This window comes from Mycolicibacterium arenosum, from assembly GCF_024320865.1.
Classification (GTDB): Bacteria; Actinomycetota; Actinomycetes; order Mycobacteriales; family Mycobacteriaceae; genus Mycobacterium; species Mycobacterium arenosum.
This window is the reverse complement of sequence record NZ_JANDBD010000004.1, coordinates 1-230,686: the sequence shown is the minus strand read 5'-3', so window position 1 is coordinate 230,686 and position 230,686 is coordinate 1. Positions and strand designations below refer to the sequence as shown.

Here is a 230,686-nt window from a genome sequence, read left to right as displayed (position 1 = left end):
TCCTCGCCGAGTCCGATCGAGTCGTGCGTCCAGATGTAGATGGTGTCGATGTCCATCAGCGACGCCAACCGGACGGCGGGCCGCATGTAGTCCGAGAACTGCAGGAACGTGCCGCCGAAGGCGCGGGTGGGACCGTGCAGCACGATGCCGGACAGGATCGAGCCCATCGCGTGCTCGCGAATGCCGAAGTGCAACACCCGGCCGTACCAGTCGGCGGTGAAGTCCTCCGTCGAGATGGACGGTGGCCCGAACGACTTCACGCCCTTGATCGTGGTGTTGTTGCTGCCTGCGAGATCGGCTGAGCCGCCCCACAGTTCGGGCAGCTTGGGGGCGACGTCGTTGAGCACCTGGCCGAAGGCGGCGCGGGTGGCTACGGCCTTGGATCCCGGCTCGTAGTAGGTGATGTCGGCGTCCCAACCCTCGGGCAGCTCCTCGGCGGTGAGGCGGTCGAGCAGCTTCTTGCGCTCTGGCTCCCGCTCGGCCCACGCGTCGAACTCCGGCTGCCACTTCTCGTGCGCCTCGCGACCACGTTCAACCAGCTTTCGGGTGTGTTCGATGACCTCATCGCGGACCTCGAACGTCTTCTCGGGGTCGAAGCCGAGCACCTTCTTGGTCGCGGCCACCTCGTCGTCGCCCAGCGCCGAGCCGTGCACGCCGCCGGTGTTCATCTTCGTCGGAGCGGGATAGCCGATGATCGTGCGCACGGCGATGAACGACGGCTTGTCGGTCACCTTCTTAGCCTCGGCGATGGCCGCCTCGATGCCGGTGACGTTCTCGCCGCCCTCGACCTCCTGCACGTGCCAGCCGTAGGCGCGGTACCGGTCGGCGACGTTCTCCGAGAGCGCGATGTCGGTGTCGTGCTCGATCGAGATGTGGTTCTTGTCGTAGAAGACGATCAGGTTGCCCAGCTGCTGCGTGCCCGCCAGCGACGACGCCTCGCTGGTCACGCCCTCCTCGATGTCGCCGTCGGAGGCGATCACGTAGATGTAGTGGTCGAACGGGCTCTCACCCCAGGCGGGCTCGGGATCGAACAGGCCGCGCTCGTACCGCGACGCCATCGCCATGCCGACCGCCGACGCGAGCCCCTGGCCCAGCGGGCCCGTGGTGATCTCGACGCCCGCGGTGTGGCGGAACTCCGGATGGCCGGGCGTCTTCGACTTGAAGGTGCGCAGCGCCTCGATGTCCTCGAGTTCCAGGCCGAAGCCACCGATGTACAGCTGCAGGTACAACGTCAGGCTGCTGTGTCCGCACGACAGGATGAACCGGTCGCGGCCGAGCCAGTGCACGTCGGAGGGGTCGTGCCGCATCTGCCGCTGGAACAGCGTGTAGGCCAGCGGAGCGAGGCTCATCGCGGTGCCGGGGTGGCCGTTTCCGACCTTCTGCACCGCATCAGCGGCCAATACCCTGACGGTGTCGACGGCGACCGAGTCGAGGTCGGTCCAGTCGTCGGGGTGGTTGGGTTGGGTGAGTGCGGAAATCTCTTCCACAGTGGTCACGAACTCACTCCTCGGGTAGGCAGGCCGGTCGTCGTTAACCCTAGTAGTCAACGCGGGGGCGTCGCAGGTTCCATCCCAGTTGTTCACTGCACGGGGCCGCGGTCTACCATCCTCTGTAGTAGAAGTCTGAGCGCTGCCGCGAAACACGAGGAGTGAACTGCGTGAGCATTCGCGAGCGCATCGCGCCGCGTCGAATACGCCACACGCTGCTGGCGTACGTCGCACTGACGAAGCCCAGGGTCATCGAACTCCTGCTCGTCACCGCCATCCCGGCGATGCTGCTCGCCGAGCGCGGCACCATCGACCCGCTGCTGATCCTGAACACGCTGGTGGGCGGACTGCTGGCGGCGGCGGGCGCCAACACCCTGAACTGCGTCGCCGACGCCGACATCGACAAGGTCATGAAGCGCACGGCGCGCAGGCCGCTGGCCCGCGCCACGGTGCCCACTCGACACGCGCTCTACTTCGGCCTGGTGCTGTCGGTCGCCTCGTTCTTCTGGCTGTGGTGGACGACGAACCTCCTGTCGGGCGTGCTGGCCATCGTCACGATCCTCTTCTACGTGTTCGTCTACACGCTGCTGCTCAAGCGCCGCACGTCGCAGAACGTGGTCTGGGGCGGCGCGGCGGGCTGCATGCCGGTGATGATCGGCTGGTCGGCGGTCACGGGCACGATTCAGTGGCCCGCGCTGGTGATGTTCGCGATCATCTTCTTCTGGACTCCACCGCACACCTGGGCGCTCGCGATGCGCTACAAGGACGACTACAAGGCCGCCGGCGTGCCGATGCTGCCCGCCGTGGCCACCGAGCGGCAGGTGACCCGCCAGATCCTCATCTACACCTGGCTGACTGTGTTGACGACCCTCGGCCTGGCGCTGGCGACGGGGTGGCTGTACGCCGCGGTGGCGGTGCTCGCGGGCGCGTGGTTCCTGACGATGGCGCATCAGCTGTACTCGGGTGTCAAACGCGGTGAGCCGGTGAAGCCGCTTCGGCTGTTCCTGCAGTCGAACAACTACCTCGCGGTGGTGTTCTGCGCGCTGGCCGTCGACTCGGCGCTGGCGCTGCCGAGGGTGTTCGGCGCCTAGTCCCAGCCGCTGCGTCGGCCCTGTTTCATCTGTCCGCGCCGCTTCTTGGCGGCGATCCTGCGTTCCGTCGAGCCTCTGGTCGGTTTCGTCGGCCGCCGCACCGGTGCGGGTGCCGCCGCTGCGTCGCGCAGCAGCCGGGCCATGCGTTCGCGCGCTGCGGTCCGGTTCTGGCGTTGCGCGCGATGCTCGCTGGCCGCAACCGTCAGCACCCCGCTCGACAGCCGGCTGCGCAGCCGACACAGCATCCGGTGCCGCACATGAGGCGGAATCGACGGCGACGCGGCCACGTCGAAGGACAACTCGACACGGCTGTCGGTCGTGTTCACGCCCTGGCCGCCGGGGCCCGACGACCGGGAGAACCGCTCGCGCAACTCGGACGCGGGGACGACGAGCGTCGGCGTCACGCGCAGGTGGCCGGACACCCCCGGCTACGGCACCAGGACGACGGAGCCGACGGTCTTACGCCCCTCGAGGTCCCGGTGCGCATCGATCGCCTCGGCGAGCGGATAGCGCTGGCTGACGGTGACGTCGATGGCCCCCGTGGCGATCGCTTCGAGCAGTTCACCTGAGCGCCAAGAGAACTCGTCCGAGGTGTGCGTGTAGTGCGCGAGCGTCGGACGGGTCAGGAACAGCGATCCCGCGGCGTTCAGGCGCTGCGGGTCGAACGGCGGCACCGGGCCGCTGGACGCGCCGAACAGCGCCAGCGTGCCGCGCAGCCTCAGGCTCGCGAGGCTGGCGTCGAAGGTCGACGCACCCACGCCGTCGTACACCGCGGCCACCCCGTGTCCGCCCGTGAGCTCGCGGATCCGGGCACCGAACTCGCTCGCGTCCTCCGGATAGTCGAGCACCTCGACGGCGCCGGCCTTGCGGGACAGCTCCGCCTTCTCGCGCGTCGACACCGTCGTGATGACCTTGACCGCCATGCTCGTCGCCCACTGGGTCAGGATCAGGCCGACGCCGCCGGCGCCCGCGTGCATGAGCACGGTGTCGCCCTGCTGAACCGGGTAGACCGACTTCAGCAGGTAGTGCGCCGTCATCCCCTTCAGCAATGCCGACGCCGCCACGTCGGCGGGCACGCCGTCCGGCACGTACGCGACGAGATCAGCTGGTGCAGTGCAGAATTCGGCGTAGGACCCGTTGGCGGCCGCGGTCACCACGCGGTCTCCGATGCCGAGCGCGGCGACGTCGTCGCCGACCGCGGCGATCGTGCCGCACACCTCGGTGCCCAGGACGAACGGCGTCTCCCTGGCGTACGAACCCGACCGGAAATACGTCTCGATGAAGTTCACGCCGATGGCGTCCGCCTTGATCAGCACCTCGCTGGGGCCGGGCGTGGGTTGGGGCTTCTCGACGTAGGACAGGACTTCCGGACCGCCGGTTTCGGCGACTTCGATGGCGTACATGCCACCTATCATTCCAACGTGATCCTCGCGCGGCCCGACATCCGTCATCCCCGTATCGTCTTCGCAGGTTGCCGCGCACTTCCCGACGGCGACGGCGACGACGCCGGTCTGGTCGACGCGCTGCGCGCCCGCGGCCTGCACGCCCACTGGCTGGCGTGGGACGACCCTGCGACCGAGCAGGCCGACATCGTGATCCTGCGCGCCACGTGGGACTACATCGAGAGGCTCGACGAGTTCCTCGCCTGGACGCGGCGGGTGCCCAACCTGCTCAACGGCCCGGACGTGGTCGAGTGGAATACCGACAAGCGCTATCTCGCAGACCTCGCCGACGCGGGGGTTCCGACGGTGCCCAGCATGTTCTTCGCACCGGGGGAGCGTGTCGGCGCGCTGGCCGGCGAGGTGGTGGTCAAGCCGGCTGTCGGCGCGGGATCTTATGGGGCGCAGCGGTTCAGCGATGAGGACGCCGCGCGCCGGCACGCCGAGGAGTTGCAGGCCCAGGGGCGCACGGTGCTGGTGCAGCCCTATGACGAGCGCATCGCCGACGGTGAGACGGCCCTGGTGTTCGTCGCCGGCCAACAGTCGCACGCCTTCACGAAGGGGCCGATCCTGCCACCGCCGGGGGCGACCCCCGAGTTCGACGACTCGGGCACGTACGCGGAGGAGACGCTCAGCGGCGCCGATCCCGCTCCCGAGCTGTGGGACGTCGGCTACGGCGCGCTGGCCGCCGCCGCCGAGCGGCTCGGGATGGCGCCGAACGAGTTCCTCTACGCCCGCGTCGACGTCATCGGCGGCGTCGACGACCCGCGCCTGCTGGAGCTGGAACTGGTCGAGCCGTCGCTGGGCTGGCGTCAGCTCGATGCGGAGACGAGGGCCCGGCAGGAGCGGGCGTTCGCGCTGGCTGTCGAGTCAGCGTTCGAGCGGCTCGGGCTCGGCCCGCTGTCGCATCGCCGCCCATAGTGCCGCCGTCGCCCCGGTGCAGATCGCGGCACCGGCGACGTGCACCGCGACGAGCACGGCGGGAACGCCGGTGAAGAACTGCACCGCGCCGATCATGCCCTGCGCGCAGACCAGCACCACCACCACGACGAGACGTTTGACGATCCGCCTCGGCGCGCGCACCGCGAGCAGTCCGAAGCCGAGCCCGATCAGCAGCGCGAGGTAGACGGCCAGCAGCGACGAGTGCCGGTAGACGAGCGTGACGATGTCCAGTTCGAGCCGTGGCACCGGGGCCTCGATGCTCTTATCGCCCGCGTGCGGCCCCGCCCCGGTGACCATCGTGCCGGTGATCAACACCAACGCCAGGACGACGGCGCTCAGTGCGGTCAGCTGTCGTAGGGGTTTCGGGACGCACAGGGTGGGCACGCCGTCGTCGGGTTCGCCGATCTTGACGTAGAGCAGCACCGCCAGCCACACCATCGTCATGGAGACGAGCAGGTGGATGGCGACCGTCCACCAGAGCAGGCCCGTCAGCACCGTGATCCCGCCGATGACGGCCTGCGCGACCGTCGAGATCGGCATGAGCCACGCGTAGACCAGCACCTCGCGCCGCCGCCGCGCGCGGATGACGGCCAGCACGGCCAGTGCCGCGGTGAGGACGACGAGGAACGTGATCAGGCGGTTGCCGAACTCGACCGCCTGGTGAATGACGGGCACCTCGGCCACAGGAACGGGCGTGAAGCTGCCGGGGAAGCACTGCGGCCACGTCGGGCAGCCCAGGCCGGAGGCCGTGACGCGAACGATGGCGCCGGTGACCGCGATACCGCCCTGGGTCGCGACGACGGCACCCGCGATGACGCGCTGGCTCCGCAGGGTCGGCTCCGGGAACGCGTCGATCAACCTGGTGAGAAGTCGTCCGACGGGCACGGCCCGATCGTAGAGCAATCCGAACTACGTGCTGTAGTAGGGCCTCAGCAGTCGGGCGGTCGGGACTGCGGCGGATCCACTTTCGCGAGATCGTCCGAGATCGCGGACGCCGCCTGCTCGCGGGCCTGAAACTCGGGTCCGCCCTCCGGTGGCGTCGCGAGGATGAGCGTCACGTCGGGCACGTCTATCTGACGCCGGTGAAAGCCGATGCTCGCCTGGATCTTCGCCTTGAGGTCGACGATCCGCACGTCGAAGGCGTCGGGGAAGTCGATGGTGTCGAGGCTGGCGCTGAACTGGGTCAGCAGCGCCTGCTGCACGCGACTCACGTTCCTCGCGGCCTCGAAATCGCCCGCGGCGAGGGCGGCGTCGAACAACCGATGGACCGTCAGCGTGTCCCGCTGCGCGGTCTGCCTGGAGAGTTCGAACTGGCTCAGTGCGCGCGTGGCCTGGGGCACGGGCCGGTCGAGAGACTCGCGCAGGCGATCGGAGATCTCGTTGAACGCGGCTTCCGCGTAGTACACCTGATTGAGCAGTGGATAGGCGTCCGTCGGCGTCGAAATACCGGACAGCAGATCGAGATTCACGATCTCCGAGACGACGGTGCGCCGCAGTTCCTCGGCGATCGCCCTGGCGTCGGTGGGGAAGTCAATCCGGATGAGCGCTGCGACGTACGCGGTGTTGCGATCGGAGTAGTCGCGGGCCGCCTGCCGAAGTGCCGCCACGTCGAACGTGTCGGCGCGCCCCGCCGCCAGCACGGTGTCGTAGGGCGCGAAGCAGTCGAACAGCTGGCCGGCCTCCTTGAACTGCTGATAGGCGGTGGCCTCGGGAGTGGGAGCGTCGGCGTCCGACGGAGGTTGGCCACAGCCTGCGAGCGCCGCGGCGACGGCGACTGCCGCGAGGGCTGCCGCAGTGCGGCCCCGTCGCCGGCTGTACCTCATAACCACCCCCTCGCTGCAGTAGCCTTCGATGGTCTCACTTCACTATCGCCGATTTGCTGGCCTGGTGCAGGGCATCTCCGGAGAAGCTCGATTCATCCCATACCGTGACGCAGAAAATTAACCTCTCCGTCGAGAGCTGCAGACTCCGTCGTCGCAAACACTCCGAGGTCACGACGCGTCACGCATTGCTACCCGCTAGCGGGCTGCGACGAAGGGAATCAGCACGTCGTCGACGAGGGTCACGACCAGATCGTCGGTGATGGGGTCCCCGGTGACCAGCAGGCGATGCCACAGCACGCTCTGTCCGAGTTCCCGCGCGATGTCGACGGGCACGTCCGGTCGCACGTCGCCGCGTTCGATCCCGCGCTGCAGGAGCGCGGCCATCTCCTGCTTGCGCCAGCCGATGACGTCGGCCTGGAACGCCGCGGTGAGTTCGGGGTCGTGCGCGCTCGCTGCGACGGCCGCGCGCAGCACGTCTGCGTTCGCGCCGGTGAACAGCGCGGCCCAGCCCCGGAGCACCGCCAGCATGTCACCCCGGTAGCTGCCGGTGTCCGCATGCGGGATCGCCGCTCGCGCGACGTCAAGCAGGGTGTCGCGCAGCAGGCTGGTCCGGTCCGGCCAGCGGCGGTACAGCACGGGCTTGCTCGTCCGGGCCTCCGCGGCGACGGCCTCCATCGTCACGCCCGCCGGTCCCTGATCGGCGAGCAGGCGCAGGACGGCCGTCCTGATCGCCGTGTCCAGTTCGTCGCCCCGACGTCGCTTCACCGAATCTCCTGAGGAAACGCTTGCGTATCTTACGGCCGCAGCTTACAGTCCGAATATTAGAAACGTCACCGTATCTTAGGAGCGTCCGATGGTCCCCGTGCTCTACCCACTCCGCTCCGTCGAAACGGCGACCGTGCAGTTCCTCCACGCCGCCCACCACCGGCGTCGCGTCACCATCGATCACCGCCCACTGGCCGACGTGACACCGGCGATGCTGCTCGACTGGTTCAGCCACCTGGACGGCACGATGTCCTACGGCGGCGAGACCGTCGACCGCTACCTGGCCTGGCATCCCGTCGACCACATCCGGTGGGCGCTGGACAGGCCGGCGCCGGGTGGTGGCGCGGCCGAGGGCGCGCGGTTCCGCATCGTCGAGGCCTTCGGCGGCAAGCCGGAGTACCGCGTCGACGTGGTCGATCGGGTCGAGAAGCTGGACGCCACGGGCATCCGGCTGGTGCAGCGTCTCGCGGGCATTCCCATCTTCCAGCTGGAGCACACGTGGTCGGCCGGTTCCGACGGCGTCCACTACGTCAGCGTCATGGACATCGGTGCGCGCGCGGCGGTGATGGCACCGGTCAACCGATTCCTGGGCCGCCGCTTGCCCGATCACATGGTCAGCGCGTGGGTGCGGCACAACATCGAGGAGGTCGGTCAGCTGGAGTACCTGCTGCCGCTGCTCTCACGTGAAGCGGAACCAGCGCAACGCGCATAGCGCCGATACGGCACCCCAGACGACGAGCACGGCGATGCCGAACCAGTCGACCGACAGAGACATCGCGTGCGACAGAGTCTCGGTGAGCGCACCCGACGGTGTCAGACGGGCCGCCCACACCGCACCCGCCGGGACGATCGCGCCGCCCAGCGTCAACGCTCCGATGCCCGCGAACACGAACCACAGCAGGTTGGCCAGCGCCAGCACCAATTCCGCCTTGAGCGTCCCGCCCAGCAGGAGGCCGAGGGCGGCGAACACCGCCGTGCCGAGCGCGATGATCACACCGCCGAGCACCAGTCCGGCGAGGCTCGGCCGCCAGCCCAACGCGACACCGATGGCGCCCAACAGGATCGACTGCAGGAAGACCACGGTCACCACGGCCAGGGACTTGCCCGCGATGATGCCCCACACCGGCAGCGCGGTCGCCCCGAGGCGCTTGAGCGCTCCGTAGCGGCGGTCGAACGCCACAGCGATCGCCTGCCCGGTGAACGCCGTGGAGATCACCGCCAGCGCCATGATGGCCGGGACGAACGTGTCGGCGCGGTTCTGGCCGAAGGACTCGCCGATCGGCAACAGCACCAGGCCGACCAACAGCGTGATCGGGATGAACATCGTCAGGAGAAGCTGTTCGCCGTTGCGCAGCAACAGTTTCAGCTCCAGCCGGAACTGTGCGGCCAGCATCCGCGGCACCGTCGCGGGCCGCGGATCCGGTGTGAACGTGCCCGGCGCGAAGCGGTTGGCGCTCGTCACGATCGCAGCTCCCGTCCGGTCAGGTCCAGGAACACGTCCTCCAGCGACCGGGTCTCGACGCGCATGTCGGTGGCCAGCACATCGAGTCGTGCGCACCACGCGGTGACGGTGGCCAGTACCTGGGGGTCGATGTGCCCCTCGACGAGGTATTCGCCCGGCGCCCGCTCGACCGCCTGGTAGCTCTCGGGCAGAGCGGAGATCAGCAGCGACAGATCGAGTTTCGGGGGAGCGGTGAAACGCAACTGGTTCTCGGCGCCGCGCTGCATCAGCTCGGCGGGTGTGCCCGTGGCGACCACGGCGCCGTGGTCGATGATGACCAGGTGGTCGGCGAGCTGCTCCGCCTCGGTCAGCTGATGGGTGGTCAACACGACCGTCACGCCGTCGCGCCGCAGGCCGTTGATCAAGTCCCACACGACGATTCGGGCGTGGGCGTCCATTCCGGCGGTCGGCTCGTCGAGGAACACCAGTTCCGGCTTGCCCACCACGGCGCATGCCAACGCCAGGCGCTGCTGCTGGCCACCCGACAGTCGTCGATAGGTGGTGCGGGCGGCCTCGGTCAGGCCGAGCGTCTCCATCAGCCACGCCGGGTCGAGTGGATCGGCGGAGTACGACGCCACCAGGTTCAGCATCTCGCCCGCGCGTGCCGCGGGGTAGCCGCCGCCGCCCTGCAGCATCACCCCGATGCGCTCCCGCAGTGCGGCGTTGTCCGTCACGGGGTTGAGGCCCAGGATCTCGATCGTGCCCTCGTCGGGCTTGAGAAAGCCCTCGCACATCTCGACGGTGGTGGTCTTGCCGGCGCCGTTGGGCCCCAGCAGCGCCAGGACCTCGGCGCGGCCGACCTCGAGGTCGAGTCCGTCGACCGCGGTGATCGCCCCGTACCGCTTGCTAACCCCGCGCAACCGCACCGGGGCATCGGAACGCGAGGTCACGAGGATTCAGCGTAGGCGTCCGGTTTCCCGGGTGCGGCCACAGGTGCTTCGGGTGCGGACTCGGCGGCGCCGTTGTCCGATTCGGGGAGCCCGCGCCACGGCAGCCGCGAGTAGGTCACGGCGAAGAGGATCGCGACGATCAGCACGCTCGCCAGGGTCGCGTCGAGGATCTGAACCAGGGTGAACCGGTCGCCGTTGGCGGTGGGGCCGAAAATGGCCACGATCAGGCTCAGCGTGATCGTGGTGCCGCGGAAGCCGGGACGCGTGGCCCACGTCGCGAGCGGCACGATCGCCCACAGCAGGTACCAGGGTTGCACCACGGGGAAGAACAGAACGGTGGCGCCGAGGGCCACGCCGAGACCGCCCACCGGGTGGAGTCGGCCGCGCAGCACCGCCAGCAACAGCCAGGTCACCAGGACTGCGATGATCATCACACCCATCGCGCGGGTCAGGCCCAGCACCGAGGTGGTGTGGTCGCCGAGGCCGAGCAGGATGCCCACCTGGCCGGTGCCCAGCGCGACGAGCGTCGGCGGCGACATCCACGACCGCACGACATTCGCGGTGCCGAGCGTGAAGATCCAGCCGAACCCCAGCCCGCTGGCCCACCCGACCAGCGCCATCACCGCCACCGATATCGCGGACAGCGAGACGCTGGCCACCAGGAACGCCTTCACCGTGCCGCCCCAGCGGCAGGCCAGTGCCATCGCTACGAACCCCACGGCCAGCAGCGACGGCAGCTTCACCTGCGATGACATCGCGATCAGGACGGTGCCGGTCACCAGCATCACCAGTGGCAGCCACTGTGAGGCGTCAGCGCGGGTGCGCGGCCAGTGCGGGGGCCGTGGAATCAGCCGGTCGGTGGCCTCCACACCGCGCAGCGCGAACTCGGTGCCCGCGAGCATCAGCCCCAGCATCAGCGCCTCGTTGTGGATACCGGCGACCAGGTGCATGAAGAGCAGCGGGTTGCACGGGCCCAGCCACAGCGCGCTGACCTCGGCGACCCCGCACCGGCGCGCCAACCGCGGTGTGGCCCAGACGATCAGCCCCACCCCGAACAGCACGACGAGCCGATGGCAGAGCACAGCGGCGACGATGTTGTCGCCGGTGATGGTCGAGATGCCGCTGCCCAGCCACAGGAACAGCGGGCCGTACGGCGCCGGCGTCTCGCGCCACATGCTCGGTACCGACAGCGTGAAGACGTGATCGAGCCCGAGCCCCGGTGCGGGCCCCACCTGGTAGGGGTCCAACCCCATCTTGGCGATCTGGCTCTGCGCCAGGTAGGAGTACACGTCCTTGCTGTACATCGGCGGCGCGATCAGCAGCGGCAGCGCCCACAGGATCACGGTGCGGTCGATCTGGCTGCGCGACATGCGCCGCCTACCCAGGGCGAACCGGCCGAGCATCAGCCACGCCAGCGCCATCATCACGGCGCCGGTGGTGGTCATCGTCAGCGACACCGTGGCGATGCGCGACGGCAGGTTCAGCAGCCGCACCCCGAACGTCGGATCCTGGATCACCGGCCGGGCCCCTGCGCCGAGCGCGCCGATCGCCATCAGTACCGTGCCGGTGGCCCCGAAGACCCTGGTTCGGCGCATCGAGGCGACCTCGGCGGCGTTGAGAGGTGAGCCGACAGCCGTCTCGTCGGCGTGCCACCTGGCGACGGCCGAACTGAAGGACTGGCGGCGGGCTGCCATTGGAGCAGCGTAGCGGCCGGCGTATTCCCGCCGACCGGTGTGAGGATGTCGACGGTCGGCTAAGGGTGACCTTGCTAGACCCGTTTGCCGAATTCCGTCACAATGGTGTTGTGAAAATCCGTCCGGTGGCTGATGCCCCCGTTGGCGCGCCCGCAGGCGGCGCGCCGTCCTCGGATGGCCACACCCGGCGAGCGATCGTGCAACTGCTCGTCGAGGGTCCCATCACCGCCGGTCAGATCGGCGAGCGTCTCGGTATCTCAGCGGCGGGTGTGCGCAGGCACCTCGACGCGCTGATCGACGCCGGCGACGCCGAATCCAACGCCGCGGCCGCCTGGCAGCACAACGGCAGGGGCAGGCCCGCGAAGCGGTACCGGATCACGGCCGCCGGCCGCGCCAAGCTCGATCACACCTACGACGACCTGGCCGTGGCCGCGATGCGGCAGTTACGTGAGATCGGTGGCGACGACGCCATCCGCACGTTCGCCAGGCGTCGCATCGACACGATCCTGTCCGGCGTCGACGACGCAGGCGACGGCGACGTGGAGGCCGCGGCGGACCGAGTCGCGACGGCGCTGACCTCCGCCGGCTACGCCACCACCACCGCGCCGGCACCCGGTCCCATCGGCGGCGTGCAGATCTGCCAGCATCACTGCCCGGTGTCGCACGTCGCCGAGGAGTTCCCGGAACTGTGCGACGCCGAACGCGAGGCCTTCGCCGAACTCCTGGGCACGCACGTCCAGCGGCTGGCCACCATCGTCAACGGCGACTGCGCGTGCACCACACACGTTCCCGTCAGCCTCGAACAGCCCACCCTTCGGCTCTCAGCCCCTGCCGAGGAATCCACCACGATCAAGCAAGGAGCGTCGACATGACGACTACCCCCGAGGCCCCGCAACTGACCCAGGAGGAGGCCATCGCGTCCCTGGGCACGTACGGCTACGGCTGGTCGGATTCCGACGTCGCCGGTGCCAGTGCCCAGCGCGGTCTGAGCGAGGCCGTGGTGCGCGACATCTCGGCCAAGAAGAGCGAGCCCGAGTGGATGCTGGACGTCCGGCTGAAGGCGCTGCGGACGTTCGGCAAGAAGCCGATGCCGAACTGGGGTTCCAACCTCGAGGGCATCTTCTTCGACAACATCAAGTACTTCGTCCGGTCCAGCGAGAAGCAGGCCGCCACCTGGGACGACCTGCCCGCCGACATCAAGAACACCTACGACAAGCTCGGCATCCCCGAGGCGGAGAAGCAGCGCCTGGTGTCCGGCGTCGCCGCGCAGTACGAGTCCGAGGTCGTGTACCACTCGATCCGCGAGGACCTCGAGGCGCAGGGCGTCATCTTCCTCGACACCGACTCCGGACTGCGCGAGCATCCCGAGCTGTTCAAGGAGTACTTCGGCACGGTGATCCCCGCCGGCGACAACAAGTTCTCCGCGCTCAACACCGCGGTGTGGTCGGGTGGCTCGTTCATCTACGTCCCGAAGGGCGTGCACGTCGACATCCCGCTGCAGGCCTACTTCCGGATCAACACCGAGAACATGGGCCAGTTCGAGCGCACGCTGATCATCGTCGACGAGGACGCCTACGTGCACTACGTCGAGGGCTGCACCGCGCCGATCTACAAGAGCGACTCGCTGCACTCGGCCGTCGTCGAGATCATCGTCAAGCCCGGTGGCCGGTGCCGCTACACGACCATCCAGAACTGGTCGAACAACGTCTACAACCTGGTCACCAAGCGCGCCCGCGCCGAGGCGGGCGCCACGATGGAGTGGGTCGACGGCAACATCGGGTCCAAGGTCACCATGAAGTACCCGGCGGTGTGGATGACCGGTGAGCACGCCAAGGGCGAAGTGCTCTCGGTGGCGTTCGCCGGTGCGGGCCAGCACCAGGACACCGGTGCCAAGATGCTGCACCTGGCACCCAACACGTCGTCCAACATCGTGTCCAAGTCGGTGGCGCGCGGCGGTGGCCGGGCGTCCTACCGCGGACTCGTCCAGGTGAACAAGGGTGCCCACGGCTCCCGCTCGAGCGTGAAATGCGATGCGCTGCTTGTCGATACGATCAGCCGGTCCGACACCTACCCGTACGTCGACATCCGCGAGGACGACGTGACGATGGGCCACGAGGCCACGGTGTCGAAGGTCAGCGACGATCAGCTGTTCTACCTGATGAGCCGCGGCCTCACCGAGGACGAGGCGATGGCGATGGTGGTGCGCGGGTTCGTCGAGCCCATCGCCAAGGAGCTGCCGATGGAGTACGCGCTGGAGCTCAACCGGCTCATCGAGCTGCAGATGGAAGGCTCGGTCGGTTAATGGCCCACAATCTGACCGAGGCCGCCGAAGGGATCATCAAGAACAAGGGCGAGCTGTTCGCCTCGTTCGACGTCGACGCCTTCGAGGTACCGGGCGGCCGCGACGAGCTGTGGCGGTTCACCCCGCTGAAGCGACTCCGCGGCCTGCACGACGGGTCCGCACCCGCGACCGGAAGCGCGCTGATCGAGGTGTCCGAGACGGCAGGCGTCACCGTCGAGACGGTGCAGCGCGGTGACGAGCGGCTCGGTCAGGGCGGCGTTCCGTCCGATCGAGTTGCGGCGCAGGCGTTCTCGTCGTTCGGCACCGCCACCATCGTCACGGTGCCGCGCGACACCGAGGTCGCGGAGCCCATCGAGATCGTGGTGAACGGCCCCGGTGCCGGCGAGGTGGCGTACGGCCACCTGCAGATCAGGGTCGAGGAACTGTCGCGGGCGATCGTCGTCGTGGACCTGCGCGGGAGCGGCACCTACGCCGACAACGTCGAGATCATCGTCGGCGACTCCGCCGGGATCGGCGTCATCTGGATCGCGGACTGGGCCGACGACATGGTGCACGTCAGCGCGCACCACGCGACCCTCGGCAAGGACGCGGTGCTCGGCCACGTCAACGTGACGCTTGGCGGCGACGTCGTCCGGACCACCGCGACCGTGCGGTTCACCGGCTCCGGCGGCGACGCCAAGCTGCTCGGCACCTACTTCGCCGACGACGGCCAGCACTTCGAGTCGCGACTCCTGGTCGACCACTCGCACCCCAACTGTAAGTCGGACGTGCTGTACAAGGGTGCGCTGCAAGGGGATCCGGACTCCTCTAAGCCGGACGCGCACACGGTGTGGATCGGCGACGTGCTGATCCGGGCCGGTGCCACCGGCACGGACACCTTCGAGGTGAACCGCAACCTGGTGCTCACCGACGGCGCCCGCGCCGACTCGGTGCCCAACCTCGAGATCGAGACGGGTGAGATCGTCGGCGCCGGACACGCCAGTGCGACGGGACGTTTCGACGACGAGCAGTTGTTCTACCTGCGGGCGCGCGGCATCCCCGAGGCACAGGCCCGTCGCCTGGTGGTGCGCGGCTTCTTCGGCGAGATCATCGCGAAGATCCCGTCAGCCGCCGTGCGCGAGCGCCTCACCGAAGCCATCGAACGAGAACTAGCAATCACCGAGAGAACAGCCGAATCATGACCACACTTGAAGTCAAGGACCTACACGTCTCCGTCGCCAACCCGGAGGGCGGCGACGACATCGCCATCCTCAAGGGTGTCAACCTGACCGTGAACTCGGGTGAGACGCACGCCGTCATGGGGCCCAACGGATCCGGCAAGTCGACGCTGTCGTACGCCATCGCCGGGCATCCGAAGTACACCGTCACGTCGGGCTCGATCACGCTCGACGGCGAGGACGTTCTCGAGATGAGCGTCGACGAACGCGCCCGCGCGGGGCTGTTCCTGGCGATGCAGTACCCGATCGAGGTGCCCGGTGTCTCGATGTCGAACTTCCTGCGCACGGCGGCGACGTCGGTGCGCGGCGAGGCGCCGAAGCTGCGGCACTGGGTCAAGGAGGTCAAGGGCGCGATGAGCGACCTGGGCATCGATCCGTCGTTCGGCGAGCGCAGCGTCAACGAGGGGTTCTCCGGCGGCGAGAAGAAGCGTCACGAGATCCTGCAGCTCGGACTGCTCAAGCCGAAGATCGCCATCCTCGACGAAACCGACTCGGGTCTCGACGTCGACGCGCTGCGTGTCGTCAGCGAGGGTGTGAACCGCTATGCCCAGGCCGAGAACGCAGGCGTCCTGCTCATCACCCACTACACGCGGATCCTGCGCTACATCCAGCCGCAGTTCGTGCACGTCTTCCTGGGCGGCCGGATCATCAAGTCCGGCGGACCCGAACTGGCCGACGAGCTCGAAGCCAACGGTTACGAGCAGTTCACGCAGGCCGCATCCGCCGGAGCCTGACATGACGGCGGTACACGCATTGGATCTCGCGGGGCTCGCTAGGGTCCGGGCGGACTTCCCGATTCTCGACAGGACGATGCGCGGCGGAAATCGGTTGGCGTATCTGGACTCCGGGGCGACGTCGCAGAAGCCGCTGGCCGTACTCGACGCCGAGCGCGAGTTCCTGGTGACCTCCAACGGCGCCGTGCACCGCGGTGCGCACCAGCTGATGGAGGAGTCCACCGACGCCTACGAGCAGGGCAGGCAGGACATCGCCGACTTCGTCGGCGCGGACGTGGACGAGCTCGTCTTCACGAAGAACGCCACCGAGGCCATCAACCTGGTGTCGTACGCCGTGGGGGACGAGCGGTTCGAGCGCGCAGTCGGCCCCGGCGACGTCATCGTCACCACCGAACTCGAACACCACGCCAACCTCATCCCGTGGCAGGAGCTGGCCCGGCGAACCGGCGCGACGCTGAAGTGGTACGGCGTCACCGACGACGGACGCATCGATCTCGACTCGCTCGAGTTGGACGACCGGGTCAAGATCGTTGCGTTCAGCCATCATTCGAACGTCACGGGTGCCGTGGCACCGGTCGCCGAACTGGTGTCCCGTGCGAAGGCGGTCGGCGCACTCACGCTTCTCGACGCCTGCCAGTCGGTGCCGCACCAACCCGTCGACGTCCACGCTCTCGACGTCGACTTCGCCGCGTTCTCCGGTCACAAGATGCTGGGCCCGACGGGTATCGGCGTGTTGTACGGCCGCCGCGAACTGCTGGCCGCCCTGCCGCCGTTTCTCACCGGCGGGTCGATGATCGAGACGGTGACGATGGAGGCGACGACCTACGCGCCCGCCCCCCAGCGCTTCGAGGCGGGAACGCCCATGACGTCGCAGGTGGTCGGGTTGGCGGCCGCCGCAAGGTATCTGAGCGCGCTCGGAATGCCGGAGGTGCAACGCCACGAGGAGCAGTTGGTCGCCGCGGCCCTCGAGGGACTCGCGGGCATCCCCGCCGTCCGGATCATCGGGCCGCTGTCGACCGAGCGCCGTGGATCGCCGGTGTCGTTCGTCGTCGACGGTGTGCACGCCCACGACGTGGGTCAGGTGCTCGACGACGAGGGCGTCGCGGTCCGGGTGGGACACCACTGCGCCTGGCCGCTGCACCGCCGCTTCGGCATCGCGGCGACCGCCAGGGCGTCGTTCGCGGTTTACAACACCGCCGACGAGGTGGACCGGCTGGTGGCGGGCGTGAAGCGGGCGGTGGAGTTCTTCTCGTGAGGTTGGAGCAGATGTACCAGGAGGTGATCCTGGACCACTACAAGCACCCGCACCACCGCGGACTGCGCGAGCCGTTCGGCGCCGAGGTGCAGCACGTCAATCCGACGTGCGGCGACGAGGTGACGCTCCGAGTGGCGCTGTCGGAGGACGGCGAGACGGTGACCGACGTGTCGTACGACGGGCAGGGCTGCTCGATCAGTCAGGCGTCGACGTCGGTGCTGACCGACCAGATCATCGGGCAGACGGTGGGCGACGCGCTCAAGACCGTCGCGGCGTTCACGGAGATGATCTCGTCGCGCGGCAACGTCGAGGGTGACGAGGATGTGATCGGCGACGGCATCGCCTTCGCCGGGGTGGCCAAGTATCCGGCGCGGGTGAAGTGCGCGCTGCTCGGATGGATGGCCTTCAAGGACGCACTGGTGCAAGCGAAGGATTAGGAGAACCGCCCATGAGTGACACCGCTATTCCCAACGAGGAGTTCCTGGCCGACCTGGAGGAGGCGATGCGCGACGTCGTCGACCCCGAGCTCGGCATCAACGTCGTCGACCTCGGGCTGGTGTACGGCCTCGACGTGGAAGAGGCCGAGTCCGGCAAGGTCGCCCTGATCAACATGACGCTCACCTCGGCGGCGTGTCCGCTGACGGACGTCATCGAGGACCAGTCGCGGACCGCACTCGTCGGTGCCGGGCTGGTGAACGAGATCAAGATCAACTGGGTCTGGAATCCGCCGTGGGGCCCGGACAAGATCACCGAGGACGGCCGCGAACAGCTGCGCGCCCTCGGGTTCACGGTGTAACTCAACGGGATTCGCCGCGCAGAGACTTCAGAAGGGTGGGGGTTCCTCGTCGTGGAGGTTCTTGGCGCGTTCGGCTTTGATGCGTTGGGCCTTGGCTTGGGCGCGGGTGCGTTTTCGGCGGGGCATCATCATGGAGCGGTACGGGCTGGGCGGTGGTGGCCGGGTGGGTCGGGGTGCGGGGGTGGTGATGTCGGCGTCGGGGAACAGCAGCGTGATGCCGGGCTTGGTGGTGTAGGTGTGCCCGGTGGGGGTGGTGGTGATGACGGTCCCGTCGGGGAGTTGGACCTCCGACCAGCCGGCGTGGAACGTCTTGATCAGGTGGTGCTTTCGGCAATCGCACTTGAGGCCACCGGCATGGGTCGGCCCCGCCGGATACGGCACGGTGTGGTCGATGTCGGTGAACTCGGCGAGCCGGTCGCAGCCCGGTGCCCGGCAGGTGAGGTCGCGCAGGCGGACGAAGTGATCGGTGGCCGCCGAGGGACGGTAGCCGGTGTCGGGGTCGGCTTTCGGGATTCGGATCGCTCGGGCTCTGCTGCCGCGGGCGATGAGGTCGGCCAGCAGGGGCGGGGGGACGACGCCGTGGCCGGGGATGATCGCCAGAGGCCGTGACTCGGGCCCGGGGTCGGGGACCGGTGGCTCCTCGACGTGGTCGTCGGTGCGGGTGTCGGCCTCGTACTGGGCGTCCTCCTCGACCTCGTCGATGATCTCGTCGAGTTCGCCCTCCACGGTGCGGGGGCCGTGCAGATCGGACTCGCCCGCGCCACTGGCACTGAGGGCGGTGTCGAGGGTGGCCCGGTCGGTGATGACGTGGATGCTCACTCTGCTGGCCGCGGCGTCGTCCCCCTCGGTGGCGGGGCAGTCCGGGTTGCCGCATCGACACGCCAGGACGGTGGATCCGGCGATCAGCGCGGCGTGCGCGTCACCACGGCGCTGTTTGAGGGTGCGGGGGTCGTCGGGGCACACGCTGCGCGCCATCCGCCGGATCTGGGTGACGGCGATCGCGGCGTCGGGTCCGGCCATCCGGCCCCAGTAGGGCACGGTGCCCGACCCGTCGTGGCGGCCGACGACGAAGTCGCGGTCGCGGACCTGTTCGCGGACCCGGTGCACGGCGGCGGGATCGATGCGGGCGATCTCGGCGTCGAGGAGTTGTTCGAACTTCCACTCCGAGAGCGGGCCCCACCCGAGGATGCGGTCGGCCAGCACCCGATCCAACTGCGCCAGGGCGTCGGGATCGGCGACGAGATCGGTGCGCTTCGCCAGGATCCAGACCCGCCGCCCGGTGACCACGCCCTGCAGGAACAGGGCGTTCACGCGCGGGAACGTGTCGCGCAGCATGGTCGCGATGTCGATCTCGCCGAGCGCCCGGCCGTGACCGATGTTGAGAGCCGCACCGATCTCCGCGGCCGCCCCGTCGACGGCATCGGCGGCGGCGTCCTCGAGCTCCACGCCGTCGCGCAGCCGGCGCCGCGCCAACTCCGCGATCGCCGCGTACCTCTCCGCATCCGCGGACGCCGACGCCCGAGCACGCGCGGTGATCGCGTCGACCAACGCCGCCGCACTCAAGTCTTCGAACACATGTTCGACTATAGATTGCGGGTAGGACAAGTAGGCTCGCGCTGATGGACGCTGAGAACGCCTACGTGACAACTCGCCGGCAACTCCGCGGCGTCGCGGAGAGTCTGATCGCCGGTCCGCAGTTCCGCGCCGCGGGCACCATCCGGCTGGCGGTCCGGCCGGACGGCTTCGTAGGTGTCGAACTGCCGCTGGCGGTGCACGGCGTCGAATTCTGTTGGCAGGACGGCGCGGCACCGCTACGGGGTCGGGCCGCGGATCTCGCGACCGCCGCCGACATCACCTTCGGTCCGCCGGACGGCGTCTACGACATCGTCGACCCGTTGTCGGCGGACGAGGAGCTCGATGTCGACCCGGTCGCAGCCGAACTCCTGCACCGCTGCCTGTACGCCGGCGGGTACGCTCTGAAACAGGTTCTGCCGGAACAACATCCGGTGCTCTGGCCCGGGCATTTCGACGTCGCCGTCACCGAGGCCGAGGTCAACTACGGAGTGTCGGCAGGCGACGAGCACCATCCGCTGCCGTATGCGTACGTCGGTCCGTGGGTGCAGCGAGAAGGGCCCTTCTGGAACGCGCCGTTCGGCGCGATCCGGCCGCTGACCGTCGCCCATGACGTTGACGAACTCGCCGTCGACATCGTGGCGTTCCTCAACGAGGGCCGCGCGGCGCTGCTCGCCGGGTTGGATTGACCACATACTGGGAACAACCTGCTAGATGACGACGTTAGGAGTGGCGTGAGTACACAGGACATCACCGCCGAGCAGTTCAACGACACCATCAACGACAACGAGATCGTGCTGGTGGACTTCTGGGCCGAATGGTGCGGACCGTGTAAGGCTTTCGCGCCGACGTTCTCCGCGTCGTCGGACAAGCATCCCGACGTCGTGCACGCCAAGGTCGACACCGAGGCCGAGCAGGCACTCGCCGCCGCCGCGCAGATTCAGGCGATCCCGACGCTGATGGCGTTCAAGAAGGGCCACATGGTCTTCCGCCACTCGGGCATGCTGCCTGCCAAGGACCTCGACGGCATCATCACCCAGATCAAGGATCTCGACATCGAGGCCGCGCTCAAGGAACAGGCCGCATCCGAAGCGGAGTGACGCCCGGCACGCGATAGCGTGCTGATCGTGACCGAGCACAGCCCCTTCGTCGTCGTCGATCGCCCAGCGCCCCATGTGGCGCTGGTGACGCTCAATCGTCCCGAGCGGATGAACTCGATGGCATTCGACGTCATGGTGCCCCTCAAGCGGGTGCTCGACGAACTCACCCACGACAACGACGTCCGAGCCGTCGTCCTGACCGGTGCCGGACGGGGCTTCTCCTCGGGGGCCGATCACAAGTCGGCGGGCTCCGTTCCGCACGTCGACGGCCTGACCCGGCCCACGTTCGCGCTGCGGTCGATGGAGGTGCTCGACGATGTGATTCTCGCCATACGCAAACTGCATCAACCGGTCATCGCCGCGGTCAACGGCGCCGCCATCGGCGGTGGTCTGTGCCTCGCGCTGGCATGCGACATCCGGGTCGCCGCCGAGGGTGCGTACTTCCGCGCCGCGGGCATCAACAACGGCCTCACGGCCAGTGAGCTCGGCCTGTCCTACCTGCTGCCTCGGGCGATCGGCACGTCGCGGGCGTTCGAGGCCATGCTGACCGGTCGCGACATCGACGCCGCGGAAGCCGAGCGCATCGGCCTGGTGTCGCGCACCGTCCCCGACGCCGACCTGCTGACGACCTGCTACACGATGGCCGAGCGCATCGCGGGGTTCTCCCGACCGGGAATCGAGTTGACCAAGCGCACGCTCTGGAGTGGACTGGACGCCGGTAGCCTGGAAGGCCACATGCAGGCCGAGGGCCTGGGACAACTCTTCGTGCGTTTACTCACCGCCAACTTCGAGGAAGCGGTTGCCGCGCGCGCGGAGAAACGACCCGCGGCCTTCACCGACGACAAGTAGCTAGGAGCACAGCGTGATCACCGCAACGGACCTCGAGGTCCGCGCCGGCGCGCGCACACTGCTGCTCATCGAGGGGTCGGCGCTGCGCATCCAGCCGGGTGATCGAATCGGCCTCGTCGGTCGCAACGGCGCGGGCAAGACGACCACCATGCGAATCCTGGCGGGCGAAGGCGAGCCGTATGCGGGCACGATCGTCCGGACCGGCGAGATCGGTTACCTGCCACAGGATCCCCGCGAAGGCGACCTCGACATGCTGGCCCGCGATCGGGTGCTCTCCGCGCGCGGCCTGGACACGCTTCTGTCCGATCTCGAGAAGCAGCAGGCGCTCATGGCCGAGGTCGCCGACGACGCCGCGCGTGACAAGGCGGTGCGCCGGTACGGCGAACTCGAGGAGCGGTTCGCCGCGCTGGGCGGGTACGCCGCCGAGAGCGAGGCGGGCCGGATCTGCGCGAGCCTCGGCCTGCCCGAGCGGATCCTGACTCAGCCGCTGCGGACGCTGTCCGGCGGTCAGCGACGTCGTGTCGAACTCAGCCGCATCCTGTTCGCGGCCTCGGACACCGGGTCCGGCTCGGATACGACCCTCCTGCTCGACGAGCCGACCAACCACCTCGACGCCGACTCGATCGGCTGGCTGCGCACGTTCCTGCAGAACCACACGGGGGGCCTCGTCGTCATCAGCCACGACGTGGACCTGCTCGCCGACGTGGTGAACCGGGTGTGGTTCCTCGACGCCGTGCGCGGTGAAGCGGACGTCTACAACATGGGCTGGCAGAAGTACCTCGACGCCAGGGCGACCGACGAGCAGCGCCGCCGCAGGGAACGCGCCAACGCCGAGAAGAAGGCGGGGGCACTGCGCGTACAAGCCGCCAAGATGGGCGCAAAGGCCACCAAAGCCGTTGCGGCACAGAACATGTTGCGTCGCGCCGAGCGGATGATCGCCGAGCTGGACGCCGAGCGGGTGTCCGACAAGGTGGCCAAGATCAGGTTCCCCACACCGGCCGTGTGCGGGCGGACCCCACTGGTCGGCAAAGGCCTGACGAAGACCTTCGGCTCGCTCGAGGTGTTCACCGGAGTCGATCTCGCGATCGACAAGGGCTCCAGGGTCGTGATCCTGGGCCTCAACGGTGCGGGTAAGACGACGCTGTTGCGCATCCTCGCGGGAGCGGAGAAGCCCGATGCGGGTCAGATCGAACCGGGGCACGGCCTGAAGCTGGGCTACTTCGCGCAGGAGCACGACACCATCGACGGGATGGCGTCGGTGTGGGAGAACATCCGCCACGCCGCACCCGACACCGGCGAGCAGGACCTGCGCAGCCTGCTGGGTGCCTTCATGTTCTCCGGTCCGCAGCTCGACCAGCCTGCCGGCACCCTGTCCGGTGGCGAGAAGACCCGGTTGGCGCTGGCCGGTCTGGTCGCGTCGACCGCGAACGTGCTGCTCCTCGACGAGCCGACCAACAACCTGGACCCCGCGTCCCGCGAACAGGTGCTCGACGCGCTGCGTAGCTATCAGGGCGCCGTCGTGCTGGTCACCCACGATCCGGGGGCCGCCGAGGCGCTCGACCCGCAACGCGTGGTGCTGCTCCCCGACGGCACTGAGGACTACTGGTCCGAGGAGTACCGCGACCTCATCGAACTCGCCTGACCTGCGCGTTGCCCTGATCCGCTCAGTGAACATTCGTCCGCCGGGGTTAAGAGCTGGTTAGTCTGGGTAATAGGTCTGTCATTCACCAAAGAGGGGAGAGGTGTCGAATGACGGATACGAACGAGTCGCGGCAGCGGTTGCTGCACGAACTGCGCAGCGCCTACGAGAGCGGTGCGAGCATCAGGACCCTGGTGGCCTCGACCGGACGCTCCTACGGGTCGATTCACAGCCTGCTGCGAGAATCGGGCACGACCATGCGCAGTCGTGGCGGTCCCAACCACCGGTCGCGCCGCTAGCTCTGCCGGACCGACGCCTCGACCAGATCGAGCACCGCGCTGAGCTTCTCCGGGTCGTCGCCCGAGGCCAATCGCGCCACCAGACCGTCGAGCACCAGGTCCAGGTACATCTGCAGCACCGCACTGGGCACATCGCTGCGCAACCGGCCGGCCTGCTCCTGCTGACGCAGCCGTTCGGCGGTCGCCGTTGCCAGTTCGGCTGACCGGTCGGCCCAACCCCTGTTGAACACCGGATCGTTGCGCAGCTTTCGGGCGATCTCCAGCCGGGTCGCCAGCCAGTCGAATTGCTCCGGGGCGGCGAGCATGTCCCGCATCACCTGGACGAGGCCCTCGCGGGACGCGACGTCGGCCATCCGCTCGGCGTCCTCGTGCGCCAGTTCGAAGAACAGGGTGTCCTTGTCCTTGAAGTGGTGGAAGATCGCGCCGCGCGACAGCCCGATCGTCTGCTCCAGCCGTCGGACCGTCGCCTTGTCGTAGCCGTACTCCGCGAAACACCTGCGGGCGCCGTCGAGGATCTGTCGACGGCGCGCCGCGAGGTGATCGTCGGTTACGCGGGGCAAGAGACCACTGGCATTGCCTTGGCTTCTTTGGTTCTCGGCTACGACTTCAACATGTTGCGCAGCACGTACTGCAGGATGCCGCCGTTGCGGTAGTAGTCGGCTTCACCGGGGGTGTCGATGCGGACGACCGCGTCGAACTCCACCGTGGAACCGTCGTCCTTCGTGGCCGTGACGTGCACCGTCTTGGGCGTCTTGCCCTCGTTGAGACCGGTGATGCCCGCGATGTCGAAGGTCTCTGTGCCGTCGAGTTTGAGGCTCGCCGCCGACTCGCCCGCCGGGAACTGCAGCGGGATCACGCCCATGCCGATCAGATTCGAGCGGTGGATGCGTTCGAAGGATTCGACGATCACCGCGCGGACGCCGAGCAGCGAGGTGCCCTTCGCGGCCCAGTCCCGCGATGAGCCGGAACCGTACTCCTTGCCGCCCAGCACGACGAGCGGGATGCCGGCCTTCTGGTAGTTCTGCGACGCGTCGTAGATGAAGGCCTGCGGACCGCCGTCCTGAGTGAAGTCCCTGGTGTAGCCACCGGAGACGTCGTCGAGCAGCTGGTTGCGCAGCCGGATGTTGGCGAAGGTGCCGCGGATCATCACCTCGTGGTTGCCGCGACGCGACCCCAGCGAGTTGAAGTCCTTCGGCTCGACGCCGTGTGCCTCGAGGTACTGGGCTGCGGGAGTGCCCTTCTTGATGCTGCCCGCCGGGCTGATGTGATCGGTGGTGACCGAGTCGCCGAGCAGCGCGAGCACCCTCGCACCCGAGATGTCGGAGACGGGCTGCGGGTCGGCGGGCATGCCGTCGAAGTACGGGGGCTTCCGCACGTAGGTCGAGGCGTCGTCCCACGCGAAGGTGTTGCCCTCCGGCGTCGGCAGCGAGCGCCAGCGTTCGTCGCCCTTGAACACGTCGGCGTAGCTGTCGACGAACATCTTGCGGTCGATCGACGACGCGATGGTCTCCTGGATCTCCTGGGAGGACGGCCAGATGTCCTTCAGGAACACGTCGTTTCCGTCGTGATCCGTGCCCAGCGGATCGGCCTCGAAGTCGAAGTCCATCGTGCCCGCGATGCCGTACGCGATGACCAGTGGCGGCGAGGCCAGGTAGTTCATCTTCACGTCGGGGGAGATGCGGCCTTCGAAGTTGCGGTTACCCGAGAGCACCGCGGTGACGGACAGGTCGTTGTCGTTGATGGCCTTGCTGACGTCGTCGGGCAGTGGGCCGGTGTTGCCGATGCACGTGGTGCAGCCGTAGCCGCCCAGGTAGTAGCCCAGCTTCTCCAGGTAGGGCCACAGGCCGGCCTTGTTGTAGTAGTCCGTGACGACCTGCGACCCCGGCGCCATGTTGGTCTTCACCCACGGCTTGCTGGTCAGCCCCTTCTCGACGGCCTTCTTCGCGAGCAGCGCGGCGCCGAGCATGACCGTCGGATTGGAGGTGTTGGTGCAGGACGTGATGCCCGCGACGACGACGGCGCCGTGGTCGAGCACGAAGTCGCCGAGTTCCTCGGAGTGCACCTTGACCGGCTTGGTCGGCCTGCCCTCGCAGCCGTTGGCCGCCGAGGGGATGACCGCGTCGTCGTCGGCGAAGGACAGCGACACCGAGTCGCTCGCGGGGAAGGACTCGTCGACCGCCTCGTCCAGCTTGGTCTCCGGCGCCGGGTGGTTCTCCTCGACGTAGTTGTGGATGTCCTTGCGGAACGCGTTCTTCGCGTCGGACAGCTCGATGCGGTCCTGCGGCCGCTTGGGGCCGGAGATCGACGGCACCACGGTCGACAGGTCGAGCTCGAGGTACTCGGAGAAGACGGGTTCCTTGTCGGGGTCGTGCCACATGCCCTGCGCCTTGGCGTACGCCTCGACCAGCGCCAGCTGCTGGTCGGTGCGCCCGGTCAGGCGCAGGTAGGTGATGGTCTCCTCGTCGATGGGGAACATCGCTGCGGTGGAACCGAATTCGGGGCTCATGTTGCCCAGCGTGGCGCGGTTGGCCAGCGGCACCTCGGCCACGCCCCTGCCGTAGAACTCGACGAACTTACCGACCACGCCGTGCTTGCGCAGCATGTCGGTCACGGTCAGCACGACGTCGGTGGCCGTCACGCCGGGCTTGATCTCGCCGGTCAGCTTGAAGCCGACGACGCGGGGGATGAGCATCGAGACGGGCTGGCCCAGCATGGCCGCCTCGGCCTCGATACCGCCGACGCCCCAGCCCAGCACGCCGAGGCCGTTCTCCATGGTGGTGTGACTGTCGGTGCCCACACAGGTGTCGGGGTAGGCGACGCCGTCGCGCTCGAAGACCACCCTGGCCAGGTACTCGATGTTGACCTGGTGCACGATGCCGGTCCCCGGCGGGACGACCTTGAAGTCGTGGAACGCGCCCTGGCCCCAGCGCAGGAACTGGTAGCGCTCGCCGTTGCGCTCGTATTCGAGTTCGACGTTGCGCTCGAAGGCACCGGCGTTGCCGAAGACGTCGAGGATCACGGAGTGGTCGATGACCATCTCGGCGGGGGAGAGCGGGTTGACCTTCTCGGGATCGCCACCCAGGGCGGCGACCGCTTCGCGCATGGTGGCCAGGTCGACGATGCAGGGCACGCCGGTGAAGTCCTGCATGAGTACGCGGGCCGGGGTGAACTGGATCTCGATGCTCGGGTCGGCCTCGGGATCCCAGTTCGCGATGGCCTCGATGTGCTCCTTGGTGATGTTGGCACCGTCCTCGGTGCGCAGCAGGTTCTCGGCGAGCACCTTGAGGCTGTAGGGGAGCTTCTCGGTTCCGGGTACCGCATCGAGACGGTAGATCTCGTAGCTCTGGTCGCCGACCTTCAAGGTGTCGTGCGCGGAGAATGAATTGACTGACTTCGTCGAGGCCACAGTAACTCCCGTGTAGTTGTCGCCGCGACGGGGCTGTGTCGGCGGCGCTCTCACCGTAACAGTACGCTTGTCCTTTATTGGATCCAAGGGCGGGTCCAGTCTCGTCCGGTTTCGCGCGTGCTGCCAGTCAGGTTCGCGGTGCTGCGATACCGTCTGGCACGTGACGACTCCGGGCATGCTGCCGCTGTTCATCCCGACCGAACTGTGCGAAACGGTCGGACGGGATCCAGCGGCCACTCCGGTGGACGTCTGCCTCGGCGACGTGTTCGGCGCCCTGCGCGATGGCGGCGTGAGCGCGCCAGCGTCCGACGACATCGCCGGACTCAAGGGCGTGGTGAAGGACGCCGAACAGAAGGGCATCGACCTCAAGGTGGTGGTCGTGCCGAGCAACCCGCCGATCGACACTCCGCTGCGCGACGTGGCGACCGAGGTGGGCCAGGAGTTCCCCGGTTCGACGGTGCTCGTCATCAGCCCAACGTTCGCGGGCACCTACAGCACGCAGTTCGATCGCGTCACGCTCGAGTCCGGTCAGGATTACGCCAAGATCCCCGGTAATCCGGTGCTGGCGTCGCAGAATTTCGTCAACGAGGTGACCGCGTACCATTTCCCGTGGACGCCATTCACGATCGTGATTGTGGCGGGTGTGGCCGTTGCCGCCGTCGCCACCCGGTTACTGCAGGTCCGTGCGCGGCGCGCCGACCCTGAGAGGGTGCGCGCAGCCGACTGATTGCGATCGCGCAAATGCGTTGTCACCGTTCGATAACGCTCGTTTCAATTACAGGTTTGTAATTCTCCGCCGGCATTTCTTTGGCGTCTGATGTGACGTACGGTGCAGAAGGTACCTGTTGTTGCAGTTGAGTTCTCTGTTGCATTAGTGACGTCTGTGACAGCAGGTTCACGACGAACGTCATTGCCACGTTCGCGCGAGCCCGAGGAGACAACAGTCCAATGCGACGCCACTTCCGCGCCTCAGCGTGCCGGCTGGGTGCCTGCTCCATCGCGTTCGGCGTGTTCGTCTCCTCGCTGTTCGCGAACTCCGCGGGAATCGCCGTCGCCGAACCGGCCGCCCCGCAGGGCATCGCGACACTCGTCGCCGCCGTCGCCGACGCCAACCAGAAGCTGCAGGACCTCGGCGCCCGTATCCAGGGTCAGCAGGAGAGCGTCAACGCCTCGCTGGTCGACGTGCAGACGGCGCGGGACAACGCGGCCGCCGCCCAGCGCGACGTCGACGCTCGCCAGGCCGAGCTCGCCACGGCCAACGACGCGATCGCCTCGGCACAGCAGCGGTTCAACACGTTCGCGGCGTCGGCCTACGTCAACGGCCCGTCGGCGTCCTACCTCACGGCCACCGACCCCGCGCAACTGCTCGACGCGGCATCGACACAGCAGGCCCTGGCCATCAGCTCGCAACAGGCCGTTGCCGACCTGCAGCGGGCGCGCACCGATCTGGTCAACCGCGAGTCCTCGGCCCGCCAGGCCAAGCAGGATGCCGACCAGGCGGTGCTCGACGCCCAGTCCAGTCAGGACGCCGCCGTAGCGGCGCTCACCGAGGCGCAGGAGACGTTCAGGGCGCAGCAGGCCGATCTGGACCGGATCACCGCGGAACGCGCTGCGGCGCAAGCGAAGCTGGATCAGGCGCGGGAGTGGGCTGCGCCTGCGGCCACCCCCGTCGCGCGTAGCGTGCCCGCAGGGCCGACGGCGCCGGATGCGAACTGGGATCGCGACCCGAACGCGGGGGCGGCCGGCGGCAACTGGGACACCGTGTGGGATCCAACGTTGCCCGCGATTCCGAGCGCCTTCGTCAGCGGCGACCCCGTGGCGATCATCAACGCCATCCTCGGCATCGGCCAGACATCGATGCAGGTCACTCAGCAGATGGGCCGTAACTTCCTGCAGTCGATCGGAATCCTGCCCACCCCAAGCGGTTTGACCAACGGCGCCATCCCGCGGGTGTACGGCAGGCAGGCCACCGAGTACGTGATCAACCGCGGCCTCGCCGTCCGGGGCACCCCCTACTCGTGGGGCGGCGGCAACGCGGCCGGCGCCAGCCGGGGCATCGATTCCGGTGCTGGCACAGTCGGATTCGACTGCTCCGGATTGATGCTCTACATGTTCGCGGGCGTCGGCATCAAGCTGGACCACTACAGCGGGTCGCAGTACAAGGCCGGTCGTCAGGTGCCGTCGTCCCAGATGCGTCGCGGGGACATGATCTTCTACGGCCCCAACGCCAGCCAACACGTGGCGATGTACCTCGGCGACGGCCAGATGCTTGAGGCGCCCTACACCGGATCGGTGGTGAAGGTGTCGCCCGTGCGCACCAGCGGCATGACTCCTTACGTGACCCGACTCATCGAATGGTGATTGCTCTTGCCTTCTCTGCCTATTGAGCGCTCGCACGTCCTGCGGGTGATGATCGTGTCGCTGCTGGCGGGTCTGCTGGCCGTCGGCATCGCGTCGCCCGCCGCGGCCGAACCCGACGACGGTCAGTGGGACCCGACGCTTCCGAAGATCATCAGCTCCGGCGCGCCCGGCGACCCGGTGGCCGCCGCGAACGCGGCGTTCTCGGTGAGTCAGCTCGCACTGCAGACCACGCAGAGTCTGGGCAGCCAGTTCCTGCAGAGCATCGGCCTGGCCCCGTCACCGTCCGCGAGCTCCATCCCCGTCGGTGCCCGGGTGCGCGGACCGCAGGCGATCGAGTACGTCATCCGGCGCGGCGGTTCCCAGATGGGAGTGCCGTACTCCTGGGGCGGTGGTGCGCTCAACGGGCCCAGCGAGGGCGTGGACTACGACGCGGGCAAGGTCGGCTACGACTGCTCCGGATTCACCCGGTACGCCTTCGCGGGCGTTGGGGTGCAGATCCCCAAGTACTCGGGCGACCAGTACAACACCGGCCGCAAAGTGCCGACCTCTCAGGCCAAGCGGGGCGACCTGCTGTTCTGGGGGCCCGGCGGAAGCCAGCACGTCGCCATGTATCTCGGCGGCGGGCGGATGCTCGAAGCGTCCGGCAGCGCGGAGAAGGTGACGGTCAGTCCGGTCCGGACCGCCGGCCTGCAACCGTATGTGGCCCGCATTATCGAATCCTGATGGGAACCTGATAGCTGACGGGCGACGTCGACGGATTCCGTGGTGCCTGGAATAGTTGACGAGGAGCGACCGGGCCAGCCTCGGATGTTCCGCCGCAACTGCACCAGACCAGCAGTCGGACACGATCGAAAGCGTGGGAGGAAGCACTAGATGACGTCACCGAGTGGGCCGCCGCAGGCAGCCGGCGGTTACCCCGGCCAGGGCCAGGGCTTCCCTCCCGCCCCGCAGCCCGGAGGCCCGGCCCTGCACAAGCAGCCGGAGTCCGCGAACGGCGGCGTGCAGGGTGAGGTGCAGACGCTGGAACGGGCGATCTTCGAGGTCAAGCGCATCATCGTCGGCCAGGATCAGCTGGTCGAGCGCATGCTCGTCGGTCTCCTCGCCAAGGGGCACGTGCTGCTCGAGGGCGTGCCGGGTGTCGCCAAGACGCTGGCCGTCGAGACGTTCGCCAAGGTCGTCGGCGGCACGTTCGCCCGCATCCAGTTCACCCCTGACCTGGTGCCCACCGACATCGTCGGCACCCGCATCTACCGGGTGGGCAAGGAGGAGTTCGACACCGAGGTCGGCCCCGTCATGGTGAACTTCCTGCTCGCCGACGAGATCAACCGCGCACCCGCCAAGGTGCAGTCGGCCCTCCTGGAGGTCATGGCCGAGCGCAAGGTGTCGATCGGCGGCAAGACGTTCCCGCTGCCCAGCCCGTTCCTCGTCATGGCGACGCAGAACCCCATCGAGCAGGAGGGCGTCTACCAGCTGCCCGAAGCGCAGCGGGACCGCTTCCTGTTCAAGCTCAACGTCGACTACCCGTCGCCGGAGGAGGAGCGCGAGATCATCTATCGGATGGGTGTCACACCGCCCACGCCGAAGCAGATCCTCTCGACCGACGACCTGCTGCGTCTGCAGGGCGTCGCGGCGAACACGTTCGTGCACCACGCCCTCGTCGACTACGTCGTGCGCATCGTCACCGCCACGCGTGAGCCGGAGAAGTTCGGCATGCCCGACGCCAAGGCGTGGATCGCCTACGGTGCGTCGCCCCGCGCCTCGCTCGGCATCATCGCCGCGTCGCGCGCGCTGGCGCTCATCCGCGGCCGGGACTACGTGATCCCGCAGGACGTCGTCGAGGTCATCCCCGACGTGCTCCGCCACCGCCTGGTGCTGACCTACGACGCGCTCGCCGACGAGATCACCGCCGAAACGGTGATCGGCCGCATCATGCAGACCGTTGCGCTCCCGCAGGTGAACGCCATTGCCCCGCAAGGCCATTCGGCGCCTCCCGCGATGCCGGCCCCGGCGGGTGCGGCTAGTCGGTGACTCGGTCAGCTAACGGCCACAAGGGCCAGGTCGACCTGCCCTCCCTTCAGCGCGGCGAGATTCGCGACCCCGCGCTGTCGGCGGCGTTGCGCAAGCTCGAGCTGACGGTGCGCCGCAAGCTCGACGGTGTGCTGCACGGCGATCACCAGGGGCTGGTACCGGGGCCGGGCTCCGAAGCGGGTGAAGCCCGCATCTACCAGCCAGGCGACGACGTACGCCGGATGGACTGGTCGGTCACGGCGCGCACGACGCACCCGCACGTGCGGCAGATGATCGTCGACCGGGAACTCGAGACGTGGCTCGTCGTCGACGTCTCGGCCAGTCTGGACTTCGGCACCGCGGGCTGCGAGAAGCGCGACCTCGCGGTGGCGGCGGCCGCCGCGATCACGTTCCTCAACAGCGGCGGCGGCAACCGGCTGGGCGCGGTGATCACCAACGGCGAGACGACCACGCGCGTACCGGCGCTGTCCGGACGGATGCACGAGCAGGAGTTGTTGCGGGCGATCGCCACGACGCCGAGGGCGCCTGCGGGTGTCCGCGGAGATCTGGGCGCGGCCATTGACGCGCTGCGTCGCCCCGAACGCAGGCGCGGCATGGCCGTCATCATCAGCGACTTCCTCGGTCCGATCGACTGGATGCGTCCGCTGCGGGCGATCGCGGGCCGACACGAGGTGCTGGGCATCGAAATCGTGGATCCCCGCGACGTCGAGTTGCCCGCCATCGGCGACGTGATCCTGCAGGACGTGGAGAGCGGCAAGACGCGCGAGTTCACCATCGACGAGCAACTCCGGGCCGACTTCGCGAAAGCGTCCGCCGAACACCGGGCGGCCGTGGCACGCACGTTACGGCGTTGCGACGCACCCCTTCTGACTCTGCGCACCGACCGGGACTGGATCCAGGACGTGGTGAAGTTCGTGGCCAGCAGGCGCCGCGGGGCGCTGCGGTGACTGGTGGACTCGACGCGCGCGACAACGATTCGACTGGAATGACAAGCAGCACATGAACTTACCGCTCATCGGCCCGATCTCCTTCACGGATTTCAAGCACCCCGGCTTCTTCGTGTTCTTCATCCTGGTCGCCGCCCTCATCGTGCTGTACATCCTGGTACAGCGGGCCAGGGCCCAGCGCATGCTGCGGTTCGCCAACATGGAACTGCTGGAGAGCGTCGCCCCGAAGCGGCCCAGCCGCTGGCGGCATCTGCCCGCGATCCTGCTGGTGCTGTCGCTCACCCTCTTCACGATCGCGATGGCCGGGCCCACCAACGACGTTCGCATCCCGCGCAACCGCGCCGTCGTGATGCTCGTCATCGACGTATCGCAGTCGATGCGCGCCACCGACGTCGAGCCGAGCCGCCTGGCGGCCGCGCAGGAGGCGGCCAAGCAGTTCGCCGATCAACTGACCCCCGGCATCAACCTGGGTCTCATCGCCTACGCGGGCACCGCGACGGTGCTGGTACAGCCGACCACCAACCGCGACGCCACCAAGGCCGCGCTGGACAAGCTGCAACTCGCCGACCGCACGGCGACCGGTGAGGGCGTCTTCACCGCGCTGCAGGCCATCGCGACGGTCGGCGCGGTGATCGGCGGTGGCGACGGGCCGCCTCCGGGCCGTGTCGTGCTGATGTCCGACGGCAAGGAAACGGTGCCGTCGAACCCGGACAACCCGAAGGGCGCCTACACCGCGGCCAGGACCGCCAAGGACCAGGGCGTTCCGATCTCGACGGTGTCGTTCGGCACGCCGTACGGCTACGTCGAGATCAACGACCAGCGCCAGCCCGTGCCCGTCGACGACGAGATGCTGAAGAAGATCGCCGAACTGTCCGGCGGCGACGCGTACACCGCGTCCAGCCTGGAGCAGCTCAAGGAGGTCTTCACGTCGCTGCAGGAGCAGATCGGCTACGAGACGATCAAGGGCGACGCGAGCGTCGGGTGGCTGCGTCTGGGTTCGGTGATCCTCGCCGCCGCGGCGTTGGCGGCGCTGCTGATCAACCGCAGACTGCCCGGCTGATTCCCGAGTCGCTTCGCTCCGGCCCGCCGGAGCCGATTTCCAGGTCAGCACGCCGAGGCGATAAGTTGGCCGCTATGCCCGAATTCGTTTCACGCTCCGTCCTGGTCACGGGTGGCAACCGCGGTATCGGCCTGGCCATCGCTCAGCGCCTCGCCGCCGACGGCCACAAGGTGGCCGTGACCCACCGCGGATCCGGTGCGCCCGACGGCTTGTTCGGTGTCGTGTGCGACGTCACTGACAGCGAGGCGGTGGACCGCGCGTTCAAGGAGGTCGAGGAGCACCAGGGACCGGTCGAGGTCCTGGTGTCCAACGCGGGTATCTCCCAGGACGCGTTCCTGATCCGGATGACCGAGGAGCGCTTCGAGAACGTCATCAACGCGAACCTCACCGGCGCGTTCCGGGTGGCTCAGCGGGCGTCGCGCAGCATGCAGCGCAAGCGATTCGGCCGGATCATCTTCATCGGCTCGGTGTCGGGCATGTGGGGTATCGGAAATCAGTCGAACTACGCGGCCGCCAAGGCCGGTCTGATCGGGATGGCCCGGTCGATCTCCCGCGAGCTGTCCAAGGCCGGCGTCACCGCGAACGTGGTGGCCCCCGGCTACATCGACACCGAGATGACCCGTGCGCTCGACGAGCGCATCCAGGAGGGCGCGCTGGAGTTCATCCCCGCCAAGCGCGTCGGCACGGCCGATGACGTCGCGGGCGCAGTCAGCTTCCTGGCGTCCGAGGACGCCGGCTACATCGCCGGCGCGGTGATCCCCGTCGACGGCGGCATGGGCATGGGCCACTAGGCCCGCCCGCAGAGAAAGGAACAGCACACCATGGCAGGCATTCTCGAGGGCAAGCGGATCCTCGTCACCGGCATCATCACCGACTCGTCGATCGCGTTCCACATCGCGAAGGTCGCGCAGGAGTCGGGTGCGGAACTGGTGCTCACCGGGTTCGACCGGATGAAGCTCATCCAGCGCATCGCCGACCGGCTGCCGAGCCCGGCGCCGCTGCTCGAACTCGACGTACAGAACCAGGAGCACCTGGACTCGTTGGCCGACCGCGTCGCCGAGGTGATCGGTGAGGGCAACAAGCTCGACGGCGTGGTGCACTCGATCGGCTACATGCCGCAGACCGGGATGGGCGTGAACCCGTTCTTCGATGCGCCCTACGAGGACGTGGCCAAGGGCATTCACATCTCGGCGTTCTCCTACGCCTCGCTGGCCAAGGCGACGCTGCCGGTGCTGAACCGCGGCGGCAGCATCGTCGGCATGGACTTCGACCCGACGCGCGCGATGCCGGCGTACAACTGGATGACCGTCGCCAAGAGCGCCCTCGAGTCGGTCAACCGCTTCGTCGCCCGTGAGGCGGGTCCGCACGGGGTGCGCTCCAATCTCGTTGCGGCGGGACCGATCCGGACGCTCGCGATGAGCGCGATCGTCGGCGGCGCGCTCGGCGCCGAGGCAGGCGATCAGATGCGCCTGCTCGAGGAGGGCTGGGATCAGCGCGCTCCGGTCGGCTGGGACATGAAGGATCCGACGCCCGTCGCCAGGACCGTCTGCGCTCTGCTGTCCGACTGGCTGCCCGCCACCACCGGCACCGTCGTGTACGCCGACGGCGGCGCGCACACGCAGCTGCTCTAGCGGAACGGATCGTTCCCGTGTTCGATGCGCTGCTGCTCCTCTCCTTCGGCGGCCCGGAGGGGCCCGACCAGGTGATGCCGTTCCTGGAGAACGTCACCAGAGGGCGCGGAATACCAAGGGAGCGACTGGAATCCGTCGCGGAGCACTACCTGCACTTCGGTGGCGTCTCACCTATCAACGGCATCAACAGAGACCTCATCCGCGCCATCGAGTCCGAATTGGCGGCGCGTGAGCTCGGCGTGCCGGTGTACTTCGGCAACCGCAACTGGGAGCCGTTCATCGAGGACACCGTCGAGCGGATGCGCGCCGACGGTGTCCGGCGCGCCGCGGTGTTCACCACCTCCGCCTGGGGCGGCTACTCGGGATGCACGCAGTACCAGGAGGACATCGCACGGGGGCGCGACGCGGTCGGTGCGGACGCACCCGAGCTGACCAAGCTGCGGCAGTACTTCGACCATCCGTTGTTGATCGAGATGTTCGCCGACGCCGTCACCGAGGCGGCGGCCACCTTGCCGGAGGATGTCCGCGGTGACGCGAGGCTGGTGTTCACCGCGCACTCGATTCCGCTGCGGGCCGCGTCGCGCTGCGGACCGGATCTGTACGAGCGCCAGGTCGGCTACACCGCGGGACTGGTCGCGGCCGCCGCGGGCTACCGGGAGTACGACCAGGTGTGGCAGTCGAGGTCCGGACCGCCGCAGGTGCCGTGGCTGGAGCCCGACGTCGGCGATCACCTCGAGGCCCTCGCCGCGGCGGGCACCCGTGCGGTGATCGTCTGCCCGGTCGGCTTCGTCGCCGACCACATCGAGGTCGTATGGGATCTCGACAGCGAGCTCGCCGACCAGGCGGCCGCCGCGGGTATCGCATTCGCACGGGCCACCACACCCAACGCGCAGCCGCGTTTCGCGCGGCTCGTCGTCGACCTGCTCGACGAGATGCGGCTCGGCCTGCCGCAGGCTCGCACCGACGGGCCGGATCCGGTGCCGGGATACGGCTGCACCGTCAACGGCGCGCTGTGCACCGCCGCGTGCTCCAGCTAACTACGCCACGCCGCCTGGAGGATGGCGCCGACCGCGGCGAGCCGCGCCGATCGGACGACGTCGGCCAGCGGACGCAGCGCGTCACTGGCCATCTGGACCTCCGATGAGGATTGCAGCCCGATCGGCATGAGGCCCGCGCTGACGGTGATGATCGCGTCGACGTGCGCCGCGTTCTCCAGCACCCGCAGCGCGCGCTCAGGCGCGTAGTCCGGAGCCCGGTGCAACCGACTCGCCTCCAGCACCTGCTCGACCATGCCGCGCGGATCGTCGATATCGGCGCCGCGCAACTCCGCTCGCAGCGTGCCCATGGCGTCCGCCGCCGAGCGCACGGCGGCCCTCAGGTCGTACTCGGCCTGGCCGAGGTCGACGTGCTCCGCGACGGGAGCACTCGCCAACGAGTACACCGTCCACGACAGCGCACTCGGTTCGGGGTCGTAGTCGGGATCGTCGTCGTCGGTGTAGACGAAGTCGGGTACCAGGCCGACCGCCTGCGAGCCGGAAGCCGATCGGGACCGCACGATGACGGCCTCCCCGGCGGCCACCGCGTCCGCCTGGAACTGGGTGCCCGCTGCGAGTCCCCTGACATCGCCGGGCACCGGCAGCGCCACGCTGAACGCGGTTTCACCGGTGGCCGGTGCGGCCGCGGTGCGCAGCGTCGGCAGCAGGGACACCACCCCGGCATCGGTCAGGTCGGGCCAGGGCAGGCCGGTACTCGACGCCGCCGCTGAATCGTAGGCGGTCACGGAATGCCTTGGTGCCCAGGCCGATAACGCATCGAGGACGTCGTCGGGCGCAGCGACGCCCGCCAGCCAGGCATTGGACCAGACCGCTAGTGAAACACTCGGACACCACATGATGACCGCAGTGTAGTTGTTGCCGACTGCTACGGCCGGGTTCGCGCTAGGGTGGCGTCATGCAGTGGGTTCCGCTGATCTGGCTCGCCGTCGCGTTGGCGCTCGCCGGTGCCGAGGCGCTCACCGGCGACCTGTTCCTTCTCATGCTCAGCGGCGGCGCACTCGCGGCGGCCGGTTCGGCCCTGGTGTTCGACGAACTGTGGATCGACGGGGCGGTGTTCGCCGTCGCGTCGATCCTGCTGCTCGTCCTGGTCCGGCCCGCCATCAAGCATCGATTCATCCAGGGCAGGGGGCTGCCGGAACCGGTCAAGGCCCTGGAGGGCAAGAGCGCCGTCGTGCTCGACAAGGTGGCGCGACACGAGGGCCAGGTGAAGCTCGAGGGCGAGGTTTGGACGGCGCGTCCGCTCAACGACGACGACGTGTACGAACCGGGCGATCACGTGACCGTTATGCACATCGACGGCGCCACCGCCGTCGTTTTCAAAGGCTTGTAAACGCAGCAGTCTTCGGGAGGAGACCACATGGATACGGGTGCACTCGTCTTACTGGTGTTCTTCGGAGCGCTGGTGCTGTTCGTGATCATCCTGCTGGTCAAGGCGATCGCCATCATCCCGCAGGCCGAGGCGGCGGTGATCGAACGGCTCGGCCGCTACAGCAAGACCGCGTCCGGTGGGCTCACGCTGCTGGTGCCGTTCCTCGACAAGGTCCGCGCGCGGGTGGATCTCCGCGAGCGGGTGGTGTCGTTCCCGCCGCAGCCGGTGATCACCGAGGACAACCTGACGGTGAACATCGACACGGTCGTCTACTTCCAGGTCACCAACCCGCAGGCAGCGGTCTACCAGATCAGCAACTACATCGTCGGCGTCGAGCAGTTGACCACGACGACGCTTCGCAACGTCGTCGGCGGCATGACGCTCGAGCAGACGCTGACGTCGCGGGACTCCATCAACGGTCAGCTGCGCGGCGTGCTCGACGAGGCCACCGGCCGCTGGGGGCTGCGCGTGGCCCGAGTCGAACTGCGCAGCATCGACCCGCCGCCGTCGATCCAGGACTCGATGGAGAAGCAGATGCGCGCCGACCGCGAGAAGCGCGCCATGATCCTCACCGCGGAGGGCAACCGGGAGGCGTCCATCAAGCAGGCCGAGGGCCAGAAGCAGGCGCAGATCCTGGCTGCCGAGGGTGCCAAGCAGGCGGCGATCCTCGCCGCCGAGGCGGACAGGCAGTCCCGCATGCTGCGCGCCCAGGGCGAACGAGCCGCTCAGTACTACCAGGCGCAGGGCCAGGCCAAGGCGATCGAGAAGACGTTCGCGGCGATCAAGGCCGGGCGTCCGACGCCGGAGATGCTGGCCTACCAGTACCTGCAGACGCTGCCGCTGATGGCCAAGGGCGAGGCGAACAAGGTCTGGGTGGTGCCCAGCGACTTCGGGTCCGCGCTGCAGGGCTTCACCAAGCTGCTGGGTGCGCCGGGCGACGACGGGGTGTTCCGGTACACGCCGTCGCCGGTCGAGACCAATCTGCCCAAGCCCGAGGATGATTCGGACGAGGTGGCCGAGTGGTTCAACACGCAGACCGATCCCGCGATCGCGCAGGCCGTCGCCAAGGCCGAGGCCGAGGCACGCAAGCCGGTCGCAGGCGCGATCGACCCGCCCCCGCAGTACCCGCCGCTGTCGCAGCAGGCACAGCCCCCGGTGCGCGACTTCTCCCAGCCGCCACCGCCACCACCGCGGCACGGTAACCCCGGCCAATGAGAGCGCTGACGTCGAATCGGAGCTACGCGGCGCTGGCCGTGCTTCAGGCCGGGGACGCCGTGGCCTGCGCCATCCCGATCGCGCCGATCGAGAAGGCGTTCGACGACGTGGGCCTGGCGCCGGAGCTGCGTCCGATCATCCCGGTGGTCAAGGCGGCCTCGGCGATCGGGCTGATCTCGGTGTACCGCTTTCCGTGGCTGGCCAGGCTGACCACGTTCATGCTGACGGTGTACTTCGTGCTGGCGGTCGGGTCGCACATCAGAGCCAGGGACTGGAGCCCCGGGTTGATCGCCGCGTCCTCGTTTCTCGCGCTGTTCAGCGCGATGACGGTGCAGGGGCCTAGCGACCGGCGGTGACGGCGGGCTCGTCGTCGGTCTGCGGATGGCTGCGCCGGTGCGCCCGGATCTCGTAGACGAGGCCGGCGATGCCGAGGGACGCCGTGCTCAACGACACCAGGAACAGCAGCGGGCTGATGTTCCCGGTCAGCGCGTCGCCGAAGATCACGATGGCCGAGGTCCCCGGCAGCAGACCGGCGAACGTGGCCAACGTGTACGGGAGCACGCGGACGGCCGACGACCCGGCCGCGTAGTTGAGTACCGAGAAGGGCACCGCGGGGATCATCCGCATGGACAGCACGGTCGGCCACCCTCGCGCTGCGAGCCGGGCGTTGGCCTCGTCGATGCGCGGGTGCTTGACGAGCCGGTCCAGATGCCAGCCCGCCGCGCGCACCAGCAGAAGGGCGATGACCGCGCTGAGGGTGCTCGCCACGACGGCCAGCGGCACGCCGAGAACCGGACCGAACAGCAGGCCGGCCGACAACGTGAAGACCGTCCGCGGGAACGGGAAGATCGTCACCACCACATGGGCGGCGAAGAACGCCAACGGGAACCACGGACCGACCGATGTGGCCCAGTCGCGGAGCTGCACGGCGCTCGGCAGCGGAACGAACACGGCGAATGCGACCAGGATCACAATCGCGGTCGCGATCGTAGCGAGCCGGCGTCGCGGCATCTGGGCCAGCGTCGTCACCACGGCCGCGCGTACTGCGCGAAACGTGCTGGCGACGGGCTTCACGCCTTCCAAGAGTACGTGGCTTCCCGACGTTGCTCGCGACGACGCAGCGGGGCTACCCGTCAGTAGCGTCGCGCCCGCTGGTTCGTGGGGTGACCGCGATCATTTAGCCTGATGGACAGTTGTCAAGTCACACGCTGCATCACGGGAGCTGCCGGTGTCTGAACAGGAGTCCAGTTCGAGGCTCAGCGTCGCTGAGTCCGATCGCGAACAGTGGCGCACGGCCGTCGCGGGAGTGCTCGCCAAGAGCAGCCGAAAGGACCCCGCCGAGCTCGGATCGGAGCCCGAGCAGCTGCTCGACTCGCCGACCTACGAGGGCTTTCCGATCCGCCCGCTGTACACGATCCTCGACTCCCAGCCCGAGCCCCCGCTACCGGGCCGCTGGCCGTTCGTCCGCGGCGGCGACGCGCTCCGCGACGTGAAGTCGGGCTGGAAGGTCGCCGAGGCCTTCCCGCTACCGGGCGCCTCGGGAGTGTCAGCAGGCAACGGCAGCGTGCTGGCCGCGCTCACCGAGGGCACCAGCGCGCTGGTGCTGCGGGTCGGCAGTGGGGCGAGCGAAGCGACGGGCAATGGGTCGGCCGGCGTTCCCGCGAGCGACATCGACCGACTGCTGGAGGGCGTGTTCCTGGAACTGGTGCCCGTGGTGCTCGACGCGGGAGCCGATTACGCTGCCGCCGCCGACGCCGTGCTGGCTCTGGTCGAGGACCTGACCGACGACCGCCGGGCGCGGTTGTCGATCGACCTCGGCGCCGATCCGCTGACCGCGCCGCTGTCGGGGCGGTCCGCGCCGACGGTGGACGAGGTCGCCGCGATCGCGGGTCGGTCGGCCGGCTACGACGGTGGCGTCCGAGCGATCACCGTCGACGGCCCGGCGTTCCACGATCTCGGTGCCAGCGCGTCGTGGGAACTCGCCGCGGCCATCGGCGCCGGTGTCGAATACCTGCGGCTGCTGACCGAGCACGGGATCGGCACCGCGGATGCGTTGCGGCAGATCAGTTTCCGCTACTCCGCCGACGACGATCAGTTCATGACCATCGCGAAACTGCGCGCGGCGCGTCAGATCTGGGCACGAGTCGCCGAGGTCGTCGGTGCTCCCGACGCCGGCGCCGCGACGGTGCACGCGGTCTCCTCGCTGCCGATGATGGCGCAGCGCGACCCCTGGGTGAACATGCTGCGCACGACGCTTGCCGCGTTCGCGGCGGGTGTCGGTGGCGCCGACACGGTTCAGGTGCACGCGTTCGACGTGGCGATCCCCGGCGGATTGCCCGGCACGGCAACCACGTTCACGCGGCGGATGGCTCGTAACACCCAGCTGCTGCTGCTCGAGGAGTCGCACATCGGGCGGGTGCTCGACCCCGGCGGCGGTTCGTGGTACATCGAGGATCTGACCAGGGCGCTCGCGGAGCAGGCGTGGGCGCACTTCCGCGAGATCGAGGCCAAGGGCGGGTTCGTCGCGGCACGCGAGTTCGTCGCCGACCGGATCGCCCGGGTACGCGACCGGCGGGCCGACGACGTCGCGCACCGGCGCACGTCGCTCACCGGTGTCAACGAGTACCCGAACCTCGCCGAAGCGCCTCTCGGGCAGCCGGACTCGACGCCCACCGTTAAGCGGTACGGGGCCGCGTTCGAGGAGCTGCGGGACCGGTCGGACGCCTACCTGGCCGCGCACGGCGCACGGCCGAAGGCGCTGCTGCTGCCCGTCGGCCCGCTGGCGGAGCACAACATCCGCACGACCTTCGCGGCCAACCTGCTGGCATCGGGCGGTGTCGAGACGATCAATCCCGGCACGGTGACCGCCGACGGCGTCGGCACGGCGGTCCAGGACGCGGGAGGCGCCGTGGCGGTGGTGCTGTGCGGCACCGACAGGCGTTACGCCGAGGAGGCGTCCGGTGTCGTGGAAGCCGCTCGCGCCGCCGGGGTTTCGCACGTGTACCTGGCCGGGCCGGAGAAGGCGGTGGCGGACGCCGCCGGCGGGCAGGAGCGAAGCGACACGGGGAGTAGCTCCGCCAAGCCGGACGAGTACCTGACCGCCGGGATCGACGCGATCGCCGCGCTGTCGACCCTGCTCACCCGATTGGGGGCATGAGATGACTACTTCCGATGTCGCCGGCGGACCGGCTCCGGCGCTCACACCGGGACCGATCGCCAGCTTCGCCGACGTACCGCTGCACGGCGACAAGACCGCCGAGCCGTCGACCGACGCCGGGGTGGCCGACCACGTCGCCGCCGCGGCCGCCGCGCACGGGTACACGGCCGAACAGTTGGACTGGGCGACGCCCGAGGGTATCGACGTGAAGCCGGTCTACATCGCCGCCGACCGCGACGCCGCCGTCGACGCGGGGTATCCGCTCGACACCTTCCCCGGCGCACCGCCCTTCGTGCGCGGGCCGTATCCCACCATGTACGTCAACCAGCCGTGGACCATCCGGCAGTACGCGGGGTTCTCGACGGCCGCGGAGTCCAACGCGTTCTACCGACGCAACCTGGCGGCGGGGCAGAAGGGCCTGTCGGTGGCGTTCGACCTGGCCACCCACCGCGGCTACGACTCCGACCATCCGCGCGTCTCCGGCGATGTCGGAATGGCCGGGGTGGCCATCGATTCCATCCTCGACATGAGGCAGCTGTTCGACGGCATCGACCTTTCCACGGTGTCGGTGTCGATGACGATGAACGGCGCGGTGCTGCCGATCCTCGCGCTGTACGTGGTCGCGGCCGAGGAACAGGGAGTCCCGCCCGAGAAGTTGGCCGGGACCATCCAGAACGACATCCTCAAGGAGTTCATGGTCCGCAACACCTACATCTATCCGCCGAAGCCGTCGATGCGGGTGATCTCCGACATCTTCGGGTACACCAGCGCGAAGATGCCGAAGTTCAACTCGATCTCCATTTCGGGCTATCACATCCAGGAGGCCGGTGCGACAGCCGATCTCGAGCTCGGTTACACGCTCGCCGACGGTGTGGAGTACATCAAGGCCGGCCTCGACGCGGGCCTCGACATCGACAAGTTCGCACCTCGGCTGTCGTTCTTCTGGGGTATCGGCATGAACTTCTTCATGGAGGTCGCCAAGCTGCGCGCCGGCCGACTGCTCTGGAGCGAGTTGGTGGCGCAGTTCGAGCCGAAGAGCGAGAAGTCGCTGTCGCTGCGCACTCATTCGCAGACGTCGGGGTGGTCGCTCACCGCGCAGGATCCGTTCAACAACGTCGCACGGACGTGCATCGAGGCGATGGCCGCAACGCAGGGGCACACGCAGTCGCTGCACACCAACGCGCTCGACGAGGCACTCGCGCTACCGACCGACTTCTCCGCGCGGATCGCGCGCAATACGCAGCTGCTGCTGCAACAGGAGTCGGGCACCACCCGGCCGATCGACCCCTGGGGCGGGTCGTACTACGTCGAACGCCTGACCCACGAGCTGGCCGAGAAGGCGCGCGCGCACATCAAGGAGGTCGCCGAGCACGGCGGCATGGCTCAGGCCATCGGCGAGGGCATTCCGAAGCTGCGCATCGAGGAGGCCGCCGCCAGGACGCAGGCCCGTATCGATTCCGGTGCGCAGACGGTGATCGGCATCAACAAGTACCAGGTCGACGAGGATCAGGAGATCGAGGTCCTCAAGGTCGAGAACAGCCGGGTGCGCGCCGAGCAGATCGCCAAACTCCAACAGCTGCGGGCGGATCGGGACGAGGACGCGACGCAGGCGGCGCTCGCCGAACTCACCCGCGCGGCCGAGGCGACCGGACCGGCGGGGGAGGACGGACTGGGTAACAACCTGCTCGCGCTCGCCATAAACGCCGCGCGCGCCAAGGCCACCGTCGGCGAGATCTCCGATGCGCTGGAGAAGGTCTACGGTAGGCACGAGGCTGAGATCCGCACCATTGCGGGCGTGTACCGGGACGAGGTGGGACAGGTCAGCAACGTCAGTGCGGCAACGGAATTGGTGGAGAAGTTCGCCGAGGCCGACGGACGCCGCCCGCGTATCCTCGTCGCGAAGATGGGCCAGGACGGCCACGATCGCGGCCAGAAGGTGATCGCGACGGCGTTCGCCGACATCGGTTTCGACGTCGACGTCGGCTCGCTGTTCTCCACGCCCGACGAGGTGGCCCGCCAGGCCGCCGACAACGACGTGCACGTCGTCGGGGTGTCCTCCCTGGCCGCAGGTCACCTGACGCTGGTGCCCGCTCTGCGCGATGCACTCGCCGCGGTCGGCAGGCCCGACATCATGGTCGTGGTGGGCGGCGTGATTCCGCCGGGTGACTTCGACGAACTGTACGAGGCGGGTGCGGCGGCGATCTTCCCGCCGGGCACGGTCATCGCCGACGCGGCGATCGGCCTGCTGGAGAAGTTGGCCGAGCGTTTGGGATATGACCTCAGCTGAGCTCGCCAACGCGATTCGGGCCGGGGACCGCTCAGCGCTCGCGCGGGCCATCACGCTCGTCGAGTCGACGCGCGCCGACCACCGGGAACAGGCTCAGAAACTCCTGCTGGAACTGATGCCCCAGGCGGGCAGCGCGGTCCACATCGGCATCACGGGCGTTCCGGGGGTGGGCAAGTCGACCACCATCGAAGCGCTCGGCATGTACCTCATCGGCCTGGGGCACCGGGTCGCGGTGCTGGCGGTGGACCCGTCGTCGACCCGCACGGGGGGTTCCATCCTGGGTGACAAGACCCGCATGGCGAAGCTCGCGACCCAGGAGGACGCGTACATCCGGCCGTCGCCGACGTCGGGCACCCTCGGTGGCGTCGCGAAGGCCACCCGCGAGACGATCGTTTTGCTGGAAGCCGCGGGCTTCGACGTGATCCTGGTGGAGACCGTGGGTGTCGGGCAGTCCGAGGTGACGGTTGCCAACATGGTCGACACCTTCGTGTTCCTCACCCTTGCGCGGACCGGTGATCAGCTGCAGGGGATCAAGAAGGGCGTGCTCGAACTCGCCGATGTCGTGGTCGTGAACAAGGCGGACGGCAAGCACGCCACCGACGCGAAAGCGGCTGCGCGCGAGCTCGCGGGCGCTATCCGCTTGATATATCCTCGCGAAACACTCTGGCGCCCACCGGTTCTCACCATGAGTGCGCTGAACGGCGACGGACTCTCGGAGCTCTGGGACGTCGTGTTGAAACACCGTGAGGTGCTCACGGCGGCTGGGGAGTTCGACGCCAGGCGCCGCGCCCAACAGGTCGACTGGACGTGGACGATGGTCCGCGACACCGTGCTGGACCGCGTGCTGACACATCCCGAGGTGCGACGCATCCGGTCGGACGTCGAGCGACGGGTGCTCGCGGGCGAACTCACCCCGGCGCTTGCTGCGCAGGAGATTCTGGACGCCGCTTCGTCGCATTGACCTAACGGATCGGTAACCCGCGCCGATAGTTGCCGGGGTCGAGGTAAATTGACTTATGTGAGCCCTGTCATAGGCGAGCGCAACGACGCGCTTCCCCGTGGCGTCCAAGGTGACGCCGACGCGAACTTCTCCTGTGCGGTGCGCGCGTTCAGCAGCCTCTTCCCGCACCCTCGGCTGGGCGGCGGTGCGCTCTCGGTCTATCTGGACGGCAAGCCCGTGGTCGACGTGTGGACCGGCTGGTCGGACCGGCGCGGGAAGCGGCACTGGAACGCCGACACCGGAACGATGGTCTTCTCGGCCACCAAGGGCATGGCGTCGACGGTCATCCACCGGCTCGTCGACCGCGGACTGATCGACTACGACACTCCGGTCGCCGAGTACTGGCCGGCGTTCGCCGCGCGGGGAAAGGCGGCCGTCACCGTCCGCGAGCTCATGCGGCACCGCGCGGGGCTCGCACACCTCAACGGCGCCACCAAGGCCGAGCTGATGGATCACGTCCTGATGGAGGAGCGGATGGCGGGGGCGCCGATGGGCCTGTTCAAGGGCCTTCCCGCCTATCACGCGCTGACGTACGGCTGGCTGATGGCGGGTCTAGCGCGCGCGGTCACCGGACGGGGCATGCGCGACCTGTTCCGAAGCGAACTGGCGCACCCGCTGAATACCGACGGCATCCACCTCGGTCGGCCGCCCGCCGACGCTCCGACCCAGCCGGCCCGGATCATCGGGCCCCAGTCGAAGCTGCAGAACCCGATCTTCAACCTGGTCGCACCCCGCATTGCGGGGCTTCCGTTCTCGGGTGGCTTCGGCTCGCTGTACTTCCCCGGAATGAAGGCCTCGGTGCAGGGCGACATCCCGCTGCTCGACACCGAACTGCCCGCGGCCAACGGGATCGCGACGGCCAGGGGGCTGGCGCGGATCTACGGCGCGATCGCCAATCGCGGCGTGATCGACGGCACCCGATTCCTCTCCGAGCGCATCGTCGACCAGCTGACCGGCAAGCCGAGTCTGCACCCGGACGGCAGCCTCTTCCTTCCGATGTCGTTCCACCTCGGTTACCACTCGCTGCCACTGGGCAACATCCTGCCGGGTTTCGGGCACGTCGGGCTCGGCGGCTCGCTTGGCTGGGCCGACCCGACAACGGGTCTGGCGTTCGGATTCGTGCACAACAGGCTGCTGACGCCGATGGTGGTCGGCGACCAGGCGGGCTTCGTCGCGACTGCGGCGCTGATCCGTCGCGGTGTCACGCTGGCCCGCCGGAACGGTTTCGCCCCGGTCACCGAGTTCGGAGCCCCGTTCGCCGACCGCCGGACCGCGGCGGTCTGACGCTCGCTCACCACGCCGGACAACCGGTGTTGTCGGTTTAATCCGTTGCAGGGCAGAGCATTAAGCGGCTAACCAAGCCGGTGATGCTGCGGTATAAGGGAATTCGTCGGTTTCGTCGCGGCGTTGCCAGTGTGACCCAAGGTAGTGGCGTCGTTACCGCGTCGGTGATTGCCGCGAATGCAGTCCCGCGTGTGATGGCTGCCGAGGCCCGGTGCGGCCACTGGTGCCCCACGGCTAACACATACCATCCGCCCGATTGCCGTTAGCTCAGACTTCCCATGCCGGGCCACGCTCACGGCAAATTATGTAGCACGGCGAATGATCGGTCGAATAGTGGGCTCTCCGTCCCACGAATCGTCGTTTACCAAACCGTTGAATAGATTTGCTGTGTGATGCATGGGTAAAAGATTCAAAGGATTGTCCATTCGTCGCCAAGCTTGGTAAATTCCGCGCACTGGCAACATAAGCCCAGCTCAAATAAGTTTTGCTGGTAGACACGACGCAATCCGCACCGCCGGTGTAAAGTTCCCCGCTGAGAATCGTGGTAGCAAAAGAGCAATTCTTGATTTGCCTGGTGTTTCTGCGGAGGTGCGCCTTGCGAGGTTCGGTACTGACTGACATGCGTGAAAATCGCAGGTCGAGGAGATGGGATCGGGAAAACTCACAGCCCATACATTGTTGACGTTTTTCCGCATTTCCTGCCCGAAATCAGACTATCGGTACGTTCACGAAGAGGTTGAAAATACGTGACAGACAAGATCGCAGCGATCAGCCCCCTTTCGACCGTGACCCCGGTCGCGGTGGTCGGAATGGGGTGTCGCCTGCCGGGCGGTATCGATTCGCCGGCGACGTTGTGGGAGTCGCTCCTCCGCGGTGACGACCACGTCACCAAGGTTCCGCTGGATCGCTGGGATGCCGAGGAGTACTACGACCCCGAGCCCGGCGTGCCCGGTCGGTCGGTGTCGAAATGGGGCGCATTCCTCGACGACATCGCGGGTTTCGACGCCGACTTCTTCGGGATCAGCGAGCGCGAGGCGACCGCGATGGATCCGCAGCACCGGCTGCTTCTCGAGACCGCCTGGGAGGCAGTCGAACACGCGGGTATCGATCCGGCGACGTTGTCGCGCACCCTGACCGGCGTCTTCATGGGAATGACGCATCAGGACTACCAACTGCTGGTCGCGGACGCCAACGAGGCGGACGGCCCCTACGGCTTCATGGGAAACAACTTCAGCCTGGCGTCGGGGCGCATCGCGTACCACCTGGGTGCCCACGGACCGGCCTACACGGTCGACTCGGCGTGCTCGTCGAGCCTGCTCGCCGTGCACATGGCGTGCCGCAGCCTGCACGACCGCGAGAGCGACCTCGCGTTGACCGGCGGTGTGTCGATCATGCTCGAGCCCAGGAAGATGTCGTCGGGATCGGCACAGGGCATGCTGTCACCGACCGGCCGGTGCCACGCCTTCGACGTCAAGGCGGACGGCTTCGTCTCGGGCGAAGCGTCGGTCGTGCTGCTGCTGAAGCGCCTCGACGACGCCATCGCGGCGGGCGACCGGGTGCTCGCGGTCATCCGCGGCACCGCCGCCAACCAGGACGGCCACACCGTCAACATCGCGACGCCGTCGCGCTCCGCGCAAGCCTCCGTGTACCGCTCCGCGCTTGCGGCCGGCGACGTCGATCCGACGACGATCGGCTACGTCGAAGCGCACGGCACGGGCACGCCCGTGGGCGATCCCATCGAATTCGCCAGCCTGGCCGAGGTCTACGGTGGCGCCGGGCCGTGTGCCCTCGGCTCGGCCAAGACCAACTTCGGACACGGCCAGAGCGCCTCCGGCGCCATCGGATTGATGAAGGCGATCCTCGCGCTGCATCACGGCGAGGTTCCCAAGAACCTGCACTTCACCGCCATGCCAGAGGAGATGGCGCAGCACCAGACGGGCTTGTTCGTTCCCACCGAGACGACGCCGTGGCCGACCAACGGTCATCATCCACGGCGCGCGGCGGTGTCGTCGTACGGTCTGTCGGGCACGAACGTGCACGCGGTGCTCGAGCAGGGCCCGAGCACCGGCGCCGTCGTCGCCGCACGGGAATCCGCTGGCCCCATGCTGTTCCCGCTCTCGGCGACGTCGGTGGACGAACTGCACAGGACCGCGGGGCGGCTGGCGGACTGGCTGGAGAGCACGTCGTCCGACGCCGTGGCACTGGATGACCTGGCGTACACGCTGGCGCGCAGGCGAGCCCACCGGCAGTTCCGGACCGCGGTCGCCGCTGACACCCGTGCCGACCTCGTCACCGCGCTGCGGGACGTCGCCGACACCGCGCTGCCCGTCCCTCCCGCGGTGGGACAGGATGATCGCGGTCCCGTATGGGTGTTCTCCGGGCAGGGCTCGCAGTGGGCGGGCATGGGCGCCGGTCTGCTCGCCGTCGAACCCGCCTTCGCGGCGGCCGTGGCGACACTCGAACCGCTGATCGCCGCCGAGTCGGGATTCTCGGTGACCGAGGCGATGTCGGACAGCGAGCCGGTGACCGGTATCGACAGGGTGCAGCCGACGGTGTTCGCCGTCCAGGTCGCGCTCGCCGAGACACTGCGGTCCTACGGCGTCGCGCCCGGCGCGGTCGTCGGCCACTCGATGGGCGAGGTCGCCGCAGCCGTCGTGGCAGGCGGGTTGTCGCTGGAAGACGGCGTCAAGGTGATCTGCCGACGGTCCCGACTGATGGCGACCATCGCGGGGTCCGGCGCCATGGCCACGGTGGAACTGCCCGCCCAGCAGGTGCTTTCGGAGCTCGCCTCGCTAGGCGTCAAGGACGTGGTGCTCTCGGTCGTGGCCTCGCCGAGATCGGCGGTGGTGGGCGGTGCCCGCGAGTCGATCCGGAAACTGGTCGCCGAGTGGGAGGCGCGCGGCGTCATGGCCCGCGAAGTCGCCGTGGACGTGGCGTCGCACTCGCCGCAGGTCGATCCGGTGCTCGACGACCTCGCCGCCGCCCTCGAGGACATCACGCCACGGGAACCGAATCTGCCGTACTACTCGGCGACGCAGTACGACTCCCGCGATCCGGCGGACTTCGACGCGTACTACTGGGTCGACAACCTGCGCCAGGCCGTCCGGTTCTCGGCGGCGATCCAGGCCGCGCTCGAGGACGGTTTCCGCGTGTTCGGCGAGTTGTCGCCGCATCCGCTGCTGACCCACGCCGTCGACCAGAACGCGGGCGGCCTCGACATCGCCGTCGCAGCGCTCGCGGTAATGCGCCGTGAGCAGGAGGTGCCACGCGGCCTGCTCGACGTCGTCGCCGAGTTCCACTGCAGCGGTGCGGCACTCGACGCGACGGTACTCTGGCCGGACGGGCGGCTGGTGGACGCACCGCTGCCGTCCTGGCATCACCCGCGCCTGATTCTGAGCCGCGAGGGTACCGACCAGGGCAGGGGAGCCGTCGTCGCAGTGCACCCACTGCTGGGCGCGCACGTGGTGCTACCGGAGACGCCCGAGCGGCACGTCTGGCAGGCGGACGCCGGTACCGGCGCTCAGCCCTGGCTGGGCGACCACATGGTGCACGACGTCGCGGCGATGCCGGGAGCCGCGTACTGCGAGATGGCCCTCGCCGCGGCGCGGGAGATCGTCGGCGAGGCCGCCGAGGTGCGGGATGTGCAGTTCGAAGCGCTCCTGCTGCTCGACGAGAGCACGCCGGTGTCCGCGGTCGCCGCGGCCACCCCGAGTGGGGTGACGGAGTTCCTGGTCACCACGTCCGCCGACGGCGAGGAGGTCAGTCGGGCCAGAGCCGTGCTGGCCGAGTCCGCCGACCTCGGCGTGCCCGCCGCCTACGACATGGAACGGCTGCGCGCGGGGCATCCCGTCGAGCTGGACGGTGCGGCGATGCGGGAGTGGTTCGAGGCCAGGGGAATTCAGTACGGCCCCGCATTCGCGGGCTTGGCCGCGGTACACGCCTGCGACATCGGCGGAACCACCGTGCTGGCCGAGGTGGCACTGCCCGGCTCGATCCGGTCCCAGCAGGGCGCGTACGACGTTCACCCCGCGCTGCTGGACGCCTGCTTCCAGGCGGTCGGTGCGCATCCCGATCTGCAGGCCGACACGACGGGCGCGCTGATGCTGCCGCTCGGTGTCGATCGGCTGCGCCTGCACGCCTCGACACGCAACGCGCACTACTGCCTGGTGCACGTGACGAGCCTGAGCCGGACGGGAGTCCGAGCCGATCTGGAGATCCTCGACGAGCACGGTGGCGTCCTGCTCACCGTCACGGGGCTGCGGCTGGGTACCGGGATCTCCGAAGCGGGACAACGGGATCGGACGCTGCACGACAGGCTGTTGACGATCGACTGGACGCACGGGGACCTGCCCGAGGCCGATGCCGACGCCGGCCGGTGGATGCTGGTCTCGCTGGCCGCGGACGAGGATGAGCTCGTCAAGGCGGTGGCGGCCGGTCTGGTCGCCGACCACGCCGAGGTGGTGTCGGCGACCTGGTCGCCCGACACGGACCACGTCGCCGCAGCGGAGCGATTGCGCGCGGATCTCGCGTCGCGACCGTTCGCCGGTGTGGTGGTGGTGGCCGCGGCCGGTGCCGCCGAGGACGCGGACACTCCGGTGCGCGGTGCTGATCTGCTCCGCCATCTGGTGCGAGTGCTGCGTGAACTGCCGGAGACACCCGGTGAACCACCGCGGCTGTACGTCGTCACGCGCAACGCGCAAGCGGTCGTCGCACGCGATGTCGTGAATCTGGAACACGCCGGGGTGCGCGGACTGGTCAGGGCGATCGGCATGGAGCACCCGCAGCTCGGGGTCACGCTGGTCGACGTGGACGACCGGACCGACGGCGGAAGACTCGCCGCGCAACTGCTGGCGGGCTCTGACGAGGACGAGACGGCCTGGCGCGACGGCGAGTGGTACACGGCCAGGCTCAACCTCAGTCCGCTGCGGGCGGAGGACCGTCGTACGGTCGTCGTCGACGCCGCGACCGAGGGGATGCGGCTGCAGATCCGGACGCCGGGTGACCTCCAGTCGGCGGAACTCGCCGCCTACGAGCGCATTCCACCGGGGCCGGGTCAGCTCGAGGTGGCGGTCAGTGCGTCGAACTTGAACTTCGCCGACGTGCTGGTGGCCTTCGGGCGCTATCCGAGCTTCGAGGGGCGCCTGCCGCAACTGGGTGCGGACTTCGCCGGAGTGGTGACGGCCGTCGGTGAGGGGGTCACCGAGCATCAGGTCGGCGACCTGGTCGCAGGCATCTCCACCGACGGAGCGTGGCGCACATTCGTGACGTGCGATGCCGGTCTCGCGGTGACGATTCCGGACGGTGTCCCGGCCGCGCGCGCGGCCGCGGTGCCCAGCGCGCACGCCACCGCGTGGTACGGCCTGCACGATCTCGCCCAGATCGACAAGGGTGACCGCGTGCTGATCCACTCCGCGACCGGCGGTGTGGGCCAGGCGGCCATCGCGATCGCGCGCGCCGCCGGCGCCGAGATCTTCGCGACGGCGGGCAGTCCGGAGCGTCGACAACTGCTCCGTGACATGGGTATCGACTTCGTCTACGACTCGCGCACCACGTCGTTCGCCGATGAGATCCGCAGGGACACCGACGGCTACGGGGTCGACATCGTGCTGAACTCGCTACCGGGAGCGGCGCAGCGGGCCGGCTTGGAACTGTTGACGTTCGGCGGGCGGTTCATCGAGATCGGCAAGCGGGACATCTACGGCGACAGCAGGCTCGGCCTGTTCCCCTTCCGGCGGAACCTGAGCTTTCACGCCGTCGACCTGGGCTTGCTGACCGTGACTCGGCCGCGCAAGGTGAAGGCGTTGCTGGACAACATCTTCGCCGACATGGCGAGTGGAGCGCTGCCATTGCCCGAGACGACGCACTACCCGCTCGACGACGCCGCGACGGCGATCCGCGTGATGGGTGCGGCCGAGCACACCGGCAAGTTGGTGCTCGACGTGCCGCGCAAGGGCAGGTACCGCGCGGCCCTGCCACCCGAGGAGGCGCCCGCGTTCCGGTCGGACGGGGCGTATGTCATCACCGGCGGACTCGGTGGACTCGGGCTCTACCTGGCCGAGAAGATGGCGATCGGGGGATGCGGACGCATCGTGCTGAACGGCAGATCCGCGCCGGGTGCCGAGGCACTCGAGGCGATCGACCGCATCATGTCGACCGGCGCGCAGGTCGCCGTCGAACTCGGTGACATCGGCGATCCGGACACGGCGTCGCGTCTGGTCGAGTCGGCGACGTCGACCGGCCTCGCGCTGCGCGGTGTCCTGCACGCCGCCGCGGTGGTGGAGGACGCCACGCTCGCCAACATCACCGACGACCTCATCGAACGCGACTGGGCGCCCAAGGTTTACGGCGCCTGGCGGCTGCACGAGGCGACGAAGGACACGCCGCTGGACTGGTTCTGCTCGTTCTCGTCGGCGGCGGCGATGGTCGGGTCACCCGGCCAGGGCGCCTACGCGGCGGCCAACAGCTGGCTGGATGCGTTCACCCACTGGCGGCGCGCTCAGGGCCTGCCTGCGAGTGCCGTCGCGTGGGGTGCGTGGGCCGAAATCGGCCGAGGCCAGGGGATGGCCGCGGATGCCGCGATGGCGATCGCGCCGGACGACGGGGCGTACGCGTTCGACGCGCTTGTTCGGCACGATCGGGCGTACACCGGCTACGCCCCGATCGCGGGTACTCCGTGGCTGACCGCGTTCGCTCAGGTCAGCCGATTCGCGGAGGCGTTCAAATCGATCGGCCAGGCCCGGTCGGGCACCAGTCAGTTCCTCACCGAACTGCGTGAACTGCCGCAGGAGGAGTGGCCTACCAGGCTGCGCAAGCTGCTGTCCGAGCAGATCAGCCTGATCCTGCGCAGGGCCGTCGATCCGGACCGGCCGCTATCCGAATACGGGCTCGATTCGCTGGGGAACCTCGAGCTCCGCACCCGAGTGGAGAAGGAGACGGGCGTACGCATTACGGCAACCGACATCACGACGATCCGGGGACTGGCGGACTCGCTGTGCGAACGCCTGGAACCGGCGGAGGTCGCCGCCTGATGTCAGTGAAGAGTCGGATCGAGCAGAGGAGGGCACGGTGCTAGTCGGAGCGTTGGAGATCGTCAGGGCGGACGAGTGGAACCCCGGCGGTGGCGCAGTAACGTCGTGGCACGCGTCGGCAGGCTCGAAAGCCAAGGCGATGGCAGCCCCGGTGAGCACGGTGCCCGCCAGTTACATGCAGGCGCAACACATCCGGGGCTTCCACGAGTTCAAGGCGAAGGGCATGGAGTACTCGCGTCTGGTGATCGTGTCGTGGGACCAGCCGGGCGAGTGCGACATCCGCGCGATGAACCACGTCGTCAACGCGCATCTGCGCAGGCACGACACCTACCGGAGCTGGTTCGAGTTCAAGGACGGCCGCACCATCCGGCGGACGATGCAGAACCCGAACGACATCAAGTTCGTGCCGATGCGACACGGCGAGATGTCGCAGGCGGCGTTCCACGAGCTGATCCAGTCGACGCCGACTCCCGACGAGTGGGAGTGCTTCAGCTTCGGGGTGATCCAGTACGAGGATCACTTCACGTTCTACGTCATCGTCGACCACGTGCACACCGATCCGGTGCTGATGGCGATGCTGTTCGTCGAGATCCACCAGACGTACATGGCGCTGCTCGAATGCGGCGCGCCGCCGACCCTTCCGACGCCGAGCGGGTACGACGAGTACTGCGTGCAGCAGCACCGGTACACGTCGTCCCTGACCGCCGAGTCGCCCGAGGTGCGGCGGTGGATCGACTTCGCCGTCACCAACGACGGCACGCTACCGGAGTTCTCGCTGCCGCTCGGCGATCCCTCGGCGGCGTGCGGCGGCGACATCATCGTGGCGCCGCTGATGAACGCCGAGCAGACGGCCCGCTTTGAAACCGCCTGTGTGGCCGCGGGATCCCGCTTCGTCGGCGGGGTGTTCGCAGCGGCGGCGATCGCCCAGTACCGCATCACGGGTGTCGACGACTACTACGGCATGACGCCGAAGGACATGCGCACCAGGCCCGAGGAGTTCGTGACGAACGGGTGGTTCACCGGCATGATCCCCGTGGGCGTCCCGGTGACGCGGGGATCCTTCGCCGAAACCGCACGGGCGGCGCAGAAGTCGTTCGACGGCAACATCGATCTCGCCAAGGTCCCGTTCGACCGCGTCCTCGAACTGGTGCCGTGGCTGCACCGGACACACCGGGGTTTCCCCATGCTGGCGTACCTCGACGCCGGTTTGCCGCCGCTGTCGGCCGTGGTCGCCTCGCACCTCGACGGGGTCAACGCGCGGACGTACTGCGACGGGATGAGCCCCGCGCACATCTGCATGTGGGTCGGGCGGATTCACGACGAGACGTCGATCACGGTGTTCTTCCCGGACAACCCCGTCGCCCGTGACTCCGTCACGAAGTACGTCGCCGCCATGCAGGAGGTGTACGCCGGGGTGGCCGAGGGCCGCGACGTCGTGCAGACGACGATGCGGGAATCCGCCTGAGCGGGTCGGTCTCGTGAAGTTCGCGTTGGCGGTCCACGGCACCAGGGGCGACGTCGAGCCCTGTGCGGCCGTGGGCCGCGAACTGCGGGATCGCGGGCACGACGTGCGGATGGCCGTGCCGCCGAACCTCATCGGCTTCGTCGAGTCGGCGGGGCTGCCGGGCGCGGTCGCCTACGGACCGGATTCGCAAGCACAGCTCGACGACGAGTTCTTCAGCGAGTTCTGGCGAGTGCAGAACCCGGCGGCGCTGATCCGCAGGGGGGTGGACTACCTCACCGAGGGCTGGGCGCAGATGAGCAGCGCCCTGACCGAACTGTCGGATGGCGCCGACCTGATCCTGGCGGGCACCACGTATCAGGAGGTGGCCGCGAATGTCGCCGAGCACCACGGCATTCCGTTCGCCGCACTGCACTACTTCCCGGCGCGGGTGAACAGCAGCATCGTGCCGTTCCCGGTACCGCGTCCCGTCGTCCGGACCGTGTGGACGGCGGCGGAGTGGCTGCACTGGCGAATGCTGAAGCGCGCCGAGGACGAACAACGCCGTGACCTCGGCCTCGACCGCGCGACGGTACGGTGTGCGCGTCGGATCGTCGAGAGGGGGGCGCTGGAGTTGCAGGCGTACGACGAACTGTTCTTCCCCGGACTCGCGGCGGAATGGCACGGCACCAGGCCGTTCACGGGCGCGCTGACGCTCGGCCTCGGGGCCGCCGACGACGCCGACGTCGACGCGTGGATCGCAGCGGGCACCCCGCCGATCTACTTCGGCTTCGGCAGCATGCCGGTGCCGTCACCCGCCGATGCCGTCGACATGATCAGCACGACGTGCGCCGAGTTGGGTGAGCGGGCGCTGGTGTCGGCGGGAGTGTGGGACGTGGCGCAGATGTCCCCGCCTCCGCACGTGAAGCTGGTCGGCGCGGTCAACCACGCCTCGGTGTTCCCGCGGTGCCGCGCGATCGTGCACCACGGTGGCGCGGGCACCACGGCCGCCAGCGTGCGCGCGGGCGTGCCCACGGTGATCCTGTGGGTCGGTGCCGATCAGCCGGTGTGGGCGGTGCAGGTCAAGCGGTTGAAAGTCGGTACTGCGCGCAGGTTCTCGTCGACGTCGGGGCCGAAGCTGACCGCTGCGCTGCGCGTCGCGCTGACACCGCGGGTACAGGACCGGGCTCGCGTCGTCTCCGAGCTCGTCACCGACGCCGCGACGAGCGTGGCAACGGCAGCGGATCTACTCGAGGAGAAAGTCGGGGTCATGGCCGGGCGATGATGCACGTGCGCAAACCCGCGATGCTCGTGGAGGGGTTTCCCGCCATGGGTCGGTTCGTTGTGCGCCGGCCGTGGTTGATCATCGTCGCGTGGGTCGGGTTGGCCGTCGCCCTGTTCCTGGCCGTGCCGCCGCTTGCGCAGGTCGCGCTGAAGAACCCGCCGGCGTTCCTGCCCGCCGACTCGCCGGTGCTGGTGGCGACCAACCAGATGAAGGACGCCTTCAACGAGGCCAGTTCCGGCAACCTCGCGGTGGTGGTGCTCAGCAACGAGAACGGCCTGGGCCCGGCCGATGAGGACGTCTACCGGCGACTCGTCGACGACCTGCGAGCGGCGACCACCAGTGTGCGGTCGACCCAGGACTTCGTGCACATCCCCGAACTGCGCCAGGTGATGACGAGCGAGGACAAGAAGGCGTGGACGTTGCCCGTCAACCTCGTCGGCGTGATGGGCACCGGCGAAGGCCAGAAGGCGTACCGCGACGTGGTCAAGGTGGTGCGGGCCACCACGGAAGGCAGTTCGCTCACCGCCGACGTCATCGGGCCCGCAGCCACGCTCGACGACCTCACCAAGATCGGCGCCACGGACCAGCACGTCATCGAGATCGCCACCGTGCTCATGGTGCTGACGATCCTGATCGTGGTGTATCGCAACGTCGTCGCGATGCTGCTGCCGCTCGCGACCATCGGGGTCTCGCTGGTCGTCGCGCAGCAGTTGGTCGCGTTCCTGGGCTTGCACGGCCTCGGCCTGGGCCCGCAGACCCTTGTGCTGATGACGGGCATGATGCTCGGCGCGGGCACGGACTACGCGGTGTTCCTGTTCAGCCGATATCACGAATGCGTCCGTGAGGGAATGTCTTCCGACGACGCACTGGTCGCCGCGCTGGGGTCCATCGGCAAGGTGATCGCCGGATCGGCCGGTACGGTCGCGATCACGTTCCTGGGTCTGGCGTTCACCAACCTCGGCGTGTTCGCCACCGTCGGCCCGGCCCTCTCCGTGACGATCGCCATCGGCTTCGCGGCGTCGGTCACCTTGCTGCCGGCCCTCATCGTGCTGACCGGACGGCGCGGCTGGGTGAAACCGCGCAAGGACATGACCGGCCGGTTCTGGCGCCGGTCGGGTATTCAGATCGCGCGGAAACCCAAGGGCCATCTGCTCGTCAGCCTCGTCATCCTCGTCGCGCTCGCGGGGTGCACGCTGCTGGTCAAGTTCAACTACGACGACCGCAAGACGCTGCCGCCCGACGCCCCGAGCAACCTCGGTTACCAGGCCCTCGACGCGCACTTCCCGGTCTCGAGCACGCTGCAGCAGTTCGTCTTGATCCAGGCGCCCGACACCGACTTGCGCAGTCCCAAGGCGCTGGCCGACCTCGAGCAACTCGCCGCACGGGTGGGTCAGCTGCCCGGCATCGGGCTGGTCCGCGGGATCACCCGGCCGACCGGAGAGATGCTCGAGCAGGCCAAGACCACCTACCAGGCCGGTGAGGTCGGCACGCGGATGCTGGACGCGTCCACTCAGATCACCGGGCACGACGGCGATCTGACACTGTTGAGCAGCGGCGCCCACAAGTTGGCCGGCGTGCTCGGCGACGTGCGCGGGCAGGTCACCGGCGCGGTCGGGTCGGTTCGCGGGCTCGTCACCGCGCTGTCGGACATGGAGCGCAAATACGGTGGCGGTAAGACCCTCGCCGACCTCGACGAGACGGCGACGCTCGTCGCGAACATGCGCAATCTCGGAACCGACCTGGATGACACGCTGTCCTATGTCGTCGACGTCTACTCGTCGTCGGTACCGGTGCTGCGTGCCCTCAATGCGAGCCCGGTGTGCAATATCGATCCGTCATGCGTCTCGGCGCGCACCGACATGCAGCGGATGGTGGCGGCGCGCAACGACGCCGCACTGCTTCGGCTGGAGGAACTGGGAAGACAACTCGAGCAGACCAGCCCCGGCCAGCGTCTGGACGAAGCCGTCAAAGGACTCAGCAGCAGCCTTGAGAAGGCGTCGGCGGCCGCCCAACGGCTGGGCATCACCGACGCCAACAGCATTCAGCAGAAGATCACCACGATGCAGCAGGGCGCCACCCAACTCGCCGACGCGAGCCGCCAACTCGCCGAGGGGGTTCAACAACTCGTCGACCAGACCAGGGTGATGGGGGACGGTCTGGATCAGGCGTCCGCGTTCCTGCTCGCGATGAAGCACGAAGCGGCCAATCCGCCGATGGCCGGCTTCTACATCCCTCCGGAGATCCTGACCCAGGCGGAGTTCAAGAAGGCCGCCAACCTCTTCATCTCAGCCGACGGCCACACCGCGCGATACGTCGTGCAGACCGCGCTGGACCCGTTCAGCACCGACGCGATGGATCAGGTGAAGCAGATCACCAAGGCGGCCGAGAGCGCGCTGCCGAATACGAGCCTCGCCGACGCCCGCATCTCGATGGTCGGTTTCTCGGCCGTTCAGAACGACATTCGCAACTACTACAACAGCGACATCGAGTTCATCATCATCGTCACGCTGATCGTCGTGTTCCTGATCCTGGTCGGGCTGCTGAGGGCGATCATCGCGCCGCTGTATCTGGTCGGATCGGTGATCCTGTCGTACGTGTCCGCCGTCGGGATCGGGGTGCTCTTCTTCCAGTTCCTACTGGGCCAACAACTCTCCTGGAACGTGCCGGGCATGGCCTTCCTGGTGCTCGTCGCGGTCGGCGCGGACTACAACCTGCTGCTCATCTCGAGGATCAAAGACGAAGCGGCCAATGGGATTCGGGCGGGTGTCATCAAGACCGTCGGCGCCACCGGCGGTGTGATCACCTCGGCGGGCCTGATCTTCGCGGCGTCGATGTTCGGCCTGACGTTCAGCAGCATCAGCAACATCGTGCAGGTCGGGTTCATCATCGGGGTGGGCTTGCTGCTCGACACCTTCGTGGTGCGCACCATCACGGTTCCCGCGATGGCCGTCCTCGTCGGGAAGGCCAACTGGTGGCCGGGTAGCCAACCGCAGCGAGTGCGGCGGCCACGCCCGCGGCCCGTCTTCGCGGCACCCCGCGCGGGATGCACGGATCCCGACTTCACCGACGCCGATCCCGACGAGTTGGCGCTGCGCTGCCGAGAAGCGCACTGGCTGCCCATTCCCCTAGCGGCGAAGGACGATTCACCCGGCTAGCGTCGGCGTGGTCGCAGCTTGGTGAGAAGGCCCGTCAGCAGTCCGCCGACCTCCAATCGGCGGTAGCGCGCGATGGCCGCCGACATCGGGCGGACGTAGACGGCGAGATCGTGCTGCGCCCTGGCCGACGCGAACCAGTCCAGGCTCATCAGCGACATGCGCCTGCGTTGCCGAACCAGTGCGAGCCGGTTCGCGTCGACGGCCGATGCGTCGGGCCGCACGCGTTTGACGGGGACGCTGAGGCCGGCTGCCAAGTCGTCGGCGAGTCGCACCGCGAGGCCGTCGCGGCGGTGCCGGAGCCCGCCGGCCTGCGAGCGGGCCGCCTCGTCCACGGTGAGGGGCTCCAGTTCGATGTCTCCGGACGCCGCACCGGCGCTGAGGATCTCGTCGACGACCGGGTTCCGGGTCACGACGATGTTCGTGCCTCGCCAGTCGGCTGCGTACTGCGGCAGCCACGCGTCGCCGAACACCACGTCCGCGGTTTCGGCGAACACGTCGTCGCAGAAGTTGCACGCCTCCGGCTGGAATGCACCGTGGCCCCAGTTGCCGCCGACCAGTGCACGCGTACGCCGCTGCACGACGCCGTCGCCGCGCGCCGTCGCGGCGAAGTCGTAGTCGCTCGAGGCTCGGGCCGGGTTCTTGACCCGGAAGTCCACGGCTGCCAGATGTTCCGGCGGAACGCCGACCTGCCACGCCAACGACTCGGCGAAGAAGCGCGACTTCATGTGACCGCACACGAGTCCGACGAAGAACAGAATCGACTCCCGCAACCGGTCGTCCTCGCGGCAGAGCTGTCGAGCGGCCTTGATGAAACACGGCACGCCGACCAGTGCGTACCGGCGGCCGTCCCGACGAGCGACGTCGAGCACGTCGCGCAGTGTCGTCGGGTAGTACTGCGACTTGCGTTGCGCGGTCACGCCCGACGAGGTGGTCGTGATCGTGTACTGGAACAACGCGTCATCGGCATCGGCGCGCCCGACGTGGATGACCGCGTCGACGAGCTCGCGCCGCAGGAGTTGGTCGAGCAGCCACGAGGTGAGGCCACCGGAGCTGCTGCCGAGCAGATAGTCGTCGGATCGGTGCCGGCCCGCGAGCACCCGACCGTGGTGACCCAGCCGAGGGTCGAGGGGTAGTGCGTTGCCCTCCGGCGTCGGTGCGCCGAGTTCGTCTTCATCGGGTGCGTCATCGGAGAACGGGCAGACTCGGCTGGCCCGCTCGAGGTCCTGCTCCGTGACGCCGTCCAACGCGGCCGAGTAGAGCCCGCGCCGGGTGAGCACCAGCGGTATCGCGCCGTCGGTGGCGACGGAGCACGTGCCGCAGCCGATGCACATGCCGCGAGCCACGGTGTCGGAGATGGTGTGTGGCACCCGGTTACGTCCTAGTCATGTCGTAGTGAGGGAGCGACGGAGTGGGGTAGCAGGGCCGCGCGCAGGTAGCCGAGACCGTCGTCACGCGCGCGCTCGAGCACCTCGTTGACGCGCTCCCAGCTGATCTCACGCTCGGCGGCCGTTCGAGCGTCGTCGGTGGACGTGACCAGGCGGTCGGACAACCCGACGGTGTCGAGCAGGGTGTCGAATCGGGTCGAGCCGCGGCCGGGGTTGGCGATCGTGACGAACGGGGTGTTGTTGAGAATCGCGAACACCGTGCCGTGGAAGGAATCGGTGACGACGAAGCGCGCGTCGGCGAAGGCCCGCACCCACGTCGGCACATCGGCCCGCCGGTACTCCGCGGGGGCGGACCGGTACTGCGGGTAACTCGCGGGACGTCGGTGCAGTCGCGTCTCGGAGAGGTGGGTGACGTCGCAGACCGCGTCGACACACGCCCGGCCGTGGGCGGAGTCGTCCAGCACGTAGGTGAGACAGCCGGGGGAGAGATCGGTGCCGCGCGCGCCCACGCTCGCGTAGTGGTCCCTGGTGAGTAGCAGCGTCGGGTCGACGTGCTGATGTGCGTGAATCCCCCAGCGCTGTAGGCAGATCGACACCCCGGACCGCTCCCGCACGGAGATCGAGTCGAATCGCCGCGCGAGCGCGGCCGTGTGTCGGATCAGCCGCGGGGAGTAACCCTCGAGGTGGTCCTGGCCGAATGACGCGGCGTACGAGACCAGTCGGACGTCGCGGTCGCCGACGAAATCGAAGAGGAACGACCGCACGTCGCCGTATCGCCGCCGCCAGACCTGATCGCTGCCGACCAGCAGGGTGGTGAACCCGCTCAGGATCGTCGGGTCGACGACGCCGCGGCGGGAGAACAGTTCGGTACCCGCGATGTGCTCGCTGACGAACTCGCGCAGCGGCTCCGCCAGTTCCTCGGCGAGAACCGAATCCAACGCCTCCGCCGCCGGGCGGCTGCGGAGGCACCAGGCGGGCAGCCGACGGACCACGAGCCGGGCCAGTGTCCGTCCCCACGCGGGCAGGGGATTCGACACGGAGAGGTCGGTCACGGGCGACAGGCCGAGGTCGACCAGCACCCGCTGCAGGGCGTACGCCTGCAGAATGCCGCCGTAGTTGCCGTTGGACAGGGGAAGGGTTCTGATCAGCACTCGATCGGCGATGTGACTGCCACCCCCTCACCCGCATTCGGCGGCGTCGCGGTAGCCGCGGACGGCGAGCGGTACGAACACCGCGGCCAAGGCCACCAGCCACAGCAGGGCGGTCACGAACGGCGCCGCTGCCGCGTCACCGCGGGTCAAGGCCCGCATGGACTCGATGATCGGCGACATCGGCTGGTACTCGATGATCGGGCGCAACCACGTCGGGAACGCCTCCAGCGTTGCGATGCCCGAGTTGCAGAACACCAGTGCGATGGAACCGGTTGCGAGCCAGGTGAACAACGTGTTGCCGTCGGATCGCAGGGAGACGGTCACGACCAGCGTGGCGAATACGATCACCACCGCCACGGGCAGCAGGAGGAAGGGGACCACGGCGAGCCAACTGCCGTGGAATCGCAATCCGAGCGCGAAGCCGACCGCGGTGATCAACGCGGCACCCACCAGAGTGCGGACCGCCTCGGCCAACAGGCGGCCCGTCAACGGGCTGGCCCGATGCACCGGAAACGTCCAGAACCGGCTCAGCAGACCGCTGTTGCGCTCTGCGGGGATGGTCAGCCCGGCGCCGAGCGCGCCGAACATCGCCCCCGCGACGGCGCACACGGGCACCAACCCGTCGAGGCTGTCGGAGCCGGTGATGCGCACGACCGACTTGCCGACCAGGAGGTAGTAGGTGACGAGGAGGAAGGTCGGGAAGAGCAGTGCCTGAATCGGCACGATCGGGTGTCGGCGCCAGCGGATCAGCAGCCGACCCGCGAACGCGACGCTCTCGACCGCGAGTGACTGGCGCGGCGGCTCGTGCTCGATCACTCGACGCGCCGTTGCATCCGCAGGGCGATTGCCCCGCAACCGAATAGGAGGACGACGCACCACCCGGCGCTCAGCACCACGTTGGCGCCGACCACGTCTCCGGTGGACAGTCCACGCAGCGTCTCGGTGACCGTCGAAACCGGCTGATACTGCACGAACGGCTGAATCCAGCCGGGAAACGAGTCCACGGGCGCCATTCCGGTGGACAGCAGGACCAGCAGCAGTTGGGGGATGAGAAGCAACTGGCTGGAGACGTCGGTCTGCCTGATCCGCGTTCCGGTGGCATCGGCCCCGAGCGACAACGCCAACGTCAGCACCAGGACGACGACGACGAACGCGACGCCGTAGCCGAATCCGCCCGCCATGCGGAATCCGAACACGTACGCGATGCCGATGGCCACCGCGAGCGCCAGTACGCCGCGCAGCAGACAGTAGATCATCCTGGCGAGCAGCGGCAGCCCGACGGGAATGGGGAACGTGCGCAACCGAATACCGAAGCCACCCGCCTGCTCGCGCGCTGCCCGGTCGGCGGTCGTGAGTGCGCCGAACAGAATGGACTGCATGATGACCGCCGGCAGGACGTACTGCGGGTAACTCATATCGCCGGTGTCGATCAGGCTGCGCAGTGCCACGGTGAAACCGAGGAAGGTGGCCACCGGGATCACCAGCGCGAAGACCAGGTCGAGATCGCGGAACGTGCTGCGGACAACGCGTTCGGTGAGGGCCACCAGAGCGTTCATGCGTGCACGGCCGCCGGACTGAGGTGGAGGAAGACCTCGTCGAGCGACGGCTTGCGCAGGGTGATGTCGATGAGATCCACTCCGAGCCGGTCGACCCGGCGTAGCACCTCGGTGAGCGTTGCCGCTCCGTCGGCGGCGGGGACGGATACGGTGTTGGCCTCCGGATCGGCTTCGACGCCGGTGAAGTCGTCCAGCGCCGCGACGAGACGCGGCACGTCCTCGGGTTTGACCGGGCGCACCTGACAGAACGCGAAACCGACGCGACGCTTCAGCTCGTCGGCCGTGCCGCTGGCGATCACCCGACCCGAGTCGAGGATCACCACCGAGTCGCTGAGAACGTCGGCCTCTTCGAGGTACTGGGTGGTCAGCAGGACCGTCACCTCGTCGGCGGACAGCGAGGACACCAGCGACCAGACGTCGCGGCGGCTGCGCGGGTCGAGACCGGTGGTCGGCTCGTCGAGGAACAGGACCTTGGGCGGCACCACCAACGCACCGGCGATGTCGATGCGACGCCGCATGCCACCGGAGTACGTGACGACCCGACGGTCCGCGGCGTGCTCCATGTCGAACTGTGCGATGAGCTCTTCAGCACGCGCGCGGGACTGTTTGCGCCGCAGACCACGCAGCCGTCCGAACAGCTCGAGGTTCTCCCGACCGGTCAGCAACAGGTCGAGTGCGGCGTCCTGTCCGGTCACGCCGATGTTCCGTCGGACGCGGTCGGGATGCGCTGCGACGTCGTGCCCCGCGACCACGGCGTGCCCGCTGTCGGGCCGCAGCAGGGTCGACAGAATCCGCACCACGGTGGTCTTGCCCGCGCCGTTGTGTCCGAGCAGCGCGCACACGGTGCCGGTGGGCACGTCGAATGACACGTCCTGAAGTGCGGGCACGGTGCCGCCGAAGGACTTGCTCACGCCCACCAGATCGATCACGAGGCAACGATACCGCGACGACGCAGTCGCCGTGCTGCCTTGAAAATTGCTGACTGACAACGTCGTTCGCCGTCGGCTCAGTAGGGGATCTTTGCTGTCGCTCCAACGCGGTGGTGTCGGGTGTGGTGCGACCGTCGATCGTCCGTCGTCGAACGTCGCTGTACTGCAGCGTGATAGCCGTCCGAGGCGGCGGCGGTTAGGATTCCCGCTGTGACCCGGCGGCTGTACTTCTCCATCGTCGTGCCTGCGCACAACGAGGAGGGCTACATCGGGGCGACGCTTGAACACTTAGCGGCACTTGACTATCCGGACCAAAGGTATGAAGTTCTCGTCGTTGAGAACGGATCGTCCGATCGCACGCTCGACGTGGCGAGGCGATTCGAGTGCGGGAATGTACGGGTGTTCGCGAGCGACGCACGTGGTGTGTCCGCGGCAAAGAACGCGGGCGCCGAGCAGGCGTCGCCCGACGGCGACTGGGTGGTGTTCCTCGACGCCGACACACTGTTGAAGGCAAACTTTCTCACCGAGCTCGAATCCTTGCTTCGCAATGCGCGCACACCCCTCTCCGTCGGAACGTCGAGTGTCCGACCCATCGAGGGTGGGCGGGTGGCCAGGGCCTGGTTCGCCTACTACGACCTCGCACATCGACTTGGCAAGGGCTCGTACGCGATCCAGATCGCACGTCGCTCCATGCTCTCGCTGGTGCGATTCGACGAGGCGCTGGTGATGGGGGAGGACACCCGCTTCATCAAGGACGCGTGCGCGCAGGGCGACTTCTTCTTCCTGCCCACCGACACGGTGCTCACGTCGACACGTCGGTTCGAACAGGTCGGTTACTGGCGCTTGTTCCTGCGGTGGAGCGTGGTGGCGGTGCTGCCGCCACGGCTGCAGAGGGCCTTCGGGTACGAGATCATCCGCTGACCGTGCTGAGGCCGAGGTCGAGACGCTCGAACTCGTCGTTGCGATAGCACTGCGCCGCCGCCGAACGCCGGATCTTGCCGCTCGTGGTGATCGGGATGGCGCCGCGTGGCACCAGCACGAGGTCGGCGGGCGTCAGGCCGTGTGTCGTCGAGATCGCAGACGTGACTTGACGTTTGACGTTCAGCATTCTCTCGAGCACTTCGGACTCGGTGTCTCCGCGCTGTCTCACTTCGATGATCGCGACGAGTTGCTCGGTGCGGTCCTCCTCGACGGCGATGGCGGCCACCCGGCCACCGGTGATCTCACCGATGGTGGCTTCGATGTCGTCGGGATAGTGGTTGCGGCCGCGGACGATGACCAGGTCCTTGATGCGGCCGATGATGAAGAGTTCGCCGGCGTGCACGAACCCGAGGTCGCCCGTGCGCAACCACGGGCCCTCGGCGGTGCCCGGGGACGGCGACACCAGCGAGCCGCCGTAGGTGTCCTCGGTCTGTTCCGGCTTCTGCCAGTAGCCGAGGCAGACGTTCTCACCTCTGGTCCAGATCTCGCCGACGGTATCGGTCGAGCATTCGACTCTGGTGTGCGGATCGACGATGCGGACCTCGGGGCTGACCGGCGTGCCGTAGCTCACCAGCGCGGCACCCTCGTCCGGGCCGCACGTCACCGCGCGACCCGCGGCGAGCGCGTCGAGTTCGAAGTTCACCACGGCGGGCGTATCGGCGGGCTCGCGAGTCGCGACGTACAGCGTGGCCTCCGCCAGTCCGTAGCACGGTTTGAGGGCGCGCTCTGGGAGCCCGTACTTCGCGAACCGCCTGGTGAAGCGTCGCAGCGTGGCGTCGTGCACCCGTTCCGCACCGCTGATGAGCCCGACGACGCCGCTGAGGTCGAGTCCCGCCATGTCCTCGTCCGTGGTGCGCGCGGCCGCGAGTTCGAACGCGAAGTTGGGCGCCGCGGTCAGCGCGTTGGGACTTGACGCCATCAGCTGGACCCAGCGCGCCGGACGGGCGAGGAACGCCAGCGGCGTCGTCACCATCGTGCGCCAGCCGCCGAGGATCGGGGCGCACACCCCGAGCATGAGTCCCATGTCGTGATAGAAGGGCAGCCAGGAGACGGCGGTGGTGCCCTCCGGCGCGACCTTGCCGTACTCCGGAAAGAAGTCGGCCATGATCTGCTCGAAGTTGGCCGAGAGGTTGCGGTAGCTGACCATCACGCCCGCCGGACTGCGCGTCGAGCCCGAGGTGTACTGCAGGTAAGCGGTTTCCGGGCGCGACCCGCGCAGCCTGAACTGCCTGCTCCGCATGTCGAGGTCGAGCCGATCCACCGCGATGACGGTGGCATCCGATCGCCGCGCGTACTCCGAGACGACGTCGACCATCACCGATGTCGTGAGCACGACGGTCGGGGCCGCGTCGGCCATCACCGCGCCGACCCTCTCGTCGTGGGCACCGCTCATCGGCGTGGACAGCGGCACGGCGATGAGTCCGGCCTCCAACGAGGCCAGGAACGCCACCAGGTAGTCGAGCCCCTGCGGCGCGACGATGACGCTGCGGTCGCCGATCGCGGCGACCGAGCTGAGGGCCAGCGCCAGGTTGGTGGTGCGGCGATACAGCTGCGCCCAGGTGAGACTGGTCGAAACGCCCTCCCACTCGACGTCGTAATCGACGAAGGTGAACGCGATGTCGTTAGGTTGCAAGCTCGCTCGCTCCCGCAGTATCGCGGGGATCGTCGCCTCTGACATGTTCACGTCCCTCTCTGCAGCAGCCGAATGACCTCGGTCGAGCTCGCGACAAGCTTAAGTAATGCGAACCCGAGATGCGCAGCATAGCGAAAAGCCCTATGGCACACCGCATTACCGCATCCAGGGTTTCACCGTGTCGCGCGGTGAGTCGCGCCGCGAGGTGGATATTTCGCAAATCGATTGCTGTTCCCTGAAGTTGAGTACCTTTTGAATCATTCCTTGTGCCTGCAAGGCGATCCGGGGTGTGAACAGCGGATGAGTGGAGGCGCGTGTGTCACCGGCGGTCCGCGAACGGCGAGCGGCGTGGTTGCCGGCGGCGGTCGTGGTTCACTGACGCGGCCCGGCAGCTGACGTCGTCACGGTGGAGAACGCATTGGCAAGACGCGCGCCGTTCGTCGGCGGCCGGGGTGGGGTGAAGGGGTTATCGCGCTAGGTCTAGCGGTCGGCGGTCGAGAACCACTTCGTCTTGATCCGCCAGGAGTGCGCCGACGCCAGTGCGAAACCCGCGCCGCAGGCGCAGGCGAACACCCACGTCAGCGTGGTGCTCGTCGCGACGGATTGCAGCGACGGCACCAGCGACGTGACGATCCGGACGATGCAGGCGGCGATGCCGCTGATCGACGCGGCGAGATAGACGTTGGCGATGCGGCGCGACCGCGGGTCCTTGCGCAGGATCAGCAGCGCGCGGCACCCGTAGCCGAGGAGGTAGATCAACGTGCCGCATAGCAGGATCCAGTAGGTGGCCAGCCAGAAGTCGGTGGGCACCTGGAAGAAGTCCGGCTTGTAGATCGCCGCGCCGTTGCCGAGCGAAAAGGTCACCAGGAGCAGTGGGATGCACAGCGTGGCCGGGCGCTCGACGTACTGCTTGAACGTGACCTGCATGGCGTGGTCGTCCTGAAGACGGCCGAGGGTGTTGTACACGACGGCCGACGCCGCGACGATGTACGCGTCGTGACCGAGGTAGTCCTCGAGATTCCACTTGCCGGTGAGGTCGTATAGGAAGTGGCCGATGGTCTCCGAGGCCCACGGCGACATCAGGAAGACGGCCAGGCCCTGCAGGGCGATATTCAACGTTGCAGCAACTTCCCACCGGCACGACCAGGTGACACGGCGAATCCAGAGGCTCCAGCCGATGCACACGAGGGTGATCGCTATGAGCACTGTGAGAGCCATGCTGTTGCCTTAGTCGCCGGTGAGTCCGCCGCAGCGAGTCTACTGCTATAGAGGCGGTGCGTCAGGCCGCGGAGCTAACTGCGATAGCTTCGGGCGCGCCGGCCGGACCTCGGTTCGGGTCTCGGTGCGCGTGGCAACCGTCGTCGGCGCCGATTCCAGATAGCTGAGAACCTCGTCGCGGCTCATCAATCCGAACCTGACCTGCAGGTCCGGGTAGTTGATCGAGAACCGGTCGGCTACCAGCCGCAGTTCTTCGGCGTTCGGGTAGTCGGCTTCCTTGATACGGCGGTAGTAGGTGCTGCTGGACGTCCCCAGCGCGTCGTAGATCGCCTTCGCGTCGATATCGCCATCGAGCAGGTAGTCCAGCAGAGCTTTTAGCTGTCTGCCGTTCTCATCGGTACGTGGCACCGCTCCACAATAACCGCATTTCCCGATCCTGGGCAGTGGCAGCCGCAAAAAGGACAACCGGCCCATAATTAACACCGGCGTCACAGTTTTGGCAGATGTGTCCCATATTTGGGAATAGCGTGTAGCTTGTTCACCATGATCCGCGCAAACTTGCAGCTGACCGATTACGACGCCGCCGGACGCCCTCGCACGGACGACATGGCGTGCCACAGCGCAACACTTTCGGCTGTGCTCACCGACGAACTCGACGGTGCCGCCACGGCGTTGGGCCTCACCAGCGAGGAGATTCTGCTGGCCGCCCTGGGGCGTGCGGTGCAGCGGACCATCGGCGAGGGCTTCGTGGCCGTCGACGTGGCCCGATTCGACGACTCCAGCTACCCGGTCGCGCTTGCCTGCGTGGGTCCGGATCGGATGCCGGCCACCGACATGCTGACCAGCGTGCACCAGTCGCTGGTCGCGCTGACCGCGCACCCGATGGAGCGCCCGGTCGCCGATGATCCCGGCACCGACCCGATGTCGGACGTTCTGTTCTCCTTCGGCATGCCGATGTCGCGCCCCGCTGGCTACGGTCACCTCCTCGAGCTGCACGCGCACTTCGACGGCGGCGCGATGCGCCTGGACTGGTGGTACGACCCGCGCAGCTTCGAGGCGTACACCGTCGAGGAGCTCGCCGAGCAGCTGCCGTACGCGATGATCGAGCTGACCTCGGAGTCGGCGCCGGTCGCGACGTCCGAGCTGGCGGCTGCGTACTGAGAGACGGTCGCTAGAATCGACCGCAACGGCGTCGATCCGGCCATCACCGGGGAGCCTTCGGAAGAACGGCCGCGGTTGCCCGCGCCTCAGTAGAACCGAACGGTTGGGCCCGTCAGCGTCCGCAGTTGAGCGGCATCTCCGGCGGAGGTGCAAGCGGGGTGGTACCGCGGCGCTCGCGCAACCGCGCGACGTCGTCCCCGTGCCTATCAGCACCACAGGCACAGGAGACGACCGCACGTGAGCGCGTACCCCAAGCCGGCGAGCGGCTCGCCGAACTTCCCCGAACTCGAGCGCGAGGTCCTCGACTTCTGGGACGCCGACGACACCTTCCGCGCCAGCATCGACCGTCGCGACGGCGCTGACGAGTACGTCTTCTACGACGGGCCGCCGTTCGCCAACGGCCTGCCGCACTACGGTCATCTGCTGACCGGCTACGTCAAGGACATCGTCCCGCGATACCGCACGATGCGCGGATACAAGGTGGACCGCCGCTTCGGGTGGGACACCCACGGACTGCCCGCCGAACTCGAGGTGCAGCGCCAGCTCGGGATCAGCGACAAGGCGCAGATCGAGGAACTCGGCATCGGCGCGTTCAACGACGCCTGCCGCGCCTCGGTGATGAAGTACGCGGGCGAGTGGCGCAGTTACGTCACCAGGCAGGCGCGGTGGGTCGACTTCGACAACGACTACAAGACGCTGGACATCGGCTTCATGGAGTCGGCGATCTGGGCGTTCAAGAAGCTCTGGGACAAGGGCCTGGCGTACGAGGGCTACCGCGTCCTGCCGTACTGCTGGAACGACGAGACCCCGCTGTCCAGCCACGAGCTGCGGATGGACGACGACGTCTACCAGAACCGGCAGGATCCGGCGCTGACCGTCGGCTTCCGTATCGATTCGGGGGAGCTGACCGACTCGTACCTGCTGATCTGGACGACGACGCCGTGGACGCTCCCGTCGAATCAGGCCGTCGCCGTCAACCCCGAGGTCTCCTACGTCCAGGTGCTCGGATCCGACGGCCGTCGCTACGTGCTCGCCGAAGCGCGGCTCGCCGCCTACGCGCGGGAACTCGGTGAGGAGCCGGAGGTGCTGGCCACGTATCGAGGTGCCGATCTTCTCGGCACGTCGTACCTGCCGCCGTTCCCCTACTTCGCGGATTCGAAGACGAACTCGTCCAGTGCTTTCCAGGTGCTGTCCGGCGACTTCGTCACGACCGACGACGGCACCGGCATCGTGCACATGGCGCCTGCCTACGGCGAGGACGACAAGGCGACGGGCGACGCCGCGGGCATCGTGGCGGTGACACCGGTCGATTCGAAGGGCCGGTTCGACGCGACGGTGCCCGACTACGCGGGTCAGCACGTGTTCGACGCCAACCCGCAGATCATCCGCGACCTGAAGAACGGTACGGGTTCGGCGGGAGTCAACGCGCCCGTGCTGCTGCGGCACGAGACCTACGACCACTCCTATCCGCACTGCTGGCGGTGCCGGAACCCGCTGATCTACCGGGCGGTGTCGTCGTGGTTCGTCGACGTGGCGCAGTTCAAGGACCGGATGGTCGAGCTGAATCAGCAGATCACCTGGTACCCGGAGCACGTCAAGGACGGCCAGTTCGGTAAGTGGCTGTCGAACGCCCGCGACTGGTCGGTGTCGCGAAACCGATACTGGGGCACCCCGATTCCGGTGTGGAAGTCCGACGATCCGGCGTATCCGCGGATCGACGTGTACGGCAGCCTCGACGAGTTGGAACGTGACTTCGGCGTGCGCCCGGACAACCTGCACCGGCCCTACATCGACGAGCTCACCCGGCCGAATCCCGATGATCCCAGCGGCAATTCGACGATGCGGCGCATCGAGGACGTGTTCGACGTGTGGTTCGACTCGGGGTCCATGCCGTACGCCCAGGTGCACTACCCGTTCGAGAACGCCGAGTGGTTCGACACCCACTTCCCGGCCGACTTCATCGTCGAGTACATCGGCCAGACCCGCGGCTGGTTCTACGTCATGCACCTGCTCGCGACCGCGCTCTTCGACCGTCCCGCATTCAAAACCTGTGTCGCGCACGGCATCGTGCTGGGCAACGACGGGCAGAAGATGAGCAAGTCGCTGCGCAACTACCCCGATGTCAGCGAGGTGTTCGACCGAGACGGGTCCGACGCCATGCGGTGGTTCCTGATGGCGTCACCGATCCTGCGCGGCGGCAACCTCGTCGTCACCGAGCAGGGCATCCGCGAGGGGGTGCGACAGGTGCAGCTGCCGATCTGGAACGCGTACACGTTCCTGACGCTGTACGCGCCGCAGCGCGGGCGGTGGCGTACCGACTCCACGAACGTGCTGGACCGCTACATCCTGGCCAAACTCGCGGTGCTGCGCGACGATCTCACCGAGGCGCTCGACACGTGCGACATCTCGGGAGCGTGTGACCAGCTGCGGCAGTTCGCCGACGCCCTGAACAACTGGTACGTGCGGCGGTCCCGCGCGCGGTTCTGGAACGAGGACTCCGACGCGATCGACACCCTGCACACCGTTCTCGAGGTGACCAGCAGGCTGGCGGCGCCGCTTCTGCCGCTCACGACCGAGGTCATCTGGCGCGGCCTCACGGGTGAGAGGTCGGTCCACCTCACCGACTGGCCGGCGGCGGGTTCCCTTCCCGCCGACGCCGCGCTGGTGGCCGCCATGGATCAGGTGCGCGACGTGTGCTCGGCGGGTTCGTCGGTGCGCAAGGCGAAGAAGTTGCGGGTGCGGCTGCCGCTTCCCGAACTGACTGTCGCCGTGGCGGATCCGGAGGCGCTGCGACCGTTCGTCGACCTCATCGCCGACGAGCTCAACGTCAAGGCCGTGGAACTCACCGATGAGATCGACACCTACGGTCGCTTCAAGGTCGCCGTGAACGCCAAGGTGGCGGGGCCGCGGCTCGGCAAGGACGTGCAAGCCGCCATCAAGGCCGTGAAGGCGGGGGAGAGCGTGCTCAACCCGGACGGCACGCTGACGGCCGGGCCCGCCACGCTCACCCCGGAGGAGTACACCTCGAAACTCGTTGCCGCCGAACCGGAGTGGACCGCGGCTCTGCCGGACGGTGCTGGACTGGTGGTGCTCGACGGAACGGTGACGCCCGAACTGGAGGCGGAGGGCTGGGCCAAGGATCGCATCCGGGAGCTGCAGGAGCTGCGCAAGAGCACCGGGCTCGACGTGTCCGACCGCATCAGCCTGGTGCTCTGGGTGCCCGCCGAACGGGAGGGGTGGGCGCGCGCGCACGTCGACCTGATCGCCGGCGAGGTGCTGGCGACGACTTTCGCGTTCGGTGACCTGCCCGACGGGCACGACATCGGCGACGGCGCGAAGGCCGCGATCACGAAGGCGTGACGCGGGCCGCCCTGCTCCCGAAGGTCACGACGTCGCCGTGCTGAAGCTGACGGCCGCGCCGGGTCTCGACGGCGCCGTTGACGGTGACGAGCCCATCCGCGATGACCTCCTTCGCGTCGGCCCCGGAGTCGATCAGCGATGCGAGCTTGAGGAACTGGCCGAGGCGGATCGACGCGTCGCGAATCGGGACGTCCTCTGCTGCCATGGCGCCAGGCTAGCGCCCTAGCATCGGCGGTTATGGATCGCTGGGTGCTGCACTTCGACATGGACGCGTTCTTCGCCTCCGTCGAGCAGCTGACGCGGCCCACGCTGCGCGGACGCCCGGTGCTCGTCGGCGGTCTCGGCGGGCGAGGGGTCGTCGCGGGCGCGAGCTACGAGGCCAGGGTGTTCGGCGCCCGCTCGGCCATGCCCATGCATCAGGCGCGGCGGATGGTCGGCGCCGCCGCAGTCGTGCTACCGCCGCGCGGTGCGGTCTACGGCATGGCCAGCGGCCGGGTGCTGGACACCGTGCGCGAGGTCGTGCCCGTCCTCGAGCAGCTGTCGTTCGACGAGGCGTTCGGCGAACCGGTCGAGCTCGCAGGTGCCGATGCGGACGCCGTCGAACGGTTCTGCGAGCGGCTGCGGGCCAGGGTGCGCGAGCAGACCGGCCTGGTGGCGTCCGTCGGCGCCGGATCGGGCAAGCAGCTCGCCAAGATCGCGTCGGGTCTGGCCAAGCCCGACGGCGTCCGGGTGATCCGCCGTGCCGAGGAGCGTGCGCTGCTGGCCGCGCTTCCGGTCCGCAAGCTCTGGGGCATCGGCCCGGTCGCCGAGGAACGCCTGCACCGGCTCGGCATCGACACCGTCGGCGCACTGGCCGCCCTGACGGACTCCGAGGTGGCCGACGTGCTCGGGTCCACCGTCGGCGCCGCGCTGCACCTGCTGGCCCGCGGCATCGACGACCGCCCGGTGGCCGAGCGCGCCGGTGCCAAGCAGATCAGCGCCGAATCCACCTTCGCCGAGGATCTGACGACGCTCGACCAACTGCGCGACGCCATCGTGCCCATCGGCGAGCACGCACACCGCCGGCTGCAGCGCGACGGCCGCGGGGCGCGCACGGTGACGGTCAAGCTGAAGAAGTCCGACATGAGCACGCTGACGCGATCGGCGACGCTGCCGTACGCGACCGTGGAGGAGGCGACGCTCATCGGCACCGCACGCAGGCTGCTGCTCGATCCCATGGACATCGGACCCATTCGCCTTGTCGGCGTTGGCTTCTCGGGCCTGTCCGATGTCCGCCAGGAATCACTGTTCCCGGACCTCGACCAGGCCCTCGAGGCGTCCGACGACAGGCAGGCCGGGCCCGCGCCGGTCATCGCGCCCGCGCCGACCGGGTGGCGCGTCGGCGACGACGTCGTCCACGACCGGTTCGGCCACGGGTGGGTGCAGGGTGCGGGGCACGGCGTGATGAGCGTGCGGTTCGAGACCAGAGCCAGCGGTCCGGGGGTGATGCGGACGTTTCCGGTCGACGATGCCGAGATCCGGCGCGCGGATCCGCTCGACAGTCTCGACTGGCCGGAGTTCGTGGCGGCACGCGCCGCGTCAGCCCCAGTCGGCGAGGACGCCGGCGACGGGTGAGCCGGCGGCTAGCGCCGCCATCATCAGCACTCTGGCCTGCGCCGGGCGCAGTGTCGGCACCATGATCGCGCCCGCGTCGGCGAGCGCGCGGCCCGGCCCGTAGCGCGCGCTGACCGTCGCGTCGGGCACCCGTGTCGACACCGCGACGACCACACCGTCCGAGCACAGCCGCTGGACGCCGTGCAACACCGCGTCCGGCACGTTGCCGGCGCCGAGCGCCTCCAGTACGAGTCCGCTGGCGCCCGCGGCCGTGTACGCGTCCATCGCCACCGCGTCGGCGCCCGCGTACACGGCGACCACGTCGACGCGGGGCGCGATCGCCGCGCTGGCGGCGCCGATCACCGGGCGGCGCTTGGGTCGGGTGAGGTGCACCGTGCCCGGTGTCACCGTGCCGAGCGCGGTGCCCGCCCAGCGCTCCCCGATCTTGGTGAGGCCGAGTGGCTGCCACACCGTGCCCGCGAAGCTGACCAGCACGCCGAGGTCCCCGGTCGACGGACTGGCGGCCACGGACACGGCCTCGGCGAGATTCCGCGGACCGTCGGGCTCGACTGCGTCGCTGGAGCGCATCGCCCCCGTCAGCACCACCGGCACCGCGCCGGAGTACGTCGCGTCCAGCCACAGCGCGGTCTCCTCCAGGGTGTCGGTCCCGTGCGTGACCACGACGCCGTCGGCCCCGCCCTGGACCGCGGATGTGATCGCCGCGCCGATCCGGTCCCAGTCCGCCGGTACCAGCCGGCTGCTGTCGACCGCGAGCAGATCGATGACGTCGACCCCGTCCGCGGAGTCCAGGCCGACCACCAGGTCGCGGCCCGATCGAGTGGGCCGGGCCACCCCGTCGGCGCCGGAGCGCGTCGCGATGGTGCCCCCGGTGGTGATGACGACGACGCGGCCCATGCCCGAGATTGTTCACCATCGAACGCCGTCCGTTGGGGCGCGTCGGACGCACGCCCGTACCCTTTTGGGATGATGGACGCGTGACCGACGAAACCACCGATTCGGCCGAGGCCACCGCCACGGACGAGACGGCCGTGTCCCGACCGCGGCGTCGGCTGCGGATGCTGGCCTCCGTCGCGGCGGTCGTGCTCGTCCTCGACGTCGTGACCAAGGTGCTGGCCGTCGAACTACTGACGCCGAATCAGCCGGTGTCGATCATCGGCGACACCGTGACCTGGACGCTGGTGCGCAACCCCGGCGCCGCGTTCTCCATGGCGACGAGCTACACGTGGGTGCTGACGCTGATCGCGACCGGCGTGGTGGTGGGCATCGTCTGGATGGGCCGTCGGCTGGTGTCGCCGTGGTGGGCTCTGGGGCTCGGCATGATCCTGGGCGGTGCGCTGGGCAATCTGGTCGACAGGTTCTTCCGCTGGCCCGGCCCGCTGCAGGGCCACGTCATCGACTTCCTGTCCATCGGCTGGTGGCCGGTGTTCAACGTGGCCGACCCCGCGGTGGTGGGTGGCGCGATCCTGCTCGTCGGATTGTCGTTGTTCGGCTACGACTTCGATACCGCGGGTAAGCGCCAGCCGGACGGCGCATCGGATGACGCCGGGAGGGCCCAGCCGGCTCAGCCGACGCGCGCGGAGGACGCCGGGCCCGAGCCGGACGCCACCCCGGAGTGACGAGTCGTTCGATGCCGGTGCCCGAGGGCCTGGCCGACATGCGGGTGGACGCCGGACTGGCCCGGCTGCTCGGGCTTTCCAGGACCGCGGCCGCCACGCTGGCAGAACAGGGCGACGTGGAAGTCGACGGCGTCGCGGTGGGGAAGTCCGACCGCCTGGTGGCCGGCGCGTGGCTGGAGGTGCGGTTGCCGGAAGCGCCTGCGCCGCTGGAGAATCCGACGGTCGACGTCGAGGGCATGACGATCCTGTACAGCGACGCCGACATCGTCGTCGTCGACAAACCCGTCGGGGTGGCGGCGCATGCGTCGGTGGGGTGGACGGGACCGACCGTGCTGGGCGGGCTGGCCGCCGCCGGATTCCGCATCACCACGTCGGGGGTGCACGAGCGTCAGGGCATCGTGCACCGCCTCGACGTCGGCACGTCCGGCGTCATGGTGGTGGCGATCTCCGAGCGCGCCTACACCCTGCTCAAGCGAGCGTTCAAGCAGCGCACCGTCGACAAGCGGTACCACGCGCTGGTGCAGGGACATCCCGATCCGTCGAGTGGCACCATCGACGCGCCCATCGGTCGGCACAAGAGCAACGACTGGAAGTTCGCGGTGACCGAACAAGGTCGGCACAGCATCACGCACTACGACACGCTCGAGGCCTTCCAGGCGGCGAGCCTGCTCGACGTGCACCTGGAAACCGGCCGCACCCACCAGATCCGCGTGCACTTCTCCGCGCTGCATCACCCGTGCTGCGGTGACCTGACGTACGGTGCCGACCCGACGCTGGCGAAACGCCTCGGGCTGGAACGGCAGTGGCTGCACGCCAGGGCGCTGAGCTTCGCGCATCCGGCCGACGGCCGGCGCGTCGAGTTCACCAGTCCGTATCCGGCTGACCTCCAGCACGCCCTGGACGTGCTGCGCAACCACGCGTTGTGACGGGCGAGGCCCGCACCCGTCGCGCAGGAGTCCTGTTCGGGGTCGGCGCGTTCGCCTGGTGGGGGCTCTGTCCCGGGTACTTCCCGCTGCTGCTCCCCGCCGGCTCGGTCGAGGTGCTGGCGCACCGCATCGTGTGGAGCGCGGTCTGCCTTGCCCTGGTTCTCCTGGTGGCGCGCCGGTTCGGCGATCTGCGCAGGCTGTCGGGGCGGACCTGGCTGATGCTGGCGGCGGCGTCGGCGCTGATCGCGCTGAACTGGGGCACCTACATCTACGCGGCGACGCACGGCCACGTCGTCGACGCCGCGTTGGGCTACTTCATCAACCCGCTCGTCACCGTGGCACTGGGTGTGGTGGTGTTCCGCGAGCGCATCGGCAGACTGCAGACGGTGGCGCTGGGCATCGCCGTCGTGGCGGTCGTCGTCTTGACGGCCGGTGTCGGCGCCCCGCCCTACATCGCCGGTGTGCTCGCGGTCTCGTTCGCGCTGTACGGGTTGGTCAAGAAGGTCGTCGTCGCGGATCCACGGGTCAGTGTCGCCGTCGAAACGTTCCTCGCTCTGCCGTTCGCCGGCGGCTACCTGATTGCGCTGGAGGCGCTCGGGAAGGGCCACTTCGTGGGCGAGGGCGGCGCGCACACCGTATTGCTGATGCTGGCCGGGCCGATCACGGCGGTACCGCTGCTGCTCTTCGCTGCCGCGGCCCAGCGGCTGCCGATGGTGACGATCGGCCTGCTGTTCTACCTGAACCCCGGCCTGCAGATGGCGTGGGGCGTGATCGTGGGCCACGAGCCGATGCCGCTCGCGAGATGGATCGGATTCGCTCTGATCTGGGCGGCCCTGGCCGTCATGACGATCGACGCGGTGCGCCGGAAACCCGCCCCGGACTCACTGAACAGACGTTTGCCGAAACCCTCTAGTTGACCGGTCTGTAGCAATGCAATACGGTTTGCCAGGCGAGGTTCGAACGCCTCGCGGGTGAGGTCCGCACATGCCGCAATTGAACGGTCACGCACCGTCCACCGGAAGGCGCCGGGGACGGCCCGTCGGCTCCGACTCGGCCGAGACGCGCAGTCGCATCCTGCGCGCCGCTCGCCGGGTCATCAACGAGCGCGGCTATCACGCTGCGACGTTTCAGGCGATCGCCGTCACGGCGGAGTTGAGTAGGCCCACACTGCATTACTACTTCGCCAGCCGGGAGGAGATCTTCGAGGCGCTTCTCGCCGACGTCAGCGGCGTGATGGCCGACTGTATCGCCAAGGCGCAGCGTCACGAACGCCTGGTCGACCAGCTGTCAGCCCTGGTGAAGGCGATTCAGGAGGTCGACCAGCGCGACCACTCCACCCTCGCGTTCCTGGTGAGCGCACGGCTGGAGGCCAGCCGCAATCCTGAACTCGAGTACGACGGTGACGCCGCGATGCGCGCATTCATCGCCACGCTGGTCGACGCGGCAGCCGACCGTGGCGAACTCCAGGAGCACGTGTCGTCGAAATCGGTCGTCGACCTATTGCACTCGGTGGTGTGGGGAATGGGCTTCTACGCCGGGTTCGTCAACGACGCTGAGAAGACGCACGAGATAACCAAGCAACTGACCAGGGTGTTCGCCCACGGCTTGCTGAACCCCGTCTCCGTGTCCTGAATCCGCGGCGCGGGCCGCGCACCCCCGAATCCGTTCCGACACGTACCGCGACACGCCGAAGACTGTCGGTGGACGGCCATAGACTGGCGTGCCTATGAGCGGTTCATCGTCTAAGTCCTCGGGGTCTTTCGTTCACCTCCACAACCACACCGAGTACTCGATGCTGGACGGTGCGGCGAAGGTCAAGCCCATGCTCGCCGAGGCGCAGCGCCTCGAGATGCCCGCCATCGGCATGACCGACCACGGCAACATGTACGGGGCGAGCGAGTTCTACAACGCAGCAACGGATATGGGCATCACGCCGATCATCGGCATCGAGGCCTACATCGCCCCCGCGTCGCGTTTCGACACCAAGCGGGTGCAGTGGGGGGATCCCAGCCAGAAGGGTGACGACGTCTCCGGTAGCGGCGCATACACCCACATGACGATGGTCGCGGAGAACGCCACGGGCCTGCGGAACCTGTTCAAGCTGTCCTCGCTGGCGTCGTTCGAAGGTCAACTCGGCAAGTGGGCGCGGATGGACGCCGAGATCATCGCCGAACACGCCGCGGGAATCATCGCGACCACGGGCTGTCCCTCTGGTGAGGTGCAGACGCGGCTGAGGTTGGGCCAGGAGGCGGAGGCGCTCGAGTCCGCCGCCAAGTGGCGCGAGATCTTCGGGCCGGAGAACTACTTCCTGGAGTTGATGGACCACGGCATCGAGATCGAGCGCCGGGTCCGCGACGGCCTGCTGGACGTGGGCCGCAAGCTCGGCATCCCGCCGCTGGCGACCAACGACTGCCACTACGTGACCAAGGAGGCGTCGCGCAACCACGAGGCGCTGCTGTGCGTGCAGACCGGCAAGACGCTGTCGGATCCGACGCGGTTCAAGTTCGACGGCGACGGCTACTACCTCAAGTCGGCCGCGGACATGCGGGCCATGTGGGATTCGCAGGTGCCCGGCGCGTGCGATTCGACGCTGCTGATCGCCGAGCGCGTCCAGCCCTACGCCGAGGTGTGGGCGCCGAAGGACCGGATGCCGGTGTTCCCGGTGCCCGAGGGTCACGACCAGGGGTCCTGGCTGCGGCACGAGGTGGCCGCGGGGCTGCAGCGCAGGTTCCCGTCGGGAGTCCCGACCGAGTACACCGACCGCGCCGAGTACGAGATCGGCGTGATCTGCGACAAGGGCTACCCGTCCTACTTCCTGATCGTCGCGGACCTGATCAACTACGCCCGCTCGGTCGACATCCGGGTGGGCCCCGGCCGTGGCTCGGCCGCCGGCTCGCTCGTCGCGTACGCGATGGGCATCACGAACATCGACCCGATTCCCTACGGTCTGCTGTTCGAGCGGTTCCTGAACCCCGAGCGCGTCTCGATGCCCGATATCGACATCGACTTCGACGACCGCCGCCGCGGCGAGATGCTGCGCTACGCCGCCAACAAGTGGGGCAGTGACCGAGTCGCCCAGGTCATCACGTTCGGCACCATCAAAACCAAAGCGGCACTCAAGGATTCGGCGCGCGTCAACTACGGTCAGCCGGGTTTCGCCATCGCCGACCGCATCACCAAGGCGCTGCCGCCGCCGATCATGGCGAAGGACATCCCGCTGTCGGGGATCACCGATCCGAACCACGAGCGGTACAAGGAGGCCGCCGAGGTCCGCGCGCTGATCGAGACCGACCGCGACGTGCAGACGATCTACGAGACCGCGCGCGGTCTCGAGGGACTGGTCCGCAACGCCGGTGTGCACGCGTGCGCGGTGATCATGAGCTCGGAACCGCTCATCGAAGCGATCCCGCTGTGGCGGCGGCCGCAGGACGGCGCGGTCATCACGGGATGGGACTACCCCTCGTGTGAGGCCATCGGCCTGCTGAAGATGGACTTCCTGGGGCTGCGCAACCTGACGATCATCGGGGACTGCCTCGAGAACATCCGGGCCAACCGCGGCATCGAGCTCGACCTGGAGCAGGTGCCGCTGGACGATCCCAGCGCCTACGCACTGCTCGGCCGGGGTGACACGCTCGGTGTGTTCCAGCTCGACGGCGGCCCGATGCGCGACCTGCTGCGCCGCATGCAGCCCACCGAGTTCGAGGACGTCGTCGCCGTCATCGCGCTCTACCGACCGGGTCCGATGGGCGTGAACGCCCACAACGACTACGCCGACCGCAAGAACAACCGGCAGGCGATCAAGCCGATTCACCCCGAGCTCGAGGAGCCGCTGCGCGAGATCCTCGCCGAGACCTACGGCCTCATCGTCTACCAAGAGCAGATCATGCGCATCGCGCAGAAGGTCGCCGGCTACTCGCTCGCCCGAGCGGACATCCTGCGCAAGGCCATGGGCAAGAAGAAGCGCGAGGTGCTCGAGAAGGAGTTCGAGGGCTTCTCCGAAGGGATGAAGTCGAACGGGTTCTCGGCGGCGGCGGTCAAGGCGCTGTGGGACACCGTGCTGCCGTTCGCGGACTACGCCTTCAACAAATCCCACGCCGCGGGCTACGGGCTGGTGTCGTACTGGACGGCCTACCTCAAGGCCAACTACCCGGCCGAGTACATGGCCGGTCTGCTCACCTCCGTCGGCGACGACAAGGACAAGGCGGCGGTGTACCTGTCGGACTGCCGCAGGCTCGGCATCACGGTGCTGCCGCCGGACGTCAACGAATCGGAACTGAACTTCGCCTCGGTGGGCACCGACATCCGGTTCGGGTTGGGGGCGGTGCGCAACGTCGGCGCCAACGTCGTTGCGTCGCTGATCAACTCGCGCACGGAGAAGGGCAAGTACACCGACTTCTCCGACTACCTCAACAAGATCGACGTGGCGGCCTGTAACAAGAAGGTGACGGAGTCGCTGATCAAAGCGGGCGGGTTCGACTCGCTCGGCCATTCCCGGAAGGGACTGTTCCTCATCCACACCGACGCGGTCGAGTCGGTGCTCGGGACCAAGAAGGCCGAGGCGATGGGGCAGTTCGACCTCTTCGGCGGTGCCGACACCGCGACCGACTCGGTGTTCACCATCAAGGTGCCCGACGACGAGTGGGACGACAAGCACAAACTCGCCCTGGAACGCGAGATGCTGGGCCTGTACGTGTCCGGGCATCCGCTCAACGGCGTGGCCCACCTGCTGGCCACCCAGGTCGACACCCACCTCCCGGCGATCCTCAACGGTGACGTGCCCGCGGACACCCAGGTCCGGATCGGCGGCATCCTGGCGTCGGTCAACCGCCGCGTCAACAAGAACGGACTGCCCTGGGCCTCAGCGCAATTGGAGGATCTCACCGGCGGTATCGAGGTGATGTTCTTCCCGCAGACGTACTCGACGTTCGGCGCGGACATCGCCGACGACGCGGTAGTGATCATCGGCGCGAGGGTCAACGCCCGCGATGACCGCATCTCGCTGATCGTCAACGATCTGATCGTGCCGGACTTCTCCAGCGCTCAGGCCGACCGGCCGCTCGCCGTCAGCCTGCCCACCCGGCAGTGCACCGCCGAGAAGGTGACGGCCCTCAAACAGGTGCTCACCAACCACCCCGGCACGTCGATGGTCTATCTGCGACTCATCAGCGGCGAGCGCATCACGACCCTCGAACTCGACCAGACCCTGCGGGTCACCCCATCCTCGGCGCTGATGGGCGACCTCAAGGCGCTGCTCGGGCCGGGGTGCCTCGGCGGGTAGCCGCGTCACCCCAGGACGTTCACCGCTCTGGCGATGACCAGCGCCAACGTGGTGGTCGCCACAATGGCCTGCACGGTCATCATGAGCTTCGCCCACCGCGACAGCGGCATCGTGTCGGTCGGGGAGAACGCCACCGAGTTCGTGAAGCTGACGTAGAGGTAGTCGACGAACATCGGCCGCCAATCCGGCTTGGCGTTGCGCGGGTCGGTCATCTGCGGGAAGAGGAAATCCGGGTACGGCTGCGCGCCGGCCCGTCGGGCGAACGGGCCGCCGCGGTCGAGTTCCCAGAACCAGATCCCGAACGCGATGACGTTCGTGACCAGGATCGCCGCACCGCTGCCCAGCAGGAGTTCGGGACTGTTGCTCACCTGACCGGTCAGGATCCGGTAGTCGAGGATCGCCGCCGACAGCGTGTTGTCGACGGTGATCGCCGCGGTGAGCGACAGGCTGGTCCACTTGCCGAGCGCCGTGGACCGGGTCAGCCGCACGGGATTGAGCACCAGCAGAACCACCAGTAGCGCCACCTCGAGCGCGATCAGCGGCCAGCGCGGCACCACCGTGTACTGCTCGGGGATGGCCCGCTGAAGCGCGATGACGGCGACGATGGCGATGAGGACCGGCCAGCGGCTTTCGGGATCGCCCGGCCTCAACCAGGACGGCACGTGGTGTTCGGCGTCGCCCGCGATGCGCGCGGCGCGGCGGGCGAAGTCGTCGACCGGGGTTCTGGGTTCGGGCGTCTCGGCCATGAGCCCAGTGTGTGGGCCACCACGGGGGAATGGCGGACGACACGACTGGGAGGTCGCTGAGGACCTCCGGGCGGGTTAGCGGTCGGAGGTCCGGTGGAACAGGCTGAGGCCGAGCCAGACGACCGCGCTGGAGGCGGCGGCCGCGAGGACGGCCGGGCCCGCGCTCGTCGTGGCCAGCCCGACGATGGCGAGGACCAGGACGCCGACGGCGATCGCCGTGAGCTTGTACACCGGCCACGGAACGCCCGCGATCAGCACTTCGCCGGGGGTGCGCGTGGGTGCCGTCATGAGGTTGACGATAGCTCGTAACCGAGAGTTCGGGCAACCGAAACGCCGGATCAGTACGCCCCGAGACCGACGGACGGTTCGCAATAGTCCGTCCCGACTCCGGTCGGCTCAAACCCGTTTTCGCGGGCGGCACGTGGAGTGGCACCATTGACCGGTGTCCGCCGAGCTGAGCCAGAACCCCCGGATGACTTCCGCCGCGCCGTTGCGCGCCGCGGACATCGACGAGGCGGCGACGCGAATTTCCGGCGTGGTGGCGCGTACCCCGCTGCAGCTCAGCGAGCGACTCTCCGAGATGACGGGGCTGCGGGTGTACCTCAAGCGCGAGGATCTGCAGGCCGTGCGCTCCTACAAGCTGCGCGGCGCGTACAACCTGCTGATGCAGCTCAGCCCGGAAGAGCTCGAGGCCGGCGTGGTCTGTTCGTCGGCGGGCAATCACGCGCAGGGCTTCGCGCTGGCCTGCCGCTCGATGGGCGTGCACGGCAGGGTCTACGTTCCCGCCAAGACGCCGAAGCAGAAGCGCGACCGGATCCGCTACCACGGCGGTGAGTTCATCGACCTGATCGTCGGCGGCAAGACCTACGATCTGGCAGCCGAGGCCGCGCTCGACGACGTGGCCCGCACCGGATCCACGCTGGTGCCGCCGTACGACGACGTGCGCACCATGGCCGGCCAGGGCACCATCGCCGTCGAACTGCTCGATCAGTTGGACGGCGAACCCGACCTGGTGATCGTCCCCGTCGGTGGTGGGGGCTGCATCAGCGGCATCACGACCTACCTGGCAGAGCGCACCGCCAACACGGCCGTGCTCGGCGTCGAACCCGCGGGTGCCGCGGCGATGGTCGCCGCGCTGGCCACCGGTGGGCCGGTGACACTCGAGCACGTCGACCAGTTCGTGGACGGGGCCGCCGTCGCGCGAGCGGGCGCGATGCCGTACGCCGCGCTGTCCGCCGCGGGAGAGATGGTGTCGATCACGACGGTCGACGAGGGCGCGGTGTGCACGGCGATGCTGGACCTGTACCAGAACGAGGGCATCATCGCCGAACCCGCAGGCGCGCTGTCGGTGGCCGCCCTGATGGAAGCCGAGGTCGCACCGGGAGCCACGGTGGTGTGCCTCATCTCGGGCGGCAACAACGACGTGTCGCGCTACGGCGAGGTGCTGGAACGCTCGCTGGTGCATCTCGGCCTCAAGCACTACTTCCTCGTCGACTTCCCCCAGGAGCCGGGCGCACTGCGCAAGTTCCTCGACGGGGTGCTGGGGCCGAACGACGACGTCACTCTCTTCGAGTACGTGAAGCGCAACAACCGGGAAACCGGTGAGGCGCTGGTCGGCATCGAACTGGGGTCGGCGGCCGACCTCGAGGGTCTGTTGGCGCGGATGAAGACGTCGGACTGTCACGTAGAACTGCTCGAGCCGGGGTCACCGACCTACCGCTACCTGACCTAGGCGGCCGTGGCGCGCGGTGTCAACGGCACCAGGTTCTCGTCGTTGGCCCGGAACATCGGTTCGATGGGGATACGGTGCCGATCGGCGGCGTGGACGACCGCCGCGCACCAGCGCCTGTCATTGTTCGACAGTCCGCCGCGCCCCGGCCGGGTCAGCAGGAACGCCACCGTGTGTCCGCTGCCCAAGTGGTCGAGCAACCGGCGCAGTGCGAACATCAGGTGGTCCAGCCCGTCCGGGGGTGGGCGGACGCCGATCTCAAGGTCGGTCAGGATCTTGACCAACCGGCGGTCGGGTCCGACGAACGTGAAGCGCAGCAGTCGTTCTCCGAAGCCGAGTTCCTGCATGAGGGCGCGCCAGCGCTGCTGCAGGTCGGCGGGGGAGGCGACGGGGTCGGTGGCGGATTCGATCGGGGGGATGGGCAACAGGCTCATGCGGGCATCGTCTGTCGAGACGTGCAGGCGGGCAATGCGCCATCCACAGCACGGCGGCTGTGGATGGACTAGTTGACAGACTTCAGGATCGCGAACGAATGCCCTTGCAGGACGGTCGAATCACCGACCACCGGATCACCCCACGCGAGCACCGTCTGGCCGGTGACCGGAACGTCGACGGGCTGCTCGCCGAGATTGCACGCGATCGCGATGGCACCGCGGTGCATCACGAACCAGCGCTGCTCCTCGTCGAACTCGATGCGCAGGTGGTCCAGCCACGGATCCGCCATGTCGGGCTCGGCGGCGCGCAGGGCGATCAGGTGCCGATAGACGTCGAGCAGTCTGCGGTGCTCGCCGGAGGACACCTCGTCCCAGGCCAGCTTGGAGTTCAGGAGGGTCTGCGGGTCCTGCGGGTCGGGCACCTCGTCGGCGTCCCACCCGTGCGAGGCGAACTCCGCCTTGCGCCCTTCCGCCGTCGCACGGGCGAGTTCGGGTTCCGGATGCGACGAGAAGAACTGGAACGGGCTAGACGAGCCCCACTCCTCACCCATGAAGAGCATGGCGGTGTAGGGGGAGCCCAACGCGAGCGCGGCCTTGATCGCCAGTTGACCGAAATCCAGGTTCTGCGAGGGGCGATCGCCGATGGCACGGTTGCCGACCTGGTCGTGGGTCAGCGTGTACGCCAGCAACCGGGTGGCCGGGATCAGCGCGGTGTCCAGCGCGCGCCCGTGCCGCCGGTGCCGGAACGACGAGTACGTCCCCGCGTGGTAGTAGCCGTGCAGCAGGGTCGTCGCGAGCGTCTGCAGCGAGCCGAAATCCGAGTAGTAGCCCTGCTGTTCACCGGACACCGCGGTGTGGATGGCGTGGTGGATGTCGTCGTCCCACTGCGCCGTCATACCGAGACCGCCCAAGTCGCGCGGGGTGATCAGGCGGGGATCGTTGCGGTCGCTCTCGGCGATCAACGACAGCGGTCGGCCGAGACGTGCGGAGAGCGAGGCGGTTTCGGCTGACAGCTCCTCCAGGATGTGCACCGCGGTGGTGTCGACGAGAGCGTGGACGGCGTCGAGGCGCAGCCCGTCGGCGTGGAAGTCGCGCATCCAGCGCAGCGCGCATTCGATGATGTAGGCGCGCACCTCGTCGGAATCGGCATCGGCGATGTTGATCGACTCGCCCCACGGATTGCTGCCCGACGACAGGTAGGGTCCGAACTTCGGCAGGTAGTTGCCCGACGGACCGAGGTGATTGAACACCGCGTCGATCAGCACGCCGAGACCGCGAGCGTGGCAGGCGTCGACGAAGCGCGCCAGGGCGTCGGGTCCGCCGTAGGCCTCGTGGACCGCGTACCACAGCACGCCGTCGTAGCCCCAGCCGTGTGTGCCGCCGAAGGCGTTGACGGGCATCAGTTCCACGAAGTCGACGCCGAGTTCGACGAGGTAGTCGAGCCTGTCGATCGCGGCGTCGAGGGTGCCGTCGGGGGTGAACGTGCCGATGTGGAGTTCGTAGATCACCGCGCCCTCGATGGACCGCCCGGCCCACTCCGTGTCGGTCCACGTCACCGATGAGGCGTCCCACAGTTGCGAACGGTCGTGGACGCCGTCGGGCTGACGCGGCGAGCGCGGGTCCGGCAGCACCTTCGGATCGTCGTCGACGACGAAACCGTAACGCGCGTCGGGTGCTGCGTCGGCGACCGTGCGCCACCAGCCGTCGTCGGACTTCGTCATCGGGTGGAGCACACCGGCGACGTCGAGTTGCACGCGCTGAGGGCGCGGCGCCCACACGGCGAATTCGCGGTCAGCCATCGGATCTCACCAGCAGCGCGACGGGCAGGTCGGCGAGCAACTCGGTGACGGCGACTGCGCCGACGTACGAGCGCTCGGACAACCGATCGGTCCAGTGGCCGGGCGGCAGGGTCAACGACGTGTCGCCCCAGCCGGATTCGGCCAGCCGGACGGTCCACCGACCGGCCACCGACACGACGTCGTCACCGCGCTGGAACGCCACGACGTGCTCGCGGGCGGCACCCGCCGTCAGCACGGGTCGATAACCGCCGGCGAGGAACGTCTGCGGCCGCTCGCGCCGCAGCGCCAACGCGGCGGCGGTGACGCGCAGCTTGTGGTGGTCGCCCGCGCCGAGCGCCTGACGGTGTTGTCGGTAGTCGACGGGTCTGCGGTTGTCCGGGTCGACGAGGCTGTCCTCCCATAGTTCGGTGCCCTGGTATACGTCGGGGATGCCCGGTGTGGTCAGTTGAAACAGCTTCTGACCCAACGCATCACTGCGACCATACGGGTCGAGGCGTCCCACCAGGGAGGTCAACTGCGTGGCGACGGGCCCGTCGAGGACGGCGTCGAGCCAGTCGTGCAGAGCGGCTTCGAACGCGGTGTCCGGGTCGTTCCACGAGGTGTGCGTTGCCGCTTCCCGGATCGCCTTCTCGGCGTACGCGTGCAATCGGTCTCGCAGCTCGCCCATGACGTGGCCGGTGATCGGCCACACCCCGAAGACGTTCTGCAACAGGAAGTGCGCCGTCGCGGTGTCGGGCGGCGGGGTGGCGTCCAACCAGCCTTCGACGAATTCGCTCCAGAGCGAGGGCACCTGCGAGAGCACCCCGATCCGGGCGCGGACGTCCTCGCCGCGCTTGGTGTCGTGGGTGGTGAGCGTCGTCATCGCGTGCGGCCACAGGTGAGCGCGCACCGCGCTGCGGTGGTGGAACTCCGCTGTCCCGACGCCGAACCACTCGGGCTCGCCGCCGACCTCGTTGAGGGACACCAGCCGCGCATCGCGGTAGAACAGGCAGTCCTCCATCGACTTGGCGGTGGCTGCCCCGCACAGCTGCTGAAGCCGTGCGGTCACCTCGTCGCTGACATCGGCAGCGGCGGCCACGATCGTCAGAGCATCGCCGAGTCCGGCTGTCTCCGAGGCGGTTTCAGCGAATGCCACGGGGAGCACGGCGGCCAGCGACCGGTAATCCGACCGATAGACGCCGATTCGACTGAGGAGTTCGGCGATGGCGCCGGGGAGATCGCCGTGCTGCTGCCCGGTCGCGGTGACCACGTTGCGCACCACCCTGGCCAGTTCGCTCCCGAGGGTCTCGGTGACGGCCTGCACCTTGAGTGCTCTGGCCGCCGCCGCGAATCCCGGACTCTCTCCGGCGACGAGTTCGGTGAGGGCCTGCCGCCCGGTGGGATCGACGAACACCCCGCCGACCTCGCGCAGGGCGTCGTAGCCGGTGGTGCCCGCCACGGGCAGCGTCGACTCGAGTGCCTCGTCGGGCGCCAGGATCTTCTCGATCACGATCCACGCATCGGGCCCGGTGAGCTCGCGCAACCACTCCAGATAACCTGCGGGGTCGGTCAATCCGTCGGGATGGTCGATGCGCAGCCCGTCGACCAGGCCCTCGTCGAACCACCGTTTGACCTCGACGTGGGTCGCGTCGAACACCGCGCGATCCTCCTGGCGCAGCCCGGCGAGCGACGTGATGGAGAAGAACCGGCGATAGCCGCACACGTTCCGCTTCCAGTCGATCAAGCGGTAGTGCTGACGTTCGTACACCTGCGGGCCGGAGCCGTCGCCTGTCCCCGGCGCGACGGGCCACTGCCGATCGCCCAGTCTCAGCACGTCGCCGTCGACCTCCAGGTCGGCGATGTCGGCGTCGGAGCCCAGCACCGGCAGCACGATCCGGCCGTCGGGATCGAGGTCCCAGTCGATGTCGAAGTACGACGCGTAGGTCGACTCGGCGCCGTGCGTGAGAACGTCCCACCACCAAGCGTTCTGGCGGGGGTCGTCGACCCCGACGTGGTTGGGGACGATGTCCACGATCAGCCCCATCCCGCGGGCTCTGGCCGCCGCGGACAACCGCGCCAGCCCCTCGGCCCCGCCGAGGGAAGCGGACACCGTCGTCGGATCGGTCACGTCGTAGCCGTGCGTGGAACCGGTTGCGGCCGTGAGGATCGGTGACAGGTAGAGGTGCGAGACGCCGAGCGCGTCGAGGTAGTCCAGTTGCGCCTCGGCGTCGGCGAAGGTGAAGGCGTCACCGCGCATCTGCAGGCGGTACGTCGACAGGACGGGTGTCACGGGGGATGGCATCGGTTCAGGCCGTCTTGCGCAGCACTAGCACCGACCGGCCCCGCAGCGCGGTGGTCTCGCCGGCTTTGAGCACGAGTTCACCGACGCCCGTGGCGTCCGCGGTGTCGAGCGCGCACGTCCACTCGGCGCCGTAACTCTCGTCGGGGGTGACGACGTCGACCGGACCGCTGTGCGCGTTGAAGTACAGCAGGAAACTGTCGTCGACGACGCGCTCGCCACGTGCGTTCGGCGCCGGGATCGCCTGCCCGTTGAGGAACATCGCGACGAACTTGAACCCCGAGTTCCACTCCTTGGCGGTCATCTCGGTACCGGACGGTGTGAGCCACGCGATGTCGCGGACCTGGTCGCCCGTGCGCAAAGGTTCGCCCTCGAAGAACCGCCTGCGCCGGAACACCGGATGCTCGGCGCGGAGTTTGGTGACACGCCGGGTGAAGTCGAGCAGGTCGGCGTTGGTCTCGAGCTTCGACCAGTCCATCCACGACAGTTCGGAGTCCTGGCAGTAGACGTTGTTGTTGCCGTTCTGGGTGCGGCCGATCTCGTCGCCGTGGCTGATCATCGGCGTGCCCTGGCTCAGCAGCAGCGTCGCCATGATGTTGCGCATCTGCTTGGCGCGCAGATCGAGGATGGCCGGATCGTCCGTGGGGCCCTCGACACCGCAGTTCCAGGACCGGTTGTGGCTTTCGCCGTCCCGGTTGTCCTCGCCGTTGGCCTCGTTGTGCTTCTCGTTGTAGGACACCAGGTCCGCAAGGGTGAAGCCGTCGTGGGCGGTGACGAAGTTGATGCTGGCGCTGGGGCGCCGACCGGTCGCTTCGTAGAGGTCCGATGACCCGGTCAGCCGGGATGCGAATTCGCCGAGTGTCGCGGGCTCGCCCCGCCAGTAATCACGCACAGTGTCGCGATACTTCCCGTTCCACTCGGTCCACAAACCGGGGAAGTTCCCCACCTGGTAGCCGCCCTCGCCGACGTCCCACGGCTCGGCGATGAGTTTGACCTGACTGATCACCGGATCCTGCTGCACCAGGTCGAAGAACGCGGACAGCCGGTCCACTTCGTAGAACTCGCGCGCCAGCGTCGACGCCAGGTCGAAGCGGAACCCGTCCACGTGCATCTCCAGCACCCAGTACCGCAGCGAGTCCATGATGAGCTGCAGCGTGTGCGGGTGGCGAGGGTTGAGGCTGTTGCCGGTCCCGGTGAAGTCGCGGTAGAGCCGCTTGTCGTCGTCCATCAGCCGGTAGTAGGCCGCGTTGTCGATGCCGCGGAAGTTGATCGTCGGCCCGAGGTGGTTGCCCTCCGCGGTGTGGTTGTAGACGACGTCCAGGATGACTTCGATGCCTGCGGCGTGGAACGCGCGCACCATCGTCTTGAACTCCGCGACGGCGCCGCCGGCGTGCTGCGTGGCGGCGTACTGGTGTTGTGGAGCGAAGAAGCCGAAGGTGTTGTAGCCCCAGTAGTTTCGCAGCCCGAGTTGTTCGAGGCGATGATCGTGCATGAACTGGTGCACCGGCATCAGTTCGATCGCGGTGACGTTCAACGACTTGAGGTGCTCGATGATCACCGGGTGGGCCAGACCCGCGTAGGTGCCGCGCAGTTCCTCCGGCACACCGGGATGGGTCTGGGTCATCCCCTTGACGTGCGCCTCGTAGATCAGCGTTTCGTGATAGGGCGTGTTGGGCGCGCGGTCGTTGGCCCAGTTGAAGAACGGGTTGATCACGACGCTCGTCATCGTGTGGCCGAGCGAATCGATCTGCGGCGGAGTCCCGCCCGACGCGAGGTCGTCGGCGTCGAGGTCGTAGGAGAACAGCGCTTGACTGAAGTCGAAGTCGCCGTGGAACGATTTGCCGTACGGGTCCAGCAGCAGCTTGCTCGCGTCGCAGCGCAGTCCGGCCGCCGGATCCCAGGGGCCGTGCACCCGGAACCCGTACCGCTGTCCGGGCGTGACCGTCGGCAGGTACGCGTGCCAGACGTACCCGTCGACCTCGTCGAGGTTGATGCGCTCCTCGGTGCCGTCCTTCTCGATCAGGCAGAGGTCGACGCGGTCGGCGACTTCGGAGAACACCGAGAAGTTGGTGCCCGCACCGTCGTAGGTGGCGCCCAGCGGATACGCCGTACCCGGCCAGATGGCGGAGACCACGTCACCACCAGCCGGTGGCAACGGCGATCTGACGTCCCAACTCGTTGGTCATGGTGCGCATGTACGTCGTCGTGAAGTGGTGGGAATCGTGATAGATCAACACATTTCCCTCCACGGCCCGACAGTAGTCCTCACGGCACACCGCATCACTCATGTCGAGCGGTTTCATCAGCGGGAACCGCGCGAGGATATCGAGTGTGGGGTTGTGGTCGGACAGTACCTCGGAGCGGTCGATGCCGCAGGTCGTGGCATCGCCTCCGCTGGCGAGGCAGTCGGAGGGGAAGAACGGTTCGCCGTCGCGAACGATCCACGGGGTGTCGCGCATGGCGAGGATCGGTATTCCGGCGTCCGACAACTCCTCCCAGATGCCGAGGTAGTACCCCGGCATGACGTCACCGGGCTTGATGTTCCACGGCCTCGTGGAGGTGGTGAACACGTAGTCGGGGTGGTCCGCGATGAGCTTCGGCATCACCTCGTCGTTCCACTCGCGGCATTTCGGATAGGGCCGGTTGTCGCCCATCACCAGAGGGTTCTCCTCGGTGGTGAGCGGGCACCCCATCTTCAGGTAGGTGACGACCTTGAAGCCGTGCATGCGGCCCAGCAAGTCGAGCGCGGTGATCCAGTGTTCGGCGTGCGATCCACCCGCCAGGGCGATCGTCCGGGTTGCGGACTCGTCACCGTACGTGCAGTTGATGACGTTGATCTCGTCGAAGTCGCTGATGCAGTGGTCGTTGGTCGACATGGGGATGTCGTCCTTGGCTTCGAGCACCGTCGGGCGCATCGGCAGCTTGGGCACCCTGGCGTTGTTGATGAGCGCGCGGGCGCCGGGGTAGTCGCGCGACGACAGGCCCGACAGTTCCTTGCCGTTCGCGCGCTGCACCGTCATGTGCTCACGCCATGTGAAGGACGTCGCGGTGAGCGCGACGCCGAGGAGCGTCACGATCGAACCGAGCACGATCGTCGGCCTGCGCAACCGCACCCGCAGCGGGACGACCACGGCGGGCTTCTCGGCGGGCGTCCGGTAGCGAAGCGGATCCTCGACGTACTTCGTGGTGAGCCACGCGAGCACGCCGGACACCAGCAGGATCACGGCGCCGGTGAGGAAGTCGGCCCTGGTCTCTCCCGTGTAGGCGAGCCAGAAGATGAGCAGCGGCCAGTGCCACAGGTACAGCGAGTACGCCATGGCGCCGAGCGCTACGAAGGGTTTGGTGGCCAGCAGGCGGTTGGGCAACGGCAGCGTGCCCGAGGTCAGGTGGGGGTCGGCCATCCGGTTGGCCGCGCTGAGGATGAACAGAACGGTGGCGCCGACGGGCACCAGCGCCCACGGGCCGGGGAACTGCTCGACGCCGTTGATGAACGCGCCGCAGGACAGGATCGCGGCGAGTGAGACGAACGCCACGACGGTGCGCAGCCACATCGGCCAGCGGACGAACGGCACCAGCGCTCCGACGAGCGCCCCGAGCAGCAGTTCCCAGCCGCGCGCGAAGCTGTTGTAGTACGCCATCGCCTGGTCCTGATTGTGGGCGATGATCGCGTACCAGAACGACGCGATGGTCAGCGCGCTGAGCAGCACGATCAGCGACGTCCGCAGGTGTCTGCCGAGGAGCCGGCGAAACAGGTACGCCCAGCCGAAGACCAGGATCAGGAACGCGATGTAGAACTGGCCCTGCACCGACATCGACCAGATGTGCTGCAGCGGACTGACGGCTTCGCCCGCGCGCAGGTAGTTCGACGCGGTGTTCGCCAGCTCCCAGTTCTGGTAGTAGCCCAAACTGGCGAGACTCTGGTCGGCGAATGTCTCCCAACGGGTTTCGGGCTGCACCAGGATCGTCAGCACCGCCGACGCCGCGAGCACGACGACCAGCGCCGGCAGCAGTCGGCGCACCAGCCGGACGATCTCGGTGGCGGGCGCTATCGTCGCCCCCGGCAGCAGGACGTTGCGCAGCAGTCGTCCGCCGAAGAAGAAGCCGGACAGCGCCAGGAACACGTCCACGCCGCCGGAGACCCGCCCGAACCAGATGTGGAACACGGCGACGAGGGCGATGGCAACGCCGCGAAGGCCGTCGAGGTCGTGCCGATAGAAGCCCGACTTGCGCGTGCCCATAACAGGTCGGGTCGGGGCGAGGGTACTCATGGTCGACGGACAATCTACCTAACCAGCGGCGTACGGCTCACTTCGTGGAGTGTGCTGTGAGGTGCGCACCGTCGACGCGGACGAGCACGAGTCAAGATGGGTCGGTGCCCGCGCTGACCCCCGACCAGATCAGTGCCATCGACGCCGCGCACGTTTGGCACCCGTACAGCACCATCGGTGCCGAGGAAATGCCCGCCGTGGTGGCGGTGGCGGCCAAGGGTGCGTGGCTCACGGTGATCGACGACGGCGAACCGATCGAGGTGATCGACGCCATGAGCTCGTGGTGGACCGCGATCCACGGTCACGGCCACCCGGTACTCGATGCGGCGATCACCCGCCAGCTGGGCACGATGAACCACGTCATGTTCGGCGGACTGACGCACGAGCCGGCGGCGCGGCTGGCGCAACTGCTGGTCGAACTCACCCCCGAGGGCCTGGACGCGGTGTTCTTCAGCGACTCCGGGTCGGTGTCGGTCGAGGTGGCCGTGAAGATGGCGCTGCAGTACCAGCGCAGCCGCGGGCGGTCGGCGAAACACCGCTTGATGACGTGGCGCGGCGGCTATCACGGCGACACCTTCACGCCGATGAGCGTGTGCGATCCCGACGGCGGCATGCACTCGATCTGGACCGACGTCCTCGCCCGGCAGGTGTTCGCGCCGCCGGTGCCCGCGGCCTACGACCCCGCCTACAGTGCCGCGTTCGAGCGTCTGCTCGCCGAGCACGCCGACGAGCTCGCCGCGGTGATCGTGGAGCCGGTGGTGCAGGGAGCGGGCGGGATGCGGTTCCACGATCCGCGCTATCTCGCCGACCTCCGCGCGGCCTGCACGCGGCACGACGTGCTGCTCGTCTTCGACGAGATCGCGACCGGATTCGGCCGCACGGGGGCGATGTTCGCCGCCGACCACGCGGGGGTGAGCCCCGACGTGATGTGCGTCGGCAAGGCGATGACCGGCGGCTATCTCACGCTGGCCGCGACGCTGTGCACGGCCGAGGTGGCGCGGGGGATCAGCGCGGGGGAGCCGGGCGCGCTCATGCACGGTCCGACGTTCATGGCCAATGCGTTGGCGTGCGCGGTGTCGGTGGCGTCCATCGAGCTGTTGCTCGACTCCGACTGGCGCAGTGCGGTTTCCGAGCTCGAAGCTGGCCTGGTCGCCGGGTTGGCCCCGGCCCGCGACCTCGCCGGCGTTGCCGACGTACGGGTGCTCGGCGGGATCGGGGTCATCGAAATGGACCGACCGGTCGACATGCGGGTGGCGACCGAGACCGCGCTGCGGCACCGGGTCTGGCTGCGGCCGTTCCGCAATCTCGTCTACGCGATGCCGCCGTACATCTGCACGCCCGCCGAGGTGGAACACCTCACCTCGGCGATGGTCGGGGTCGCGCGTGCTTTAACCTGAACGGTGTTCAAGACCGGGAGGTGTCCATGGTGCCGCGGGTAGAGCTGTCCCCACTGGCGTGGCTCGACGACGTCGAACAGCAGCGGCGCGCCGCGGGGCTGCGCCGTTCGCTGCGGACTCGCCCGCCCGTCGGCGCGGAACTGGATCTCGCGTCCAACGACTATCTCGGCCTGTCCCAGCACCCCGACGTCATCGACGGCGGTGTCGAGGCGCTCCGGACGTGGGGCGCGGGCTCCGGCGGGTCTCGCCTCGTCACCGGCAACACCGAACTCCACGAGGGATTCGAACGCGAGCTCGCCGACTTCGTCGGCGCCGAGTCCGCGCTGGTGTTCTCGTCCGGCTACACGGCGAACCTCGGTGCGGTCGTCGCGCTGTCGGGACCCGGCTCGCTCATCGTGTCCGACGCGCTCACCCACGCCTCGCTGGTCGACGCCTGCCGGCTGTCCCGTGCCAGGGTCACCGTGGCTCCGCATCGCGACGTCGCCGCCGTCGAGGCCGCACTCGCGGAGCGCTCCGAGGACAGGGCGGTCGTTCTCACCGACTCGGTGTTCAGCACCGACGGCGCGTTGGCGCCGCTGCGGGCACTGCACGACGTGTGCCGCAGGCACGGTGCGCTGCTCCTGGTCGACGAGGCGCACGGGCTCGGTGTACGCGGCGACGGCGGCCGCGGGTTGCTGCACGAGGTGGGTCTCGCGGGCGCGCCCGACGTGGTGATGACGACGACCATGTCGAAGGCGCTGGGCAGCCAGGGTGGCGTCGTCCTCGGACCGCAGGCGGTGCGCGCGCACCTGATCGACGCCGCCCGGCCGTTCATCTTCGACACCGGACTCGCCCCGGCCGCCGTGGGTGCGGCGTTGGCGGCCCTGCGGGTGCTGGTCGCCGAGCCCGACCGCGCGCGGGCCGTGCTCGACCACGCCGCCGCGCTCGCCGAGGTGTGCGGCGTCGCGGAGACCCCGCAGTCCGCTGTCGTCTCGGTGATTCTCGGCGAGCCCGACGTCGCGTTCGCGGCCGCTGTGGCGTGCCTGGACCGCGGCGTCCGCGTCGGCTGCTTCCGTCCGCCGACGGTGCCCGCGGGCACGTCACGGCTGCGATTGACCGCACGTGCGTCGCTCGACGCCGACGAACTGGACCTCGCCCGGCGCGTCCTGACGGAAGTGCTGTCGACGGTTCGCGCGTGACCGTCCTCGTCATCACCGGCACGGACACCGGTGTTGGAAAGACCGTCGCCACGGCCGCTCTGGCGTCTCGTGCGCGGCAGGCCGGTCTCGACGTGGCGGTGTGCAAACCCGCGCAGACCGGCATCGCCGACGGGGACGACGACCTGGTCGAGATCGGCAGGCTCGCCGGTGTCGACACCTTGACGCCGGGCTGGCGGTACCCCGAGCCACTGGCTCCCGTCGCCGCCGCGCGGCGCGCGGGCCTGCCGCTGCCCACCCGTGCCGAACTGCTCGCCCTGATTCGGTCGACGGACCGGCCGGGCCGGCTCACTCTGGTGGAGGGTGCCGGTGGTCTGCTGGTGGCTCTCGGTCGGGACGGGGTGACGCTGCGCGACCTCGCCGCCGATCTCGGTGCCGCGGTGCTGCTGGTCGTGAGCCCCGGTCTGGGCACGCTGAACCACACCGCGTTGAACCTGGAAGCCCTTGCCGCCCAGGATGTTCCATGCGCAGGACTCGTCGTCGGCGCATGGCCTGCGAGCCCCGGCGTCGCCGAGTCGGACAACCGCGACGAGCTCGCCAGGCTGGCGCCGCTGCGCGCGGTGCTCCCCGCGGGTGCGGGCCGATTGGAGTTCGCGGAGTTCGAGGCGATGAGCGCTGCGGCGTTCGACGGCGACTGGGTGCGCACACTGTAGGCATGGCCCATTCCGTCGAGTTGCTCCTGGACCCCGATACCGACGCCCTGGTGCGAGGTGAGTGGGCGGCTCTCGTGGATGCCGGGTTGCCCAGCCTCGCTAACCACCGGTCGCCGACGAACCGGCCGCACGTGACCCTCGTCGCCGCCGGGCGGATCGCCGCGGGCGCGGACGGGGCGCTGGCCGGGCTGGCCGAGCGACTGCCGCTCCGGTGCCTGCTCGGCGCTCCCGTGGTGTTCGGTCGCGGCTCCGTGACCCTGGTGCGGTCGGTGGTGCCGTCGGCCGAGCTGCTCGATTTCCAGCGCCGTGTCGTGGAAGTGCTTGCGCCGCTGGCTCCTTCCGAGGTGTTCCCGCACACGCTGCCGGGCCAGTGGACTCCGCACGTCACCCTGTGCCGACGACTACCCGCGGAGCGGCTGGCCGCGGCGCTCGACGTCATCGCCGCGCAGAGCATCGATGGGACGTGCGACGGGCTACGCCGGTGGGACGGCGACGCGAAGGAGGATCACCTGCTGACGCGTCGCGCTCCCGGCACGTGAGCGACCCCGGTGACCAGTAGGTCGAGGCCGAAGGCGAATCTGGCGGTCGGGTCCTCGTTGAGGATCGACTGCTCCTCGGGCAGGGCACCCGCGGCGTCCCACTGGATGCGCGACTGCTCGTCGGCGGTGAAGCCGAGGACGTAGTGGATGATCGTGCGCGCCACCAGGCCGGCGTGGTCGGCGTCGACGCCCGCCGCGGCCGCGGCATCGGTGAGCCGGCTCAGCACCGTGGCCAACGCGGTCGACTTACCCGTCGCCAGGGTGGCGGAGACGAGTTCCGCACCGTCGGTCGTCGACAGCAGCGCGTTGCGCAGGGTGCGGCAGATGGCGTGAATGCGACCCTGCCACTCGGCATCGCTCTGCCCGTCGACTGCGGGCTCGAGGATCCTGTCCGCCACCGCGCCGAGAAGTTCCTGCTTGTCGGCGAAGTGCCAGTAGAGGGCACCGGGGCTGACGCCGAGCTCGCGGGCCAGCCTGCGCATGGTGAGGTCGGCGATCCCGTAGTCGTCGAGTAGCCGGGCGGCCTTGTCGACCACATCGCGTCGGCGAAGTTGCACCCCTGTACCCTAAACACCGTTCAAGTTGGTGTTGCAGGGAGGTATGCGGGTGACGCAGGCGGCCACGGATGTGTTGGGACTGGCTCGGGAGCAGGTGCTGGAGCGCGGTGAGGGCCTGACCCAGGACCAGGTGCTGCAGGTGCTGCAGCTGCCCGACGACAAGCTCGAGGAACTGCTGGCGCTCGCGCACGAGGTGCGGATGCGCTGGTGCGGTCCCGAGGTCGAGGTCGAGGGCATCATCAGCCTGAAGACGGGCGGTTGCCCCGAGGACTGCCACTTCTGCTCGCAGTCGGGGCTTTTCGCATCGCCGGTCCGTAGCGCGTGGTTGGACGTCCCGAGCCTGGTCGAGGCCGCCAAGCAGACCGCCAAGTCCGGTGCCACCGAGTTCTGCATCGTCGCGGCCGTCCGCGGGCCCGACGAGCGGCTGCTGGCGCAGGTCGCGGCGGGTATCGAGGCGATTCGCAACGAGGTCGACATCCAGATCGCCTGCTCACTGGGCATGCTCACCCAGGAGCAGGTCGACCGGCTCTCCGAGATGGGTGTGCACCGCTACAACCACAACCTCGAGACCGCCCGCTCGTTCTTCCCCAACGTGGTCACCACCCACACGTGGGAAGAACGTTGGGGCACACTGGAAATGGTTCGCGAGGCCGGCATGGAGGTCTGCTGCGGCGGCATTCTCGGCATGGGCGAGACGCTCGAGCAGCGCGCTGAGTTCGCCGCGAATCTGGCCGAGCTCAACCCGCACGAGGTGCCGCTGAACTTCCTGAATCCGCGACCGGGCACGCCGTTCGGCGACCTCGAGGTGCTCCCCGCGTCGGAGGCGCTCAAGGCCGTCGCCGCTTTCCGGCTCGCCATGCCGCGCACGATGCTGCGGTTCGCGGGCGGCCGTGAGATCACGCTCGGAGACCTCGGCGCCAAGCAGGGCATCCTCGGCGGCATCAACGCCGTCATCGTGGGCAACTACCTGACCACGCTCGGGCGTCCGGCCGAGTCCGACCTGGAGTTGCTCAACGACCTCCAGATGCCGATCAAGGCCCTGAACGCCAGCATCTAGCGATGGTCGCGAAGTTCAACGTCTACACCGGCGAAGCAGCGGGCGGAACCGTCCCGGCGGCGGCGGAGCTGGGTCTGGAGCCCCCGCGGTTCTGCGGCGAGTGCGGCAGGCGGATGATCGTGCAGGTCCGACCGGACGGCTGGTCGGCGAAGTGCTCGCGACACGGTGTGGTGGACTCGAAGGACCTCGATGACTTTCGATAGTGAACAGGCGAAACCCGTTGCGCCGCCACGGGTTTCCCGGCGTAGCGCGCTGATTCGGGTCGTCGCGGTGCTCGCCGTCGGCGGTGTCCTGGTGGGTGCGCTGTGGGCGTGGCTGGTGCCGGGGGTTCAGGTCGTGGTCGCGTTGACGCGCGACGGGGATCGGGTGCGGGGCTACGTCGGTGAGGACGCAGACCATCTGTTCCTGGCCGCGACGCTGATGGTGGGTCTGCTCGCGATCCTGGCGCTGACGTCGGCGACCGCCGTGTGGAGGTGGCGCGAGCACCGCGGCCCGGAGATGGTCGGCGCGCTGTCCATCGGACTGCTGCTGGCCGCGGGCGCGGCGACCGGAGTGGGCGCCGGGCTGGCGAGTCTCCGCTTCGACACCGTCGACGTGGCGAGCGCGCCGGTGACGCCCGAGAACCGGGTGCACTACGTCACGGAGGCGCCGGGCGTCTTCTTCGGGCACTCGCCGTGGCAGATCGCCGCGACGATCGTCCTGCCCGCGGGCATCGCCGCACTGGCGTATGCGATCGGTGCGCTGTCGACGACCCGCGACGATCTCGGAGCGTGGCCGTCCGTGTCCGAGATCCGTTACGTCGTCCCGGTTACCGGTCCAGCGCCGACAACGGACGCCGTCCCACCCGGCGGCCCGTCAGAACCTTCGCGCTGATCAGCCCGAGGCGCAGCATCCCCCGGTAGGTCGACGGGTTCAGCATCGTCGGCCACTTGGTCCGCGCGCGGTGAGCGGACACGGGCTGGTCGGCGAATCGTTCGCGCAGCCAGCGCAGCGTCATCGGTGCCGACAGCGGATGCAGCAGCAGGTGCTCGCAGAGTGCGTCGCGGTGGTAGGTCACGTCGGTGCCCCCGGCGCTGTACGCGTCGGCGAGCTCGTCGATCACCTCGACGGAGATCAGCTCGTCGTGCACGGCCTGCACGATCAGCACCGGGATGCTGGGCGCCCTGGTGCCGAGCTTGATGCTGTCGAAGACGTGTCGCACCTCGGGGGTGTCGAGGATCCGGTCGAGCGGCCAGTCGACGAGATCGTCCATGTCCTTGCGGATCATCCGGATGACGGCCTCGGCCGTCGTCATGTCCTCGACGCTCTTGAGCATCGCCTTGCCCTCGTCGGTGGCGTGCTCGGAGATGATCCGGTCGAGGTCCGGGTAGACGTGCGACAGCGCGGCGACGACCATCGCGGGCAGGCCGGAGAAGAGGGTGCCGTTCAGGCGCCTGAAGGTGTGACCGAGATCGCCGACCGGCGAGCCGAGGACGGCGCCGACGAGGTTGAGGTCCGGCGCGTACTCGGTGTGCATCTCCGCGGCCCACGCCGTCGCGAGTCCGCCCCCCGAGTAACCCCACAGTCCGACCGGCGCTTCGGCGGAGAGGTTCAGCGGCGTGTGGTTCAGCGCGGCGCGCAGTCCGTCGAGTACGTGGTACCCGGGCTCGTAGGGGGCACCCCAGATTCCGCCGAGACCCTCGTGGTCGGGCACCGATACCGCCCAGCCCTCGGCGAGCGCGGCGGCGACGAGCAGGAACTCGAACTGGGCCAGCGCGCCGACCGCTCTGGCGCCTCGTCGGAGTGCGTAGGAGGGGAAGCAGCGCGCGGCGACCGCGTCGATGGCGCACTGGTAGGACACGACCGGGCACGGGGTCTCGCTGGTCCGCTCCGTCGGCGCGATCACCGTGGTCACCGTCGCTTGAGGGCGGCCGTGCAGATCGGTGGTGCGGTACAGCAGCTGGGTGGCGACGAGCTTCTGCGGGATCAGACCGAGGAACGCCAGCTCGACGTCGCGTGACTGCAGCACGGTGCCGGGGCGTGCGTGCTCGTAGCCGGCAGGGGGCTGGTAGAACGGGTCGGCGTTGGGGAGAGCCGGACGGGATCCGGGTTGGAAGTCCTGGTGGGGGGCGTGGCCGATCCACTCGGCGCCCGTCGACCAGGCCGCGTTGCCAACATCCATCCGGTCATCCTGTCTTACCGATCCCTTAAAAACCAACTCGCCATGCCGTGGGCGGCCCCTCAATTCGGGGGTCTCAGTGCGGCGAACTCGTCGGTGACGCGGTAGGAGCTCTCGGTGAAGCGGTACAGGGCCGCGGGTCGGCCGCCGCTGCGGCCGGATCGCGCCGTCGTTCCGGTGGGCGTGATGACGCCGCGCCGGGCGAGCACCCGTTGCAGGTTGGTCGCGTCGACCGGGTGCGCGATCGCGGCGCTGTAGATGTCGCGCAGGGTCGACAACGCGAATTCCTTTGGCGTGAGGGCGAATCCGATATTCGTATACGAGAGCTTGGCGATGAGCCGGGTGTGCGCGTGCGTCACCATGGGGCGGTGGTCGAAGGCCATCGGCGGTAGCGCGTCGACCGGATGCCAGCGGGTGTCGTCCGGCAGGGCGGGCGTGGCGTCCGACGGCACCAGGCCCAGGAACGTCGAGGCGATCACGCGCGCGCCCGGTACGCGGTCGGGCTCGGAGAACACCGCGAGTTGTTCGAGATGGGTCACTTCGCGCAGGTCCACCTTCTCGGCGAGTTGACGCCGAACTGAACTCGTCATGTCCTCGTCGTGCCGGAGCCGGCCGCCGGGGAGCGACCAGGCACCGCGCTGCGGTTCCATCGCCCGCTCCCACAGCAGCACGCTCAGCTGCGGGTTTCGGGTGGTGAGCTGCCGAACCTGAAACACGACGGCGAGCACTTCGTGCTCAGTGCTACGATGTGGCATGTTTTCGATCATAAGTCGAAAACCTAGCCCGATCAAAGGAGTCGGCCATGACGGTGTTGGACCGCACTGCGGAGTCGAGCAGCATCCTCGCTGCGCGTATCACCGACGGACCCGGCGGATACGGCGGCGTGGTCGCCGACGAGGAGTGGGCCGCTGAAATTCGCAGGCTCGCCACACTGCGCAACGCGACGTTGCTCGCGCACAACTACCAGCTGCCCGCGATCCAGGACGTGGCCGATCACGTCGGTGACTCCCTGGCGCTGTCGCGAATCGCGGCCGAGGCCGCCGAGGACACCATCGTGTTCTGCGGCGTGCACTTCATGGCCGAGACGGCGAAGATCCTCAGCCCGGCCAAGACCGTGCTGATTCCCGACCAGCGGGCCGGGTGCTCGCTGGCCGACTCGATCACGGCCGACGAGTTGCGGGCCTGGAAAGACGAGTTCCCCGATGCCGTCGTGGTCTCGTACGTCAACACCACGGCCGCGGTCAAGGCGCTCACCGACATCTGCTGCACGTCCTCGAACGCCGTCGAGGTGGTGGCGTCGATACCCGAGGACCGCACGGTGCTGTTCTGCCCGGACCAGTTCCTCGGAGCACACGTCCGCCGCGTCACCGGTCGCGAGAACCTGCACATCTGGGCGGGCGAATGCCACGTGCACGCCGGGATCAACGGCGACGAACTGGCCGCCCAGGCCCGCGCACACCCGGACGCCGATCTCTTCGTCCACCCCGAGTGCGGGTGCGCCACGTCGGCGCTCTACCTCGCCGGCGAGGGAGCGGTGCCCGACGATCGCGTCAAGATCCTGTCCACCGGCGGCATGATGGACGCCGCGCGCGCAACCGACGCCAAGCAGGTGCTGGTCGCGACCGAGGTCGGCATGCTGCACCAGTTGCGCCGCGCGGCACCGGATGTCGAGTTCCTCGCGGTCAACGACAGGGCGTCGTGCAAGTACATGAAGATGATCACCCCCGCGGCACTGCTGCGCTGCCTGGTCGAGGGCGCTGACGAGGTGCACGTCGACGTGGACGTCGCAGCGGCTGGACGGTTGAGCGTGCAGCGCATGATCGAGATCGGGCAACCCGGCGGCGGGGAGTGAGCACCGTGCAGGGGGGCAGGAGCGCAGCGACAAGGGGGATGGGCCCAGCGTGTGGCGGAGGCGCGTGGCAGCAGCGCGCCGACGTCGTGGTGATCGGCACCGGCGTCGCCGGTCTGGCCGCTGCCCTGGCCGCGCATCGTGCCGGCCGTCGTGTTGTCGTTCTGAGCAAGGCCGGTGAAACGGCGACGTTCTACGCGCAGGGCGGAATCGCGGTCGTGGTCCCCGAGACCGACGACTCCATCGAGGCGCACGTCGCCGACACACTGGCCGCCGGTGGAGGTCTCTGCGATCCGGACGCGGTCACGTCGATCGTGTCGGCCGGATACGCGGCGGTGGCCGAACTCGTAGACGACGGCGCGCGATTCGACGAAGCCGCGCCCGGTCGGTGGGCCATGACCCGCGAGGGTGGGCACACCCGGCGCCGGATCATCCACGCCGGCGGAGACGCGACCGGTGCCGAGGTGCAGCGAGCGCTCGACCACGCGGCCGCCACGCTGGACGTCAGGCGCGAGCACGTGGCGCTGGAGATCCTGCACGACGGCGGCGCGGTCACGGGTGTGCTGGTGTCCAACGCGGACGGCCACGGGGTCATCCACGCGCCGTCGGTGATCCTGGCCACCGGCGGTCTGGGACACCTGTTCGCGGCGACGACCAACCCCGACGGTTCGACGGGTGACGGGGTGGCGCTGGCGCTGTGGGCCGGACTGCCGGTCAGCGACCTGGAGTTCATCCAGTTCCACCCGACCATGCTGTACGACGGGCACGCGGGTGGCAGACGGCCGCTGATCACCGAGGCACTGCGCGGCGAAGGCGCCTTCCTCGTCGACGCGCGGGGCGACTCGATCACCGCGGGCGTGCACCCGATGGGCGACCTCGCTCCGCGCGACGTGGTCGCCGCGGCGATCGACGCCCGGCTGGCGGCGACGGGCGATCGGTGCGCGTTCCTCGATGCCCGGTCGATCCCCGGATTCGCGACGCGCTTCCCGACGGTCACCGCCGCGTGCCTGGCCGCGGGCATCGATCCGACGCGCCAACCGATTCCGGTGGTTCCCGGAGCGCACTACAGCTGCGGCGGTGTCGCCACCGACGTATACGGCCGAACCCCGCTGGCGGGACTGTTCGCTGCGGGCGAGGTCGCCAGGACCGGTATGCACGGCGCGAACCGGCTCGCCTCGAACAGCCTGCTGGAGGGCCTCGTCGTCGGCAGCCGAGCGGGCCGGGTGGCCGCGCAGCACGCTCACGACCAGGGCAGTGTGCGCGCTCGGATGACCACACCGCGGGTGCGCCCGGTGCTCGCGCGCGGCGATCTGCAGGCCGCGATGTCACGGCACGCGTCCGTCGTGCGCGACGGGGCCGGGCTGCGAGCACTCGCCGAGGCCCTGGGGTCCGCGAGCGACCGGACTCCGGTGCGACGAGCCGATTTCGAGGACGCCGCGCTCACCGTCACGGCGGCAGCGGTTGCGGCGGCGGCGCTGGAGCGCACGGAAACGCGCGGCTGCCATCACCGGTCGGACTTCCCGGACACCGACTCGGCCCGCGCGGTGAGCACAATGTTGGGTCTGGATCAGGCGGGCCGACCGGTCGTGTCGCAGCCCGCGGAGGTGTGCTGCTGATGGCCATGACCCCCGAGGAACTCGTCGACGCACGGGCGCTGATCGGCCGCGCCCTAGATGAGGATCTGCGCTACGGGCCCGATGTCACATCGCTCGCGACGGTGCCCGCCGACGCCGTCACCACGGCGAGGATGGCCAGTCGCGAACCGGGCGTCGTCGCGGGTGTCGACGTCGCCCTGCTGGTGCTGGACGAGGTGCTGGGCTCCGACGGCTACGAGGTCGTCGACCGCGCCGAGGACGGCACGCGGCTGAAGGGCGGCGACTCGCTGCTCACGGTGCGGGCGCGCACCAGGGAGCTGCTCACGGCCGAGCGGACGATGCTCAACCTGGTGTGCCACCTGTCCGGCATCGCGACCGCGACCGCGCAGTGGGTCGACGCCGTCGAGGGCACCCGCGCCGCCGTTCGCGACACCCGAAAGACGTTGCCCGGCTTGAGGTTGCTGCAGAAGTACGCGGTGCGGGTCGGGGGCGGGGTCAACCATCGGCTGGGACTCGGTGACGCCGCGTTGATCAAGGACAACCACGTCGCCGCTGCCGGTGGTGTGCTGCAGGCACTGCGAGCCGTCCGCGAGGTGGCCCCCGATCTTCCGTGCGAGGTGGAGGTGGACTCGCTCGAGCAACTGGACGAGATCCTCGCGGAGAACGTGGAGTTGGTGCTGCTGGACAACTTCCCGGTGTGGCAGACGCAGGTCGCGGTGCAGCGCCGCGACGCACGGGCCCCGGAGACCAAACTCGAATCCTCCGGCGGCCTGTCGCTCGAGTCGGCCGCCGAGTACGCGGGCACCGGTGTCGACTACCTCGCGGTGGGTGCGCTCACGCACTCGGTCCGCGTGCTGGACGTGGGCCTGGACCTCTGACGGCTACCATCGGACCCCATGCCCGATACCGACGACGCGTCGAACCGCAGTGCAACATCCAGGGGCGGCGCGCTGCCCGTGATCGCGCTGATCATCGCGCTGGCGGCGCTCGGATTGGCGGGTTGGGCGGCGTTCAAGCCGTCGGCGCGCGATGCCGCTCCGGTCTTCACCGACGCACAGCAGGCGGAGGCGAAGGCCACGCTGTGCGCCGCCATCGACCTGGTGCGCAAGGGCGTGTCGCTCAACACCAACCTGCAGCCTCCCGGCGGTGACGCCGACGTGACCGGTGCGCTTGCGGTCGCCGCCAACGCTCGCGTCGCGCTGTCCGGTGGTGGTCAGTACCTGCTCGCCAGGATCGACCCGGCCGTGCCGCAGCCGCTGTCGGACGACGCGGGAGCATTCGCGAACACCCTGCTCGACATCGGCGCCGCCTCCACCGCGGGCGCGTTGAACACCGACGCCGATCAGGCGGCGCGCCTGAAGGAGGCCGACAGCCTCAACGCCAAGCTCGTCGAGGGATGCGCGTAGGCGTCAGTCCTCGGCCAGCAGTCTGGCCGCCGCGGCCTTGGCGGCGTCGAGGGCACTGCGGTCACCCGCTGTGCGCGACAGGATCAGAGCGCCTTCGATCAACGCGATGACCGCCTGCGCGGTGCTCGTCGCGGCGTCCCGCTCCCAGCCGTCGGCGACGAGACGGTCGGCGACCGCGGTGCACCAGCTCTCGAAGGCCCGCGCCGACGCCGCGCGGACCCTCCCGCTGGCGTGCACCGACTCGGTGGCGATCGGTTCGATGGGACAGCCGTCGCGCTGGTCTGTCTCCAGGCCGTCGGCCAGCATGTCGATCCAGCGTCCGACGATCTCCGCGGGTGCGGTGTCCGTCGCGAGGAACGTCGTCAGCAGCTTCTCGATGGTTGCGCCGACGCCGTCGACGACGGCGGCGGCCAGCGCGGCCTTGCCCTCGGGGAAGTGGTGGTACAGCGAGCCCGCTTTGACGTCGGCGACCTCGAGGATCTGGTTCACGCCGGTAGCCGCGTAGCCCTGCCTGCGGAACAACCGTGCCGCGCTCTCGACGAGAGCGGCACGACTGCGATCGGGGCGGGGCACGTCTTGACAATACTGGAACGATCGCTCAAGAATACTTGAATGATCGTTACAGAAGGGAGGTTGCCGTGCGGCAACTGATGCTCGACGCACCGGACTCGTGCAGCTGGCGAGAGGTTCCCGATCCCGAGATCATTTCGGGCACAGCGGCTTTGGTACGACCGATCGCGGTGGCGTGCTGCGACCTCGACGTCGCGGTGTCCGAGGGTCGGCTCCCGATGGCGCCGGGGCACGCCCTCGGCCACGAAGGTGTCGCCGAGGTGGTGGCGGTCGGCGACGAGGTCTCCGGCGTCACTGTCGGCGACCGCGTCGTCGTCCCCTTCCAGATCAACTGCGGCACGTGCGCCGCGTGCTCGCGCGGCGCCACCGGGTCGTGCGCGTCGCTGCCGCTGATGGCGATGTACGGCATGGCTCCGCTGGCGGGACTGGACGGCGGGGGGTTCATGGCCGATCTGTTGTCGGTGCCGTTCGCCGACGCGATGCTGGTGCCGGCGCCCGCCGGGGTCGACCCGGTGGCCATCGCCTCGATGTCGGACAACATCCCCGACGGCTGGCGCGCAGTCGGCCCGTACGGCCGTGAACTGGCGGGCCTCGAGGAGGCCGATCGTCGCGTGCTCGTGCTCGGCCGACTCTCGATAGGCCTCTACGCGGCCGCCTTCGGGGCCGCCCTGGGTGCGCGCGTCGACTACGTCGACACCGATCCGGGGCGGTTGGCGATCGCCGAGAAACTCGGCGCCACCGTGCACGACCGCCCGACACCCGACAAGGCGTGGAACCCGTACCCGGTCACCGTGCACACCACCGCCGACCCCGCCACGCTGCTGGCCGCGCTGCGCGCCACCTGGCCCGACGGCGTCTGCACCGACACCGGTATCTACCTGGGCTCGGTGGAACTGCCGATGCTGCACATGTACACCCGCGGGGTCCGCCTGGTCACCGGCCGGGTCAACGCTCGCGCGGTGATCCCCGACATCCTCGAAACACTCTCGGCCACCGCCGATCTCGCGCCCGTCGTGCAGAACGTCGTACCGTGGGAAGCCGCTGAGGAGACGTGGCCGGCGATGGCGGGCAAGACCGTCTACGTCAGGCGGTAGCGGTCCTGCGGACCAGGGAGAGCACGACGGCGGCCGCGGCGAAGAGGCCGGAGAAGACCCGGTTCACGATCGTCTGCTGGCGCGGCGTGCGCATCCATGCCAGCAAGCGCACGGCCAGTCCCGAGTACAGCCCCATGACGACGAGGTCGACGGCGACCATCGTCGCGCCGATCGCGAGGTACTGCGGCAGAAGCGGCGCCGTCGGCACCACGAACTGCGGCAGCACGGCGAGGAAGAACACCAGGCCCTTGGGGTTGGTGGCGTTCTCCAGGAAGCCCCGGACGACGAGCGACGCCCGGCCTCCGCTGGTGGAGGCCGCCATCCGGTCGCCGAGGTCGGCCGTCGCCGTGCGCCACTGCCTGACGGCCAGGTAGAGCAGATAGGCCACCCCGACCCACTTGATGACGGTGAAGGCGACGATCGACCCCGTCACGATCGCGCCGAGGCCCACGGCCACCAGCGCCAACTGGAGCATCAAACCGATCTCGAGCCCGAGGATGCTCCAGTACCCGCGGCGGACGCCGTGTGTCAGACCGGTCGCCATCGACTGAATCGCGCCCGCTCCCGGCGACACCGCGATCAGGATCGCGGCGCCGACGAACGCCAACCAGAGTTCCCACGCCATGCCCGCAGTGTCGCAGGCGGCGTCGCCTCAGCTCAACCGAGTTGTCAGGCGATGTCGGCGACGAAGGTGCCCTGGCGCTTGGCGAGCTTGGCGGGCACCGAAGGCAGGGCGGGGTCGACGGTGCCCGCGGGGAGCACGCGTGGATTGACCAGGTGGAGGTCCTTGCGGCCCACGCGGATATCGGCCTCGCCGGCGGCGAGCACGTTCTTCACCCAGTTGGTCTTGCCGTGCATGAGACCGATCGCCACCAGATCGTTCTTGCGGTAGGCGGTGACGATCGTCTCGAAGTCCTTGCCGGACGTCCGGCCACGGTGCTTGATCACCGCGAAGCCGGGCATCCACTTCGAGAACGGCTTGACCAGCGGGTTGAAGTACTTGATCTGCGCACGCTCGAGCCACACCGGCATGAGCATGGGCACGCCGGGCGCGTTGTTGGGATGTGTTTCCCGAGATTCTGGCGCTGACATGACGGCCTCCGTATTCGATTTGTACTGCTCTGGGACAATAAACCAGTGCGAGGAAATCCCACGGAGTCCAATGTCGCCGCAGGGGCGGCTCCGCCCGTCCGCATGTCGCGCATCGATCTACGCGGTCAACGCCTGTCGACGGCGGACCTGCGCGCGGTGCTGCCGCGAGGCGGCGTCGACGTCGACTCGGTGGTGCCGAAGGTCCGTCCGATCGTCGACGCGATCGTCGAACGCGGCGCCGTCGCGGCGCTCGAGTACGGCGAGTCCTTCGACGGCGTGCGTCCGGACACCGTTCGCGTACCCGCCGAACGCCTGGCCGCCGCCCTCGCTGAACTCGCCCCGGATGTACGCATCGCCCTCGAGGTGGCCATCGAGCGCACCCGCATCGTGCACGCCGACCAGCGCCGCATCGACACGACGACGACGCTCGCGGCCGGTGCAACCGTCACGGAGAAGTGGGTGCCCGTCGAACGCGTAGGGCTCTACGTCCCCGGCGGCAACGCGGTCTACCCCTCGAGCGTCGTGATGAACGTGGTGCCCGCGCAGACCGCCGGTGTCGACTCCCTGGTCATCGCGAGCCCGCCACAGGCCGCGTTCGGCGGCCTGCCGCACCCGACCATCCTCGCCGCCGCGGCACTGCTCGGCGTCGACGAGGTGTGGGCGGTCGGCGGCGCGCAGGGTGTCGCGCTCCTGGCCTACGGCGGGACCGACACCGACGGCGGTGAGCTCGCCCCCGTCGACATGATCACCGGCCCCGGCAACATCTACGTCACCGCCGCCAAGCGGATCTGCCGATCGCAGGTCGGCATCGACGCCGAAGCCGGTCCCACCGAGATCGCGATCCTCGCCGACCACTCCGCGGATCCCGCGCACATCGCCGCCGACCTGATCAGCCAGGCCGAGCACGACGAGATGGCCGCATCGGTGCTCGTCACGACCAGCACCGACCTCGCCGATGCCGCGGCCGCCGAAGTCGCCGCGCAGGTCGCCACCACCGTGCACCGCGAGCGCGTGACAGCGGCCCTGACGGGTCGGCAGTCGGCGATCGTGCTCGTCGACGACGTCGACGCCGGTGTGCGCGTCGTCAACGCCTACGCAGCCGAGCACCTCGAGATCCAGACCGTCGACGCCTCCGCGGTGGCGGGCCGGATCCGTTCCGCGGGTGCGATATTCGTCGGGCCGTGGTCGCCGGTCAGCCTCGGTGACTACTGCGCAGGGTCCAACCACGTGCTGCCGACGGCGGGGTGCGCGCGGCACTCCAGCGGCCTCTCGGTGCAGACGTTCCTGCGGGGCATCCACCTCGTCGACTACACCGAGGCCGCGTTGAAAGACGTGTCGGGCTACGTGATCACGCTCGCGCAGGCGGAGAACCTGCCGGCGCACGGAGAGGCAGTTCGACGGAGGTTCGAGTCGTGACGCGCAGGATCACCCTGGAGGACCTGCCGCTGCGGGACAACCTGCGCGGCAAGTCGCCGTACGGGGCACCGCAACTGTCGGTTCCGGTGCGGCTCAACACCAATGAGAATCCGCACCCGCCGACACAGGCGCTCATCGACGACGTCGCGGCCTCGGTGCGCGACGCGGCAGCGGACCTGCACCGCTATCCCGATCGCGACTCCGTCCAGCTCCGCGCCGATCTGGCCGCCTACCTGAGTGCGCGGACCGGCGTCGAACTGACCGTCGACAACCTCTGGGCGGCCAACGGCTCCAACGAGATCCTGCAGCAGCTGCTGCAGGCGTTCGGTGGTCCGGGGCGCAGCGCCATCGGTTTCGTGCCGTCGTACTCGATGCACCCGATCATCTCCGACGGCACCCAGACCGACTGGCTGGAGGCCGCCCGCGCCGATGACTTCGGTCTGGACGTCGAGGTCGCCGTCGACGCGATCGCCGCGCGCCGCCCCGACGTGGTCTTCCTTGCGAGCCCGAACAACCCGTCGGGACAGAGCGTTCCGCTGGACGACCTCCGGCGCCTGCTCGACGAGGCACCCGGCATCGTGATCGTCGACGAGGCGTACGGCGAGTTCTCATCGCAGCCGAGCGCCGTGCGGCTCATCGCCGACTACCCGGCCAAGCTCGTCGTCACCCGCACCATGAGCAAGGCGTTCGCGTTCGCCGGTGGCCGGCTGGGCTACCTGGTGGCCGATCCTGCGGTGATCGACGCGCTGCTGCTCGTCCGGCTGCCCTACCACCTGTCGTCCCTCACACAGGCCGCGGCGCGCGCGGCACTGCGGCACGCGGACGACACGCTCGGGAGCGTCGCGCTGCTGATCGCCGAACGCGATCGGGTGTCGAAATCGCTGTCCGACATGGGTTTCCGGGTGATCCCGAGCGATGCGAACTTCGTGCTCTTCGGCGATTTCGCCGACGCGCCCGCCTCATGGCAGCGCTACCTCGATGCCGGCGTGCTGATCCGCGACGTCGGCGTACCCGGTTTCCTGCGGGCCACCACCGGCCTGGCCGAGGAGAACGACGCTCTCCTCGACGTGAGCGCCGCATTGGCCGACACCGAACTCGTAACAGCAGAGCAGAGCCTGCGAGGAGCTCCCGCATGACCGTCCTGGCCAACCGCCGCGCAAGGGTCGAACGCACGACCAAGGAATCCGACATCGTCGTCGACATCGACCTCGACGGTACCGGGAAGACCGACATCAGCACCGGGGTGCCGTTCTTCGACCACATGCTCACGTCGCTCGGCAGTCACGCCAGCTTCGACCTGACGGTGCACGCCAAGGGCGACATCGAGATCGAGGGCCATCACACCGTCGAGGACACCGCGATCGTGCTCGGCCAGGCGCTCGGCGAGGCGCTCGGCGACAAGAAGGGCATCCGCCGCTTCGGCGACGCGTACATCCCCATGGACGAGACGCTGGCGCACGCCGCTGTCGACGTCTCGGGCCGGCCGTACTTCGTGCACACCGGCGAGCCCGATTTCATGGTGCAGTTCACCATCGCCGGATCGAGCGCGCCGTACCACACCGTGATCAACCGCCACGTATTCGAGTCGATCGCGTTCAACGCGCGCATCGCGCTGCACGTGCGGACACTGTACGGCCGCGACCCGCACCACATCACCGAGGCCGAGTACAAGGCCGTGGCCCGCGCACTGCGCCAGGCCGTGGAGCCCGATCCGCGGGTGACCGGCGTGCCGTCCACCAAGGGCAGCCTGTGACCAAGAAGTCCCTGGTTGTCCTGGACTACGGGTCCGGCAATCTCCGGTCGGCTCAGCGTGCCCTCGAAAGGGTCGGCGCCACAGTAGAGGTCACCTCCGACCCCGCCGCCGCGGCGGCAGCGGACGGGCTCGTCGTTCCCGGCGTCGGCGCGTACGAGGCCTGCATGAAGGGCCTGCGCGGAATCGACGGCGAGCGCATCATCGCCGACCGGTTGGCCGCAGGGCACCCGGTGCTCGGCATCTGCGTCGGCATGCAGATCCTGTTCGCCCGCGGCGTCGAGTTCGGCGTGGAGACGGCGGGGTGCGGGCAGTGGCCGGGCTCGGTGGTGAAGATCGACGCGCCGGTGACGCCGCACATGGGATGGAACGTCGTCTCAGCGGGTGCGGGCAGCGCGCTGTTCAAGGGCATCGACGCCGACACCAGGTTCTACTTCGTGCACTCCTACGCCGCACAGGCCTGGGAGGGTGATGAGCACGCGGTGCTGACGTGGGCCACCCATCACGTACCGTTCCTTGCCGCGGTCGAATGCGGGCCGCTGTCGGCGACGCAGTTCCACCCCGAGAAGAGTGGCGATGCGGGCGCGACGTTGTTGAGCAATTGGGTTGAAGGGCTGTGATGTGACTCCACTGATTCTGCTTCCGGCCGTCGACGTGGTCGACGGCCAGGCGGTGCGACTGGTGCAGGGTGTAGCGGGGAGTGAAACCGACTACGGTTCGGCCCTCGACGCCGCCCTGGGCTGGCAGCGCGACGGCGCCGAGTGGATCCACCTGGTGGATCTCGACGCGGCGTTCGGGCGCGGCTCGAATCGCGAGTTGCTCGCCGAGGTGATCGGCAAACTCGATGTGGCCGTTGAACTCTCCGGCGGCATCCGTGACGACGCGTCCCTGACGGCGGCGCTCGACAGCGGTTGCGCGCGGGTGAATCTCGGCACCGCCGCACTGGAGAACCCGAAGTGGTGCGCGAAGGCGATCGCCGAGCACGGTGACAAGGTGGCCGTCGGCCTGGACGTCAAGATCGTGGACGGCCAGCACCGGTTGCGCGGACGCGGCTGGGAGACCGACGGCGGCGACCTGTGGCCGGTGCTCGACCGACTCAACAGCGAGGGGTGCACGCGGTTCGTCGTCACCGACGTCACCAAGGACGGCACCCTCAACGGGCCGAACCTCGATCTGCTGGCCGGCGTCGCCGAGCGCACCGACGCCCCGGTGATCGCCTCGGGCGGGGTGTCGAGCATTGAGGACCTGCGCGCCATCGCCACGCTGACCGACCGCGGTGTCGAGGGTGCGATCGTCGGAAAGGCGCTCTATGCGGGACGATTCACGCTGCCCGAGGCGCTCGACGCCGTGAGCCGGTAGCGCGAGTGGCACTGGACGAGGCCGATCTCGACGGACTGGTGGCCACGGCCGCGGCGATTCTGGACGAGGCGGCGGGCCCGTTCCTGGCGGGCCGCGGCGCCGAGTCCGCGGTGCAGAAGAAGGGCAACGACTTCGCCACCGAGGTCGATCTCGCGATCGAACGGCAGGTGGTCGACGCACTTCAGTCCGCCACCGGAATCGGCGTGCACGGGGAGGAGTTCGGCGGAGCGCCGCTGGACTCGCCGCTGGTGTGGGTGCTCGATCCGATCGACGGCACGTTCAACTACGCCGCCGGGTCGCCGATGGCCGCCATCCTGCTCGGCCTGGTCCGCGACGGTGAGCCGGTGGCGGGACTGACCTGGCTGCCCTTCACCGACGAGCGGTACACCGGTGTCGTCGGCAAGCCCCTGCGACGCAACGGTGTTGATCAGCCACCGCTGGAGTCGATCGAACTGGCCGATGCGATCGTCGGGCTGACGACGTTCAACGTGGACTCGCGCGGCCGGGTGCCCGGTCGGTACCGCCTGGCGGTCATCGAGAACCTCAGTCGTCGGTGCTCCCGCATGCGCATGCACGGCGCCACCGGCGTGGACCTCGCCTACGCCGCCGCGGGGATTCTGGCGGGCGCCATCAGTTTCAGCGGGAAGGTCTGGGACCACGCTGCGGGCGTCGCGCTGATGCGGTCCGCAGGCGGCGTCGTGACCGACCTGGCCGGAAACGACTGGACGGTCGACTGCCCCTCGGCGTTGGCCGCGAATCCCGGCACGCACGGTCAACTGCTGGACCTGATCCGCTCGGTCGGCGATGTGGAGGACTTCTGATGGGTGTCGCCGTGCGGGTGATCCCGTGTCTCGACGTCGATGACGGCCGCGTCGTTAAGGGCGTGAATTTCGAGAACCTCAGGGATGCGGGCGATCCCGTCGAACTGGCGGCTGCCTACGACGCGGAGGGGGCCGACGAGTTGACCTTCCTCGACGTGACCGCGTCGTCGTCGGGGCGCGCCACGATGCTCGACGTGGTGCGACGCACCGCCGAGCAGGTCTTCATCCCGCTGACGGTCGGCGGGGGAGTGCGCTCGGTCGCCGACGTGGACACGCTGCTGCGCGCGGGTGCCGACAAGGTCTCGGTGAACACCGCGGCGATCGCCCGTCCCGAGTTGCTCGCCGAACTGTCACGCCATTTCGGCTCGCAGTGCATCGTGCTGTCGGTGGACGCGCGCACGGTTCCCGACGGTGCCGAGCCGACGCCGTCGGGCTGGGAGGTCACCACGCACGGCGGTCGGACGGGCACCGGTATCGACGCCGTCGAGTGGGCCCGGCGCGGCGCCGAACTCGGTGTCGGCGAGATCCTGCTCAACTCGATGGACGCCGACGGCACCAAGGCCGGCTTCGACCTCGCGATGCTGAAGGCCGTGCGCTCCGCGGTGACCGTCCCGGTGATCGCGAGCGGCGGCGCCGGAGCGATCGACCACTTCGCTCCCGCGGTCGAGGCGGGTGCCGATGCGGTGTTGGCCGCCAGCGTGTTCCACTTCCGCGAGCTGACCATCGGCCAGGTGAAGGCGGCGATGGCGGAGGAAGGCATCGAGGTGCGCTGATGGCACTGGATCCCGATATCGCCGCGCGGCTCAAGCGCGACGCCAACGGACTCTTCGCCGCGGTCGCCCAGGAGCGCGGCACCGGTCAGGTGCTCATGGTGGCGTGGATGGACGACGAGGCCCTCGCCCGTACGCTGGCGACCCGAAGGGGCACGTACTACTCGCGGTCGCGCGGCGAGTACTGGGTCAAGGGTGAGACGTCCGGGCACACCCAGTACGTGTACTCGGTGCGGCTGGACTGCGACGGCGACACCGTGCTGCTCGAGGTCGACCAGGTCGGCGCGGCGTGCCACACCGGCGACCACACCTGCTTCGACGCCGACGAACTGCTGGCGCCCGAGTAGTCAGGCGACCCGCCACGCTCTAGACGATCCGACTGGCCTTCGCCCGCGCCGTCCAGCGGCCCTCGTCGAACCCCACGACGACCGGGTGATCGAAGGCGGCACTGACGTTCTCGGTGGTCACGACCTCGCGGGCGGGACCGGACGCCACCGTGCGGCCGTCGGCGATCAGCAGCGCGTGCGTCGTCGTGGTGGGGAGCTCCTCGAGGTGGTGGGTGACGAGGATCGACGCCACCTCGGGGTGGGTGTCGTCGAGTGCGTCCATGGTCTCGAGGAGTTGCTCGCGAGCCGCCACGTCGAGACCGGTGGTCGGCTCGTCGAGCAGCAGCAGGCGCGGCTCGGAGATCAACGCCCGCGCGATCAGCGTCCGTCCGCGCTCACCCTGCGACAGCGTCGGCCACGTGTCTTCGGCACGGGCGCGGAGCCCGACGGAGGCGATCATCGCGTCCGCGCGGGCCACGTCGGCGGCCGTCGGCGCCCAGCGCATCGGCAGGTCGATGGTGGCGGTGATGCCGGTCAGCACTACGTCGCGCACGGTCAGCGAATACTGCAGGCGATGCCGGGGATTGACGTGCCCGATCGAGTGCCGAAGGTCGGCGAGGTCGACGCGACCCATCTGCTTGCCGAGCACCCGCACGGTGCCGGACGTCGGAAACGTCACCGCCGCACAGAATCCCAGCAGGGTGCTCTTGCCGGCACCGTTCGGCCCCAGTAGCGCCCAGTGCTCGCCTTCGCCGACGAGCAGCGAGATACCGTCGATGATCTGCTTGCCGTCGCGGCGGAACGTGACGTCCGTCAGCTCGAGGACCGACTGACTCATGCCGACTGGCGCTGGCGCAGCACCTCCAGCGCCCTGTCGGCGTGGGTGTCCATCGACAGCTCGCTGGCGATCACCTCGAGCACGGAGCGGTCGACGTCGATGACGAACGTGGTGCGCTTGACGGGCATCAACTTGCCCAGCAGGCCTCGCTTCACGCCGAACTGCGTGGCTACCGCCCCGCCAACGTCGGACAGCAGCGGGTAGTCGAACTTGTGCTGCTCGGCGAACTGCGCCTGCTTGGCGACCGCGTCGGTGGAGATGCCCACGCGGCTGGCGCCGACCGCGGCGAACTCCGTGGCGAGGTCTCGGAAGTGGCAGGCCTCCTTGGTGCACCCCGACGTCATCGCCACGGGGTAGAAGAACAGCACGATCGGGCCGTCGGCGAGCAGGCTCGTCAGACTGCGCGGGGCGCCCGTCTGGTCGGGCAGTTCGAATTCGGCAACCTTGTCACCACGTTTCATTCCCCGCACGCTACGCCCGAGAACCCCGCCGCGAAAATCATTGGCGCGCGACGCCGATACCGTGACAGCGTCGAGCGCGATGGTGGATATCGACGCGTTCACGGCGAGCGGCTTCCTCAAGGTCGAGGGCGCCGTTCCGCGCGAGGTGGCCGACGCGGCGAGGGCACTGCTGTGGGAGCAGTTGGAGTGGTCGCCCGACGAGCCCGACGAGTGGACCGAGCCGGTGCGCTGGGTCGCCGACCTCACCGGGGCCGGCCCGTTCGGCGAACTCGCTCGAAGTCGCGCGGTGGCAACGGCGCTGGACGCCGTGTGCGGAGCAGGCGGCTGGCTGCCGCGCGGCGCGCTGGGCAACATCCCGGTCCGCTTTCCGGTGTCGCCACCGGCCGACGACCGCGGCTGGCACGTCGACGCCAACACCCCGCTGCCCGACGGGTCCTGGGCGGTGACGGGGCGCCCGCACACGCTGCTGCTGCTCACCCTGCTCTCCGACGTCGGCCCGGACGACGCCCCGACCCGCATCCGCTCGGGATCGCACCACCGGGTGGCCGCTGCGCTCACGGAGGCGCCCGTCGACTTCGTCGCAGCCGCGTCGGTGGTCGCCGAGGCGAGCGAGGGGTGTCCGGTGGTCCGCGCGACCGGTGGCCCCGGCGACGTATACGTCGTGCACCCGTTCACCGTGCACGCCGCCGACGTTCACCGGGGTCGCGAGCCCCGTTTCATGGCGCAGGGCCCGGTACCGCTGACCTCGCCGTTGTCGCCCTCGACCGGGACGCCGCTGGGCTGCGTCTTCACCGCCTGATGTGCGGGTGAGCGTCGAGGGTCTGGGACAATCGACGCGTGCAGTTACAGGCAGACCTCGCCGTCACGACCACGCGCGAGGAATTCCGGGCGCTGGCCGCCGAACACCGCGTGGTCCCCGTGACGCGAAAGGTGCTCGCGGACAGCGAGACCCCGCTGTCCGCCTATCGCAAGCTCGCTGCCAACCGGCCCGGCACCTTCCTGCTCGAGTCCGCCGAGAACGGGCGGTCGTGGTCGCGGTGGTCGTTCATCGGCGCGGGCGCCCCGTCCGCGCTCACGGTGCGCGACGGCGAAGCCGGCTGGTTGGGTATCACGCCCAGGGACGCCCCGCACGGCGGCGACCCGCTGGTGGCACTGCGTCAGACGCTCGACCTGCTGGCCACGGGGACGCCGTCCGGCCTCCCGCCGCTGTCCGGGGGCCTGGTCGGATTCTTCGCCTACGACATGGTGCGCAGGCTGGAGCGCCTGCCCGAACTCGCGACCGACGATCTGGGCCTGCCCGACATGCTTCTGCTGCTCGCGACCGACATCGCGGCCGTCGACCACCACGAGGGCACCATCACGCTCATCGCCAACGCGGTGAACTGGAACGGTACCGACGAGCGCGTGGACTGGGCTTACGACGACGCCGTCGCGCGCCTCGACGTCATGACGACGGCGCTCGGCGAGCCGCTTCGCTCGACGGTCGCGTCGTTCCGCAGGCCGGCGCCCGTGCACCGCGCGCAGCGGACCGTCGAGGAGTACACGGCGATCGTCGAGAAGCTCGTCGGTGACATCGAGGCGGGCGAGGCCTTTCAGGTGGTGCCGTCGCAGCGTTTCGAGATGGACACCGACGTCGATCCGATCGACGTCTACCGCATGCTGCGGGTGTCGAATCCGAGCCCGTACATGTACCTGCTGAACGTGCCGAACGATGTTGGCGAGCTTGACTTCTCGATCGTGGGATCGAGTCCGGAGGCACTCGTCACAGTGCAGGACGGCAAGGCGACCACCCATCCCATCGCAGGAACGCGGTGGCGCGGCGCGAGCGAGGAGGAGGACGTCCTCCTGGAGAAGGAACTCCTCGCCGACGAGAAGGAGCGCGCCGAGCACCTGATGCTCGTCGACCTGGGCCGCAACGACCTCGGGCGGGTCTGCGTACCCGGCACGGTCAAGGTCGAGGACTACAGCCACATCGAGCGCTACAGCCACGTGATGCACCTGGTCTCCACCGTGACCGGGCAACTCGCCGAGGGCAGAACCGCGCTCGACGCCGTGACGGCGTGCTTTCCGGCGGGCACGCTGTCCGGAGCTCCCAAGGTGCGCGCCATGGAGCTCATCGAGGAGGTCGAACTGACCCGGCGCGGGCTCTACGGGGGAGTCCTCGGCTACCTCGACTTCGCGGGCAACGCGGACTTCGCCATCGCGATCCGCACCGCGCTCATGCGCAACGGCACGGCCTACGTCCAGGCGGGCGGGGGTGTGGTCGCCGACTCCAACGGGCCCTACGAGTACACCGAGGCCGCCAATAAGGCCAGAGCGGTCCTCAGCGCCATCGCCGCGGCAGAGACACTCACCGAACCGTGATGCGCATGGCCCAGGTGCTGCTCGCGGTGGCCGGTCTGGCGCTGTGGGGCGCCTCGCGGATGGCGTGGGTGGACATCACCTCGTTCGACGGCCTCGGACACCCGAAGACGACGACGCTGTCGGGGGCGCAGTGGTCGACGGCACTCGTCCCGCTGGCCCTGCTGGTCCTCGCCGCGGCGCTCGCCGCGCTCGCCGTGCGGGGCTGGGCGCTGCGGCTGCTCGCCCTGCTGGTGGCGGTGGCCAGCGCCGGGATGGGCTACCTGGGCATCGGGCTCTGGGCCGTCAACGACATCGCGGTGCGGTCCGCCCAACTCGCCGAGGTCCCCGTCGCCGATCTGGTCTCCACCGAACGTCACCACTGGGGAGCGGGCCTGACGGTGGCGGCCGCGGCCTGCGCGCTTGCGGGGGCCGTGCTGCTCCTGCGGGTCGCCAGGTCCGGGGGCGGACGGGCCGCGGGCTCCACGAAGTACGTGGCACCGGGGGCGCGACGGGACGCGGCGCGGTCCGGCGGTGTGGACGAGGACATGTCGGAACGGATGATGTGGGACGCGCTGGACGAGGGCCGGGATCCGACCGGCGGCGACAACGAGGGCCGGTGACAGCCCGTGCGGCGCAGGCCGCTACCCTCGAACATGACAATCCGAGCCGTCTGAGACGTCTCGAGCGCGCCGTGAAGGGGAGTTGACGAGGCATGAGTTCGGGGACGGTGCTCGACTCCATCATCGAGGGAGTTCGCGCCGACGTCGCAGCCCGTGAAGCACTCGTCAGCCTCACCGAGATCAAGCAGCGCGCACAGGCCGCCAGGCCCGCCAGGGACGTGATGTCGGCGCTCCGCCTGGACGGTATCGGCGTCATCGCCGAAGTGAAGCGCGCCAGCCCGTCCCGCGGCGAGCTCGCCACGATCACCGACCCGGCCAAGCTGGCCCGCGCGTACGCCGAGGGCGGTGCCAGGATCATCAGCGTGCTCACCGAGGAGCGCCGGTTCCACGGCTCACTCGCCGACCTCGACGCCGTGCGCGCCGCCGTGTCGATTCCGGTGCTGCGCAAGGACTTCATCGTGCGGCCGTATCAGATTCACGAAGCGCGCGCGCACGGCGCCGACATGCTGCTGCTCATCGTCGCGGCGCTCGAACAGGACGCGCTGGTGTCGCTGCTCGAACGCACCGAGTCGCTGGGCATGACGGCGCTCGTCGAGGTGCACACCGAGGAGGAAGCGGACCGCGCACTGCAGGCGGGCGCCTCCGTGATCGGCGTCAACGCCCGCAACCTCAAGACCCTCGAGGTCGACCGGGACTGCTTCGCGCGGATCGCTCCCGGTCTGCCGTCCAACGTCATCCGCGTGGCTGAGTCCGGTGTCCGCGGCACCAACGACCTGCTCGCCTACGCCGGGGCCGGCGCTGACGCCGTGCTCGTCGGCGAGGGTCTGGTGACGAGCGGCGACCCGCGCAGCGCCGTGGCCGACCTGGTGACCGCGGGAACCCATCCGTCGTGCCCGAAGCCCGCCCGCTGAGCGATGGTGAACAAGCCGGGGCCGCAGTTGCCCAGCGCCAGTGCGGCTGTCGCCGAACCCACGCGGTTCGATCCCGACGCCAAGGGGCATTTCGGTAGTTACGGCGGCAGATTGGTGCCCGAGGCGCTGATGGCCGTCATCGAGGAGGTCACCGCCGCCTACGAGAAGGCGCGCACGGATCAGACGTTCCTCGACGAGTTGGACCGGCTGCAGACGCACTACACCGGGCGGCCGTCGCCGCTGTACGAGGCGACGCGACTGTCCGACCACGCGGGCGGCGCTCGACTCTTCCTCAAGCGAGAAGACCTCAACCACACCGGATCTCACAAGATCAACAACGTGCTCGGTCAGGCGCTGCTGGCTCGTCAGATGGGCAAGACGCGCGTCATCGCCGAGACCGGCGCCGGCCAGCACGGTGTCGCCACCGCGACCGCCTGCGCGCTGCTCGGTCTGGAGTGCGTGATCTACATGGGCGCGGTCGACACCGCGCGCCAGGCCCTGAACGTTGCGCGAATGCGGCTGCTGGGCGCCGAGGTGGTGTCGGTGGAGTCCGGGTCGAAGACCCTGAAGGACGCCATCAACGAGACGTTCCGCGACTGGGTGGCCCACGCCGACGAGACCTACTACTGCTTCGGTACCGCCGCGGGACCCCACCCGTTCCCGACGATGGTGCGCGACTTCCAGCGGGTCATCGGCATGGAAGCGCGCGTCCAGATCGTCGAGCAGACGGGCGGTCTGCCCGATGCGGTCACCGCCTGCATCGGCGGCGGCTCCAACGCCATCGGCGTGTTCCACGCGTTCATCGACGATCCGGGCGTTCGGCTGGTCGGCTACGAGGCGGCGGGCGACGGCGTCGAAACCGGCAGGCACGCCGCGACCTTCACCGGAGGTACGCCCGGCGCCTTCCAGGGTTCGTTCTCCTACCTGCTGCAGGACGAGGACGGTCAGACGATCGAATCGCACTCGATCTCAGCCGGTTTGGACTACCCGGGGGTGGGGCCCGAGCACGCCCACCTCAAGGACCTCGGTCGCGCCGAGTACCAGCCGATCACCGACACCGAGGCGATGGACGCGTTCGCCCTGCTGTGCCGGACCGAGGGCATCATCCCCGCGATCGAGTCGGCACACGCCGTGGCGGGAGCGCTCAAGCTCGGTGTCGAACTCGGGCCGGGGGCCGTCATCGTGGTCAACCTGTCGGGTCGAGGCGACAAGGACGTCGAGACCGCGGCGAAGTGGTTCGGTCTCATGGACGACAAGGGCACCGTATCGTGACGAGTCGCCTGTCGACCGTGTTCGACGCCTGCCGCGCTGAGGGCAGGTCGGCACTGATCGGATACCTTCCCACGGGCTACCCCGACGTCGACACGTCGATCGAGGCCATGGTCGCCATGGTCGAAAGTGGTTGCGACATCATCGAGGTCGGTATCGCGTACTCCGATCCGGGGATGGACGGTCCCGTGATCGCCGCCGCCACCGAAGTCGCCCTGCAAGGCGGCGTGCGGGTGCGGGATGCGCTCAAGGCGGTCGAGGCGATCAGCAACGCGGGCGGCAGCGCGGTCGTCATGTCCTACTGGAACCCGGTGCTGCGCTGGGGGGTCGACGCGTTCGCACGCGATCTCGCCGCCGCGGGCGGGCTGGGCGTGATCACCCCCGATCTCATTCCCGACGAGGCCGACGAGTGGTTCGCGGTGTCCGACGCCCACGACCTCGACCGCATCTTCCTGGTCGCTCCGTCGTCGACACCCGAACGGCTCGCAGCGACCGTGGAGGCGTCGCGCGGATTCGTCTACGCCGCTTCGACGATGGGGGTCACCGGCGCACGTGACGCGGTGTCGTCAGCTGCCCCGGAACTGGTGGCCCGTGTCAAGGAGATCTCCGACATCCCCGTCGGTGTCGGTCTCGGTGTCCGCTCGCGTGAGCAGGCCGCGGAGATCGGCGCCTACGCCGACGGCGTGATCGTCGGCTCCGCACTGGTGTCGGCGCTGGCCGACGGGCTGCCCGCCGTGCGGGCCCTGACAAGGGAACTCGCCGAAGGCGTGCGACAGAGGATTTCAGCGTGACCTCAATGATCTTGGCCAGCATTCCGAGTCCGTCTCAGGGTGTCTGGCACATCGGGATCATTCCCATCCGCGCCTACGCACTCTGCATCGTCGCGGGTATCGTCGCCGCGCTGATCGTCGGCGATCGGCGGTGGGTCGCACGCGGTGGTGAGCGCGGCGTCATCTACGACATCGCGCTCTGGGCCGTGCCTTTCGGCTTGATCGGCGGCCGGCTCTATCACGTGATCACCGACTGGTCGACGTACTTCGGCGACGGTGGCGCGGGTATCGCCGGGGCGTTGCGGATCTGGGACGGCGGCCTGGGCATCTGGGGTGCGGTCGCGCTCGGCGGCGTCGGAGCGTGGCTCGGCTGCCGACAGCGCGGAATACCGTTGCCCGCGTTCGGCGATGCGATCGCGCCGGGGATCATCCTCGCGCAGGCGATCGGTCGGCTGGGCAACTACTTCAATCAGGAGTTGTACGGCCGCGAGACGGATATGCCGTGGGGCCTGATCATCTACGACCGCGAGAACGCCGCGGGCCAGCGGGACATGCTGAACGGTGTTTCCACCGGCGTGCCGCTGTTCGAGAATCCGGTGCACCCGACGTTCCTCTACGAACTGCTGTGGAACCTGCTGGTTTTCGCGGTGCTGATCTGGGCTGACCGCCGCTTCAAACTCGGGCACGGCAGGCTGTTCGCGCTGTACGTCGCGGGCTACTGTCTGGGTCGCTTCTGGATCGAGCTCATGCGCAGCGACTACGCGACGCTCATCGCGGGCATCCGCGTCAACACGTTCACCTCGACGTTCGTGTTCATCGGCGCGGTCATCTACATCATGGCGGCGAAGAAGGGCCGGGAGGATCCGAAGTCCTTGCGCGGCAACGCAGACGACGAGTTGGCCCCGGCCGGCTCGACGTCCGACGACATGGCCCCTGCGGGTGCAGTCGCGGTGGCGACTGCAGCAACGGTGGTGACGACGAAGTCCGAGGACCGCGGTGACGCTCCGCCGGCGGCCGAACAGGCTGAGCCCGAATCCGAGGTCGCGGCCGAGGCCCTGGACCTCGCCGAGGCGGTCGACGAGACGTCGGACGAGGAGATCATCGCCGCGGAGGAGTTCGCCGAGAAGGTGGCCGACGCGCGCGCTGACTCGGAGGGTCTTGGGTCCGTCGACGCCGAGGAGTTGGCCGAGGCGCAGGCCGATGCACCGGAGGTGCACGAAGCGGCCGTCGAGGCCGCGGCCGACGCGGAAGCCGTCGCCGACGAGGTCGCCGAGGAAGCCGAGGCTGAGGGGCTGGAGGCGGAAGCGCCCGGGGCCGAGGAGCCTGCCGACTCGGAGGGTCTCGGCTCTGTCGACGCCGAGGAGTTGGCCGAGGCGCAGGCCGATGCTCCTGAGGTGCACGAAGCGGCCGTCGAGGCCGCGGCCGACGCGGAAGCGGTTGCCGACGAGGTCGCCGAGGAAGCCGAGGGTGAGGGGCTGGAGGCGGAAGCGCCCGGGGCCGAGGAGCCTGCCGACTCGGAGGGTCTCGGCTCTGTCGACGCCGAGGAGTTGGCCGAGGCGCAGGCCGATGCTCCTGAGGTGCACGAAGCGGCCGTCGAGGCCGCGGGCGAGGCGGAAGCCACGGCAGAGGATCTTGCCGAGGAGCCTGCAGCCGAGCCCGACGAACCGGCGGCCGAGGACTCCGAGTCCGACGGGCTGGGTGCGGTCGAGGGTGATGAGGTCGCCGCGGCTGTCGAGGAAGCCGAGGCGGTGCACGATGAGGCTGTCGAGGCCGCTGACGAGGCGGAAGCGACAGCGGAGGATGTCGCCGAGGAGCCTGCAGCCGAGCCCGACGAACCGGCGGCCGAGGACTCCGAGTCCGACGGGCTGGGTGCGGTCGAGGGTGATGAGGTCGCCGCGGCTGTCGAGGAAGCCGAGGCGGTGCACGATGAGGCTGTCGAGGCCGCTGACGAGGCGGAAGCCACAGCGGAGGACGTCGCCGAGGAGCCTGGCGAGGCCGTAGAACCGGCGGCCGAGGACTCCGAACCTGAGTCCGACGGGCTGGGTGCGGTCGAGGGTGATGAGGTCGCCGCGGCTGTCGAGGACGCCGAGGCGGTGCACGTTGAGGCGGCCGAGGACGTCGCCGCCGAGCCGGAGCCGGACGAACCCGCCGCCGTCGAATCGACGACGACCGCGTCGTCCGGACCGCGCAAGCGCTGGTGGCGCCGCGGCTCCTGACCGGAGCTCTGGCATCCTGAACTGGTGACGGCGCCAGGCAACACCCCCTCCGCGGCCCCGAGTCGGGCGCGGCAGTACACGGCGCTGGGCACGGCTGCCGTGCTGGGTGGCGCGCTCGCCTACATCGGACTCGCCGATCCGCACCGGCCGGGATTCCTGTTTCCGGCCTGTCCGTTCAAGGCGATGACGGGTTGGGACTGTCCCGGCTGCGGTGGGCTCCGCATGACCCACGACGTCCTGCACGGCGACCTCTCGGCCGCGGTGGTCGACAACGTCTTCGTCCTCGTCGGCGCACCGCTGCTCACGCTGTGGTTGCTCGTTCGGTGGCGCCTCGGCCGGACGCTGATGCCCGCCATCGCGTGGGTCACCATCGTGGCGGCGGCGATCGTGTGGACGGTGGTCCGCAACTGGCCCGGGTTCCCGCTGGTTCCCACGTTCACCGGCGGGTAGCGCACGCGCCCGGTGCCGAATGCCAACGGCACCAACACCTTTGCCGTCGACATCCGCTTCCTACCCGCCGCGAGCGACACACACCGAGATCGAGGTCGGTGTCGATGTGACAGTGCACACGTTGCGGGCGGTTGCGTTGCGGGCGCTGGCCGTCGGCGATCTCGGCGAGGGACACGCACGTCGTGATGATCGGCGCGTGGTGATGCCGGCGCGGACTATCGGGCACTGCGCAGCAGCAGGCTGCGACGACGCGCGGCTCGACTACAACGTCGAATCGTCGGAACTGCGCGACGACCCGCGGTCACCGTGGCCCACCTCAACGCTGGTGCTCCTGACATCACCCGCCCACGTGGGGGCGACCCTCGACGTTACGAGGTTGCGGTGCAACGGTTCCGACGAGAACGGACACGTCGGTGCGATGGAGATCGCCGAGGTGCGGACAGAACGCGACGCGGACGGGCACCGACCGTGCGAAACGGCCTTGCTCGCGATCGGGTTCGAGGGTGGCGAGCGCATGGCCCTGTCGGGCGGGCTGGGGCTGGGCCGTCGCGGAGGGCCGCAGTGCCGCGCACGCCGTCGACGCCCACCTCGCGGGAGCCGGATCTGCCGACCCCCGTCACGCGCGGCGCCCTCCCGCTGGGCCGTCGTCTGAATCGATTAACGACTATGCTCACGTCACGTGAATAGACGCGGGAAAATCGTCTGTACCCTCGGCCCGGCCACCGGCACGGGCGAGCAGATCAAGGCGCTGGTCGAAGCGGGAATGGACGTGGCCAGGCTGAACTTCAGCCACGGTGACTACCCCGACCACGAAACGAACTACAAACTGGTGCGCGCGGCGTCCGACGTCACGGGGCGCGCCGTCGGAATACTGGCCGACCTGCAGGGCCCCAAGATCCGGCTCGGCCGGTTCGCCGACGGCCCGACCGTCTGGGCGGCGGGCGAAACGGTGCGGATCACCGTGGAGGATTACGAGGGCACGCACGATCGCGTGTCGACCACCTACAAGCGCCTGGCCCAGGACGCGTCGCCCGGTGACCGGGTACTCGTCGACGACGGCAACATCGGGCTGGTCGTCGAACACATCGACGGCAACGACGTCGTCTGCTCGGTCACCGAGGGCGGCAAGGTCAGCAACAACAAGGGCATGTCCCTGCCGGGCATGAACGTGTCCGCCCCGGCGCTGTCCGAGAAGGACATCGAGGACCTCGAGTTCGCCCTGCGCCTCGGCGTCGACCTGGTGGCGCTGTCGTTCGTGCGGTCGCCGTCGGACATCGAGCTCGTCCACGAGGTGATGGACCGGGTCGGCAGGCGCGTGCCCGTCATCGCCAAGCTCGAGAAGCCGGAGGCGATCGACAACCTCGAGGCCATCGTGCTGGCGTTCGACGCGATCATGGTCGCCCGCGGTGACCTGGGCGTCGAGCTGCCGCTCGAGGAGGTCCCGCTGGTCCAGAAGCGGGCCATCCAGATGGCGCGGGAGAACGCCAAACCCGTCATCGTGGCCACCCAGATGCTCGAATCGATGATCGAGAACTCGCGTCCCACCCGTGCCGAGGCGTCCGACGTCGCCAACGCGGTGCTCGACGGCGCCGACGCCGTGATGCTCTCGGGTGAGACGTCGGTCGGAAAGTACCCGCTGGAGGCGGTCCGGACGATGGCCCGCATCGTGAGCGCGGTCGAGGAGAACTCCACGGCGGCGCCACCGTTGACGCACACCCCGCGAACCAAGCGCGGCGTCATCTCGTATGCCGCCCGTGACATCGGCGAGCGGCTCGAGGCCAAGGCGCTGGTGGCGTTCACGCAGTCCGGTGACACCCTGCGACGGCTGGCCCGGCTGCACACCCCGATTCCGCTGCTGGCGTTCACGCCGCTGCCGGAGGTGCGCAGCCAGTTGGCGCTGACCTGGGGCACGGAGACGTTCATCGTGCCGCACATGGAGACCACCGACGGGATGATCCGTCAGGTCGACGAGTCGCTGCTCTCCCTGGGCCGCTACAAGCGAGGCGACCTGGTGGTCATCGTCGCGGGCGCTCCGCCGGGGACAGTAGGCTCGACGAACCTGATCCACGTGCACCGGATCGGCGAGGACGACCACTAACCACCGAGGAGGCTCTGCGTTGTCAGCGCGCGACTGCGAGGAACTGCTGGCGACGCTGGAGCTGACGCCCGTCGGCGACGACGAGTTCACCGGATCGCACCCGAGTAGGAATCCGATCCGCACCTTCGGTGGCCAGATGATGGCGCAGGCGTTCGTCGCCGCCAGCCGGACCGTCCGGGCCGGGCTTCCACCGAGCGCCCTGTCGATGCACTTCATCGCGGGCGGTGATCCGCAACGCGATCTCGAGTTCACCGTCGTCCGACTGCGCGACGAGCGCAGGTTCGCCAACCGCCGCGTCGACGTCGTCCAGGACGGCGTGCTGCTGGGCTCGGCGCTGGTGTCCCACCTGGCCGGCGGCCGCGGCCTCGAACACGATGTGGTCGCACCCGAGGTCGAGCCGCCCGACGGACTGCCGAAGATCGGCGAGCTACTCGCCGGATACGAGGAGACGGTGCCGCACTTCGCCAGCGCTCTGCGCCCGATCGAGTGGCGCTACACCAACGATCCGGCGTGGGTGATGCGCGACAAGGGCGAGAAGCTCTCGCACAACCGGGTCTGGATGAAGTCCGAGGGCGAGCTGCCCGACGACCCGGTGCTGCACGCCGCGGCGCTGGTCTACTCGTCCGACACCACGGTGCTGGATTCGATCATCACCACCCACGGGCTGTCGTGGGGCTTCGACCGGATATTCGCGGTCACGATGAACCACTCGGTCTGGTTCCACCGCCCCATTCGGTTCGACGAGTGGGTGCTGTACTCGACGTCGTCACCCGTGGCTGCCGACTCACGAGGGCTGGGTACCGGGCACTTCTTCAACGCCGACGGCCGGGTGCTGGCGACCGTGGTTCAGGAGGGGATCGTCAAGCACTTCCCGGCGTCGGGCTAGTCGTCGCGCCGAACAGTTCGTCGATGCGCTCCTGCAGGTCGTCCATGCAGCGCCGCGCGCCCTCCTGATCGGAGGTCTTCGCGGCGCAATCCAGGTAGGCGGGCATCTCGACTTCGCGAGCGAACCGCACCCACGCGGGGATGAGCGCCAGCGACACCACGACGGCGAGCACGCCCAGCGCGATGCCCGACGTGGCGACGGTGCGGTTGTCGGCTTCGGCGCGCGCCACCCGGCCGCGTCCGACGAGGCCCATGACGATGCCGACGGCGCCGAGGAGAACCCCGCCCAGAACCGACCAGCAGATCGCCAGACCGCCCACGGCGACGACGAGCGCCGTGGTGCCGATCCAGTTCTTCCTCCTCGGCGCCATCGGGGCGGAGAGTGGCTGCGGGTGCGGTGGCGGGCCGCCGTAGTACTGGGTCATCCGGGCCGAGGGTACTCGCCGGCCGCGGTGCTCACCGTCAGGCAGTCGAGGCCCTCGGGCAGGTGGTGGGTCGCCACGACGACGGCCCGATCGGCGGAGAACAGCGCGCCGGGGGTCAGCAGGTCGATCAGCATGCGCGGGCCGTCGGTGACGTCGAGGTGCTCGGTCGGCTCGTCCAGCAGCACGATAGGGAACCGCGACACCACAGCGCGGGCGAGCAGTAGGCGGCGGCGCTGTCCGGCCGACAGTGCGGCCGCTCCACCGACCAGCACCGTGGCCAGCCCGTCGGGAAGCTCGTCGAGCCACGGACCCAGCCCCACCCGCTGCAACGCCGCGGTGGCCTCGGCGTCGGTCACATCGCCGCGCGCGACCAGCAGATTGTCGCGCACCGTGGTGTCGAACACGTGCGCATCCTCGGCGAAATAGCCCGCCGCAGTGGGAATTCCGTACGCTTCGGCGGTAGCCAGCAGGAGCGTCGTCTTGCCGCTGCCGCTCGGGCCGACGACCGCGATCCTGGCACCGGTGTCGATCTTCAACGGGGCGCACGGCGGGCGGGCGCGGACCTCGGCGTCGGGCGCGACCATCGCCGCGAGACCGCGGGCGGCGATGCGGGCCCTGGTGAGTGCCACCGCCGCGGCGGGGAGTGCGGCCGTGGCCTCGAACGCCGACAGCGGTAGCAGCAGGAGAATCGCCAGCGTTGTGGCTGCGACCGACGGCGCGACCGTCATCGCGATGACGACCGTGGCGAGCACCGTGGCTCCGATCGCCGCGGTGGGGGCGGCTGCGGCGAACGCGGCGGGCTTGGCGGCTCGATCGGCCGCGTTGCCCCAGTCACGTTGTCGGCGAACCGCTTCGGCGATCACGTTGTCCAGCCGCCCGTTGACCCTGAGTTCGGGCGCGTGGGCCAGAGCCAGCAGGGCGGCCGCGTCGCGCTCGGTGTGATGACGGGCTGCCACCGCCTCGGTCGCCGTCGCCGCGCGCGCCGACAGCCACGGGGCCAGCACACCGGCGATCACCAGTCCAACGAGGAGGGTGAGCGCGGCCACGGGCGAGATGACCGCCAGCACGGACACCGCAGCGATCGACAGCACACCCGCGACCGCGATCGGCAGGACCGCGCGAACGAGCACATCGGACACCTCGTCGACCGATGCGCCGAAGCGGGACAGCAGTTCTCCGCTCGGTACCCGCACCACGTCGTCCGCCGGTGCATCGGCGAGCGTGCGGTACAGGCGGACGCGCGCGGTGGTCGCTGCGTCGAGTGCCACGTCGTGGGATGCCAGCCGCTCGCAGTAGCCGAACACACCGCGGCTGATACCGAGCGCGCGCACCGCCACCACGGCGACGGACAGATCCAGAACCGGAGGCATCTGCCATGCCCTGGTGATGAGCCACGCTGCGACGCCGGCGAGGGCCAGCGCGCTGCCCAGTGACAGCGCGCCGAGGGTCACCGCGAGCGCCAGTCGCGGAAGGCGCGGGCGCAGTAAACGGATCGCCCACCACAGCGGGTCACGTCGCGACAAGAGCGTCACCCCCGATCCGCACGACGCGGTCCGCGATGTCGAGGACCGCGCGGTCGTGGGCGACGACCAGCACCGCGGTGCCCGCTGCGGCCCGAGCGGCGATGGTCTCCAACACGTGAGCCCGGCTGTCGGAGTCGAGGTGCGCCGTCGGTTCGTCGAGCAGCAGGATGGGCTTGTCGGGACCCAGCACCCGTGCCAGCGCCAGGCGCTGCCGCTGGCCGAGGGACAGGCCCGCACCGTCGCGCCCGAGCCGGGTCTCCAGACCGTCGGGCAGCGCGTCGAGCACCACGTCGAATCCGGCTGCCCGACAAGCGCTGTCGATGTCGGGCAGCGGCCCGAACAGGTCGAGGTTGGCTCGGACGGTGCCCGGTACCAGCACGGGACGCTGCGGCAGCCATCCGATGGCGGGCCACACGCCCCGCAGGTCGACTGTCTCGGCGTCGTCGACGAAAACGGCCCCTTCGGTCGGTGCGGTCAGCCCGAGGAGGACCTCGATGGCGGTGCTCTTCCCGGAACCGTTCGGGCCCGTCAGGACGGTGACGACGCCGGGCTCGATGTCGAGCGAGAGATGGCGCGGGGCCGTGCCGTCGCGGCCGTCGACGCTCACCCGGTCCAGGCGAAGCCGACTCGCCGCGCTGAGGTCGGGTGCCGGACTCGCGTGGTTCGCCCGCCCGATGAGCTGGAGTGCGCTCTCTTCAGCGGTGCGCCCGTCACGGGCGGCGTGGAACTCCGCCCCTACGCGGCGCAGCGGCCAGAACACCTCGGGTGCGACGAGTAGCGCGATGAGCGCGGTGGCGAGGTCCACCTCACCGAAGACGAGGCGCAACCCCACGCTGACCGCGACCATCGCGACGCCGAGGGTGGCCAGCAGTTCGAGGACGAACGATGACATGAACGCGATGCGCAGCGTCGCCATCGCGGAACGACGATGCGCGCCACCGAGTTCGGCGATGCGGTCGGCGGGCCCCGCAGCGCGCCCGAGTGCCTTGAGCGTCGGGATACCGGCGACCAGATCGAGCGTTCGCGCGTGCAGCGTCGTCATCGCCCTCAGTGCCGCCGCCGACCGGTCCCTGGTGACCAGTCCGATCAGGATCATGAAGATCGGCACCAGCGGCAGCGCGATCACCACGATGACCGTCGACTGAAGGTCGTTGCACGCCATGACGATCACCGCGGCCGGGGTGATCAGGACGGCCAGAATCAGAGCAGGCAGGTAGCGGGTGTAATAGGGCCGGAGACCGTCGAGCCCGGTAGTCGCGAGCAGTGCCGCGTCGTCGCGTTCGGCGGCGAGTCGGCGCGGCGCTCGCGCGGTCACCACGGTCAGGACCCGTTGCTCGAGATCCGCGATCGCCGCCGTCGCGCCGCGCTGACTCAACCGGGCCTGCGCCCACTGCGCGAGCACCCTCGTCGCCCAGATCACGGCGAGCAGAACGAGTGTCGGAGTCCAGTGCGCGAGAGTGCGGGTCTCCGGTTCGGAGACGAGTCCCGCGATCACCTGTGCCATCAGCACGGCCCCCGCCAGGGTGGCCGCGGCGATGACGGCACCGCAGCACACCGATGCGACGAGGTGTCGACGCATCGCAGGCGTGCCCGGCGGAGGTGTCACGGCGACCGCGGGGTCAGCCCGATGGGCTCGGGGATGAGCTCTGCTGAGATGCGTTGCCGGAACACCCAGTACGTCCAGGCCTGGTATCCGATGACGAGTGGGGTGAACACCAGCGCCGCCCACGACATGATCTTCAGCGTGTAGGCAGATGACGACGCGTTGTCCACCGTCAGGCTCCACGCGGGGTCCAGGGTCGACGGGATGAGGGCCGGATACAGCGCGCCGAACACCATCACGACGAGCGCCGCCACGACCGTCGCGGTGCACGCGAACGCCCACCCGTCGCGCCCCCGGCTCCACACCAGCATCACCGCCGACAACTGTGCGACGACGGCGACCCCGAGCACGACCCACGTCCAGTCCTTGCCGTACTCGAGTTGCGTCCACACGCCGAACCCACCGACGGCCGCGGCGACGGGAGGTCCGAGCACCGAGGCCGAGCGCACCGCGTTACCCCGCACGGCCCCTTCGGTTTTCAGCGCGACGAACACCGCCCCGTGAAATGCGAACAGGCCGGCGGTGGTCACGCCACCGAGCACCGTGTAGGGGTTGAGAATGTCGCCGAACGACAGGTCGATCTGCTGATTCGCGTCGACGGGGAGGCCTCGTACCAGCGCGGCGAACGCGACACCCCAGAGGATCGCCGGTAGCCAGGAGCCGACCGCGATCGCCACGTCGGCCCAGTTGCGCCACCGCGGGTCGTCGATTTTTCCGCGCCATTCGATCGCGCACACCCGCACGATCATGCCGACGAGGATGGCGAGCAGCGGCAGGTAGAGGCCGGAGAACATGGTGGCGTACATCGCCGGGAAGGCCGCGAACATCGCACCGCCCGCGGTGATCAGCCAGACCTCGTTCCCGTCCCAGACCGGACCGATGGTGTTGAGCGCCGCCCGCCGGTGCTTCTCGGGGTCGTCGCCCATCCGGCCGAACGACGACATCAGCATGCCGACGCCGAAGTCGAAGCCCTCGAGGACGAAGAAGCCGACGAAGAGTGCGGCCAACGCGATGAACCAGAAATCGGCGAGTCCCACGGTCGTCTCCTCAGTACGCGAACGACAACGGCGCGAGATCGTCGTCACCGGGTGGTCGGGGCGGCGCCGGCTCGGAGTCGTGTTCGAGCGGGCCCTCGACGACGTAGCGGCGGATCAACCAGAACCAGATCACCGCCAGTGCGGCGTACAGGGCGGTCAGCACGATGAGCGAGATCCACACCAGGCCCGCGGAATGCCCGGATACTCCGTCGGAGACGGTGAGCCTGATCAGCTGGTCACCGGTCGGGTTGGGTACCACCACCCACGGCTGCCTGCCCATCTCGGTGAACACCCAGCCCGCGCTGTTGGCCAGGAACGGGGTCGGCAGTGTGAGCAGGGCGAACCTGGCGAACCAGCGCTGGTCGGGTATTCGTCCCCGGCGGGTGAGCCACAGCGCGGTGAGCGCGAAAAGCACGGGGAAAGCCAGGAATCCGATCATCGCGCGGAACGACCAGTAGGTGACGAACAGATTGGGCCGGTAGTCACCGGGGCCGAACTTCTCCTGGTACTGCGCCTGCAGATCCTGGACGCCCTCGAGCCGGACGCCGGACAGTTTGCCCTCGGCGAGGAACGGAAGTACGAAGGGCACCTCGATGAGATGCGTGACGCTGTCGCAGTTGTTGTGCGTCCCGACCGTGAGGATCGAGAAGTCCGGATCGGTTTCGGTGTGGCACAACGATTCCGCGGAGGCCATCTTCATGGGTTGCTGGACGAACATCAGCTTGCCCTGGGCATCACCGGTGATGAACAGCCCGAGTGCGGAGGCCAGCGCGACCAGGCAGCCGAGAACGGTGGCGGGGCGGTACATGGTCCGCGCGTCGTCGGTGGCCGGGTCGCTTCCCGTGGCTTCGCTCGCCCGGTGGCTCCGCACCATCCACCACGCCGCGATGCCCGCGACGAAGGTTCCCGCGGTCAGGAACGCGCCCGTCACGGCGTGCGGGAACGCCGCGAGAGCCGTGTTGTTGGTGAACAGTTCGACGATGCTGGTGAGCTCGGCTCGGCCGGTGTCCGGGTTGTAGCGGGCTCCCACGGGGTGCTGCATGAACGAGTTCGCGGCGATGATGAAGAACGCCGACATGTTGACCGCGATCGCGACGATCCAGATGCACGCGAGGTGGACGAGGCGGGGCAGCCTGGTCCACCCGAAGATCCACAGCCCGATGAACGTCGACTCGAAGAAGAACGCCGCCAGGCCCTCCATCGCCAGCGGTGCGCCGAAGACGTCGCCGACGAATCGCGAGTACTCACTCCAGTTCATTCCGAACTGGAACTCCTGGACGATGCCGGTGGCGACGCCGAGCGCGAAGTTGATCAGGAACAGCTTGCCGAAGAACTTCGTCAGCCGGTACCACGCCGGGTTGTCGGTGATCACCCAGATCGTCTGCATCACCGCGATGAGGGGTGCGAGACCGATGGTCAGGGGAACGAACAGGAAGTGATAGACGGTGGTGATGCCGAACTGCCACCGTGAGACGTCGAGCGCATCCATTGCACCATCTCCCGAGCCGCCGAGCGCTGTCTACGACGAAGTGTAGTAGGCCCGACCGGCGCTGATCAACGTGCGCTGCGGCACAGCTCAGGGGATGGATTCGATGCTGGGCGGGGTGGCGCCCGTCGTCGCCTTGCGGATTCCCCACGCGGCGACGATCTCGAAGACTCCGATGACGATGAGGATGACGCCGGTGACCTGGGTGACCGCGACCAGTCCCTCCATCGGCGCCGCGAACATCACGATGCCGGCGATCACGCTGATGACGCCGATGACGATCTCCCAGATGCGACCCGGCAACGACGGATCGCTGATCGACGACATGACCGTCGAGACGCCACGGAAGATAAATCCGACGCCGATCCAGATGGCCAGCAGGTCAATCGAGTTCTGAAAGTTGACGAAGCACAGAATGGCCAGGATCAACGACGCGGCCCCGCTGATGAACAGCAAAGCCCGTCCGCCGAAGCTACTGCGGACGCTGAAGGCGAGGACCAACTGCGAGATGCCCGTGACGAGGAGGTAGGCGCCGAAGAAGATGGCCGTCACGAAGATCGCGGCGGCGGGCCGCCACAGCACCAGCGCGCCGAGGATGATCGCGAGCAGGCCCGCGGCGAGCGCGGATTTCCACAGATGCGGAAGGAGGGCGGGGGGAGCCTGGTTCGTCATGCGGGAAGTGTGGCACAGCGCGCGATTTCTATGCCGATTTCGTTGCGGTACGTGTCGATTTCGCCGTTTCCGCGCGCCGAACTCGTTAATGTTCCGTTACCGGCCATGCGCGCTGGGTCCACGGTCGCTAACGTCCTCGCCTTGGGGGTGATGAACGACCCGATGCAGAAAGTTGAGGCAACCCGTGCCCGTTGGAAAGAAGTGGCGCCTCGCCGCGGTCCTCGCAGCGACCGGCGCCCTGGCACTGTCCGGGTGTGGTACGACCAGCGAGACGTCTGAGTCGTCGGCCACCTCGGCGGCGCCGAACGCCAGCAAGGTCGAGGACATTGCGAGCACCGTTCCCGAGGACATCAAGTCCTCCGGCAAGCTGATCATCGGGGTCAACATCCCTTACAAGCCCAACGAGTTCAAGGACGAGAGCGGCAAGATCGTCGGGTTCGACGTCGACCTGATGAACGCGATCGCCGGAACGCTCGGCCTGACACCGGAGTACCGGGAAGCCGACTTCGCCAAGATCATCCCGTCCATTCAGGGCGGCACCTTCAACGTCGGCATGTCGTCGTTCACCGACACGAAGGAACGCGAGGAGTCGGTCGACTTCGTCACCTACTTCTCCGCGGGCACCAGCTGGGCGCAGAAGACCGGTGCGGGCATCGACCCGAACAACGCCTGCGGCAAGAAGGTCGCGGTACAGGCCACCACGACGCAGGAGACCGACGAGCTGCCCGCCAAGAGCAAGGCGTGCACCGATGCCGGTAAGCCCGCCATCGAGATCGTCCCGTTCGACGGCCAGGACGCCGCCACCAACGCCGTGGTTCTCGGTCAGACCGACGCCATGTCGGCCGATTCGCCGGTCACGATGTACGCGATCAAGGAGACCGGAGGCAAGCTCGAAGCGGCGGGCGAGGTCTTCGATTCGGCGCCCTACGGCTGGCCGGTGAAGAAGGGCTCGCCGTTGGCGCAGTCGCTGCAGAAGGCTCTCGAGCACCTCATCGAGACCGGCGACTACAAGAAGATCGCCGAGAACTGGGGTCTGCAGGACGGCCTGATCGACAAGCCCGTCATCAACGGCGCAACCAGCTAGACCGCTCGATGACACCTGACGCTTCGTCGCCATCCGCCATCGACGCGGTGCCCCTCCGGCACCCCTGGCGGTGGGTGGCGGCGATCGTCATCGTCGTCCTGGTGGCGCTGTTCCTCTACGGGGCCGCCACCAACGACGCCTATCGGTGGTCGGTGTACCGCGAGTACCTGTTCGACGAGCGGGTACTGACGGTGGGCCTGTTCAATACGCTGCAGCTGACCGTCTACTCGATGGTGATCGCGATCGCCCTCGGCGTCGTCCTGGCGGTGATGCGGCTGTCGCCGAACCCCGTGTTCAAAGCGGTGTCCTGGGTGTTCCTCTGGATCTTCCGCGGCACCCCGGTCTACGTCCAGCTGGTGTTCTGGGGCCTGATCCCGGTGATCTATCAGACCATCCAGATCGGTATCCCGTTCACGGGGCCGACGTTCGCGGAGTTCAGCGTCCAGGTGCTGGCGATTCCGTTCCTGCTCGCCGTAATCGGGTTGGCGCTCAACGAGTCCGCGTACATGGCGGAGATCATCCGGGCGGGTATCAGCTCGGTTCCCGAGGGTCAGTTGGAAGCGTCGACGGCGCTGGGCATGTCGTGGGGTCTGGCGATGTGGCGGACGGTGCTGCCCCAGGCGATGCGGGTGATCATTCCGCCGACCGGCAACGAGGTCATCAGCATGCTGAAGACGACCTCACTGGTCACCGGCGTTCCGTTCACCCTCGACCTGTACGGCATCGCCTCGCGCGAGATCGCTTCGCGGATCTACGAACCCGTGCCGCTGCTGATGGTCGCGGCGACGTGGTACCTGGTCGTCACCAGCATCCTGATGGTCGGTCAGTTCTATTTGGAGCGGTACTTCTCGCGCGGTGCTTCGCGGAAGCTGACCGGCAAGCAACTCGAGGCGTTGGCCAAGGCCCAGATGGGCGACGGGAGCGGCGTGTGACGTCGATGGAGAAGCAGACGACCCCGATGGTGAGGGCCGAGCAGGTCTGCAAGAGCTTCGGTGCGCTGCACGTCCTCAAGGGCATCACGCTCGAGGTCGGTAGGGGCGAGGTGCTGTGCATGGTCGGGCCGTCGGGCTCCGGCAAGTCGACGTTCCTGCGCTGCATCAACCACTTGGAGCAGGTGAACGCCGGCAGGCTCTACGTCGACGGCGACCTGATCGGCTACCGCGAACGCGGTGACAAGCTCCTGGAGATGTCGCCGCGCGACGCCGCCAAGCAGCGCCGTGAGATCGGGATGGTGTTCCAGCACTTCAACCTGTTCCCGCATCGGACCGCACTCGAGAACATCATCGAGGCGCCGATTCAGGTGAAGAAGGTGAAGAAGGACGCGGCCCTGGAGCGGGCGAAGGATCTGCTGAACCAGGTGGGACTGTACGACAAGGCCGGGGCGTATCCCGCGCAGCTGTCCGGTGGTCAGCAGCAGCGCGTGGCGATCGCCCGGGCGCTCGCGATGGACCCCAAGCTGATGCTGTTCGACGAACCCACATCCGCACTCGACCCCGAGCTGGTCGGTGAGGTGCTCTCGGTGATGAAGAAGCTGGCGTCCGAGGGCATGACGATGGTGGTGGTCACCCACGAGATGGGCTTCGCCCGTGAGGTGGCCAACCAGCTGGTGTTCATGGACGGTGGCGTCGTCGTCGAGAGTGGCGAGCCTCGGGAAGTGCTGTCCAATCCGCAGAACGACCGGACGAAGGCCTTTCTGTCCAAGGTGCTGTAGCCGATCCGAGCGAGCGAAGCGACGGGGAATGGTGAAGTCGGAGCTCGGAGCGGATCCGGCTGCGCCGCTCTGGCGGGCGGCGCAGGGGTTCCGGCTGCTCAGCTGTATCTACGCCGTCGGCTTCCAGGTCGCCGTCAACCCCGACCTGGAGCGGCCGGTGCTGGCGTGGGTGTTACTCGGCGTGCTGCTGGCGTGGAACGTGGCGTGCGGCGCGGCGTATCTGCAGGGCTTCGGTCGCCGCACGGCGTGGGTGACCGCCGAACTCGTGGTGATGGTCGCCCTCGTTTCCTCGACCGTGCTGGTCGCATCCGACCAGTGGATGCAGGACAACCAATCGTTGCCGACCACACTCTGGGCGACCAATGTAACCATTTCCGCAGCAATACAATTCGGCCCGTTCCTCGGAATGGGCGCGGGCCTGGTCGTCATCGCGGTGAGCGCGGCGCTCAAGGAGTCGATCAGCGTCAACCTCGGCAGGCACGCGACGATCGTCATCGAACTCGCCGTCGGACTCGGGGTGGGCATGGCCGCGCTCATCGCGAGACGCGCGCACGCGGAACTCGAACGCGCCACCAGGCTGGCTGCCGCACTGGAGGAACGCGAGCGGCTGTCGCGCGAAGTGCACGACGGTGCCATTCAGGTGCTGGCGCTCGTCGCTCGCCGTGGACGCGAAATCGGAGGAGCCACTGAGGAACTGGCTGAACTGGCGGGAGAACAGGAGCGGGCGCTGCGACGGCTGGTCAGCGGCGACGGCGAGCTGCCGACCGGCGACCGGGTCGACCTGGTGCCGCTGTTGCGGGCTCGCGAGGCGGACGCCGTGTCGACGAGCCTGCCCGCGACGCCGGTGATGCTCGACGCGACGATCGCCACCGAACTCGATGCGGCGGTGGGCAACGCGCTGGACAACGTCGTCGCACACGCGGGACCGAACGCGCACGCGTACATCCTGCTGGAGGATCTCGACGACTCCGTGGTGATCAGCGTTCGGGACGACGGTCCCGGAATCGCGCCGGGGCGACTCGCGGAAGCGGCGAGCCAGGGGCATATCGGCGTCTCGAAGTCGATCGTCGGCAGGATGGAGTGGCTCGGCGGCAGTGCGACACTGAACACCGGAACGGGCATCGGCACGGAGTGGGAGCTGACGATTCCGCGAGGGAGCGCACGTGAAATCTGACGGCGGGTTCACGGTCATGGTCGTCGACGACCATCCGATCTGGCGGGACGCCGTGGCGCGCGATCTGGCCGAGGACGGATTCGACGTCGTGGCGACCGCCGACGGAGTGGAGTCCGCACGGCGTCGCGCGGGCGTCGTGAAACCCGATGTCGTGGTGATGGACATGAGGCTGGCGGACGGTAGCGGAGCGCAGGCAACCGCCGCCGTCCTCGAGGTGTCGCCGGCGTCGCGGATCCTGGTGCTGTCGGCGTCAGCTGAGCGCGATGACGTGCTTCAGGCGGTAAAGGCAGGGGCCACAGGCTATCTCGTCAAGAGCGCGTCGAAGGCGGAACTCACCGACGCGGTGCGCGCCACCGGCGACGGGCGCGCGGTCTTCACCCCGGGCTTGGCGGGCCTGGTGCTGGGGGAGTACCGGCGCATCGCCCGCGGACCCGCCAGGGGCGCCGACCAGCCGAGCCTCACCGAGCGCGAGACGGAGATCCTGCGATTCGTCGCCAAGGGTCTGACGGCCAAACAGATCGCCGAGCAGCTGAGCCTGAGTCACCGCACCGTCGAGAACCACGTGCAGGCCACGTTTCGAAAGCTCCAGGTTGCCAACCGCGTCGAAGCGGCGAGGTACGCGATCGAACACGGGCTCGATAAGTAGCCGAGTACTAATACTCATCCGATCCGCCCCGGCAACTGCCACGATGGCCCCATGACCCAACCGGATCAGGCCCTGCTCGCTCGGATCAACGCCGACGTCGCCGCCATGTCGAGCTATCTCGGCCGCGTGCACGCCGACCTGTACGAGTTGAACCGCGTCGTCGCACTGCGCCACGCCGAGACGTCGTACGCGCCGCCGGCGACCGCCTGGGCGCCCCCCGCCGCTCAGCCCCCCGCCACTCAGCCCACTGCCGCTCCGCAGCCCTTCTCGCCCCCGCCGGGGCAGCCGGTCGTCGTGCCACCCGCGCCCCCGGCCCCGGCCATCGCGGCCCCGGTGAAACCGCGCTCGGACAACTGGATCGGCAAGGTGCTGGCCGTCGCAGGGGTCGCGGTCACGCTCGTCGGTGTCGTGCTGCTCCTCGTCCTCGCCGCGCAGGCCGGCATTCTGCGACCGGAGATCAGAGTGGGCATGGGGGCGCTGCTGGCCGCCGGCCTGGTCGGTGTCGCCTTCCGACTCAACAGCAGGCCGGGCGGACGGGTCGGCGCGATCGCACTCGCCGCGACCGGTATCGCCGCGGCGTACATCGACATCATCGCGGTGACGACGATCTACGAATGGGTCTCCGGCGCAGTCGGACTGGTGCTCGCCGCGGTGGTGGCCGGAGGAGGCCTCGTCCTCGCCCGCCGATGGAACTCCGAGCACCTCGCGCTGTTGGTGCTGGTGCCGCTGCTCGGCCTCGGTCCCATCGTAGTCGGAGGGATCACGCTGCTCCTCGTCGGTTTCATGATCGCGCTGTCGGCCGCCACGCTGCCGGTGCAGGTCGGCAAGGACTGGCTCGCGATGCACGGGGCACGCATGGCGGTGAGCACACTGCCGGTGCTGATCGCCCTGGTCGCCGTCGACCCCGCGTCCAACCGCATCGGCTGGCTCGCCGCGGCATGCGGCATCGCGGCGCTGCTGGCTCTCCTGAGCGCGCTTGTTCTGCTGCCGTACAGCGGCCAGCCGGTCGCCGTCGCGTTGCTGTCGGCCGCGGGCACGCTTCCCGTACTCGCCGCGTCGGTCGCGGTCGGCAGGATCACCTCCGCCGTCATGGCGGCGACAATGGCCGCGGTCCTCCTGGCGATGGCGCTGATCGGCAACCGCCTGACGAAGGACTCGACCGCAGTAGCCGCGGTGTGGTCCGCCACAGCGGCCGTCGCCCTGCTGATCGCGATCACCGTGGCGTTCGACGGTGACGTCGCCGGCCCGCTGCTGCTCGCGGTGTCCGCGGTGGTCGCGGTGGCAGGACGGCGCAGCGCGGTGGCGCGTTGGGCGGCAGTGGGATTCGGTGTCGTCGGCGGTCTGCACTACCTGGTGTCCGCCTCGCCCGACCACTTGGTCAGCGCGACCGAGGTACCGGTGTCATCGGCGGTTTCGACGCTGATCGCCAGCCTGCTGGCGGTCGCGAGTGCCGCGGCCGTCACATGGTCCTGGGTGGGCCGCAAGGGTTCCGACCGCGACGTCGCGGGTGTCATGTGGGCGTGCGCCGCCATTGTGGGCATGTACGCCATCACCATGTTCACGGTGACCGCGGGAGTGCTGATCGGCGGCGAGGAGGCGGGCTTCTTCTCCGGCCACATGGCTGCGACGATCTGCTGGATCGCTCTGGCCGCGTTGGTGTTCCGATACGCCGTCACGGTGCCGCGAGCGAAACGCTCACTGCCGATCGCGGCCGGGCTCACGGTGGTTGTCGCGGCGATGGCCAAGCTGTTCCTGTTCGACCTCGGCACGCTCGGCGGCATCTTCCGTGTCGTGGTGTTCATCGTCGTCGGTCTCGCGCTGCTGGGGATGGGCGCGGGATACGCCCGCATGCTGTCGCAACAGGACGAGCGCGAACAACTCGAGGATCACCAGCAGACGGTGTAGGAGGTCAGGGGCGAGGGCCGACCAGGTACCAGGTGTGCATGCGGCCCTTGCCCTTGACGTCGATCTCGCCGCGCTCCTCGAACACGAAGCTGTCGCGCAGGCGTTCGTAGACGTTGTTGGGCACCTGAATTCGACCCTCGACGTCGGTGCTCTCCATCCGCGCCGCGACGTTCACCGCATCGCCCCACACGTCGTAGAAGAACTTGCGGGCGCCCACCACTCCTGCCACCACCGGACCCGAGGCGACACCGATCCTCAGCGGGACCTCGCGGCCCTGCGCGTCGGTGAGGCCTTCGACGGCGCCCGCCATGTCGAGGGCCAGGCTGGCGAGCGCCTCCAGGTGGTCGGGGCGTGCCTCCGGCACACCGCTGACGACCATGTAGGAGTCGCCGCTCGTCTTGACCTTCTCGAGGCCGTGCCGGTCGACGAGCGCATCGAAGTCGGTGTAGAGGGCGTCGAGGAAGCGAACGAGTTCCGCTGGCGCGGTTTCGCTTGCGCGCTTGGTGTATCCGGCGATGTCGGCGAACAGAATGGAGGCGTCGTCGTACTTGTCGGCGATGATCGTGCGGTCGGGATCCTTCAGCCGCTCGGCGATCGACGCCGGAAGGATGTTCGCGAGAAGTCGTTCCGAACGCTCGTATTCGGTTTCCAACGCCTGCTCCGCGCGCGCGGTCTCGCGCATGGCGAACCAGACGGTGGCGATGATCATCAGCCATACGGAGACGGTGTTGATCACGAAGCCCAGCCGGAACGCCCAGTCCGGCTGGACACCGGTGTTGTGCGGCACCCACAGCTCGAGCGCTATCGCCGTGACGGCGCCTAGGAGCGCGATCAACGAGGCGATCACCATGTGGTCGATGCCGAGGATGAGGACGACGATGGCCGCAGCGACGACGTAGTAGAACTGCAGCCCGATTCCGCTGCCGATGTACAGGCTCACGACCGTGATGACCGAGTAGGCGACCAGAAGGAATACGACGGGAGCGACGACGTCGCCGAAACGGTAGAGCTTGGGGATCAGTAGGAACACCAGTGCGCTGCCGAGGTTGACGAAGCCGACCCACAGCGAACTCTGGACGATCGCGAACTGCTGCACGCCGAAGAACAAGCTCACCGCCGCGCCGATCCGCGTGACGACAGTGAGAACGCGAAGTTGTCGCGAGGTGGTCGTCGCATGGTGTTGGTCGCGACCGTGATGACCGTCTACGGCAAGTGTCGGTAGGCAGGCACGGCGCAGGGGGAGATGCCTACCCGGCTCGCCCGTTGCCACGCGCTGAGCGTAACTCCCACGGCACGTATCGAATGCCGTCCGAACGAGATCCCTGTTGACGGGTGTGCGGCGAGGCGGCGCACTGGCGCGGCGCTCATCGAGCGGACCCACGGCCGCCGGACCCATCGGTAACTCGGCCCGCACCAAGCGCTTGCTACCAAAATTGCTGTGCGCGTAAATATTGGATGACTTGGCAACGGACATTCCGATCACGTCACGACGATCTCTTTTCTGTAGCTGAACACCTGTGTGAAATTGTTCGAGCCGGGCGACTTCGTACCAATCGTCGGATCTCTCTTCATTCGTTATGTCACATCATCTTTGGTGGTCAGACTCCACCGAGCACGCCCAACGTGACTGCTAACTGAGACCAAGATCAATATGTTTGCCAAAAGTGCACATAACCGTCGAAAAATACCGTTGGTAGGAAAGCTGAAGCGCGCCCCAGCAAAAATTGACCCGAAGTTCTTTCAAATAGCTAGCAATCTTTGCTGCCACATGAGTAAATAAGCCGCAACCGGGTTGACGGTCACGACGATTACAATTTGTGAAGGCAGGCAACTGTTATGAATAAGGCCGCTAATCGTACGAAAAGCCTGTTTCGCAAAGTGGCCCAGCGGGGGGTCATCGCTGCTTTGCCCGTAGCGATGGTTGCCGCGTATTCCACAAACTTCATCGCCCCGACTCCGCCCCGCCTGTCGAGCGCCGAGTACGACCTCGTCGCGGAGATCGTCAACTCGGCTACCACCGTGGGTATCGCCGCCTCGTCGGTGTCGCTCTCCGGCCTGACGGCTGAGCAGATAGGCGAGGAACTCGACGACATGCTGGCGATCGGCGTCACCAACATTCGGATCGCCGTGCCGTGGGGCAGCATCGACTACTTCGGGGTGATCCCCGAGGACAACCCGTTCTACGGGCTGGCCTGGGCGAACATGGACGCCGTCATCTCGGAGGCGGCCAAACGCAACATGGGCGTACTCGCCGAGATCAACGCGACCCCGCCGGGGTCGGTCATCAACGGTCTACCCGGGACGGGTACACCCGATCCTGCCGACTTCGCGAACTTCCTGCAGCGGTTCATCGACAAGACGATCGTCGTCAACGGGCAGACGACCACGTACGGCGACGTCGTGTCCGCGTACGAGATCTGGAACGAGCCGAACTCCATCCAGTTCTCCACGCCGGTCGACCCCGAGGCGTACGCACAACTGCTCGCCACCGCATACCCGGTGATCAAGAACCTGGACTCGTCGGCGACGGTCGTCGCGGGTGCCGTTGGCACCGTGCAGGATTCGCCGTTCACGATGAACACGGTCACCTTCGTGCAGCGGATGCTCGACGAGTTGGACCGGCTGAACGCCTCGAGCTCCTTCGACGCGCTGTCGGTCCACCCGTACAGCCAGGACATCAAGTACTCCGACAGCTGCCCGACATGCATACCGGGGCTCCTGACCCCCAGGGAGCAGGTCGAGATGCTCAAGGCGATGATCGACGGTCGCAAGATCTGGATCACCGAATACGGCCTGCCGACCTACGACCCGCCGCCGATGGTGGGCCTCGACGGGTCGATCATCGACCGGCCGGAGATCACCGAGGCCCAGCAGTCGGAGTGGATCCGCGACCTTCTCCAGTACTGGAAGGATCACCCCGAGCAGGCGGGTCCGATCTTCCTCTACACGGGTCGCGACACCGTAGGTGCCTCGCCCACGTCCGACGAGGGCTTCTACGGGCTGTGGAAACTCGATCCGCTGACCGGACAGTGGGTGCTGAAGACCGCCGGCGAGATGCTGGAGGACTGGCTCGACGCCGGGCCCACCGACCCGACCGATCCGACCGATCCCCCCGATCCAGGCCAGGCGCTCGCACAGTTCTTCGCTACGATCGCGCAGCAGATCGGCCAGGCGCTCGCGTCGATTGGGCCGCAGCTCGTTCAGGCCATCGTTCAGGCCGTCGCGAACTGGCTCGGCAGTTTGGGACAACCAGCCGCCGCAACGGAGCCTCAGACCACGACGCTGCGCATAGCCAGCGTCGATGCGCCCGAGACGAACAGCCTCAGCATCGAGAGCGCGACGACAGAGGCGGACACCGCGTCCGATGGCGCGGTCGCGGCCACCGAGTCGAAGGCTGAGGCGACGCCGGCCGCGGCTGAGGCGACGGCTGAAGCACCCGTCGAGTCCGCGCCTGAAACCGAGACAGCACCGAGCGCCGAGGAAACCCCCGCTGCGGAAACGCCCGCATCGGAGGCCCCGGCTCCTCCGAAGGAGGCCGAACCGGCCACTCCGAAGCCGGTCGAGCCGAGCGCGCCGACCACGCCGGCGGATACGGCAACGGAGGCCTCGCCGAGTGGTCCTGACAGCGGATCCTCCGGCGCAACCGACGGCGGCTCAACGTCGAACTCGGACTCGGACTCGGACAAGGACGCGAAGGCCGACAAGGCCGATAAGGCCGATAAGGCCGACAAGAAGGCGGAGCGCGCGCAGAAGCGCGCCGAGCGCAAGGCGGAGGCGGCGAAGGCCGCCGAGGCAGGGCCGCGTAACGGCAGGGCTCACCGCGCCGCTGCGGCCGAGGCCGACACCGAGAAGCCCGCGTTGACAACGACTTCAACCACTACCGAGTCCTCCGACTCGAGTTCGGAGTAGCACTGGTGAAGCGCGCGAAGCGTAATCGGGGCCTGGTTCGGGAGCTGGCGACGCGCAGCGTTATCGCGGCTCTACCGGTGGCGATGGTGGCCGCGTACGCGAGCAATCTCTTCGTGCCGCCGCCCCCGCGGAACACGCTCGACTACCAGATGGTCGCCGAGATCAACGTGTCGCCGTCGACCGTCGGCATCGCGGCCTCACCGCTCTACGGGCAGAGCTACGAGTCGGTGAAGCAGCAACTGCAGGACATGAAGGACATCGGCGTCACCAACGTTCGCGTGTTCGTGCCGTGGGCGACCATCGAGTTCTTCGGTCCGTACGACCCCGGCTCGTGGCCCGGCACGCAGTTGTGGGCGGACATCGACAACATCATGCGGGCGGCCCAGGAACTCGACATGGGCGTGCTGGCCGAGATCAACAGCACCCCGCCGCATGCCGTGATCGACGGACCGATCGGATCGGGTACGCCGGATCCGGCGAAGTTCGCCGCGTTCCTGCAGAAGTTCATCGGCGAGTACGGCGACGTCGTATCGGCCTACGAGGTCTGGAACGAGCCGAACTACGCGGCGTTCTCGAGCCCCATCGATCCGGAGGCCTACGCGAGCCTGCTCGCGGCCGCCGCCAAGGTGATCCGGCAGTACGACGCGAGCGCGTCCGTGGTGGCGGGCGCCGTCGGCACCGTGCAGGACAGCTTCGTCACCATGAACACCCTCACGTGGGTGAATCGCATGCTCGCCCAACTGGAAACGCTCGCCGCTGCGGATCCGGAGTGGGACCTGGACGACTACTTCGACGCGCTGTCGATCCACCCCTACGGTGAGGAGATCCCGTTCAGCGGAACGTGTCCCACCTGTGTGCCGGGACTTCTGACTCCGCGTGAGCAGTTCGAGGCCCTGACCGCTCTGGCGGCACTGCAGGGCAAGAAGATCTGGATCACGGAGTACGGGCTGCCGACCACGCCCGGTGGGACGTGGACGGAAACGGACCAGGCCGAGTGGGTTAAGGACCTGCTCGACACCTGGCAGGCGTACGGCGATCCGGACAGTGACTTCTACGACCCCGCCATCGCCGCGATGCTCGGCCCGATCTTCCTCTACACCGGTCGCGACACCCCTGGAATGAGCGGCGTCGACAACCCGCACGACTATTACGGACTGTGGAAGCAGAACGCCGACGGGTCCTGGTCGCTGAAGGAAGCCGGCGAGATGCTGCGCGACTGGCTCGATGCCATCAACAATCCGGAGGAACCGGAGGAACCGACGGTCGACCCGATTGCGCAGTTCTTCCAGGCGCTGGCGCAGCAGCTCGCTCAGGCGCTGGCTCAGGCCATCGCGAACTGGTTGGCCAGCTTGGCACAGCCACCGGCACCGACCACGACGGCATTGCGGACGGCGACCGTGGAAGCGCCGGAGGATGTCGCGCTGGCGGTCGAGGCCGAGGTGACCGACGAGGCCACGGTGGAGGGGGAGACGAGCGAACCGACGCCCGCCGACACCGCCGCTGCGGAGACCGAGGCGGTCACGGAGGCCCCGACCGAGGTCGTGGCCGAGGTACCTGTCGAAACGCCGGTGGAAACCGCTCCGGAAACAGCACCGGTCGAGGAACCGTCGGCTGAGGAGACGCCGGCCGAGGAGACGACTCCGACCGATACGACTCCGACCGATACGGATTCGACCGATCCGACACCGGACGCGTCGACCGATGTTTCGGGCGGCGGAACCGGTACGGGTACCGAGCCGGGGTCCGAGCCGAAGCCGAGCGACACCGGGACCAAGGACGGCGACGCCGCGTCCGATAAACCCGACACCTCGGAGAAGAAGGCGGACAAGGGTGCGGACGCCGCGAAGCCCGACGGTGACAAGGCACGCCACGGGAAGAGCAGGGACCGCGGTGCCGCGACGCGTGCGGACACGGGCAAACCGGCGCTCGCACGCGTCACCGCCGGCGCCGACTCCTCGGACTCCGACAGCTCCGGGTCCGAGGAGTAACAGCAGGAGGAGCTCACCGGATCGCGGCCGTCGCGACTCTCGTGCCGTGAGAGTCGCGGCGGCTCGCCGCAGAACATTCGAACTCGCAGGTGAGCTCTCTCGCCGTAGCTGCCGTCGGAGGCCAGTTCGACGTCGGTCCCAGTCAGGTAGCACCGGTGTTCCGGGAAGTCCGGTGTGTTGAACCGTCTGTCGTGGAACACGAACGACCGGAATCGCGCAGCCGGAGGCTTTCCGCGCAGCCGCAGCGCCTGGCCGGGAGTCAGGCTGGACGTAGAACCCGCCGTAGACGTGCTGTCGGCCCGCTGCGGCAGCGAAGGTCCCCCTCCCGTCGTCCGTCGGCGGGATTCCGGCCACCGATGCGGGTCCCCTGGTGTAGACCTGCACCCCGGTGTAGACGGCGTCGCCGATCGGCCCGCGCAGTCGATACTGCAGGACGTTCCCAATTGGTCAACCGCGGAGCGGTCGGGTCGCCCTTCTGAAACCACATCTCGGTGGCGAGATCGTAGGCCGACAGCAGGAAGAACAGGCGCAGGGCGGGATCGAGCACGCTGCCATCAACGGCGCGATAATCCTCTGAGCTACAACAACATTTGGCATTGACCTGGTGCCCCCGGTGAGATTCGAACTCACACTGCACGGGTTTTGAATCCGTTTCCTCTGCCAGTTGGGATACGGGGGCGCTCGTAGTGCGACTTGCCAGCTTAGTGGATCTGTTCGCACCTCCGTGACGGCCCCGCGGTCGCTGATCGGGCGTGGTCACGCGACAATGAGGGCATGACCGAGTCATCGACTGACGCCACAAAGCCGCGTCGCGTCCTCATCGCCGAGGACGAAGCACTCATCAGGCTCGATCTCGCCGAGATGCTCCGCGAGGAGGGCTACGACGTGGTCGGCGAGGCCGGCGACGGTCAGGAGGCCGTCGAGCTCGCCGAGCAACTGCAGCCGGATCTCGTCATCATGGACGTGAAGATGCCACGCCGCGACGGGATCGACGCCGCCGGCGAGATCGCGTCCAAGCGCATCGCGCCGATCGTGGTTCTGACGGCGTTCTCGCAGCGCGATCTCGTCGAGCGGGCCCGCGACGCGGGGGCGATGGCGTACCTGGTGAAGCCGTTCTCGATCACCGACCTGATCCCCGCAATCGAACTCGCGTTGAGCCGTTTCGGCGAGATCGCAGCACTCGAGCTGGAAGTGGCGACACTGTCCGAACGGCTGGAGACGCGCAAGCTGGTCGAGCGCGCGAAGGGTTTGCTGCAAGCGAAGCAGGGGATGTCGGAACCCGAGGCGTTCAAGTGGATTCAGCGCGCCGCGATGGACCGTCGTACCACGATGAAGCGCGTCGCCGAAGTTGTGCTCGAAACGTTCGATCCGCCCGCCGAAGCGTAAACACTGCGTTTCCGGACACGCTGATACGCCCGGCGACACGGTCGATTGACGGCCCGCATTCACCAACATCACGCACGTCGGCCACACGACCGCTATGTTCTACCCCGAAGCATCGACGGCCGATGATGCGCGCTGCGTCAACCGGTGCCGATGACAAATTTCTATTCGGAGGTGAAACGTGCGCGGTCGCGTAGCACGTAGTGCATTTGCTCTCGGAAGCGCGAGCCTGTTGATTGTGGCCATGGCCGGCTGTAATCAGTCGACGCCCGAGGAGGAGAACTCGGCCCAGTCCGACCTGAAGATCGTCGAGCAGGTTCAGGTCGATGAGAGTGGCGCCGAGGTGAAGGCGGCCGAAGGTGCCACACCGGCCGACCCCGCCGGGGATGGCAAGGCCACCTGCTCACCGCTGTCCATTGCGATGGCGGGTGCACTCACCGGACCCGATGCCGCGCTCGGTATCAACATCAAGAACGGCGTCCAGTTGGCCGTGGACAAGCACAACAAGGCCAACCCCGGCTGCCAGGTGCAACTGAAGACCTTTGACACCGAGGGTGATCCGCAGAAGGCCACCGGAATCGCGCCGCAGATCGTCGACGACCCCTACACCATCGGCCTGGTCGGTCCGGCGTTCTCCGGCGAGACCAAGGCCACCGGCACGGTGTTCGACCAGGCGGGTCTCGCGTCGCTCACCGCGTCGGCGACCAACCCCGATCTGAGCAAGAACGGCTGGAAGACCTTCTTCCGCGGCCTCGCCAACGACGCCGTTCAGGGCCCGTCGGTCGCGAACTACTTGAAGGACACTCTCGGCTACAAGAAGATCTGCGTCGTCGACGACAGCACGGACTACGGCAAGGGGCTCGCCGAGCCGATCCGCGCCACTCTCGGCCCGGTCGCCGACTCGAGTTGCAACATCCAGGTGAAGAAGGGCGACAAGGACTTCTCCGCCGCGGTCACGCAGATCAAGGGTGCCAGCCCGGACGCCGTGTTCTTCAGCGGGTACTACTCGGAGGCCGCACCGTTCGTCCAGCAGCTGAAGGACGGCGGCTTCGAGGGGACGTTCGTCAGCGCCGACGGCACTAAGGACCAGGAGTTCGTCAAGCAGGCGGGCGAGTCGTCGAAGGACGCCATCCTGTCCTGCCCCTGCGGTCCGGCCAGTGCCGAGTTCACCGAGGAGTACAAGGCCAACTCCGGCGGAGCGGAGCCCGGCACCTACAGCACCGAGGGTTACGACCTCGGCACCATCCTGATGAAGGCGATCGACTCGGGTGCCAACACACGCGAGGCCGTGCTCAACTTCGTCAGGGGATACAACGGCCAGGGTGTGGCCCGTAACTACCAGTGGACCCCCGAGGGTGAGCTCACCTCCAGCCTCGTGTGGATCTACAAGGTTCAGTAGTCGGTAACACGGGACGCGCCCGAGACCGAAACGTCTCGGGCGCGTCGCGTTTAACACCCTCGGGAGGACCCGCCACCGAATGAGCCACGAGTGCGCTGTGCAGTACGCATGTCAGGCCGCGAACATCAACTTCAACGTCGACGGATTGATCAACGGCTTCTGGCAGTTGACCATCGACGGACTCTCATGGGGGGCGATCTACGCGCTGGTGGCCGTCGGCTACACGCTGGTGTTCGGCGTGCTGCGACTGATCAACTTCGCGCACTCCGAGATCTTCATGGTCGGCATGTTCGCCGCCTACTTCTGCTTGGACTTCATTCTCGGCTTCACACCGAGCGGTAACGCCTACAACAAGGGCGTCGCGCTGACGATCCTCTACCTCGCGATCGCCATGTTGTTCGCGATGCTGGTATCCGGCGGTGCCGCAGTCGGTTTGGAGGCCGTCGCCTACCGCCCGCTGCGGAAGCGCAACGCGAGACCGCTGACGTTCCTGATCACCGCCATCGGAATGTCCTTCGTCCTGCAGGAATTCGTGCACTTCATCCTGCCGCAGATCATCGACGGTTACGGCGGGTCGAACGCACAGCAGCCGATCGTGCTGGTGCAGCCCAAGACTCAGTTCACGATCTTCGGCGCCGCGGTGTCGAACGTCACCATCGTGATCATCGTGGCGGCGCTGATCTTCGCGCTGGCCACCGACATCGCGATCAACCGCACCAAGTTCGGTCGCGGTATCCGCGCGGTGGCACAGGATCCGACCACGGCGACGCTCATGGGGGTGTCCCGTGAGCGGATCATCATGACGACGTTCCTGATCGGCGGGCTGCTCGCCGGCGCCGCGGCGCTGCTCTACACGCTGAAGGTGCCGCAGGGCATCATCTACTCGGGCGGCTTCCTGCTCGGTATCAAGGCGTTCTCGGCCGCGGTGCTCGGCGGAATCGGCAACCTGCGTGGGGCTCTGCTGGGCGGCCTGATCCTCGGGGTGATGGAGAACTACGGACAGGCGCTGTTCGGTACGCAGTGGCGCGACGTCGTGGCCTTCGTGCTGCTGGTCCTGGTCCTCCTGATCCGGCCGACGGGCATACTCGGTGAGAGCCTCGGGAAGGCACGGGCATGAGTCATCGGGATCCCGCAGGCGAGCCACGGTCCGAGGACGCGAAGCCCTCGCAACTGGCCAGCACGCTGTTGGCGCCGGGCGACGTCATCCGCGGCCACTGGGACAATCTCGACCGTCCGGTGAAATGGCTCGCGGGCGTCGTGTTGTTCGGTGCGCTCGCCCTGCTGCCGCTCTACACGCCGGGGTTCATCGACACTCCGGGGATCAGCTTCGGCGGGACGATGGCGCAATTCGTCATGGTCGCCATCATCGCCATCGGGTTGAACGTCGTGGTGGGTCAGACGGGCCTGCTCGACCTCGGCTACGTCGGCTTCTACGCCGTCGGCGCCTACACGGTCGCTCTGCTCACCAGCCCCACCAGTCCGTGGAATCAGGTCGGCGTCGAGGGGTTTCTCAGCAGCGACTGGGCCTGGCTGGCCTGCGTACCGCTGGCGATGGCCGTCACCGCGCTGTCCGGACTGATCCTCGGCACCCCGACGCTGCGCCTTCGAGGTGACTATCTCGCGATCGTGACCCTCGGCTTCGGTGAGATCATCCGCCTGCTCGCGGACAACCTCTCCGATATCACCAACGGCTCGCGCGGTCTCGACCGAATCGCGTATCCCAAACTGGGTGAGCGCGAGGGGCTGCCCAACGGTGTGTTCTCCAACGGCAACTCCGGCGGTGACGCCAACTACGGCACGTGGTGGTTCTGGCTGGGACTCATCCTGATGATCGGCATCCTGCTGTTCGTCGGCAACCTGGAGCGCAGCCGGGTCGGGCGCGCCTGGGTGGCGATCCGCGAGGACGAGGACGCCGCGGAGGTGATGGGCGTCAACACGTTCAAGTTCAAGCTCTGGGCGTTCGTGATCGGTGCTGGCATCGGCGGATTGTCGGGCGCGCTGTACGCCGGCCAGGTGCAGTACGTCGCACCGACGAACTTCAACATCATCAACTCGATGCTCTTCCTGGTCGCCGTCGTCCTCGGCGGTCAGGGCAACAAACTCGGCGTCATCTTCGGTGCATTTCTCATCGTCTACCTGCCGAACCGGTTGCTCGGTGTGCACCTGTTCGGGGTGAACCTCGGCGACTTGAAGTACCTGTTCTTCGGAATCGCGTTGGTGGCGTTGATGATCTTCCGGCCGCAGGGCCTGTTCCCGGTGCGTCAGCAACTACTCGCGTACGGCAAGGCGGCTCGAAAGCTGTTGCGGAGCGCCGACGATTCGAAGGCGGCGGCATGACGGACCGGCCTTCACTGGACAAGCCCTCGTCGGACCAGCAGGGGGTGGACGAACCGCTGATCGACGAGGATATGGCGGCGCTGCACCGTGAGATCAACGTCGCCGAGGGGGAGATGCTGCTGCAGACGCAGGATCTCACCATGAAGTTCGGTGGCCTCACGGCGCTGGACGCGGTGACCTTCGGCATCAAGCGCGGCGAGATCCTCGGGCTCATCGGGCCCAACGGCGCAGGCAAGACGACGTGCTTCAACGCGATCACCGGGGTGTACCGCCCGACCTCGGGCACGGTGATGTTCGACGGAGCGCCGCTGGGCAGGATCAAGCGACACGAGATCACCCGCCGCGGTATCGCCAGGACGTTCCAGAACATCCGGCTGTGGGGGGAGATGACGGCTCTCGAGAACGTGGTGGTCGGCACGGACGCCCGACACAAGACGTCGGTGCCCGGAGCGCTCTTCAGGACGCCGCGGCACTGTCGCGAGGAGAAGTCGGCCATCGAGAAGGCGGCGGCGCTACTGCAATTCGTCGGCATCGCCCACCGCGGCGAGGAGAAGGCGAAGAACCTGCCCTACGGCGATCAGCGTCGGCTCGAGATCGCTCGGGCGCTCGCCACCGAGCCCAAGCTGCTGTGCCTCGACGAGCCGGCCGCGGGATTCAATCCGAGTGAGAAGGCCGCGCTGATCGACCTGATTCGGGCGATCCGCGACGACGGTTACACCGTGTTGCTCATCGAACACGACATGCGACTCGTCATGGGGGTCACCGATCGCATCGTCGTATTGGAATTCGGCCGCAAGATCGCCGACGGACTGCCCGCGGAGATCCGCGAGGATCCGGCCGTGATCGCCGCGTACCTGGGAGTGCCCGATGACGAGCTTTGAGAAATCGCCTGCGGCGGACACCGAGCGCAAGGTCCTCCTCGAGGTGCGCGACGTCGTCGTGCACTACGGCAGAATCCAGGCGCTGCATGGTGTTTCGCTGGTTGTGCGCGAGGGCGAGCTGGTGACGCTGCTGGGGTCCAACGGCGCGGGCAAGACGACGATGATGCGCGCCATCTCGGGGTTGCGTCCGCTGACCTCCGGGTCGGTGTGGTTCGACGGTCGTGAGGTGTCGAAGATCAAGGCACACAAGCGCGTTGTCGACGGTCTCATTCAGGCGCCGGAGGGGCGCGGGGTCTTTCCAGGCATGACGGTCGTGGAGAACCTCGAAATGGGTTGCTACGGGCGTACGTTCGAATCCAAGTCAGCGCACCGCGAGCGCTTCGAATGGGTGTTGGAGACGTTCCCGCGGCTGGCCGAGCGACGCAACCAGGTCGGCGGCACGCTGTCCGGCGGTGAGCAGCAGATGCTCGCGATCGGACGCGCGCTGATGGCGAGGCCCAAGGTGCTGCTGCTCGACGAGCCGTCCATGGGACTGGCGCCGATGGTGATCTCGCAGATCTTCCGGATCATCTCCGAGATCAACAAGCAGGGTACGACGGTGCTGCTCGTCGAACAGAACGCGCAGCAGGCGCTGTCCCGGTCCGACCGCGCGTACATCCTGGAGACGGGCCGCGTCACCAGGGAGGGCGTCGCCAAGGATCTGCTGGCCGACGACAGCATCCGGGCGGCCTACCTCGGGGTCGCCTGAGCGATCCCCTGTCATCCCTCCCGCGAGCGTGCGTGTCTGGACGGCCACACGCCGTTAACTCGGGCAGTCCGTGCACGTTCGGGGGGCCTAGTCGCAGGTCGGGCACACTCCGGTGACCGATCGCTGCATCCCGCAGGGGCAGAAGTCGGCTTCGCGAGGCACGTTCTTTGCTCGCTCGCTCGCTTCGTAGACCCTGGTGATCGGATGCTCCACGTACCCCAGTAGATGTGAAGGTCCGGGTGCCCGTCACGCCGTTTCGCCTTCACATACGACTTCGAACCGACTATCGCCTCGTACCCTTCGATGCCGATTCCCGCGGTGACGTAGCGGATGAACTCGTAGTTGTCGGGTTCGATCTTCGCCTTGGACATAGCCGAAGTGAGCGAATCTGGTGACGTCACAAGCGATCACGCTAGCCGAGCGTGCGCCGACGTACAGCAGGAACGGCGTGTCGACGTGCAGACACGCACGCTCGCGGAGGGATGCCCACCGCCTGTCTAGCGGGCGACGACGACCGAGGACCCGTGGCCGAACAGGCCCTGGTTGGCGGTGACGCCGACCGTGGCGCCGTCGACCTGGCGGCCGGTGGCCTGTCCCTTGAGCTGCCAGTTGAGTTCGCAGACCTGGGCGATCGCCTGCGCGGGGATCGCCTCACCGAAGCTGGCCAGCCCGCCGGATGCGTTGACGGGAATGCGCCCGCCGATCGTGGTGGCGCCGCTGCGCAGCAACTGCTCGGCCTCGCCCTTGGCGCAGAGTCCCAGGTGCTCGTACCAGTCGAGTTCCAGCGCGGTGGACAGGTCGTAGACCTCGGCGAGGCTGAGATCTTCGGGGCCGATGCCCGCCTCGGCGTAGGCGGCGTCGAGGATCTGATCCTTGAACACCCGCTCCGGACCCGGCACGACAGCGGTGGAATCCGTTGCGATATCCGGCAATTCGGGCAGATGCTGCGGATACTGCGGCGACTGCAGGCTGACGGCCCGCACCGACGGCACGCCCTCGACGGAGCCGAGATGCTTCTGCGCGAACGACTTGCTCGCCACGATCAGCGCGGCCGCACCGTCGGAGGTCGCGCAGATGTCCAGCAGCCGAAGCGGATCCGAGACAACCGGGCTGGCCAGCACGTCGTCGACGCTGGCCTCCTTGCGGTAGCGCGCATTCGGGTTGTTCAGCCCGTGCCTGGCGTTCTTGACCTTCACCGCGGCGAAGTCCTCGAGCGTGGCTCCGTACAGGTCCATCCGACGTCGGGCCAGAAGGGCGAAGTACACCGTGTTCGTCGCGCCGATGAGGTGGAAGCGCTGCCAGTCGGGATCGTTGCGGCGTTCGCCGCCGACGGGCGCGAAGAAGCCCTTCGGTGTGGTGTCGGCGCCGATCACCAGCGCGACATCGCAGAACCCGGCGAGGATCTGCGCCCGCGCGCTCTGCAACGCCTGCGACCCGCTGGCACACGCCGCGTAGCTCGAGGTGACGGGAATCCCGTTCCAGCCCAGCTTCTGAGCGAACGTCGCACCCGCGACGAAGCCGGGGTAGCCGTTGCGGATCGTGTCGGCGCCGGCGACCAGCTGGATCTGTCGCCAGTCCAGGCCGGCCTCGGCGAGCGCGGCACGCGCGGCCACCACGCCGTACTCGGTGAAGTCGCGTCCCCACTTACCCCAGGGGTGCATGCCCGCGCCGAGGATGTACACCGGTTGTGGAGATCCCGTACTCATTCCGCCACCTTCCACGCGTAGGTGATTCGCTCGACGCCCTCGTCGTCGGTGAACAACGGCATGGTGGTCAGTTCCATCTCCATGCCGATCTTCAGGTCGGCGGCGAGCGTGCCCTCGACCACCTTGCCCAGGATGATCAGCCCCTCGTCCGCGAGTTGCACCGCGGCGACCGCGAACGGCTCGAACGGGTCGGGCGACGGGTACGGCGGCGGTGGCGCGTAGCGGTTCTCGGTGTAGCTCCACAGCGTGCCGCGGCGCGCCAGCGGCACCTGCGTGAGCTCATCGCCGTCGCAGCCGGGGTTGGGGCAGTTGTCGGTCCTCGGCGGGAAGACGTAGGTACCGCACTTCACGCACTTGCCGGCGATCAGGTGGGTATCGCCGGAATCGTCGTCGGCGAACCACCCGTCGATGACCGGTAGTCGGGTTGCGGCGTCGGTATCACCAGGCACCCGGTCAGCGTAAACGATCCCAGTCGCAAAACTGAAACGTGTTGCAGTTCTCGCCGTGCCGCGACATCGAGCAGTATGCGCACCAGATCGTCGGGGTTGTCGCGCATCAGGTTGTGTCTTCCCTTCAGTTCGTGGCAGTTCCAGTCCGGGTCGTCACGCACCCGGTCGTACGACGACTGCAGCGGCGAGTCTCCCGGCCAATCGAGTGCGAAGACGTACTCCCGCCGACGGAACCGGGTGAGATCACCGGACAGCCGCAGTTTCTGGATGAGGCTCGCCAGGGGATGCGATGTCGCGCGGTCGTCGAAGAACGCCATCGGCGGCACCCCGAAGCCCGTGTCGTCGACCGCCAGGTACCAGGCGCGCTCCTCGTCGTTCACCAGGTCCCAGCACGCCTCGCCGTCGCGCGGCACCACGGCGTCGAGGAACACCAACGCGTCCACGAGGTCGGAAATCCGGTCGGCGACCCCGGTGATCACCATGCCGCCGTAGCTGTGCCCGACCAGGATGAGCTGACCGTCGGAGGCGTCGGCGTCGGCGTCGACGGCGGCCAACACGTCGGTGATGTGGGTGTCGAGGTTGACGCCGCCGGGCAGCACGTGGGCGCGCTCCGCGACGCCGCTCAGCGTCACTGCGCTCACATGGTGTCCGGCTGACCGCAGCGCAACCGCGAGATCATCGAAACACCATGCGCCGTCGCACATTCCGGGAATCAGTACAAAGGTGGGCATGAGAACTTCCTCTCCGTGTCGACCGCGGGGTGGTCATGTCTCCACCCTCTGCACACAGGATGGATAAGTCCAATACCGTCTACGTCTGTTATCTATAATCAGCGCTTATGGAGCTACGTCAGCTCGAGTACTTCGTCGCGGTCGTCGAGGAGCGCAGTTTCACCAGGGCGGCTCAGCGCGAGCGCGTGGCCCAACCCGCGGTCAGCGCGCAGATCCGGCGTCTGGAACGCCACGTCGGTCAACCCCTGCTGACGCGGTCCAGCCGCGACGTGCGGCTCACCGGCGCCGGCGCCGCGATGCTGCCGTACGCGCGCGCTGCTCTGGCCGCCGTTCGGGACGCCCAGCGTGCGGTCGACGAGGTCGCCGATCTGGTCCGTGGCTCGGTGGCGATCGGCACCGTGACGCTGCACCCGGTGGATGTGGCCGGTCTGATGGCCGCCTTCCACAGCGACTACCCGGATGTCGAGATGACGCTGGGCACGGACACGTCCGATGTCCTGCTCGACGAACTGGCCGCCGGCCGACTGGACCTCGCCATCGTGTCGATCGGCCTCGACGCGGACCCGTCGGACCTGGACCTGCACGTGATCACCGACGAGGCGATCGAGGCCGCGGTCGCCGTCGACCATCCGCTTGCCCGTCGGAAATCAGTGCCGCTGGACGTGCTGTGCAGGTATCCGCTGATCTCACTGCCGATGGGTACCGGTCTGCGCTCGCGGCTCGACTCCGCCTGTGCCGCAGCGGGAGTCACTCCGCGCATCGCCTTCGAGGCCACCAATCCGCTGGAACTCGCCGAATTGGCCGAGCACGGTCTCGGGGTGGCGATTCTGCCCGAATCGATGGCGCGCGACCGCCCCGGACTGCACGCGGTGTCGCTGGCCCCGGCGTTGCACGGCCGGTTGGCGTGGGCCTGGCGGCGCGACATGACGAATCCGGCGGCGCGACTGCTGTGCGAACGGGCGCGACATCAGGCCACTCGCAGCGGCGACTGACGCTGGCGGACGAAGCGACGTCGGTGCCACTGCATAGAGTGGGGCTGTGAGTTCGGCAGTGACTGATACCAAACAGACGTTGATGCTGTTAGACGGCAATTCGCTGGCGTTTCGAGCGTTCTATGCGCTGCCTGCGGAGAATTTCAAGACCAGGGGCGGTCTGACCACCAACGCCGTGTACGGCTTCACCGCCATGCTCATCAACCTGCTGCGTGACGAGCAGCCCAGCCACATCGCCGCGGCGTTCGACGTGTCGCGGCAGACGTTCCGCAAGGATAGGTACCCGGGCTACAAAGAAGGGCGGGCCTCCACGCCGGACGAGTTCCGCGGCCAGATCGACATCACGAAGGAGGTGCTGGGCGCACTCGGCATCACCACGCTGGCGGAGCCCGGCTTCGAGGCCGACGACATCATCGCGACGCTCGCGACGCAGGCCGAGCAGGAGGGCTACCGGGTCCTGGTCGTGACCGGCGACCGCGACTCGCTGCAACTCGTCAGCGACGACGTGACCGTGCTGTACCCGCGCAAGGGCGTCAGCGAGTTGACCCGGTTCACCCCCGATGCCGTGGTCGAGAAGTACGGGCTCACGCCCACCCAGTACCCCGACTTCGCCGCGCTGCGTGGCGACCCCAGTGACAACCTGCCGGGCATTCCGGGGGTGGGGGAGAAGACCGCGTCGAAGTGGATCGTCGAATACGGCTCGCTGCAGTCGCTGGTGGACAACGTCGACAAGGTCAAGGGGAAGGTCGGGGATGCATTGCGCGCCAACCTCTCCCACGTCATCCTGAACCGCGAGCTGACCGATCTGGTCAAGGACGTGCCGCTGCCGCAGACGCCGGACACGCTGAAGATGCAACCGTGGGACCGCGACCAGATCCACCGCCTGTTCGACGATCTCGAGTTCCGGGTGCTGCGTGACCGACTCTTCGACACGCTGGCGTCGGCCGACCCCGAGGTCGAGGAGGGATTCGACATTCGCGGCGGGGTCCTGGAGCCGGGTGCGCTGCCCGAGTGGCTCGCGGAGCACAGTCGGGGTAAGCGCTTCGGGTTGGCCGTCGTCGGAAGCCACCGGGCGTTCGACTCCGACGCAACCGCTCTGGCGATCGTCGCCGCCGACGGCGAGGGCTGCTACATCGACACGGCCACCATCGATTCCGACGACGAGGCCGCGCTGGCCTCCTGGCTGGCCGACCGGGGCGCGCAGAAGGCGTTGCACGAGGCGAAGCTGGCGATGCACGACCTCGCGGGCCGTGGCTGGACGCTGAACGGCGTCACCTCCGACACCGCACTGGCCGCCTACCTGGTCCGGCCGGGCCAGCGCAGCTTCGCGCTCGACGATCTCTCCCTGCGCTACCTCAAACGCGAATTGCGCGCGGACAATCCTGAGCAGCAACAGCTTTCGTTGCTCGATGACGCGGACGGCGTCGACGATCAGGCTGTCCAGACCCTGCTGCTGCGGGCGTCGGCGGTGGCCGATCTCGCCGAAGCTCTCGACGAGGAACTGGCGCGCATCGACTCGTCGGCGCTGCTCGGTCAGATGGAGTTGCCGGTCCAACGCGTGCTGGCCGAACTCGAGCACGTCGGAATCGCGGTCGACCTCGATCTGCTCCGCGCGCTGCAGAGCACGTTCGCCGACCAGATCCGCGACGCGGCGGAGGCGGCGTACGCGGTGATCGGCAAGCAGATCAACCTCGGCTCGCCGAAGCAGCTGCAGGTCGTGCTCTTCGACGAGCTGGAGATGCCGAAGACCAAGCGCACCAAGACGGGGTACACCACCGACGCCGATGCGTTGCAGGGCCTGTTCGACAAGACCGGCCATCCGTTCCTGCAGCACCTGCTCGCGCACCGCGATGCGACCCGGCTCAAGGTCACCGTCGACGGGCTGCTCGCGTCGACCGCCGCGGACGGCCGAATTCACACCACGTTCAATCAGACCATCGCCGCGACGGGCAGGTTGTCGTCGACCGAGCCGAATCTGCAGAACATCCCGATCCGCACCGAGGCCGGACGGGAGATCCGCAACGGTTTCGTCGTCGGCGACGGTTACGCCGAACTGATGACCGCCGACTACAGCCAGATCGAAATGCGGATCATGGCGCACCTTTCGGGCGACGCCGGACTCATCGAGGCGTTCAACACCGGTGAGGACCTCCATTCGTTCGTGGCGTCTCGCGCCTTCGACGTGCCGATCGACGACGTCAACGCCGAACTGCGACGCAGGGTGAAGGCCATGTCGTACGGACTGGCGTACGGACTCAGCGCCTACGGCCTGGCCGCCCAGCTGAAGATCAGCACCGAAGAGGCGAAAGTTCAGATGGAGCAGTACTTCTCGCGGTTCGGCGGCATCCGCGACTACCTGCGCGACGTCGTCGACCAGGCACGCAAGGACGGCTACACGTCGACGGTGTTCGGACGCAGGCGGTACCTGCCGGAGCTCGACAGCAGCAATCGCAACGTCCGCGAAGCCGCGGAACGGGCCGCGCTCAACGCGCCGATCCAGGGCAGCGCCGCCGACATCATCAAGGTCGCGATGATCAACGTCGACACGGCCATCAAGGAGTCCGGGTTGGCGTCGCGCATGCTGCTGCAGGTGCACGACGAACTGCTGTTCGAGGTCGCCGACGGCGAGCGCGACGCACTCGAGAAGCTGGTGCGCGACAAGATGGGCAGCGCCTACCACCTCGACGTTCCGCTCGAGGTCTCGGTCGGGTACGGCCGAAGCTGGGATGCCGCAGCGCACTAGGCGTTCGAGGTCCGCTGTTCGATCCGCTCGCGGTGTTCGTGGGCGATCAACTCGTAGGGGCCGGTCGGCAGGCGCCAGTGGAACGTGATCGCCGCGAGCCGCAGGACCGTGGCGACCGTCGACCCGATGACCACACCCAGCCACTGGGCTCCGACGTGGTCGACGAGGACGTAGAGCACCGAGCCCAGAACCGCCGGGGCCGCATACATGTCGTCGGGCCCCATCACCATCGGCACGTCGCGGGCTACGACGTCGCGCATGACGCTGCCCGCGATCGCCGACACGATTCCGAGCAGGGCTGCGGCGAACCAGGTGGCGCCGTGGTCCACGGAGATCGCCGCGCCGGACGTCGCGAAGAAACCCATACCGAGCGCGTCGAGGACCAGAACCAGCTGGGTGAGCTTGATGACGAGCCTCGCGAAGACGGTGGTGGCGATCGACACGACGACGCAGAGCGTGACATCGGGCCAGCGTTGCAGCGAGGTCGGCGGGTCGACGCCCAACAGCAGGTCGCGTAGCACGCCCCCACCGGTTCCGGTGAGCGCGGCGAGCGCTGCGATCCCGAACAGGTCGAATCCCTTGCGGATGCCGACCACCGCACCCGATGCGGCCAGCACCGCGATGCCGGCGTAGTTGACGATGTGTTGGATCACGGCCGCACGCTACGGCCGGACCCCGGGACTGCTCTGACGAGTTGCTGAGCTACGTGCCCGGCGCGCGGTAGTCGGCCAGATACTGCAAACCGGGGGCGGCCGACCGGGCCGCCAGCACCCAGTACGCCTCCTCGTTCTGCAGCGCGACCACGCGCTCGTCGCTGAAGCCGCGATCGATGCGGTCGCGAACGAAGGCGAGTTCGACCACCTGAGCGGCGAAGGCCTTCACCGGCTTGGCGGCGGCCTTACCCCCGCGCCTGGTCACCTCGGCGATAGCGGCCTTGCGGGTTTTGATCGACCCGAGCCACGTCGCCTCGTTGGCGGTCACCAGGTTGGCGGCGACCATGCCCGGCAGCTTGGTGGCCGCGAGGCGCTGTTCGTGACGCCGGCTGGCGACGGCCAGCCAGACGGCCAGCCCGAAGCACGGCACCATCCAGACCAGGTAGACGACGAAGTAGGTCTCGATGCCGATCACCGTCGAGCCGTTCCACAACCCGTGCATGAACACCGCGCCCAGGTAGCCGAGCAGGATGCAGCCGATCTTGGCGAAGACGTTGTGCCGGTGCATCGCGAAGTAGACGCCGACGCCGATCGACAGCGTGAACAGCGGATGGGCGAACGGCCCCATGATCAGCCGAAGACCCGCGGTCACCAGGGCCTCTCCGACGTCGGCGCCGCCTGCGATGTACATGATGTTCTCGACCCAGGCGAAGCCGATCGCCGTTATCCCCGCGTAGACCAGGCAGTCGGTCAGCGAGTTCAGCTCCTGGCGGCGTCTTCCCGTCAGCATGAGCAGCAGGAACGCGCCCTTGAGCGCCTCCTCGACAAGCGGAGCGCCGAGCGCCACCGTCGCGGCGCTGGCCGTTTCGGGTCCGAGCAACGGCACGGCCAGCGCCTCGAACACCATCTCCAATCCGACCGAGAAGACGACGGCCACGGACGCACCCCAGACGAAGGCCATCACCACGAGCCGTGGCGGCTCGGGCTCGTAGCGGTCCAACCAGACGAACGTCCAGACCACCACCAGCAGCGCGGCGGTCGCGAGAACGATTCCGATCACCGCGCCGACGGGGTTGACCAACACGAACAACAGCACGATGAGGCCCGCGACGGTGCCCATGGCGATGATCGCGGCGAGCGGCGCCCCGACTTTGCGGATGCGCCGCGGGAGCGGTGGGACGAACTGCTGTGGGTGAGCGGGGGGCTGCGGCGTCGCGGCATACGTCACGCCGGGAGGATATCGGGCGAGAGGGACCGTTCAGAACCCGGTTTGTCCAGCTAGTACCCAGGCGAGTAGTCTCGACGAGTACTCGTCTGTGCACGATTGCGAGTGCACAGCACCATCTCGGCGCTCGCGCGTCGAAAACCAACAGTAAACGTCCCTACGATCACACCTGTCCGGAGCCACCCACCACATGCCAAGTCCCTCTGTCACCTCACCGCAAGTAGCCCTCAACGACATCGGCTCTGCGGAGGACTTCCTCGCCGCCATCGACAAGACCATCAAGTACTTCAACGATGGCGACATCGTCGAAGGGACCATCGTCAAGGTGGACCGCGACGAGGTTCTGCTCGATATCGGTTACAAGACCGAAGGGGTCATCCCTTCTCGCGAACTCTCCATCAAGCACGACGTCGACCCCAATGAGGTTGTGTCCGTCGGCGATGAGGTCGAAGCCCTCGTTCTCACCAAGGAGGACAAGGAAGGCCGACTGATTCTGTCCAAGAAGCGCGCTCAGTACGAGCGTGCCTGGGGCACCATCGAAGAACTCAAGGAGAAGGACGAGGCCGTCAAGGGCACCGTCATCGAGGTCGTCAAGGGCGGCCTGATCCTCGACATCGGCCTGCGCGGCTTCCTGCCCGCGTCGCTCGTCGAAATGCGTCGCGTCCGCGATCTTCAGCCGTACATCGGCAAGGAGATCGAGGCCAAGATCATCGAACTCGACAAGAACCGCAACAACGTGGTGCTGAGCCGCCGCGCCTGGCTGGAGCAGACCCAGTCCGAGGTGCGCAGCGAGTTCCTCAACCAGCTCACCAAGGGCGCGATCCGCAAGGGTGTCGTCAGCTCGATCGTCAACTTCGGCGCGTTCGTCGATCTCGGCGGCGTCGACGGTCTGGTTCACGTCTCCGAGCTGTCCTGGAAGCACATCGATCACCCGTCCGAGGTCGTCCAGGTCGGCGACGAGGTCACCGTCGAGGTCCTCGACGTCGACATGGATCGCGAGCGGGTTTCGCTGTCGCTCAAGGCGACTCAGGAAGATCCGTGGCGCCACTTCGCGCGTACCCACGCGATCGGTCAGATCGTGCCCGGCAAGGTCACCAAGCTGGTGCCGTTCGGTGCGTTCGTTCGCGTCGAGGAGGGCATCGAGGGCCTGGTGCACATCTCGGAGCTGTCCGAGCGTCACGTCGAGGTCCCGGACCAGGTGGTCCAGGTCGGCGACGACGCCATGGTCAAGGTCATCGACATCGACCTGGACCGGCGCCGTATCTCGCTGAGCCTCAAGCAGGCCAACGAGGACTACACCGAGGAGTTCGACCCCTCGAAGTACGGCATGGCCGACAGCTACGACGACGCGGGCAACTACATCTTCCCCGAGGGCTTCGACTCCGAGACCAACGAATGGCTCGAGGGCTTCGAGAAGCAGCGTGACGAGTGGGAGGCCCGGTACGCCGAGGCCGAGCGTCGTCACAAGATGCACACCGCCCAGATGGAGAAGTTCGCCGCGGCCGACGCGGAGGCCGCCAGCCGGCCTGCCACGAACGGCACGTCGTCCTCGTCGTCGAGCTCGGGCGAGCCGTCCGGCGGCACGCTCGCCAGCGACGCGCAGCTCGCCGCGCTGCGCGAGAAGCTGGCGGGCAACGCCTAGTCACAGCAACGCGAGAACGTCCCGGCTCCTCGGAGCCGGGACGTTTTTCGTTGTGGGGGTTGAGGATACGTGCACGTATCGCTTTTTGACAATGATTTTCATTAGTTGGTTGACTCCCCGCTGTGAAACGAGTCCTCGCCGTCCTGTCCGCGTCGCTTCTCACGGCGGGGTGCGCCGCTGACCAGGCCGACCCGCCGCCGACGACGGCTCCCGCCCCGATCGAGCGCGGATCGGCCACACCCCGGCTGGCCCTGAGCTACGACGGCGGCGTGCTCGTCGTCGATGCGCGCACCCTCAACCCCATCGCCGACATTCCCGTCGACGGGTTCGTGCGGCTGAACCCGGCAGCCAACGGCCGACACGTGCTGGTGTCCCAATCGGAGGGTTTCACGGTCCTCGACATGGGCACCTGGACCGACGAACACGGCGACCACGGTCACCACTACACGGCGCCGCCGCTGCTCACCGGAATTCGATTCGGCGGTAGCGAACCCGGCCACGTCGTCGCTCACGACGACAGGCTCACACTGTTCAGCGACGGCACCGGTGCCATCGACGTCGTCGATCCCGACGACCTCCTCGACGGCGGCACCGCGACGACCGACGCGCTGACCCGCGAACCCCACCACGGCGTCGCCGTGGCACGGGCCGACGGGTCGATCGTCGTCAGCGTGGGCGACGAGGAGACCCGCTCCGGGCTGGCGATCCTCGACGCATCCGGCCGCGAGATCGCCGCCAGCGACGAATGCCCCGGTGTGCACGGCGAAGCGGCTGCCGCCGACGGTGCCCTGACCTTCGGCTGCGAGGACGGAGTCCTGATCGTCCGCGGCAACGACATCCTGAAGGTGGCCAGCCCGGACCCCTACGGTCGTATCGGAAACCAGGCCGGCCACGAACGCTCGACCGTCGTCCTCGGCGACTACAAGACCGACCCGGACGCGGAAACCGAACGGCCACAGCGTTTCGCCCTGATCGACACCGCAACCGGTGCGCTGCGTGTGGTGCCGCTGCAGGCGAGCTACAGTTTCCGCTCACTCGACCGCGGGCCCTCCGGCGAGGCCGTCATCCTCGGCACGGACGGTGCCCTGCACGTCTTCGACGCGGCCTCTGCGCGGCAGATCCACACTCACCCCGTCATCGACGCGTGGACCGAACCAGACGAGTGGCAGTCGCCGATGCCGAACCTGCACGTGCAGGACGGGGTCGCCTACGTGACGGACCCCGCGACACGTCGCCTGGTGGCCGTCGACCTCGGTTCCGGATCGACGGTGGCCGAGACCATGCTCGAACATCCGACGATCGAACTCACCGGTGTCGAGGGCTGATCGCGATCACCTGGCTGACAGACTGGTGCCGTGCTGCGCATTGGGTTGACCGGCGGGATCGGCGCCGGCAAGTCGACGGTGTCCGCGACGTTCAGTGAGCTGGGAGGCATCGTCGTCGACGGCGACGTGATCGCCCGCGAGGTCGTCGAACCCGGCACCGATGGGCTCGCCAGGCTCGTGGAGGCGTTCGGCGAGGAGATCCTGCTGCCGGACGGGGCGCTCAACAGACCGGCGCTGGCCGCTGTGGCGTTCAGCGACGACGACAAACGCCAGACGCTCAACGGCATCGTGCACCCGTTGGTCGGCAAGCGCCGTGAGGAACTGATCGCGGCCGCTCCGGCGGATGCCGTCATCGTCGAGGACATCCCGCTGCTGGTCGAATCGCAGATGGCGCCGATGTTCCCGCTGGTGATCATCGTGCACGCCGACGAGGAGGTGCGGGTGGCGCGGCTCATCGAGCACCGCGGGTTCAGCGAGGAGGACGCGCGCGCGCGGATCCGGGCACAGGCCACCGTCGAGCAGCGACGCGCCGTCGCCGACGTGTGGCTGGACAACTCCGGAGACGCCGATGAGCTGCGGACACGGGCTGCGGCGCTGTGGCACGACCGCATCCAGCCGTTCGCGCGCAACCTCGACGCCGGGATCCCGGCCACGGCCCCGCCGGTGTTGGTCGCCGCGGATCCGACGTGGCCCGAGCAGGCCACCCGCATCGTCAACCGGCTCACGACGGCGTGCGGACACCGCGCGGTCCGGATCGACCACATCGGTTCGACGGCTGTGCCGGGACTGGACGCCAAGGACGTCATCGACGTCCAGGTGACCGTGTCGTCGCTCGACGTCGCCGACGAACTGCGGGACGCACTGGTCGCCGCGGGCTATCCGCGGGTGGATTCGATCGTGTTCGACCATCCGCATTCCGATGACGAGTCGTTGTGGCAGAAGCGCTTTCACGCCTCGGCCGATCCGGGCCGACTGACCAACGTGCACGTGCGGGTCGACGGGTGGCCCAATCAGCGATTCGCGCTGCTGTTCCGTGACTGGCTTCGAGCCGAATCCGCAGCACGCGACGAGTATCAGGGGCTCAAGCGGCGGGTCGCCGCCGAGGGTCACGCCACGCCGGACTCGTACGCCGACGCGAAGGAACCCTGGTTCGCCGATGCGTACCGCCGCGCGTCGGCGTGGGCTGACGCCACCAACTGGCGACCCTGAACCGGCTCCAAGAAAACTGCGAGAATCGCCGGGTTTCATCACTCCCATCGACAGCGCGGCTCACCGGGAGCCGCCATCCGGAGGAGTGGACCATGGCGGCCGAAAACGCTCGCAACGAGGACGTGGCGGTGTGCCGGAACATGGGCGCCGCGGTTCTCGCAGCCATCGGGCTGGCGGTGCTGCTCTCGGTGGGGCCGCCCGCCGGCGATGAACCCGATCCGCTCACGGCGACGCACGGTCACAGCGTCGACGCCGGCTTCGGCTGGTGACAGGGGCCGCGTCCGCGCTGCCGATGCTCGCTAGGCCGGGGGAGCGGTCACGACCGGGGGTGCCGGTTCGGCGGGCGGCACATCGGCAGGCAGCGGCGCATCCACCGGCTCGGTGTTGCCGGTCGGGAAGTTCGTCACCGTTCCGCAGCTGAGAATGCCGTACCCCGGGTCGTTGCGCTGAGGTGTGAAACGCGGCGCGACGAACTGGTCGGCCTGCGCGACGACCTGATCGTCCACCAGGATCTCGCAGTGCAGGCTGGCGGTGTACGGCCACTGGATCGACACCTGCATGCCGGCGTTCTGCGGATCGGTGACGACACCTGTGGCCTCGAACATCCGGCCGGGGACCATGGTCGGGTCGGCGGTGTTGAATTCGGTGTCGGACAGCTTGTACGTGATCGACGCCCCGCGCGAGACCCCGTCGACGCGGGCCCGGTAGATGACGTTGTGAGGGCCGGGGCCGAACTCCGGTTGGGGCTGGACGTCCGCGGCGGGCGCGGGAGCCGGCGGCACGTCGGGATCGGGCTGGGCCAGCGCGATCGGCGCGGTCGTCGAGGCGCCGATCGTCAGCACGGCGGCTACCGAAACGGTTAGCCGCGCTACCTTGGTAGCGGTCATAAGATCAAACCTTACGCCGAACGCCAGGTGAGAACCATTTCGCGGCTTGCCAACCACCGGTCCAGGTCGTAGTCGTGCCGAGCCAGCCCGTCCACCGCCGCGAAGGCCGTGGAGAGGGCCTCATCTGCGGATTCGGTGTCCAGCAGCCCTCCTGCCACGGCGGCGGTGAACTCGTCCACATCGGTCATCGACGCCTCCAGACCGGTGCGCACCACCAGGTCCAGATAGTGATCCTCGGCGGTCCACACCGCGCCGTCCCTGGTGAACCGCCCGACGTCGAGGTAGTAGTCCTGAACGCGTTCGTACCCCGGATTGAAGTGGAAGATCGTGGCCCGCAACCCGAGTGACGGCAACAGCCACGACTCCAGGTAGTGGAACTGCTGCCGTCCCGGAGTGGGCCTGGCCATGTACAGGCCCCATGGTTGCTCGACGTAGACGTCGACGGCGCGCACGATGCCCTTGGGGTCGGTGTTGGTGTACGCCTCGACGTCGAACGTCTCCCGTTTCGGCGGGTGAATCGGCATCGGTCAGCCCCGGAGCCGCCGCAGGTCGAGCACGCGGGGTCCCTGCCCCGGCCGCCGGGTGGTCAGCCGGAGCACCAGGCCGAGGATCGCGAACACCCACACCCCGGTCCACAGCAGCTTCACCGCGTCCCAACTGCTGCACTGCTCGGACGGACCGTTTCGGCTGTAGGCGCAACTGACACCGAGTACCTCGGCGACAGCGCGCGGCCCCGGCACGAATACCAGCACCAGGCACGCGGCGCTGAGCAGCAACAACAGCAAGCCGAGCAGGCGCAGTGCGACGCGGACGGGTGCTGGCACGGCGCCAGCGTACGACGGCGGCCCGACCACCGGAATGAATGTGTCGGACTACGCGCTTAACCTGGGGACCATGGCCTTCGCGACCGAATACCCCGTGCTGGCGCACTCCGAGTACCGCCCCGTCGACTCGGTCGTGCGTACCGGCGCCGACTTCAAGGTCGTCAGCGAGTACGAACCCGCCGGCGACCAGCCGGCGGCGATCGCGGAGTTGGAACGTCGCATTCAGGCGGGGGAGCGCGACGTCGTGCTTCTCGGCGCCACCGGCACCGGTAAGTCGGCGACGACGGCCTGGCTCATCGAACGGCTGCAGCGACCCACGCTGGTGATGGCGCCCAACAAGACGCTCGCCGCCCAGCTCGCCAATGAGCTGCGAGAGATGTTGCCGCACAACGCCGTCGAGTACTTCGTGTCGTACTACGACTACTATCAGCCCGAGGCTTACATCGCTCAGACGGACACCTACATCGAGAAGGACAGCTCGATCAACGACGACGTCGAACGGTTGCGTCACTCGGCGACGTCGAGCCTGCTGTCGCGGCGGGACGTCGTCGTGGTGGCCTCGGTGTCCTGCATCTACGGCCTCGGCACGCCGCAGTCCTACCTGGACCGCTCCGTCGAACTGCAGGTGGGCCAGGAGGTGCCGCGCGACGGCCTGCTGCGGATGCTCGTCGACGTCCAGTACACGCGCAACGACATGGCCTTCACCCGCGGCTCGTTCCGGGTGCGCGGCGACACCGTGGAGATCATCCCGTCGTATGAGGAACTCGCCGTCCGCATCGAGTACTTCGGCGACGAGATCGAGGCCCTGTACTACATGCACCCGCTGACCGGTGACGTCGTCCGCAAGGTCGACTCGCTGCGGGTGTTCCCGGCGACGCACTACGTCGCCGGCCCGGAGCGGATGGCGATGGCCATCTCGTCCATCGAGAAGGAGTTGGAGGAGCGCCTGGCCGAACTCGAGGGCCAGGGCAAGCTCCTGGAGGCGCAGCGGTTGCGCATGCGCACCAACTACGACGTCGAGATGATGAAGCAGGTCGGCTTCTGCTCGGGGATCGAGAACTACTCGCGCCACATCGACGGCCGGGGGCCGGGCACGGCGCCCGCGACGCTGATCGACTACTTCCCCGAGGACTTCCTGCTGGTGATCGACGAGTCGCACGTCACGGTGCCGCAGATCGGCGGCATGTACGAGGGGGACATGTCCCGCAAGCGCAACCTCGTCGACTTCGGCTTCCGACTCCCCTCGGCGGTCGACAACCGCCCGCTGACGTGGGAGGAGTTCGCCGACCGAATCGGTCAGACCGTGTACCTGTCGGCCACCCCCGGTGCGTACGAGATCAGCCAGGCCGGCGGCGAGTTCGTCGAGCAGGTCATCCGGCCGACCGGGCTGGTCGACCCGCAGGTGATCGTGAAGCCGACCAAGGGTCAGATCGACGACCTCATCGCCGAGATCCGGCAGCGCACCGAGCGCGACGAGCGCGTTCTGGTCACCACGCTGACCAAGAAGATGGCCGAGGACCTCACCGACTACCTGCTGGAAACCGGCATCCGGGTGCGCTATCTGCACTCCGAGGTCGACACGCTCCGCCGCGTCGAACTACTCCGTCAGCTCCGGCTGGGCGAGTACGACGTGCTGGTCGGCATCAACCTGCTGCGCGAGGGGCTGGACCTGCCGGAGGTGTCGTTGGTGGCGATCCTCGACGCCGACAAGGAGGGCTTCCTGCGGTCACCGCGCAGCCTCATCCAGACCATCGGCCGCGCGGCGCGCAACGTGTCCGGCGAGGTGCACATGTACGCGGACACGATGACCGACTCGATGAAGCAGGCGATCGACGAGACCGATCGCCGGCGCGCGAAGCAGATCGCCTACAACGAGGCCCACGGCATCGACCCGACTCCGCTGCGCAAGAAGATCGCCGACATTCTGGATCAGGTCTACCGCGAGGCCGACGACACCGAACGAGTCGAGGTCGGCGGTTCCGGACGCAACTCGTCGCGCGGCAGGCGCGCGCAGGGCGAGCCGGGTCGCGCCGTCAGCGCGGGCGTGGTGGAGGGACGCGACACGTCGAACATGCCGCGAGCCGAACTCGCCGACCTCATCAAGGACCTCACCGAGCAGATGATGACCGCCGCACGCGATCTGCAGTTCGAACTCGCCGCCCGGATTCGCGACGAGATTCAGGACCTCAAGAAGGAGCTGCGCGGCATGGATGCCGCGGGCCTGAAGTAGTCGGGAGGCACCCGGTTCTCCCACCGCTTGATCTCAACCGTGGTTGAGCTCATAGCGTGTGCGGCATGACGCAGATCGACGCCCCGACGGGCGGGTGGCGCGAGCTTCTCGGGCCGAAGAACCTGGGCGCCTCCACGGTGCTGGCCGGTGGTGTGGCGCTCTACGCCACCAACGAGTTCCTCACGATCAGCCTGCTCCCCAGCACGGTCGCCGAGATCGGCGGTCAGCGCCTGTACGCGTGGGTGACCACGGTCTACCTGGTCGCCTCGGTGGTCGCCGCTACGACGGTGAGTGCGACGCTGGCCCGCCTCGGCCCGCGGTGGTCCTATCTGGCGGGGCTCTCGGTGTTCGGGCTCGGCAGCCTGCTGTGCGCATTGGCGCCGTCGATGGAACTGCTGCTGGTGGGGCGCGTGGTCCAGGGTGCGGCGGGTGGTCTCATCGCCGGGCTCGGCTACGCCGTCATCAACTCGGCTCTGCCGCAATCCCTCTGGACGAAGGCGTCGGCGCTCGTCTCGGCGATGTGGGGAGTGGGGACGCTCCTCGGCCCCGCCGCGGGCGGCCTGTTCGCCCAGTACGGTTCGTGGCGCTGGGCGTTCGGCGCCCTGCTGGTGATGACGATGATCATCGCCGCGCTGGTGCCGTTCGCGCTGCCCGCTCGGACGCGTGCCGCCGCGACGGCGACCGACCGGATTCCGGTGTGGTCGCTGCTGCTGCTGGGATCGGCCGCCCTCGTCGTCAGCGTTGCGGGCATTCCCAGCGACATCGTCTGGACGGCGGTGCTTCTCGGCGCGGGGGCCGCGCTGGTGGCGCTCTTCCTCGTCGTCGACCGTCGGGTGTCGGCCTCGGTGCTGCCGCCGACCGCGTTCCGGCCGGGCCCGCTGAAGTGGGTCTACCTGACGCTGGGCGTGCTGATGGCGGCGACGATGGTCGATCTGTACGTGCCGCTGTTCGGTCAGCGGTTGGCCGGACTGACGCCGGTGGCCGCCGGCTTTCTCGGAGTGTCGCTGGCGGTCGGATGGACGGTCAGCGAGATCACCAGTGCGTCGGCGACCGCAGCGCGGACCGTCCGCCGCATCGTGGCGGTCGCCCCGCTCGTCATGGCCACCGGCCTGGCGCTGGCGGCCCTGACGCAGGTCGACGACGCGCCGCTGGGGGTCGTGACGATCTGGGTGGTCGCGCTGGTGATCACCGGCTGTGGCGTCGGGATGGCCTGGCCGCACCTATCGGCGTGGGCGATGGGTGGCGTCGACGATCCGGCCGAGGGCGGCCGCGCTGCGGCGGCGATCAACACGGTGCAGCTGATCTTCGGTGCGTTCGGTGCCGGCCTCGCAGGCATCGTGGTGAATGCGAATGCGCACGGCGGCGCGGATGCGTCGCGCTGGGCGTTCGCAATCTTCGCGGCACTGGCGCTGCTCGGCGTGATCGCGTCCTATCGCGCCGGTCGGGGGCGCACCGCGGTCTAGTCGGGATCCTCGTCGAGTTGCCGCACGCCGGACACCCCGTCGATGTCGGCGAGCAGCATCGGCGCCTTCAGGATCCCGGTGCCGCTCAGCGTGAGCTGCACGCCGACGTGTCCAGCGGGGGCCCCGAGCGGTTCACCCGGCGGGTCGGCGGCGAGTTCTGTCAGCTGCCAGTTGCGCCTGCGACACGCTTCCAGGATGTTGCGCAAGACCCCGCGGCCGTCCTCGTAGGTGATGTGCACCTGAATCGAACCGCTGAGCCGAGCCGCCAGCCGTCGAGCGAACGGCATGAACCCGAGCACGATCATGAAGTGCATCGCCGTCACGGTGCAGGCCAGCAGGAGCAGGCCGGAGCCCGCCGCCATGCCGATGGCGGCGGACTCCCACACCGCCGCCGCCGTCGTCAGGCCGTGGACCGAGCCGCGCCGGAAGATGATGATGCCGGCTCCGAGAAAACCGATGCCCGAGACGATCTGAGCTGCGACGCGGGACGGATCGACCACGACGAGGTCGGGTTGAAGGACATCCTGGAAGCCGTACTTGCTGACGAGCAGGATGAGCGCGGCGGCGGTTCCGACGATGGTCTGCGTGCGCAGGCCCGCGCTCTTGCCCTGAATCTCGCGCTCCAGGCCGATGAGTGCGGTGAGCCCGAAGGCGACGAACAACTCGACGATCTGGCGGGTGCCCTGTCCGGGGCCGCCGAAGAACGGGGGATCGGCAAGCAACTCCTGCATGGGGACAAGTTAGCGCCTGGCGCTAGCGATCAGGCCGATTCAAACGGTCGCGGCGCGCACTGAAGCCTGCGACTGTGGTGTGCACAATGCGGGTGTGGCTGAGAGGCTAGGCACCGGCCTGCAAAGCCGTTTACACGGGTTCGAATCCCGTCACTCGCTCGCATCGCACCTGCGGCATGATGCCCGGGTGAGCTTCTCCGCCTCTTCGATCGCCGATCTCATCGCGTCACTCGACGTCGAGCAGGTCGATGAACAGCATTTCGTCGCCGACCAGATGGACAACCCCGCGCATCACATCGTGGGCGGCCACATCGCCGCCCAATCGCTGATGGCGGCCAGCCGAACCGTTCCCGGTCGCACGCCGCACAGTGCGCACGCCTACTATCTGCGCGCCGGTGACGCGCGGCGCCCGGTGGAGTTCCACGTGGAGGTGGCCCGTGACGGCGGCACGCTGTCCACCCGGCGGGTGACCGCGCGCCAGGACGGGCAGGTCCTGATCGAGATGCTCGCGTCCTTCAGCATCGAGATCGACGATGCCGAACACCAACTCCCGATCCCCGCAGTGCCGCAACCGGATTCGCTGCCGTCCATCCACGAGCAGCTGCGCGACTACGCCGACGAGTTCGGCGGCCACTGGGTGCGCAAGCAGCCGTTCGACCTCCGCTACGTCGACGTGCCGCCGCGGCTGGCCGTCGAACACCCCGAACGGTCACCGAAGATGCGGATGTGGTGGCGGGCCAGTGAACCCCAGCCCGTCGATCCCGTGCTAGGCAGCTGCCTGCTGACCTACCTGTCGGGCACCACGATGCTGGAGGCCGCGGTCGTGATGCGGGGTGCCACGCCCGTCACGACGTTCAACGCGCTGATCGACCACGCGCTGTGGTTCCACCGTCCGGTCGACCTCACCGATTGGGTGCTCTCCGAACAGTTCTCGCCCAGCGGACTCAACGGCCGCGGACTGGCGAGCGCCACGATGTTCAACCGCTCCGGTGCGCTGGTGTGCGTCGCAACGCAGGAGGTGTACTTCGGCGCTGAACGCACGGGCTGATAGTCACCGCGTCGAGCGCGTCACCTGGGCGATGTTGAACTGCCATCGCTCGGCGATCTGGAAGCCGAGCGACTCCTCGACCCGGTACGCGGGCGCCTCGCGCATGCGGGGGCCGGGATCGATGTCGAGTCCCGCGTCGTAGCTGGAGAGTGTCGGGTCGCGGTCGGTCACCGTCCAGATCACCGTGCAGCGTCGCACCGCGTCGGTTACCGCCCAGATGGCGACGGGGGCGTCCCACAGCGTGTTCCGATCGGTCGCGCGCATCCCGCGACCGGGGTCTACCAGCGTCTCGAACGCGGCGGGCCGCGCCGCGGTGATCGGCCGGACGAGTCCCGGTCGCCACCTGATGGTGTTGTCGAAGACGATGCAGTCGCCCGCCGCCGCCTCCGCGGTCAGGAGATCGGCGATCCGGCTGTAGTCCATGCCCTCCTTGCCGTACTGCCCGCGCTGGGCGAACACGAAGTTGGGCGTCGCCGCGACCGCCAGCGCCGCGAGGACGGCGGTGACCTTCTCCCTGGTGCGGACGAGCGCGACGACCCCGATCGCGATGAGCAGCGCCGCGGCAGGCGCGGTGTAGCAGAGGTAGCGCGGATAGTAGACGGGCTCGGCCACGGCGGAGTACAGCACCAGCACGGTCGTCGGCAGGACCACCCATACGACCGCCGTGCCGGCGAGAACCCGAGTGTCCTTGTCCAGCAATGCGAATCGGCGCAACACCAGCGTCGCGATCAGGATCGCGGCGACGCCGAGGGCGAACGGCAGACTGTGGTCGAAGTACTGCTCGTACGCGATCTCGCGGAGCTTGTCCGGCGTCAGCGGTGAGATCCACCGAACCTGACCGATCTGAGACCTGCTGAACAGTGCGTACGGTGCCAGCACGCTCGCCGCGGCCGCCACCGCGATCGCCCAGCGCCTGGCGGTGGCGCGCGTGGGTGCGGTCAGCAGCACCAGCACCGCGTGGGGCAGCACGATCAACGCGGTGAAGAGATTCAGCACCGTCACCGCGACGAGCGCCGCGGCGTACCCGATCCACCAGTCACGACGATCCCTCCGCAGCGCGGTGACCAGCAGCACGGTCGACCAGACGGCACCCGCCGTCGCCAACGCGTAGGGGCGGGCTTCGATGGCCGCCCAGGTGGTCCTCGGCAGGATGGCGAAGGCTACGCCCGCGGTCACGGCGACCGTTCGAGACGTGTGCTGCCGCGCCAGCACGACGACTCCCGCGGCCGCGACGCCGACTGCGAAGCAGCTCGGCACCCGCACCCAGAACTCGGTCGCGGGCACAACGCTCAGCCAGGCGTGCATCAGCAGGTAGTAGAGACCGTGGACCACGTCGATGTTGCCCAGCATCCGCCACAGCTCGGGGACGGACCGCGTGGCCGCGGAGATCGTCGCGGCTTCGTCGAACCAGAACGACGGCCGGGCCGCGCCCGCCGAGCTGAGCACTGTCGCGAAGACGGCGACCGCGAGCGCATCCCAACGGCCGGGTGCGTTGACCCGGTTCCGCCGTGCGGGCGCGGTTTCGCCCGCTCTGAGCGACGGCTGCACGTCAGCTACGTCTCGTCGGGCACCACTGAGCTTCCATCCCACCGTTTGATACCGGGAACCACGACGTCCAGCAACTCGAGCGCGCGCCCCACGGTCTGGTCGACGATGTCGTCGATCGATTGGGGCAGCGCGTAGAACGCGGGCACGGGCGGCATCACGATGGCCCCGTTGGCGGTCGCGCGCGCCATCAGGTCGATGTGTCCGGCGTGCAACGGCGTCTCGCGGAGGAGCAGCACCACCCGTCGCCGCTCCTTGAGGCACACGTCGGCGGCGCGGACCACCAGTTCGTCGTTGTAGGAGTTGGCGATTCCACTCAGTGTCTTCACCGAGCACGGTGCCACCAGCATGCCCGCCGTGCGGAACGATCCCGACGACACCGCCGCCCCGATGTCCCGAGGGTGGTAGAGGTGATCGGCCAGTGCCCGCACGTCCTCGACGCTGTGCGTGGTCTCGTGGGCGATGGTGCGGTGCGCCGACGAGGTGAGGATCGCGTGCGTCTCCACGTCGGCGATTCGCCGGAGCAGTTCGAGCGCGCGGATTCCGTAGACGGCCCCGGAGGCGCCGGTGATCGCCACGATGACGCGCTTCATCCCGGCCCTCCGTATGCGGCTGCGGCCGTGGCGATCACCGACATCGCGTCCCGCACCTCGGTGCCGCCCGTGTCGGATGTCACGGCGGTCATCGCCGCGACGGCCCGTTCCGCGGGTGTCCCGGAGACCGGTGTGAGGGCGTGTCCGGCGAGGAACGAGTCGAGTTCGGCGAGCTCGATCAGCTCGGCGTCGAGTTCGAGTGCCTTCACCCGGTCGCGGAACTGCGCAGTCGCCGTCGACGGCGCGGGCGGCGGGCCGGCCTTCAGCCGGGTGCGCACCGCCCGCAGTGGCGCCACGATCTCGCGCTGCCAGGAACCGACCCGGTCGGCGGCTGCGGCGACGTCATCGTCGTGTACCGCGCATCCACGGACGGCGCCGACGTACGCGGCGAAAAGGAGCACGTTCACATCGACATCACAACGATTCTGGATGAGCAGCGTCGCCGGGGACACGCCGTCCTCCTCGTAGATCGCCAGCGCGAATCGCTGGAATCCGGATTCGGCGGCGCTCATCGTGCAGCGGAATGGCCGCAACCCCTTGCCCCGACGATCATGAAACGGTACTTGTTGTATTCGCTGGGTTCCACCACGCAGAGAGTATGAGACATCCCTCGTGCCGTTTCAGGATTTCCGGGAGTTCCTCGACGCCCTGCGTGCGCAGGGTGAACTGATCGACGTCGATCGACCCGTCGCGCTCGAACTCGAGGTCGCCAAGGCCATGCGCAAGAGCGCGGCGGTTGCCGGACCCGCCGTCGTGTTCAAGGACAACGGCACCCGGTTTCCGCTAGTGGGCGGCGTGTACAACTCGAACGCCAAGGCGCTGATCGCCTACGGCTGCGATAGGGAGAACGTCTTCGACGAGATCGTTACACGACTGAGCACCCGCATACCGCCGACGTATGTCGACGACGGCCCGGTGCACGAGAACGTCATCCTCGGCGACGACATCGACCTGTCGATCCTGCCCGTCCCGCGCTACAGCCCCGACGACGGCGGCCCGTACATCACCCCCGGCTTCGTGGTCAGCCACGACCCCGAGACCGGCGTACCGGACATCGGCCACTACCGCTGCGAGATCATCGACACCAAGACGATGTCGATGATGGCCGCCCCCAGCCATCGGTTCGCGAAGAACCAGGCCAAGGCACTGCGCATGGGGCACAAGACGTTTCGCGCAGCACTCGTAATCGGCGTCGATCCCATGATCGCCTACGCATGCCCGATCCAGGTACCCGAGGACACCAACGACTGGGAGGTCGTCGGAGGCTTGCGCGGGGCCTCCGTCGAACTCGTCAAGTGCCGCACCAACGAGGTGTACGTCCCGGCCCACGCCGAGGTCGTCATCGAGTTCGAGGTCGACTTCTCGCAGACCGTGGAGGAGGGTCCGCTCGGCGAGTACACCGGCTACTACACGCCCGCATCGCCGAAACCCGTTGTCCGCCCGACGGCCATCACCCATCGCCACGGCGCCTACTTTCAGGCACTGCTGACCGGCAGACCCACGACCGAGAACCACATCCTGAAGCAGTTGTCGTTCGAGGCGTCCTTCTACGACATGTTCCGTCAGCAGTTCCCGACGGTGACGGCCGTCGCCATCCCGCCATCCGGCGGCGTCTACTTCCGTCTGGTCATCGCGATGCGGCCGCGGTATTCGGGCGAGGCCCGCAGCGCGATCCTCGCCGCTATGGGCAGCAACCTGCGACCGAAGACGGTAGTCGTGGTCGATCCCGACATCGACGTTCACGATTCGGAACAGGTCGAGTGGGCGATGGCCTTCCGCACGCAGCCGGCGCGCGACGTCATCATCGTGGACAGCCTGCCCGGAGGGGTCCTCGACCCGACGGCCGACGAAACGCTACCCGCCGATCAGCGCACCGGGTCGGCGATCGGCATCGACGCCACGTACCCGTACGGCACGGTGATCAAGACCGTGGGCGATCTGTGTGGGCCGGCGTCGGAGGAGCACGGCGGACACGTCGTGGAAGTGGCCGACATTCCCGGCTGGCGCGATTACGACTTCCCCGAACTAGACGCCAAATAGCCGTACGCAGGAGGCTCAGTGCCCGAGATCGACCACAAGATCAAGATCGATGCCACCCCCGAGCGGGTCTTCGCGGCCCTGTCGACGCTGGACGGCGTCAAAGGCTGGCACACGCCGACCGCGTCGGGAACGGGTGCGGTCGGAAGCGAATGGGTGTTCTCGTTCGCCGATCACCCGGAATTCGGCTGGGAGGTCACCGAATCGGAGGCGCCGAGTCGAGTCGTCTGGCGATGCACCAGGGGTCCGGGGGACTCGGTGGGCACGACGGCCACCTTCACCGTTGCGCCCGTCGGCACTCGAACCCTGCTGGAACTGCAGCACGCGGGCTGGCCCGGCACGCACGGCAACTTCCGCAAGTGCAACACCACTTGGGGCGTGCTGCTGCATCATCTTCGCGACTTCGTCGAAACCGGCGACACCGTAACGGCATTCGAGTAAGGACCGGTCATGCCGCAGCAGAGTCTCAGCGAGTTCGTCGATGCGATGGAGAAGGCGGGCATGCTCGTCCGCGTCAAGGAGGAGAAACGCGTCGACGAACTGCCCGCGGTGATGGAGGCCCATCCGCTGACCGCAGTTCTCGTCGAGAAGGTCACCGACTGCGAGTTCCAGTTCCTGGCCAACGCCTACTCGAACCAGGACCAGACCGCGTGGGCACTGGGCTGCGAGAAGAGCGAAACCGGTCGCCGGATGGTCGAACTCGGCAAGGGGCGCATCAAGCCCGAGATCGTCGACACCGCGCCGTGCAAGGAGGTGATCCTCACCGGAGCCGACGTCGACCTGACCCGGCTGCCGCTGTTCCTGCACCACGATCGCGACGGCCATGCGTACACCAACGACAACCTCGTCGTCACCAGGCATCCGGACACCGGCGTCTACGACTGGGGCATCTACCGCAGCATGTTCCGCACGAGAACCGAGAAGATGTTCGACATGACGTGCACGTCGCATCGCGCGCGACTCCACGCTCAGGCGGCGCAGGCCAAGGGGCACAATCTCGAATTGGCGATCGTCCTCGGCGGGCCCCTCGTCGACAAGGTCGCCGCGCTGACGGGGGTGCCGCCGGGCACCGACGACTTCGAGGTGCTCGGCAACTTCTACGGCCATCCGGCGAAGTTGGTGAAGTGCGAGACCATCGACCTGCTCGTGCCCGCCAACGCGGAGATCGTCATCGAGTGCGAGCTGATGGCCACCGAGGGCCTGACCCACGACGAGGGTCCGTACGGCGAATTCACCGGAATGTACGGCGGCGGAATCAAATCCAACTTCCGCGCGGTCGTCAAGGCGATGACCTTCCGTAAGGGCGGGATATTCCAGCACGCCACGATCGGCGGAAACCACCCCTGGTACACCGACAACATGTTGCAGCTGCCCATGATCGAGTCCGACCTGTACAACGGGCTCGCGATGGCGGGTATCGACGTCAAGGAGGTCCGCGCGCCGCTCGGCGGCCTGTCCAACATCGTCTACGCGAAGATCAGCCCGCGCGGAGCGGGGGATTCGATGCAGGCGCTCGGCGTCATGCTGACGTGCTCGAAGCAGGGTCTGCCGAAGATCGCGATGGTGTTCGACGAGGACGTCGACATCTGGGACGACAACGCCGTGCAGTTCGCGATGGCCTTTCGGTACATGCCGCACCTGGACACCCTGACGATCCCCAACGGCAACACCATGACGGTGGATCCGATGATCGCCGAGGACGCCGCGCCGGGTACCTCGTCGAAGATCGGCCTCGACTGCACGATTCCGATGAGCCCGAAATTCGTGCGCTCGCACTTCGACCGCAGCACGGTGTTCGAGCTCGGCGATCCGCCGCCGGATCTCGTTGTGAAGTCCGAAGAGGAGATCACGTCGGACATGGCGGCTCTCATCCGCGAGGCGCCGCGGACGTGGAAGGAGATCCTGCAGCACTTCAACGGTCAGCCCTACCGCGCCGTGTACGGGGCGTTCAGCAACCTCCGACCCCAACTCGGCCGGTGCGACGACGAGCCGTGGTACCGGTACACGTTCTCCGACACCGACTTTGCCGTCACCCCCGGGGAGGCGCCGCCGCGCAATTTCGACCCGAGGCACCGGACGGAGTGATCGTCGATGCCAGAACGTTTGAGGCCGAATCGCTTTGACCGGCCGGGCGCGGATTCCATGACGCACGTCACGCTCAAGCGCGGGATGCGACGCAGTCCGCAGGCGTCGCTCGCGGGTTCGGTTACTCACGAACCCGATTCATCCGCGGGCGGGCTGGCTACCATCGGTGCTGCTAGAAGCGCGCCATCCGAGCGAATTGCACCCCCAATGGGGTCGGACGGGTTACTGTCTCGGGTGGCTTTAGCAATCGAGAGTGGAGGGCATGGATGAGCGGCTATCAGACCGTAGTCGTCGGCACGGACGGTTCGGATTCGTCGCTGCGCGCGGTGGAACGTGCCGCGCAGATCGCCGCCGGGTCAGGCGCGAAGCTGATCGTCACCACCGCGTACTTCCCGCAGAGCGAGGATTCCCGCGCAGCCGACGTGCTGAAGGACGAGGGCTACAAGATGTCCGGCAATGCGCCGATCTACGCCATCCTGCGGGAGGCGAAGGACCGCGCCACCGCGGCGGGTGCGCAGAACGTCGAGGAGAAGGCCGTCGTCGGCGCTCCCGTTGACGCTCTCGTCGAACTCGCCGAGGAGTCGAATGCCGACCTTCTGGTCGTCGGCAACGTCGGTCTGAGCACCATTGCGGGCCGGTTGCTGGGGTCCGTGCCCGCCAACGTGGCGCGTCGCTCGAAGACCGACGTGCTGATCGTTCACACCAGCTGAGACCCGACCTCGTGTAAGACTCGCGCTGACGAGGAGGTCGATTATGGCGTCGACTGTCAGCGCGAGCAGGCTCACCCCACGCGAGAACGGTGCGCCGCCACCGCATGTCCCGCTATCGGACATCAATCTCGGTTCCCTCGAGTTCTGGGAGTGGGACGACGACCTCCGCGACGGTGCGTTCGCGACGCTGCGGCGCGAGTCACCGGTCACGTTCTTCGGGGTGGCGGAGTTCGCGGGCTTTCCCACGGGCGCGGGGCACTGGGCGTTGACGACCTACGACGACATCCGGTACGCCAGTCGGCACCCGGAGGTCTTCAGTTCGCAGCCGACCAGTACCGCGCTGAACGACGTGCCGGTCGAGATCGCCGAGTTCGTCGGCTCGATGATCAGCCTCGACGATCCGCGCCACCTCCGGCTGCGGGGCATCGTCAACCGGGCCTTCACACCCAAGATGCTGGCGCGCATCGAGGAGAGCGTCGCCGTGCGGGCCGAACGACTGGTCACCGAGCTGATCGCCGGCCACCCCGACGGCGTCGCCGACTTCGTCGCGGAGGTCGCGGCACCGCTGCCCCTGCAGATCATCTGCGACATGATGGGCATCCCGCACGAGGACGAGGCGAAGATCTTCCACCTGACCTCGGTGATCCTCGGAGCCGGCGACGAGGAGGCGTCCGGGGACCTCGCCGAAATCGTCTCGGCGGTAACCGAACTGGCGGCCTACGGCATGGAGTTGGCGGAAGCCAGGCGGGCGCATCCCGAGCACGACCTGACGACGAACCTGGTGGAAGCGGAGGTCGACGGCGAACGGCTGTCGTCCGCGGAGATCGCCTCGTTCTTCATTCTGCTGTCCGCCGCGGGGAACGAGACCACCCGCAACGCGATCAGCCACGGCATGGTGGCGCTGACCCGCTATCCCGACGAGCGCGCCACGTGGTGGGCCGACTTCGACAACGTCGCGGGCACCGCCGTCGAGGAGATCGTGCGGTGGGGTTCGCCTGTTATCTTCATGCGCCGCAACCTAACCGAGGATGTCGAGCTCAGCGGCGTTCGCATGAAGGCGGGCGACAAGGTGTCGATGTGGTACAACTCGGCGAACCGCGACGAGAGCAGGTTCGCCGACCCGTGGCGGTTCGACGTGACGCGGAATCCGAACCCGCAGGTCGGATACGGAGGCGGCGGCGCGCACTTCTGTCTCGGCGCGAACCTTGCCCGGCGAGAGATGCGCGTGCTGTTCCGGGAGTTGCACCGCCGCGTGCCCGACATCGCCGCCATCGAGGAGCCGGCGATCCTGCGCTCGGCGTTCATTCACGGGATCAAGCGGTTGCCGGTGGCATGGGGGCGAGCGTAGCGAGGGGCGGGGGACGTGACCTTCACCAGCCCATTGAGCCGGGCACGCCCTTGAAGGGGCCGACCACCCAGCTGGTGATCCAACCGCCGTAGAAGCCGCCCGGTTGGGGTGTCACCTCTTCCCCGTTGACGGTGCAGCGGTCGACGGCGGCCGCCATCACGGCGATCGCGCCCGCGAGCGGTTCGAAGCCGCGCGTCGGCTCCAGGTAGGTCCAGCCCGCGGTGGGGGCGGTGCGCCGCTCACTGACCAGGTCGTAGTAGCTCGCCTGGCCCTTCCACTCGCACCACGACGATCCGGCGGCCGGGCGCAGCGCGCCGGGCCGGAACGCATCGGGCGGCAGGTAGTAGGTCGGCGGGTGGCTGGTCTCGAGCACTCGCCAGCCGTGATCGGTGCGCGCGATCTCCTCGCCGCCGAGCTCGACGGTGATCGACCCGCGGAACTCCTCCAGCCGAGGCGGGCGCGGGTAGTCCCACACCGATTCCTGACCGGGGGCGGGCTTGTCGGGAGTGGGGCGGGGGACCATGACGTCGACGCTACGCCGTCGCCTGGTGTGATCTTGTCGTCGTCGGCCCCGTAGAACTGACGGATCCGGGCCTCTTCCTGGTAGCCGTGGGTTGCGGTAGAAGGTCCGAGTCAGCGCAACCTCGTCGACGCTGAACATGTTGGCTTCTACGGCAATCTGCTTGATTCGTCCGACATCGCTAGCGACTGGAGTGCGGATCACGGGCAGTGGCACATCCGTCTGGTGTCGGCGTGACCCGAAAGCGTTACGGGTTGCTCGCAACGGTCGACCGGGGACGTGCGAAGCTGCCACGGCCGTGGCGGTCTACCAGCCGCGTTCGCGCCACTCCGCGAGGTGCGGCCGCTCCACGCCGAGCGTGGTGTCGTCGCCGTGACCGGGGTAGACGACGGTCGAGTCGGGGTAGCGGTCGAACAGCTTGACCGACACACCGTCGAGCAACCGGTCGAAGTCGCCGTCGCGCCAGGTTTTGCCGACGCCACCGGGGAACAGGCAGTCACCGGTGAACAACTGCACGGCGTCACCGGCGGCGGGTCCACTCAACGCCAGCGCGACCGAGCCCTCCGTGTGGCCCTGCAGGTGGATCACGTCGAAGGTCAGGTCGCCGATGCTGATCGTGTCACCGTCGGCCAGGATCCGGTGCGGTGTCACCGGCAGCGGTTCGGCGTCCAGTGCGTGCGCGGCGGTCGGCACGCCGGTCTTCTGGGCCACCTCCTCGAGCGCCATCCAGTGGTCGCCGTGCTGGTGGCTGGTGACGAGGAGCACGAGCTTGGGCGCGAACCGTTCGATGAGTTCCAGCAGCGTCGATGCATCGTTGGCGGCGTCGATGAGTAAGGTCTCGCCGGTTCGGGAACACGTGACGAGGTAGGCGTTGTTGTCCATTGGGCCGACCGAGGCCTTCACGATCGAGGCGCCCGGCAGGATGCGGCGCGCGGCGGTGCCCGGCTCGACATGTCCCGTGTAGTTGTCATCGACGACCGTCATGACGCCACGGTATCGGTCTTGTCGGTGGGGAGACATAGCATGGGCGCGGACAGCGTTCTGCTGTACGAGACCAGGAGACTTTTGAGTTGGCTGACCGCCTGATCATCAAGGGTGCGCGCGAGCACAACCTGCGCAGTATCGACCTCGAACTGCCGCGCGACGCGCTCATCGTGTTCACCGGGTTGTCCGGTTCCGGCAAGTCCTCACTGGCGTTCGACACCATCTTCGCCGAGGGCCAGCGACGCTACGTCGAGTCGCTGTCCGCCTACGCCCGGCAGTTTCTCGGTCAGATGGACAAGCCGGACGTCGACTTCATCGAGGGCCTGTCGCCCGCAGTGTCGATCGACCAGAAGTCCACCAACCGCAACCCGCGGTCGACGGTCGGCACCATCACCGAGGTCTACGACTACCTGCGACTGCTGTACGCCCGCGCCGGGACGCCGCACTGTCCGGTCTGCGGTGAGCGCATCGCCCGCCAGACCCCGCAGCAGATCGTCGACCAAGTGCTCGCCATGGAGGAGAGCACGAAGTTCCAGGTGCTCGCACCCGTGGTCCGCACGCGCAAGGGTGAGTTCGTCGACCTCTTCGACAAGCTCAACACCCAGGGCTACAGCCGCGTGCGCGTCGACGGGGTGGTTTATCCGCTGACCGAGCCGCCGACGCTCAAGAAGCAGGAGAAGCACGACATCGAGGTGGTCGTGGACCGGCTCACCGTCAAGGCCAGCGCCAAGCAGCGGCTCACCGATTCGATCGAGACCGCGCTCAACCTCGCCGACGGCATCGTCGTGCTGGACTTCGTCGATCTGCCGGAGGAGTCGCCGCATCGCGAGCAGCGTTTCAGCGAGAAGCTGGCGTGCCCCAACGGTCACCCGCTCGCGGTCGACGACCTCGAGCCGCGGTCGTTCTCGTTCAACTCGCCGTACGGCGCCTGCCCCGAGTGCACCGGCCTGGGCATCAAGAAGGAAGTGGACCCCGAGCTCGTCGTTCCCGATCCCGAGCTGACGCTGGCCGAAGGCGCTATCGCACCCTGGGCCATGGGCCACACCGCCGATTACTTCACCCGCATGCTCGAGGGTCTCGGCGAGGCACTCGGCTTCGACGTCGACACACCGTGGCGCAAGCTGCCCGCCAAGGCGCGCAAGGCCATTCTCGAGGGCTGCGACGAGCAGGTCCACGTCCGCTACAAGAACCGCTACGGCCGCACCCGCTCGTACTACGCCGACTTCGAGGGCGTCATGGCGTTCCTGTCGCGGCGGATGGAGCAGACCGAGTCCGAGCAGATGAAGGAGCGGTACGAGGGCTTCATGCGGGACGTGCCGTGCCCGGTCTGCGACGGCGCCCGCCTCAAGCCGGAGATCCTGGCCGTGACGCTGTCGGCGGGGGAGTACGGCCCCAAGTCGATCGCGCAGGTCACCAACCTGTCGATCGCGGACTGCTCGGCGTTCCTCAACGCACTCACGCTGGGCACCAGGGAGACGGCGATCGCCGGCCAGGTGCTCAAAGAGGTGCAGTCGCGGCTCGGCTTCCTGCTCGACGTCGGGCTGGACTACCTGTCCCTGGCCAGGGCCGCGGGCACACTGTCCGGCGGTGAGGCACAACGCATTCGGCTCGCCACCCAGATCGGGTCGGGCCTCGTCGGCGTGCTGTACGTCCTCGACGAACCTTCGATCGGCCTGCACCAGCGCGATAACCGTCGGCTCATCGACACGCTGGTGCGACTGCGCGACCTCGGGAACACGCTGATCGTCGTCGAGCACGACCTCGACACCATCGCCCACGCCGACTGGGTGGTGGACATCGGGCCCGCAGCTGGCGAGCACGGCGGCCGAATCGTGCACAGCGGCTCCTACGCGGACCTGCTGAACAATCCCGAGTCCCTGACCGGCGCGTATCTTTCCGGCAAGGAGAGCATCGAGGTTCCGGCGATCCGACGGCCGATCGATCGGAAGCGCCAGCTCACCGTGATCGGCGCCCGCGAGCACAACCTGCACGAGATCGACGTGGCGTTCCCGCTCGGGGTGCTGACTGCCGTCACGGGCGTGTCCGGATCGGGGAAGTCGACGCTCGTCAACGACATCCTCGCGTCGGTGCTCGCCAACAAGCTCAACGGCGCCCGTCAGGTTCCAGGGCGACACACCAGGATCAACGGCGTCGATCAACTCGACAAGCTGGTGCGGGTCGACCAGTCGCCCATCGGCCGGACACCGCGATCGAACCCCGCGACGTACACCGGTGTGTTCGACAAGATCCGGACGCTGTTCGCCGCCACCACCGAGGCCAAGGTGCGGGGTTACCAGCCGGGACGGTTCTCGTTCAACGTCAAGGGCGGCCGCTGCGAGGCGTGTTCCGGCGACGGCACCATCAAGATCGAAATGAACTTCCTGCCCGACGTGTACGTGCCCTGCGAGGTGTGCCACGGAGCCCGGTACAACCGCGAGACGCTCGAGGTGCACTACAAGGGCAAGACGATCTCCGAGGTGCTCGACATGAGCATCGAGGAGGCCACGGAGTTCTTCGAGCCGATCAGCTCGATCCACCGCTACCTCAAGACGCTGGTCGACGTGGGTCTCGGCTACGTGCGGCTGGGGCAACCCGCCCCGACGCTGTCCGGTGGCGAGGCGCAGCGCGTGAAACTCGCCGCCGAACTGCAGAAGCGCTCGACGGGCCGCACCGTGTACATCCTCGACGAGCCCACCACGGGTCTGCACTTCGAGGACATCCGCAAGCTGCTGAAGGTCATCAACGGTCTGGTCGATAAGGGCAACACCGTCATCGTCATCGAACACAACCTCGACGTCATCAAGACGTCGGACTGGATCGTCGACATGGGCCCCGAGGGTGGTGCCGGCGGCGGCACCGTCGTGGCGGCGGGCACCCCCGAGGACGTCGCGGCTAGCCCGGACAGCTACACGGGTCGCTTCCTCGCCGAGATGCTGGAGGCACCGGCACCGCCGAAGAAGCGACGCCGCAAGGTGTCGGCCTAACCCGCCTTCGACAGCGGCGAGGGGAATCGCGGGGCGATCCGCACACCGTCGAGCCAGTCGGTGAGCTGATCGGCCTTGCGCTGCAACGCCTTCGACGCCGACCGGCCGACGTCCTCGAGCAATCGCAGGGAGACCTTCGCGTCGGCATCCTGTACCCAGGCGCCGACGACACGACCGTCGACCCACGCCGTCGGACCGGCGTTGCCGCGATTGTCGAACACCATGGCCCGGTGGTCACCGAGGTACCAGTCGCGCTCCTGCCAGCCCATGGTGGTCACGTCCAGCCCGGGCAGCAGCGCGCACCACGGTTCGGCGTCGGCTTCCCCGTCCAGGTCGTCGGCCAGCGCCACACCGGGTGTGCCGTGCAGATCGACCTCGACGGCGCCCGCGGCGCGCAACGCCTCGCGCGTCCAGGTCAGCGTGTGGCCGAACCACCACTTCACGTCGTTGACCGTGGCAGGACCGAACGTCCGCAGCCAGGCGGTGACCAGGTCGGCGCTCGCCTCCCCGTGATCGGCTCCGTCCCGATCCGACGCCAGCCAATCCGCCGTGGCGACCCAGCGCGGCCGCGACGTGGTCCAGGAGCCGTCGTTGGGGCCCCGCATCAGATCACCTCGCGCACTCATCACCGTGAGGACCCGCGGGCTGATCGGACTCGTGCCGCCCCAGGGCTTGCCCGGAGCGGCGTCCCACTCGCCCGCGAGTTCCGGTAGTGCCAGCCGCAATTCGCGGGCGCTGGCGTGCCCGGTCTCACCGAGATGGCGGAGTACCGCGCTGGCGGCGCGCTCCAGCCAGAGATCACCGTCGGCCGCGATGCCCGCCTTGGCCACGTCGGCGATGAGTTTCCGATGTTCGGTCATGCTCACGCGGTCGCTCGACGCCACCTGTACAGCGGGCAGGTCCCCGGCGGCCACGGCCCACAGCGTGCGCCGCATCGCCAGGTGCTTGACCACCGAGCGCGAGGTGTACAGCGCGTCATCGAGGTCGGCGACGGCGAAGTCGTCGCGGCGCGCCCACAGCGTCAGGTAAGGCGTCGCGGGGTCGGTGGCGTGCAGTCCGACGAAGCGTCTGGCCGTCGCCGCTATCGGCTCGTCACCCGGAGCGGTCAGCAGATGACGCCGCCCCAGCCGCGCTCGGCGCTCGGCGAGCGTGAAGGACCGCACCGGTCAGGACTGCTCGTTCTTCATCGATTCGCGGATCTGCGCGAGGCGGTCGGCCGCGGCCTGCTGGCGCGCCTCGTACTGCTCCTCGATGCGGCGGCCCTCGGGGGTCTCGGACGCCAGTTCCGTGGCCCCGATGGAGGTGCCGAACTTGGTTTCGATCTTCTCGCGCACGTAGTCGAACGTCGGCACGCCGCCGGGCGTGTAGCCGGTCTCCTCGGGCGCTACGGGTATCGGAGTGACCGCGGGATCGGGCACGACCTCTGCGGAAACGGGCTCATCAGGCGGTGGTTCGGGCGCTGTCGTGTCGGACACCACCCCACCGTATGCCACTCCGACCCCGCCGATAGTTGGGATCGGTAGCAGTTCCCGCCGCATGTACTTGCCCCACGACGACGCCATCGGGGCGACGCGGAACGAAGGGAAGCACGATGAAGCGAGTTGTGACAGCGGGGATCGGCCTGGCTGCGGCGGCTCTGCTCCTGGTCGGGTGTTCTGACGACAAGGGCTCGGAAACGGGCTCGGCGAGCTCCGGCTCGAGCAGTAGCAGTTCCAGCAGCGCCGGCGGCGCGTCCGGGGTGAGCACCGGCGGCCAGACCTCGGTGAAGGTCGAGGGTCAGGACCTGTCGGGCATCGACCTCAACACCGTGACCTGCGTCAAGCAGGCCGGCAAGATCAACATCGCCAGCGCACCGTACGGCGGTGGCGCGCAGGGGCTGGCTGTCGTCATGACCGACGAGGCGACCCCGAAGGTGGAGTCGCTCGGCCTCGTTGTCGACGGTAGCGCGCTGGCGGTCTCGGAGATGGGTGGCATGAAGACCGGCTCGGCCGAGGTCGCCGTCGACGGTGACAGCTACACCATCACCGGCGAGGCGCAGGGTGCCGACATGCAGAACCCGATGGCGGGGATGATCACGAAGAAGTTCGAGATCACGGTGGCCTGCAGCTGACGGGTCCCTCCGCGGGCGGCGGGCGTGCTGAGCACGCCCGCCGTTTCCGCCGCTCCTGTGCTCACCGCCGCTCACCGGCCCGACGCCCGACTTATGATGACGCGGTGTCGATCCCCGGCGAGCTCGAGCGGGCGCGCCGCCTGACCTTCGCCGACGACGAGGTGGCGGCGAAGGAGCTGCTGCTCGCCCTGCTACCGCGGATCGAGGCCCAGCAGCGCGACGACTGGGCCCTCGAGGATCTGGCCCAGCTCGGCGAGCTCTACCTGACGCGCACCGCGTACGACGGTGTGCGCGAAAGCGTGCGACGCCTTCGCGAGTGCCTGGCCGTCTACCGGTCGGTGCTCGACGGCTCGGCGACCGACGACGTCGTCTCGCAGGTGACGATGTCGACCCGCGACGTCGAGCACCTGGTGACCCGGTACTCACGGCGGGCGCAGTTCCTCGAGACCGGGCTGGCCGCGGCGATCGGCGATCACACGGCGGCGGCGCACCTGCTCGCCGGACTCGACGGCTCGACGAGCGAATTCGACGACCTGGTAACGGAATTCGCACATCTGCGGCTGCGTGCGAGGGTCGAATGCGCGAGAGCACTATGTGACGACGATCTGCACGTGCGGTCCGAGCCACTGTGGCAACAGGCCATCGAGGATCTCGGCGAGTTTCCCGGCGACGCCGAGGAGGCGGACCGGCTGTGGGTGCTGGTCGCCCTCGGCTACGCGCGGTTCTGCATCGAAACCGGCCGCCGTGCCGAGGCCGAACCCTGGCTGCGACGGGCCGGTGCCCGTGCGACCAGTAGGGAGTGGCCGCTGGTCACCGCGCGCACGCAGTTGGAACGTGCGGCCGCGAGTTGGCAGGCGGGCGACCACGTAACGACCGAGCGGTTGGTGAACGAGTGCTATCCGGTGATCGCGCAGTACGCCCGCGCCGACGACGTCTGGCGGTGCTGGCTGTACTTCGGGCTGACCCGGCTGGCCGCGGGCGGACTGCAGGCCGCAGACGACTGCTGGGAGCACGCGGAGAGGCACTGGCGTGAGCTCGGCAAGCCCCTGTTCATCCACCGAATCCTGCTGCAGCGCAGCTGGATAGCGATCTTCCGCGGCCGCTACCCGGATGCCGTCGCCATGGTGGGCCAGGCCAGGGAGCTACTCGACTCCACCCCGCGCAGCAGCTGGCTCGCGTACGCCCGACTCGACGATCACCTCGGAACGATCTGGCGCGCAGACGCACTCGCCGACCTCGGTTTCGACGGGGCGGGCGACCCGGACGAGGAGTGGACGGACGCCGAGGCTCGTTACGAGGCCTCGCTCGGTGTGATCGACGGGGAGGCGGGCACACCCGCCTACGAGACCGCGATGACGAAGCTGGGCAAGGCCGCCGAACTCAAGATCCCGGCTGCGCTGGCCGTCGACTCCGTCCGGTACGCGATCACCGATGCCGAAGCCAGGGCGCAATGGGGCAGGTGCATTTCCGCGCCGCTCCTGGCAAGCGCTTTCGCCGTCGCCTGGGAGTCGGAGGACGACGAACTGGTGGCGTCGCTCATCGAATACCACAGCGCGCGAGGCACCTTCGCAGCCGATCTGCCGAGTACCGACGGTCTCGAGTTCTCGCGCGTCGCCACCGCCGCGGCCCCCGTCAGCGACCTCGACGAACTCGCGCTGGTCGCCGGCGGCGAGCCCGGTGACGAGGCGGGGCCGTCCCTGACCCGGCTCGGGCCGCTGCCGCCGCTGCGCATGGATCCGACTGCGGAGCCGCTGCTCACGCGCTACCGCGACCTGGCACTGCAGCGTTACGGCCAACACGTCACCGCGCCCGAGCCCGCCTGGTCCACGTGGCCGTGACACGACGGACGCTGGTGCTGCGGTACGCCGACGTCGGCATCGCCACCTACGGCAGTCTGCGAGTGGTCGGCGAACCGTCCCGAATCGTCACCTGGGTGCTCGAGGAGCCGCTCCTGCTGGCGGCGCTCGCCGAACTCGACGCCGCGATACCCGAACCCGGACCGGGGGAGTCGTTGACCGACGCCCTGACCCGCGCACTGGCCGACGGACCGTTCACCACGCCCGCGGCCGAACTCGAACTCGCCTATCGGCTCGGCGTGCTGCTGCTCTCCGAGGCCGCGTGGAAGCTCCTGCTCGACTGTGTCGCCACGCCACGGGCCGTGCTGTTCGTGGCGCCGAGTGCCCGGCTGGCCAGGGTGCCGTGGGGCCTGCTCGCGCTGCCCGCGCTGCGGCCTCCGCCCGCCGACCTGGTGGCGGCCAGGGCGGCCGCGATCACCGCCGAGGGCTCGACGGCCGCCGCGATTCCGTGGCCCGCCGAGGACATCGCGCTCCGCACCGAGGGACACCGGCTGATGGAGCTCGTCGATGTACTGATGACCCTGCCCGCCAACGTGGTTCACTCCGCGCGCGCCAGGGTGTCCTGGTCGCAGCGCGAGGGTGCACCCGCACTGCTGGTGCTCGATCCAAGGGTGCCGAATCAACGCGCGGACTCCGCTCTCGGCTCGGTGCTGGGCCGTCCCGACCCCGACTCGTCGATCGCGGGCCATTTCCAGGGGGTGCTCGGGAAACAGCCGGTGCGCCCGCCGGTGGGGACCGCGGTCGAGTTGTTCCGCAGAGCCGATGCCGACAGGGCGTGGCTGGCCGCCGAACTGTCCCACGGCCCCAGCCGGATGCTGTTCGTCGGCCACGCCACCGCAGCCGATGTCGGCAGGGCCGACCAGGCCGCGATCCATCTGGCCGACGAGGTCGCCTTGACCGCGGTCGACGTCATGGCACTGCGCCTCGAGATGCCGCCAAGGGTGGCGCTGCTCGCCTGCGCGTCCGGCGGTGACTACCGCTTCGACGAGGCGACCGGGTTGGTGGCCGCCGTCGTGCTCGGCGGCGCGGAACTCGTCACGGCGACGCTGTGGACACTGCCGACCACAGCGGGCTTCACCCGGTTCGCACACGGCGCCGCGGGTGACCCGATGGCGGACGTCGTGATGGCCGTCGACGACGCCCATCAGGCCGACGACGCGGGGTGCGCGGTCAACGCCTGGCAGCGCGCGCAGATGCGCCGCTGGCGCGCCGGTGACACCGCCGCCAGTCCGGTGTACTGGGCGGCTCTGGTGACCTTCACCGTCGACGGGGCGCGGTGACCGATCAGTTCGGCGGCACGCACACCGCCACGGCGGACTCGTCTCCGCGCCGGTAGTAGGCCTCCACGATGCTGCCGGGGGCCAACTCGCCGAGTGCCGACGCCGGCACCAGGGTCGTTTCGTGAGCCGGGAACTGGCCGCCCTCGGGCCTGCGGACCATGAGATCGAGTTCGACCTCGCGGTAGTCCTCCCGCGCCCCACCCGTGGCGCGCATCCCCGTCACCACGCCGCGGGATCGCGTGCCGTGGCGAATCAGCTCGAGCTGAGCGGCGGTCAGGAGGCCCTTGCGGAGCAGCATCCGGTCGAACGCGGCGCGCACGGCGACCATGTCGTCGGCCAGTGACAGGGCCTCCCTGGCGTCCGGGTCGAACGCCACCAGCAGGACCACCCCCGGCCTCAGATCGGCCACCAGGTGGTCGTCGGCGTGCTGCCGGAGTCGTCCGACGAACCGCTGGCCGGAGACGCTCTCCACGTCGATCGTGACCCGGTCGGACACGGTGCGCACGGTGCCGACGGCGACTGACGGGTTGGCGGGTGCGGCGATGGACTCCGCGCCTGCGCGCCACCCCACCAGCGGACCGGACAGCGCGGCGCCGAGGGCGACGAAGACGAGGAACACGACGGCGATCAGATGGGTGTCGGGCATGAGGAGAGCGTCGCCGACGCGCGCGGCTACCGAACCCAACTTTCGGTGTAACGGATTTCGAGGCGTCCGTCCTATCCTGACCTCATGAGCACGGCACCACGACTCGCGACGGACATCGCCGCCGCGCAGCCGCGCCGCGTCGTGATCGACCGCGCCTGGCGCGGGATCGGGCCGGGTGTCGAACTGCTCAGTGGCACCGACGGCGCCCCGCTGCGCCGCACGGTCAAGCGCATCCTCGACCCTCTGGTCTTCCGGCTGCGGTCGAATCCGCGCTACTCCGCACCGGTGCTCGCCCCCGACGTCGCCACCGCCATGGCGGACGTGATCGCGGCGCACGCCACGGAGCTGCGGGCCGCAGCGAGTTGGTTCGCCCTGCTCAAGTCGGAACGACGACGGCTGCGGATCACGACCGGCAACGCACAGGAGCTGTACTTCCCGGTGTGCTTCGAACTCGCCGTGACCAGGGGCGCTCCGTCTCCCCAGGACGGTGCCGTCGCGGAATCCGTACTGCGCGAACTCCACGACGACCGCGACCGTACGGCCATCGAGCACCTGAACCGGTTCGTCGCCGACGCCACGGTGGTCGCCGCACTCACCAGGCAGCTCGAGATGAGCTGGCGTGACGTCCGCCCCGGCCGGAGCATGCCGGGGCCGTTCCTCGCGGGCTTGTCGACGGTTCTCGGCCACGCCGACGGACACTCGGCGCGGGCGGCGCGCCAACGCGTCTGGGAGGCGCTCATCGCCGACGCCACCCCGTACAACCTCGGCGCGATCGCGAGAACGGAGTCGCCGGATCTACCGTGGTCGATCGTCGAAGTCGGGCTGAGTTCGATTGCGCCACAGCAGTGCCCGAGCATCGCCGTTAGCGAAGCGACCGGGGGATCGATCCGCCCGTTGGACCGGACGGTGATCGACCGGGTGCGGTCGACGTTGCGACGCGCGCTGGACCGGGAGGAGCTGCCCGACATCCCGCTGCTGTGCTCCGAGGAGGTGGACCGCGCCTGCGCACCCTGGGGCCTGCTGGCCGAGGACAAGCAGGCCGCCCTGGTGGCCGGGATCGAGGTTGCGGTCGACCTGGCGCCCCTGCGCGAATCCGCAACGCCTCGTTATGAACTCGCGTGCCTGATCCAGGCGCGTCTGCGCAAGGAGGCCTACGTCCTGCACGCCCGGCGATATCTGGCCGACGGCGCACCGCTGCATCCGAGGCAGCGCCAGGTCGTCGACGAACTCGCCGCCTTCGCCCGGCCCTACAGCAGCCGGCTGTGGGCGCGGCTGCACGGTCGGGACGTCTGGCAGGAATCGTGTTCGGACGTCGACGACATCCGCGCGGTGCTGGAGGGCGTCGCGCGATCGGTGAGCCTGGACCATCGGCAGCGCATCAAGGCGATGCTGGAACTCGAGGTCACGACGTGAGGTTCAGCAGGGAATCCGGGCTGTGGACGACCGGCCCCGCCGTGCCCGCCGGCCCCTCGGCAGCGGTCCTGGAACTCAGCGGCGCGGTACTCGCGTGGACCGTCGACGACCCTGCGGCCTCCTTGACCATGACCCTCACGGATGTCGCCGAGGCGGAATGGCTTTGGCGAGTCCTCGGCGAGGACGGGCACGTCGCCCTCCTCGCCGCCATCGACGACGCCGACGCGCGCGGCGCGGCACAGCTCGAGGTGGCAACAGGACAGCCGGCACCCGATGCCCTGACGGCGTTGCGGCGGTTGGCGTTCGGCCACTGGCTGCGGAGGTGGTGGCCGGCCAGCGCCCGCGCGGGCATCGTCGCGCTCGACACCGCCGTGCTCGACGGCGAGGTCGCCCTGCTGACCGTTGCGGCGCAGGACTACTTCGCCGATGACACGTTCGACTCCGGTGTCGCGGATCTGCTGCGGCCGCACCTGCCCACGCTGACCGCCCTGGTGCAGAGCGGTGACCCGAGAGCGGGGGAACTGGCGGCCGCGTGCCTCGAGCTCGCCGACGACGTGGGCGCCGCGCAGTTCGGCGGCGTCGCAGTGCCGACATCGGGACGCCGCGACGACTACGCCCTCGCCGCCGGGGGGACGGCGGGTCAGCGCACCCGCGAACCCATCGCCAGCGGAGTCGATTCGGTGAACTGGGCGGCGGTGCCGCCCGGCCTGTTCGACGCCGCGGACCGCACCGTCGACTGGGCCATCGACGTGTCCGGTGGGGCACCGGCGGTGACGGTCCGGGTCGCGGCGAGCGCCGCAGTGGACGGTATCGCGGTCCGGCTGCGGTCGGGCTCCCACGTGGCGGCGGGGGAGCTCACCTCCGACGGACGCGCCACCCTGGCGCTGGCGTCGATGACGGAGGACCAGGCCTGGGGGCACGACTGGTCGGCGACAACGATCTCGGTGGGAGCCGACATCACCGTGCCCTCCGACGCCGCTGACACGCGGAATCGACTGCGCGACTTCGCCCGTGCGCGGCTCGCGCGGCCGGGGCCCGACGCGTTCCTCGCCGAGGTCCTGGCCTCCGAGTCGGACTACTGACGTCCCGTCACTTCGCGGCCGCCTGCACGGTCGGTGGGGGCGGGGCCGGCGCGGGGAGCGCGACCGCGGGCACGCCCGGCGTCCCTAGCGTGCTCGCCATCCACGGCAGCGCCGACGCGAAAGCGTGTGCGGCGAAGGGCCAGTCGTGCTTTCCCGGTTGCGTCACCACCTCGCATGCGATGCCGTTGGCGGCGCCGGTCGCGCACAGCGTGTTCGCCGCGGAGGCTTGATCGCTGGTGTGTGCGGCCGCGTCGCGGCCGCCGAGGCCACTACCGCCGCTGTTACCCGCATTCACCACGGGCGGGGTCACCACCGACGGCGTTCCGTTGACGTCGAACCACGCCGAGACCCCCGTGTAGCGGCCGTGCTTGGCGATCACGGTCATGGGGTCGAAGCTCGCGTACTCGGCCTTGTCGCCGCTGAACAGCCGATCGATCGTCTGCTGCTGGTTGCCCGAGTTCGGCGCGATGTCACCGGCGATGTCCTCGATGGTGCTGAACAGGTCGGGGTGCATGACGGCGAGGTCGACGGCGCAGGTGCCACCCATCGACCAGCCGACGATGCCCCATTTCGCGGGGTCGGTGCTGACTCCGTAGGTGGCCTCCATGAACGGCGGCACGTCCTTGGTCAGGTGGTCGGCGGCGTTCCCGCGGGCGCCGTTCACGCACTCGGTGTCGTTGTTGAACGCGCCGCCGGAGTCGACGAACACCAGCACAGGGGCATTGCCGCCGTGGGCGGCGGCGAAATCGTCGATGGTCTTGATGGCGTTACCCGCGCGGAGCCAATCGGCCGGGGTGTTGAACTCACCGCCGATCATCATCACGGTGGGCAGGGGCGGCGGCGGGTCGCTGGCGTACCAGGCGGGCGGCAGGTAGACGAGTTCACCGCGGTGCTTGAACCCCGAGGCCGCCGAGCCGATATCGACCGGAACGACGGTGCCGGCCGCGGGGATCCTGCGGGCCTTCTGCATCGCCACGACGGTGCCCTGGTCGGTCTGGTCCGGGAGGGGGCCCGCGGTCAGCTGATTCCACGCGTTCTGCACGGTGGGGAAGTAGCCGACCCAGAGGTTCAGTGCGAGCGCCGCGCACAGCAATGAGAGCGGAACGGCCGCGATCGCCGCACCGCGCCGCCACCAGCGCGCCCCGCGCCAGCCCGCAGCCAGCACGACGACGGAGATCCCGACGACGGCGATCCAGATCCACAGCACATTCGGAGCCGGATCGTCGGCGAGTCCCTCCGCGGCGATGTACCAGTAGGCCGACGCGGCCAGGAGCGCGCCGACGGCAACCGCGGCGGGTAGCCACACGCGGCGCCAGGTGCGCGTGCGCCAGCCGATCGCCGCCACCACGATGACCGCCGCGATCGCCTGGATCGTCAGCGGGAGCCATCCGTGCATCAACGAAAGGTGTTGTTGCCGAAAATCTCCGGCGGCAGTTAACAACGACGTCACGGGGACATCGTGGCCGCCGTTCCTCGTGACAACCTGTGAAATCAGCGTGGCTTCGCCAACGGGAACGGCAACGTCTCGCGGATGCTGCGGCCGGTGATGAGCATGACAACTCGATCCACGCCCACACCGAGTCCTCCCGTCGGCGGCATGGCGTACTCCATCGCCTGAAGGAAGTCCTCGTCGAGTTCCATCGCCTCGGGATCGCCGCCTGCAGCCAGCAGCGACTGCTCCTCGAGGCGCCGACGCTGCTCGACGGGATCGGTCAGCTCGCTGTAGGCGGTGCCGAGTTCGACCCCCCACGCCACCAGATCCCAGCGCTCGGCGACTCCGGGAATGCTGCGATGCGGTCGGGTCAGCGGTGACACCGACGTGGGGAAGTCCTTGTAGAACGTCGGCCGCTCGGTCTGCCCTTCGACCAGCCGCTCGTAGAGTTCGAGCACGACCGCCCCGGCATCCCAGTGGGTCAGGTACGGCACCCCGGCCCCGTCGCACAGCGACCTCAGCGTCCCGAGATCGGTGTCCGGTCCGATCTCCTCGCCCAGCGCCTCGGACACCGCGCCGTGCACGGTCTTGACCGGCCACTCGCCGGAGATGTCGACGGCCTCCAGCGTGCCCTCGATCTCGCCCGGCCGCATGACGACCTGCCGTCCGTTGGCGGCTTCCGCGGCGTTCTGGATCAGCTCGCGGCAGCCGTCCACCCACACGTTGTAGTCCGCGTGCGCCTGATACGCCTCGAGCAGGGTGAACTCGGGATTGTGGCTGAAATCCACGCCCTCGTTGCGGAACGCGCGGCCGAGTTCGAACACCCGCTCCACACCGCCTACGCAGAGCCTCTTGAGGTAGAGCTCGGGCGCGATCCGGAGATAGAGGTTCAGGTCGTAGGCGTTGATGTGCGTCATGAACGGCCGCGCGTTCGCACCACCGTGGATCTGCTGCAGGATAGGAGTCTCGACTTCGAGGAAACCCTTGCCCACCAACGTCTCCCGGATGGCGTGCAGGATCCGGCTGCGAGCGGTGATGAGGTCGCGGGCCTCGGTGTTGATCGCGAGGTCGACGTAGCGGGTCCGGACTCTGGCCTCCGGATCGGTCAACCCCTTCCACTTGTCGGGCAGGGGGCGCAGGCACTTGCCGATCAGCCGCCAGCTCGTCACGATGAGCGACGGTGTTCCCGACTTGCTCGCGCCCATCGTGCCGGTCACCTCGATGAGGTCTCCGAGGTCGAGGGCGGCGGTGAAGTCGGACGCGCGGCCCTCGCGGAGTTCGGAGTTGTCGAGCAGCAGTTGCATCTCGCCCGACCAGTCGCGCAGTTGGGCGAACAGCACGGAACCGTAGTCGCGCATGCGCAGGACGCGACCGGCCACGCTCACCTGTTCGCCGTCGGTGGCGGCGGCCGCGGCGACGGTGTGGCTGGGCGGCTGACCCACGGGGTAGGCGTCGACGCCGTTGTCCTGCAGGGTCTTCAGCTTGGCCATCCGAACCCGAACCTGCTCGGGCAACCGGGTGGTGGTGCCGACGACGTCGTCGGCGTGCATGGCGACGCTGTCCGGTGCGCTGCCGTCCTGATGCAGCAGCCCGGACCTCGCCAGGGAGTCGGGCACCGCCGAGTGGTGGCCGGTGTGCTGCTTGTTGCGACGGCTGAAGGGCAGCACCAGGAAGCCCTCGGCGATCACCGAGGCGACCCCGACCCGTGGAATCAGCCTGGCGTCCTCGTAACACGCGTACCGCGGCACCCACTCGGGCTGGTACTTCATGTTGGACCGGTACAGGGTTTCGAGCTGCCACCACTTCGAGAAGAACACCAGCAGGGCACGCCACAACCGCGCAACCGGACCCGCACCCAGCTGCGCGCCCTCTTCGAACGCCGAGCGGAACATGGCGAAGTTCAACGAGATTCGGGTGATCCCGATGTTCTCAGACTGCAGGCACAGCTCGCTGACCATCAGTTCGATGGTGCCGTTGGGGGACTTCGGCGACCTGCGCATCACATCGAGCGAGACACCGTTGCCACCCCAGGGCACCAGGGACAGCATCGCCACGACCGCACCGCTCTCGGGCTCCCCGTCGACCGCCTCGACCAGCAGACAGTCGCTGTCGGCGGGATCGCCGAGTCGACCGAGCGCCATCGAGAACCCGCGCTCGGTCTCGGTATCGCGCCACGCGTCGGCACGTTCGATGACCTCGGTCATCTCGTCCGCCGACAGGTCCCGGTGCCTGCGGATGCGGACCGTGAGCCCGGCCCGCCGGGCCCGCGTGACGGCCTGACGTACGGGCTTCATGTCGGGCCCGGACAGTTTGAAGCTGTCGGGATGCAGGATCGCTTCGTCGCCGAGTTCGAGAGCGTTGAGACCACCCTCGCGAAACGCTTGTGCACCAGCGGAACTCGCGCCCATCACACCGGGCGCCCACCCGTAGGCCTCGCAGAGCTTGAGCCAGGCGACGATCGCGGCCGGCCAGGCGCGTGGATCGCCGACGGGGTCTCCACTGGCTAAGCACACCCCGACTTCGACGCGGTACGTGATGGCGGCTCGGCCGTTGGGAGCGAACACCACCGACTTGTCGCGGCGGGTGGCGAAGTAGCCGAGCGAGTCGTTCTTGCCGTACATCTCGAGTAACCCGCGGATCGCCGATTCGTCCTCGCCGGTGAGCGCGTTCTCGTCCTTCTGCGAACGGAACAGCACGATCGCGGCGGCCATGAGGGCGAGCGCGCCGAACAGGCCGAGCGCGGCGTTGATGATGACGGGCGGATGCTGTTCGTCGAAGGCACCGGCGTCCACTCCCGCGAAGGCGACGACGCGGTTGGCGGCGTACAGCAGTCGGTAGTCACGGTCGAGTGAGCCGGGGAAGAGTTCCAGCAGCCCCCAGCCCACCAGGATGCCGATGGCCATCCCGGTGAGCAGGGTGGCGATCGCCTTGACCAGCGCCGCGCGACGCACCTTGGCCCAGAACTCCTTGCGCGCCAACAGCAGGAAGGCGATCGCGGCCAGGTGGAACGCCAGGCCGATCACCTCGCCGATGTCCTCCATCACCGTCTCGCCGCCGGTGACCAGGTCGCCGACGTTCCAGCCGACGGCGGCGACCATGTACAGCAGCAGGATGGACCAGGCGATGCGCTTGCGCGCCGCGAGTGCGGCGGCCAGCAGCGCCAGAACGAACGCCCACGCGAAGCTCGTGTCGGGGAAGTTGAAGATGTAGTCGTTGACGAACTCGCGTGGAATGCGGATCAACACGCGCACCGAATGGGACACGCTGGCGATCAGGGACAGCGTCGCGATCACGCCCACGGTCCAGCCCGCCGCCGCGGGCACCCACCAGAACGCCGATCGTTGGTGCTGCTGCCGGTCAACCGCGGTCAGGGTCATAGGCCGCGAGGATAAACGCTGCAGCCGTGAAATGGGTGGGACTACTGCACGGCCGTCACCAGACGGGTCCCGTGAACCACTCGCCCGGCCCCTTGCCCGGCTCCTCGGGTGCGGCACTCGCCTCCCGGAACGCCAGCTGCAGACTCTTCAGTCCGTCGCGCATCGGTCCCGCGTGCGGGCCGAGGTACTCGACCGAGCCCTTCAGCAGTCCCGCGAGTGCGTTGATGAGTCGGCGCGCCTCGTCCAGATCGCGGTGCGGGCTGTCGTCCGGGTCCTCGGCGCCGAGGCCCAGTTTCTCTGCGGCCGCACTCATGAGCATGACCGCCGAGCGTGAGATGACCTCGATGGCGGGAATCATCGCCAGATCGCGGACGGCGGCGGAGCCGTCAAGATCGCCGGAGTCAGGGGCATCGGTCATGCCTGCTAGACTTGCACGCGCGACCGTCCCGGCACACGCCGGGACAGCAAGTGGAGTCCCACTCCCACCGCTGGCCGATCAGGCTCAGCGGTCCGGTCCCGAACACGCCGAGCGTGTTCGTTCTGCGCTATGCGCAGGCGGCGAAAGCCGTGATCGGTCGGCTTGGGCCCTGCTATGAGCAGGGCTTTTCTGTTCTCCGGAACAGAGTGCTGGGTGGTGTGGTTCTCCGCATGAAGAGTACCGACCAGGGAGGCCCCATCAGCACTGAGACCCGCGTCAACGAGCGCATCCGCGTACCTGAAGTTCGCCTTATCGGACCGGGCGGTGAACAGGTAGGCATCGTGCGCATCGAAGATGCACTCCGCGTCGCCGCGGATGCCGATCTCGATCTCGTCGAAGTAGCCCCAGACGCCAAACCGCCGGTTTGCAAGATCATGGACTACGGCAAGTACAAGTACGAGACGGCACAGAAGGCACGCGAGTCTCGCAAGAACCAGCAGCAGACCGTGGTCAAGGAACAGAAGCTCCGACCCAAGATCGACCCCCACGATTACGAGACCAAGAAGGGTCACGTCATCCGCTTCCTCGAAGCCGGGTCCAAGGTCAAGGTGACGATCATGTTCCGCGGACGCGAGCAGTCGCGACCCGAACTGGGCTTCCGACTCCTGCAGCGCCTGGGTGCCGACGTCGCCGATTTCGGCTTCGTCGAGACCTCGGCCAAGCAGGACGGCCGCAACATGACGATGGTGCTGGCACCGCACCGCGGCGCGAAGACTCGTGCCAAGGCGGCGCACGATGCCGACGCTCCGGCGGCTCAGCGCGCAAGCGCGGAACCCGCCGAGGCACCAGACCAAGCAACACAGACCTAAGAGGAACACCCATGCCCAAGGCGAAGACCCACAGCGGCGCTTCGAAGCGGTTCCGGACCACCGGAACCGGCAAGATCGTGCGTCAGAAGGCGAACAAGCGCCACCTGCTGGAGCACAAGGCCAGCAAGCGCACCCGTCGCCTCGACGGCCGGACCGTGGTCGCGAAGAACGACACCGCCCGCGTCACCAAGATGCTGAACGGCTGAGCTGACCCGATTTTCGGTCTCCTGACCGCTACGACAATAAGGAACACCCCATGGCACGCGTGAAGCGCGCACTCAACGCCCAGAAGAAGCGGCGTACCGTTCTCAAGGCCTCGAAGGGCTACCGCGGGCAGCGCTCGCGGCTGTACCGCAAGGCCAAAGAGCAGCAACTGCATTCGTTGACCTACGCCTACCGCGACCGGCGCGCCCGCAAGGGTGAGTTCCGGAAGCTGTGGATCTCGCGTATCAACGCCGCGGCCCGCGCCAACGACATCACCTACAACCGACTGATCCAGGGCCTTAAGGCCGCTGGGGTCGAGGTGGACCGCAAGAACCTGGCCGAGATCGCCGTCAGCGACCCGGCCGCGTTCACCGCGCTCGTCGACGTCGCACGCAAGGCTCTGCCGGAGGACGTCAACGCCCCGTCGGGCGAGGCCGCCTGAGCATCAGCCCGGTTTCGCTCACCGAGCGTTCGGCCCGTGTAGTCGCGGCAGCCAAGCTGCTGCGACTCGCGGGCCGTCGCCGTGCTGGGAGGTTTCTGGTCGAAGGCGCCAACCTCGTCGAGGCCGCTCTGCGGCACCGCCTCGCGGTCGAGGTGTTCGCAACGGATGCGGCGATGAGCCGCTTCGCCGACCTCCTCGCCGGCGCCGAGGTGCACCTGATCACCGACAAGGCCGCGAAGTCGTTGTCGGACACCGTGACTCCGGTGGGCTTGTACGCGGTGTGTGACCGGCCGTCCGCGTCGCTGGTCGACGTGCTCGCGGACCGGCCGCAACTGGTGCTCGTCGCCGTCGCGACGTCGGAACCCGGCAATGCGGGCACCCTCATCCGGATCGCCGACGCGATGGGAGCCGACGCGGTGATCCTCACCGACGACAGCGTGGACCCGTTCAACGGGAAGTGCCTGCGCGCGTCGGCCGGCAGCGTCTTCTCCGTCCCCGTCCTCGAAGCACCCGATTCCCGCACGCTGATCGCCGAATTGCGGTCGGCGGGTCTGGCGGTGCGCGCCACCACACTCGACGCGGAGACCTCGCTCGACGCGGTGGATCTGACCCGACCCACCGCCTGGCTGTTCGGTTCGGAGGCGCACGGTCTCGCCTCGGACGTCGCGGCCTTGGCCGACGAGCGCGTTCGGGTGCCGATGTGGGGCGGTGCGGAGAGCTTGAACGTCGCCGCAGCCGCCGCCATCTGCCTGTACGAAAGCGCTCGAACGCTTCGACGGGGGTAATCCGCCAACGGAATTGGTGAGCCGTGCTATCTTTCTCGGCGATACATCTCGGGTGGCTTCTGTAACGCCCGCGACCTGCCACGACGCCGGGGGAGCAATGACCCGTTACGACTACATCATTGCGGGAGCCGGCTCGGCGGGATGCGTTCTGGCCAACCGGCTGTCGGCCGACCCCGCGGTGTCCGTCCTGCTCGTCGAGGCCGGCGGCCCCGATCGCCATCCGATGTTCCACGTGCCCAAGGGCGGTGGGCTCCTGATGGCCAAGGAGAAGTACGCCTGGCACTACGCCACGACGCCGTTCGGCCCGCGGCAGCGCACCGAAACCTGGACCAGGGGCAAGGTGATCGGTGGCTCCAGTTCGATCAACGGCATGGTCTACAACCGCGGCAACCGCGCGGACTACGACGCGTTGGTACGGCTCGGCAACCCCGGCTGGGGCTGGGACGACATCCTGCCCGTGTTCAAGGGCTTCGAGGACAACGCGTTCGGCGCATCGCCGACCAGGGGCGCGGGCGGCCCGCTGCACGTCTCGGTGGCTGCGGATCAGGACGTGCTGTGCCAGGAGATCGTCGCCGCGGGCGCGGCGCTGGGCCTGGACGCGGTGCAGGACGTCAACGAATCCGACGCCGCCAGAATTGGTTTCACCCCGGCGACCATCAAGAACGGTCGGCGGGTGAGCTCGGCCGACGCGTTCCTGAAGCCGGTGCGCCGCCGCCCCAACCTGACGGTGCTCGTCAACACGACGGTGAATCGGGTGCTCCTCGACAACGGCCGCGCCGTCGCCCTCGAACTCGTCGACGCGAGCGGCACCCGGTCGACCGTGCACACCGACCGCGAGATCATCCTCTCGCTGGGCAGTATGGGTAGTCCCAAGCTCCTGCAGCTGTCCGGCATCGGACCGCGCGACGTGCTGGCGGACGCCGGTGTCCCCGTCGTCGTCGAGAGCGATAACGTGGGCCGCCGGATGCGGGAGCATCGCTGTTTCGTGCTCCGGTACCGATTGAACGAGAATCTCGGCTTCAACCGGCAGCTGTCCTCGAGCCTCGGACAGGCCAGAACGGCGGCGAAGTACCTGGCGACGCACCGGGGACTGCTCGCCACGCCGACGTTCGACGTGCTCGCCTTCCTGAAATCATCCGAAGCGGCTGAACGCGTGGACGGCCAACTTCTCCTGGGGCCCTTCACGATTCCCGCCTATCAGGAGAACGAGGCGATGACCATCGAGCGCGAGCCGGGGTTCTCCTGTCTCGGCTTCGCATTGCGCCCGACCTCGGAGGGCAGCGTCCACATCACCGCGGCGGACCCCGCTGCCGCGTTGCGTCTCGAGCCCAACTACCTGACGAGCGACCACGACCGCTCCGTGACCGCGAACCTGATCCGCCGCACCCGTGAACTGTTCACCCGCTCACCGATCGCCGAGCGCATAGATCACGAGGTGTTCCCCGGTCCGCAGGTGGAGACCGACGACGACATCGTCGACTCGGCACTCGACGGCGGGTACACCGGATACCACGCCGTCGGCAGCTGCGCGATGGGCGCCGGCGACGACGACGTGGTGGACAGCCGGCTGCGGGTCAGGGGAGTGGCGGGGCTCCGGGTCGTCGACTGCTCGGCGATGCCGATCATGCTGGCGGGCAACCTCAACGGCCCGGTGATGGCGATGGCGGCGAAGGCCGCCGAGTTCATCCTCGAGGATCGCTGAGCAGCCCCTTGGCCACGTGGGTGATCTGCACCTCGTTGCTGCCCGCGTAGATCATCAGCGACTTCGCGTCACGGGCCAGCTGTTCGACGCGGTACTCGGTCATGTAGCCGTTTCCGCCGAACAACTGCACGGCGTCCATGGCGACGTCGGTGGCGGCCTGCGAGCTGTACCACTTCATCGCCGACGCCTCGGCCAGCGAGATCGGCGCACCCTGCTGCGCCGCCTCGATGACGCGGAACAGCATGTTGCGCACGTTGATCCGGGCCACCTCCATGGTGGCGATCTTCAACTGGATGAGCTGGAACTGCCCGATCTCCCGGCCCCACAGCGTGCGCGACCTGGCGTAGTCCACGCACAGTCGCAGGCACTCCTCGATCACCCCGAGCGCCATCGCCACCACCCCGATGCGCTCGGCGGAGAAGTTCGATCGGGCGCTGTCACGGCCGTCGCCGGCGCTGTTGTCCTCGGTCTCGCCGAGCAGTCGATCGCGGCCGAGGCGCACGTTGTCGAAGAACAGTTCGCCGGTGCGGGAGCTGTGGATTCCCATCTTGCGGAACGGCTTACCCTGCACGAAACCGTCCATGCCGCGGTCGAGCACGAACGTCAGGACCTTGCGGGCGCGCTTGTCCGCGCCGTCACCCTCGTCCAGTTTCGCGTAGACGACCGTGACATCGGCGTCGGGTCCGTTCGTGATGAACGTCTTCTGGCCGTTGAGGATGTAGTCGTCACCATCGCGCACCACGTAGGACTTCATCCCGCCGAACGCGTCGGACCCCGAGTCGGGTTCGGTGATGGCCCAGGCGCCGATCTTCTCGTAGGTGACGAGTTCGGGTAACCAGCGTTCCTGCTGCGCGAGCGTCCCGCGCGACTGGATGGTCGGGACCGTGAGTCCGAGGCTGACGCCCATTCCGGTGACCACGCCCATGCTCGCGCGACACAGTTCGCTCACGACGACGAAACCCATGCCGGCCTGGTCGCCGCCACCGCCGAACATGCCGCCCGACGGGGCGCTCCGACTCTCGTCACCGTCGCGCAGCCTCGCCAGCCGCCGCTCGAGCGCCTCCTTGGCCATCGCGTCGATACCGAAGGTGGAGAACAACTTCCGGATGATCGGGTAGGGCGTCATGTCGCCGCTCTCGAGATCGTCGAGATGCGGACGGATCTCCTTATCGACGAAATCGCGCACCGCGTCGCGAACGGCGATGTCGACGTCAGACCATTCGAGCATGTGTCAGGCAGCCCTTTCCGGTTTCCAGCTGGCGCGCGCCGGGCGTAGGCCCGCGAGCGAGAACGTGGTGTGCACGAGCGACCCCGCGCGTTCGATCAGCGACTTCTGGCGCGGCACGTAGTGCACGGGCAGCGTGCGACGGTCGCGCGGCGGCGCGGTGAACGCCGGCGCTTCGACCAGCGGGGCGTCAGCGGGAATCCGGCCCTCGGCGCGCTTGTACGCGGCGACCGCGCGCGGGTGCAACCGGATCTCGTCGGGCACTGCGAGGAAGGCGATCTCGACGGCCTTCCCGAACAGTCGCAGGATCACCTCGTCGCTCGGCGTCCACCGCATGCCCGCCTTCTCGCGAAGAGCCGGGTCGAACAGTCCGGCGGCAATCCAGCGCTGCGCACCGACGAGCGGCCGGAACATCTGGTCCCACACTCCGGTCGGCATAAGGACGAACCACGGCTTCGGGATGCGGATCGAGAAGATGTCGAGCGTCGCCTTGTTGATCTCGAGTTCGTCGGCGCAGGTGCGGTCCCAGTACTCGCAGAAGTCCTCCCAGCTGTCCGGGACTGGCCGCATGCTCATGCCGTACATCCGGTACCACTGCACGTGCTCGTCGAAGAGCTGCCGCTTCTCGGCTTCGGTGAGCCCGCCGCAGAAGTACTCCGCGGTCTTGATGATCAGCATGAAGAAGGTGGCGTGCGCCCAGTAGAACGTCTCGGGGTTCAGCGCGTGGTAGCGCCTGCCCGCCGCGTCGGTGCCCTTGATGGACTCGTGGTAGCCGCGGATCTGAGCACCGGTGCGTGCGGCGCGGTCGCCGTCGTAGACCACACCCATGATGGGGTACACCGATCGCGCCACCCGCTGCAGCGGCTCGCGCAGCAGGATCGAGTGATCCTCGACGCCAGCGCCGAGCTCGGGATACATGTTCTGGATCGCGCCGATCCACACACCGAGCATTCCGGTGCGCAGGTCGCCGAAGTACTTCCACGTGAGGGAATCGGGGCCGAGCGGTGTCGAGGTCGTCGTTGATCTCGCGGTCATGGTGTCCTCGCTAGCTGATCAGACCCACGGGTATGCGGCCACGATAGGCATGACAACACACGTTGTCCACGATCTGCGGGCGCGTCGGCGCGCACTGTTACCGACCTGCGATCCACCCCGTCCTCCGCCGAACGTTGGTTACCGCCACGGTCCGGCGCGATTTCGCGTGGCGGTAACCAACGTTCGGCGGAAAGGGGGTGTGATCAAGGTCTGTTGCCGCCCCTTCTCGACGACACCTAGGGTGGCGGCTGTGGATGTCGAATCGTTCGAGGAACGGATCGGCGGGCAGGAGCGCAGCGACTCGGGGTCGACGTCGCGCGGGCAGGACGAGGAGCGCGACCACACGCCCCGGGGTGGCGGTCCGCTGCACTGGCTGAAGAGCACCAACCACAGTCCCGCTGTCATAGCCTTCATCAAACGCGCGCGCCGGGCCCTGCCGGGGGACCCGGATTTCGGCGACCCGCTGTCCGCCGACGGCGTCGGCGGACCGCGAGCCGCCGCACGGGCCGCGGACCGGCTGCTCGACAGAGACGCGGCGTCCAAGGAGTTCAGCCTCGCGGGTCTGCAGGTCTGGCAGGCCCTGACCGAACGGGTGTCGGGGCGTCCCGCCAACCGCGAGGTGACGCTGGTGTTCACCGACCTGGTGGGGTTCTCCGACTGGTCGCTGCGCGCCGGCGACGACGCCACCCTCGCGCTACTGCGCCGGGTCGCCCAGGTCGCGGAGCCACCGCTGCTCGCCGCGGGCGGCCACATCGTCAAGCGCATGGGCGACGGCACGATGGCCGTGTTCTCGAAGCCGGCGACCGCGGTACGAGCAGTGCTCACGGCCCTTGAGGCGGTCAAAACCGTCGAGGTGGGCGGCTACACACCCGTGATGCGGGCGGGCATCCACACCGGGCGGCCGCATCGCATCGGGTCGGACTGGCTGGGTATCGACGTGAACATCGCCGCCAGGGTCATGGACCGAGCGACCAGGGGCGGTCTGGTCGTATCGCAGACGACCCTGGACGGCATCGGCCCCGAGGACCTCGACCGGCTCGGGATCACGACCAAACGGGTGCGCAAGCAGCTCTTCTCGCCGCGCATCGCAGGTGTTCCCGAAAATCTGGCCATGCACTGGGTGAAGATTCGCAGTGATCTGTCAGGTGGCGATCCGGAGTTCGCTGAGGACGCCGGGGCATAGTCGAACGGGTGGTACCCGCAGCACTGTCCCGGTGGCCGGCCCGATTGCCGCGGATACCGGCCACCGCTGCGTACACGGTCGCGGTGCTGTGGATCAGCACGGCGATGGCCGACCTGGACGACGATGCCCGCGATCGCATCGTCCGGCACGCCAGCACGAACCTGCACAATCTGGCCCACGGCCGGCTCGGCACCCTGCTGACGAGCGCGTTCGTGATGGACGTCCCGGCACTGTCGATCTGGCTGCCCTGCCTGGTGTGTCTGTTGGCTGCGGCCGAACTGCTCTGGGGTAGCACGCGCCTGGTCGTCGCCTTCGTCATCGGGCACCTCGGCGCGACGCTGCTGGTCGCGGCGGGTCTGGCCGCCGCGGTGGAGTTCACCTGGCTGCCCGCGTCGATCAGCCGCGCCAGTGACGTCGGCATGAGCTACGGCGCCATGGGCGTGGTGGGTGCGCTGACCGCTGCCGTCCCGTCGAGGTGGCGAGCGTCCTGGGTCGGCTGGTGGCTCGGCGCGGGGGTCGTCGTCGCGGTGGACGGCGACTTCACGGACGCGGGTCACCTGGTCGCTCTGCTGCTCGGGATCGCCGTGTCGGCGCGGTTCGGCACGTCTGCGCAGTGGTCGCCGTGGCGTGTCGCGCTGGCGGTCGTCGGGGTCGCCTTCGGCTTCCTCGTGCTCACCAGCTCGGCCGCCGCGTTCGTCGCCGCGCCCGCCGGCGGCGCGCTCGGAGCGGTGGCCGGGCTGGCGGGCGCGGCCCTGTGGGATCGGCACCCGCCCGTATCGCGGGTCACACCCGCCCCATAGCTATGATCGCCGGGTGGCTGACCAGCCCAGTGAAACGAATCTGACCGACGACGCGCTGACCGCGGCCGTCGGCGCTGCGCGGCGCGCGTTCGACGACGCGACGGACCTCGATGCGCTGGCGCTCGCCAAGACCGAGCACCTCGGCGACAAGTCGCCGATCGCGCTCGCGCGGCAGGCACTGGGCACACTGCCCAAAACCGACCGCGCCGACGCGGGCAAGCGGGTGAACGTCGCCCGGACCGAAGCCCAGGCGGCGTTCGACGCCCGTATCGAGGTGTTGCGCGCCGAGCGCGACGCCGCGGCCCTGGTCGCCGAGCGCATCGACGTCACCTTGCCGTCGACCCGTCAGCCGATCGGCGCGCGGCACCCGATCACGATCCTCGCCGAGCACGTCGCCGACACCTTCGTCGCGATGGGCTGGGAACTGGCCGAAGGTCCCGAGGTCGAGACCGAGCAGTTCAACTTCGACGCACTCAACTTCCCGCCGGACCACCCGGCCCGCAGCGAGCAGGACACGTTCCACGTCGCACCCGACGGCTCCCGCCAGGTGCTGCGCACCCACACCTCGCCGGTGCAGATCCGCGCGCTGCTGGAGCGTGAGCTGCCCGTCTACATCGTCTCGATCGGGCGGACCTTCCGTACCGACGAGCTCGACTCCACGCACACACCGGTGTTCCATCAGGTCGAGGGCCTTGCCGTCGACAAGGGCCTGAACATGGCCAACCTGAGGGGCACCCTCGACGCGTTCGCCCGCGCCGAGTTCGGTCCGCAGGGCCGTACCCGCTTCCGCCCGCACTTCTTCCCGTTCACCGAACCGTCGGCCGAGGTCGACGTGTGGTTCGAGAACAAGAAGGGCGGCCCCGGCTGGGTCGAGTGGGGCGGCTGCGGCATGGTCAACCCGAATGTGTTGCGCGCCTGCGGTATCGACCCCGACGTGTACTCGGGTTTCGCATTCGGCATGGGATTGGAGCGAACCCTGCAGTTCCGCAACGGGATTCCCGATATGCGCGACATGGTCGAGGGCGACGTGCGGTTCTCGCTGCCCTTCGGGGTGGGCGCCTGATGCGCGTTCCCTACAGCTGGCTGCGCGACGTGGTATCGGCCGGCACTCCCGGTTGGGACGTCGGCGCGGACGAACTGGAGCAGGCGTTCATCCGCATCGGCCACGAGGTCGAGGACGTCATCGCAGTCGGCCCGGTGTCCGGCCCGCTGACGGTCGGCCGCGTCGCCGACATCGAGGAGCTCACCGAGTTCAAGAAACCCATCCGGGCGTGCAAGGTGGACGTCGGCGAGTCGGAGCTGCGGGACATCGTCTGCGGTGCAACGAATTTCGCTGTGGATGATCTGGTGGTCGTGGCGCTGCCGGGCACCACACTGCCGGGTGACTTCACGATCGCCAAGCGCAAGACCTACGGGCGCACGTCCGACGGCATGATCTGCTCGGCCTCCGAGCTCAATCTGGGGTCCGATCACGCGGGGATCCTGGTGCTCCCGCCGGGCAGCGCGGAGCCGGGGACGCCGGCCGCCGACGTGCTCGGCCTCGACGACGTCGTCTTCGACCTCGCGATCACCCCCGACCGCGGGTACTGCCTGTCGATCCGCGGGATGGCCCGCGAGATCGCGTGCGCCTTCGACCTCGACTACGCCGATCCCGTCGACGCCGTCGAGGCGCTGCCCGTGACCGGCGAGGCGTGGCCGCTGACGGTGCAGCCCGGCACCGGTGTCCTGCGATTCGGTCTGCGCCCGGTCACCGGCATCGACCCGACGGCGGTGTCACCGTGGTGGCTGCAACGCCGTCTGCTGCTATCCGGCATCCGCGCCATCTCGCCCGCCGTCGACGTCACGAACTACGTCATGCTCGAGATCGGCCATCCGATGCACGCCCACGATCGCAGCCTGATCAACGGCGGTTTCGACGTCAGGTTCGCCGCGCCGGGGGAGAAGGTGGTCACCCTCGACGACGTCGAGCGCTCCCTCGACCCAGCCGACGTGCTCATCGTCGACGACGTCGCCACCGCGGCCATCGGCGGCGTCATGGGCGCCGGCACCACCGAGGTGCGCGACACCACCGTCGACGTCCTGCTCGAAGCGGCGGTGTGGGATCCGGCGGCCGTGTCCCGCACTCAGCGCCGCCTGCACCTCGTCAGCGAGGCGGGCCGTCGGTACGAGCGCACCGTCGACCCCGCCATCTCCGTTGCCGCCCTTGATCGGTGCGCGTCACTGCTCGCCGAGATCGCGAACGGCACCGTCGAGCCGACGCTCACCGACTGGCGGGGCGATCCGCCTAGGGACGACTGGTCGCCCGGCGCGGTCAGCATGCCGCTGGATCTGCCGGACCGCACGGCCGGCGTCGACTACCCCGACGGTGCCACCGCCCGTCGGCTGACGCAGATCGGCGGCGCCGTCGCGGTCTCCGGCGACGAGATCACGGTGGTCCCGCCGAGTTGGCGCACCGACATCAGGGAGCCCGCGGACCTCGTCGAGGAGGTGCTGCGCCTCGAGGGACTGGACAAGATCCCGTCCGTGCTGCCGTCGGCCCCGCCCGGTCGCGGGCTGAGCGCGGCCCAGAAGCGGCGGCGCGCCATCGGAAAGTCCTTGGCGCTCAACGGCTACGTGGAGATCCTGCCGACGCCGTTTCTCCCCGCGGGGGTGTTCGACACCTGGGGGCTCTCCGCCGACGATCCGCGTCGCGCGACGATGTCGGTGCTCAACCCGCTGGAGGCCGACCGCCCGCAGCTGGCGTCGACGCTGCTGCCGGGCCTGCTGGAATCGTTGGTGCGCAACATCTCCCGAGGAGCACCCGACACCGCGCTGTTCGGCATCGAACAGGTCGTGCAGGCGACCCCGCAGACCGCCGCGATCGACCCGATCCCCGTCGACAGGCGCCCGACGGAAGCCGAGATCGCCGCGATCGACGCCGCACTGCCGCGCCAGCCGCTGCACGTCGGCGTCGTGCTGGCGGGGCGGCGCGAACCCGCAGGACCGTGGGGACCGGGCCGGGCCGCCGATGCCGTCGACGCCTTCGAGGCGGTGCGGATCATCGCCCGCGCGTGCAGCGTCGAGGTGACACTGCGCGCAGCACAGCATCTGCCGTGGCACCCGGGGCGCTGCGCCGAGGTGCTCGTCGGGGATGTCGTCGTCGGGTACGCCGGCCAGTTGCATCCGGCCGTGATCGAACGCGGAGGTCTGCCGAAGGGCACCTGTGCCGTGGAACTCGATCTCGACGCCGTGCCGCTCACCGAACCTCTGCCGCTGCCGGCGGTGTCCCCGTTCCCCGCGGTGTTCCAGGACGTCAGCCTGATCGTCGACGACGGCGTGGCGGCGCAGGCGGTGGTCGACGCCGTTCGCGAAGGGGCGGGCGAGCTGCTCGAGGACGTCCGACTCTTCGACGTCTACACCGGCCCGCAGATCGGCGAGGGCAGGAAGTCGCTGACCCTCGCGCTGCGATTCCGCGCTCCCGACCGCACGCTCACCGAGGACGAGGCCAGCGCGGCCAGAGACGCGGCGGTTGCGGCGGCGGCCGCCAGGGTCGACGCGGCGCAACGCACCTGATGTCGATAGCCATTCGCGACGAGTCGCCGTCGGACGTGGCAGAGATCCGTGCGATCACCACAGCGGCCTTCGCCGACGTGCCCCGGAGTCGTCAGACCGAGGCGGCGATCGTCGACGCGCTGCGGGCGGCCAACGCGTTGACCGTGTCACTGGTGGCGATCGACGACGATCAGATCGTCGGGCACGTCGCGGTGTCGCCCGCGTCGATCGACGGTGATGCGAATCTCGGCTGGTACGGCGGTGGACCCCTGTCAGTGCGACCCGACCGCCAGCGCAACGGCATCGGTACGGCCCTCGTCCGGGCCGCGTTCGAGCGGTTGCGAGAGCTCGGGGCCCGCGGTTGCGTGGTCGTCGGTGACGCCGACTACTACCGCAGGTTCGGCTTCGCCTGCCCTCGGTCCCTGGTAGTGCCCGGTGTGCCGCCGGAGAACGTCTTGGCGCTGGCGCTGGACGATGAGATTCCTGCCGGGACAGTCGCCTTCCATCCGGCGTTCGCGGCGCAAGAAGACGCACCTCAGGAGTAGCGCGTCGGACCGGCGATCCGGACGGACAAACAGCCGACGGAATTGATTTGCAACCGTCTGCATAACCATGCAGAATCATGCGCATGACTTCCGTCGCGGTCGCCGGTGCCAGCGGATACGCCGGCGGCGAGATCCTGCGCCTGCTGCTCGGTCACCCCGCCTACGGCGACGGTCGCCTGGAACTCGGAGCGCTGACCGCCGCCGCGAGCGCGGGCACCACGATCGGCGAACACCACCCGCACCTACTGCCGTTGGCGCAGCGCGTGCTCGCCGACACCACCGTCGAGGTACTCGCCGGGCACGACGTCGTCTTCCTGGCGCTGCCGCACGGGCATTCGGCCGCGCTGGCCGAGCAGCTGGGTCCGGACACCCTCATCGTCGACTGCGGCGCCGACTTCCGGCTGACCGACCCGGCGGCGTGGGAGCGGTTCTACGGCTCCACCCACGCCGGTCATTGGCCCTACGGCCTGCCCGAGTTGCCGGGTGGCCGCGACGCGCTGCGGGCGACGCGGCGCATCGCCGTGCCCGGCTGCTATCCCACCGCCGCACTTCTCGCGCTGCTGCCCGCCGTCGCCGCCGACCTCGTCGAGCCCGCTGTGACCGTCGTGGCCGTGAGTGGGACATCGGGTGCCGGCCGCGCCGCGAAGGTCGACCTGCTGGGCTCCGAGGTCATCGGGTCCGCGCGGGCGTACAGCGTGGGCGGGACGCACCGGCACACCCCGGAGATCGCGCAGGGACTTCGCGCGGTCACCGATAAGTCGGTCACCGTGTCCTTCACGCCCGTCCTCATCCCCACCTCGCGCGGCATCCTCGCGACGTGTACGGCGGCGACCTCGGCGACGGTCTCCGAAGTCCGGTCCGCCTACGAGAAGGCCTACAATGACGAGCCTTTCGTGCACCTGCTTCCCGAAGGACAGCTGCCGAAGACCGGTGCCGTGATCGGGAGCAACGCGGCTCAGATCGCCGTGGCCGTCGATGCCGACGCCGGGGTGCTCGTCGCCTTGTGCGCGATCGACAACCTGGTCAAGGGCACCGGCGGCGCGGCCGTGCAGTCGATGAACCTCGCCCTCGGGTGGCCGGAAACCGAGGGTCTGTCGATCGTGGGGGTGGCACCGTGACGTCAACATCAACACCGCGGCTGGTACGGGAGCAGGGCGTCACCGCGCCCGAGGGCTTCCGGGCCACGGGAATTGCGGCGGGTATCAAGGCATCCGGCGCTCCGGACCTCGCCCTGGTGTTCAACGAGGGACCCGACCACGGTGCCGCTGCCGTCTTCACCAGGAACAAGGTGAAGGCCGCGCCGGTGCTCTGGACCCAGCAGATGATCAAGACCGGGCGCGCCCGCGCGGTGCTGCTCAACTCCGGCGGCGCCAACGCCTGCACGGGACCGGGCGGCTTCCAGGACACCCACGCCACCGCCGAGGCGCTCGCCGCGGCACTGTCGCAGTGGGGCACCGAGACCGGTGCCATCGAAGTCGCCGTCTGCTCAACGGGTTTGATCGGCGACCGGCTGCCCATGGACAAGGTGCTGGCCGGCGTCGAAGCCATCGTGCACGAGATGGCGGGTGGCCTCACCGGTGGGGCTGAAGCGGCTGCGGCGATCATGACCACCGACAACGTGCCCAAACAGGTTGCGCTGCATCACGAAGGCAACTGGACGGTTGGCGGGATGGCGAAGGGCGCCGGCATGCTCGCACCCTCGCTGGCGACGATGCTGTGCGTCATCACCACCGACGCGGTGGCCAACGCCGCCGCGCTCGACCAGGCGCTGCGGCACGCCACCGGACAGACGTTCGACCGTCTCGACATCGACGGCAGCTGCTCGACGAACGACACCGTGCTGCTGCTGGCCTCGGGCGCCAGCGAGATCGCGCCGAGCCAGGCCGACCTCGACGCGGCGGTCCTCGCGGTGTGCAACGACCTGTGCGCGCAACTGCAGGCCGATGCCGAGGGGGTGACCAAACGGGTGGCCGTCACCGTCACCGGAGCCGCCACCGAGGACGACGCCGTCGTCGCCGCCCGCACCATCGCCCGGGACAGCCTGGTCAAGACCGCTCTCTTCGGCTCCGACCCGAACTGGGGCCGGGTACTCGCCGCTGTCGGCATGGCGCCGGTCGACCTCGATCCGGATCGAATCAACGTGCTGTTCAACGGTTCTCCGGTGTGCGTAAACGGCACCGGGGCGCCCGGAGCACGCGACGTCGACCTGTCCGGCTCGGACATCACCGTGGTCGTCGAGTTGGGCGTCGGCAGCGCCGATGCCACGATCCGCACGACCGACCTGTCGCACGCGTACGTCGAAGAGAACTCGGCCTACTCGTCGTGACGGCTACGAGCACCAAAGCCGCCGTGCTGGCGGAGGCTCTGCCGTGGTTGAAGCAACTGCACGGCAAGATCGTCGTGATCAAGTACGGCGGTAACGCCATGACCGACGACGCTCTCAAGGCGGCGTTCGCCGCCGACATGGTGTTCCTGCGCAACTGCGGTATCCATCCGGTCGTCGTCCACGGGGGCGGCCCGCAGATCAGCGCCATGCTCAAGCGCCTCGGAATCGCCGGCGACTTCAAGGGGGGATTCCGCGTCACGACCCCCGAAGTCCTCGACGTCGCCCGCATGGTGCTGTTCGGCCAGGTGGGCCGGGAACTCGTCGGGCTCATCAACGCCCACGGCCCGTACGCGGTCGGCATCACGGGTGAGGACGCCCACCTGTTCACCGCCGTGCGGCGCAGCGTCCTGGTTGACGGCGTGGCGACCGACATCGGTCTCGTGGGCGACGTGGAGAAGGTGAACACCGCCGCGGTGCGCGATCTGATTGCCGCAGGACGGATTCCGGTGATCTCGACCATCGCACCGGACGCCGACGGCGTGGTGCACAACATCAACGCCGACACCGCGGCCGCCGCCGTGGCGGAGGCGCTGGACGCCGAGAAGCTGCTGATGCTCACCGATGTCGAGGGGCTCTACACCCGCTGGCCGGATCGGGATTCGCTCGTCAGCGAGATCGACGTCACGACGCTCACGGGGCTGCTGCCGACGCTGGAGGCGGGCATGGTGCCCAAGATCGAGGCGTGCCTGCGGGCCGTCGCGAGCGGAGTGCCGAGCGCCCACGTCATCGACGGCAGAGTGGAGCACTGCGTGCTGGTCGAGCTGTTCACCGACGAGGGCACGGGAACCAAGGTGGTGATGAAATGACTGAAACCGAAGACCTGCAAGGCCGTTGGCGGGGCGTCATGATGGACAACTACGGGACGCCGCCCGTGGCGCTGGTCAGCGGGGACGGCGCCGTCGTCACCGACGCCGACGGCACGTCCTACGTCGACTTCCTCGCGGGCATCGCCGTCAACATCCTCGGCCACCGCCACCCGGCGGTCATCGAAGCCGTGACGCGACAACTCAACACGCTCGGGCACACGTCGAACCTGTATGCGACCGAACCGGGGATCGCGCTGGCCGAGGCTCTCGTCGCCCATCTCGGCACCGAGGCGCAGGCGCGGGTGTTCTTCGCCAACTCGGGTACCGAGGCCAACGAGGTCGCCTTCAAGATCAGCAGGCTGACGGGCCGCACCAAGCTCGTCGCCGCCGAGGGGGCGTTCCACGGCCGCACCATGGGCTCGCTGGCACTCACCGGGCAGCCGACGAAGCAGGCGCCGTTCGCCCCGCTGCCCGGCGACGTCACGCACGTGCCGTACGGCGACGTCGACGCCCTTACCCGCGTTGTCGATTCGGATACCGCTGCGGTGTTCCTCGAGCCGATCATGGGAGAGGGCGGCGTGGTCACCCCGCCGGCCGGCTATCTCGCGGCCGCGCGCGAGCTGACCGCGAGCCACGGCGCCCTGCTGGTGCTCGACGAGGTGCAGACGGGAATCGGCCGAACGGGCGCCTTCTACGCCCATCAGCACGACGGCATCACCCCGGACCTCGTCACGCTCGCCAAGGGCCTGGGCGGCGGTCTGCCCATCGGCGCGTGCATCGCGATCGGCGCAGCCGCCGACCTCCTCACCCCCGGCCTGCACGGCAGTACCTTCGGCGGCAACCCGGTGTGCACCGCCGCGGCGCTCGCGGTGCTGAAGACGCTCGCCGACGACGATCTCGTCACCAGAGCCGACGTGCTGGGAAAGACGTTGAGCCACGGCATCGAAGCGCTGGGACACCCGCTCGTCGACCACGTCCGGGGCCGGGGTCTGCTGTGCGGCATCGTGCTCACCGCGCCACACGGCAAGGCGGTCGAGGCGGCCGCCCGCGATGCGGGGTACCTGGTCAACGCCGCGGCTCCCGACGTGATCCGGTTGGCACCCCCGCTGATCGTGACCGACGCCCAGGTCGAGTCGTTCCTGGCGGCGCTGCCCGCCGTCCTCGACGCGGCGACGGAGGCCACGGCATGACCCTGCGTCACTTCCTGCGCGACGACGACCTCTCGCCCGCCGAACAGGCCGAGGTGCTCACTCTGGCAGCCGAACTCAAGGCCGCGCCGTTCAGCAGGCGCCCGCTGGAGGGGCCGCGGGGCGTCGCGGTGATCTTCGAGAAGAACTCGACCCGCACCAGGTTCTCGTTCGAGGTCGGCATCGCCCAACTCGGCGGCCACGCGGTGGTGGTCGACGGCCGCAGTACGCAACTGGGCCGTGAGGAGACCCTCGAGGACACCGGACAGGTGCTGTCGCGGTACGTCGACGCCATCGTGTGGCGGACGTTCGCGCAGGAACGGCTGACGGCCATGGCCACCGGGTCGACGGTACCGATCGTCAACGCCCTGTCCGACGAGTTCCACCCCTGCCAGGTGCTGGCCGATCTGCAGACGCTGGCTGAGCGCATGGGTGGGCTGGCGGGTCTGACCATGACCTACTTCGGCGACGGCGCCAACAACATGGCGCACTCGCTGATGCTGGGCGGGGTGACAGCGGGGATCAACGTGACGATCGCCGCGCCACGGGGTTTCGAGCCGCACCCGTTGTTCGTCGCGGCTGCGCAGAAGCGCGCGGAGCAGACCGGAGCGACGGTGACGGTCAGTTCCGATCCGCGTGCTGCGGCCTCCGGTGTCGACGTGCTGGTGACCGACACCTGGACGTCGATGGGACAGGAGAACGACGGCCTCGACCGAGTGCGTCCGTTCCGGCCGTTCCAGGTCAACGCCGAGTTGCTCGGGCTGGCAGATCCGGACGCGGTGGTGCTGCACTGCCTGCCCGCACACCGCGGCCACGAGATCACCGACGACGTCATCGACGGGCCGCAGAGTGCCGTGTGGGACGAGGCCGAGAACCGGCTGCACGCGCAGAAGGCACTGCTGGTGTGGCTGTTGGAGCGCAGCGGCCGATGACCGCCGCCACCCGAGCTGGACGGCAGGCGCGCATCGTGACGCTTCTGTCGTCGAACTCGGTGCGCAGCCAGAGTGAGCTGGCCGCAATGCTCGCCGACGAGGGGATCGACGTCACCCAGGCGACCCTGTCGCGCGACCTGGAGGAGCTCGGCGCGGTGAAACTGCGCGGCGCGGACGGCGGCACCGGCGTTTACGTCGTGCCGGAGGACGGCAGCCCGGTGCGCGGCGTATCGGGTGGCACCGAGCGCATGTCGCGGTTGCTGAACGACCTCCTGGTGTCCACCGATGCCAGCGGCAACCTCGCGGTGCTGCGCACGCCCCCTGGAGCCGCGCACTACCTCGCCAGCGCCATCGACCGGGCCGCGCTGCCCCACGTCGTCGGCACCATCGCCGGGGATGACACGATCTTCGTCGTCGCCCGCGACCCCATGACCGGTGCGGAACTCGCCGCCACCTTCGAAAACATTCAGTAAGAGCTAGAAGGAGATCCCTTTATGTCCGAACGCGTCATCCTGGCGTACTCCGGCGGTCTCGACACCTCGGTCGCGATCAGCTGGATCGGCAAGGAGACCGGCCGCGAGGTCGTGGCCGTGGCGATCGACCTCGGCCAGGGCGGCGAGGACATGGAGGTCGTCCGGCAGCGTGCGATCGACTGCGGCGCCGTCGAGGCCGTCGTCGTCGACGCCCGTGACGAGTTCGCCGAGGAGTACTGCCTGCCGACCATCAAGAGCAACGCGCTCTACATGGATCGCTACCCGCTGGTGTCGGCGATCAGCAGGCCGCTCATCGTCAAGCATCTGGTGGCGGCCGCCCGCGAGCACGGGGGCGGCATCGTGGCGCACGGTTGCACCGGCAAGGGCAACGACCAGGTTCGGTTCGAAGTCGGATTCGCCTCGCTGGCACCGGATCTCGAGGTGCTGGCGCCCGTCCGCGACTACGCGTGGACCAGGGAGAAGGCGATCGCCTTCGCCGAGCAGAACGCGATCCCGATCAACGTCTCCAAGCGATCGCCGTTCTCGATCGACCAGAACGTGTGGGGTCGCGCGGTGGAAACCGGCTTCCTGGAACACCTCTGGAACGCCCCGACCAAGGACGTGTACGACTACACCGAGGATCCGACGGTCAACTGGAGCAGCCCCGACGAGGTGATCGTGGGCTTCGAGCGCGGTGTGCCGGTCTCCCTGGACGGGCGCCCGGTGTCCGTCCTGGAGGCGATCGTGGAGCTCAACCGCCGCGCCGGCGCCCAGGGGGTCGGCCGCCTCGATGTGGTCGAGGACCGGCTGGTCGGCATCAAGAGCCGGGAGATCTACGAGGCGCCCGGCGCGATGGTGCTCATCACCGCCCACACCGAACTCGAGCACGTCACGCTGGAGCGGGAGCTGGGCCGGTTCAAGCGCAACACCGACCAGAAGTGGGGAGAGCTGGTGTACGACGGGCTCTGGTACTCGCCGCTCAAGCGCGCGCTCGAGACGTTCGTCGACCACACCCAGGAGCACGTCAGCGGTGAGATCCGGCTGGTGCTGCACGGCGGCCACATCGCCGTCAACGGCAGGCGCAGCGCGGAATCGCTCTACGACTTCAACCTCGCCACCTACGACGAGGGCGACACGTTCGACCAGTCCAGCGCCAAGGGCTTCGTGCACGTTCACGGACTGTCGTCGAAGATCGCGGCCAAGCGGGACCTCGCTACATGAGCACGACCAACGAGGGCTCGCTCTGGGGCGGCCGGTTCGCCGGCGGTCCCTCGGAAGCGCTTGCCGCGCTGAGCAAGTCAACTCACTTCGACTGGGTGCTGGCGCCGTACGACGTCCGGGCGTCGAAAGCGCACGCACGGGTGCTGTTCCAGGCCGGTCTGCTGACCGAGGACCAGCGCGACGGCCTCCTCGCCGGGCTCGACAGCCTGGGGGAGGACGTCGCCGACGGCAGCTTCGGCCCGCTCCCGTCGGACGAGGACGTCCACGGCGCGCTGGAGCGCGGTCTCATCGACCGCGTAGGCGAGGATCTGGGCGGCAGGCTGCGGGCGGGGCGTTCGCGCAACGATCAGGTGGCGACGCAGTTCCGGATGTGGTTGCGCGACAACATGCGTTCGGTCGGCAACGGGGTTCTCGATGTCGTGGCAGCGCTGGCGACGCAGGCCGCCGTGCACCCGACGGCGATCATGCCGGGCAAGACCCACCTGCAATCCGCGCAGCCGGTACTGCTCGCCCATCACCTGCTGGCGCACGCGCATCCGCTGCTTCGCGACGTCACCCGCATCGTCGACTTCGACGTGCGGACCGCGGTGTCACCGTACGGCTCCGGAGCGCTGGCGGGATCGTCACTCGGCTTGGATCCGGACGCCATCGCCGCGGAACTCGGCTTCGACGCCGCGGCGGACAACTCGATCGACGCCACCTCCGCGCGCGACTTCGCCGCTGAGGCGGCGTTCGTCCTGGCGATGATCGCCGTCGACCTGTCTCGCCTCGCCGAGGATGTGATCCTCTGGAGTACAACGGAATTCGGGTACGTCACCCTGCACGACTCCTGGTCGACCGGGAGCTCGATCATGCCGCAGAAGAAGAACCCGGACATCGCGGAGCTGGCCCGCGGGAAGTCCGGCAGACTGATCGGCAACCTCACCGGTCTGCTCGCGACGTTGAAGGCGCAGCCGCTGGCGTACAACCGGGATCTGCAGGAGGATAAGGAACCGGTCTTCGATTCGGTCGCGCAGCTGGAACTGCTGCTGCCCGCGATGGCGGGTCTGGTCGCCACGCTGGTGTTCGACGTCGACAGGATGGCCACGCTGGCGCCGCTCGGGTACACGCTGGCGACCGACGTCGCGGAGTGGTTGGTGCGGCAGGGCATTCCGTTCCGCGTCGCACACGAGGCCGCGGGCGCGGCGGTCCGCGCCGCCGAGGCGCGCGGAGTCGGGCTCGAGGAGCTCGCCGATGACGAGCTCGCCGGGATCCATCCCGGTTTGACGGCAGAGGTGCGCGACGTGCTGACGATCGCGGGATCGGTCGACTCCCGCGACGCCAGGGGCGGCACCGCTCCGATACAGGTCGCCAGGCAACTCGGCGTGGTGCGCGACACCGCCGACCGGCTGCGCGTCGAACTGCGCCGCTGACCTCAGCGGCGGCCTCAGTCGTCGGCGAGGGCCAGCCACTCCTCTTCGAGCGATTCCTTACGTGATTCGAGGGTTCGCAGTTCGTCGTTCAAGTCACCCAGCCGGACGTGATCGGCGGCCGATTCGGCCATCGAGTGGTGCAGCGACTCGATGCGTTCGTCGAGTTTGGCCAACTGGTTCTCGATGCGGGTCAGTTCCTTGCCGGTGCGGCGCTGCTTCGCGGACGACGTCTCGCCGCGCTCGACGGGGCGCGGCGCGACGACGGGTGACTCTGCGGCGGAGCGGGTTTCGAGATACTGCTCGATGCCACCGGGCAGCAGGTCGCACCGCCCTCCGCCCGTGAGCGCGTAGGTGACGTCGGTGACCCGTTCCAGGAAGTACCGGTCGTGTGTGACCACGATCAGAGTGCCGGGCCAGCCGTCGAGGTAGTCCTCGATGATCGTGAGCGTGTCGATGTCGAGATCGTTGGTCGGTTCGTCGAGCAGCAGCACGTTGGGTTCGTCGAGCAGCAGTCGCAGGAACTGCAGGCGGCGGCGTTCACCGCCCGACAGTTCGGCCAGCCGGGTGGTGAGCTTGTCGCCGGTGAACCCGAAGTCCTCAAGCAGCGTCGAGACGCTGACTTCGCGTCCGCCAGCGAGTTCCGTGATGCGCTTGCTGCTCTCGACCGCATCCAGCACCCTGTCACCGCCGTCGAGCTCGGCGAGTGCCTGACTCAGGTAGCCGATTCTCAGCGTCAGTCCCCGCTTCACGGTGCCCGAGGTGGGTGGCAGTTCGCCGACGAGCAGTTTTAGGACCGACGACTTGCCGGTGCCGTTGACACCGACCAGGCCGATCCGGGCGCCGGGACCGATGGACCAGTCGAGCTTGTCGAGGAGGGTCCGGCCACCCAGTTCCAGGACGACGCGGTGCAGATCGAAGACGTCCTTGCCGAGTCGCGCGGTGGCGAAACGCTGCAGCGACAACGAATCCCGCGGCGGGGGCTCGTTGGCGATGAGGTCGTTGGCGGCCTGGATCCGAAACTTCGGCTTCGACGTCCGCGCGGGCGGTCCGCGTCGCAACCACGCGAGTTCCTTGCGCATGAGGTTCTGCCTGCGCGACTCGGTGCCCGCGGCGATGCGCGTCCGTTCGGCGCGGGCCAGCACGTAGGCCGCGTAGCCACCGTCGTAGGCGTCGACGCTGCCGTGGTGCACCTCCCACGTCTTGGTGCAGACCGCGTCGAGGAACCAGCGGTCGTGGCTGACGACGACCAGTGCCTTCGTCCGCTGCGCCCTGAGGTGGTCGGCGAGCCACCCGATGATCTCGACGTCGAGGTGGTTGGTCGGCTCGTCGAGGACCAGCACGTCATGGCTCGCGAGCAGGACGCCCGCCAGCGCCACCCGTCGCCGTTCCCCGCCACTGAGGTTGCCGACACCCGCATCGAGGTCCACGCCGCCGAGGAGGTGCTCGACGACGGACCGGGTGTCGGAGTCGGCCGCCCACACGTGATCGGCCTGGCCGTGCAGGATCACATCGCGCACCGTCGCCTCCGCGGCGAAGTCGTCCGACTGCCGCACGTACCCGACCGACAGCCCGGACGTGTGCGTGACGCGCCCGGAATCGGGCGTCGACTCCTCCGTCAGCATGCGCAGCAGCGTCGTCTTCCCGTCGCCGTTGCGCCCGACGACGCCGATCGCGTCGCCCTCCTCGACGCCGAGGCTCACGCGAGAGAGCAGGGTGCGGGTGCCGAAGCTGACGGAGACGCGTTCGAGGTTGATCAGGTTGGCCATCGGCGCCGATCATAGGGCCGAGGGGTTTCCCGCGTCGCCGCGCTCCCGGCCGCCGATGCCCGCGGCGCGGCTCACCCGCTGTGCCATGATGACGTCGGCGATCAGGGCTTCGGGGATGCGACGAAGGGGAGTGCAGTGGTCGATTTCACGACGTTCACCCGCCCGGTGGGCCGATTGGTGGCCACCGCTCAGAACGGGCTCGAGGTACTTCGCTACGGCGGGCTGGAGACCGGTGCGGTCCCGTCGCCCTTCCAGATCGTTCAGAGCGTGCCGATGTACCGGCTGCGTCGGTACTTCCCGCCGGACACCCGCCCCGGCGCGACGCCCGCGGGGCCACCGGTCCTGATGGTGCACCCGATGATGATGTCGGCTGACATGTGGGACGTCACCCGCGACGAGGGTGCGGTCGGAATCCTGCACAAGGCGGGCATCGATCCCTGGGTCATCGACTTCGGGTCGCCGGACAAGGTCGAGGGCGGCATGGACCGCAACCTCGCGGACCACGTCGTGGCGCTCAACGAGGCCATCGACACCGTCAAGGAGGTCACCGGCCGCGACGTTCACCTCGCCGGGTACTCCCAGGGCGGCATGTTCGCGTACCAGACCGCCGCGTACCGCCGCGCGAAGGATCTGGCCAGCATCGTCGCCTTCGGCTCGCCGGTTGACACGCTCGCCGGCCTGCCGATGAACCTGCCGGCCAACTTCGGCGCCGCGGCCGCCGACTTCATGGCCGACCACGTCTTCAGCCGCATCGACATCCCCGGCTGGCTGGCCCGCACCGGCTTCCAGATGCTCGATCCGATCAAGACCGCGCAGGCCCGACTCGACTTCATGCGGCAGTTGCACGACCGCGAGGCCCTGCTGCCGCGCGAGCAGCAGCGCCGGTTCCTGTCCAACGAGGGCTGGATCGCGTGGTCGGGCCCGGCGATCGCCGAGTTGCTCAAGCAATTCATCGCGCACAACCGGATGATGAGCGGCGGCTTCTCCATCCACGGCGATCTCGTCACGCTGTCCGATATCGACTGCCCGGTACTCGCCGTCGTCGGCGAGGTCGATGACATCGGCCAGCCGGCGTCGGTGCGGGGAATCAAGCGCGCGGCGCCACAGGCGGACGTCTACGAATACCTCATCCGCGCAGGGCATTTCGGCCTCGTGGTCGGCGGTAAGGCCGCCACGCAGACCTGGCCGACGGTCGCATCGTGGGTGAAGTGGCTGTCCGGCGACGGTGAGATGCCCGCCGACGTCGTGCCGATGGCGCTGCAGCCGTCGGAGACCAGCGAGAGCGGCGTGCCGTTCGCGTCCCGCGTCGCGCACGGCGCCGCCGCAGCCACCGAGATGACGTTCAGCCTGGCCCGCACCGCCGCCGATGCGTTCGTGGCGGCCAACAAGTCGGCGCGCGCGCTCGTCGTCGAGACCGCGCGCACGCTGCCCAGGCTGGCGCGCCTCGGCCAGATCAACGACCACACCCGGATCTCGCTCGGCCGCATCATGGACGAGCAGGCGAGCGCCACCCCCGGCGGCGAGTTCCTGCTGTTCGACGGCCGCGTGCACACCTACGAGGCGGTGGATCGCCGCATCAACAACGTGGTGCGCGGCCTCATCGAGGTCGGGATCCGGCAGGGCGCGCGCGTCGGCGTCCTGATGGAGACCAGGCCGAGCGCGCTGGTGGCGATCGCCGCGCTGTCGCGCCTGGGAGCGGTCGCGGTGCTGATGCCGCCCGACGCGGATCTGGCGGAGGCCGCCGCACTCGGGGGCGCGTCCGACATCATCGCCGACCCGAGCAATCTCGACGCGGCGAGCCGACTTCCACTGCGCGTACTGGTGCTGGGCGGCGGCGAGAACCGCGACCTCGCGCCGCCGCAGGACGCCGACGTCGTCGACATGGAGCAGATCGACCCCGACGTGGTCGATCTGCCGGGGTGGTACCGGCCCAACCCCGGTTTCGCCAAGGATCTGGCGTACATCGCGTTCGCCACGGTCGGCGGCAAGCTCGTCGCCCGGCAGATCACCAACTACCGGTGGGCGCTGTCGGCGTTCGGCACCGCCTCGGCCGCCAACCTCGGCCGCGGTGACACCGTGTACTGCCTGACGCCCCTGCATCACCAGTCCGGCCTGCTCGTGAGCCTCGGTGGCGCCGTCGTCGGCGGCACCCGGATCGCGCTGTCGCGTGGCCTTCGGCCGGACCGGTTCGTGCACGAACTCCGGCAGTACGGCGTGACGGTCGTGTCCTACACGTGGGCGATGCTGCGCGACGTCATCGACGACCCGTCGTTCGTGCTGAACGGCAACCATCCGGTGCGGCTGTTCATCGGGTCGGGTATGCCGACGGGTCTGTGGAAGCGGGTCGAGGAGGAGTTCGCGCCCGCCCACATCGTCGAGTTCTTCGCGACCACCGACGGCCAGGCCGTGCTCGCCAACGTCTCGGGCGCCAAGATCGGCAGCGAGGGCAGGCCGCTGCCCGGCGGCGGCCACATCGAGCTGGCGGCCTACGACGTCGACGACGACCTGATCCTCGAGGACGAGCGGGGCTTCGTCCGGCTCGCCGGACCCAATGAGGTCGGCGTCCTGCTCGCTCATCCGCGCGGTCCCGTCGACCCGACGGCGTCGGTCAAGCGCGGCGTGTTCGCGCCCGCCGACACGTGGGTGTCCACCGAGTACCTGTTCCGCAAGGACGACGACGGCGACTACTGGCTCGTCGACAACCGCTCCTCGGTGATTCACACGCCGCGCGGACCCGTGTTCGCGGCCGCCGTGAACGACGTCGCCGGCCGGATCGGCGCCGTCGACATCGCGGTCACGTACCGCATCGAAGTGGCGGGCGTCGCACGTGCGGTGACGGCGTTGACGCTGTGCCCCGGCGGCAGCGTGCCGACGGCCGATTTGAACGACGCGCTCGCGAAGCTCGTCGTCGGGAATCCACCCGACGTCGTCCACGTCGTGCCCGACATGACGCTCAGCGCGACCTACCGACCGCTGCTCGGTCCGCTTCGCGCGGCCGGCTACCCGAAAGCCTCGCGAAACTCGTGGTACCTCGACGAGGACAACGGCGTCTTCAAGCGTCTGACGACGGCGATCCGCGCCGAACTCGTCAACGTCGACCAGGACGGCTGAGACCGTGCGTCACATCCGTCACACTGTTAGGCTCCGGCTTGCGGCAGGTCGCCGCTTCGGGTCGGGGAACCCGTGCTCTGGAGGATCCATGACATCGAAGACCAGCACGACCACGGGCTGGCGGCGTGCCGTCACCGGCGTCGTGGCCAGCGGTGCGCTCGCTGCCGGCCTGATGATCGGCCTCGGCGCGACGCCCGCGCTCGCCGAACCCGCCACCGACGCGACCGTCGACGCGGAAGCCCCCGAGGCGCCCCAGATGACGCCGGATCAGGCGCTACTCGCCATCCAGGCCAAGTACGACACGGGTGCCGGCGGCGGTCAGGTCTCCAATCTGATCAACGACGTCATGAAGCTGCGGCAGCAGGGCTTCATGCCGTCGAACTCGAACGGCCAGGCGCTCATCGAGGCGCTGAACTTCACCGGGGCCAGCCAGTCCCGCGTCATCGAAGCGCTGGAGGCGACCAAGACCTTCCAGCTGCGCAACAAGCTGCGCAACCAGCAGGCGCAGTCGCAGTCGCCGACGTCCATCGGAATCAACACCCTCCCGCCGGGCAATCAGGGCACCATCCTCCCGGCCGGCTGATCCCGTGCTGTCCGAACGCCTGCGATCCATCCTGGTATGCCCCGCGGACCGCGGACCGCTTCTGCTGATCGCCGACGAGGCGCTGTACAACCCGCGGCTGCGGCTGCGCTATCGAATCGACGAGGGCATTCCGGTGCTGCTCGTCGACGAAGCGGACACCATCACCGACGACGCCGAGCACGACCGCTTGGTTGCGGCTGCCGAAAGCTAGCCGAGTCCCGGCAGGTCACCGGTGAGGTAGCGCTGCAGATTGGGCGCGATGGTCTCGGCGATCTGGGTGACCGGCAGCGATCTGAACGGTTCGAGCTCCAGGATGTAGCGCGCCATCACCACGCCCACCAGTTGCGACGCGACGAACTGCACGCGGACGGGTCCCGAGCCCGGCGGATCGTCGACCCGGGCACCCACCTCCCTGGTGATGACCTCCTGCAGGAAGCTGCGCACCAGCGACACGTCGCTGCCCGACAGCAGCGAGCGGAGCGTCGCGATGAAGCCCGAGCCGAGTTCGGAGTCCCATAGCGGCAACAGGATCGAGGGCAGCAGCAGCCCGAGTTGATCCACCGGCGCTTCGCGCATCGGCCCGATCACCTGCATCGGGTCGATCGGAATGTGGATCGCGGCGGCGAAGAGCTGTTCCTTGGTACCGAAGTAGTGGTGTACCAGCGCCGAATCCACGCCGGCCGCAGACGCGATCGAGCGAACGGATGTCTTGTCGATCCCGTTGCGGGCGAACAACTCCCGCGCCTCAGTCAGAATCCGCTCACGGGTATCCGACGTGCCGGCGGGGCGACCGGGGCGCTTGCGGCTGCGCGACTTCGCCTCGGTCACGGAGTGCGGCGCCTCAGCGTGGCAGCGGCGAGCGCCATCGCGACCACGGCGAATCCGATCACGATCGCGATGTCGCGCGCTGCAGTGGCGGTCAGCTCGGGATGGGCGCCGACCTGCTGAAGTGCCTCGAGCGCGTAGCTCGCGGGCAGCGCGTTGCTGATCCACTGCAGCCAGTCCGGCATGACGGCCCGCGGCACGATGATGCCGCACAGCAGCAGCTGCGGAGCGATCACGACCGGCATGAACTGGACGGCCTGGAACTCCGTCCGCGCGAACGCGCTGCACAGTAGGCCTAGTCCGACCCCGAGCACCGCGTTGATGATGGCGATGGCGAACACCAGCGCCGGGCTGCCCGCGGTGTCCAGGCCGAGCAGCCAGAACGAGATCGCGCAGGCCAGCGTCGCCTGCGCGGCGGCGGCGATCGAGAAGGCGGTGCCGTACGCGGCCAGCAGATCGAGCCTGCGCAGGGGAGTGGTGAGGATGCGTTCCAGCGTCCCCGACACGCGCTCGCGCTGCATGGTGATCGAGGTGATGAGGAACATCACGATGAGCGGGAAGACGCCGAGCATGATCAGGCAGGCGTTGTTGAACGGAGACGGCGCGCCCGGTCTCTGCGGGGCGTCGACGAACATGAAGTACATCAGCGTGATGATGAGGCTCGGCACCACCAGGATCATCGCGACGCTGCGGTGGTCGGCGGCGAGCTGGCGCAGGATGCGACCCGTCGTCGCGAGGTAGGCACGCGGGCTCAGCCTGTGGTGCTCGCGGCTTCGGTGCTGTGCCGGATGACGGACAGAAACGCCTCCTCCAGTGACGTGCATCCCGTGTCCTCTCTGAGTTGTCGCGGTGTGGGGTGGGCGAGAAGGCGGCCTTCGCGCATGAGAAGCAGATCGGCGCAGTGGTCGGCCTCGTCCATGACGTGGCTGGAGACCAGGAGCGTGGTGCCACGTCGCGCGAGATGGTCGAACCGCTCCCACAGATCGACGCGCAGGACGGGGTCCAGCCCGACGGTGGGCTCGTCGAGCACCAGTACGTCGGGGTGTGACACCAGCGCGCACGCCAGCGAGGACCTGGTGCGCTGGCCACCGGATAGGTTGCTGCACAGCGCTTTTCGGTGGTCGTCGAGCCCGACGGCGGAGATCGCCTCGTCGGCCTCACCCGGCGCCGAGCCGTACAGCGACGCGAAGTAGCGGACGTTGTCGATAACCCGGAGATCGTCGTAGACGGTGGCGCTCTGCGTGACGTAGCCCACGCGGTTGCGCAGGTCAGCCGACCCCGCCGGCCGTCCGAGCACGGTGACGCTGCCGGACTTGACGACCTGCGTTCCGACGATGCAGCGCATCAGCGTGGTCTTCCCGCAGCCGGACGGGCCGAGGATGCCGGTGATGGTTCCGCGGGCGACCCGCAGCGAGATGTCGTCGAGCGCCGTGTGCGTGTCGCGCACCACGGTGAGGTGCTCGACGGTCACCGCGTCGATTAATTCACCACTCGATGAAATCATCATGCGATGAATATCCTCCCGAGGCCGAGCCGCGTCAAGACCGCGGGCACAATCGGCCGCATGAGTGCGGACCATCTCGCAGTCGATCCGGTCACCGCCGCGCGCCGGTTGCTCGGTGCACACCTGCTCGGTGCGGGCGTCGCGGCGGTGATCGTCGAGGTCGAGGCGTACGGCGGACCGCCGGACGGGCCGTGGCCCGATGCCGCGTCGCACTCGTTCCGCGGGATCGGCGGGCGCAACGTGGTGATGTTCGGGCCGGCCGGCAGGTTGTACACCTATCTCAGCCACGGAATTCACGTGTGCGCCAACGTCGTGTGCGCGACGGACGACGTGGCGGGCGCCGTGTTGCTCCGGGCCGCGGAGGTGACGTCGGGCCTCGACGTGGCGGTGTCCCGACGCGGACCGGCGATCCGGCCGAGCGCACTCGCGCGGGGGCCGGGAAACCTGTGCGCAGCACTCGGAATCACCATGGCCGACAACGGAATCGACCTCTTCGACGACCGCAGCCCGATTCGCCTGACGCTGGCCGCTCCCGACGCCGAGATGGCCAGCGGCCCGCGCGTTGGCGTCAGCAAGGCCGCCGACCGGCCGTGGCGCTTCTGGCTGACCGACACCCCCGAGGTGTCCGCCTACCGGCGCAGCCCGCGGGCACCCGAACCGGGCGACAGCGACTGATGCGGGAAGATCGACGCATGGGAAGCGACATCCTCGGCGAGCTGGACTGGCGCGGGCTCATCGCCCAGTCGACCGACCGCGACGCTCTGGCGTCCGATCTCGCCGCGGGTCCGGTGACGGTCTACTCCGGATTCGACCCGACCGCGCCGAGCCTGCACGCCGGTCACCTGGTGCCGTTGCTCACATTGCGGCGCTTCCAGGAGGCCGGGCACCGGCCGATCGTGCTGGCCGGCGGGGCGACGGGAATGATCGGCGACCCCAGGGAGACCGGCGAGCGGACGCTGAACACCGCGGACACCGTCGCCGATTGGGCGTCGCGAATCAGGGCTCAGCTCGAGCGATTCGTGGCGTTCGACGAGTCAGCCACCGGCGCGATCGTGGCGAACAACCTGGAGTGGACCGGCGAGTTGTCGGCGATCGAGTTCCTGCGCGACATCGGGAAGTACTTCTCGGTCAACGTGATGCTCGATCGCGACACCGTCCGTCGTCGCCTCGAGGGCGAGGGCATCTCCTACACCGAGTTCAGCTACATGTTGTTGCAGGCCAACGACTACGTCGAGCTGCATCAGCGGTACGGCTGCGCGCTGCAGATCGGTGGCTCCGATCAGTGGGGCAACATCGTGGCCGGCGCCCGGCTGGTTCGCCAGAAGGCCGGCGCGACGGTGCACGCGATGACGACGCCGCTCGTCACCGACTCCGAGGGCAAGAAGTTCGGCAAGTCCACCGGCGGGGGCAATCTCTGGCTCGATCCGGAGCTGACCAGCCCGTACGCCTGGTACCAGTACTTCGTGAACACCGCGGACGCCGACGTCGTCCAGTACCTGCGCTGGTTCACCTTCCTCGGTGCGGACGACGTCGCCGAACTGGAGCGTGCGACCGCCGAGCGGCCGCACGAACGCTCAGCGCAGCGGCGACTAGCCCAGGAGTTGACCACCCTGGTCCACGGCCAGGATGCGACCCGGTCCGTCGAACAGGCCAGCCAGGCTCTGTTCGGGCGCGCCGAGCTGACTGATCTCGACGAACCGACGCTGGCTGCCGCCCTGCGGGAGGCGTCGGTAGCCGACGTGCCGCCGGGCGGAGCCGACGGGATCACCGACCTCCTGGTGGTCACTGGACTCTGCCCGAGTAAGGGCGCCGCTCGCCGCACGATCGGCGAAGGTGGCGTGTACGCGAACAACGTGCGGGTCGAAACGGACGAGTGGCGGCCTGAGGCTTCCGACTACCTGCACGGACGGTGGCTCGTCCTGCGCCGCGGCAAGCGGAATATCGCCGGGGTGCAGCGCGTTGGATGATTGGTACGGGCGTACCGACCTGGTCAAAAACAGCTTCTAGCAGGCGATTTGACTCGGAGTTAGCCCTGACGTAACTTAGTCGAGTCGCTGCGACACGGGCCTGGCCCGGAGAGCGCGGCGGCATCCCAGAGGGAAAGTCACTTCGGTGGCCGTCCTCATCTGCCCGCACGACGGATCGCGGCTTTTCGCCGCGGGTTCGTTGCGCGGTCGGGATGGGTGTGTTGTTTGAGAACTCAATAGTGTGTTTGGGGGAGCGAACAGGATTAGATACCCTGGTAGTCCACGCCGTAAACGGTGGGTACTAGGTGTGGGTTTCCTTCCTTGGGATCCGTGCCGTAGCTAACGCATTAAGTACCCCGCCTGGGGAGTAC

Annotated in this window: 204 protein-coding genes, 2 tRNA genes, 1 rRNA gene and 1 pseudogene (1 of these 208 cut by a window edge); 135 read left to right on the top strand and 73 right to left on the bottom strand. The window is 68.5% G+C overall.

The genetic code is table 11. The annotated features are described in order from the left end of the window. Positions 1–1,496, bottom strand: the 5' portion of a protein-coding gene (tkt, locus tag NM203_RS11155; protein WP_255059954.1) for a transketolase. It extends 598 nt beyond the left edge of the window; the window shows 1,496 of its 2,094 coding nt (coding positions 1–1,496); it begins with the start codon at positions 1,494–1,496; its stop codon lies off the left edge, out of view. 161 nt (positions 1,497–1,657) lie between these two features. On the opposite strand from tkt, the gene NM203_RS11150 reads away from it, so the two are divergent. Beyond that, positions 1,658–2,578 (top strand): heme o synthase, encoded by a 921-nt coding sequence (locus NM203_RS11150; RefSeq protein WP_255059953.1) that lies wholly within the window; start codon positions 1,658–1,660, stop codon positions 2,576–2,578. Here NM203_RS11150 and arfB read toward each other — a convergent pair. Next, the gene (gene arfB, locus NM203_RS11145) at positions 2,575–3,000 is read right to left on the bottom strand and encodes an alternative ribosome rescue aminoacyl-tRNA hydrolase ArfB (RefSeq protein ID WP_255059952.1); all 426 of its coding nucleotides are present in this window, start codon (positions 2,998–3,000) and stop codon (positions 2,575–2,577) included. The two genes, NM203_RS11150 and arfB, sit on opposite strands and share 4 nt — an antisense overlap. 6 nt (positions 3,001–3,006) lie before the next feature. Further along, on the bottom strand, positions 3,007–3,981 hold the full coding sequence (locus tag NM203_RS11140; protein WP_255059951.1) for a quinone oxidoreductase family protein: 975 nt from the start codon (positions 3,979–3,981) through the stop codon (positions 3,007–3,009). Positions 3,982–3,999: 18 nt separating this feature from the next. Between NM203_RS11140 and NM203_RS11135 the strand changes: the two genes are divergently transcribed. Further along, positions 4,000–4,938: an ATP-grasp domain-containing protein gene (locus NM203_RS11135; RefSeq protein WP_255059950.1), complete on the top strand. Its 939-nt coding sequence runs from the start codon at positions 4,000–4,002 to the stop codon at positions 4,936–4,938. Here the strand turns inward: NM203_RS11135 and NM203_RS11130 are convergent. The 3 genes from NM203_RS11130 to NM203_RS11120 form a co-directional block, all read right to left on the bottom strand. Then, entirely contained in the window at positions 4,888–5,844 is a 957-nt protein-coding gene (locus NM203_RS11130; RefSeq protein ID WP_255059949.1) for a COX15/CtaA family protein, read from the bottom strand. The two genes, NM203_RS11135 and NM203_RS11130, sit on opposite strands and share 51 nt — an antisense overlap. A gap of 44 nt (positions 5,845–5,888) precedes the next feature. Further along, on the bottom strand, positions 5,889–6,782 hold the full coding sequence (locus NM203_RS11125; RefSeq protein ID WP_255059948.1) for a hypothetical protein: 894 nt from the start codon (positions 6,780–6,782) through the stop codon (positions 5,889–5,891). A gap of 195 nt (positions 6,783–6,977) precedes the next feature. Beyond that, positions 6,978–7,547, bottom strand: coding sequence for a TetR/AcrR family transcriptional regulator (locus tag NM203_RS11120; RefSeq protein ID WP_255059947.1), 570 nt, complete (start codon positions 7,545–7,547; stop codon positions 6,978–6,980). 88 nt (positions 7,548–7,635) lie between these two features. On the opposite strand from NM203_RS11120, the gene NM203_RS11115 reads away from it, so the two are divergent. Beyond that, positions 7,636–8,259, top strand: a complete 624-nt coding sequence (locus tag NM203_RS11115; protein WP_255059946.1) for a hypothetical protein — start codon at positions 7,636–7,638, stop codon at positions 8,257–8,259. Here NM203_RS11115 and NM203_RS11110 read toward each other — a convergent pair. The 3 genes from NM203_RS11110 to mptB are packed head-to-tail and all read right to left on the bottom strand — an operon-like array spanning position 8,227 to position 11,632. Beyond that, the gene (locus NM203_RS11110) at positions 8,227–9,009 is read right to left on the bottom strand and encodes an ABC transporter permease (protein ID WP_255059945.1); all 783 of its coding nucleotides are present in this window, start codon (positions 9,007–9,009) and stop codon (positions 8,227–8,229) included. The two genes, NM203_RS11115 and NM203_RS11110, sit on opposite strands and share 33 nt — an antisense overlap. Continuing rightward, a complete protein-coding gene (locus NM203_RS11105; RefSeq protein ID WP_255059944.1) occupies positions 9,006–9,938 on the bottom strand; it encodes an ABC transporter ATP-binding protein in 933 nt (310 codons plus the stop codon). The genes NM203_RS11110 and NM203_RS11105 overlap by 4 nt, the downstream gene beginning before the upstream one ends. Beyond that, entirely contained in the window at positions 9,935–11,632 is a 1,698-nt protein-coding gene (mptB, locus tag NM203_RS11100; RefSeq protein ID WP_255059943.1) for a polyprenol phosphomannose-dependent alpha 1,6 mannosyltransferase MptB, read from the bottom strand. Before mptB ends, NM203_RS11105 begins: the two co-directional genes overlap by 4 nt. A 116-nt stretch (positions 11,633–11,748) precedes the next feature. Here mptB and NM203_RS11095 point away from each other — a divergent pair, with 116 nt between their 5' ends. The 7 genes from NM203_RS11095 to NM203_RS11065 are packed head-to-tail and all read left to right on the top strand — an operon-like array spanning position 11,749 to position 17,936. Next, positions 11,749–12,504, top strand: a complete 756-nt coding sequence (locus tag NM203_RS11095; RefSeq protein WP_308212827.1) for a helix-turn-helix transcriptional regulator — start codon at positions 11,749–11,751, stop codon at positions 12,502–12,504. After that, the gene (gene sufB / locus NM203_RS11090; protein ID WP_255059942.1) at positions 12,501–13,934 is read left to right on the top strand and encodes a Fe-S cluster assembly protein SufB; all 1,434 of its coding nucleotides are present in this window, start codon (positions 12,501–12,503) and stop codon (positions 13,932–13,934) included. Before NM203_RS11095 ends, sufB begins: the two co-directional genes overlap by 4 nt. Continuing rightward, on the top strand, positions 13,934–15,115 hold the full coding sequence (sufD, locus tag NM203_RS11085) for a Fe-S cluster assembly protein SufD (RefSeq protein ID WP_255059941.1): 1,182 nt from the start codon (positions 13,934–13,936) through the stop codon (positions 15,113–15,115). Before sufB ends, sufD begins: the two co-directional genes overlap by 1 nt. Next, positions 15,112–15,885: a Fe-S cluster assembly ATPase SufC gene (sufC, locus tag NM203_RS11080; RefSeq protein ID WP_255059940.1), complete on the top strand. Its 774-nt coding sequence runs from the start codon at positions 15,112–15,114 to the stop codon at positions 15,883–15,885. The genes sufD and sufC overlap by 4 nt, the downstream gene beginning before the upstream one ends. Before the next feature lies 1 nt (position 15,886). Next, on the top strand, positions 15,887–17,140 hold the full coding sequence (locus tag NM203_RS11075; protein ID WP_255059939.1) for a cysteine desulfurase: 1,254 nt from the start codon (positions 15,887–15,889) through the stop codon (positions 17,138–17,140). After that, on the top strand, positions 17,137–17,577 hold the full coding sequence (sufU, locus tag NM203_RS11070) for a Fe-S cluster assembly sulfur transfer protein SufU (RefSeq protein WP_255059938.1): 441 nt from the start codon (positions 17,137–17,139) through the stop codon (positions 17,575–17,577). Before NM203_RS11075 ends, sufU begins: the two co-directional genes overlap by 4 nt. Before the next feature lie 11 nt (positions 17,578–17,588). Beyond that, a complete protein-coding gene (locus tag NM203_RS11065; protein ID WP_255059937.1) occupies positions 17,589–17,936 on the top strand; it encodes a metal-sulfur cluster assembly factor in 348 nt (115 codons plus the stop codon). Between the two features lie 27 nt (positions 17,937–17,963). Here the strand turns inward: NM203_RS11065 and NM203_RS11060 are convergent, their stop codons facing one another. Next, positions 17,964–19,511, bottom strand: coding sequence for an HNH endonuclease signature motif containing protein (locus NM203_RS11060; RefSeq protein WP_255059936.1), 1,548 nt, complete (start codon positions 19,509–19,511; stop codon positions 17,964–17,966). A 44-nt stretch (positions 19,512–19,555) separates the two neighbouring features. Between NM203_RS11060 and NM203_RS11055 the strand changes: the two genes are divergently transcribed. The 5 genes from NM203_RS11055 to NM203_RS11035 all read left to right on the top strand — a co-directional run bounded on the left by NM203_RS11055 (position 19,556) and on the right by NM203_RS11035 (position 23,395). Continuing rightward, the gene (locus NM203_RS11055; RefSeq protein ID WP_255059935.1) at positions 19,556–20,197 is read left to right on the top strand and encodes a hypothetical protein; all 642 of its coding nucleotides are present in this window, start codon (positions 19,556–19,558) and stop codon (positions 20,195–20,197) included. A gap of 45 nt (positions 20,198–20,242) precedes the next feature. Next, positions 20,243–20,608 carry a thioredoxin gene (gene trxA, locus NM203_RS11050; RefSeq protein ID WP_255059934.1) on the top strand — a complete coding sequence of 122 codons (366 nt, stop codon included), beginning with the start codon at positions 20,243–20,245 and terminating at the stop codon, positions 20,606–20,608. A gap of 18 nt (positions 20,609–20,626) precedes the next feature. Then, a complete protein-coding gene (locus NM203_RS11045; protein WP_255059933.1) occupies positions 20,627–21,457 on the top strand; it encodes an enoyl-CoA hydratase in 831 nt (276 codons plus the stop codon). 13 nt (positions 21,458–21,470) lie between these two features. Beyond that, positions 21,471–23,099 carry an ABC-F family ATP-binding cassette domain-containing protein gene (locus tag NM203_RS11040; protein ID WP_255059932.1) on the top strand — a complete coding sequence of 543 codons (1,629 nt, stop codon included), beginning with the start codon at positions 21,471–21,473 and terminating at the stop codon, positions 23,097–23,099. Between the two features lie 107 nt (positions 23,100–23,206). Next, positions 23,207–23,395, top strand: coding sequence for a helix-turn-helix domain-containing protein (locus NM203_RS11035; RefSeq protein WP_255059931.1), 189 nt, complete (start codon positions 23,207–23,209; stop codon positions 23,393–23,395). On the opposite strand, the gene NM203_RS11030 is transcribed toward NM203_RS11035, so the two are convergent. Together NM203_RS11030 and acnA are read right to left on the bottom strand one after the other, a co-directional pair. Next, a complete protein-coding gene (locus tag NM203_RS11030) occupies positions 23,392–23,955 on the bottom strand; it encodes a TetR/AcrR family transcriptional regulator (protein WP_255059930.1) in 564 nt (187 codons plus the stop codon). The genes NM203_RS11035 and NM203_RS11030 overlap by 4 nt on opposite strands. Positions 23,956–23,993: 38 nt before the next feature. After that, the gene (gene acnA / locus NM203_RS11025; protein WP_255059928.1) at positions 23,994–26,801 is read right to left on the bottom strand and encodes an aconitate hydratase AcnA; all 2,808 of its coding nucleotides are present in this window, start codon (positions 26,799–26,801) and stop codon (positions 23,994–23,996) included. Positions 26,802–26,961: 160 nt separating this feature from the next. Between acnA and NM203_RS11020 the strand changes: the two genes are divergently transcribed. The 9 genes from NM203_RS11020 to NM203_RS10980 all read left to right on the top strand — a co-directional run bounded on the left by NM203_RS11020 (position 26,962) and on the right by NM203_RS10980 (position 35,865). After that, positions 26,962–27,528 carry an Rv1476 family membrane protein gene (locus NM203_RS11020; protein ID WP_332843454.1) on the top strand — a complete coding sequence of 189 codons (567 nt, stop codon included), beginning with the start codon at positions 26,962–26,964 and terminating at the stop codon, positions 27,526–27,528. Between the two features lie 221 nt (positions 27,529–27,749). After that, positions 27,750–29,162, top strand: coding sequence for an NlpC/P60 family peptidoglycan endopeptidase RipA (ripA, locus tag NM203_RS11015; RefSeq protein ID WP_255059926.1), 1,413 nt, complete (start codon positions 27,750–27,752; stop codon positions 29,160–29,162). 48 nt (positions 29,163–29,210) lie between these two features. Next, entirely contained in the window at positions 29,211–29,885 is a 675-nt protein-coding gene (gene ripB / locus NM203_RS11010) for an NlpC/P60 family peptidoglycan endopeptidase RipB (protein WP_255060403.1), read from the top strand. Between the two features lie 150 nt (positions 29,886–30,035). Next, positions 30,036–31,190 (top strand): chaperone MoxR1, encoded by a 1,155-nt coding sequence (gene moxR1, locus NM203_RS11005; RefSeq protein ID WP_255059925.1) that lies wholly within the window; start codon positions 30,036–30,038, stop codon positions 31,188–31,190. Further along, positions 31,187–32,137, top strand: coding sequence for a DUF58 domain-containing protein (locus NM203_RS11000; protein ID WP_255059924.1), 951 nt, complete (start codon positions 31,187–31,189; stop codon positions 32,135–32,137). Before moxR1 ends, NM203_RS11000 begins: the two co-directional genes overlap by 4 nt. Positions 32,138–32,189: 52 nt before the next feature. Next, a complete protein-coding gene (locus tag NM203_RS10995; protein WP_255059923.1) occupies positions 32,190–33,197 on the top strand; it encodes a VWA domain-containing protein in 1,008 nt (335 codons plus the stop codon). A 74-nt stretch (positions 33,198–33,271) separates the two neighbouring features. Continuing rightward, the gene (gene fabG1, locus NM203_RS10990) at positions 33,272–33,988 is read left to right on the top strand and encodes a 3-oxoacyl-ACP reductase FabG1 (protein WP_255059922.1); all 717 of its coding nucleotides are present in this window, start codon (positions 33,272–33,274) and stop codon (positions 33,986–33,988) included. A 30-nt stretch (positions 33,989–34,018) separates the two neighbouring features. Then, positions 34,019–34,828 carry an NADH-dependent enoyl-ACP reductase InhA gene (inhA, locus tag NM203_RS10985; protein ID WP_255059921.1) on the top strand — a complete coding sequence of 270 codons (810 nt, stop codon included), beginning with the start codon at positions 34,019–34,021 and terminating at the stop codon, positions 34,826–34,828. A 17-nt stretch (positions 34,829–34,845) separates the two neighbouring features. After that, positions 34,846–35,865 (top strand): ferrochelatase, encoded by a 1,020-nt coding sequence (locus NM203_RS10980; protein WP_255059920.1) that lies wholly within the window; start codon positions 34,846–34,848, stop codon positions 35,863–35,865. On the opposite strand, the gene NM203_RS10975 is transcribed toward NM203_RS10980, so the two are convergent. Beyond that, positions 35,862–36,719, bottom strand: a complete 858-nt coding sequence (locus NM203_RS10975; RefSeq protein ID WP_255059919.1) for an Rv1486c family protein — start codon at positions 36,717–36,719, stop codon at positions 35,862–35,864. The genes NM203_RS10980 and NM203_RS10975 overlap by 4 nt on opposite strands. Before the next feature lie 59 nt (positions 36,720–36,778). Here NM203_RS10975 and NM203_RS10970 point away from each other — a divergent pair, with 59 nt between their 5' ends. From NM203_RS10970 to NM203_RS10960, 3 genes are read left to right on the top strand one after another with little or no spacing between them, the layout of a single operon-like run. Then, on the top strand, positions 36,779–37,213 hold the full coding sequence (locus NM203_RS10970; protein ID WP_255059918.1) for an NfeD family protein: 435 nt from the start codon (positions 36,779–36,781) through the stop codon (positions 37,211–37,213). A 27-nt stretch (positions 37,214–37,240) separates the two neighbouring features. Beyond that, a complete protein-coding gene (locus tag NM203_RS10965) occupies positions 37,241–38,467 on the top strand; it encodes an SPFH domain-containing protein (protein WP_255059917.1) in 1,227 nt (408 codons plus the stop codon). Continuing rightward, the gene (locus NM203_RS10960) at positions 38,464–38,823 is read left to right on the top strand and encodes a DoxX family protein (protein ID WP_255059916.1); all 360 of its coding nucleotides are present in this window, start codon (positions 38,464–38,466) and stop codon (positions 38,821–38,823) included. The genes NM203_RS10965 and NM203_RS10960 overlap by 4 nt, the downstream gene beginning before the upstream one ends. Here NM203_RS10960 and NM203_RS10955 read toward each other — a convergent pair. Further along, positions 38,807–39,541, bottom strand: a complete 735-nt coding sequence (locus tag NM203_RS10955) for a TVP38/TMEM64 family protein (protein WP_255059915.1) — start codon at positions 39,539–39,541, stop codon at positions 38,807–38,809. The genes NM203_RS10960 and NM203_RS10955 overlap by 17 nt on opposite strands. Before the next feature lie 148 nt (positions 39,542–39,689). Between NM203_RS10955 and mutA the strand changes: the two genes are divergently transcribed. From mutA to NM203_RS10915, 8 genes are all read left to right on the top strand, one after another. Continuing rightward, positions 39,690–41,624, top strand: coding sequence for a methylmalonyl-CoA mutase small subunit (mutA, locus tag NM203_RS10950; RefSeq protein WP_408633338.1), 1,935 nt, complete (start codon positions 39,690–39,692; stop codon positions 41,622–41,624). Between the two features lies 1 nt (position 41,625). Beyond that, positions 41,626–43,911 (top strand): methylmalonyl-CoA mutase, encoded by a 2,286-nt coding sequence (gene scpA / locus NM203_RS10945; RefSeq protein WP_255059913.1) that lies wholly within the window; start codon positions 41,626–41,628, stop codon positions 43,909–43,911. Next, on the top strand, positions 43,898–44,872 hold the full coding sequence (meaB, locus tag NM203_RS10940; protein WP_255059912.1) for a methylmalonyl Co-A mutase-associated GTPase MeaB: 975 nt from the start codon (positions 43,898–43,900) through the stop codon (positions 44,870–44,872). Before scpA ends, meaB begins: the two co-directional genes overlap by 14 nt. Positions 44,873–44,929: 57 nt before the next feature. Next, positions 44,930–46,195, top strand: coding sequence for an esterase/beta-lactamase LipL (gene lipL, locus NM203_RS10935; protein WP_255059911.1), 1,266 nt, complete (start codon positions 44,930–44,932; stop codon positions 46,193–46,195). Positions 46,196–47,004: 809 nt separating this feature from the next. Beyond that, entirely contained in the window at positions 47,005–53,223 is a 6,219-nt protein-coding gene (gene pks2 / locus NM203_RS10930) for a sulfolipid-1 biosynthesis phthioceranic/hydroxyphthioceranic acid synthase (protein WP_408633337.1), read from the top strand. Positions 53,224–53,260: 37 nt separating this feature from the next. Then, on the top strand, positions 53,261–54,688 hold the full coding sequence (locus NM203_RS10925; protein ID WP_255059909.1) for a condensation domain-containing protein: 1,428 nt from the start codon (positions 53,261–53,263) through the stop codon (positions 54,686–54,688). A gap of 13 nt (positions 54,689–54,701) precedes the next feature. Then, on the top strand, positions 54,702–55,949 hold the full coding sequence (locus tag NM203_RS10920; RefSeq protein WP_255059908.1) for a glycosyltransferase: 1,248 nt from the start codon (positions 54,702–54,704) through the stop codon (positions 55,947–55,949). A gap of 44 nt (positions 55,950–55,993) precedes the next feature. Then, positions 55,994–59,104, top strand: coding sequence for an MMPL/RND family transporter (locus NM203_RS10915; RefSeq protein WP_255059907.1), 3,111 nt, complete (start codon positions 55,994–55,996; stop codon positions 59,102–59,104). Here NM203_RS10915 and NM203_RS10910 read toward each other — a convergent pair. The 5 genes from NM203_RS10910 to NM203_RS10890 are packed head-to-tail and all read right to left on the bottom strand — an operon-like array spanning position 59,101 to position 64,125. Further along, on the bottom strand, positions 59,101–60,471 hold the full coding sequence (locus NM203_RS10910) for a Coenzyme F420 hydrogenase/dehydrogenase, beta subunit C-terminal domain (protein WP_255059906.1): 1,371 nt from the start codon (positions 60,469–60,471) through the stop codon (positions 59,101–59,103). The genes NM203_RS10915 and NM203_RS10910 overlap by 4 nt on opposite strands. An 11-nt stretch (positions 60,472–60,482) precedes the next feature. Beyond that, entirely contained in the window at positions 60,483–61,640 is a 1,158-nt protein-coding gene (locus NM203_RS10905) for a polysaccharide pyruvyl transferase family protein (RefSeq protein WP_255059905.1), read from the bottom strand. A gap of 27 nt (positions 61,641–61,667) precedes the next feature. Beyond that, a complete protein-coding gene (locus tag NM203_RS10900; RefSeq protein WP_255059904.1) occupies positions 61,668–62,456 on the bottom strand; it encodes an ABC transporter permease in 789 nt (262 codons plus the stop codon). Continuing rightward, entirely contained in the window at positions 62,453–63,196 is a 744-nt protein-coding gene (locus tag NM203_RS10895; protein WP_255059903.1) for an ABC transporter permease, read from the bottom strand. The genes NM203_RS10900 and NM203_RS10895 overlap by 4 nt, the downstream gene beginning before the upstream one ends. Then, positions 63,193–64,125: an efflux ABC transporter ATPase subunit, DrrA-related gene (locus NM203_RS10890; protein ID WP_255059902.1), complete on the bottom strand. Its 933-nt coding sequence runs from the start codon at positions 64,123–64,125 to the stop codon at positions 63,193–63,195. The genes NM203_RS10895 and NM203_RS10890 overlap by 4 nt, the downstream gene beginning before the upstream one ends. A gap of 210 nt (positions 64,126–64,335) precedes the next feature. Here NM203_RS10890 and NM203_RS10885 point away from each other — a divergent pair, with 210 nt between their 5' ends. Next, positions 64,336–65,046, top strand: a complete 711-nt coding sequence (locus NM203_RS10885) for a glycosyltransferase family 2 protein (RefSeq protein WP_308212823.1) — start codon at positions 64,336–64,338, stop codon at positions 65,044–65,046. Here NM203_RS10885 and NM203_RS10880 read toward each other — a convergent pair. The 3 genes from NM203_RS10880 to NM203_RS10870 form a co-directional block, all read right to left on the bottom strand. Next, complete coding sequence (locus tag NM203_RS10880) at positions 65,036–66,784, bottom strand: AMP-binding protein (RefSeq protein WP_255059900.1); 1,749 nt, start codon at positions 66,782–66,784, stop codon at positions 65,036–65,038. The two genes, NM203_RS10885 and NM203_RS10880, sit on opposite strands and share 11 nt — an antisense overlap. A gap of 435 nt (positions 66,785–67,219) precedes the next feature. After that, positions 67,220–67,957 (bottom strand): hypothetical protein, encoded by a 738-nt coding sequence (locus NM203_RS10875; protein WP_255059899.1) that lies wholly within the window; start codon positions 67,955–67,957, stop codon positions 67,220–67,222. Between the two features lie 45 nt (positions 67,958–68,002). After that, on the bottom strand, positions 68,003–68,365 hold the full coding sequence (locus NM203_RS10870) for an XRE family transcriptional regulator (RefSeq protein WP_255059898.1): 363 nt from the start codon (positions 68,363–68,365) through the stop codon (positions 68,003–68,005). A 135-nt stretch (positions 68,366–68,500) separates the two neighbouring features. On the opposite strand from NM203_RS10870, the gene NM203_RS10865 reads away from it, so the two are divergent. Together NM203_RS10865 and ileS are read left to right on the top strand one after the other, a co-directional pair. After that, positions 68,501–69,118, top strand: a complete 618-nt coding sequence (locus tag NM203_RS10865; protein ID WP_255059897.1) for a hypothetical protein — start codon at positions 68,501–68,503, stop codon at positions 69,116–69,118. Between the two features lie 237 nt (positions 69,119–69,355). Then, the gene (gene ileS, locus NM203_RS10860) at positions 69,356–72,478 is read left to right on the top strand and encodes an isoleucine--tRNA ligase (protein WP_255059896.1); all 3,123 of its coding nucleotides are present in this window, start codon (positions 69,356–69,358) and stop codon (positions 72,476–72,478) included. On the opposite strand, the gene NM203_RS10855 is transcribed toward ileS, so the two are convergent. After that, complete coding sequence (locus tag NM203_RS10855; protein ID WP_255059895.1) at positions 72,465–72,683, bottom strand: RNA-binding S4 domain-containing protein; 219 nt, start codon at positions 72,681–72,683, stop codon at positions 72,465–72,467. The two genes, ileS and NM203_RS10855, sit on opposite strands and share 14 nt — an antisense overlap. A 32-nt stretch (positions 72,684–72,715) precedes the next feature. Here NM203_RS10855 and NM203_RS10850 point away from each other — a divergent pair, with 32 nt between their 5' ends. Further along, the gene (locus NM203_RS10850; protein WP_255059893.1) at positions 72,716–74,092 is read left to right on the top strand and encodes a DNA polymerase IV; all 1,377 of its coding nucleotides are present in this window, start codon (positions 72,716–72,718) and stop codon (positions 74,090–74,092) included. On the opposite strand, the gene NM203_RS10845 is transcribed toward NM203_RS10850, so the two are convergent. Beyond that, positions 74,057–74,986, bottom strand: coding sequence for an asparaginase (locus tag NM203_RS10845; RefSeq protein WP_255059892.1), 930 nt, complete (start codon positions 74,984–74,986; stop codon positions 74,057–74,059). The two genes, NM203_RS10850 and NM203_RS10845, sit on opposite strands and share 36 nt — an antisense overlap. An 80-nt stretch (positions 74,987–75,066) precedes the next feature. Between NM203_RS10845 and lspA the strand changes: the two genes are divergently transcribed. The 5 genes from lspA to dnaE all read left to right on the top strand — a co-directional run bounded on the left by lspA (position 75,067) and on the right by dnaE (position 81,912). Then, positions 75,067–75,708, top strand: a complete 642-nt coding sequence (gene lspA, locus NM203_RS10840) for a signal peptidase II (protein ID WP_255059891.1) — start codon at positions 75,067–75,069, stop codon at positions 75,706–75,708. 11 nt (positions 75,709–75,719) lie between these two features. Further along, a complete protein-coding gene (locus tag NM203_RS10835; RefSeq protein ID WP_255059890.1) occupies positions 75,720–76,634 on the top strand; it encodes an RluA family pseudouridine synthase in 915 nt (304 codons plus the stop codon). Next, a complete protein-coding gene (gene rarD / locus NM203_RS10830; protein WP_255059889.1) occupies positions 76,631–77,551 on the top strand; it encodes an EamA family transporter RarD in 921 nt (306 codons plus the stop codon). Before NM203_RS10835 ends, rarD begins: the two co-directional genes overlap by 4 nt. 67 nt (positions 77,552–77,618) lie before the next feature. Beyond that, a complete protein-coding gene (locus NM203_RS10825; protein WP_255059888.1) occupies positions 77,619–78,266 on the top strand; it encodes a TetR/AcrR family transcriptional regulator in 648 nt (215 codons plus the stop codon). 94 nt (positions 78,267–78,360) lie between these two features. Next, on the top strand, positions 78,361–81,912 hold the full coding sequence (gene dnaE / locus NM203_RS10820; RefSeq protein WP_255059887.1) for a DNA polymerase III subunit alpha: 3,552 nt from the start codon (positions 78,361–78,363) through the stop codon (positions 81,910–81,912). Between the two features lie 5 nt (positions 81,913–81,917). Here dnaE and NM203_RS10815 read toward each other — a convergent pair whose 3' ends face one another. Continuing rightward, complete coding sequence (locus NM203_RS10815) at positions 81,918–82,658, bottom strand: hypothetical protein (protein ID WP_255059886.1); 741 nt, start codon at positions 82,656–82,658, stop codon at positions 81,918–81,920. Between the two features lie 75 nt (positions 82,659–82,733). Continuing rightward, positions 82,734–82,946 carry a hypothetical protein gene (locus tag NM203_RS10810; protein ID WP_255059885.1) on the bottom strand — a complete coding sequence of 71 codons (213 nt, stop codon included), beginning with the start codon at positions 82,944–82,946 and terminating at the stop codon, positions 82,734–82,736. Between the two features lie 154 nt (positions 82,947–83,100). Here NM203_RS10810 and ilvA point away from each other — a divergent pair, with 154 nt between their 5' ends. Further along, positions 83,101–84,390: a threonine ammonia-lyase IlvA gene (gene ilvA / locus NM203_RS10805; protein ID WP_255059884.1), complete on the top strand. Its 1,290-nt coding sequence runs from the start codon at positions 83,101–83,103 to the stop codon at positions 84,388–84,390. Here ilvA and NM203_RS10800 read toward each other — a convergent pair. The 5 genes from NM203_RS10800 to NM203_RS10780 form a co-directional block, all read right to left on the bottom strand. Beyond that, positions 84,387–84,821 (bottom strand): hypothetical protein, encoded by a 435-nt coding sequence (locus tag NM203_RS10800; RefSeq protein ID WP_255059883.1) that lies wholly within the window; start codon positions 84,819–84,821, stop codon positions 84,387–84,389. The genes ilvA and NM203_RS10800 overlap by 4 nt on opposite strands. Positions 84,822–84,889: 68 nt before the next feature. Further along, the gene (gene treZ / locus NM203_RS10795) at positions 84,890–86,620 is read right to left on the bottom strand and encodes a malto-oligosyltrehalose trehalohydrolase (protein WP_255059881.1); all 1,731 of its coding nucleotides are present in this window, start codon (positions 86,618–86,620) and stop codon (positions 84,890–84,892) included. Further along, positions 86,613–88,901: a malto-oligosyltrehalose synthase gene (gene treY / locus NM203_RS10790; protein WP_255059880.1), complete on the bottom strand. Its 2,289-nt coding sequence runs from the start codon at positions 88,899–88,901 to the stop codon at positions 86,613–86,615. Before treY ends, treZ begins: the two co-directional genes overlap by 8 nt. Positions 88,902–88,905: 4 nt before the next feature. Beyond that, positions 88,906–91,032, bottom strand: coding sequence for a glycogen debranching protein GlgX (glgX, locus tag NM203_RS10785; protein ID WP_255059879.1), 2,127 nt, complete (start codon positions 91,030–91,032; stop codon positions 88,906–88,908). Between the two features lies 1 nt (position 91,033). Continuing rightward, the gene (locus NM203_RS10780; RefSeq protein ID WP_255059877.1) at positions 91,034–93,166 is read right to left on the bottom strand and encodes an acetyltransferase SucT; all 2,133 of its coding nucleotides are present in this window, start codon (positions 93,164–93,166) and stop codon (positions 91,034–91,036) included. A gap of 104 nt (positions 93,167–93,270) precedes the next feature. Between NM203_RS10780 and NM203_RS10775 the strand changes: the two genes are divergently transcribed. From NM203_RS10775 to NM203_RS10760, 4 genes are read left to right on the top strand one after another with little or no spacing between them, the layout of a single operon-like run. After that, the gene (locus tag NM203_RS10775; RefSeq protein WP_255059876.1) at positions 93,271–94,563 is read left to right on the top strand and encodes an adenosylmethionine--8-amino-7-oxononanoate transaminase; all 1,293 of its coding nucleotides are present in this window, start codon (positions 93,271–93,273) and stop codon (positions 94,561–94,563) included. Between the two features lie 29 nt (positions 94,564–94,592). Next, positions 94,593–95,741: an 8-amino-7-oxononanoate synthase gene (locus tag NM203_RS10770; RefSeq protein WP_255060401.1), complete on the top strand. Its 1,149-nt coding sequence runs from the start codon at positions 94,593–94,595 to the stop codon at positions 95,739–95,741. After that, positions 95,738–96,412: a dethiobiotin synthase gene (gene bioD / locus NM203_RS10765; RefSeq protein WP_255059875.1), complete on the top strand. Its 675-nt coding sequence runs from the start codon at positions 95,738–95,740 to the stop codon at positions 96,410–96,412. Before NM203_RS10770 ends, bioD begins: the two co-directional genes overlap by 4 nt. 2 nt (positions 96,413–96,414) lie before the next feature. After that, positions 96,415–96,951 carry a 2'-5' RNA ligase family protein gene (locus NM203_RS10760; protein WP_255059874.1) on the top strand — a complete coding sequence of 179 codons (537 nt, stop codon included), beginning with the start codon at positions 96,415–96,417 and terminating at the stop codon, positions 96,949–96,951. On the opposite strand, the gene NM203_RS10755 is transcribed toward NM203_RS10760, so the two are convergent. Next, positions 96,918–97,508: a TetR family transcriptional regulator gene (locus NM203_RS10755; protein WP_255059873.1), complete on the bottom strand. Its 591-nt coding sequence runs from the start codon at positions 97,506–97,508 to the stop codon at positions 96,918–96,920. The genes NM203_RS10760 and NM203_RS10755 overlap by 34 nt on opposite strands. 49 nt (positions 97,509–97,557) lie before the next feature. Here NM203_RS10755 and bioB point away from each other — a divergent pair, with 49 nt between their 5' ends. Genes bioB through NM203_RS10740 form a run of 3 tightly spaced genes read left to right on the top strand, consistent with a single transcriptional unit; the run spans position 97,558 to position 99,438 of the window. After that, positions 97,558–98,565: a biotin synthase BioB gene (bioB, locus tag NM203_RS10750; protein WP_255059872.1), complete on the top strand. Its 1,008-nt coding sequence runs from the start codon at positions 97,558–97,560 to the stop codon at positions 98,563–98,565. Positions 98,566–98,567: 2 nt separating this feature from the next. Continuing rightward, positions 98,568–98,768 carry a biotin synthase auxiliary protein BsaP gene (bsaP, locus tag NM203_RS10745; RefSeq protein WP_255059871.1) on the top strand — a complete coding sequence of 67 codons (201 nt, stop codon included), beginning with the start codon at positions 98,568–98,570 and terminating at the stop codon, positions 98,766–98,768. After that, positions 98,755–99,438, top strand: a complete 684-nt coding sequence (locus NM203_RS10740; protein WP_255059870.1) for a DUF2567 domain-containing protein — start codon at positions 98,755–98,757, stop codon at positions 99,436–99,438. The genes bsaP and NM203_RS10740 overlap by 14 nt, the downstream gene beginning before the upstream one ends. Here NM203_RS10740 and NM203_RS10735 read toward each other — a convergent pair. Both NM203_RS10735 and NM203_RS10730 read right to left on the bottom strand, forming a co-directional pair. Then, positions 99,374–100,726 (bottom strand): lipase family protein, encoded by a 1,353-nt coding sequence (locus NM203_RS10735; protein WP_255059869.1) that lies wholly within the window; start codon positions 100,724–100,726, stop codon positions 99,374–99,376. The genes NM203_RS10740 and NM203_RS10735 overlap by 65 nt on opposite strands. 59 nt (positions 100,727–100,785) lie before the next feature. After that, on the bottom strand, positions 100,786–101,478 hold the full coding sequence (locus NM203_RS10730; RefSeq protein WP_255059868.1) for an NUDIX hydrolase: 693 nt from the start codon (positions 101,476–101,478) through the stop codon (positions 100,786–100,788). A gap of 47 nt (positions 101,479–101,525) precedes the next feature. Here NM203_RS10730 and nadA point away from each other — a divergent pair, with 47 nt between their 5' ends. From nadA to NM203_RS10710, 4 genes are read left to right on the top strand one after another with little or no spacing between them, the layout of a single operon-like run. Then, positions 101,526–102,575, top strand: coding sequence for a quinolinate synthase NadA (gene nadA, locus NM203_RS10725; RefSeq protein ID WP_255059867.1), 1,050 nt, complete (start codon positions 101,526–101,528; stop codon positions 102,573–102,575). Between the two features lie 38 nt (positions 102,576–102,613). Continuing rightward, the gene (locus NM203_RS10720; RefSeq protein ID WP_255059866.1) at positions 102,614–104,188 is read left to right on the top strand and encodes an L-aspartate oxidase; all 1,575 of its coding nucleotides are present in this window, start codon (positions 102,614–102,616) and stop codon (positions 104,186–104,188) included. Beyond that, positions 104,188–105,045 carry a carboxylating nicotinate-nucleotide diphosphorylase gene (gene nadC, locus NM203_RS10715; protein ID WP_255059865.1) on the top strand — a complete coding sequence of 286 codons (858 nt, stop codon included), beginning with the start codon at positions 104,188–104,190 and terminating at the stop codon, positions 105,043–105,045. The genes NM203_RS10720 and nadC overlap by 1 nt, the downstream gene beginning before the upstream one ends. Positions 105,046–105,063: 18 nt before the next feature. After that, entirely contained in the window at positions 105,064–105,573 is a 510-nt protein-coding gene (locus NM203_RS10710) for a hypothetical protein (protein ID WP_255059864.1), read from the top strand. Between the two features lie 3 nt (positions 105,574–105,576). Here NM203_RS10710 and NM203_RS10705 read toward each other — a convergent pair whose 3' ends face one another. Beyond that, entirely contained in the window at positions 105,577–106,146 is a 570-nt protein-coding gene (locus tag NM203_RS10705; protein WP_255059863.1) for a TetR/AcrR family transcriptional regulator, read from the bottom strand. A 65-nt stretch (positions 106,147–106,211) separates the two neighbouring features. On the opposite strand from NM203_RS10705, the gene NM203_RS10700 reads away from it, so the two are divergent. After that, complete coding sequence (locus tag NM203_RS10700; protein WP_255059862.1) at positions 106,212–107,237, top strand: alcohol dehydrogenase catalytic domain-containing protein; 1,026 nt, start codon at positions 106,212–106,214, stop codon at positions 107,235–107,237. On the opposite strand, the gene NM203_RS10695 is transcribed toward NM203_RS10700, so the two are convergent. Further along, positions 107,227–107,862 (bottom strand): LysE family transporter, encoded by a 636-nt coding sequence (locus NM203_RS10695; protein WP_255059861.1) that lies wholly within the window; start codon positions 107,860–107,862, stop codon positions 107,227–107,229. The two genes, NM203_RS10700 and NM203_RS10695, sit on opposite strands and share 11 nt — an antisense overlap. A 44-nt stretch (positions 107,863–107,906) precedes the next feature. Continuing rightward, on the bottom strand, positions 107,907–108,329 hold the full coding sequence (locus tag NM203_RS10690) for a nitroreductase family deazaflavin-dependent oxidoreductase (protein ID WP_255059859.1): 423 nt from the start codon (positions 108,327–108,329) through the stop codon (positions 107,907–107,909). Between the two features lie 102 nt (positions 108,330–108,431). Here NM203_RS10690 and hisD point away from each other — a divergent pair, with 102 nt between their 5' ends. The 8 genes from hisD to hisI are packed head-to-tail and all read left to right on the top strand — an operon-like array spanning position 108,432 to position 114,792. Further along, positions 108,432–109,745, top strand: coding sequence for a histidinol dehydrogenase (gene hisD / locus NM203_RS10685; RefSeq protein WP_255060400.1), 1,314 nt, complete (start codon positions 108,432–108,434; stop codon positions 109,743–109,745). After that, a complete protein-coding gene (locus tag NM203_RS10680; RefSeq protein ID WP_255059858.1) occupies positions 109,742–110,881 on the top strand; it encodes a histidinol-phosphate transaminase in 1,140 nt (379 codons plus the stop codon). The genes hisD and NM203_RS10680 overlap by 4 nt, the downstream gene beginning before the upstream one ends. Beyond that, the gene (hisB, locus tag NM203_RS10675; protein WP_255059857.1) at positions 110,878–111,498 is read left to right on the top strand and encodes an imidazoleglycerol-phosphate dehydratase HisB; all 621 of its coding nucleotides are present in this window, start codon (positions 110,878–110,880) and stop codon (positions 111,496–111,498) included. Before NM203_RS10680 ends, hisB begins: the two co-directional genes overlap by 4 nt. Continuing rightward, a complete protein-coding gene (gene hisH / locus NM203_RS10670; protein ID WP_255059856.1) occupies positions 111,495–112,115 on the top strand; it encodes an imidazole glycerol phosphate synthase subunit HisH in 621 nt (206 codons plus the stop codon). Before hisB ends, hisH begins: the two co-directional genes overlap by 4 nt. 1 nt (position 112,116) lies before the next feature. Next, complete coding sequence (priA, locus tag NM203_RS10665) at positions 112,117–112,854, top strand: bifunctional 1-(5-phosphoribosyl)-5-((5-phosphoribosylamino)methylideneamino)imidazole-4-carboxamide isomerase/phosphoribosylanthranilate isomerase PriA (RefSeq protein ID WP_255059855.1); 738 nt, start codon at positions 112,117–112,119, stop codon at positions 112,852–112,854. Positions 112,855–112,859: 5 nt separating this feature from the next. Then, complete coding sequence (locus NM203_RS10660) at positions 112,860–113,675, top strand: inositol monophosphatase family protein (RefSeq protein ID WP_255059854.1); 816 nt, start codon at positions 112,860–112,862, stop codon at positions 113,673–113,675. Continuing rightward, on the top strand, positions 113,675–114,448 hold the full coding sequence (hisF, locus tag NM203_RS10655; protein ID WP_255059853.1) for an imidazole glycerol phosphate synthase subunit HisF: 774 nt from the start codon (positions 113,675–113,677) through the stop codon (positions 114,446–114,448). The genes NM203_RS10660 and hisF overlap by 1 nt, the downstream gene beginning before the upstream one ends. Then, positions 114,448–114,792, top strand: coding sequence for a phosphoribosyl-AMP cyclohydrolase (gene hisI / locus NM203_RS10650; RefSeq protein ID WP_255059852.1), 345 nt, complete (start codon positions 114,448–114,450; stop codon positions 114,790–114,792). The genes hisF and hisI overlap by 1 nt, the downstream gene beginning before the upstream one ends. A gap of 19 nt (positions 114,793–114,811) precedes the next feature. On the opposite strand, the gene NM203_RS10645 is transcribed toward hisI, so the two are convergent. After that, entirely contained in the window at positions 114,812–115,609 is a 798-nt protein-coding gene (locus tag NM203_RS10645; RefSeq protein WP_255059851.1) for an ABC transporter ATP-binding protein, read from the bottom strand. Beyond that, a complete protein-coding gene (locus NM203_RS10640; RefSeq protein ID WP_255059850.1) occupies positions 115,606–116,070 on the bottom strand; it encodes a peroxiredoxin in 465 nt (154 codons plus the stop codon). The genes NM203_RS10645 and NM203_RS10640 overlap by 4 nt, the downstream gene beginning before the upstream one ends. A 79-nt stretch (positions 116,071–116,149) precedes the next feature. On the opposite strand from NM203_RS10640, the gene NM203_RS10635 reads away from it, so the two are divergent. The 11 genes from NM203_RS10635 (at position 116,150) to NM203_RS10585 (ending at position 127,633) form a co-directional block, all read left to right on the top strand. After that, positions 116,150–116,869: a phytanoyl-CoA dioxygenase family protein gene (locus tag NM203_RS10635; protein WP_255059849.1), complete on the top strand. Its 720-nt coding sequence runs from the start codon at positions 116,150–116,152 to the stop codon at positions 116,867–116,869. Between the two features lie 38 nt (positions 116,870–116,907). Next, complete coding sequence (locus NM203_RS10630; RefSeq protein ID WP_255059847.1) at positions 116,908–118,434, top strand: anthranilate synthase component I; 1,527 nt, start codon at positions 116,908–116,910, stop codon at positions 118,432–118,434. Further along, complete coding sequence (locus NM203_RS10625; protein WP_255059846.1) at positions 118,431–119,033, top strand: TIGR02234 family membrane protein; 603 nt, start codon at positions 118,431–118,433, stop codon at positions 119,031–119,033. The genes NM203_RS10630 and NM203_RS10625 overlap by 4 nt, the downstream gene beginning before the upstream one ends. Positions 119,034–119,125: 92 nt before the next feature. Beyond that, positions 119,126–119,944, top strand: coding sequence for an indole-3-glycerol phosphate synthase TrpC (gene trpC / locus NM203_RS10620; protein ID WP_255059845.1), 819 nt, complete (start codon positions 119,126–119,128; stop codon positions 119,942–119,944). Positions 119,945–119,947: 3 nt separating this feature from the next. Continuing rightward, positions 119,948–121,216, top strand: coding sequence for a tryptophan synthase subunit beta (gene trpB, locus NM203_RS10615; RefSeq protein ID WP_255059844.1), 1,269 nt, complete (start codon positions 119,948–119,950; stop codon positions 121,214–121,216). Beyond that, positions 121,213–122,004 carry a tryptophan synthase subunit alpha gene (gene trpA / locus NM203_RS10610; protein WP_255059843.1) on the top strand — a complete coding sequence of 264 codons (792 nt, stop codon included), beginning with the start codon at positions 121,213–121,215 and terminating at the stop codon, positions 122,002–122,004. The genes trpB and trpA overlap by 4 nt, the downstream gene beginning before the upstream one ends. Then, positions 122,001–124,199: a prolipoprotein diacylglyceryl transferase gene (gene lgt / locus NM203_RS10605; protein WP_255059842.1), complete on the top strand. Its 2,199-nt coding sequence runs from the start codon at positions 122,001–122,003 to the stop codon at positions 124,197–124,199. Before trpA ends, lgt begins: the two co-directional genes overlap by 4 nt. A 24-nt stretch (positions 124,200–124,223) precedes the next feature. After that, positions 124,224–124,649 (top strand): DUF2752 domain-containing protein, encoded by a 426-nt coding sequence (locus NM203_RS10600; protein ID WP_255059841.1) that lies wholly within the window; start codon positions 124,224–124,226, stop codon positions 124,647–124,649. A gap of 106 nt (positions 124,650–124,755) precedes the next feature. Beyond that, positions 124,756–125,301, top strand: a complete 546-nt coding sequence (locus NM203_RS10595; protein ID WP_255059840.1) for a hypothetical protein — start codon at positions 124,756–124,758, stop codon at positions 125,299–125,301. A gap of 27 nt (positions 125,302–125,328) precedes the next feature. Next, on the top strand, positions 125,329–126,747 hold the full coding sequence (pyk, locus tag NM203_RS10590; protein WP_255059839.1) for a pyruvate kinase: 1,419 nt from the start codon (positions 125,329–125,331) through the stop codon (positions 126,745–126,747). Between the two features lie 19 nt (positions 126,748–126,766). Further along, positions 126,767–127,633, top strand: coding sequence for an acyl-CoA thioesterase II (locus NM203_RS10585; RefSeq protein WP_255059838.1), 867 nt, complete (start codon positions 126,767–126,769; stop codon positions 127,631–127,633). Here NM203_RS10585 and NM203_RS10580 read toward each other — a convergent pair. From NM203_RS10580 to NM203_RS10555, 6 genes are all read right to left on the bottom strand, one after another. Further along, positions 127,608–128,057 carry a DUF4190 domain-containing protein gene (locus tag NM203_RS10580; protein WP_255059837.1) on the bottom strand — a complete coding sequence of 150 codons (450 nt, stop codon included), beginning with the start codon at positions 128,055–128,057 and terminating at the stop codon, positions 127,608–127,610. The two genes, NM203_RS10585 and NM203_RS10580, sit on opposite strands and share 26 nt — an antisense overlap. Then, on the bottom strand, positions 128,054–129,580 hold the full coding sequence (locus NM203_RS10575; RefSeq protein WP_255060398.1) for an ATP-binding cassette domain-containing protein: 1,527 nt from the start codon (positions 129,578–129,580) through the stop codon (positions 128,054–128,056). The genes NM203_RS10580 and NM203_RS10575 overlap by 4 nt, the downstream gene beginning before the upstream one ends. Next, positions 129,567–131,159, bottom strand: coding sequence for a thiol reductant ABC exporter subunit CydD (gene cydD / locus NM203_RS10570; RefSeq protein ID WP_255060397.1), 1,593 nt, complete (start codon positions 131,157–131,159; stop codon positions 129,567–129,569). The genes NM203_RS10575 and cydD overlap by 14 nt, the downstream gene beginning before the upstream one ends. Positions 131,160–131,182: 23 nt before the next feature. Beyond that, positions 131,183–132,220: a cytochrome d ubiquinol oxidase subunit II gene (gene cydB, locus NM203_RS10565; protein ID WP_255059836.1), complete on the bottom strand. Its 1,038-nt coding sequence runs from the start codon at positions 132,218–132,220 to the stop codon at positions 131,183–131,185. A 10-nt stretch (positions 132,221–132,230) separates the two neighbouring features. Beyond that, positions 132,231–133,709, bottom strand: a complete 1,479-nt coding sequence (locus tag NM203_RS10560; protein WP_255059835.1) for a cytochrome ubiquinol oxidase subunit I — start codon at positions 133,707–133,709, stop codon at positions 132,231–132,233. 87 nt (positions 133,710–133,796) lie between these two features. Next, positions 133,797–134,378 (bottom strand): HdeD family acid-resistance protein, encoded by a 582-nt coding sequence (locus tag NM203_RS10555; RefSeq protein WP_255059833.1) that lies wholly within the window; start codon positions 134,376–134,378, stop codon positions 133,797–133,799. Positions 134,379–134,562: 184 nt separating this feature from the next. Between NM203_RS10555 and NM203_RS10550 the strand changes: the two genes are divergently transcribed. Genes NM203_RS10550 through NM203_RS10525 form a run of 6 tightly spaced genes read left to right on the top strand, consistent with a single transcriptional unit; the run spans position 134,563 to position 140,898 of the window. After that, positions 134,563–135,462: an ABC transporter substrate-binding protein gene (locus NM203_RS10550; protein WP_255059832.1), complete on the top strand. Its 900-nt coding sequence runs from the start codon at positions 134,563–134,565 to the stop codon at positions 135,460–135,462. Between the two features lie 8 nt (positions 135,463–135,470). Then, the gene (locus tag NM203_RS10545) at positions 135,471–136,394 is read left to right on the top strand and encodes an amino acid ABC transporter permease (protein ID WP_255059831.1); all 924 of its coding nucleotides are present in this window, start codon (positions 135,471–135,473) and stop codon (positions 136,392–136,394) included. 26 nt (positions 136,395–136,420) lie between these two features. After that, positions 136,421–137,173: an amino acid ABC transporter ATP-binding protein gene (locus NM203_RS10540; protein WP_255060396.1), complete on the top strand. Its 753-nt coding sequence runs from the start codon at positions 136,421–136,423 to the stop codon at positions 137,171–137,173. A 28-nt stretch (positions 137,174–137,201) separates the two neighbouring features. Next, positions 137,202–138,347 (top strand): MacS family sensor histidine kinase, encoded by a 1,146-nt coding sequence (gene macS / locus NM203_RS10535; RefSeq protein WP_255059830.1) that lies wholly within the window; start codon positions 137,202–137,204, stop codon positions 138,345–138,347. Between the two features lie 16 nt (positions 138,348–138,363). Then, entirely contained in the window at positions 138,364–138,993 is a 630-nt protein-coding gene (locus NM203_RS10530) for a response regulator (RefSeq protein ID WP_255060395.1), read from the top strand. A gap of 51 nt (positions 138,994–139,044) precedes the next feature. Beyond that, positions 139,045–140,898 carry a DUF2339 domain-containing protein gene (locus NM203_RS10525; RefSeq protein ID WP_255059829.1) on the top strand — a complete coding sequence of 618 codons (1,854 nt, stop codon included), beginning with the start codon at positions 139,045–139,047 and terminating at the stop codon, positions 140,896–140,898. Between the two features lie 4 nt (positions 140,899–140,902). Here the strand turns inward: NM203_RS10525 and NM203_RS10520 are convergent, their stop codons facing one another. After that, a complete protein-coding gene (locus NM203_RS10520) occupies positions 140,903–142,135 on the bottom strand; it encodes an adenylate/guanylate cyclase domain-containing protein (RefSeq protein WP_255060394.1) in 1,233 nt (410 codons plus the stop codon). Between the two features lie 680 nt (positions 142,136–142,815). Here NM203_RS10520 and NM203_RS10515 point away from each other — a divergent pair. Next, the gene (locus tag NM203_RS10515; RefSeq protein WP_255059828.1) at positions 142,816–144,807 is read left to right on the top strand and encodes a cellulase family glycosylhydrolase; all 1,992 of its coding nucleotides are present in this window, start codon (positions 142,816–142,818) and stop codon (positions 144,805–144,807) included. A 5-nt stretch (positions 144,808–144,812) separates the two neighbouring features. Continuing rightward, positions 144,813–146,795 carry a cellulase family glycosylhydrolase gene (locus tag NM203_RS10510; protein WP_255059827.1) on the top strand — a complete coding sequence of 661 codons (1,983 nt, stop codon included), beginning with the start codon at positions 144,813–144,815 and terminating at the stop codon, positions 146,793–146,795. 602 nt (positions 146,796–147,397) lie between these two features. Here NM203_RS10510 and NM203_RS10505 read toward each other — a convergent pair. Next, a tRNA-Leu gene (locus tag NM203_RS10505) sits at positions 147,398–147,474 on the bottom strand. A gap of 95 nt (positions 147,475–147,569) precedes the next feature. Here NM203_RS10505 and NM203_RS10500 point away from each other — a divergent pair. The 6 genes from NM203_RS10500 (at position 147,570) to NM203_RS10475 (ending at position 153,543) form a co-directional block, all read left to right on the top strand. Next, the gene (locus NM203_RS10500) at positions 147,570–148,181 is read left to right on the top strand and encodes a two-component system response regulator PdtaR (RefSeq protein ID WP_255059826.1); all 612 of its coding nucleotides are present in this window, start codon (positions 147,570–147,572) and stop codon (positions 148,179–148,181) included. A gap of 178 nt (positions 148,182–148,359) precedes the next feature. Beyond that, a complete protein-coding gene (locus NM203_RS10495) occupies positions 148,360–149,577 on the top strand; it encodes a branched-chain amino acid ABC transporter substrate-binding protein (RefSeq protein WP_255059824.1) in 1,218 nt (405 codons plus the stop codon). Between the two features lie 79 nt (positions 149,578–149,656). Further along, entirely contained in the window at positions 149,657–150,694 is a 1,038-nt protein-coding gene (locus NM203_RS10490) for a branched-chain amino acid ABC transporter permease (protein WP_255059823.1), read from the top strand. Then, positions 150,691–151,914 carry a branched-chain amino acid ABC transporter permease gene (locus tag NM203_RS10485; RefSeq protein WP_255059821.1) on the top strand — a complete coding sequence of 408 codons (1,224 nt, stop codon included), beginning with the start codon at positions 150,691–150,693 and terminating at the stop codon, positions 151,912–151,914. Before NM203_RS10490 ends, NM203_RS10485 begins: the two co-directional genes overlap by 4 nt. 71 nt (positions 151,915–151,985) lie before the next feature. Beyond that, a complete protein-coding gene (locus NM203_RS10480; protein ID WP_255060393.1) occupies positions 151,986–152,795 on the top strand; it encodes an ABC transporter ATP-binding protein in 810 nt (269 codons plus the stop codon). Further along, positions 152,782–153,543, top strand: coding sequence for an ABC transporter ATP-binding protein (locus tag NM203_RS10475; protein ID WP_255059820.1), 762 nt, complete (start codon positions 152,782–152,784; stop codon positions 153,541–153,543). The genes NM203_RS10480 and NM203_RS10475 overlap by 14 nt, the downstream gene beginning before the upstream one ends. 497 nt (positions 153,544–154,040) lie before the next feature. Here NM203_RS10475 and NM203_RS10470 read toward each other — a convergent pair whose 3' ends face one another. The 3 genes and pseudogenes from NM203_RS10470 to NM203_RS10460 all read right to left on the bottom strand — a co-directional run. After that, positions 154,041–155,249: a lipid-transfer protein gene (locus NM203_RS10470; protein WP_255059819.1), complete on the bottom strand. Its 1,209-nt coding sequence runs from the start codon at positions 155,247–155,249 to the stop codon at positions 154,041–154,043. Beyond that, positions 155,246–155,698: a Zn-ribbon domain-containing OB-fold protein gene (locus NM203_RS10465; protein ID WP_255059818.1), complete on the bottom strand. Its 453-nt coding sequence runs from the start codon at positions 155,696–155,698 to the stop codon at positions 155,246–155,248. The genes NM203_RS10470 and NM203_RS10465 overlap by 4 nt, the downstream gene beginning before the upstream one ends. A gap of 56 nt (positions 155,699–155,754) precedes the next feature. After that, positions 155,755–156,429, bottom strand: a pseudogene (locus NM203_RS10460) (alpha/beta hydrolase); the annotation flags it as partial. Positions 156,430–156,536: 107 nt separating this feature from the next. Between NM203_RS10460 and NM203_RS10455 the strand changes: the two are divergent. Further along, the gene (locus NM203_RS10455) at positions 156,537–157,421 is read left to right on the top strand and encodes a LysR family transcriptional regulator (protein WP_255059816.1); all 885 of its coding nucleotides are present in this window, start codon (positions 156,537–156,539) and stop codon (positions 157,419–157,421) included. A gap of 82 nt (positions 157,422–157,503) precedes the next feature. After that, positions 157,504–160,164, top strand: a complete 2,661-nt coding sequence (polA, locus tag NM203_RS10450) for a DNA polymerase I (RefSeq protein ID WP_255060392.1) — start codon at positions 157,504–157,506, stop codon at positions 160,162–160,164. Here the strand turns inward: polA and NM203_RS33320 are convergent. Together NM203_RS33320 and NM203_RS10440 are read right to left on the bottom strand one after the other, a co-directional pair. After that, a complete protein-coding gene (locus NM203_RS33320; RefSeq protein WP_255059814.1) occupies positions 160,161–160,817 on the bottom strand; it encodes a trimeric intracellular cation channel family protein in 657 nt (218 codons plus the stop codon). The two genes, polA and NM203_RS33320, sit on opposite strands and share 4 nt — an antisense overlap. Before the next feature lie 49 nt (positions 160,818–160,866). Further along, positions 160,867–162,045 carry a PrsW family intramembrane metalloprotease gene (locus tag NM203_RS10440; protein ID WP_255059813.1) on the bottom strand — a complete coding sequence of 393 codons (1,179 nt, stop codon included), beginning with the start codon at positions 162,043–162,045 and terminating at the stop codon, positions 160,867–160,869. Positions 162,046–162,232: 187 nt separating this feature from the next. Between NM203_RS10440 and rpsA the strand changes: the two genes are divergently transcribed. From rpsA to NM203_RS10420, 4 genes are all read left to right on the top strand, one after another. After that, positions 162,233–163,684, top strand: a complete 1,452-nt coding sequence (gene rpsA / locus NM203_RS10435) for a 30S ribosomal protein S1 (RefSeq protein WP_255059811.1) — start codon at positions 162,233–162,235, stop codon at positions 163,682–163,684. A gap of 122 nt (positions 163,685–163,806) precedes the next feature. Then, positions 163,807–165,009, top strand: a complete 1,203-nt coding sequence (gene aztD, locus NM203_RS10430; RefSeq protein ID WP_255059810.1) for a zinc metallochaperone AztD — start codon at positions 163,807–163,809, stop codon at positions 165,007–165,009. A gap of 30 nt (positions 165,010–165,039) precedes the next feature. Further along, positions 165,040–166,218: a dephospho-CoA kinase gene (gene coaE / locus NM203_RS10425; protein ID WP_255059808.1), complete on the top strand. Its 1,179-nt coding sequence runs from the start codon at positions 165,040–165,042 to the stop codon at positions 166,216–166,218. Positions 166,219–166,310: 92 nt separating this feature from the next. Beyond that, on the top strand, positions 166,311–166,487 hold the full coding sequence (locus NM203_RS10420) for a hypothetical protein (RefSeq protein WP_255059807.1): 177 nt from the start codon (positions 166,311–166,313) through the stop codon (positions 166,485–166,487). 30 nt (positions 166,488–166,517) lie between these two features. Here NM203_RS10420 and NM203_RS10415 read toward each other — a convergent pair whose 3' ends face one another. Genes NM203_RS10415 through NM203_RS10405 form a run of 3 tightly spaced genes read right to left on the bottom strand, consistent with a single transcriptional unit; the run spans position 166,518 to position 167,929 of the window. After that, positions 166,518–167,105, bottom strand: coding sequence for a hypothetical protein (locus NM203_RS10415; RefSeq protein ID WP_255059806.1), 588 nt, complete (start codon positions 167,103–167,105; stop codon positions 166,518–166,520). A gap of 11 nt (positions 167,106–167,116) precedes the next feature. Then, positions 167,117–167,623, bottom strand: coding sequence for a ribonuclease FAU-1 family protein (locus NM203_RS10410; RefSeq protein WP_255060391.1), 507 nt, complete (start codon positions 167,621–167,623; stop codon positions 167,117–167,119). Positions 167,624–167,632: 9 nt separating this feature from the next. Next, entirely contained in the window at positions 167,633–167,929 is a 297-nt protein-coding gene (locus tag NM203_RS10405; protein ID WP_255059805.1) for a hypothetical protein, read from the bottom strand. A gap of 70 nt (positions 167,930–167,999) precedes the next feature. On the opposite strand from NM203_RS10405, the gene uvrB reads away from it, so the two are divergent. Further along, a complete protein-coding gene (gene uvrB, locus NM203_RS10400) occupies positions 168,000–170,159 on the top strand; it encodes an excinuclease ABC subunit UvrB (protein WP_255059804.1) in 2,160 nt (719 codons plus the stop codon). A gap of 65 nt (positions 170,160–170,224) precedes the next feature. Then, positions 170,225–171,622: an MFS transporter gene (locus NM203_RS10395; RefSeq protein WP_255059803.1), complete on the top strand. Its 1,398-nt coding sequence runs from the start codon at positions 170,225–170,227 to the stop codon at positions 171,620–171,622. On the opposite strand, the gene NM203_RS10390 is transcribed toward NM203_RS10395, so the two are convergent. Continuing rightward, positions 171,619–172,353: an MgtC/SapB family protein gene (locus tag NM203_RS10390; RefSeq protein ID WP_255059802.1), complete on the bottom strand. Its 735-nt coding sequence runs from the start codon at positions 172,351–172,353 to the stop codon at positions 171,619–171,621. The genes NM203_RS10395 and NM203_RS10390 overlap by 4 nt on opposite strands. 88 nt (positions 172,354–172,441) lie before the next feature. Between NM203_RS10390 and NM203_RS10385 the strand changes: the two genes are divergently transcribed. Continuing rightward, a tRNA-Cys gene (locus NM203_RS10385) sits at positions 172,442–172,512 on the top strand. 28 nt (positions 172,513–172,540) lie between these two features. Then, entirely contained in the window at positions 172,541–173,401 is an 861-nt protein-coding gene (locus NM203_RS10380) for an acyl-CoA thioesterase (RefSeq protein ID WP_255059801.1), read from the top strand. 3 nt (positions 173,402–173,404) lie between these two features. Here the strand turns inward: NM203_RS10380 and NM203_RS10375 are convergent, their stop codons facing one another. From NM203_RS10375 to NM203_RS10365, 3 genes are read right to left on the bottom strand one after another with little or no spacing between them, the layout of a single operon-like run. Next, positions 173,405–174,949, bottom strand: coding sequence for a glycosyltransferase family 39 protein (locus tag NM203_RS10375; protein WP_255059800.1), 1,545 nt, complete (start codon positions 174,947–174,949; stop codon positions 173,405–173,407). 5 nt (positions 174,950–174,954) lie between these two features. Then, entirely contained in the window at positions 174,955–175,539 is a 585-nt protein-coding gene (locus NM203_RS10370) for a UbiX family flavin prenyltransferase (RefSeq protein ID WP_255059799.1), read from the bottom strand. Then, complete coding sequence (locus NM203_RS10365) at positions 175,536–176,051, bottom strand: TIGR02444 family protein (RefSeq protein ID WP_255059798.1); 516 nt, start codon at positions 176,049–176,051, stop codon at positions 175,536–175,538. Before NM203_RS10365 ends, NM203_RS10370 begins: the two co-directional genes overlap by 4 nt. Positions 176,052–176,151: 100 nt before the next feature. Between NM203_RS10365 and NM203_RS10360 the strand changes: the two genes are divergently transcribed. From NM203_RS10360 to NM203_RS10340, 5 genes are all read left to right on the top strand, one after another. Continuing rightward, positions 176,152–177,579 (top strand): UbiD family decarboxylase, encoded by a 1,428-nt coding sequence (locus NM203_RS10360; RefSeq protein ID WP_255059796.1) that lies wholly within the window; start codon positions 176,152–176,154, stop codon positions 177,577–177,579. An 18-nt stretch (positions 177,580–177,597) separates the two neighbouring features. Further along, entirely contained in the window at positions 177,598–178,017 is a 420-nt protein-coding gene (locus NM203_RS10355; protein ID WP_255059795.1) for an SRPBCC family protein, read from the top strand. A gap of 9 nt (positions 178,018–178,026) precedes the next feature. Next, complete coding sequence (locus NM203_RS10350; RefSeq protein ID WP_255059794.1) at positions 178,027–179,661, top strand: UbiD family decarboxylase; 1,635 nt, start codon at positions 178,027–178,029, stop codon at positions 179,659–179,661. 266 nt (positions 179,662–179,927) lie between these two features. Next, positions 179,928–180,371, top strand: a complete 444-nt coding sequence (locus tag NM203_RS10345) for a universal stress protein (protein WP_255059793.1) — start codon at positions 179,928–179,930, stop codon at positions 180,369–180,371. A gap of 40 nt (positions 180,372–180,411) precedes the next feature. Next, on the top strand, positions 180,412–181,719 hold the full coding sequence (locus NM203_RS10340; RefSeq protein ID WP_255060390.1) for a cytochrome P450: 1,308 nt from the start codon (positions 180,412–180,414) through the stop codon (positions 181,717–181,719). A gap of 22 nt (positions 181,720–181,741) precedes the next feature. On the opposite strand, the gene NM203_RS10335 is transcribed toward NM203_RS10340, so the two are convergent. Both NM203_RS10335 and NM203_RS10330 read right to left on the bottom strand, forming a co-directional pair. Further along, a complete protein-coding gene (locus tag NM203_RS10335) occupies positions 181,742–182,242 on the bottom strand; it encodes a DUF427 domain-containing protein (RefSeq protein WP_255059792.1) in 501 nt (166 codons plus the stop codon). A gap of 303 nt (positions 182,243–182,545) precedes the next feature. After that, complete coding sequence (locus NM203_RS10330; protein WP_255059791.1) at positions 182,546–183,223, bottom strand: MBL fold metallo-hydrolase; 678 nt, start codon at positions 183,221–183,223, stop codon at positions 182,546–182,548. Between the two features lie 86 nt (positions 183,224–183,309). Here NM203_RS10330 and uvrA point away from each other — a divergent pair, with 86 nt between their 5' ends. Beyond that, the gene (gene uvrA, locus NM203_RS10325; RefSeq protein ID WP_255059789.1) at positions 183,310–186,207 is read left to right on the top strand and encodes an excinuclease ABC subunit UvrA; all 2,898 of its coding nucleotides are present in this window, start codon (positions 183,310–183,312) and stop codon (positions 186,205–186,207) included. Here the strand turns inward: uvrA and NM203_RS10320 are convergent. Together NM203_RS10320 and NM203_RS10315 are read right to left on the bottom strand one after the other, a co-directional pair. Beyond that, positions 186,204–187,370 (bottom strand): winged helix DNA-binding domain-containing protein, encoded by a 1,167-nt coding sequence (locus NM203_RS10320; protein WP_255059788.1) that lies wholly within the window; start codon positions 187,368–187,370, stop codon positions 186,204–186,206. The genes uvrA and NM203_RS10320 overlap by 4 nt on opposite strands. A gap of 3 nt (positions 187,371–187,373) precedes the next feature. Continuing rightward, on the bottom strand, positions 187,374–187,682 hold the full coding sequence (locus NM203_RS10315; RefSeq protein ID WP_408633330.1) for a hypothetical protein: 309 nt from the start codon (positions 187,680–187,682) through the stop codon (positions 187,374–187,376). Positions 187,683–187,798: 116 nt separating this feature from the next. Here NM203_RS10315 and NM203_RS10310 point away from each other — a divergent pair, with 116 nt between their 5' ends. The 3 genes from NM203_RS10310 (at position 187,799) to NM203_RS10300 (ending at position 191,453) form a co-directional block, all read left to right on the top strand. Then, positions 187,799–188,317, top strand: a complete 519-nt coding sequence (locus NM203_RS10310; protein WP_255059787.1) for a lipoprotein LpqH — start codon at positions 187,799–187,801, stop codon at positions 188,315–188,317. A gap of 104 nt (positions 188,318–188,421) precedes the next feature. Continuing rightward, a complete protein-coding gene (locus tag NM203_RS10305; RefSeq protein WP_255059786.1) occupies positions 188,422–190,155 on the top strand; it encodes a hypothetical protein in 1,734 nt (577 codons plus the stop codon). Further along, on the top strand, positions 190,146–191,453 hold the full coding sequence (locus NM203_RS10300; RefSeq protein ID WP_255059785.1) for a CHAT domain-containing protein: 1,308 nt from the start codon (positions 190,146–190,148) through the stop codon (positions 191,451–191,453). The genes NM203_RS10305 and NM203_RS10300 overlap by 10 nt, the downstream gene beginning before the upstream one ends. 4 nt (positions 191,454–191,457) lie before the next feature. Here NM203_RS10300 and NM203_RS10295 read toward each other — a convergent pair whose 3' ends face one another. Next, positions 191,458–192,099 (bottom strand): hypothetical protein, encoded by a 642-nt coding sequence (locus NM203_RS10295; protein ID WP_255059784.1) that lies wholly within the window; start codon positions 192,097–192,099, stop codon positions 191,458–191,460. 84 nt (positions 192,100–192,183) lie between these two features. On the opposite strand from NM203_RS10295, the gene NM203_RS10290 reads away from it, so the two are divergent. Further along, the gene (locus NM203_RS10290) at positions 192,184–193,512 is read left to right on the top strand and encodes a hypothetical protein (protein ID WP_255059783.1); all 1,329 of its coding nucleotides are present in this window, start codon (positions 192,184–192,186) and stop codon (positions 193,510–193,512) included. After that, a complete protein-coding gene (locus NM203_RS10285; RefSeq protein WP_255059782.1) occupies positions 193,509–194,594 on the top strand; it encodes a hypothetical protein in 1,086 nt (361 codons plus the stop codon). Before NM203_RS10290 ends, NM203_RS10285 begins: the two co-directional genes overlap by 4 nt. Before the next feature lie 7 nt (positions 194,595–194,601). On the opposite strand, the gene NM203_RS10280 is transcribed toward NM203_RS10285, so the two are convergent. From NM203_RS10280 to NM203_RS10270, 3 genes are all read right to left on the bottom strand, one after another. Beyond that, the gene (locus NM203_RS10280; RefSeq protein ID WP_255059781.1) at positions 194,602–195,990 is read right to left on the bottom strand and encodes an alpha/beta hydrolase; all 1,389 of its coding nucleotides are present in this window, start codon (positions 195,988–195,990) and stop codon (positions 194,602–194,604) included. Between the two features lie 95 nt (positions 195,991–196,085). After that, positions 196,086–199,403 carry a bifunctional lysylphosphatidylglycerol synthetase/lysine--tRNA ligase LysX gene (gene lysX / locus NM203_RS10275; RefSeq protein WP_255059780.1) on the bottom strand — a complete coding sequence of 1,106 codons (3,318 nt, stop codon included), beginning with the start codon at positions 199,401–199,403 and terminating at the stop codon, positions 196,086–196,088. A gap of 55 nt (positions 199,404–199,458) precedes the next feature. Continuing rightward, entirely contained in the window at positions 199,459–199,821 is a 363-nt protein-coding gene (locus NM203_RS10270; protein ID WP_255059779.1) for a DUF1844 domain-containing protein, read from the bottom strand. Between the two features lie 230 nt (positions 199,822–200,051). Here NM203_RS10270 and infC point away from each other — a divergent pair, with 230 nt between their 5' ends. The 5 genes from infC (at position 200,052) to NM203_RS10245 (ending at position 203,823) form a co-directional block, all read left to right on the top strand. Further along, on the top strand, positions 200,052–200,690 hold the full coding sequence (gene infC, locus NM203_RS10265; RefSeq protein WP_255060388.1) for a translation initiation factor IF-3: 639 nt from the start codon (positions 200,052–200,054) through the stop codon (positions 200,688–200,690). A gap of 11 nt (positions 200,691–200,701) precedes the next feature. Further along, a complete protein-coding gene (gene rpmI / locus NM203_RS10260; protein ID WP_255059778.1) occupies positions 200,702–200,896 on the top strand; it encodes a 50S ribosomal protein L35 in 195 nt (64 codons plus the stop codon). Between the two features lie 50 nt (positions 200,897–200,946). Further along, positions 200,947–201,336 carry a 50S ribosomal protein L20 gene (gene rplT / locus NM203_RS10255; protein ID WP_255059777.1) on the top strand — a complete coding sequence of 130 codons (390 nt, stop codon included), beginning with the start codon at positions 200,947–200,949 and terminating at the stop codon, positions 201,334–201,336. A 2-nt stretch (positions 201,337–201,338) separates the two neighbouring features. Then, positions 201,339–202,121 (top strand): TrmH family RNA methyltransferase, encoded by a 783-nt coding sequence (locus tag NM203_RS10250; RefSeq protein ID WP_255060387.1) that lies wholly within the window; start codon positions 201,339–201,341, stop codon positions 202,119–202,121. A gap of 97 nt (positions 202,122–202,218) precedes the next feature. Beyond that, positions 202,219–203,823 (top strand): GMC family oxidoreductase, encoded by a 1,605-nt coding sequence (locus NM203_RS10245; protein WP_255059776.1) that lies wholly within the window; start codon positions 202,219–202,221, stop codon positions 203,821–203,823. On the opposite strand, the gene NM203_RS10240 is transcribed toward NM203_RS10245, so the two are convergent. Together NM203_RS10240 and NM203_RS10235 are read right to left on the bottom strand one after the other, a co-directional pair. After that, the gene (locus NM203_RS10240) at positions 203,804–205,051 is read right to left on the bottom strand and encodes an acyl-CoA dehydrogenase family protein (RefSeq protein ID WP_255059775.1); all 1,248 of its coding nucleotides are present in this window, start codon (positions 205,049–205,051) and stop codon (positions 203,804–203,806) included. The two genes, NM203_RS10245 and NM203_RS10240, sit on opposite strands and share 20 nt — an antisense overlap. 3 nt (positions 205,052–205,054) lie before the next feature. Then, a complete protein-coding gene (locus NM203_RS10235; RefSeq protein ID WP_255059774.1) occupies positions 205,055–206,083 on the bottom strand; it encodes an oxygenase MpaB family protein in 1,029 nt (342 codons plus the stop codon). Between the two features lie 250 nt (positions 206,084–206,333). Here NM203_RS10235 and NM203_RS10230 point away from each other — a divergent pair, with 250 nt between their 5' ends. The 13 genes from NM203_RS10230 (at position 206,334) to argH (ending at position 220,559) form a co-directional block, all read left to right on the top strand. Next, positions 206,334–207,266 carry an adenylate/guanylate cyclase domain-containing protein gene (locus NM203_RS10230; RefSeq protein ID WP_408633329.1) on the top strand — a complete coding sequence of 311 codons (933 nt, stop codon included), beginning with the start codon at positions 206,334–206,336 and terminating at the stop codon, positions 207,264–207,266. An 8-nt stretch (positions 207,267–207,274) separates the two neighbouring features. Then, positions 207,275–208,066, top strand: a complete 792-nt coding sequence (locus NM203_RS10225; protein WP_408633328.1) for a rhomboid-like protein — start codon at positions 207,275–207,277, stop codon at positions 208,064–208,066. 13 nt (positions 208,067–208,079) lie between these two features. Then, complete coding sequence (pheS, locus tag NM203_RS10220) at positions 208,080–209,129, top strand: phenylalanine--tRNA ligase subunit alpha (RefSeq protein WP_255059773.1); 1,050 nt, start codon at positions 208,080–208,082, stop codon at positions 209,127–209,129. Next, on the top strand, positions 209,129–211,618 hold the full coding sequence (pheT, locus tag NM203_RS10215; protein WP_255059772.1) for a phenylalanine--tRNA ligase subunit beta: 2,490 nt from the start codon (positions 209,129–209,131) through the stop codon (positions 211,616–211,618). The genes pheS and pheT overlap by 1 nt, the downstream gene beginning before the upstream one ends. Then, entirely contained in the window at positions 211,618–212,142 is a 525-nt protein-coding gene (locus NM203_RS10210; RefSeq protein ID WP_255059771.1) for a GNAT family N-acetyltransferase, read from the top strand. Before pheT ends, NM203_RS10210 begins: the two co-directional genes overlap by 1 nt. Positions 212,143–212,225: 83 nt before the next feature. Beyond that, the gene (gene argC / locus NM203_RS10205; RefSeq protein WP_255059770.1) at positions 212,226–213,260 is read left to right on the top strand and encodes an N-acetyl-gamma-glutamyl-phosphate reductase; all 1,035 of its coding nucleotides are present in this window, start codon (positions 212,226–212,228) and stop codon (positions 213,258–213,260) included. Beyond that, on the top strand, positions 213,257–214,468 hold the full coding sequence (gene argJ, locus NM203_RS10200) for a bifunctional glutamate N-acetyltransferase/amino-acid acetyltransferase ArgJ (RefSeq protein ID WP_255059769.1): 1,212 nt from the start codon (positions 213,257–213,259) through the stop codon (positions 214,466–214,468). The genes argC and argJ overlap by 4 nt, the downstream gene beginning before the upstream one ends. Continuing rightward, the gene (gene argB / locus NM203_RS10195) at positions 214,465–215,334 is read left to right on the top strand and encodes an acetylglutamate kinase (RefSeq protein ID WP_255059768.1); all 870 of its coding nucleotides are present in this window, start codon (positions 214,465–214,467) and stop codon (positions 215,332–215,334) included. Before argJ ends, argB begins: the two co-directional genes overlap by 4 nt. Next, positions 215,331–216,524, top strand: coding sequence for an acetylornithine transaminase (locus NM203_RS10190; RefSeq protein ID WP_255059767.1), 1,194 nt, complete (start codon positions 215,331–215,333; stop codon positions 216,522–216,524). The genes argB and NM203_RS10190 overlap by 4 nt, the downstream gene beginning before the upstream one ends. Continuing rightward, positions 216,521–217,453, top strand: a complete 933-nt coding sequence (gene argF / locus NM203_RS10185; RefSeq protein WP_255059766.1) for an ornithine carbamoyltransferase — start codon at positions 216,521–216,523, stop codon at positions 217,451–217,453. The genes NM203_RS10190 and argF overlap by 4 nt, the downstream gene beginning before the upstream one ends. Then, a complete protein-coding gene (locus NM203_RS10180) occupies positions 217,450–217,926 on the top strand; it encodes an arginine repressor (protein ID WP_255059765.1) in 477 nt (158 codons plus the stop codon). Before argF ends, NM203_RS10180 begins: the two co-directional genes overlap by 4 nt. A gap of 21 nt (positions 217,927–217,947) precedes the next feature. After that, positions 217,948–219,147: an argininosuccinate synthase gene (locus NM203_RS10175; RefSeq protein ID WP_255059764.1), complete on the top strand. Its 1,200-nt coding sequence runs from the start codon at positions 217,948–217,950 to the stop codon at positions 219,145–219,147. Further along, positions 219,144–220,559, top strand: coding sequence for an argininosuccinate lyase (argH, locus tag NM203_RS10170; RefSeq protein ID WP_255059763.1), 1,416 nt, complete (start codon positions 219,144–219,146; stop codon positions 220,557–220,559). The genes NM203_RS10175 and argH overlap by 4 nt, the downstream gene beginning before the upstream one ends. Before the next feature lie 14 nt (positions 220,560–220,573). Here the strand turns inward: argH and NM203_RS10165 are convergent, their stop codons facing one another. Beyond that, positions 220,574–222,325, bottom strand: coding sequence for an ABC-F family ATP-binding cassette domain-containing protein (locus tag NM203_RS10165; RefSeq protein ID WP_255059762.1), 1,752 nt, complete (start codon positions 222,323–222,325; stop codon positions 220,574–220,576). A gap of 135 nt (positions 222,326–222,460) precedes the next feature. Here NM203_RS10165 and NM203_RS10160 point away from each other — a divergent pair, with 135 nt between their 5' ends. From NM203_RS10160 to NM203_RS10150, 3 genes are all read left to right on the top strand, one after another. Beyond that, positions 222,461–225,436 carry an acyl-CoA synthetase gene (locus NM203_RS10160; protein WP_255059761.1) on the top strand — a complete coding sequence of 992 codons (2,976 nt, stop codon included), beginning with the start codon at positions 222,461–222,463 and terminating at the stop codon, positions 225,434–225,436. Between the two features lie 88 nt (positions 225,437–225,524). Further along, complete coding sequence (locus NM203_RS10155) at positions 225,525–226,019, top strand: hypothetical protein (RefSeq protein WP_255059760.1); 495 nt, start codon at positions 225,525–225,527, stop codon at positions 226,017–226,019. Positions 226,020–226,023: 4 nt separating this feature from the next. Beyond that, positions 226,024–226,230 (top strand): Trm112 family protein, encoded by a 207-nt coding sequence (locus NM203_RS10150; protein WP_255059759.1) that lies wholly within the window; start codon positions 226,024–226,026, stop codon positions 226,228–226,230. Here the strand turns inward: NM203_RS10150 and NM203_RS10145 are convergent. The 3 genes from NM203_RS10145 to NM203_RS10135 are packed head-to-tail and all read right to left on the bottom strand — an operon-like array spanning position 226,227 to position 228,351. Continuing rightward, positions 226,227–226,847 carry a TetR/AcrR family transcriptional regulator gene (locus NM203_RS10145; protein WP_255059758.1) on the bottom strand — a complete coding sequence of 207 codons (621 nt, stop codon included), beginning with the start codon at positions 226,845–226,847 and terminating at the stop codon, positions 226,227–226,229. The genes NM203_RS10150 and NM203_RS10145 overlap by 4 nt on opposite strands. Further along, positions 226,844–227,668 carry an ABC transporter permease gene (locus NM203_RS10140; protein ID WP_255059757.1) on the bottom strand — a complete coding sequence of 275 codons (825 nt, stop codon included), beginning with the start codon at positions 227,666–227,668 and terminating at the stop codon, positions 226,844–226,846. Before NM203_RS10140 ends, NM203_RS10145 begins: the two co-directional genes overlap by 4 nt. Continuing rightward, positions 227,596–228,351, bottom strand: a complete 756-nt coding sequence (locus NM203_RS10135) for an ABC transporter ATP-binding protein (protein ID WP_255059756.1) — start codon at positions 228,349–228,351, stop codon at positions 227,596–227,598. Before NM203_RS10135 ends, NM203_RS10140 begins: the two co-directional genes overlap by 73 nt. A gap of 57 nt (positions 228,352–228,408) precedes the next feature. Between NM203_RS10135 and NM203_RS10130 the strand changes: the two genes are divergently transcribed. From NM203_RS10130 to NM203_RS10120, 3 genes are all read left to right on the top strand, one after another. After that, positions 228,409–229,023: a DNA-3-methyladenine glycosylase gene (locus NM203_RS10130; protein WP_255059755.1), complete on the top strand. Its 615-nt coding sequence runs from the start codon at positions 228,409–228,411 to the stop codon at positions 229,021–229,023. Between the two features lie 17 nt (positions 229,024–229,040). After that, complete coding sequence (gene tyrS / locus NM203_RS10125) at positions 229,041–230,315, top strand: tyrosine--tRNA ligase (protein ID WP_255059754.1); 1,275 nt, start codon at positions 229,041–229,043, stop codon at positions 230,313–230,315. Positions 230,316–230,454: 139 nt separating this feature from the next. Continuing rightward, positions 230,455–230,686: ribosomal RNA gene (locus tag NM203_RS10120) — 16S ribosomal RNA — on the top strand; the annotation flags it as partial.

Coding starts and splice junctions, on each gene's coding strand:
- NM203_RS11140 (WP_255059951.1), bottom strand. CDS start 3,981: ATGTACGCCATCGAAGTCGCCGAAACCGGCGGTCCGGAAGTCCTGTCC.
- NM203_RS11125 (WP_255059948.1), bottom strand. CDS start 6,782: ATGAGGTACAGCCGGCGACGGGGCCGCACTGCGGCAGCCCTCGCGGCA.
- NM203_RS11115 (WP_255059946.1), top strand. CDS start 7,636: ATGGTCCCCGTGCTCTACCCACTCCGCTCCGTCGAAACGGCGACCGTG.
- mptB (WP_255059943.1), bottom strand. CDS start 11,632: ATGGCAGCCCGCCGCCAGTCCTTCAGTTCGGCCGTCGCCAGGTGGCAC.
- sufB (WP_255059942.1), top strand. CDS start 12,501: ATGACGACTACCCCCGAGGCCCCGCAACTGACCCAGGAGGAGGCCATC.
- sufD (WP_255059941.1), top strand. CDS start 13,934: ATGGCCCACAATCTGACCGAGGCCGCCGAAGGGATCATCAAGAACAAG.
- sufC (WP_255059940.1), top strand. CDS start 15,112: ATGACCACACTTGAAGTCAAGGACCTACACGTCTCCGTCGCCAACCCG.
- NM203_RS11075 (WP_255059939.1), top strand. CDS start 15,887: ATGACGGCGGTACACGCATTGGATCTCGCGGGGCTCGCTAGGGTCCGG.
- NM203_RS11065 (WP_255059937.1), top strand. CDS start 17,589: ATGAGTGACACCGCTATTCCCAACGAGGAGTTCCTGGCCGACCTGGAG.
- NM203_RS11055 (WP_255059935.1), top strand. CDS start 19,556: ATGGACGCTGAGAACGCCTACGTGACAACTCGCCGGCAACTCCGCGGC.
- NM203_RS11035 (WP_255059931.1), top strand. CDS start 23,207: ATGACGGATACGAACGAGTCGCGGCAGCGGTTGCTGCACGAACTGCGC.
- ripA (WP_255059926.1), top strand. CDS start 27,750: ATGCGACGCCACTTCCGCGCCTCAGCGTGCCGGCTGGGTGCCTGCTCC.
- ripB (WP_255060403.1), top strand. CDS start 29,211: ATGATCGTGTCGCTGCTGGCGGGTCTGCTGGCCGTCGGCATCGCGTCG.
- moxR1 (WP_255059925.1), top strand. CDS start 30,036: ATGACGTCACCGAGTGGGCCGCCGCAGGCAGCCGGCGGTTACCCCGGC.
- NM203_RS10995 (WP_255059923.1), top strand. CDS start 32,190: ATGAACTTACCGCTCATCGGCCCGATCTCCTTCACGGATTTCAAGCAC.
- fabG1 (WP_255059922.1), top strand. CDS start 33,272: ATGCCCGAATTCGTTTCACGCTCCGTCCTGGTCACGGGTGGCAACCGC.
- inhA (WP_255059921.1), top strand. CDS start 34,019: ATGGCAGGCATTCTCGAGGGCAAGCGGATCCTCGTCACCGGCATCATC.
- NM203_RS10975 (WP_255059919.1), bottom strand. CDS start 36,719: ATGTGGTGTCCGAGTGTTTCACTAGCGGTCTGGTCCAATGCCTGGCTG.
- NM203_RS10970 (WP_255059918.1), top strand. CDS start 36,779: ATGCAGTGGGTTCCGCTGATCTGGCTCGCCGTCGCGTTGGCGCTCGCC.
- NM203_RS10965 (WP_255059917.1), top strand. CDS start 37,241: ATGGATACGGGTGCACTCGTCTTACTGGTGTTCTTCGGAGCGCTGGTG.
- NM203_RS10960 (WP_255059916.1), top strand. CDS start 38,464: ATGAGAGCGCTGACGTCGAATCGGAGCTACGCGGCGCTGGCCGTGCTT.
- scpA (WP_255059913.1), top strand. CDS start 41,626: ATGACTACTTCCGATGTCGCCGGCGGACCGGCTCCGGCGCTCACACCG.
- meaB (WP_255059912.1), top strand. CDS start 43,898: ATGACCTCAGCTGAGCTCGCCAACGCGATTCGGGCCGGGGACCGCTCA.
- pks2 (WP_408633337.1), top strand. CDS start 47,005: ATGGGGTGTCGCCTGCCGGGCGGTATCGATTCGCCGGCGACGTTGTGG.
- NM203_RS10915 (WP_255059907.1), top strand. CDS start 55,994: ATGGGTCGGTTCGTTGTGCGCCGGCCGTGGTTGATCATCGTCGCGTGG.
- NM203_RS10895 (WP_255059903.1), bottom strand. CDS start 63,196: ATGAACGCTCTGGTGGCCCTCACCGAACGCGTTGTCCGCAGCACGTTC.
- NM203_RS10880 (WP_255059900.1), bottom strand. CDS start 66,784: ATGTCAGAGGCGACGATCCCCGCGATACTGCGGGAGCGAGCGAGCTTG.
- NM203_RS10875 (WP_255059899.1), bottom strand. CDS start 67,957: ATGGCTCTCACAGTGCTCATAGCGATCACCCTCGTGTGCATCGGCTGG.
- NM203_RS10865 (WP_255059897.1), top strand. CDS start 68,501: ATGATCCGCGCAAACTTGCAGCTGACCGATTACGACGCCGCCGGACGC.
- NM203_RS10855 (WP_255059895.1), bottom strand. CDS start 72,683: ATGGCAGCAGAGGACGTCCCGATTCGCGACGCGTCGATCCGCCTCGGC.
- NM203_RS10850 (WP_255059893.1), top strand. CDS start 72,716: ATGGATCGCTGGGTGCTGCACTTCGACATGGACGCGTTCTTCGCCTCC.
- NM203_RS10845 (WP_255059892.1), bottom strand. CDS start 74,986: ATGGGCCGCGTCGTCGTCATCACCACCGGGGGCACCATCGCGACGCGC.
- NM203_RS10835 (WP_255059890.1), top strand. CDS start 75,720: ATGCCGGTGCCCGAGGGCCTGGCCGACATGCGGGTGGACGCCGGACTG.
- NM203_RS10825 (WP_255059888.1), top strand. CDS start 77,619: ATGCCGCAATTGAACGGTCACGCACCGTCCACCGGAAGGCGCCGGGGA.
- dnaE (WP_255059887.1), top strand. CDS start 78,361: ATGAGCGGTTCATCGTCTAAGTCCTCGGGGTCTTTCGTTCACCTCCAC.
- NM203_RS10815 (WP_255059886.1), bottom strand. CDS start 82,658: ATGGCCGAGACGCCCGAACCCAGAACCCCGGTCGACGACTTCGCCCGC.
- NM203_RS10810 (WP_255059885.1), bottom strand. CDS start 82,946: ATGACGGCACCCACGCGCACCCCCGGCGAAGTGCTGATCGCGGGCGTT.
- NM203_RS10800 (WP_255059883.1), bottom strand. CDS start 84,821: ATGAGCCTGTTGCCCATCCCCCCGATCGAATCCGCCACCGACCCCGTC.
- treZ (WP_255059881.1), bottom strand. CDS start 86,620: ATGGCTGACCGCGAATTCGCCGTGTGGGCGCCGCGCCCTCAGCGCGTG.
- treY (WP_255059880.1), bottom strand. CDS start 88,901: ATGCCATCCCCCGTGACACCCGTCCTGTCGACGTACCGCCTGCAGATG.
- NM203_RS10780 (WP_255059877.1), bottom strand. CDS start 93,166: ATGAGTACCCTCGCCCCGACCCGACCTGTTATGGGCACGCGCAAGTCG.
- NM203_RS10760 (WP_255059874.1), top strand. CDS start 96,415: ATGGCCCATTCCGTCGAGTTGCTCCTGGACCCCGATACCGACGCCCTG.
- bsaP (WP_255059871.1), top strand. CDS start 98,568: ATGGTCGCGAAGTTCAACGTCTACACCGGCGAAGCAGCGGGCGGAACC.
- NM203_RS10740 (WP_255059870.1), top strand. CDS start 98,755: ATGACTTTCGATAGTGAACAGGCGAAACCCGTTGCGCCGCCACGGGTT.
- NM203_RS10735 (WP_255059869.1), bottom strand. CDS start 100,726: ATGGATGTTGGCAACGCGGCCTGGTCGACGGGCGCCGAGTGGATCGGC.
- NM203_RS10730 (WP_255059868.1), bottom strand. CDS start 101,478: ATGCCACATCGTAGCACTGAGCACGAAGTGCTCGCCGTCGTGTTTCAG.
- nadA (WP_255059867.1), top strand. CDS start 101,526: ATGACGGTGTTGGACCGCACTGCGGAGTCGAGCAGCATCCTCGCTGCG.
- NM203_RS10720 (WP_255059866.1), top strand. CDS start 102,614: ATGGGCCCAGCGTGTGGCGGAGGCGCGTGGCAGCAGCGCGCCGACGTC.
- nadC (WP_255059865.1), top strand. CDS start 104,188: ATGGCCATGACCCCCGAGGAACTCGTCGACGCACGGGCGCTGATCGGC.
- NM203_RS10710 (WP_255059864.1), top strand. CDS start 105,064: ATGCCCGATACCGACGACGCGTCGAACCGCAGTGCAACATCCAGGGGC.
- NM203_RS10695 (WP_255059861.1), bottom strand. CDS start 107,862: ATGGCGTGGGAACTCTGGTTGGCGTTCGTCGGCGCCGCGATCCTGATC.
- NM203_RS10690 (WP_255059859.1), bottom strand. CDS start 108,329: ATGTCAGCGCCAGAATCTCGGGAAACACATCCCAACAACGCGCCCGGC.
- hisD (WP_255060400.1), top strand. CDS start 108,432: ATGTCGCGCATCGATCTACGCGGTCAACGCCTGTCGACGGCGGACCTG.
- hisB (WP_255059857.1), top strand. CDS start 110,878: ATGACCGTCCTGGCCAACCGCCGCGCAAGGGTCGAACGCACGACCAAG.
- hisF (WP_255059853.1), top strand. CDS start 113,675: ATGGGTGTCGCCGTGCGGGTGATCCCGTGTCTCGACGTCGATGACGGC.
- hisI (WP_255059852.1), top strand. CDS start 114,448: ATGGCACTGGATCCCGATATCGCCGCGCGGCTCAAGCGCGACGCCAAC.
- NM203_RS10645 (WP_255059851.1), bottom strand. CDS start 115,609: ATGAGTCAGTCGGTCCTCGAGCTGACGGACGTCACGTTCCGCCGCGAC.
- NM203_RS10640 (WP_255059850.1), bottom strand. CDS start 116,070: ATGAAACGTGGTGACAAGGTTGCCGAATTCGAACTGCCCGACCAGACG.
- NM203_RS10635 (WP_255059849.1), top strand. CDS start 116,150: ATGGTGGATATCGACGCGTTCACGGCGAGCGGCTTCCTCAAGGTCGAG.
- trpC (WP_255059845.1), top strand. CDS start 119,126: ATGAGTTCGGGGACGGTGCTCGACTCCATCATCGAGGGAGTTCGCGCC.
- trpB (WP_255059844.1), top strand. CDS start 119,948: ATGGTGAACAAGCCGGGGCCGCAGTTGCCCAGCGCCAGTGCGGCTGTC.
- NM203_RS10580 (WP_255059837.1), bottom strand. CDS start 128,057: ATGACCCAGTACTACGGCGGCCCGCCACCGCACCCGCAGCCACTCTCC.
- cydD (WP_255060397.1), bottom strand. CDS start 131,159: ATGCGTCGACACCTCGTCGCATCGGTGTGCTGCGGTGCCGTCATCGCC.
- NM203_RS10560 (WP_255059835.1), bottom strand. CDS start 133,709: ATGGATGCGCTCGACGTCTCACGGTGGCAGTTCGGCATCACCACCGTC.
- NM203_RS10555 (WP_255059833.1), bottom strand. CDS start 134,378: ATGACGAACCAGGCTCCCCCCGCCCTCCTTCCGCATCTGTGGAAATCC.
- NM203_RS10545 (WP_255059831.1), top strand. CDS start 135,471: ATGACACCTGACGCTTCGTCGCCATCCGCCATCGACGCGGTGCCCCTC.
- NM203_RS10540 (WP_255060396.1), top strand. CDS start 136,421: ATGGTGAGGGCCGAGCAGGTCTGCAAGAGCTTCGGTGCGCTGCACGTC.
- macS (WP_255059830.1), top strand. CDS start 137,202: ATGGTGAAGTCGGAGCTCGGAGCGGATCCGGCTGCGCCGCTCTGGCGG.
- NM203_RS10530 (WP_255060395.1), top strand. CDS start 138,364: ATGGTCGTCGACGACCATCCGATCTGGCGGGACGCCGTGGCGCGCGAT.
- NM203_RS10525 (WP_255059829.1), top strand. CDS start 139,045: ATGACCCAACCGGATCAGGCCCTGCTCGCTCGGATCAACGCCGACGTC.
- NM203_RS10515 (WP_255059828.1), top strand. CDS start 142,816: ATGGTTGCCGCGTATTCCACAAACTTCATCGCCCCGACTCCGCCCCGC.
- NM203_RS10500 (WP_255059826.1), top strand. CDS start 147,570: ATGACCGAGTCATCGACTGACGCCACAAAGCCGCGTCGCGTCCTCATC.
- NM203_RS10490 (WP_255059823.1), top strand. CDS start 149,657: ATGAGCCACGAGTGCGCTGTGCAGTACGCATGTCAGGCCGCGAACATC.
- NM203_RS10485 (WP_255059821.1), top strand. CDS start 150,691: ATGAGTCATCGGGATCCCGCAGGCGAGCCACGGTCCGAGGACGCGAAG.
- NM203_RS10480 (WP_255060393.1), top strand. CDS start 151,986: ATGGCGGCGCTGCACCGTGAGATCAACGTCGCCGAGGGGGAGATGCTG.
- NM203_RS10475 (WP_255059820.1), top strand. CDS start 152,782: ATGACGAGCTTTGAGAAATCGCCTGCGGCGGACACCGAGCGCAAGGTC.
- NM203_RS10470 (WP_255059819.1), bottom strand. CDS start 155,249: ATGAGTACGGGATCTCCACAACCGGTGTACATCCTCGGCGCGGGCATG.
- NM203_RS10455 (WP_255059816.1), top strand. CDS start 156,537: ATGGAGCTACGTCAGCTCGAGTACTTCGTCGCGGTCGTCGAGGAGCGC.
- polA (WP_255060392.1), top strand. CDS start 157,504: ATGCTGTTAGACGGCAATTCGCTGGCGTTTCGAGCGTTCTATGCGCTG.
- rpsA (WP_255059811.1), top strand. CDS start 162,233: ATGCCAAGTCCCTCTGTCACCTCACCGCAAGTAGCCCTCAACGACATC.
- NM203_RS10420 (WP_255059807.1), top strand. CDS start 166,311: ATGGCGGCCGAAAACGCTCGCAACGAGGACGTGGCGGTGTGCCGGAAC.
- NM203_RS10415 (WP_255059806.1), bottom strand. CDS start 167,105: ATGACCGCTACCAAGGTAGCGCGGCTAACCGTTTCGGTAGCCGCCGTG.
- uvrB (WP_255059804.1), top strand. CDS start 168,000: ATGGCCTTCGCGACCGAATACCCCGTGCTGGCGCACTCCGAGTACCGC.
- NM203_RS10395 (WP_255059803.1), top strand. CDS start 170,225: ATGACGCAGATCGACGCCCCGACGGGCGGGTGGCGCGAGCTTCTCGGG.
- NM203_RS10390 (WP_255059802.1), bottom strand. CDS start 172,353: ATGCAGGAGTTGCTTGCCGATCCCCCGTTCTTCGGCGGCCCCGGACAG.
- NM203_RS10370 (WP_255059799.1), bottom strand. CDS start 175,539: ATGAAGCGCGTCATCGTGGCGATCACCGGCGCCTCCGGGGCCGTCTAC.
- NM203_RS10365 (WP_255059798.1), bottom strand. CDS start 176,051: ATGAGCGCCGCCGAATCCGGATTCCAGCGATTCGCGCTGGCGATCTAC.
- NM203_RS10350 (WP_255059794.1), top strand. CDS start 178,027: ATGCCGCAGCAGAGTCTCAGCGAGTTCGTCGATGCGATGGAGAAGGCG.
- NM203_RS10345 (WP_255059793.1), top strand. CDS start 179,928: ATGAGCGGCTATCAGACCGTAGTCGTCGGCACGGACGGTTCGGATTCG.
- NM203_RS10335 (WP_255059792.1), bottom strand. CDS start 182,242: ATGGTCCCCCGCCCCACTCCCGACAAGCCCGCCCCCGGTCAGGAATCG.
- NM203_RS10330 (WP_255059791.1), bottom strand. CDS start 183,223: ATGACGGTCGTCGATGACAACTACACGGGACATGTCGAGCCGGGCACC.
- NM203_RS10310 (WP_255059787.1), top strand. CDS start 187,799: ATGAAGCGAGTTGTGACAGCGGGGATCGGCCTGGCTGCGGCGGCTCTG.
- NM203_RS10295 (WP_255059784.1), bottom strand. CDS start 192,099: ATGCCCGACACCCATCTGATCGCCGTCGTGTTCCTCGTCTTCGTCGCC.
- NM203_RS10290 (WP_255059783.1), top strand. CDS start 192,184: ATGAGCACGGCACCACGACTCGCGACGGACATCGCCGCCGCGCAGCCG.
- NM203_RS10280 (WP_255059781.1), bottom strand. CDS start 195,990: ATGCACGGATGGCTCCCGCTGACGATCCAGGCGATCGCGGCGGTCATC.
- lysX (WP_255059780.1), bottom strand. CDS start 199,403: ATGACCCTGACCGCGGTTGACCGGCAGCAGCACCAACGATCGGCGTTC.
- NM203_RS10270 (WP_255059779.1), bottom strand. CDS start 199,821: ATGACCGATGCCCCTGACTCCGGCGATCTTGACGGCTCCGCCGCCGTC.
- infC (WP_255060388.1), top strand. CDS start 200,052: ATGAAGAGTACCGACCAGGGAGGCCCCATCAGCACTGAGACCCGCGTC.
- rpmI (WP_255059778.1), top strand. CDS start 200,702: ATGCCCAAGGCGAAGACCCACAGCGGCGCTTCGAAGCGGTTCCGGACC.
- rplT (WP_255059777.1), top strand. CDS start 200,947: ATGGCACGCGTGAAGCGCGCACTCAACGCCCAGAAGAAGCGGCGTACC.
- NM203_RS10245 (WP_255059776.1), top strand. CDS start 202,219: ATGACCCGTTACGACTACATCATTGCGGGAGCCGGCTCGGCGGGATGC.
- NM203_RS10240 (WP_255059775.1), bottom strand. CDS start 205,051: ATGCTCGAATGGTCTGACGTCGACATCGCCGTTCGCGACGCGGTGCGC.
- NM203_RS10235 (WP_255059774.1), bottom strand. CDS start 206,083: ATGACCGCGAGATCAACGACGACCTCGACACCGCTCGGCCCCGATTCC.
- pheT (WP_255059772.1), top strand. CDS start 209,129: ATGCGCGTTCCCTACAGCTGGCTGCGCGACGTGGTATCGGCCGGCACT.
- NM203_RS10210 (WP_255059771.1), top strand. CDS start 211,618: ATGTCGATAGCCATTCGCGACGAGTCGCCGTCGGACGTGGCAGAGATC.
- argC (WP_255059770.1), top strand. CDS start 212,226: ATGACTTCCGTCGCGGTCGCCGGTGCCAGCGGATACGCCGGCGGCGAG.
- NM203_RS10190 (WP_255059767.1), top strand. CDS start 215,331: ATGACTGAAACCGAAGACCTGCAAGGCCGTTGGCGGGGCGTCATGATG.
- argF (WP_255059766.1), top strand. CDS start 216,521: ATGACCCTGCGTCACTTCCTGCGCGACGACGACCTCTCGCCCGCCGAA.
- NM203_RS10180 (WP_255059765.1), top strand. CDS start 217,450: ATGACCGCCGCCACCCGAGCTGGACGGCAGGCGCGCATCGTGACGCTT.
- NM203_RS10175 (WP_255059764.1), top strand. CDS start 217,948: ATGTCCGAACGCGTCATCCTGGCGTACTCCGGCGGTCTCGACACCTCG.
- argH (WP_255059763.1), top strand. CDS start 219,144: ATGAGCACGACCAACGAGGGCTCGCTCTGGGGCGGCCGGTTCGCCGGC.
- NM203_RS10165 (WP_255059762.1), bottom strand. CDS start 222,325: ATGGCCAACCTGATCAACCTCGAACGCGTCTCCGTCAGCTTCGGCACC.
- NM203_RS10155 (WP_255059760.1), top strand. CDS start 225,525: ATGACATCGAAGACCAGCACGACCACGGGCTGGCGGCGTGCCGTCACC.
- NM203_RS10140 (WP_255059757.1), bottom strand. CDS start 227,668: ATGCACGTCACTGGAGGAGGCGTTTCTGTCCGTCATCCGGCACAGCAC.
- NM203_RS10135 (WP_255059756.1), bottom strand. CDS start 228,351: ATGATGATTTCATCGAGTGGTGAATTAATCGACGCGGTGACCGTCGAG.
- NM203_RS10130 (WP_255059755.1), top strand. CDS start 228,409: ATGAGTGCGGACCATCTCGCAGTCGATCCGGTCACCGCCGCGCGCCGG.
- tyrS (WP_255059754.1), top strand. CDS start 229,041: ATGGGAAGCGACATCCTCGGCGAGCTGGACTGGCGCGGGCTCATCGCC.